Annotated in this window: 205 protein-coding genes, 4 tRNA genes and 3 rRNA genes (2 of these 212 only partly in view); 128 read left to right on the plus strand and 84 right to left on the minus strand. The window is 64.2% G+C overall.

Annotation, left to right across the window (positions count from 1 at the left end; all coding sequences use genetic code 11):
- Together DSM43276_RS05985 and DSM43276_RS05990 are read left to right on the plus strand one after the other, a co-directional pair.
- Nucleotides 1-373, plus strand: the 3' end of a protein-coding gene (locus DSM43276_RS05985; protein WP_078329533.1) for an acyl-CoA synthetase. Its footprint begins 1,019 nt before the window's first position; 373 of the gene's 1,392 nt are visible here — the last part of the coding sequence; the start codon falls outside the window, past its left edge; the stop codon is at nt 371-373.
- Complete coding sequence (locus DSM43276_RS05990; protein WP_078329534.1) at nt 370-936, plus strand: DinB family protein; 567 nt, start codon at nt 370-372, stop codon at nt 934-936. Before DSM43276_RS05985 ends, DSM43276_RS05990 begins: the two co-directional genes overlap by 4 nt.
- Here DSM43276_RS05990 and dapD read toward each other — a convergent pair.
- A complete protein-coding gene (gene dapD, locus DSM43276_RS05995) occupies nt 933-1,880 on the minus strand; it encodes a 2,3,4,5-tetrahydropyridine-2,6-dicarboxylate N-succinyltransferase (protein ID WP_078329555.1) in 948 nt (315 codons plus the stop codon). The two genes, DSM43276_RS05990 and dapD, sit on opposite strands and share 4 nt — an antisense overlap.
- A gap of 23 nt (nt 1,881-1,903) precedes the next feature.
- Between dapD and dapE the strand changes: the two genes are divergently transcribed.
- Entirely contained in the window at nt 1,904-2,980 is a 1,077-nt protein-coding gene (dapE, locus tag DSM43276_RS06000) for a succinyl-diaminopimelate desuccinylase (protein WP_078329535.1), read from the plus strand.
- Here dapE and DSM43276_RS06005 read toward each other — a convergent pair.
- On the minus strand, nt 2,970-3,710 hold the full coding sequence (locus tag DSM43276_RS06005) for an AraC family transcriptional regulator (protein WP_078329536.1): 741 nt from the start codon (nt 3,708-3,710) through the stop codon (nt 2,970-2,972). The genes dapE and DSM43276_RS06005 overlap by 11 nt on opposite strands.
- A gap of 102 nt (nt 3,711-3,812) precedes the next feature.
- On the opposite strand from DSM43276_RS06005, the gene DSM43276_RS06010 reads away from it, so the two are divergent.
- From DSM43276_RS06010 to DSM43276_RS06035, 6 genes are all read left to right on the plus strand, one after another.
- Nucleotides 3,813-4,760, plus strand: coding sequence for a TIGR03564 family F420-dependent LLM class oxidoreductase (locus DSM43276_RS06010; protein ID WP_078329537.1), 948 nt, complete (start codon nt 3,813-3,815; stop codon nt 4,758-4,760).
- Between the two features lie 27 nt (nt 4,761-4,787).
- Entirely contained in the window at nt 4,788-5,540 is a 753-nt protein-coding gene (locus DSM43276_RS06015; protein WP_078329538.1) for an LOG family protein, read from the plus strand.
- A complete protein-coding gene (locus DSM43276_RS06020; protein WP_078329539.1) occupies nt 5,537-6,079 on the plus strand; it encodes an LOG family protein in 543 nt (180 codons plus the stop codon). Before DSM43276_RS06015 ends, DSM43276_RS06020 begins: the two co-directional genes overlap by 4 nt.
- Nucleotides 6,080-6,181: 102 nt before the next feature.
- Nucleotides 6,182-7,984 carry a long-chain-acyl-CoA synthetase FadD6 gene (gene fadD6 / locus DSM43276_RS06025; protein WP_078329540.1) on the plus strand — a complete coding sequence of 601 codons (1,803 nt, stop codon included), beginning with the start codon at nt 6,182-6,184 and terminating at the stop codon, nt 7,982-7,984.
- Between the two features lie 76 nt (nt 7,985-8,060).
- Nucleotides 8,061-9,851: a long-chain-acyl-CoA synthetase FadD6 gene (gene fadD6, locus DSM43276_RS06030; protein ID WP_078329541.1), complete on the plus strand. Its 1,791-nt coding sequence runs from the start codon at nt 8,061-8,063 to the stop codon at nt 9,849-9,851.
- Between the two features lie 25 nt (nt 9,852-9,876).
- Entirely contained in the window at nt 9,877-10,206 is a 330-nt protein-coding gene (locus tag DSM43276_RS06035; RefSeq protein ID WP_099051566.1) for an HNH endonuclease, read from the plus strand.
- Here DSM43276_RS06035 and DSM43276_RS06040 read toward each other — a convergent pair.
- Nucleotides 10,203-11,183 (minus strand): NAD-dependent epimerase/dehydratase family protein, encoded by a 981-nt coding sequence (locus tag DSM43276_RS06040; protein WP_078329543.1) that lies wholly within the window; start codon nt 11,181-11,183, stop codon nt 10,203-10,205. The genes DSM43276_RS06035 and DSM43276_RS06040 overlap by 4 nt on opposite strands.
- 132 nt (nt 11,184-11,315) lie before the next feature.
- Between DSM43276_RS06040 and folP the strand changes: the two genes are divergently transcribed.
- Nucleotides 11,316-12,191: a dihydropteroate synthase gene (gene folP, locus DSM43276_RS06045; protein WP_078329544.1), complete on the plus strand. Its 876-nt coding sequence runs from the start codon at nt 11,316-11,318 to the stop codon at nt 12,189-12,191.
- Nucleotides 12,188-13,123, plus strand: coding sequence for a glucosyl-3-phosphoglycerate synthase (locus DSM43276_RS06050; protein WP_078329545.1), 936 nt, complete (start codon nt 12,188-12,190; stop codon nt 13,121-13,123). Before folP ends, DSM43276_RS06050 begins: the two co-directional genes overlap by 4 nt.
- 3 nt (nt 13,124-13,126) lie before the next feature.
- Here DSM43276_RS06050 and DSM43276_RS06055 read toward each other — a convergent pair whose 3' ends face one another.
- Nucleotides 13,127-13,618, minus strand: a complete 492-nt coding sequence (locus DSM43276_RS06055) for a pyridoxamine 5'-phosphate oxidase family protein (protein ID WP_078329546.1) — start codon at nt 13,616-13,618, stop codon at nt 13,127-13,129.
- A gap of 48 nt (nt 13,619-13,666) precedes the next feature.
- On the opposite strand from DSM43276_RS06055, the gene DSM43276_RS06060 reads away from it, so the two are divergent.
- The 3 genes from DSM43276_RS06060 (at nt 13,667) to DSM43276_RS06070 (ending at nt 14,838) form a co-directional block, all read left to right on the plus strand.
- Nucleotides 13,667-13,969, plus strand: a complete 303-nt coding sequence (locus tag DSM43276_RS06060; RefSeq protein ID WP_078329547.1) for a DivIVA domain-containing protein — start codon at nt 13,667-13,669, stop codon at nt 13,967-13,969.
- Entirely contained in the window at nt 13,959-14,549 is a 591-nt protein-coding gene (locus DSM43276_RS06065) for a DNA-3-methyladenine glycosylase I (RefSeq protein WP_078329548.1), read from the plus strand. Before DSM43276_RS06060 ends, DSM43276_RS06065 begins: the two co-directional genes overlap by 11 nt.
- 121 nt (nt 14,550-14,670) lie before the next feature.
- Nucleotides 14,671-14,838 carry a DUF3117 domain-containing protein gene (locus DSM43276_RS06070; protein WP_005059648.1) on the plus strand — a complete coding sequence of 56 codons (168 nt, stop codon included), beginning with the start codon at nt 14,671-14,673 and terminating at the stop codon, nt 14,836-14,838.
- Nucleotides 14,839-14,855: 17 nt separating this feature from the next.
- On the opposite strand, the gene glgA is transcribed toward DSM43276_RS06070, so the two are convergent.
- Nucleotides 14,856-16,019, minus strand: coding sequence for a glycogen synthase (gene glgA / locus DSM43276_RS06075; protein WP_211196756.1), 1,164 nt, complete (start codon nt 16,017-16,019; stop codon nt 14,856-14,858).
- A gap of 172 nt (nt 16,020-16,191) precedes the next feature.
- Between glgA and glgC the strand changes: the two genes are divergently transcribed.
- Nucleotides 16,192-17,406 (plus strand): glucose-1-phosphate adenylyltransferase, encoded by a 1,215-nt coding sequence (gene glgC / locus DSM43276_RS06080; protein ID WP_078329556.1) that lies wholly within the window; start codon nt 16,192-16,194, stop codon nt 17,404-17,406.
- A gap of 21 nt (nt 17,407-17,427) precedes the next feature.
- Here the strand turns inward: glgC and DSM43276_RS06085 are convergent, their stop codons facing one another.
- From DSM43276_RS06085 to DSM43276_RS06105, 5 genes are all read right to left on the minus strand, one after another.
- The gene (locus tag DSM43276_RS06085; protein WP_078329557.1) at nt 17,428-18,102 is read right to left on the minus strand and encodes a methyltransferase family protein; all 675 of its coding nucleotides are present in this window, start codon (nt 18,100-18,102) and stop codon (nt 17,428-17,430) included.
- Nucleotides 18,103-18,114: 12 nt separating this feature from the next.
- On the minus strand, nt 18,115-19,737 hold the full coding sequence (locus DSM43276_RS06090) for an ABC transporter permease (protein ID WP_078329558.1): 1,623 nt from the start codon (nt 19,735-19,737) through the stop codon (nt 18,115-18,117).
- Nucleotides 19,734-20,639 (minus strand): ABC transporter ATP-binding protein, encoded by a 906-nt coding sequence (locus DSM43276_RS06095; RefSeq protein WP_078329559.1) that lies wholly within the window; start codon nt 20,637-20,639, stop codon nt 19,734-19,736. Before DSM43276_RS06095 ends, DSM43276_RS06090 begins: the two co-directional genes overlap by 4 nt.
- Nucleotides 20,636-21,280, minus strand: a complete 645-nt coding sequence (locus DSM43276_RS06100) for a TetR/AcrR family transcriptional regulator (RefSeq protein ID WP_078329560.1) — start codon at nt 21,278-21,280, stop codon at nt 20,636-20,638. Before DSM43276_RS06100 ends, DSM43276_RS06095 begins: the two co-directional genes overlap by 4 nt.
- 168 nt (nt 21,281-21,448) lie before the next feature.
- Complete coding sequence (locus DSM43276_RS06105; RefSeq protein ID WP_372990582.1) at nt 21,449-22,138, minus strand: O-methyltransferase; 690 nt, start codon at nt 22,136-22,138, stop codon at nt 21,449-21,451.
- A 132-nt stretch (nt 22,139-22,270) separates the two neighbouring features.
- On the opposite strand from DSM43276_RS06105, the gene sigE reads away from it, so the two are divergent.
- The 4 genes from sigE to tatB all read left to right on the plus strand — a co-directional run bounded on the left by sigE (nt 22,271) and on the right by tatB (nt 25,496).
- Nucleotides 22,271-23,044: an RNA polymerase sigma factor SigE gene (gene sigE / locus DSM43276_RS06110; protein ID WP_078329561.1), complete on the plus strand. Its 774-nt coding sequence runs from the start codon at nt 22,271-22,273 to the stop codon at nt 23,042-23,044.
- Between the two features lie 110 nt (nt 23,045-23,154).
- On the plus strand, nt 23,155-23,598 hold the full coding sequence (gene rseA / locus DSM43276_RS06115; protein ID WP_109556089.1) for an anti-sigma E factor RseA: 444 nt from the start codon (nt 23,155-23,157) through the stop codon (nt 23,596-23,598).
- A 9-nt stretch (nt 23,599-23,607) separates the two neighbouring features.
- Complete coding sequence (htrA, locus tag DSM43276_RS06120; RefSeq protein ID WP_078329562.1) at nt 23,608-25,086, plus strand: serine protease HtrA; 1,479 nt, start codon at nt 23,608-23,610, stop codon at nt 25,084-25,086.
- Nucleotides 25,086-25,496 carry a Sec-independent protein translocase protein TatB gene (gene tatB / locus DSM43276_RS06125; protein ID WP_078297480.1) on the plus strand — a complete coding sequence of 137 codons (411 nt, stop codon included), beginning with the start codon at nt 25,086-25,088 and terminating at the stop codon, nt 25,494-25,496. The genes htrA and tatB overlap by 1 nt, the downstream gene beginning before the upstream one ends.
- On the opposite strand, the gene DSM43276_RS06130 is transcribed toward tatB, so the two are convergent.
- Both DSM43276_RS06130 and DSM43276_RS06135 read right to left on the minus strand, forming a co-directional pair.
- Nucleotides 25,493-26,629, minus strand: a complete 1,137-nt coding sequence (locus DSM43276_RS06130) for an Mrp/NBP35 family ATP-binding protein (RefSeq protein WP_109556090.1) — start codon at nt 26,627-26,629, stop codon at nt 25,493-25,495. The genes tatB and DSM43276_RS06130 overlap by 4 nt on opposite strands.
- A 23-nt stretch (nt 26,630-26,652) precedes the next feature.
- A complete protein-coding gene (locus tag DSM43276_RS06135) occupies nt 26,653-27,927 on the minus strand; it encodes a lytic transglycosylase domain-containing protein (protein ID WP_078329563.1) in 1,275 nt (424 codons plus the stop codon).
- Nucleotides 27,928-28,243: 316 nt separating this feature from the next.
- On the opposite strand from DSM43276_RS06135, the gene DSM43276_RS06140 reads away from it, so the two are divergent.
- Nucleotides 28,244-29,194 carry an oxygenase MpaB family protein gene (locus DSM43276_RS06140; protein WP_078329564.1) on the plus strand — a complete coding sequence of 317 codons (951 nt, stop codon included), beginning with the start codon at nt 28,244-28,246 and terminating at the stop codon, nt 29,192-29,194.
- Nucleotides 29,195-29,218: 24 nt separating this feature from the next.
- A complete protein-coding gene (locus DSM43276_RS06145; RefSeq protein ID WP_078329565.1) occupies nt 29,219-30,172 on the plus strand; it encodes an HpcH/HpaI aldolase/citrate lyase family protein in 954 nt (317 codons plus the stop codon).
- Here the strand turns inward: DSM43276_RS06145 and DSM43276_RS06150 are convergent.
- Entirely contained in the window at nt 30,169-30,816 is a 648-nt protein-coding gene (locus tag DSM43276_RS06150; protein WP_078329566.1) for a DUF4190 domain-containing protein, read from the minus strand. The genes DSM43276_RS06145 and DSM43276_RS06150 overlap by 4 nt on opposite strands.
- Nucleotides 30,817-30,964: 148 nt before the next feature.
- Here DSM43276_RS06150 and DSM43276_RS06155 point away from each other — a divergent pair, with 148 nt between their 5' ends.
- The 6 genes from DSM43276_RS06155 (at nt 30,965) to DSM43276_RS06180 (ending at nt 36,654) form a co-directional block, all read left to right on the plus strand.
- Nucleotides 30,965-31,486: a YflT domain-containing protein gene (locus DSM43276_RS06155; protein WP_078329567.1), complete on the plus strand. Its 522-nt coding sequence runs from the start codon at nt 30,965-30,967 to the stop codon at nt 31,484-31,486.
- A 186-nt stretch (nt 31,487-31,672) separates the two neighbouring features.
- The gene (locus DSM43276_RS06160; RefSeq protein WP_078329568.1) at nt 31,673-33,100 is read left to right on the plus strand and encodes an ABC transporter substrate-binding protein; all 1,428 of its coding nucleotides are present in this window, start codon (nt 31,673-31,675) and stop codon (nt 33,098-33,100) included.
- A gap of 8 nt (nt 33,101-33,108) precedes the next feature.
- The gene (locus DSM43276_RS06165) at nt 33,109-34,011 is read left to right on the plus strand and encodes a carbohydrate ABC transporter permease (protein ID WP_078329601.1); all 903 of its coding nucleotides are present in this window, start codon (nt 33,109-33,111) and stop codon (nt 34,009-34,011) included.
- A 29-nt stretch (nt 34,012-34,040) separates the two neighbouring features.
- Nucleotides 34,041-34,850 carry a carbohydrate ABC transporter permease gene (locus tag DSM43276_RS06170; RefSeq protein ID WP_412458663.1) on the plus strand — a complete coding sequence of 270 codons (810 nt, stop codon included), beginning with the start codon at nt 34,041-34,043 and terminating at the stop codon, nt 34,848-34,850.
- 2 nt (nt 34,851-34,852) lie between these two features.
- Complete coding sequence (locus tag DSM43276_RS06175) at nt 34,853-36,037, plus strand: ABC transporter ATP-binding protein (protein WP_078329570.1); 1,185 nt, start codon at nt 34,853-34,855, stop codon at nt 36,035-36,037.
- 11 nt (nt 36,038-36,048) lie between these two features.
- Nucleotides 36,049-36,654, plus strand: a complete 606-nt coding sequence (locus DSM43276_RS06180) for a suppressor of fused domain protein (protein ID WP_078329571.1) — start codon at nt 36,049-36,051, stop codon at nt 36,652-36,654.
- A 6-nt stretch (nt 36,655-36,660) separates the two neighbouring features.
- On the opposite strand, the gene corA is transcribed toward DSM43276_RS06180, so the two are convergent.
- Nucleotides 36,661-37,755 (minus strand): magnesium/cobalt transporter CorA, encoded by a 1,095-nt coding sequence (corA, locus tag DSM43276_RS06185; protein ID WP_078329572.1) that lies wholly within the window; start codon nt 37,753-37,755, stop codon nt 36,661-36,663.
- 95 nt (nt 37,756-37,850) lie between these two features.
- On the opposite strand from corA, the gene DSM43276_RS06190 reads away from it, so the two are divergent.
- The 3 genes from DSM43276_RS06190 (at nt 37,851) to DSM43276_RS06200 (ending at nt 40,551) form a co-directional block, all read left to right on the plus strand.
- On the plus strand, nt 37,851-38,462 hold the full coding sequence (locus DSM43276_RS06190; protein WP_078325258.1) for a MarC family protein: 612 nt from the start codon (nt 37,851-37,853) through the stop codon (nt 38,460-38,462).
- 84 nt (nt 38,463-38,546) lie between these two features.
- Complete coding sequence (locus DSM43276_RS06195; protein WP_191986638.1) at nt 38,547-39,689, plus strand: NAD(P)-dependent malic enzyme; 1,143 nt, start codon at nt 38,547-38,549, stop codon at nt 39,687-39,689.
- The gene (locus DSM43276_RS06200; protein ID WP_211196713.1) at nt 39,676-40,551 is read left to right on the plus strand and encodes a glycine betaine ABC transporter substrate-binding protein; all 876 of its coding nucleotides are present in this window, start codon (nt 39,676-39,678) and stop codon (nt 40,549-40,551) included. Before DSM43276_RS06195 ends, DSM43276_RS06200 begins: the two co-directional genes overlap by 14 nt.
- On the opposite strand, the gene DSM43276_RS06205 is transcribed toward DSM43276_RS06200, so the two are convergent.
- Nucleotides 40,548-41,183 carry a TetR/AcrR family transcriptional regulator gene (locus DSM43276_RS06205; RefSeq protein ID WP_078329575.1) on the minus strand — a complete coding sequence of 212 codons (636 nt, stop codon included), beginning with the start codon at nt 41,181-41,183 and terminating at the stop codon, nt 40,548-40,550. The two genes, DSM43276_RS06200 and DSM43276_RS06205, sit on opposite strands and share 4 nt — an antisense overlap.
- Before the next feature lie 131 nt (nt 41,184-41,314).
- Between DSM43276_RS06205 and DSM43276_RS06210 the strand changes: the two genes are divergently transcribed.
- The 5 genes from DSM43276_RS06210 to DSM43276_RS06230 all read left to right on the plus strand — a co-directional run bounded on the left by DSM43276_RS06210 (nt 41,315) and on the right by DSM43276_RS06230 (nt 47,957).
- Nucleotides 41,315-42,772: a cytochrome P450 gene (locus DSM43276_RS06210; RefSeq protein WP_078329602.1), complete on the plus strand. Its 1,458-nt coding sequence runs from the start codon at nt 41,315-41,317 to the stop codon at nt 42,770-42,772.
- Nucleotides 42,769-43,557 carry an SDR family NAD(P)-dependent oxidoreductase gene (locus DSM43276_RS06215; protein WP_078329576.1) on the plus strand — a complete coding sequence of 263 codons (789 nt, stop codon included), beginning with the start codon at nt 42,769-42,771 and terminating at the stop codon, nt 43,555-43,557. The genes DSM43276_RS06210 and DSM43276_RS06215 overlap by 4 nt, the downstream gene beginning before the upstream one ends.
- A 23-nt stretch (nt 43,558-43,580) precedes the next feature.
- Entirely contained in the window at nt 43,581-45,164 is a 1,584-nt protein-coding gene (locus tag DSM43276_RS06220; protein WP_078329577.1) for a flavin-containing monooxygenase, read from the plus strand.
- A gap of 106 nt (nt 45,165-45,270) precedes the next feature.
- Complete coding sequence (locus DSM43276_RS06225) at nt 45,271-46,542, plus strand: serine hydrolase domain-containing protein (protein ID WP_078329578.1); 1,272 nt, start codon at nt 45,271-45,273, stop codon at nt 46,540-46,542.
- Between the two features lie 134 nt (nt 46,543-46,676).
- Nucleotides 46,677-47,957: a serine hydrolase domain-containing protein gene (locus DSM43276_RS06230; protein ID WP_078329579.1), complete on the plus strand. Its 1,281-nt coding sequence runs from the start codon at nt 46,677-46,679 to the stop codon at nt 47,955-47,957.
- 30 nt (nt 47,958-47,987) lie between these two features.
- Here DSM43276_RS06230 and DSM43276_RS06235 read toward each other — a convergent pair whose 3' ends face one another.
- The 3 genes from DSM43276_RS06235 to DSM43276_RS06245 form a co-directional block, all read right to left on the minus strand.
- Nucleotides 47,988-48,821: an SDR family NAD(P)-dependent oxidoreductase gene (locus DSM43276_RS06235; RefSeq protein WP_078329580.1), complete on the minus strand. Its 834-nt coding sequence runs from the start codon at nt 48,819-48,821 to the stop codon at nt 47,988-47,990.
- Between the two features lie 45 nt (nt 48,822-48,866).
- The gene (locus DSM43276_RS06240; RefSeq protein WP_078329603.1) at nt 48,867-49,697 is read right to left on the minus strand and encodes an SDR family NAD(P)-dependent oxidoreductase; all 831 of its coding nucleotides are present in this window, start codon (nt 49,695-49,697) and stop codon (nt 48,867-48,869) included.
- 94 nt (nt 49,698-49,791) lie between these two features.
- The gene (locus DSM43276_RS06245; RefSeq protein ID WP_078329581.1) at nt 49,792-50,433 is read right to left on the minus strand and encodes a class I SAM-dependent methyltransferase; all 642 of its coding nucleotides are present in this window, start codon (nt 50,431-50,433) and stop codon (nt 49,792-49,794) included.
- A 240-nt stretch (nt 50,434-50,673) separates the two neighbouring features.
- On the opposite strand from DSM43276_RS06245, the gene DSM43276_RS06250 reads away from it, so the two are divergent.
- The gene (locus DSM43276_RS06250) at nt 50,674-51,828 is read left to right on the plus strand and encodes a PucR family transcriptional regulator (protein WP_078329582.1); all 1,155 of its coding nucleotides are present in this window, start codon (nt 50,674-50,676) and stop codon (nt 51,826-51,828) included.
- 7 nt (nt 51,829-51,835) lie between these two features.
- Here DSM43276_RS06250 and DSM43276_RS06255 read toward each other — a convergent pair whose 3' ends face one another.
- From DSM43276_RS06255 to DSM43276_RS06270, 4 genes are all read right to left on the minus strand, one after another.
- The gene (locus tag DSM43276_RS06255; RefSeq protein WP_078329583.1) at nt 51,836-53,152 is read right to left on the minus strand and encodes a lipase family protein; all 1,317 of its coding nucleotides are present in this window, start codon (nt 53,150-53,152) and stop codon (nt 51,836-51,838) included.
- Between the two features lie 360 nt (nt 53,153-53,512).
- Nucleotides 53,513-54,829, minus strand: a complete 1,317-nt coding sequence (locus tag DSM43276_RS06260) for a lipase family protein (protein ID WP_078329584.1) — start codon at nt 54,827-54,829, stop codon at nt 53,513-53,515.
- A gap of 99 nt (nt 54,830-54,928) precedes the next feature.
- Entirely contained in the window at nt 54,929-58,645 is a 3,717-nt protein-coding gene (locus DSM43276_RS06265; RefSeq protein WP_078329585.1) for a multifunctional oxoglutarate decarboxylase/oxoglutarate dehydrogenase thiamine pyrophosphate-binding subunit/dihydrolipoyllysine-residue succinyltransferase subunit, read from the minus strand.
- A 175-nt stretch (nt 58,646-58,820) separates the two neighbouring features.
- On the minus strand, nt 58,821-59,576 hold the full coding sequence (locus DSM43276_RS06270) for a hypothetical protein (protein WP_078329586.1): 756 nt from the start codon (nt 59,574-59,576) through the stop codon (nt 58,821-58,823).
- A 281-nt stretch (nt 59,577-59,857) separates the two neighbouring features.
- Between DSM43276_RS06270 and DSM43276_RS06275 the strand changes: the two genes are divergently transcribed.
- Both DSM43276_RS06275 and DSM43276_RS06280 read left to right on the plus strand, forming a co-directional pair.
- Entirely contained in the window at nt 59,858-61,141 is a 1,284-nt protein-coding gene (locus DSM43276_RS06275) for a multidrug effflux MFS transporter (RefSeq protein WP_078329587.1), read from the plus strand.
- 23 nt (nt 61,142-61,164) lie between these two features.
- On the plus strand, nt 61,165-62,640 hold the full coding sequence (locus DSM43276_RS06280) for a DHA2 family efflux MFS transporter permease subunit (protein ID WP_109556091.1): 1,476 nt from the start codon (nt 61,165-61,167) through the stop codon (nt 62,638-62,640).
- Here the strand turns inward: DSM43276_RS06280 and DSM43276_RS06285 are convergent.
- Genes DSM43276_RS06285 through DSM43276_RS06300 form a run of 4 tightly spaced genes read right to left on the minus strand, consistent with a single transcriptional unit; the run spans nt 62,590 to nt 68,335 of the window.
- A complete protein-coding gene (locus DSM43276_RS06285; protein ID WP_078329588.1) occupies nt 62,590-62,943 on the minus strand; it encodes a nuclear transport factor 2 family protein in 354 nt (117 codons plus the stop codon). The genes DSM43276_RS06280 and DSM43276_RS06285 overlap by 51 nt on opposite strands.
- Nucleotides 62,940-64,298, minus strand: coding sequence for an FAD-binding oxidoreductase (locus DSM43276_RS06290; protein WP_078329589.1), 1,359 nt, complete (start codon nt 64,296-64,298; stop codon nt 62,940-62,942). The genes DSM43276_RS06285 and DSM43276_RS06290 overlap by 4 nt, the downstream gene beginning before the upstream one ends.
- Nucleotides 64,299-64,303: 5 nt before the next feature.
- Nucleotides 64,304-67,744 (minus strand): TM0106 family RecB-like putative nuclease, encoded by a 3,441-nt coding sequence (locus DSM43276_RS06295; protein WP_078329590.1) that lies wholly within the window; start codon nt 67,742-67,744, stop codon nt 64,304-64,306.
- A 36-nt stretch (nt 67,745-67,780) separates the two neighbouring features.
- Nucleotides 67,781-68,335: an LppP/LprE family lipoprotein gene (locus tag DSM43276_RS06300; protein ID WP_078329591.1), complete on the minus strand. Its 555-nt coding sequence runs from the start codon at nt 68,333-68,335 to the stop codon at nt 67,781-67,783.
- Between the two features lie 90 nt (nt 68,336-68,425).
- On the opposite strand from DSM43276_RS06300, the gene DSM43276_RS06305 reads away from it, so the two are divergent.
- A complete protein-coding gene (locus DSM43276_RS06305) occupies nt 68,426-70,222 on the plus strand; it encodes a DEAD/DEAH box helicase (RefSeq protein WP_078329592.1) in 1,797 nt (598 codons plus the stop codon).
- The gene (locus DSM43276_RS06310; protein ID WP_078329593.1) at nt 70,219-71,415 is read left to right on the plus strand and encodes an acyltransferase family protein; all 1,197 of its coding nucleotides are present in this window, start codon (nt 70,219-70,221) and stop codon (nt 71,413-71,415) included. The genes DSM43276_RS06305 and DSM43276_RS06310 overlap by 4 nt, the downstream gene beginning before the upstream one ends.
- On the opposite strand, the gene DSM43276_RS06315 is transcribed toward DSM43276_RS06310, so the two are convergent.
- From DSM43276_RS06315 to DSM43276_RS06340, 6 genes are read right to left on the minus strand one after another with little or no spacing between them, the layout of a single operon-like run.
- Complete coding sequence (locus DSM43276_RS06315; protein WP_078329594.1) at nt 71,318-71,929, minus strand: TetR/AcrR family transcriptional regulator; 612 nt, start codon at nt 71,927-71,929, stop codon at nt 71,318-71,320. The genes DSM43276_RS06310 and DSM43276_RS06315 overlap by 98 nt on opposite strands.
- 39 nt (nt 71,930-71,968) lie before the next feature.
- Nucleotides 71,969-73,210, minus strand: coding sequence for a cytochrome P450 (locus DSM43276_RS06320; RefSeq protein ID WP_078329595.1), 1,242 nt, complete (start codon nt 73,208-73,210; stop codon nt 71,969-71,971).
- A gap of 49 nt (nt 73,211-73,259) precedes the next feature.
- Nucleotides 73,260-74,627, minus strand: coding sequence for an FAD-binding oxidoreductase (locus DSM43276_RS06325; RefSeq protein WP_078297514.1), 1,368 nt, complete (start codon nt 74,625-74,627; stop codon nt 73,260-73,262).
- The gene (locus tag DSM43276_RS06330) at nt 74,624-75,457 is read right to left on the minus strand and encodes a mycofactocin-coupled SDR family oxidoreductase (RefSeq protein ID WP_078329596.1); all 834 of its coding nucleotides are present in this window, start codon (nt 75,455-75,457) and stop codon (nt 74,624-74,626) included. Before DSM43276_RS06330 ends, DSM43276_RS06325 begins: the two co-directional genes overlap by 4 nt.
- 10 nt (nt 75,458-75,467) lie before the next feature.
- Nucleotides 75,468-76,739, minus strand: coding sequence for an MFS transporter (locus DSM43276_RS06335; RefSeq protein ID WP_078329597.1), 1,272 nt, complete (start codon nt 76,737-76,739; stop codon nt 75,468-75,470).
- 51 nt (nt 76,740-76,790) lie between these two features.
- Complete coding sequence (locus tag DSM43276_RS06340; RefSeq protein WP_078329598.1) at nt 76,791-77,210, minus strand: HIT family protein; 420 nt, start codon at nt 77,208-77,210, stop codon at nt 76,791-76,793.
- Nucleotides 77,211-77,303: 93 nt separating this feature from the next.
- Here DSM43276_RS06340 and DSM43276_RS06345 point away from each other — a divergent pair, with 93 nt between their 5' ends.
- The 4 genes from DSM43276_RS06345 to DSM43276_RS06360 all read left to right on the plus strand — a co-directional run bounded on the left by DSM43276_RS06345 (nt 77,304) and on the right by DSM43276_RS06360 (nt 80,614).
- Nucleotides 77,304-78,632: an HNH endonuclease signature motif containing protein gene (locus DSM43276_RS06345; protein WP_136628998.1), complete on the plus strand. Its 1,329-nt coding sequence runs from the start codon at nt 77,304-77,306 to the stop codon at nt 78,630-78,632.
- 110 nt (nt 78,633-78,742) lie between these two features.
- The gene (locus DSM43276_RS06350; protein ID WP_078328788.1) at nt 78,743-79,777 is read left to right on the plus strand and encodes a mechanosensitive ion channel family protein; all 1,035 of its coding nucleotides are present in this window, start codon (nt 78,743-78,745) and stop codon (nt 79,775-79,777) included.
- A gap of 29 nt (nt 79,778-79,806) precedes the next feature.
- Complete coding sequence (locus DSM43276_RS06355; RefSeq protein ID WP_078328789.1) at nt 79,807-80,013, plus strand: hypothetical protein; 207 nt, start codon at nt 79,807-79,809, stop codon at nt 80,011-80,013.
- A gap of 76 nt (nt 80,014-80,089) precedes the next feature.
- The gene (locus tag DSM43276_RS06360; RefSeq protein ID WP_078328790.1) at nt 80,090-80,614 is read left to right on the plus strand and encodes a hypothetical protein; all 525 of its coding nucleotides are present in this window, start codon (nt 80,090-80,092) and stop codon (nt 80,612-80,614) included.
- Here DSM43276_RS06360 and DSM43276_RS06365 read toward each other — a convergent pair.
- Entirely contained in the window at nt 80,611-82,506 is a 1,896-nt protein-coding gene (locus tag DSM43276_RS06365; RefSeq protein WP_078328791.1) for an ABC transporter ATP-binding protein, read from the minus strand. The genes DSM43276_RS06360 and DSM43276_RS06365 overlap by 4 nt on opposite strands.
- The gene (locus DSM43276_RS06370; RefSeq protein ID WP_211196757.1) at nt 82,503-84,227 is read right to left on the minus strand and encodes an ABC transporter ATP-binding protein; all 1,725 of its coding nucleotides are present in this window, start codon (nt 84,225-84,227) and stop codon (nt 82,503-82,505) included. Before DSM43276_RS06370 ends, DSM43276_RS06365 begins: the two co-directional genes overlap by 4 nt.
- A gap of 185 nt (nt 84,228-84,412) precedes the next feature.
- Here DSM43276_RS06370 and DSM43276_RS06375 point away from each other — a divergent pair, with 185 nt between their 5' ends.
- Genes DSM43276_RS06375 through DSM43276_RS06385 form a run of 3 tightly spaced genes read left to right on the plus strand, consistent with a single transcriptional unit; the run spans nt 84,413 to nt 86,048 of the window.
- Nucleotides 84,413-84,943, plus strand: a complete 531-nt coding sequence (locus tag DSM43276_RS06375; RefSeq protein WP_211196758.1) for a DUF3558 domain-containing protein — start codon at nt 84,413-84,415, stop codon at nt 84,941-84,943.
- On the plus strand, nt 84,940-85,497 hold the full coding sequence (locus DSM43276_RS06380) for a DUF3558 domain-containing protein (protein ID WP_078325291.1): 558 nt from the start codon (nt 84,940-84,942) through the stop codon (nt 85,495-85,497). The genes DSM43276_RS06375 and DSM43276_RS06380 overlap by 4 nt, the downstream gene beginning before the upstream one ends.
- 32 nt (nt 85,498-85,529) lie before the next feature.
- Nucleotides 85,530-86,048, plus strand: a complete 519-nt coding sequence (locus DSM43276_RS06385) for a DUF3558 family protein (protein WP_078328838.1) — start codon at nt 85,530-85,532, stop codon at nt 86,046-86,048.
- 9 nt (nt 86,049-86,057) lie between these two features.
- Here DSM43276_RS06385 and DSM43276_RS06390 read toward each other — a convergent pair whose 3' ends face one another.
- Nucleotides 86,058-86,570, minus strand: a complete 513-nt coding sequence (locus DSM43276_RS06390; protein ID WP_078325292.1) for a SixA phosphatase family protein — start codon at nt 86,568-86,570, stop codon at nt 86,058-86,060.
- A 132-nt stretch (nt 86,571-86,702) separates the two neighbouring features.
- Here DSM43276_RS06390 and DSM43276_RS06395 point away from each other — a divergent pair, with 132 nt between their 5' ends.
- The gene (locus DSM43276_RS06395; protein ID WP_078328793.1) at nt 86,703-87,884 is read left to right on the plus strand and encodes a metallophosphoesterase family protein; all 1,182 of its coding nucleotides are present in this window, start codon (nt 86,703-86,705) and stop codon (nt 87,882-87,884) included.
- Nucleotides 87,881-90,505, plus strand: a complete 2,625-nt coding sequence (locus DSM43276_RS06400) for an AAA family ATPase (protein WP_078328794.1) — start codon at nt 87,881-87,883, stop codon at nt 90,503-90,505. Before DSM43276_RS06395 ends, DSM43276_RS06400 begins: the two co-directional genes overlap by 4 nt.
- A 26-nt stretch (nt 90,506-90,531) precedes the next feature.
- Here DSM43276_RS06400 and DSM43276_RS06405 read toward each other — a convergent pair whose 3' ends face one another.
- On the minus strand, nt 90,532-91,749 hold the full coding sequence (locus tag DSM43276_RS06405) for an acyl-CoA dehydrogenase family protein (protein ID WP_078328795.1): 1,218 nt from the start codon (nt 91,747-91,749) through the stop codon (nt 90,532-90,534).
- A 77-nt stretch (nt 91,750-91,826) separates the two neighbouring features.
- Here DSM43276_RS06405 and DSM43276_RS06410 point away from each other — a divergent pair, with 77 nt between their 5' ends.
- Entirely contained in the window at nt 91,827-92,204 is a 378-nt protein-coding gene (locus tag DSM43276_RS06410; RefSeq protein WP_078325296.1) for a VanZ family protein, read from the plus strand.
- Here the strand turns inward: DSM43276_RS06410 and DSM43276_RS06415 are convergent.
- Nucleotides 92,140-92,823: a TetR family transcriptional regulator gene (locus DSM43276_RS06415; RefSeq protein ID WP_078325297.1), complete on the minus strand. Its 684-nt coding sequence runs from the start codon at nt 92,821-92,823 to the stop codon at nt 92,140-92,142. The two genes, DSM43276_RS06410 and DSM43276_RS06415, sit on opposite strands and share 65 nt — an antisense overlap.
- 155 nt (nt 92,824-92,978) lie before the next feature.
- Here DSM43276_RS06415 and DSM43276_RS06420 point away from each other — a divergent pair, with 155 nt between their 5' ends.
- Genes DSM43276_RS06420 through DSM43276_RS06430 form a run of 3 tightly spaced genes read left to right on the plus strand, consistent with a single transcriptional unit; the run spans nt 92,979 to nt 95,494 of the window.
- A complete protein-coding gene (locus tag DSM43276_RS06420) occupies nt 92,979-93,359 on the plus strand; it encodes a hypothetical protein (protein ID WP_078328796.1) in 381 nt (126 codons plus the stop codon).
- 2 nt (nt 93,360-93,361) lie between these two features.
- Nucleotides 93,362-94,921 (plus strand): cytochrome P450, encoded by a 1,560-nt coding sequence (locus tag DSM43276_RS06425; RefSeq protein WP_078328797.1) that lies wholly within the window; start codon nt 93,362-93,364, stop codon nt 94,919-94,921.
- Between the two features lie 6 nt (nt 94,922-94,927).
- Nucleotides 94,928-95,494: an HD domain-containing protein gene (locus DSM43276_RS06430; RefSeq protein ID WP_078328798.1), complete on the plus strand. Its 567-nt coding sequence runs from the start codon at nt 94,928-94,930 to the stop codon at nt 95,492-95,494.
- A gap of 5 nt (nt 95,495-95,499) precedes the next feature.
- Here the strand turns inward: DSM43276_RS06430 and DSM43276_RS06435 are convergent, their stop codons facing one another.
- Nucleotides 95,500-96,840: a cytochrome P450 gene (locus DSM43276_RS06435; RefSeq protein WP_078328799.1), complete on the minus strand. Its 1,341-nt coding sequence runs from the start codon at nt 96,838-96,840 to the stop codon at nt 95,500-95,502.
- A 158-nt stretch (nt 96,841-96,998) separates the two neighbouring features.
- Between DSM43276_RS06435 and DSM43276_RS06440 the strand changes: the two genes are divergently transcribed.
- From DSM43276_RS06440 to DSM43276_RS06450, 3 genes are all read left to right on the plus strand, one after another.
- Nucleotides 96,999-97,565: a YdcF family protein gene (locus DSM43276_RS06440; protein ID WP_078328800.1), complete on the plus strand. Its 567-nt coding sequence runs from the start codon at nt 96,999-97,001 to the stop codon at nt 97,563-97,565.
- Between the two features lie 151 nt (nt 97,566-97,716).
- Nucleotides 97,717-98,940 carry an MFS transporter gene (locus DSM43276_RS06445; protein ID WP_078328801.1) on the plus strand — a complete coding sequence of 408 codons (1,224 nt, stop codon included), beginning with the start codon at nt 97,717-97,719 and terminating at the stop codon, nt 98,938-98,940.
- Between the two features lie 61 nt (nt 98,941-99,001).
- Complete coding sequence (locus DSM43276_RS06450) at nt 99,002-99,577, plus strand: permease (RefSeq protein WP_078328802.1); 576 nt, start codon at nt 99,002-99,004, stop codon at nt 99,575-99,577.
- A gap of 8 nt (nt 99,578-99,585) precedes the next feature.
- On the opposite strand, the gene DSM43276_RS06455 is transcribed toward DSM43276_RS06450, so the two are convergent.
- Nucleotides 99,586-99,658 (minus strand) — tRNA-Arg (locus tag DSM43276_RS06455).
- 107 nt (nt 99,659-99,765) lie between these two features.
- Here DSM43276_RS06455 and argS point away from each other — a divergent pair.
- The 6 genes from argS to rho all read left to right on the plus strand — a co-directional run bounded on the left by argS (nt 99,766) and on the right by rho (nt 108,374).
- Nucleotides 99,766-101,418 (plus strand): arginine--tRNA ligase, encoded by a 1,653-nt coding sequence (gene argS / locus DSM43276_RS06460; RefSeq protein WP_078328839.1) that lies wholly within the window; start codon nt 99,766-99,768, stop codon nt 101,416-101,418.
- Nucleotides 101,415-102,827 carry a diaminopimelate decarboxylase gene (gene lysA, locus DSM43276_RS06465; protein ID WP_078328803.1) on the plus strand — a complete coding sequence of 471 codons (1,413 nt, stop codon included), beginning with the start codon at nt 101,415-101,417 and terminating at the stop codon, nt 102,825-102,827. Before argS ends, lysA begins: the two co-directional genes overlap by 4 nt.
- Complete coding sequence (locus tag DSM43276_RS06470; protein ID WP_078328804.1) at nt 102,824-104,128, plus strand: homoserine dehydrogenase; 1,305 nt, start codon at nt 102,824-102,826, stop codon at nt 104,126-104,128. Before lysA ends, DSM43276_RS06470 begins: the two co-directional genes overlap by 4 nt.
- Nucleotides 104,125-105,192: a threonine synthase gene (thrC, locus tag DSM43276_RS06475; protein ID WP_078328805.1), complete on the plus strand. Its 1,068-nt coding sequence runs from the start codon at nt 104,125-104,127 to the stop codon at nt 105,190-105,192. The genes DSM43276_RS06470 and thrC overlap by 4 nt, the downstream gene beginning before the upstream one ends.
- Entirely contained in the window at nt 105,189-106,109 is a 921-nt protein-coding gene (thrB, locus tag DSM43276_RS06480) for a homoserine kinase (protein WP_078328806.1), read from the plus strand. The genes thrC and thrB overlap by 4 nt, the downstream gene beginning before the upstream one ends.
- A 336-nt stretch (nt 106,110-106,445) precedes the next feature.
- The gene (rho, locus tag DSM43276_RS06485; RefSeq protein ID WP_078328807.1) at nt 106,446-108,374 is read left to right on the plus strand and encodes a transcription termination factor Rho; all 1,929 of its coding nucleotides are present in this window, start codon (nt 106,446-106,448) and stop codon (nt 108,372-108,374) included.
- Between the two features lie 129 nt (nt 108,375-108,503).
- Here the strand turns inward: rho and DSM43276_RS06490 are convergent, their stop codons facing one another.
- On the minus strand, nt 108,504-108,989 hold the full coding sequence (locus DSM43276_RS06490) for a hypothetical protein (protein ID WP_078328808.1): 486 nt from the start codon (nt 108,987-108,989) through the stop codon (nt 108,504-108,506).
- 153 nt (nt 108,990-109,142) lie between these two features.
- Nucleotides 109,143-109,358: a hypothetical protein gene (locus DSM43276_RS06500; RefSeq protein WP_078289139.1), complete on the minus strand. Its 216-nt coding sequence runs from the start codon at nt 109,356-109,358 to the stop codon at nt 109,143-109,145.
- 189 nt (nt 109,359-109,547) lie between these two features.
- Here DSM43276_RS06500 and rpmE point away from each other — a divergent pair, with 189 nt between their 5' ends.
- The 15 genes from rpmE to DSM43276_RS06575 all read left to right on the plus strand — a co-directional run bounded on the left by rpmE (nt 109,548) and on the right by DSM43276_RS06575 (nt 122,325).
- The gene (rpmE, locus tag DSM43276_RS06505; protein ID WP_078298282.1) at nt 109,548-109,772 is read left to right on the plus strand and encodes a 50S ribosomal protein L31; all 225 of its coding nucleotides are present in this window, start codon (nt 109,548-109,550) and stop codon (nt 109,770-109,772) included.
- A gap of 94 nt (nt 109,773-109,866) precedes the next feature.
- Nucleotides 109,867-110,937, plus strand: a complete 1,071-nt coding sequence (prfA, locus tag DSM43276_RS06510; RefSeq protein ID WP_078328809.1) for a peptide chain release factor 1 — start codon at nt 109,867-109,869, stop codon at nt 110,935-110,937.
- A 5-nt stretch (nt 110,938-110,942) separates the two neighbouring features.
- Nucleotides 110,943-111,785: a peptide chain release factor N(5)-glutamine methyltransferase gene (gene prmC / locus DSM43276_RS06515; protein WP_078328840.1), complete on the plus strand. Its 843-nt coding sequence runs from the start codon at nt 110,943-110,945 to the stop codon at nt 111,783-111,785.
- 9 nt (nt 111,786-111,794) lie between these two features.
- A complete protein-coding gene (locus tag DSM43276_RS06520) occupies nt 111,795-112,466 on the plus strand; it encodes an L-threonylcarbamoyladenylate synthase (protein ID WP_078328810.1) in 672 nt (223 codons plus the stop codon).
- Between the two features lie 15 nt (nt 112,467-112,481).
- Nucleotides 112,482-113,708, plus strand: coding sequence for a glycosyltransferase family 4 protein (locus tag DSM43276_RS06525; protein WP_078328811.1), 1,227 nt, complete (start codon nt 112,482-112,484; stop codon nt 113,706-113,708).
- Nucleotides 113,709-113,969: 261 nt separating this feature from the next.
- Nucleotides 113,970-114,407, plus strand: a complete 438-nt coding sequence (locus DSM43276_RS06530) for an ATP synthase subunit I (RefSeq protein ID WP_191986610.1) — start codon at nt 113,970-113,972, stop codon at nt 114,405-114,407.
- Complete coding sequence (gene atpB / locus DSM43276_RS06535; protein WP_078325316.1) at nt 114,404-115,159, plus strand: F0F1 ATP synthase subunit A; 756 nt, start codon at nt 114,404-114,406, stop codon at nt 115,157-115,159. The genes DSM43276_RS06530 and atpB overlap by 4 nt, the downstream gene beginning before the upstream one ends.
- 62 nt (nt 115,160-115,221) lie before the next feature.
- Nucleotides 115,222-115,473, plus strand: coding sequence for a F0F1 ATP synthase subunit C (locus tag DSM43276_RS06540; RefSeq protein WP_030094898.1), 252 nt, complete (start codon nt 115,222-115,224; stop codon nt 115,471-115,473).
- Between the two features lie 5 nt (nt 115,474-115,478).
- A complete protein-coding gene (locus tag DSM43276_RS06545; RefSeq protein ID WP_078328813.1) occupies nt 115,479-116,012 on the plus strand; it encodes a F0F1 ATP synthase subunit B in 534 nt (177 codons plus the stop codon).
- Between the two features lie 3 nt (nt 116,013-116,015).
- Complete coding sequence (locus DSM43276_RS06550) at nt 116,016-117,362, plus strand: F0F1 ATP synthase subunit B/delta (RefSeq protein ID WP_078328814.1); 1,347 nt, start codon at nt 116,016-116,018, stop codon at nt 117,360-117,362.
- A 46-nt stretch (nt 117,363-117,408) separates the two neighbouring features.
- Complete coding sequence (gene atpA / locus DSM43276_RS06555; RefSeq protein WP_078328815.1) at nt 117,409-119,058, plus strand: F0F1 ATP synthase subunit alpha; 1,650 nt, start codon at nt 117,409-117,411, stop codon at nt 119,056-119,058.
- A gap of 20 nt (nt 119,059-119,078) precedes the next feature.
- Nucleotides 119,079-120,011 (plus strand): F0F1 ATP synthase subunit gamma, encoded by a 933-nt coding sequence (locus tag DSM43276_RS06560; RefSeq protein ID WP_078328816.1) that lies wholly within the window; start codon nt 119,079-119,081, stop codon nt 120,009-120,011.
- 14 nt (nt 120,012-120,025) lie between these two features.
- Entirely contained in the window at nt 120,026-121,456 is a 1,431-nt protein-coding gene (gene atpD / locus DSM43276_RS06565; RefSeq protein WP_078325321.1) for a F0F1 ATP synthase subunit beta, read from the plus strand.
- Between the two features lie 34 nt (nt 121,457-121,490).
- Complete coding sequence (locus DSM43276_RS06570; RefSeq protein WP_046252978.1) at nt 121,491-121,856, plus strand: F0F1 ATP synthase subunit epsilon; 366 nt, start codon at nt 121,491-121,493, stop codon at nt 121,854-121,856.
- 52 nt (nt 121,857-121,908) lie between these two features.
- The gene (locus DSM43276_RS06575; RefSeq protein WP_078289481.1) at nt 121,909-122,325 is read left to right on the plus strand and encodes a DUF2550 domain-containing protein; all 417 of its coding nucleotides are present in this window, start codon (nt 121,909-121,911) and stop codon (nt 122,323-122,325) included.
- Nucleotides 122,326-122,342: 17 nt separating this feature from the next.
- On the opposite strand, the gene DSM43276_RS06580 is transcribed toward DSM43276_RS06575, so the two are convergent.
- On the minus strand, nt 122,343-122,918 hold the full coding sequence (locus DSM43276_RS06580; RefSeq protein ID WP_078328841.1) for a cob(I)yrinic acid a,c-diamide adenosyltransferase: 576 nt from the start codon (nt 122,916-122,918) through the stop codon (nt 122,343-122,345).
- A 129-nt stretch (nt 122,919-123,047) separates the two neighbouring features.
- Between DSM43276_RS06580 and murA the strand changes: the two genes are divergently transcribed.
- From murA to DSM43276_RS06610, 5 genes are all read left to right on the plus strand, one after another.
- On the plus strand, nt 123,048-124,301 hold the full coding sequence (gene murA, locus DSM43276_RS06585) for a UDP-N-acetylglucosamine 1-carboxyvinyltransferase (protein WP_078328817.1): 1,254 nt from the start codon (nt 123,048-123,050) through the stop codon (nt 124,299-124,301).
- A 610-nt stretch (nt 124,302-124,911) separates the two neighbouring features.
- Nucleotides 124,912-126,427, plus strand: a 16S ribosomal RNA gene (locus DSM43276_RS06595).
- A 297-nt stretch (nt 126,428-126,724) separates the two neighbouring features.
- Nucleotides 126,725-129,838 (plus strand): 23S ribosomal RNA (locus tag DSM43276_RS06600).
- A gap of 80 nt (nt 129,839-129,918) precedes the next feature.
- Nucleotides 129,919-130,035 (plus strand): 5S ribosomal RNA (gene rrf, locus DSM43276_RS06605).
- The 16S, 23S and 5S rRNA genes sit together here, the layout of an rRNA operon.
- A 94-nt stretch (nt 130,036-130,129) precedes the next feature.
- Nucleotides 130,130-130,999, plus strand: coding sequence for a DUF4436 domain-containing protein (locus DSM43276_RS06610; RefSeq protein WP_078328818.1), 870 nt, complete (start codon nt 130,130-130,132; stop codon nt 130,997-130,999).
- Nucleotides 131,000-131,014: 15 nt separating this feature from the next.
- On the opposite strand, the gene DSM43276_RS06615 is transcribed toward DSM43276_RS06610, so the two are convergent.
- A complete protein-coding gene (locus DSM43276_RS06615) occupies nt 131,015-132,625 on the minus strand; it encodes an adenylate/guanylate cyclase domain-containing protein (protein ID WP_078328819.1) in 1,611 nt (536 codons plus the stop codon).
- Between the two features lie 36 nt (nt 132,626-132,661).
- Between DSM43276_RS06615 and nucS the strand changes: the two genes are divergently transcribed.
- Both nucS and DSM43276_RS23765 read left to right on the plus strand, forming a co-directional pair.
- On the plus strand, nt 132,662-133,351 hold the full coding sequence (gene nucS / locus DSM43276_RS06620; protein ID WP_078328820.1) for an endonuclease NucS: 690 nt from the start codon (nt 132,662-132,664) through the stop codon (nt 133,349-133,351).
- A gap of 29 nt (nt 133,352-133,380) precedes the next feature.
- A complete protein-coding gene (locus DSM43276_RS23765; RefSeq protein WP_078328821.1) occupies nt 133,381-133,686 on the plus strand; it encodes a hypothetical protein in 306 nt (101 codons plus the stop codon).
- Here the strand turns inward: DSM43276_RS23765 and mce are convergent.
- Nucleotides 133,683-134,156 carry a methylmalonyl-CoA epimerase gene (gene mce, locus DSM43276_RS06630; RefSeq protein ID WP_078328822.1) on the minus strand — a complete coding sequence of 158 codons (474 nt, stop codon included), beginning with the start codon at nt 134,154-134,156 and terminating at the stop codon, nt 133,683-133,685. The genes DSM43276_RS23765 and mce overlap by 4 nt on opposite strands.
- Before the next feature lie 60 nt (nt 134,157-134,216).
- Here mce and DSM43276_RS06635 point away from each other — a divergent pair, with 60 nt between their 5' ends.
- From DSM43276_RS06635 to DSM43276_RS06645, 3 genes are all read left to right on the plus strand, one after another.
- Nucleotides 134,217-135,395, plus strand: coding sequence for an acetyl-CoA C-acetyltransferase (locus DSM43276_RS06635; protein WP_078325329.1), 1,179 nt, complete (start codon nt 134,217-134,219; stop codon nt 135,393-135,395).
- A 61-nt stretch (nt 135,396-135,456) separates the two neighbouring features.
- Nucleotides 135,457-135,810 carry a DUF3817 domain-containing protein gene (locus DSM43276_RS06640; protein WP_078328823.1) on the plus strand — a complete coding sequence of 118 codons (354 nt, stop codon included), beginning with the start codon at nt 135,457-135,459 and terminating at the stop codon, nt 135,808-135,810.
- A 34-nt stretch (nt 135,811-135,844) separates the two neighbouring features.
- On the plus strand, nt 135,845-136,774 hold the full coding sequence (locus DSM43276_RS06645) for a tetratricopeptide repeat protein (RefSeq protein WP_078328824.1): 930 nt from the start codon (nt 135,845-135,847) through the stop codon (nt 136,772-136,774).
- 24 nt (nt 136,775-136,798) lie between these two features.
- On the opposite strand, the gene DSM43276_RS06650 is transcribed toward DSM43276_RS06645, so the two are convergent.
- From DSM43276_RS06650 to DSM43276_RS06660, 3 genes are read right to left on the minus strand one after another with little or no spacing between them, the layout of a single operon-like run.
- Complete coding sequence (locus DSM43276_RS06650; protein ID WP_078328825.1) at nt 136,799-138,253, minus strand: neutral zinc metallopeptidase; 1,455 nt, start codon at nt 138,251-138,253, stop codon at nt 136,799-136,801.
- Nucleotides 138,254-138,302: 49 nt separating this feature from the next.
- Nucleotides 138,303-140,510: a 1,4-alpha-glucan branching protein GlgB gene (gene glgB, locus DSM43276_RS06655; protein WP_078328826.1), complete on the minus strand. Its 2,208-nt coding sequence runs from the start codon at nt 140,508-140,510 to the stop codon at nt 138,303-138,305.
- Nucleotides 140,507-142,579 (minus strand): alpha-1,4-glucan--maltose-1-phosphate maltosyltransferase, encoded by a 2,073-nt coding sequence (locus tag DSM43276_RS06660; protein WP_078328842.1) that lies wholly within the window; start codon nt 142,577-142,579, stop codon nt 140,507-140,509. Before DSM43276_RS06660 ends, glgB begins: the two co-directional genes overlap by 4 nt.
- A gap of 75 nt (nt 142,580-142,654) precedes the next feature.
- Here DSM43276_RS06660 and glgP point away from each other — a divergent pair, with 75 nt between their 5' ends.
- Nucleotides 142,655-145,282 (plus strand): alpha-glucan family phosphorylase, encoded by a 2,628-nt coding sequence (gene glgP / locus DSM43276_RS06665; RefSeq protein WP_078328827.1) that lies wholly within the window; start codon nt 142,655-142,657, stop codon nt 145,280-145,282.
- Between the two features lie 6 nt (nt 145,283-145,288).
- Here glgP and DSM43276_RS06670 read toward each other — a convergent pair whose 3' ends face one another.
- From DSM43276_RS06670 to DSM43276_RS06690, 5 genes are read right to left on the minus strand one after another with little or no spacing between them, the layout of a single operon-like run.
- The gene (locus DSM43276_RS06670) at nt 145,289-146,746 is read right to left on the minus strand and encodes a neutral zinc metallopeptidase (RefSeq protein ID WP_078328843.1); all 1,458 of its coding nucleotides are present in this window, start codon (nt 146,744-146,746) and stop codon (nt 145,289-145,291) included.
- Between the two features lie 19 nt (nt 146,747-146,765).
- Nucleotides 146,766-148,820: an ATP-dependent DNA helicase gene (locus DSM43276_RS06675; protein WP_078328828.1), complete on the minus strand. Its 2,055-nt coding sequence runs from the start codon at nt 148,818-148,820 to the stop codon at nt 146,766-146,768.
- Complete coding sequence (locus DSM43276_RS06680; protein ID WP_078328829.1) at nt 148,817-149,371, minus strand: isochorismatase family protein; 555 nt, start codon at nt 149,369-149,371, stop codon at nt 148,817-148,819. Before DSM43276_RS06680 ends, DSM43276_RS06675 begins: the two co-directional genes overlap by 4 nt.
- Nucleotides 149,372-149,395: 24 nt before the next feature.
- Nucleotides 149,396-149,989, minus strand: coding sequence for a TetR/AcrR family transcriptional regulator (locus DSM43276_RS06685; protein ID WP_078328830.1), 594 nt, complete (start codon nt 149,987-149,989; stop codon nt 149,396-149,398).
- A gap of 18 nt (nt 149,990-150,007) precedes the next feature.
- Nucleotides 150,008-151,312, minus strand: coding sequence for a nicotinate phosphoribosyltransferase (locus DSM43276_RS06690; RefSeq protein ID WP_078328844.1), 1,305 nt, complete (start codon nt 151,310-151,312; stop codon nt 150,008-150,010).
- 114 nt (nt 151,313-151,426) lie between these two features.
- On the opposite strand from DSM43276_RS06690, the gene clpS reads away from it, so the two are divergent.
- Genes clpS through rdgB form a run of 11 tightly spaced genes read left to right on the plus strand, consistent with a single transcriptional unit; the run spans nt 151,427 to nt 158,834 of the window.
- The gene (gene clpS, locus DSM43276_RS06695) at nt 151,427-151,729 is read left to right on the plus strand and encodes an ATP-dependent Clp protease adapter ClpS (protein WP_078289020.1); all 303 of its coding nucleotides are present in this window, start codon (nt 151,427-151,429) and stop codon (nt 151,727-151,729) included.
- Between the two features lie 11 nt (nt 151,730-151,740).
- The gene (gene aosR, locus DSM43276_RS06700; protein WP_078328831.1) at nt 151,741-152,328 is read left to right on the plus strand and encodes an oxidative stress transcriptional regulator AosR; all 588 of its coding nucleotides are present in this window, start codon (nt 151,741-151,743) and stop codon (nt 152,326-152,328) included.
- Nucleotides 152,325-153,350, plus strand: coding sequence for a P1 family peptidase (locus DSM43276_RS06705; protein ID WP_078328832.1), 1,026 nt, complete (start codon nt 152,325-152,327; stop codon nt 153,348-153,350). The genes aosR and DSM43276_RS06705 overlap by 4 nt, the downstream gene beginning before the upstream one ends.
- Nucleotides 153,351-153,389: 39 nt before the next feature.
- Nucleotides 153,390-153,803, plus strand: coding sequence for a M67 family metallopeptidase (locus DSM43276_RS06710; protein WP_078328846.1), 414 nt, complete (start codon nt 153,390-153,392; stop codon nt 153,801-153,803).
- 18 nt (nt 153,804-153,821) lie between these two features.
- Complete coding sequence (locus DSM43276_RS06715) at nt 153,822-154,094, plus strand: MoaD/ThiS family protein (protein WP_078328845.1); 273 nt, start codon at nt 153,822-153,824, stop codon at nt 154,092-154,094.
- A 6-nt stretch (nt 154,095-154,100) separates the two neighbouring features.
- Nucleotides 154,101-155,063, plus strand: a complete 963-nt coding sequence (locus tag DSM43276_RS06720) for a cysteine synthase (RefSeq protein WP_078328833.1) — start codon at nt 154,101-154,103, stop codon at nt 155,061-155,063.
- A complete protein-coding gene (locus DSM43276_RS06725) occupies nt 155,060-155,719 on the plus strand; it encodes a rhomboid family intramembrane serine protease (protein WP_078328847.1) in 660 nt (219 codons plus the stop codon). Before DSM43276_RS06720 ends, DSM43276_RS06725 begins: the two co-directional genes overlap by 4 nt.
- Nucleotides 155,716-156,570 carry a glutamate racemase gene (gene murI / locus DSM43276_RS06730; RefSeq protein ID WP_078325343.1) on the plus strand — a complete coding sequence of 285 codons (855 nt, stop codon included), beginning with the start codon at nt 155,716-155,718 and terminating at the stop codon, nt 156,568-156,570. Before DSM43276_RS06725 ends, murI begins: the two co-directional genes overlap by 4 nt.
- Before the next feature lie 42 nt (nt 156,571-156,612).
- Nucleotides 156,613-157,374, plus strand: coding sequence for a cyclic nucleotide-degrading phosphodiesterase (locus DSM43276_RS06735; protein WP_078328834.1), 762 nt, complete (start codon nt 156,613-156,615; stop codon nt 157,372-157,374).
- Between the two features lie 49 nt (nt 157,375-157,423).
- Nucleotides 157,424-158,203: a ribonuclease PH gene (gene rph, locus DSM43276_RS06740; RefSeq protein WP_078328835.1), complete on the plus strand. Its 780-nt coding sequence runs from the start codon at nt 157,424-157,426 to the stop codon at nt 158,201-158,203.
- 10 nt (nt 158,204-158,213) lie between these two features.
- Entirely contained in the window at nt 158,214-158,834 is a 621-nt protein-coding gene (gene rdgB / locus DSM43276_RS06745; RefSeq protein WP_078328836.1) for an RdgB/HAM1 family non-canonical purine NTP pyrophosphatase, read from the plus strand.
- 47 nt (nt 158,835-158,881) lie between these two features.
- On the opposite strand, the gene DSM43276_RS06750 is transcribed toward rdgB, so the two are convergent.
- From DSM43276_RS06750 to DSM43276_RS06765, 4 genes are all read right to left on the minus strand, one after another.
- Nucleotides 158,882-159,817, minus strand: a complete 936-nt coding sequence (locus tag DSM43276_RS06750) for an NADP-dependent oxidoreductase (RefSeq protein ID WP_136629000.1) — start codon at nt 159,815-159,817, stop codon at nt 158,882-158,884.
- A gap of 67 nt (nt 159,818-159,884) precedes the next feature.
- The gene (locus DSM43276_RS06755; protein ID WP_078288989.1) at nt 159,885-160,244 is read right to left on the minus strand and encodes a DUF3817 domain-containing protein; all 360 of its coding nucleotides are present in this window, start codon (nt 160,242-160,244) and stop codon (nt 159,885-159,887) included.
- Complete coding sequence (locus DSM43276_RS06760) at nt 160,241-160,609, minus strand: hypothetical protein (protein WP_191986611.1); 369 nt, start codon at nt 160,607-160,609, stop codon at nt 160,241-160,243. The genes DSM43276_RS06755 and DSM43276_RS06760 overlap by 4 nt, the downstream gene beginning before the upstream one ends.
- Before the next feature lie 47 nt (nt 160,610-160,656).
- Complete coding sequence (locus tag DSM43276_RS06765) at nt 160,657-161,178, minus strand: hypothetical protein (RefSeq protein WP_234802982.1); 522 nt, start codon at nt 161,176-161,178, stop codon at nt 160,657-160,659.
- 287 nt (nt 161,179-161,465) lie between these two features.
- Here DSM43276_RS06765 and DSM43276_RS06770 point away from each other — a divergent pair.
- The 5 genes from DSM43276_RS06770 to DSM43276_RS06790 all read left to right on the plus strand — a co-directional run bounded on the left by DSM43276_RS06770 (nt 161,466) and on the right by DSM43276_RS06790 (nt 169,094).
- Nucleotides 161,466-161,552: transfer RNA gene (locus DSM43276_RS06770), tRNA-Leu, on the plus strand.
- Nucleotides 161,553-161,605: 53 nt separating this feature from the next.
- Complete coding sequence (locus DSM43276_RS06775) at nt 161,606-163,417, plus strand: fatty acyl-AMP ligase (protein ID WP_078328849.1); 1,812 nt, start codon at nt 161,606-161,608, stop codon at nt 163,415-163,417.
- A 136-nt stretch (nt 163,418-163,553) separates the two neighbouring features.
- Nucleotides 163,554-165,005, plus strand: coding sequence for a DUF3375 family protein (locus tag DSM43276_RS06780; protein WP_078328850.1), 1,452 nt, complete (start codon nt 163,554-163,556; stop codon nt 165,003-165,005).
- A gap of 5 nt (nt 165,006-165,010) precedes the next feature.
- Nucleotides 165,011-165,736 carry a DUF4194 domain-containing protein gene (locus DSM43276_RS06785; protein WP_412458639.1) on the plus strand — a complete coding sequence of 242 codons (726 nt, stop codon included), beginning with the start codon at nt 165,011-165,013 and terminating at the stop codon, nt 165,734-165,736.
- Entirely contained in the window at nt 165,729-169,094 is a 3,366-nt protein-coding gene (locus DSM43276_RS06790) for an ATP-binding protein (RefSeq protein ID WP_078328851.1), read from the plus strand. The genes DSM43276_RS06785 and DSM43276_RS06790 overlap by 8 nt, the downstream gene beginning before the upstream one ends.
- Here the strand turns inward: DSM43276_RS06790 and DSM43276_RS06795 are convergent.
- Nucleotides 169,091-169,876: a crotonase/enoyl-CoA hydratase family protein gene (locus DSM43276_RS06795; RefSeq protein WP_078328852.1), complete on the minus strand. Its 786-nt coding sequence runs from the start codon at nt 169,874-169,876 to the stop codon at nt 169,091-169,093. The genes DSM43276_RS06790 and DSM43276_RS06795 overlap by 4 nt on opposite strands.
- Before the next feature lie 73 nt (nt 169,877-169,949).
- Between DSM43276_RS06795 and DSM43276_RS06800 the strand changes: the two genes are divergently transcribed.
- Together DSM43276_RS06800 and DSM43276_RS06805 are read left to right on the plus strand one after the other, a co-directional pair.
- Entirely contained in the window at nt 169,950-170,522 is a 573-nt protein-coding gene (locus DSM43276_RS06800; protein WP_109555983.1) for a TetR/AcrR family transcriptional regulator, read from the plus strand.
- On the plus strand, nt 170,519-172,753 hold the full coding sequence (locus tag DSM43276_RS06805; RefSeq protein ID WP_078328854.1) for a molybdopterin oxidoreductase family protein: 2,235 nt from the start codon (nt 170,519-170,521) through the stop codon (nt 172,751-172,753). The genes DSM43276_RS06800 and DSM43276_RS06805 overlap by 4 nt, the downstream gene beginning before the upstream one ends.
- Here DSM43276_RS06805 and DSM43276_RS06810 read toward each other — a convergent pair.
- From DSM43276_RS06810 to DSM43276_RS06825, 3 genes are all read right to left on the minus strand, one after another.
- The gene (locus DSM43276_RS06810; RefSeq protein ID WP_078328855.1) at nt 172,750-174,177 is read right to left on the minus strand and encodes an FAD-dependent monooxygenase; all 1,428 of its coding nucleotides are present in this window, start codon (nt 174,175-174,177) and stop codon (nt 172,750-172,752) included. The two genes, DSM43276_RS06805 and DSM43276_RS06810, sit on opposite strands and share 4 nt — an antisense overlap.
- Nucleotides 174,174-174,743, minus strand: coding sequence for a TetR/AcrR family transcriptional regulator (locus DSM43276_RS06815; protein WP_078328856.1), 570 nt, complete (start codon nt 174,741-174,743; stop codon nt 174,174-174,176). Before DSM43276_RS06815 ends, DSM43276_RS06810 begins: the two co-directional genes overlap by 4 nt.
- A 288-nt stretch (nt 174,744-175,031) precedes the next feature.
- Complete coding sequence (locus DSM43276_RS06825) at nt 175,032-175,487, minus strand: MaoC family dehydratase (protein WP_030094965.1); 456 nt, start codon at nt 175,485-175,487, stop codon at nt 175,032-175,034.
- A gap of 134 nt (nt 175,488-175,621) precedes the next feature.
- Between DSM43276_RS06825 and DSM43276_RS06830 the strand changes: the two genes are divergently transcribed.
- Nucleotides 175,622-176,317 carry a sensor domain-containing protein gene (locus DSM43276_RS06830; RefSeq protein WP_078328857.1) on the plus strand — a complete coding sequence of 232 codons (696 nt, stop codon included), beginning with the start codon at nt 175,622-175,624 and terminating at the stop codon, nt 176,315-176,317.
- Nucleotides 176,318-176,325: 8 nt separating this feature from the next.
- Here DSM43276_RS06830 and DSM43276_RS06835 read toward each other — a convergent pair whose 3' ends face one another.
- Nucleotides 176,326-177,066 carry a TetR family transcriptional regulator gene (locus DSM43276_RS06835; protein ID WP_078325358.1) on the minus strand — a complete coding sequence of 247 codons (741 nt, stop codon included), beginning with the start codon at nt 177,064-177,066 and terminating at the stop codon, nt 176,326-176,328.
- A gap of 264 nt (nt 177,067-177,330) precedes the next feature.
- Between DSM43276_RS06835 and DSM43276_RS06840 the strand changes: the two genes are divergently transcribed.
- The 3 genes from DSM43276_RS06840 (at nt 177,331) to DSM43276_RS06850 (ending at nt 180,913) form a co-directional block, all read left to right on the plus strand.
- On the plus strand, nt 177,331-179,121 hold the full coding sequence (locus DSM43276_RS06840) for an alpha/beta hydrolase (protein WP_109555995.1): 1,791 nt from the start codon (nt 177,331-177,333) through the stop codon (nt 179,119-179,121).
- Nucleotides 179,122-179,255: 134 nt separating this feature from the next.
- Complete coding sequence (locus DSM43276_RS06845) at nt 179,256-180,077, plus strand: alpha/beta fold hydrolase (RefSeq protein WP_078328954.1); 822 nt, start codon at nt 179,256-179,258, stop codon at nt 180,075-180,077.
- Nucleotides 180,078-180,187: 110 nt separating this feature from the next.
- Complete coding sequence (locus DSM43276_RS06850) at nt 180,188-180,913, plus strand: DUF1906 domain-containing protein (RefSeq protein WP_078328858.1); 726 nt, start codon at nt 180,188-180,190, stop codon at nt 180,911-180,913.
- Nucleotides 180,914-180,991: 78 nt separating this feature from the next.
- Here DSM43276_RS06850 and DSM43276_RS06855 read toward each other — a convergent pair whose 3' ends face one another.
- Nucleotides 180,992-181,273, minus strand: a complete 282-nt coding sequence (locus tag DSM43276_RS06855) for a DUF2804 family protein (RefSeq protein WP_157896023.1) — start codon at nt 181,271-181,273, stop codon at nt 180,992-180,994.
- Nucleotides 181,274-181,727: 454 nt separating this feature from the next.
- Between DSM43276_RS06855 and DSM43276_RS06865 the strand changes: the two genes are divergently transcribed.
- Both DSM43276_RS06865 and acpS read left to right on the plus strand, forming a co-directional pair.
- The gene (locus DSM43276_RS06865) at nt 181,728-190,985 is read left to right on the plus strand and encodes a type I polyketide synthase (protein WP_078328860.1); all 9,258 of its coding nucleotides are present in this window, start codon (nt 181,728-181,730) and stop codon (nt 190,983-190,985) included.
- Nucleotides 190,982-191,386 carry a holo-ACP synthase AcpS gene (gene acpS / locus DSM43276_RS06870; protein WP_078328861.1) on the plus strand — a complete coding sequence of 135 codons (405 nt, stop codon included), beginning with the start codon at nt 190,982-190,984 and terminating at the stop codon, nt 191,384-191,386. The genes DSM43276_RS06865 and acpS overlap by 4 nt, the downstream gene beginning before the upstream one ends.
- A 9-nt stretch (nt 191,387-191,395) precedes the next feature.
- On the opposite strand, the gene DSM43276_RS06875 is transcribed toward acpS, so the two are convergent.
- On the minus strand, nt 191,396-193,009 hold the full coding sequence (locus tag DSM43276_RS06875) for a DHA2 family efflux MFS transporter permease subunit (RefSeq protein WP_078328862.1): 1,614 nt from the start codon (nt 193,007-193,009) through the stop codon (nt 191,396-191,398).
- A gap of 95 nt (nt 193,010-193,104) precedes the next feature.
- Here DSM43276_RS06875 and DSM43276_RS06880 point away from each other — a divergent pair, with 95 nt between their 5' ends.
- The gene (locus DSM43276_RS06880; protein WP_234802981.1) at nt 193,105-193,611 is read left to right on the plus strand and encodes a MarR family winged helix-turn-helix transcriptional regulator; all 507 of its coding nucleotides are present in this window, start codon (nt 193,105-193,107) and stop codon (nt 193,609-193,611) included.
- Nucleotides 193,612-193,616: 5 nt separating this feature from the next.
- Here DSM43276_RS06880 and bcp read toward each other — a convergent pair whose 3' ends face one another.
- Nucleotides 193,617-194,090, minus strand: a complete 474-nt coding sequence (gene bcp, locus DSM43276_RS06885) for a thioredoxin-dependent thiol peroxidase (RefSeq protein ID WP_078328863.1) — start codon at nt 194,088-194,090, stop codon at nt 193,617-193,619.
- A gap of 83 nt (nt 194,091-194,173) precedes the next feature.
- Here bcp and DSM43276_RS06890 point away from each other — a divergent pair, with 83 nt between their 5' ends.
- Nucleotides 194,174-194,410, plus strand: coding sequence for a DUF3618 domain-containing protein (locus DSM43276_RS06890; RefSeq protein ID WP_078289077.1), 237 nt, complete (start codon nt 194,174-194,176; stop codon nt 194,408-194,410).
- Between the two features lie 13 nt (nt 194,411-194,423).
- Here the strand turns inward: DSM43276_RS06890 and DSM43276_RS06895 are convergent, their stop codons facing one another.
- Both DSM43276_RS06895 and DSM43276_RS06900 read right to left on the minus strand, forming a co-directional pair.
- Nucleotides 194,424-195,479, minus strand: a complete 1,056-nt coding sequence (locus tag DSM43276_RS06895) for an NAD(P)-dependent alcohol dehydrogenase (protein ID WP_078328864.1) — start codon at nt 195,477-195,479, stop codon at nt 194,424-194,426.
- Nucleotides 195,480-195,577: 98 nt separating this feature from the next.
- Complete coding sequence (locus DSM43276_RS06900; RefSeq protein WP_078328865.1) at nt 195,578-196,408, minus strand: class I SAM-dependent methyltransferase; 831 nt, start codon at nt 196,406-196,408, stop codon at nt 195,578-195,580.
- Nucleotides 196,409-196,461: 53 nt separating this feature from the next.
- On the opposite strand from DSM43276_RS06900, the gene DSM43276_RS06905 reads away from it, so the two are divergent.
- A complete protein-coding gene (locus DSM43276_RS06905; protein WP_078328866.1) occupies nt 196,462-197,088 on the plus strand; it encodes a TetR/AcrR family transcriptional regulator in 627 nt (208 codons plus the stop codon).
- Between the two features lie 101 nt (nt 197,089-197,189).
- Complete coding sequence (locus DSM43276_RS06910; RefSeq protein WP_078328867.1) at nt 197,190-197,573, plus strand: hypothetical protein; 384 nt, start codon at nt 197,190-197,192, stop codon at nt 197,571-197,573.
- Here the strand turns inward: DSM43276_RS06910 and DSM43276_RS06915 are convergent.
- Nucleotides 197,570-200,482, minus strand: a complete 2,913-nt coding sequence (locus DSM43276_RS06915; RefSeq protein WP_078328868.1) for an MMPL/RND family transporter — start codon at nt 200,480-200,482, stop codon at nt 197,570-197,572. The two genes, DSM43276_RS06910 and DSM43276_RS06915, sit on opposite strands and share 4 nt — an antisense overlap.
- 134 nt (nt 200,483-200,616) lie before the next feature.
- On the opposite strand from DSM43276_RS06915, the gene DSM43276_RS06920 reads away from it, so the two are divergent.
- Both DSM43276_RS06920 and DSM43276_RS06925 read left to right on the plus strand, forming a co-directional pair.
- Nucleotides 200,617-201,828: a sensor histidine kinase gene (locus tag DSM43276_RS06920; protein WP_078328869.1), complete on the plus strand. Its 1,212-nt coding sequence runs from the start codon at nt 200,617-200,619 to the stop codon at nt 201,826-201,828.
- A complete protein-coding gene (locus tag DSM43276_RS06925; RefSeq protein WP_078328870.1) occupies nt 201,821-202,477 on the plus strand; it encodes a response regulator in 657 nt (218 codons plus the stop codon). The genes DSM43276_RS06920 and DSM43276_RS06925 overlap by 8 nt, the downstream gene beginning before the upstream one ends.
- Before the next feature lie 12 nt (nt 202,478-202,489).
- Here DSM43276_RS06925 and DSM43276_RS06930 read toward each other — a convergent pair whose 3' ends face one another.
- The 3 genes from DSM43276_RS06930 to DSM43276_RS06940 are packed head-to-tail and all read right to left on the minus strand — an operon-like array spanning nt 202,490 to nt 204,942.
- Nucleotides 202,490-202,969: a DUF1003 domain-containing protein gene (locus DSM43276_RS06930; RefSeq protein WP_078325373.1), complete on the minus strand. Its 480-nt coding sequence runs from the start codon at nt 202,967-202,969 to the stop codon at nt 202,490-202,492.
- Nucleotides 202,966-204,255: a magnesium transporter MgtE N-terminal domain-containing protein gene (locus tag DSM43276_RS06935; protein WP_078328871.1), complete on the minus strand. Its 1,290-nt coding sequence runs from the start codon at nt 204,253-204,255 to the stop codon at nt 202,966-202,968. The genes DSM43276_RS06930 and DSM43276_RS06935 overlap by 4 nt, the downstream gene beginning before the upstream one ends.
- 60 nt (nt 204,256-204,315) lie before the next feature.
- Entirely contained in the window at nt 204,316-204,942 is a 627-nt protein-coding gene (locus DSM43276_RS06940) for a TetR/AcrR family transcriptional regulator (protein WP_078328872.1), read from the minus strand.
- A gap of 83 nt (nt 204,943-205,025) precedes the next feature.
- On the opposite strand from DSM43276_RS06940, the gene DSM43276_RS06945 reads away from it, so the two are divergent.
- Nucleotides 205,026-205,883 carry an SDR family oxidoreductase gene (locus DSM43276_RS06945; RefSeq protein ID WP_078328873.1) on the plus strand — a complete coding sequence of 286 codons (858 nt, stop codon included), beginning with the start codon at nt 205,026-205,028 and terminating at the stop codon, nt 205,881-205,883.
- Nucleotides 205,880-207,328 (plus strand): flavin-containing monooxygenase, encoded by a 1,449-nt coding sequence (locus DSM43276_RS06950; protein ID WP_078328874.1) that lies wholly within the window; start codon nt 205,880-205,882, stop codon nt 207,326-207,328. Before DSM43276_RS06945 ends, DSM43276_RS06950 begins: the two co-directional genes overlap by 4 nt.
- Before the next feature lie 6 nt (nt 207,329-207,334).
- On the opposite strand, the gene DSM43276_RS06955 is transcribed toward DSM43276_RS06950, so the two are convergent.
- Nucleotides 207,335-208,150 carry an aldo/keto reductase gene (locus DSM43276_RS06955; RefSeq protein ID WP_078328875.1) on the minus strand — a complete coding sequence of 272 codons (816 nt, stop codon included), beginning with the start codon at nt 208,148-208,150 and terminating at the stop codon, nt 207,335-207,337.
- Between the two features lie 122 nt (nt 208,151-208,272).
- Nucleotides 208,273-208,348, minus strand: a tRNA-Lys gene (locus DSM43276_RS06960).
- Nucleotides 208,349-208,506: 158 nt separating this feature from the next.
- Here DSM43276_RS06960 and DSM43276_RS06965 point away from each other — a divergent pair.
- A complete protein-coding gene (locus DSM43276_RS06965) occupies nt 208,507-209,724 on the plus strand; it encodes a L,D-transpeptidase (protein WP_078328876.1) in 1,218 nt (405 codons plus the stop codon).
- Nucleotides 209,725-210,085: 361 nt separating this feature from the next.
- On the opposite strand, the gene DSM43276_RS06970 is transcribed toward DSM43276_RS06965, so the two are convergent.
- From DSM43276_RS06970 to orn, 3 genes are all read right to left on the minus strand, one after another.
- Nucleotides 210,086-210,973 carry a DivIVA domain-containing protein gene (locus tag DSM43276_RS06970; RefSeq protein WP_078328877.1) on the minus strand — a complete coding sequence of 296 codons (888 nt, stop codon included), beginning with the start codon at nt 210,971-210,973 and terminating at the stop codon, nt 210,086-210,088.
- Between the two features lie 553 nt (nt 210,974-211,526).
- Nucleotides 211,527-211,602, minus strand: a tRNA-His gene (locus tag DSM43276_RS06975).
- Between the two features lie 47 nt (nt 211,603-211,649).
- Nucleotides 211,650-212,276, minus strand: coding sequence for an oligoribonuclease (gene orn / locus DSM43276_RS06980; RefSeq protein WP_109555996.1), 627 nt, complete (start codon nt 212,274-212,276; stop codon nt 211,650-211,652).
- 127 nt (nt 212,277-212,403) lie between these two features.
- On the opposite strand from orn, the gene DSM43276_RS06985 reads away from it, so the two are divergent.
- Complete coding sequence (locus DSM43276_RS06985; protein WP_078328956.1) at nt 212,404-213,930, plus strand: helicase HerA-like domain-containing protein; 1,527 nt, start codon at nt 212,404-212,406, stop codon at nt 213,928-213,930.
- A 35-nt stretch (nt 213,931-213,965) separates the two neighbouring features.
- Here the strand turns inward: DSM43276_RS06985 and DSM43276_RS06990 are convergent, their stop codons facing one another.
- Entirely contained in the window at nt 213,966-214,916 is a 951-nt protein-coding gene (locus tag DSM43276_RS06990) for an AurF N-oxygenase family protein (RefSeq protein ID WP_078328879.1), read from the minus strand.
- A gap of 129 nt (nt 214,917-215,045) precedes the next feature.
- Here DSM43276_RS06990 and DSM43276_RS06995 point away from each other — a divergent pair, with 129 nt between their 5' ends.
- A complete protein-coding gene (locus tag DSM43276_RS06995; protein WP_234802983.1) occupies nt 215,046-215,705 on the plus strand; it encodes a TetR/AcrR family transcriptional regulator in 660 nt (219 codons plus the stop codon).
- Here the strand turns inward: DSM43276_RS06995 and cmrA are convergent.
- Entirely contained in the window at nt 215,702-216,505 is an 804-nt protein-coding gene (cmrA, locus tag DSM43276_RS07000; RefSeq protein ID WP_078328881.1) for a mycolate reductase, read from the minus strand. The two genes, DSM43276_RS06995 and cmrA, sit on opposite strands and share 4 nt — an antisense overlap.
- A gap of 110 nt (nt 216,506-216,615) precedes the next feature.
- On the opposite strand from cmrA, the gene DSM43276_RS07005 reads away from it, so the two are divergent.
- The gene (locus DSM43276_RS07005) at nt 216,616-217,935 is read left to right on the plus strand and encodes an MFS transporter (RefSeq protein ID WP_078328882.1); all 1,320 of its coding nucleotides are present in this window, start codon (nt 216,616-216,618) and stop codon (nt 217,933-217,935) included.
- Here the strand turns inward: DSM43276_RS07005 and DSM43276_RS07010 are convergent.
- Complete coding sequence (locus DSM43276_RS07010) at nt 217,932-218,663, minus strand: MmpS family transport accessory protein (protein ID WP_078328883.1); 732 nt, start codon at nt 218,661-218,663, stop codon at nt 217,932-217,934. The two genes, DSM43276_RS07005 and DSM43276_RS07010, sit on opposite strands and share 4 nt — an antisense overlap.
- Before the next feature lie 135 nt (nt 218,664-218,798).
- Here DSM43276_RS07010 and DSM43276_RS07015 point away from each other — a divergent pair, with 135 nt between their 5' ends.
- On the plus strand, nt 218,799-220,178 hold the full coding sequence (locus tag DSM43276_RS07015; RefSeq protein WP_078328884.1) for a cation:dicarboxylate symporter family transporter: 1,380 nt from the start codon (nt 218,799-218,801) through the stop codon (nt 220,176-220,178).
- A 15-nt stretch (nt 220,179-220,193) separates the two neighbouring features.
- On the opposite strand, the gene DSM43276_RS07020 is transcribed toward DSM43276_RS07015, so the two are convergent.
- Nucleotides 220,194-222,029, minus strand: coding sequence for an APC family permease (locus tag DSM43276_RS07020; protein ID WP_078328885.1), 1,836 nt, complete (start codon nt 222,027-222,029; stop codon nt 220,194-220,196).
- Nucleotides 222,030-222,162: 133 nt separating this feature from the next.
- Between DSM43276_RS07020 and DSM43276_RS07025 the strand changes: the two genes are divergently transcribed.
- Nucleotides 222,163-222,504 carry a DUF732 domain-containing protein gene (locus tag DSM43276_RS07025; RefSeq protein ID WP_078328886.1) on the plus strand — a complete coding sequence of 114 codons (342 nt, stop codon included), beginning with the start codon at nt 222,163-222,165 and terminating at the stop codon, nt 222,502-222,504.
- Between the two features lie 22 nt (nt 222,505-222,526).
- On the opposite strand, the gene cysC is transcribed toward DSM43276_RS07025, so the two are convergent.
- The 4 genes from cysC to DSM43276_RS07045 all read right to left on the minus strand — a co-directional run bounded on the left by cysC (nt 222,527) and on the right by DSM43276_RS07045 (nt 227,568).
- Nucleotides 222,527-224,404, minus strand: coding sequence for an adenylyl-sulfate kinase (gene cysC, locus DSM43276_RS07030; protein WP_078328887.1), 1,878 nt, complete (start codon nt 224,402-224,404; stop codon nt 222,527-222,529).
- Nucleotides 224,404-225,330, minus strand: a complete 927-nt coding sequence (gene cysD, locus DSM43276_RS07035) for a sulfate adenylyltransferase subunit CysD (protein WP_078328888.1) — start codon at nt 225,328-225,330, stop codon at nt 224,404-224,406. The genes cysC and cysD overlap by 1 nt, the downstream gene beginning before the upstream one ends.
- Entirely contained in the window at nt 225,327-226,130 is an 804-nt protein-coding gene (stf0, locus tag DSM43276_RS07040; protein ID WP_078328889.1) for a trehalose 2-sulfotransferase, read from the minus strand. Before stf0 ends, cysD begins: the two co-directional genes overlap by 4 nt.
- 61 nt (nt 226,131-226,191) lie before the next feature.
- Nucleotides 226,192-227,568 (minus strand): sulfatase family protein, encoded by a 1,377-nt coding sequence (locus DSM43276_RS07045; RefSeq protein WP_109555986.1) that lies wholly within the window; start codon nt 227,566-227,568, stop codon nt 226,192-226,194.
- Between the two features lie 1,442 nt (nt 227,569-229,010).
- On the opposite strand from DSM43276_RS07045, the gene DSM43276_RS07050 reads away from it, so the two are divergent.
- Nucleotides 229,011-229,202, plus strand: a complete 192-nt coding sequence (locus DSM43276_RS07050) for a hypothetical protein (RefSeq protein ID WP_078328892.1) — start codon at nt 229,011-229,013, stop codon at nt 229,200-229,202.
- 12 nt (nt 229,203-229,214) lie between these two features.
- On the opposite strand, the gene DSM43276_RS07055 is transcribed toward DSM43276_RS07050, so the two are convergent.
- Nucleotides 229,215-230,414, minus strand: a complete 1,200-nt coding sequence (locus DSM43276_RS07055) for an AAA family ATPase (protein WP_078328893.1) — start codon at nt 230,412-230,414, stop codon at nt 229,215-229,217.
- A 255-nt stretch (nt 230,415-230,669) separates the two neighbouring features.
- Here DSM43276_RS07055 and DSM43276_RS07060 point away from each other — a divergent pair, with 255 nt between their 5' ends.
- Nucleotides 230,670-230,686, plus strand: the beginning of a protein-coding gene (locus DSM43276_RS07060; protein WP_136629001.1) for a hypothetical protein. The gene runs 454 nt beyond the window's last position; 17 of the gene's 471 nt are visible here — the first part of the coding sequence; it begins with the start codon at nt 230,670-230,672; the stop codon falls past the right edge of the window.

Here is a 230,686-nt window from a genome sequence, read left to right on the forward strand (position 1 = left end):
GGTGCTCACCGAGGACGGGTGGTATCGCACCGGTGATGTCGCCGTCGTCGACCCGGCCGGAATGCACCGCATCGTCGGACGCGAATCGGTCGACCTGATCAAGTCGGGTGGCTACCGCATAGGTGCAGGAGAAATCGAAACCGTGCTGCTGGGGCATCCCGGGATTGTGGACGTCGCGGTGGTGGGGGTTCCCGACGACGACCTGGGGCAACGCATCGTCGCCTACGTTGTCGGTGACGTGGTGGAGGATGACGTCATCGCGTATGTGGCGCAGCAGCTGTCCGTTCACAAACGCCCGCGTGAGGTGCGGCTCGTGGACGGATTGCCCCGCAATGCGATGGGCAAGGTCCTCAAGAGGGAGCTGATCATATGAACTGGACCGAGGAACTCGTAGACCAGATCGAATTGCACTGGACAACCCAGCTGCGCCCGCGGCTGGACGGCCTGAATGACGACGAGTATTTCTGGGAGCCGGTGCGCGGCTGCTGGAGCCTGCGTCCTCGCAGCGCCTCGAAAGCGCCTCTGCTAGGAGGTTCCGGCGATTTTGTCATCGAATTCGCCGCCCCTCCACCGGATCCGGCGCCGGTGACCACTATTGCCTGGCGGCTCGGCCACATCCTCGTGGGTGTGCTGGGCGCACGCGTCGCCAGCCATTTCCCTGAGAATTGGGCCGGCCCGCCCATCGACTACATGACCTACGACTACCCGGTCACGGCTGCCGATGCCCTGAAGCGACTCGACGGTTTTTACGCGGCGTGGCTCGAGGGCATCATGAGCAAGGATGAGGCAGGACTCCTGGCCCCATGCGGCCCGGCCGAGGGGCCATGGGGTCACCGGTCCTTCGCGACGCTCGTCTTACACATCAATCGCGAGCTGCTGCACCACGGTGCGGAGATCGCGCTACTGCGCGATCTGTATGCCTGGCGCCAGAACTAGTTGGCGTGCAAGGCGGCGTTGAGCTCGAACGCGCCGCCGTCGCGCGACACCACCTCAACCGCACCGGTCTGTGAATTGCGCCGGAACAGCAGATTGTTGGCGCCCGATAGCTCCAGTGCCTTGATGGTCTTGCCATCGGGCGTGGTGACCTTGGTGCCCGCCGTGACATACAGCCCGGCCTCGACGATGCAGTCATCGCCCAGGCTGATGCCCACACCCGAGTTGGCACCCAGCAGTGAGCGCTGGCCCACCGAGATCACCTGGCTGCCGCCGCCGGACAGCGTGCCCATGATCGACGCGCCGCCACCGATATCGGAGCCATCGCCCACGACGACACCGGCCGAGATGCGGCCCTCCACCATGGAAGCGCCCAGGGTGCCGGCGTTGAAGTTCACAAAGCCCTCATGCATGACGGTGGTACCGGGGGCCAGGTGTGCGCCCAGACGCACCCGGTCGGCGTCGGCGATACGCACGCCGGTGGGTACCACATAGTCGACCATGCGGGGGAACTTGTCGATGCCGAACACCGTCACGGTGCCATGGGCGCGCAGCTTGGCGCGTACCGTCTCGAACCCCTCCACGGCGCACGGGCCGTAATTGGTCCACACCACGTTGGTGAGCACGCCGAAGAGTCCGTCCGTGCTGGCACCGTGGGGCTGGACCAGCCGGTGCGACAACAGGTGCAGGCGCAGGTAAGCGTCGTAGGCGTCGGCGGGCTTATCGGCGAGCGAGGCAATGGTGGTGCGCACCAACACCTTCTCCACACCACGCTCGGGGTCGGACCCGGCCAGTGCCGACAGCTCGGCAGGCGCGTCCGCTGCGGAGATCCGCTCGGTACCCGGGGTGCCGGGTGCATCGGTCAACTCGGGCGCCGGGAACCAGGTATCCAGTACCGATCCGTCCGCCGCGATGGTCGCCAGGCCAAGTGCTACTGCTCCGCTCACGCCGTACACGCTAGCCTGAATCGATGGCGCTTGAACTCGCTGGTGACCCTGTGGCCCTGACTGCTGCCCTGGTGGACATACCCAGCGAGTCCCGGCGCGAGGCGGCTATCGCGGATGCTGTCGAGGTTGCGCTGCGGGAACAGACCACGGGATTCGAGATCATCCGCAATGGCAACGCCGTGCTGGCCCGCACCCATTACGGCCACAAGACCCGGGTGATGTTGGCCGGACATCTGGACACCGTGCCCGCCGCCGACAACGTACCCAGCCACTGGGAACAGGGAGAAGGCGGCGACATTCTGTTTGGCTGCGGCACCGTGGACATGAAGTCCGGTGATGCAGTCTTCCTGCATCTGGCCGCCACCGTGACACCCCGCGTCGATCTGACACTGGTGTTCTACGACTGCGAGGAGATCGAGTCCTCGGCCAACGGGCTGGGCCGCATCGAGCGTGAACTGCCCGAATGGCTTGACGCCGACCTCGCCATCCTCGGTGAGCCCACCGCCGGTCTGATCGAAGCAGGGTGTCAGGGCACCTTGCGTGTCGTGATCCGCGCCGACGGCACCCGCGCGCATTCTGCGCGATCCTGGCTGGGGGACAACGCTATCCACAAGCTCGGTGCAGTTCTGGACAGACTGGCCGCATATCGGGCACGCATCGTCGACATCGACGGGTGCAAGTACCGGGAAGGGCTGTCCGCTGTGCGGATCGATGGGGGGGTGGCCGGGAACGTCATCCCCGATGCCGCAGCGGTCACCGTCAATTTTCGATTCGCCCCCGACCGCAGCCCCGGGCAGGCGCTCGCGCATGTGCGCGAGGTGTTCGACGGGCTGGAGGTCGAGATCGAACTCACCGACTCTGCCGCCGGGGCACTGCCGGGCCTGGACCGTCCCGCAGCCGCCGAATTGGTCGGCGCGGCAGGGGGAGTGGTACGGGCCAAATACGGTTGGACCGATGTCTCCCGGTTCGCGGCGCGCGGGATCGCCGCGGTCAACTACGGGCCGGGTGACCCGAACCTGGCGCACACCCGCGGCGAACACGTTCCGGTACAGCAGATCACCGATGTCGCCGAGGTGCTCCGGCGCTACCTCAGCGCGTGACGGGTGCGGCGTAGGTTCCCGGCGTCTGACCGAGGGTGCGCCGGTACACGTCGATGAATGCGCTCGGTGTGGCCCAACCACATTGATGCGCCACATAGGTGACGGGCCGATCCTCCGCGAGCAGCCGTAACGCGTGATGGAGTCGGATCTGGGTGCGCCACTGCGGATACGTCATGCCCATGTCGGTGCGGAACAGTCTGGTCAGCGTGCGCTCACTGGCGCCCACCCGCCGCCCCAGCTCCGTCACCGTCCATACCTGTGTCAGGTCGTCCTCCACCAGCGCACACGCATCGGCCAACCGCTGATCACGCGGGGTGGGCAACTTCAGCGCCTGCTCCGGGCTGCGCCGCAGTTGGTCGATGAGAACGACATGCAACCGCGTGACCTCATCGTCGGGTAAGTCACCGGGAACAGAGCAGGTCATGATCAGCTCACGCAGCAGCGGGGACACCGCAATGACGGTCGGGGTGGTCAGCGCCACCACGTACTTTTCGGGATCGAAAGCCACGGAGTGAAACTCGGTGGGGCCGTAGAAGCGATGTTCGTGACCGGCACCGGCCGGTATCCAGAGTGCGCGGTTCGGGGGTGCGATCCAGGTGCCGTCGTCCGTCGTCACCGCGATGACGCCGGAGGCGGGATACACAATTTGATGCACTTCGTGCCAGTGGCGGGTGATGCGCTGCCCGCCATTTACCGACATCACTCCGGTGAGATGGCGGCTAATCAACACAAGGCAACATTTTATCGGAAAGCTCGCATGATGAGGTCCTGGCATTCGCGCTGGCGCGAGCCGACGGGAATAGCGGCCTGAACGCGCGGGGTTGGCCGAGAGGTGAAACTTGGCGTGGCGATCGGTCGACCTCTCAGCGTGCAGAGCGATACCAACCTGGTCGACGCCTTCATCGCCCACGGGCGTCGCGTCACCGACGCCGGGGTCGGCACGTTATGGCTCGGGCAGATGTATCACTACGACGCGATCACCATGGCCGCGTTGTTAGGACAAGCGATACCCCCGGACAAACTCCGCACCGTGGGGGTGTCGGTCATCCCCATCAATCCGCGCCATCCCATCGAGGTATCGGCGGCCGCACAGACCGCGCAGGCCGCAACCCACGGGAGATTCCAGCTGGGGCTGGGACTTGGTGCGCCGGTGATCGAGGGTCCGAGCTATGGCCTACAGGTGGACAAACCGATACGCCGCCTGCGTGAGTACCTCACTACGCTCCGTCAACTACTGGACACCGGAACCGCCGAGTTCCATGGTGAGACTCTCACGGTCGCACCGAAATTCACGACCTTGCAACCCGGTGGCGAAAACATCCCCGTCTTGGTGGCGGCCATGGCGCCGCAGGCACTGCGCGCCACCGGCGAGCTCGCGGACGGCACGATTCCGCTGCACGCAGGACCACGGGCGCTCAGTCAGGACATCGTGCCCGTCATCGACGGGGCCGCGGAACGGGCCGGACGTGCGCGTCCGCGCGTCATCGCCGGCGTCGCCGTCGTGGTCACGTCCGATCCGGAACGGGTCCGTACGCTCGCGATCGAAGACATGGCGTTCTACGAGAGCATCCCGTCGTATCGGAAAGTGCTTGACGCCGAAGGGGTTCAGCACACGGGAGAGCTGGCGATCATCGGCGACGAGCGGCATGTGGCCAAGGAACTGCAGCGATACTTCGACGCGGGAGCCACCGAAGTATTCGCCAGTCACACCGAATTGGGCGGACCGGAGGACGAGGCTCGCACGCTGGCGCTTCTGGGGGAACTGTCCCGCGGGAAGTGAGTTGCCCGCGGCCCCTAGGCTGGCAGCGTGCCAGATCAACCACTAACCCAACTGCACGGATCGGTTCGGCTGCGCCGTGACCGGTGTGAGAAGAGCACCGCCGATCAACGTCTGCTGGAAAGCCACGAAACAGGCGGCTGGACGCACACCGACCAGTGGCGGGTACTGCGCATCCAGAGCGAGTTCGTAGAGGGATTCGACGCGCTGGCGGAAACACCTAAAGCGGTCACGGTTTTCGGCTCTGCCAGGACGAAGCCGGATTCACCTGAATACCGGCTCGGCCGCGAGTTGGGCGTTGCCCTGGTAAAGGCTGGATACGCCGTCATCACCGGGGGCGGACCGGGTGCCATGGAGGCCGCAAACCGCGGCGCCAGCGAGTCGGGCGGCTACTCGGTGGGCCTGGGCATCGAGCTGCCGTTCGAACAGAGTCTCAACGAATGGGTGGACCTGGGCATCAACTTCCGCTACTTCTTCGTCCGCAAGACCATGTTCGTCAAGTACGCGCAGGCGTTCGTGTGTCTGCCGGGCGGGTTCGGCACTCTCGACGAACTCTTCGAGGCGCTCACCCTGGTGCAGACCCGCAAGGTCACGCGCTTCCCGATCATCCTGCTGGGCACCGAGTATTGGTCGGGGCTGCTCGACTGGATCCGCGGAACGCTGCTGCCCGCCGGAAAGATCGGCGAGCAGGACTTGGCGCTGCTTTCGGTGACCGACAGCATCGAGGAGGCGATCGAGATCATCGCGAAGTCGGCGGCGAATGGGAATGGGGCACGTTCATGAGTTGGTCGGTGTGTGTGTACTGCGCTTCCGGGCCGCGGCATCCCGAACTGCTGGACCTGGCCGGTCGTCTGGGTACTGCTATCGCCGAACGCGGATGGACCCTGGTGTCCGGGGGAGGCAACGTCTCGGCCATGGGGGCGGTAGCTCAGGCCGCGCGGGCCGCAGGCGGACGCACCATCGGCGTCATTCCCAAGACGTTGGTGCATCGAGAGGTCGCCGATACCGACGCCGATGAACTCATCGTCACCACCACCATGCGCGAACGCAAACAGATCATGGAGGACCGGTCCGACGCCTTCATCACCCTGCCCGGCGGGATCGGCACACTCGAGGAGGTCTTCGAGACGTGGACCGCCGGCTACCTGGGACTACACCAGAAGCCGGTGGTACTGCTGGACCCTGACGGGCACTACACCGGGCTGCTGCGCTGGCTCGACGAAGTGCAGGACAAGGGTTACGTCTCAGCCCCTGCCCGAGACCGGCTGTTGGTGCACACGGATATCGCTGCCGCCCTCGACGCATGTAAACCAACGGATTGACGGGGCCTGACCGTTCGTCAACAATGCGGTGAGCCATTGCCTACTGGGCGGTAAGAACGAGGATCAGCCGCTAGCGGGAAGACCGACTACAGGGAGAACCAGATGTCCGCAAGCAGCACCATTCCGTCCACCGCCCGTAATCGGGTCCGGCTGACCGAGGTGCTCGCACAGCTTCCCTCGCTGGCGCTCGACCTGCCGATCATGGCGGGTGGCGTCCTCGGCGGCATCAAGGCGAACCCCAACGGGCGTCTGTCGATCGGTGCGGTGTTCGCCGAGCGTGCTGCCAAGTACGCCGACAAGGTGTTTCTGCGCTTCGAGGGCAACGACATCACCTACGCGCAGGCCAACGCCACCGCCAACCGGTACGCGGCAACCCTGGCCTCGCACGGTGTCGGCCGCGGCGACGTCGTCGGCATCATGGTGCGCAACTCGCCGCAGACCGTGCTGCTCATGTTGGCCACCGTGAAGCTGGGCGCCATCGCGGGCATGCTCAACTACAACCAGCGCGGCCATGTCCTGGCACACAGCATTGGTCTGCTCGACTCCAAGATGCTCGTCACCGATGCGGAGTTCGTGGATGCCATCGGCGAATCCGGCGTCAACGTGGTCGCGCAGGTGACCGCCGACGAGCTTGACCGGATGTCGGTGTTGGCGCCCACCACCAACCCCAGCGCCACCGACGCGGTGCTGGCCAAGGACCGGGCGTTCTACATCTTCACCTCGGGAACCACCGGGCTGCCGAAGGCCAGCGTGATGACGCATTACCGGTGGCTGCGCGGCATGTACGGCATCGGGAGCTTTGCCTTGCGGCTCCGGTCCAGCGACGTGCTGTACAGCTGCCTTCCGCTCTATCACAACAATGCGCTGACCCTCGCGGTGTCGACGACCATCAACGCCGGAGCCACCCTGGCGATCGGCCGGTCGTTCTCGGTGTCCCGGTTCTGGGATGAGGTCATCGCCAGCCGCGCAACAGCTTTCATCTACATCGGTGAACTGTGCCGATACCTGCTCAACCAGCCGGCCAAGCCCACCGATCGGCAGCACAAGGTGCGCGTCATCATCGGCAATGGGCTACGGCCCGAGCTGTGGGGCGAGTTCACCCGACGGTTCGGCATCAAGCGGGTGTGCGAGTTCTACTCGGCCAGCGAGTCGAACACGGCATTCGTCAACGCCCTCAACATCGATCGCACCGTGGGCATCTGCCCGTACCCGCTTGCGTACGTCAAGTACGACATCGAGACGGGCGAACCGCTGCGCAACGACAAGGGATACCTGACCAAGGTCGGTGCCGGCGAGGCGGGCCTGCTGCTGAGCAAGGTCACCAGTATGTCGCCGTTCGACGGGTACACCGACCCGACCGCCTCGGAGAAGAAGCTGGTACACGATGCCTTCAAGAAGGGTGATACCTGGTTCAACACCGGCGATTTGATGCGCAACCTCGGCTGGGGTCATGCCGCCTTCGGGGACCGGCTCGGCGATACCTTCCGCTGGAAGGGTGAGAACGTCGCCACCACCGAGGTGGAGGCCGCGATCGACCACAACAACGCGGTGGAGGAGTCGACCGTTTTCGGTGTGCAGGTGCCGGGTACCGATGGGCGTGCCGGAATGGCCGCCATCAAACTGCATGACGGTGTGGAACTCGACCCAAAGGCACTGAGCGACACTGTGTATCAGAGTCTTCCTGCCTATGCACTGCCGCTGTTCATTCGAATCGTGGACACGCTGGAGCACACCACCACCTTCAAGAGCCGCAAGGTGGAACTGCGTGAGCAGGCCTATGGCGACACCGTGACCGATCCGCTGTATGTGCTGGCCGGTCGTGAGGAGGGATACGTCCCGTTCTATCCCGAGTACCCGTCGGAGTTGGCCGGCGGTCAGCGCCCGAAGGGGAGCGCGAGTATCTGAGCGCTTGACGTACCCGCATCATTCGTCAACGATTCGTTAGGCCCGGACGCGGTGGTCCGGCGAACTCGGAGGACACATGGTGGTGCGCGAAGACATTCCTGCGATTGCCCGCGAACGGGTGAAACTGGCCGACGTGCTGGTCAGATTGCCTGCGCTGCTACCGGACCTGCCGATCATCGCGCGGGGTCTGCTCAGCGCCGCCAAGGCGACGCCGGGTGCTCGCACCTCAATTGGCAGCGTCTTCGCCGAGAGCGCAGCCAAGCACGCCAACCGGGTGTTCCTGCGGTTCGAGGGCAAGGACATCACCTACCGGGAAGCCAACCAAATAGCCAACCGGTATGCGGCCACCCTGGCGGCCCAGGGCGTGCGTCGCGGTGACGTTGTCGGCATCATGCTGCGCAACTCGCCCGAGGTCGTCCTACTGATGTTGGCGACCGTGAAGCTGGGTGCGGTGGCCGGCATGCTCAATTTCAACCAGCGCGATACTGTGCTGGCCCACAGCATCGGCTTGCTCGATGCCAAGGTTCTGCTCGCTGATTCCGAATTCGTTCCCGCGGTGCGGGATTGCGGTGTGCAGGTCGGTGCGCTGTTCACCGTCGAGGAGTTCGACGTGATGGCGCAGGGCGCTTCTGTCGCTAATCCTGCGGCTACCGCCGAGGTGCAGGCGAGCGACAAAGCCCTGTACATCTGTACCTCCGGGACTACCGGGCTGCCCAAGGCGAGTGTGATGACGCACTACCGATACCTACGGGCTGCCGCCGGATTCGGCAGTGTGACACTGCGATTACGCCCCTCCGAGGTCTTCTTCAGCTGTCTGCCGCTGTATCACAACAGCGCGCTCACGGTAGCCGTCGGCTCCACGCTGACTACCGGCGCAACCTTGGCCATCGGCCGCTCGTTCTCGGCCTCACGCTTCTGGGATGAGCTCATCGCCAGCCGTGCAACAGGCTTCATCTACATCGGAGAGCTCTGCCGCTACCTGTTGAACCAGGCCCCTAAACCCGTTGACCGTCAACACAAGGTTCGCGTGATGGTGGGCAACGGTCTGCGGGCGGAGTTGTGGGGTGAGTTCGGCCGACGATTTGGGGTACGACAGATCAGCGAATTGTATTCGGCCAGTGAGGCTAACACCGGATTCATCAATGTGCTCAACATCGATCGTACGGTGGGGATCTGTCCCTCGCCGATCGCCTTCGTCAAGTATGACGTGGAGACCGGCGAGCCCGTCCGAAACCCAAAGGGCTTCTTGACCAAGGTCGGCACCGGCGAGCAGGGTCTGTTGTTGAGCAAGGTGACCTCGCTGGCCCCATTCGATGGTTACACCGATGCGAAGGCAACCGAAAAGAAGTTGGTGCGCAACGCCTTCAAGAAGGGTGATGTCTGGTTCAACACCGGTGATCTGCTCCGGGATCTGGGGTGGCGTCACGCCGCATTCGGTGATCGGCTGGGGGACACTTTCCGGTGGAAGAGCGAAAATGTGGCCACCACCGAAGTCGAGGCGGCGTTGGACCAGGATGATGCGATCGAGGAGTCGACGGTTTTCGGGGTCGAGGTGCCGGGCTGCGACGGTCGTGCCGGGATGGCCGCCGTCAAGCTCCGTGGTGAGACGGCGTTCGATCCGGAACGGTTGGGCCGGTTGGCCTTCAAGAGCCTGCCGGGGTACGCGCTGCCGCTGTTCGTCAGGATCGTCGACAGCCTTGAACACACCGTGACCTTCAAGAGCCGCAAGGTGGAGCTGCGCAACGAGGCCTATGGTGACGCCGTGACTGATCCGCTGTATGTGTTGGCCGGTCGCACCGAGGGTTACGTGCCGTTCTATCCGGAGTACGCCGCCGAGCTCGCTTCCGGGCAACGTCCCAAGGGATAGGTGTTCGAGGAGTTACTGTTCCAGCGTGGGAGTCAGTCGTCGGGTGCGTGCGTCGCGGCGCCGTCAACGTCGGGTGAAGCTTGCCGATAACGACCTCACCGATGAACAGTGGTTGACCCTGGTTGAGGCGTGGGGTGGTTGCGCCTACTGCGGCGCAACGGGAACCGCGCTGCAGCGTGACTGCGTGCAAGCGATCTCGCGCGGTGGCCGCTACACCCGCTCCAATGTTGTGCCTGCCTGTGCATCCTGCAATGCGAGTAAATGCAATGCAGAGGTGACCAGTTGGATGCGGCGCAAGCGGCTTGACGAGAAGGCCTTTCTGACGAGGTACGTGGAGATCTCGGCGGCCGGCTAGTTCGTGGTGTACACACCGGTCGGCTCGTCGTGGTAACCCTTCGCGCCGATCTCACGCGCCAACGGACTACGGAAATCAGCTTCGCCGGCAAGGCAATTGAGTACATGTCGGTAGTCGTATCGTGGGCGCCAGCCGAGTTCCTCGCGTGCCTTGGAGTTGACGTAGACGCGATCGACCGCCGGGAACATCGACCAACCCCGCGCCGCGTACAGGTCGGGCTGCCCGGGGAAGTATCGAGCCACCACACCGGGCGCATTGGTGCGCAACTGTGCGGCATCGGCGCGACAGAACGGCGTCGTCGCCGACACCACGTATGTGGACCAGCCGATGGTCGGTGCGTGATCGGCCGCCAGCAGGTGTACGTCGACAACGTCGGCCAGATCCACCCGCCGATAGAGGTATTCGTTGGCTTTCACATTCGCATCCGGGTAGCGCGCCCGCACCGCGTCGCTGTCGTCTTGTTCGGGGAAGAAGCGCGAGGTGCGCAGTACGATGACCGGCAGGCCACTGTCCTGGTGCACCACATGCGCGATGTCTTCCGCGGCGGTTTTGGTGGCGCCGTAGATGTTCTTGGGTACCGGTGTCACGTCCTCGGTGATCCAGGCGGTCTCGCTCGCGCCGACCAAGGCGTGCCCGAATGCGCTGGTGGTGCTGGTGTAGACAAAGCTGGTTACGCCCGCGGCGACGGCCTCTTCCAGGAGCGCGAGCGTGCCGCTGATGTTGGTCTCGATGAAGTCGGCCCGCGTATGCGATCCCACATGCGGTTTGTGCAGGGTCGCCGTGTGCAGCACCGACGACACCCCGGCCATCGCCTCGCTGACGACCGCGCGGTCGGCGATCGACCCGACGATGTCCGTGACAGGACCGGGCGCGATATCCATGCCGACGACGTCGGCGCCGCGCCGCCGCAGGGTGCGGACCAGCGCCTCCCCGAGATGGCCCGAGGACCCGGTGACCAGGAATCGATGCTCGCGCATGAGCCCATACTGCTCAGGACCGCAAGTCATTTCGTTCGCCGAGTGTGAAACGTAGGCGGGAAATAGACGGAAATCTCGCCCACGTTTCACACTCGGCGCGGCTGCGGCGGCCCTGGCCTGCACAATGAGAGCGTGCGCGACATGTTTTGTGGACGACCGGTCCGTACCGATCGTGCCCTCATCATGGCGATCGTCAACCGCACACCGGACTCCTTCTACGACCGCGGCGCCACCTTCACCGACGAGGCCGCGCAGGCCGCCGTGCACAAAGCGGTTGCCGACGGCGCGGACGTTGTCGACATCGGCGGCGTCAAGGCCGGCCCGGGTGAGACCGTCGACGCCGAAGCGGAGATCGCGCGCGTGGTGCCGTTCATCGATTGGGTGCGCAGTGCACACCCAAACCTGCTGATCAGCGTCGACACCTGGCGTGCCGAGGTCGCGGAAAAGGCCTGCGCGGCGGGCGCCGACTTGATCAACGACACCTGGGCGGGGGTCGATTCGGAGCTACCCGCAGTGGCGGCCGCACACGGTGCCGGACTGGTGTGCTCGCATACCGGTGGTGCGGTACCGCGCACCCGGCCTTTTCGGGTGAATTATGGGACTGAAGTGGATGGTGTTGTTCATGCCGTTGTCGCCGAAGTCACCGCATCTGCCGAGCGTGCAGTGGCTCTCGGGGTATCGAAGGACTCGATCCTGATCGATCCGACGCATGACTTCGGCAAAAACACCTTCCACGGGCTCGCTTTGTTGCGCCACGTAAACGATCTCGTTAATACCGGGTGGCCCGTGTTGATGGCATTGAGCAACAAGGATTTCATCGGGGAGACTCTTGGTGTGGGACTGACGGAACGACTCGAGGGCACTCTCGCCGCCACCGCGTTGGCGGCGGCGGCCGGTGCCCGCATGTTCCGGGTACATGAAGTCGGACCCACACGCCGCACGCTGGAAATGGTGGGCTCCATCGTCGGGACCCGCCCTCCGGCGCGAACAGTGAGGGGGTTGGCATGACCCATCAATTAGACGAAGCAGTGGGTATCGACCCGGGCTGGCTGGACACGCACAGCTGGAACCGGCCTGAATGGACCGTCGAACAGCTCGTCGCTGCGAAGAAGGGCCGCACCGTGTCGGTGGTGCTGCCCGCGCTCAACGAGCAGGAGACGGTCGCCTCAGTCGTCGACACCATCAGCCCGCTGCTGGGCGGTCTGGTGGACGAGCTGATCGTCCTCGACTCGGGCTCCACCGATGACACCGCGATCCGGGCCGTGGCCGCGGGCGCGCGCGTCGTCAGCCGTGAGCAAGCGCTTCCCGAGGTACCGCCCAATCCGGGCAAGGGCGAGGTGCTGTGGCGTTCGGTGGCCGCGACGACGGGCGACGTGATCGCCTTCGTCGACTCGGACCTCATCGACCCCGACCCGATGTTCGTGCCGCACCTGCTCGGCCCGCTCTTGCTGGGGCAGGGTGTGCATCTCGTCAAGGGCTTCTATCGGCGTCCGCTGAAGGTGAGCGGGTCCGAGGACGCCAACGGTGGCGGCCGGGTGACCGAGTTGGTGGCCCGACCCATGCTCGCCGCGCTGCGGCCCGAGCTGAGTTGCGTGGTGCAGCCACTGGGCGGCGAATACGCGGGCACTCGTGAACTGCTGTCCTCCGTGCCCTTCGCGCCCGGATACGGGGTCGAGATCGGGCTGCTCATCGACACCTACGACCGTCTCGGGCTCAACGCCATCGCTCAGGTGAATCTGGGTGTGCGCAGCCACCGCAATCGGCCGCTGGTCGAGCTCGGAGTGATGAGTCGGCAGGTGATGGCGAGCATGCTCTCACGCTGCGGAATTCCGGACTCGGGGGTGGGCATCACCCAGTTCTTCGCCGACGGCGACGGATTCACCCCGCGCAGCTCGACGGTCTCACTGGAGGACCGCCCGCCCATGAACACCCTGCGCTGACCCTCAGGTCTTCTGGATCTCGCGCTCACCCTCGGTGGGCGACCACACGGTGACGATCATGTGTCCGTCGTCGAGCCGCACCGCGGACGCACCCCGGATGTCGGCGACGTAGAACGGCGCGAACCGTCTTCCGCGTAGATCGAATCCGCTGCTGGCATAGAGATGCTCGGCGAACGCGGCGTGTAGGTCGAGATCCTGCTCATCGTGCACCGCGCCCCAGACCTTGGCATCGCCCTCGCCGACATGCGTGTCGGTGGTAGCCGTGTGCAGCTCGAAACGGGGGTCACGGGCGAGGTCCGCCAGCTTGGCAGTGTCGGGCATGCCGCCGACGATCAGCCTGCCCTCGAAGATGCGAGGCTCCATCGGGCTGATCCGCGGGGCGCCGCTGCGCCGCAGCGTCGAGAGGAAGCACAGATTGCGCGTCGCGTCATGACGGCGAGTGAACACTGCGGCGATCGTCGGAGCCTGCTGCGTGAACTCGTGCCAGGAGGTCATGGCCCCACGCTAGGCCCGGATGTCGGACCTCGCTGGCAAGATCGTCTCGTGACGTTCGCACTGACGTATCTGTTGGTTCTCATCGCAGTGGCCGCCGTGCTCTTTGTGCTGGGCTCGATGCTGTTCGGCCGCGGCGAAGAGTTGCCGCCGCTGCCCAAGGGCACCACCGCCACCGTCCTGCCCGCCGAGACGGTGACGGGTGCCGATGTGGACGCCGTCAAGTTCTCGCTGGTCTTCCGCGGGTACAAGGCCAGCGAGGTCGATTGGGTGCTGGACCGGCTCGCCCGCCAGATCGATGAGCTGCGTGCCGAGCTCGACGAGGTGCAGGGCGCCGAAGCACATGCCGACTAAAGCGCCCAGCCGCTGTTCGTGGGCCGTGGATCCGGCCGGTTCCACGTTGTATGCCGACTACCACGACAACGAGTGGGGACGCCCGCTGTACGGGCGTGATGCGTTGTTCGAGCGGCTGTGCTTGGAGGCCTTCCAGAGCGGGCTGGCGTGGATCACCATCTTGCGCAAACGTGAGGGCTTCCGCCGCGCGTTCGAAGGCTTCATACCCGAGCAAATCGCCCGCTACGGCGACAAGGACGTGGCACGGCTGATGGCTGATGCCCAGATCGTGCGGAACCGCGCCAAGATCGAGTCCTCGATATCGAATGCCCGCGCTGTTCTCGATCTGGACACTGATCTTTCGGACCTGTTGTGGTCGTTTGCGCCGAAACGCCGCGCCCGGCCTCAGCGTCTTTCGGACGTGCCCGCAGTCACCGACGAGAGCACGGCGATGGCCAAAGAACTCAAGCGCAGAGGGTTCCGTTTTGTGGGCCCTACCACGGCGTATGCCCTGATGCAGGCCACCGGGATGGTGGATGATCACGTGCGTTCCTGCTGGGTTCCGCGAGTCGATACTGCCCCCTCCGGAAGGCCCAGTTGAGGGTCTGCTGTCCCCAGATGTTCGCGATAGGGAAGAATGGTGCAGTGAAACGGCAGCTCAGATAGGGAACAATGGTCGGAGATGCCGAACACCCTTGGCTGGAATTTGGAGGGAGCACACGATGGCGGCCATGAAGCCCCGAACAGGCGACGGTCCTCTCGAGGCTACGAAAGAGGGGCGCGGGATCGTCATGCGCGTGCCACTGGAAGGTGGCGGTCGCCTGGTGGTCGAGCTGACCCCCGATGAGGCCGCCGCACTCGGCGACGAACTCAAGAACGTCACCAGCTAGGCCCCAGCCCTCGGGCGCTAGCTGCAGACCTTGTGATAGATCTGCAGCGTCATCTCCGCGATGTGCGCCCACGAGAACTCTTCGATACACCGCGCTCTGCCCGCGTTGCCGAACTCGGCAGCACGGGTCGGGTCCGCGACCAATGCGTTGACCGCATCGGCGAGTCCCGCCTCGAACGCGGCGGCTTCGCTGCTCTCGTAGGCCACCAACGTCCCGGTGACGCCGTCGGCAACCACCTCGGGTATCCCGCCGACGCGAGATGCCACGACCGCCGTACCGCACGCCATGGCCTCAAGGTTGACGATGCCCAACGGTTCGTAGATCGACGGGCACACAAAAACCGTTGCCGCCGAAAGCACCTCCCGCAGTTTGGGTGCGGGCAGGAACTCGCGTATCCAGTGCACTCCGGGTCGCACCGCGGCCAACTCGGTGACGGCGCCGGTGATCTGTTCGGCGATCTCGGGGGTGTCCGGCTCGCCTGCGCACAGGATCAACTGCACCTCGGGGGAGAACCGGTGTGCGGCCGCCACGAGATGTGCGAGCCCCTTTTGCCGGGTGATCCGTCCGACGAATACGACAATCGGGCGGCCCAGATCCACACCGAGGTCGGCGAGAACCGACCCTGGCTGCGTGATCGCCTGGGCTGGATCAACCGGATACCAGGTTGTGGTATCGATTCCGTTGCGCACCACATGGATCCGGCTGGGATCCAAATCGGGATAGGTCGCCATGATGTCTTCGCGCATCCCGCTGCTGACCGCGATGACCGCGTCGGCGGCGTGTATTGCGGTGTGTTCCACCCACGACGACACCCGGTATCCGCCGCCGAGCTGTTCGGCCTTCCATGGGCGACGGGGCTCCAGGGAATGCGCGGTCAGCACGTGCGGAATGCCGTGCAGCAGCTTGGCCAGATGTCCTGCCATGCCCGTGTACCAGGTGTGCGAATGCACCACCGACGAACCGGTGACCGCGGCGGCCATGACCAGATCGGCCGACAAGGTCGTCAAGGTTGGATTGGCGCCATCCAACGCGGGATCGGGCCGATGCACCAAGGCACCGTCGCGGGGTGCGCCCATACAGTGCACCTCGACATCACACAGTGTGCGCAGCTGAGCCACCAACTCGGTGACGTGGACCCCGGCCCCGCCGTACACCTCGGGTGGGTACTCCCGCGTCATCATTGCCACCCGCGTCGGGGATGAGCCGCGTGCGAAAAGACCCTCCGTCGGGGATGAGCCGCGTGCGCGAAGACGGTCGGTCATGCCACGACCGTAGTAGGTGGCCCCGACGACCGCAGGGCCGCCGGGGGTGTACCGCTGGCCGCTTCTGCCGAGTGCCGATAGGTTGATTGCTATGAGGGCATCGCCACACGTTCTGGGGATCGTGCTTGCCGGCGGTGAGGGCAAGCGGCTTTACCCACTGACCGCGGACCGTGCGAAACCGGCGGTGCCCTTCGGCGGTGCCTATCGTCTCATCGATTTTGTGCTGAGCAACCTGGTCAACGCGCGATTCCTGCGGATTTGCGTTCTGACCCAATACAAGTCGCACTCGCTGGACCGGCACATATCGCAGAATTGGCGGCTGTCTGGTTTGGCGGGGGAGTACATCACGCCTGTTCCTGCTCAGCAGCGACTCGGCCCGCGGTGGTACACCGGCAGCGCTGACGCCATTCACCAGTCGCTCAACCTGATCTACGACGAGGATCCCGAGTACATCGCGGTGTTCGGTGCCGATCACGTGTACCGGATGGATCCCGAGCAGATGCTCGACTTCCATATCGACAGCGGTGCGGCGGTGACGGTCGCGGGAATCCGCGTTCCCCGCGCGGAGGCCACCGCATTCGGCTGCATCGATGCCGACGACACCGGCCGGATTCGGGAGTTCATTGAGAAACCTGCGAATCCACCGGGCACGCCGGACGATCCGGACGCCGCGTTCGTGTCGATGGGGAACTACATCTTCACCACCAAGGAACTCGTCGACGTCATCCGCGCGGATGCCGAGGACGACCATTCCGATCACGATATGGGTGGCGACATCATTCCCCGGTTGGTGGCCGATGGGCGGGCCGCGGTGTACGACTTCAACACCAACGTGGTACCCGGTGCCACCGAGCGCGATCACGCGTACTGGCGCGACGTAGGGACCCTCGACGCGTTCTACGACGCGCATATGGATCTGGTGTCGGTGCACCCGGTGTTCAACCTGTACAACCGGCGGTGGCCCATCCGTGGCGAATCGGAGAACCTGGCACCCGCCAAGTTCGTCAACGGTGGTTCCGCGCAGGAGTCGGTGGTGGGTGCCGGCAGCATCGTCTCGGCGGGCTCGGTGCGCAACTCGGTGCTGTCCTCGAATGTCGTCGTCGACGACGGCGCCGTCGTCGAGGGCAGCGTGCTGATGCCCGGCGTGCGGGTGGGCCGTGGTGCGGTGGTCCGGCACGCGATTCTGGACAAGAACGTGGTTGTCGGTGTCGGAGAACAGGTTGGCGTCGACATCGAGCGCGACCGTGAGCGATTCAACGTCAGTGCCGGCGGCGTCGTCGCCGTCGGCAAGGGCGTCTGGATCTAGTCTCGCGAGCCGGGCGTCGCCTCACCACACCAGCGGTACGAGACGGTTGCGGACCTTTTCGGTGTATTCGTCGTAACCCGGTAGGTCGTGGCGCAGCATCTTCTCCTCGTCAAGGATTCGCACCACCAGCGAGGCAGTGGCCGGGATGGCTGCAAGCAGGCCCCAATACGAGCCCAGCGCCACGGGCATACCCACCATCATCACCAGTGAGCCTGTGTACATGGGGTGGCGTACCAACCCGTACAGCCCGGTTGAGGTGACGGTCTGACCGGATTCGACGGTGATGCTCGCGCCGGCGTAATTGTTCTGGGCCACCACCAGGGTGGCGGCGCCCAATCCGGCGACCACCAGTACCTCCCCGACGATGACGAGCCAGGTCGGCACGTGCGACCAACCGAATCGGTGATCGAAGGCGCTCACCACAACCAGGGCCACGAAGGAGCTCAGCAGCACAGTGACCGCGACCTTCTGTACCAGGCGAGTCTCTGCGATGGGTCCACCATGCAGACGACGTTGCAGCACCTCGGGATTCGTGGTTGCCAAATAGATTGAGGAGACCGTGGAGCTGATCACGAAGATGGCCAAGAACACCCAGGCCTGCCAGTAGCCGAATGTGCCCGCGGGCCAGAACAGTGCCGCGGCAAAGACGGCGAGGCCGACGATGCCCGAGGCAAGAGCTTGTACACCGGTTTTCATAATTTTCCTTTCTCAGATCGCGTCACGACGGCGGTAAATCTCGCCCGCGGCAGTGGTGAGCCCGACACCGATCGCCATAAGGGCGAACATGGTGAGCCACGGATACTCGACGGGTGCGCTGACCCGCATCACCGGGGACAGTTTCACAATCCAGGACGGCAGCTGCAGTATTCCGGCATAGAGCATGCCCACGGAGAACGCCACCACTAGCCAGCCAATCCAGCTGTGCCGCAATGCAACCGCGATCGCGGCGATACCGGCGATCACCAGCAGGGCGGGAATCTGCGCCAATGCCGCGAGGGTGAGGCGCCACACCACCTGGGGATCGTGCAAGGTGGTGGCGGCGCCCAGGCCACTGCCCAGGCCCGCGATCAGCATGAGAAGTGTGCTGCCCAACACCGTCACCGCCACCGCGGATAACAGCCAGTTCCAGCGCGATACGGCGCGCGCCAACACCGCCTCGGCGATACCCGACTGTTCGTCCTTGGCGAGTCTTACGATTGCCGACACCACGTACGCGGTGATCGCGATGGCGAGCACCTGGTTGAAGGTGGCGAAGATGCTGTCCAGACCGTGTGCCCGGAATGCACGTGTCAGCAGCGGGTTGGTATCGATCGAATCCCGCAGGCTCTTGGCCATCGATCCGAATGCCATACCGCTCAGGAAGATTCCGGAAGCCCATCCGGCGAGCAGCCCGCGTTGCAGTTGCAGGTTGAGTCCGAACACGGACCTGATCTCGGGGGCATGGGCGTTTTCGCCGCGCGAGGGCAGCACGCCCGCGTCGTATTGGCGACGCCCTTCGAGTACGTGGGCGGTGAGCATCAGTGCCAGGGTGGTGCCCACCAGCAGGAGGAAGGGCCACCAGCGCAGATCGACGAACGCTCGCATCTGCTGGGCCCAGGCCAAAGGCGAGAACCAACTCAGTGCGCTGCCCGTGTTGTCGATGATGTCACCGAGTCCACGAACCACGACGGCTGCCGCGAGGGACGCCATCGCGACGCCGCTGGCCGCTCGCGAGGTCCGCCACAACTGAGAAGTGACCGCCGCGATACCGGCGAAAACCATGGAGGCTCCGGCGATTCCGAGACTGATACCGAGAGAGTCGGCCACATCGAATCCCGCCGCGGACAACGCGACCGTCATGGCCACGGCCAGAACGCCGTTCATCAGGCCCACCACGATGAGCGCCGCGTAGGTGCGTGCCTGGTGGCCGATCACCGCCGACATCACTAGCTCGGCGCCACCGGATTCCTCTTCGGCGCGGGTGTGCCGGATGACGGTCAGGATGGACATGATGGCAGCGGCGGCGATCATGACGGTCATCAGCTCGTTGGCGACCATGACGCCGATATCGGTTTCGTTGACACCAAAATTTGGTCCGCCCATGATGATCCCGGCCGGGGTCTTCATCATCGTGACCCGCGCCATCCGGTCGGCGGATGTCGGATACATCGCCGTGAACGCCAACGGCGTATAGGTCATCAGCAGCGTCAGCCAGCCCACCCACATGCAGATCCGGAATCGGTCGCGGCGCAGTGCCAACAAGATCAGAATGCCGGTTCCGGCCAACGGGTGTCGCGGGGTGCCGTCCGAAATGGGTTGGCGAATAGGGAGGGTCGCGAAGTCGGTAGTCACCGCGGTACCCCCTGATACTCGCGCATGAACAGTTCTTCGAGCGACGCCGGCGCCACCGTGAGGTCGACGATCCCCAGGCTTGCCAGCTGTTCCATGGTGCGATCCAGGTTGCTGCGATCTACTGTGAAGGAGGCCCGATTGCCACCGATCGTGAGGTCATGCAACTGCGGAATAGATCTGAGCCCTGAGGGATTCGCTAACGTGCGCACGGCCACGGACGTCCGCATGACATGGCGCAGCTCGGCCAACGATCCGGACAGCACCGTCCGCCCGGCGCGCACGATGGTCACCCGGTGGCACAGCTTTTCCACCTCGGCCAGGATGTGGCTCGAAAGCAACACCGCGCAGCCTCGCGCGGCCACTTCGGCCACACACTCTTGAAAGACCGTCTCCATGAGGGGATCCAGGCCGGACGTCGGCTCGTCGAGAATGAACAGCTCGGCATCTGAGCAGAACGCGGCGATGAGTGCCACCTTCTGGCGGTTGCCCTTGGAGTAGGTGCGGGCCTTCTTGGTGGGATCGAGTTCGAAGCGCTCGACGAGTTGGTTGCGCCGAGGTAGCGAAATATGTTCGGTGCCACGCATTCTGGTGAGGAAGTCGATCGCCTGTCCGCCGGTGAGGTTGGGCCACAAGGTGACATCACCGGGCACGTAGGCGATGAGTCGGTGGAGATCGACCGCGTTGACCCACGGATCGCCGCCGAGCAGCTGTACCGAGCCGGCGTCTGCGCGCAGCAGGCCGAGAAGCACCCGAATGGTGGTGGACTTCCCCGCGCCATTGGGCCCGAGGAATCCCGCGACCTCGCCGTGGGCGACCGACAGATCGAGCCCGTCGAGTGCCTTCGTCTTCCCGAATGACTTGGAGAGGCCGCGTATTTCGACTGCGAGGTTGGGGTACATCACTTCGAATCTCCTCCGTTGCGAGAGCTTTCCTGTTGTGCTGCAAAGGCATCGAGCATGGTGGAATCGGTCATCAGGCCTTCGGTGTAGATCTCGATAGCGGGGAAGATCAGCTCATCGGAGTAGCGGCGCAAGATCGTGCCCAGGTCGTCGTCCGGATGCATCTGCACGTAGATCGCCAGCGCGCCCACGCCGTTCAGTGACAGCCACAGCGCCCTGCCCTTGGGATTACGGCTCGGCTTGATCGTGCCCGCGCGTACCCCGTCGTCCAGATATGTCTCGGCGTTCTCGATGGAGTGCTGAAGGAACGCCCGGCCGGGCTCTCCGCCCGATTGCACACTGAGTAGCAGGTACCTGACCATCGGCGCGAATGTTTCGATCTCGTCGATGGCGTCGAGCCAGACCTTGGGGTCGTTGGAGGTCAGCGTGCGCGATTTCTCTGAGCGGATGTACTCCAACAGGTATTCGTCCACGGCCTGCCGGAGCCCGTCCTTGGATCCGTAGTGATGGATAACGAGCGCGGGGCTCACTCCCGCGGCTTCGGCGATCGCTCGCACGCTGGTGTTCAGCCCCTGCTCGCCCCACAACTTGATGGCGGAATCCCGGATGCGGGCTGCGGCGGTGAGGTCATCGACTGAACGCATGTTTAGTAGACTAAACGCACGTTCAGTCGAGCGTCAAGCACTATCCCGCCGAGGATTGGTGTCGTGACGAAACCGGTGCCGAAGGCTGCGCCGAAACTACGGTTTCTGCGTCATTTCGTGAGTGGCCCGGGCAGAACGCGGCGCGTCGGCGACGGGAATGTTGGAACGTCAGTCGCGGGTAGCGGCGAGCAGGCCGTCGCCCAGCGGGATCAGCACTGCGGTGAACCGGCCGTCGTCGGCGATGATGCGCGCCGCCTCGCGGACTCCGACCACGTCGGGATCATTGGCTCCCGGATCACCGGCGCGCCCACCGGCGGATGCCCCGTGGATAACGACCGCCCCGCCCGGGCGCAGCAGCCGAATGCCCCCGGCCAGGAATTCGGGTTGATCGGCCGGCGCGGCGTCGATGACAAGGAGGTCGTACGACTCGTCGGCCAGCCGGGGGAGCACCTCCTGAGCACGCCCGCCGATGACGCGGGTGCGCGACGGCGCGATGGCCGCCTCCGAAAACGCCTGTTTGGCACTGCGCTGGTGCTCGGGTTCCAGGTCGATGGTGGTCAGCACGCCGTCCTCGCGCATTCCTGAGAGCAGCCACAGGCCGCTGACCCCCGCGCCCGTGCCGACCTCGACGACGGCCTTGCCGCCGGAAAGACGTGCGAAGACACTCAGGAGGGCGCCGACTGCGGGCGTCACGGGGCCCGCGCCCAGGTCAACGGCACGTTCCCGGGCGGCGGCGACGATGTCGTCTTCGGAGATGGCGCCCTCGGCGTGGCTGACCATCGCCTCGACGCGGGATCGGTCTGCGCTGCTGGTCACGATTCGATCCTGTCGAGCGGGAGTGGATATGTCCCGCGACACGCCGGACCCGTGACCGATCGGGGCGTTTTCCTGTTCCGGAACTCCTGGTGAGATCGGATCGAGACCGCATTCTCAGGAAGAGTTAAGTTGCCTCATAAGTGGCCCACACCTCGGTAGTAGAAGGTCATTGCTATGTCGCGATCCATCCTGAAAACGCGCCCCGCCGCGCAGGCCCACGCCGGGAATAACACCCATGGCAGCCGGGTTGAGCAGGCTGACAGCCTCCCCGTCGTGGGTGAGGCCGCCACAACCGAACAGGAGGAACACGCGATTTCGCTTACGGGTATCAGCGAGTCGGCCGAATACACCGACTTCGTCGAGGCTATCGATCCCGCAGAACTATCCGGGACCGCGGTATTCGATGCCACCGGAGACCAGGCAGCCATGCCGTCTTGGGATGAGCTGGTTCGTCAGCATGCCGACCGCGTGTATCGCTTGGCCTACCGTCTGTCGGGCAACCAGCAAGACGCCGAGGACCTGACCCAGGAAACCTTCATCAGGGTGTTCCGCTCGCTGCAGAACTACCAGCCCGGCACCTTCGAGGGCTGGCTACACCGCATCACCACAAACCTGTTCCTCGACATGGTCCGCCGCCGCGGACGCATCCGCATGGAGGCCCTGCCCGAGGACTACGACCGCGTGCCCGCGACCGATCCGGATCCCGAGCAGATCTACCACGACGCTCAGCTGGGCGCTGATCTACAGGCCGCGCTGGACGCGCTGGCTCCGGAGTTTCGCGCCGCGGTGGTGCTGTGCGATATCGAAGGTCTGTCGTACGAGGAAATCGGCGCCACGCTGGATGTGAAGCTCGGCACCGTCCGCAGCCGCATTCACCGCGGTCGGCAGGCGATCCGTGAGCACTTGGCCGCGCACTCCTCGACGTCCGCGCTCGCGGCCGCCGAATAGCGCACGACACCGTTGGTGCAGGTTGGTACGCAATGAGTACGTTCGCGCGCTATCTTCGAGTTAGGTCGGTACGAGTCCGCCGGCCGTTCCGGACCGAAGGGAGCGTTGCCGTGGTGGATAGCGGCTCGTTCCGGCGAGCGTTCTCGAGTTTCTCGTCGTTCTCGCGGCTGCCGTCCCCCTTCGCCTCACAGAGTGAGGCGCCGATCGGTGCTCCCCGCCAGTTCGGATCGACCGAGCATCTGTCCACGGAGGCGATAGCGGCGTTCGTGGACGGCGAACTGCGGATGAGCGCGCACCTACGGGCGGCGCACCACCTGTCGATGTGCCCCGAATGTGCCCTTGAGATCGACGCGCAGCGCCAAGCGCGCAGCGCACTGCGTGATTCCGGCGGTATCCGGGTGCCCGGATCGCTGCTCGGGTTACTCAGCCAGATTCCGCATATCCCGCACGAGGCGGTACCGCCGCAACCGTCGTCACATGACGGCGACTTGCCGCCCGCGTTGGGCGATGACGCGGTGCGACCAGATAGCCGCGTACGCCGTAAGCGCCGGTAGGGTGGGCCGGTGACCGCAAAACAGGACACCGCTCCTCGGTTGGCGCCGCGCCCGGTCGACCGGCCGCCCGTCGATCCGGCTTCGCAGCGGGCTTTTGGCCGTCCTTCGGGGGTATCCGGTTCGTTCCAGGGGTTGGACAAGTACCGCGACCAGGGGGAGTACACACCGCGAGTCGGGCCGCCCGATCCGGTGCTGGCACAGGCCTTCGGGCGACCCGATAACACCACTACTTCCCTGCAACGTCATCCCGCCGATACCGGCAAGCTCAACGCCGCCGATGACGGTCCGGACGCCGCGGAGGATCCGTGGCGCGACCCGACGGCGCAGGTTCAGCTGGGCAAGCCCGGGGTCACCAAGGCGCCCGTCTCGGTGGACGGCACGCCAGCCCCGAAGCTGGGCGTCCGGGATGTTCTCTTCGGTGGCCGGGTCTCGATTCCGGCGCTCGCCATTCTTGCGGCCATCGCACTGGTGATCGGCCTGGTCGGCGGCATTATCGGCCGTAAGACGGCCGAGGTGGTTCAGGCCTTCACCACATCGAAGGTCACGCTGACCACCGATGACAGCACCCAGCCTGACGAGTCCCGCTTTACCGCGGTCGCGAACGCGGTCAAGGGTGCGGTGGTGACCATCGAGGCCAGCTCGGACGACGAGGTGGCGCAGGGGTCAGGAGTCGTCATCGACCCCAAGGGCTATGTCGTCACCAACAATCACGTGATCTCCGATGCCGCGAAGAATCCCGGCAAGTTCAAGATCGAAGTGATCTTCAACGACAGCAAAAAGGTGCCCGCCAATCTCGTGGGACGTGACCCGAAGACGGACATCGCGGTGTTGAAGGTGGACAACGTCGACAACCTGTCGGTGGCGCGCCTGGGTGACTCCGACAAGGTCTCGGTGGGGGCCGAGGTCATCGCCTTCGGTTCACCGCTGGGTCTGCGGAGCACCGTGACCAGCGGCATCATCAGTGCGCTGCATCGTCCGGTGCCGCTCTCGGGTGAGGGCAGCGACACCGACACGGTGATCGATGCGCTGCAGACGGACGCCGCCATCAACCACGGCAACTCCGGTGGCCCGCTCATCGACATGAAGTCTCAGGTGATCGGGATCAACACCGCTGGAAAGTCCTTGAGCGACAGCTCAAGTGGCCTGGGCTTCGCCATTCCGATCAACGAGGTTGCCGACGTCGCGCAGACGTTGATCCGTGACGGCAAGGTCGTGCACGCGACACTGGGCATCAGCAGCCGCACGGTCAGCAATGCGACCGCCACGGGCGCCGAGGTGGCCAACGTGAAGGCCGGTAGCCCCGCCGAGAAGGGCGGCATGTTGGAGAACGATGTCGTCGTGAAGGTGGGTAACCGCACGGTGGCCGATGCCGACGAGTTCGTGGTCGCGGTGCGACAGTTGAAGATTGGACAGGAAGCCACCGTCACGGTGCTGCGCCAGGGGCGCCCCGTCGAGCTCAAAGTTACTCCCGGCCCAGACGGCTCCTGATGTTCGGCAGTGTCGGCTGGGGGGAGCTGTTGGTCCTACTGGTCGTGGGGCTCGTGGTGCTCGGTCCCGAGCGGCTTCCGGGGGCGATTCAGTGGACCACTGAATCGCTGCGCAAGGTCCGCGACTACGCCAGTGGTGCGACGGCCTCCCTGCGTGAGGAGCTTGGCCCGGAGTTCGACGATGTACGCAAGCCGCTCGCCGAACTGCAGAAACTGCGGGGTATGACGCCGCGTGCCGTCATCACCAAACATCTGCTGGACGGCGATGATTCGGTGCTCGATTCGTTGACCAAACCCCTCGACGACGTGAAGAAGGCGGTGTCGGAGCCAATGCCCACGCCGGTGGTGAACCCCGAACTCACCAAGCCCGCAGAGTCTGGCCCGGCCCGATTCGACGCCGACGCGACCTAGTTGCGTCGGGCGGTATCGATGTTCAACGACATGCCCGCCAGACCGCGGCTACGTGTCGAGAGTTTATCGGCGATTGCCCGCAGTGCCTGGCCCGCAGCCGAATCCGGCTGACTGAGCACAATCGGCAGCCCGTCGTCGCCGCCTTCGCGTACCGCGGGATCCAGCGGGATCTGGCCAAGGAGAGGTACTTTCGTACCCACCACGCGGGTCAGGCTCTCGGCAACAGCGTCGCCGCCGCCGGATCCGAACACCTCCATGCGGGTGCCATCGGGCAACACCAGCCAGGACATGTTCTCGACCACACCGACGATGCGCTGACGGGTTTGGGTCGCGATCGCCCCGGCACGCTCGGCCACCTCGGCGGCCGCCTGCTGCGGCGTCGTGACCACCAGAATCTCGGCGCCGGGAATGAGCTGTGCCACCGAGATCGCCACGTCGCCGGTACCCGGAGGCAGGTCCAGCAGCAGCACGTCCAGGTCTCCCCAGAACACATCGGCCAGGAACTGCTGCAGGGCGCGATGCAGCATTGGCCCGCGCCACACGACCGGGGTGTTGCCCTGGGTGAACTGGGCGATCGAGATGACCTTCACATCGTGCGCCACCGGGGGCAAGATCATCCGCTCCACCTGGGTGGGACGGTCGGAGGTGCCCATCATGCGCGGTACCGAGTGGCCGTAGATGTCGGCGTCGAGCAATCCGACCGACAGTCCCTTGGCCGCCATCGCCGCCGCGAGGTTGACTGTGACACTTGATTTTCCGACGCCACCCTTACCGGAGGCCACCGCGTAGACGCGAGTGAGGGAGCCGGGCTGGGCGAAGGGGATGATGGGCTCGGCGCTGTCGCCGCGCAGCTGCTTGCGCAGTTCGGTGCGCTGCTCGTCGTCCATGACATCCAGCAGCACGCGCACGGTGCCGACGCCATCGACGTCGGCGGCGGCCTGGGTCACCCGCTCGGAGATTTCGGCCTTCTTCGGACACGCGGAGGTGGTGAGGTAGATCCCGATCTCGACGTTGTGGGCGTCATCGAACGTGATGTCCTTGACCATCCCCAATTCAGTAATGGGACGGCGAAGTTCGGGGTCGATTACCCCGGCGAGTGCACTGCGCACGGCCGTGGTGAGCTCGGATGTCACTACCCGAGTCTAGGGCGTGCCGTTTATGGCTTTGGCGCTGCCGGTCCCGGCGCTGGTCCGGGGGCCGGTCCCAGCTCCACCGGCGGCGGGGGCGGAGCGAACGGGTTGAACGGCTGTGGGGCAGGAGCAGGCGCGAACGGGTTGAACGGTTCGGCGGGGGGCTGCGGCGCGAACGGGTTGACGGGCTCGGCCGGAGGCGGCGGCGCGCAGAAGAACATGCACGGTGCCTGAGGCGCCTCGGGAGCGGGCGCCACGGCTCCGGGTGTGCCCGCCACGCCAACCCGGTCTGGTGTCAGCGGGGTGACGATGGGCAGCTGGGCCAGGGGATCGTTGGGGGAGAGTGCGGCGACGTCGGTCACCGAGCCCGGCCCGAGCCCCCGCGATTCGCCGCCGCCCAGGTGCGCCTTGCGTTCGGGTGCGACATCGGCGGCAGTCAGCGGTGGCAGGTTGAGTGGGATTACCCCGGTGGCGTAGCCGGCGGCCCAGGCGAGCACATTCTGCGCGTACGCCACCGAGTTGTTGTAGCGCAGGATGGATGACATCACTTGCGAGCGATCCCGCAAATTCAATCCGCCACTGCATAAATAGCGGGCGGCGGCCAGGCTCGCGTCGAAGACGTTCTGTGGGTCGGCCTTTCCGTCGCCGTCACCGTCGGAGGCGTAGTGGTTCCAGGTGCTCGGCAGGAACTGCATGGGTCCCATGGCCCGGACGTATACCTGCGCACCCTGAGTGCGGGTCTGCTCATGGTCGACGATGACCTCGTTACCCGGGAGGGTGCCATCCAGACTCGGACCATAGATAGGCCGGACCACGCGGCCCTTCACGTCGGTGGCGCCGTTGTTGGCGTGGCCCGATTCGATCCGGCCGATACCCGCCAGCAAGTTCCAGCTCACTCCGCAACCGGGTGCGGCCTTGGCCATCATCCGTTCGGCGTTCTGATAGGCGTCCAATGCGATCTTCGGGATGCCGAGTCCCCCAGGTGCCATCACGATCCCCGGCGGCGGTGGTGCGACCGCAGCGCTCGGTGCCACGCGGTATTGCGTCGGCGGGCGCATCACGGTCACGAGATTCAGCGGACCCATATCCGCCTGCGCGGCGGCCACCGAGGCCAGTGGGACGGGAATGGGCACCACGGCCTGCCCGCTGACCTGTGCACTGCTGGCGGCCACGGCGGAGCCGACGACCACCAAGGCGCTCAGTCCGCCGACCCGAAGCCAGGGCACGGGTGCGCCGGTGACGCGTAGCGCCACGTCGCGGGCATGTTTTACCGACGACGCAACCCAACCCGGAAGCTTCACCGCGCCCCTATCTCTCGGGCCCCTGTTCTACACATATGGGTCCCATCTGTCGGCACCATTCTGACGTATGCAGTCGTGACGGATGTGACCGATGTGAACCGGAGCAACCATACCGGCGAGATGACGGTCCGGTTGCAAAATGGGCAAACCCCAGCGAACCGCGGAACGCCGACGAATCCCCCCTGAGCATGCCGGGTTCGGCCGGGAAGCGCCTCGCAAAATGGGCGAGTGGCTATCTCACGCTGCGTGAATCGCGATGAATATGACTTACGGTCAGTGTCTGGACGTAAACACAATCAATTGATAGCGTTACAGCATGACTGCATCACCGGACGTTGCCGTCCACTGGGAACTTGGCTCCGATCGGCCCCGCGAGGACTACGGATTCTTTGGGCCGGACTCGCCGACCTGGAAGGTGTGGAGCAGCCCCACCGCGCTGATCGGTTTCCAGCGCTCGGTGGTGCTGGAACATTTCGAGCCCCACCTGGCCGCCGCGGTAGCCGATTCGGCGGGCATCTATCGGGATCCGCGGGGACGGATGGACGGGACCCTCGCCTACTTCCTCATCGTCGCGACCGCTGATTCGCGTACCGCGGTCGAGGCCTCCGAGCACCTACAGAAGGTTCATGCCCGTTCCAAGGGAATCGACCCGGTGACGGGAAAGCGCTACAGCGCCAACGATCCGGCCTCGCAGTTGTGGATCCATGTGACTGGCTGGCATTCGGTGCTCAAGTGTTACGAGATGTACGGGCCCGGGCCGTTGAGCCAGGCCGAAGAGAACCGTTACTGGTCCGAGTGCGTGACCGCGGCCGAACTGCAGACCGTCAATCCGGCCGACGTACCGCGGTCGCGTGACGAGGTTCGCGAGTACTTCGCCCAGATGCGCCCCACGCTGTGCACCTCCGAGCGTGCGCAGCACGCCATGCACTACCTGTTGCGCACCCCGCGCTCGGGCAGCAATCTGCGGTTCTGGGCGGTCAGTCGGCTGATGGCTCCGGCGACCATCGCGACGCTGCCGCGCTGGATGCGTGAGCTGGGCCAATTCGACCAGCCCGGAATTGTTGATGTGGCGTACCGGCCGTTGGTGTCGGCAGCCATGTCGATCGCCAGCGTTCCGGCGATCGAAGACTCCGTTGCGCGATTCGCCAAGTTGCCCATGACGGCGACGACCCTGCGTGACTTCCACGCCGCCAAGGCTCCGGTGCGTACGGTCACCGTCACACCCGCCGAGGCCAAGGAGCGGTACGGCAGGCGAGCCACCGCATAGGACGGCGCTTTACGCTGGCTAGCTGTGACCTATCGACCGCGCCGCACCACACTCGCCGTCCCCGGCAGCAGCCAGAAGATGATCGACAAGGCGAAAACCCTTCCCGCGGATGAGATCTTCCTCGACCTTGAGGACGCCGTCGCGGCACCTGCCAAGGTAGAGGCGCGCCAGCGCATCGTCGATGCCTTGAACGCACCAGGATGGTCGGGGCAGCTGCGGTCGGTGCGCGTCAACGACTGGACCACCGAATGGACGTACGCCGATGTCGTGGAGGTGGTTTCCCGGGCCGGCGCCGGCATCGACAACATCCTGCTGCCCAAGGTCATGGACGCCTCGCACATCACGGCCCTGGATCTGCTGCTGACGCAGGTCGAGCGATCACACGGGCTTGAGGTGGGCGCGATCGGCATCCAGGCGCAGATCGAAAGCGCCGCGGGACTCACCCATATCGATGCGATCGCATCGGCAAGCCCACGGGTGCGGTCGCTGGTCTTCGGTCCTGCCGACTTCATGGCCAGCCTGGGCATGCGCACCCTGGTGGTGGGGGAGCAGCCTCCCGGCTATGACGGCGAGGCGTATCACCACGTGCTGATGACCATCCTGGTTGCCGCGCGGGCGCACGGACTCGACGCCATCGACGGCCCCTATCTCAAGGTGCGTGACGTCGCTGCCTTCCGCGTCGCGGCGAGCCGCTCGGCCGCGTTGGGTTTCGATGGGAAATGGGTGCTGCACCCCGCGCAGATCGAGGCGGGCAACGAGATCTTCAGCCCGCGCCAGGAGGACTACGACAGGGCCGAGCTCATCCTGGACGCCTACGAGTGGCACACCTCGGTGGCGGGTGGCGCACGGGGCGCGGTGATGCTGGGAGACGAGATGATCGACGAGGCCAGTCGCAAGATGGCGCTGGTGATCGCGGGCAAGGGCCGTGCTGCGGGGATGGCGCGGCAGGCGCCCCCGTTCGAGCCCCCGACGGGCTAATACGAACTCGAGCTGCCGCCCGAAGCGATGCCGATGATCATGATCAGTACCCAGAACACGATGACCGCGGCACCGATGATGATCCCGGCGATGGCCACGCCCTTGCCGTCCTGCGGTGACGTCTTGAGCTGGTTGAGCGCGATGAAGCCCATGATGACGCCGGCAATCGATCCGATGCCGCAGAAGACGCCGACGATCGACGCGATCAAAGATCCGATGGCCAGCGGGTTGGTGCCGCCGGTCTGCCCGTATGCGCCATACCCGTACGGGTCGGCGTATCCGGGCGCCGGATATCCGGGATAACCGCCGGCGGCGGGATAACCCGGTAGCGGGTATGCGCCCGGTTGTCCCGACGGATACGGGGGATATGCCTGGCCGTACGGCGGGGGATACGCGGGCGGTGCCGTCGGATACGGCGGAGGCGCGGTGGGATAGGCGGGAGGCGCGGTCGGGTAAGCGGGCGGATAGGCAGGGTAGGACGGTGGGGCACCGGGGGTCTCCCACGCCGGTGGAATGCCCGGCGGTACCTGGCTGGCCGAGGACGCGGCATCGGCCGGTGGGGCGGACTGTTCCAGGGACGGGTACTCGTATCCGGACGACGCGTCGGGACCGGTGCCGGAGGATTCGTTACCCGGGGTAGTCATGGCGCAAACCTAGCGTATCGAGGGGGTTTCTGGCCGCGCTGCGGGCGGGAAGTCGCAGGTAGCGGTCAAAGGGGCACCATCTGGTGCCGGCGGGCGTTAAATAGGTGCTAGCTATGCATCACTGACTCTCTGCAGGAGGACCGAACCCGTGGGACAACCGCTCACACCCGGGCAACAACAGCGCTCGACGTCACCGCGTTCCCCCTTGTCTTCGTCGTTGTCCCTGCCGACGCCGCCGCAAGGCTGGCCCATCGGTTCGTACCCGACGTACGCGGAGGCTCAGCGTGCCGTTGACTACCTGTCCGATCAGCAATTCCCGGTAGAGAACGTCACCATCGTCGGAGTGAATCTGATGCAGGTCGAGCGAGTGACCGGCCGATTGTCGTGGCCCAAGGTGCTGGGCGGAGGCATGCTCAGCGGGGCCTGGCTGGGCTTGTTCATCGGTCTGGTGCTGGGGATGTTCAGTACGAATCTGGCCGGCTCACTCATCGTGGGTCTCACCGTCGGGTTGGTCTTCGGACTGGTCACCGCCGCGGTGCCCTATGCGATGACGAGGGGCACACGAGATTTCGCATCAACCATGCAGCTCGTCGCGGGACGATATGACGTGTTGTGCGAGCCGGGACAGGCCGAGGCCGCGCGCGACATGTTGGCCAAACTGGCTATCTAGGCCCCATCGGCTCGTGCCGGATGGCGCTGGCCTGCGGCGTTGCCCACACCCCGGATGGCGGGACGCGCGCACCGAACATGTTGCATGTCACCTGGTTTTAGCTCTACGGTTGCCGCGCGGGACGGGTGTGCCCGCCGTGCCGGCACACGGAGGTGCCGAGGCGCGTCAACGGACCAGGAGGCGGTCGTGCTGGAGTCGTCGGCCGGATGGTTCCGACGGAAGGGTGTGGCGCTGGGCTCGACCCTGCTGACCTGCCTGACGCTGGCCTCGCTGACGGGATGTGCCCGCTCCGACGATAACGACGTCATCATCCGTTTCTATACGCCGGCCAGTGAGGCCGGGACCTTCACCGCGGCCGCCCAGCGATGCAACAAAGAACTGGGCGGCCGGTTCACCATCAGGCAGGTGAGCCTCCCGAAGCGGGCCGACGAGCAGCGGTTGCAGCTTGCCCGCCGACTGACCGGTAACGATCGCACCCTGGACCTGATGGGCATGGACGTGGTGTGGACCGCGGAGTTCGCCGAAGCGGGTTGGGCACTGCCGCTTTCCGATGACCCTGCCGGTGTCACCGAGGCCAACGCGCAGCGCGACACCCTCGCGGGCCCGTTGGCGAGCGCCCGCTGGAACGACAAGCTGTACGCGGCCCCCTTGAGCACCAATACCCAACTGCTCTGGTACCGCAAGGACCTGATACCCGAACCGCCCGAGACGTGGGATCAGACGGTGCAGGATGCCGAGGGTTTCGCACGTTCTGGCGGGCCTAGTTGGATTGCATTGCAGGGCAAGCAGTACGAAGGTCTGGTAGTGCTGTTCAACACCCTGCTGGCCAGTGCCGGCGGCTCCGTTCTGGCCGATGACGGTAAGACGGTCACCTTGACCGATACCCCGGAGCACCGCACCGCCACGGTCACCGCATTGCGGATCATCAAATCGATAGCGACAGCAGACGGTGCCGACCCTTCGATCACCCAGACCGATGAGGGCACTGCGCGTTTGGCGCTCGAGCGGGGCGATGCGGCGTTCGAGGTCAATTGGCCGTTCGTGATGGCCAGCATGATGGAGAACGCCATCAAGGGCGGGGTGCCGTTCCTGCGCCTGGACCGGCGACCGGATCTGACGGGTGCGATCGGCGCAGCGGGCCGCTTCGAGCCGAGCGATGAGCAGTTCACCGCCGCGTATGAGGCCGCCAGTGCGGCACTTGGTTTCGCCCCATATCCGGCGGTGGTCGCCGGTCGGCCCGCCAAGGTCACCATCGGCGGACTGAACATCGCGGTCGCCAGGACAACGCGATACAAGGCGCAAGCGTTCGAGGCGTTGAACTGCTTGCGCAGCCGGGAGAATCAGAAGGCGACGGCGATCGAGGGCGGGCTACCCGCCGTGGACGCTTCCCTGTACGACGATCCTGAGTTCCAGGCCAAGTACCCGGCGTACGCGATCATCCGCGAGCAGCTGGCCAACGCCGCGGTGCGTCCGGCCTCGCCCTATTACCAAGCCATCTCGACGAGAATCTCGGCGGTACTGGCGCCGATCACCGCGATCGATCCCGAGCGCACCGCCGACTTGCTGACCGATCAGGTGCAGAAGGCCGTTGACGGACGGGGGCTGATCCCGTGATCAGATCGGTGACCAACGTGGCCGCCTCCGACGGAAAGAAGGCCGAGCGCCGCCTCGGTCTACTGCTCATCGCGCCCGCCGCGATTCTGATGCTCGCGGTTACCGCATACCCCATCTGCTATGCCGTCTGGCTGAGCCTGCAGAAGTACAGCTTCGCCAGTCCGCAGGATCGCAAGTTCGTGTGGTTCGACAACTACATCACGGTGCTGACCGACAGATATTGGTGGAGCGCCCTTGTGGTCACCCTTGCGATCACGGTGATCTCGGTGGTCATCGAGCTCGTGCTCGGGCTGACCCTCGCGCTGGTGATGCATCGGACGATCTTCGGCAAGGGGATCGTGCGCACCGCTGTGTTGATCCCCTACGGAATCGTCACCGTGGCAGCGTCATACAGCTGGTACTACGCGTGGACGCCGGGCACCGGATACCTGGCCAATCTGCTCCCTTCGGGCAGTGCGCCCCTGACACAGCAGCTTCCATCGCTTGCGGTGGTGATCCTGGCCGAGGTGTGGAAGACCACGCCGTTCATGGCACTGCTGTTGCTGGCCGGTTTGGCACTGGTTCCCGACGATTTGTTGAAGGCCGCCCAGGTCGACGGTGCCAACGGGTGGAGCAGGCTGATCCGCGTCACCATCCCGATCATGAAACCCGCGATTCTTGTTGCGCTGCTGTTCCGTACCTTGGATGCCTTCCGGATCTTCGACAACATCTACGTGCTCACCGGTGGCAGCAACAACACCGGGTCGGTATCGATTTTGGGGTACGACAATCTGTTCAAGGCCTTCAATGTCGGGCTCGGCTCGGCGATCAGTGTCCTGATTTTCCTGTGTGTGGCAGTCATCGCCTTCATCTTCATCAAGGGTTTCGGCGCCTCGGCGCCGACAGCGGATGACGAGGGGGCAAGACGGTGACCCGCACGAATCCAGCGCGTGCTCGGCAGTTGTCGGGGTGGGCGATCGCCAATGTATTGGTGCTCTGTTACGCGCTGGTGCCGGTGCTGTGGGTGCTGAGCCTTTCGCTCAAACCCACCTCGACGGTCAAGGACGGCAAGTTCTTCCCGTGGCCGGTGACGCTCGATAACTACCGTGGCATCTTCAGCGGGAACGTGTTCACCTCGGCATTGGTGAACTCCATCGGCATCGGGCTCATCGCGACGGTGATCGCCGTCAGCGTGGGCACCATGGCCGCCTACGCGGTGGCACGGCTGGACTTTCCCGGGAAGAAGGCGCTCGTCGGTGCGGCCCTGCTCATCGCGATGTTCCCGCAGATCTCGCTGGTGACACCAATTTTCAATATCGAGCGCTCGGTCGGCCTGTTCGACACCTGGCCGGGGCTGATCATCCCGTACATCACCTTCGCGTTGCCCCTGGCCATCTACACGCTCTCGGCGTTCTTCCGTGAGATCCCTTGGGAACTGGAGAAGGCGGCCAAGATGGATGGCGCCACACCGGCACAGGCCTTCTGGAAGGTTATCGCCCCGTTGGCCACGCCGGGCATCGTCACGTCCGCGATCCTGGTATTCATCTTCGCCTGGAATGACCTGCTGCTGGCGATCTCGCTGACGGCAACGGACCGGTCCATCACCGCCCCGGTCGCCATCGCGAACTTCACCGGCAGTTCGCAATTCGAGGAACCCACCGGATCGATCGCCGCGGGCGCCATCGTCATCACGGTGCCGATCATCATCTTCGTGCTCATATTCCAACGACGGATCGTTGCCGGGTTGACCTCCGGTGCAGTGAAGGGTTAACGATGGCTGAGATTGTGCTCGACCAGGTGTCCAAGACGTATGCGGATGGTTCCGCGGCGGTACAGGACGTCAGCCTGAACATCGCGGATGGCGAGTTCATCATCCTGGTCGGGCCGTCGGGGTGCGGTAAGTCGACGACGTTGAACATGATTGCCGGACTTGAGGACATCTCCTCGGGTGAGCTGACGATCGCCGGTGAGCGGGTCAACGAGAAGGCGCCCAAGGACCGCGATATCGCGATGGTCTTCCAGTCGTATGCGTTATATCCGCACATGACGGTGCGGCAGAACATCGCCTTTCCGTTGACCCTGACCAAGATGAGCAAGGCCGATGTCAGCGCCAAGGTCGAAGAGGCCGCGAAGATCCTGGATCTGACCGACTATCTGGATCGCAAGCCCGCGAACCTCTCTGGCGGTCAGCGGCAGCGAGTGGCGATGGGCCGTGCGATCGTTCGCAGCCCGAAGGCGTTCCTCATGGACGAGCCGCTGTCCAATCTCGATGCCAAATTGCGGGTGCAGATGCGCACGGAGATCGCGCGGCTGCAAAAGCGACTGGGCACCACCACCGTGTACGTCACACACGATCAGACCGAGGCGATGACGCTCGGGGATCGCGTGGTGGTGCTGCGTGCGGGAAAGGTGCAACAGATCGGCGCGCCCCAGGAGCTCTACGACACGCCGGCCAACCTCTTTGTGGCCGGCTTCATCGGTTCCCCGGCCATGAACTTCTTTCCGGCGGCACTCACCGATATCGGTGTGCAGCTGCCCTTCGGCGAGGTGACGCTCGAGGCGGGCGTGTACGCGAATGTCTCTGCCAAGAAGGCCGGCGTCCTGGGCAGCGATGTGATCGTGGGCATTAGGCCCGAGCAGTTCGAGGACGCCGCCTTGGTAGATACCTATAAGCGGATCACCGGCTTGACGCTCACCGTCAAGGCCGACGTGGTGGAGTCGCTGGGTTCGGACAAGTACGTGCACTTCACCACCGAGGGCGGTGCGGCGCATTCGGAAGAGCTGACCGAACTCGCCCAGGAATCCGAGGTTGGCGAGAACGAATTCGTGGCAAGGCTTTCGGCGGCCTCGAAGGTCGTGGAGGGGCAGCCCATCGAGCTGATCATCGACACCGGCAAGCTGGTGATCTTTGATGCCGTGTCGGGGGAGAACCTTTCCCTGCCCGCCATCGGCGAGTGAATAGCGCTGGAATGACTTCGGACGACATTGTCCGTCGGGTGCTCGCGCATCTGTCCAGTCATTTCGGCACTCTCGGTGTGGGGGAGCCGGATTCGGCCTCGGTGACCTTTCTTGGGTCCGAACCCTACGAGCTGTTGCGCTATGGTCCCGATGATTCCGGGGTGTCGCATTTCGTGTCCGTGGGGGCATCGCGGTACCCGATGAGCGACCCGGGGGAGATGCTGACCTCCGAGGAACTGGGACCGCGCGCCGAAGTGTCGATCAGCCTGCACGGCAGTGTATTTCCCGGCCTGGCCCGATCTCTTGCAGTGCTGGCCGCCTCGCCCGCGGTGGAAGGGTTGGTGCTCACCGAGGACGCGCTGGTCGACCTCGGTCAGCCACTCTGGGATGATCCGGCACGGCAGGCGTACACCGCGGCGCTGCTACAGGCCGGCGATATCCCGGATCTTCCGTTGCCCGAACCACTATCACCGGTGCGTTTCCTGGCGGCGGTGCCCATCACCGCCAACGAAGCGGCCTGGGTGCGGCTCAAGGGCGCCGAGGCGTTGAGGGACGCCTGGCAGCAGGCCGATATCGATGTGAAGGATCCGTCGCGCGCGCACGCGCAGCCGTCGTAGCCGGGGTTACAACCAGCGGTTGCGCCGCAAGGTGCGGTACACGAACGTGCAGGCGCTGACCATGACCAATAACACCACCGGGTAGCCCCACGGTTGATGCAGCTCGGGCATGAAATCGAAGTTCATGCCGTAGATCCCGGCGATCATGGTGGGTACGGAGACGATGGCGACCCAGGCACTGATCTTGCGCATATCGGTGTTCTGCTGCATCGCCACCTTGCCGACCGCGGCGTTCACCAGGGAGGTGAGCATCTCGTCGTAGCTGGATATCTGGTCGGCGGCATGGGTCTGGTGATCCAGCACGTCGCGCAGATAACGGCGGACTTCCTTGGCGATGAGGTCGTTGTGGTCCTGGGTCAGCTTGCTCAGCGCTACCGACAGCGGGCTGATCGCCCGGCGCAGCTCCACCACTTCACGTTTGAGCATGTAGATATGTTCGATGTCGGTGGCCGACCGTGGCGAAAAGACGTTCTCCTCCATGGAGTCGATATCGTCCTCCACCAGATCGGAGACCTCGAGGTAGGAATCGACGACGCGATCGGCGATCGCGTGCATGACGGCATACGGGCCCAGCCGCATGTGGTCGGGGTCGGCGTCCATATGTGCGCGCACCTTCGCCAGGCCGCTGTGGTCGCCGTGGCGCACCGTCACGACGAAGTCGCCGCCCACGAAGATCATGATCTCGCCGGTCTCAACGATCTCGCGTGCTGTCGAAATTGAATCGTGCTCAACGTAATTGACGGTCTTCAGGACCAGGAAAAGGGTGTCGTCGTATCGCTCCAGCTTGGGGCGGTTGTGTGCGTGCACCGCGTCTTCGACGGCCAGCCGGTGCAACCCGAAGGGCCCTGCGACGGCCTCCATCTGATGTTCGTCGGGTTCATGCAGGCCCACCCAGACAAATCCACGATCCAGTGAGCGCACCTTCTCCAGTGCGGCGGTCGGGGTGTACTTCCCCGGCAGGCGCACCCCGTCGACGTAGACGCCGCAGTCGACGATGGCACGGGCGAGAGGGACGGGGATGCGTTTGGCGTCGGGGAGGGGCGGGCGCGCACGCACGGGTGAACGTAACGATGACGGATTGACCGACGGAAATCGCGCCATGATGTGGGCTCCCTGCTCGCAACCAATCGTTCTGCGTAACCGTTCCGCGCGATGGTAACCCGCGAAGCTGTGGGACGGCCTGGGACACTGAAGTCGTGACCTTCGATATCGCGGTGTTCACCTCAGTGTTCATCACCCTGGTGGTGATCATGGACCCCCCGGGTGTGGTACCGGTGTTCCTGTCGCTGACGGGCCGCCAGCCGGCCGCCGAACGACATCGCGCTGCCTGGCAGGCACCGGCGGTCTCGTTGACGGTCATCTCGATGTTCGCGATAGGCGGCCAGGCGATCCTGGCCTACCTCCATATCGGGGTGCCCGCGCTGCAGGGCGCCGGCGGGCTGCTGTTGCTCATCACCGGTCTGTCGTTGTTGATGGGCGGGGCCACCAGCCATGACGCGGACAGTGGCGTCAATGTGGCCCTGGTGCCGCTCGGTACTCCGCTGATGGCAGGCCCGGGTGCGATTGCGGCGACCATCATCGCGGTCCGTCAGGCGCAGGGGCAGGTGGGTACATATCTGGCCATCGCTGCCGCGATCCTGTGTGTGCACCTGGTGCTGTACTTGACACTGCGATTCTCAACGGTGCTGATCAGGGTGCTGCGGGAGGGCGGAATCATGCTGTTGGCCCGGGTGGCCGGTCTGTTACTGGCCGCCATCGCGGTGCAGATGATCGCCGAGTCGGTACGTGGATTCGTGGCGGGTGCGTAACGGGCCGCTCACAGTTCCAGAGTCGCGAGAAGTGACCTCCACGGCGGCCAGTAGTCTCACGCTGTGACCGCATCCGACGTTGTCGTGACAGATGAAGAGATTTTCGAAGCGCATATCGATGGAAAGCTGTCGGTAGAGCTCAAGTCGCCGCTGGATACCCAGCGTGCACTGTCGATCGCCTACACCCCGGGTGTCGCACAGGTGTCGCGGGCCATCGCCGCCGACCCCAGCCTGGCCAAGAAGTACACGTGGGCGCATCGCCTGGTCGCGGTCGTGAGTGACGGCAGCGCGGTGCTCGGTCTCGGCGATATCGGTCCGTCGGCATCGCTGCCCGTCATGGAGGGCAAGAGCGCGCTGTTCAAGACCTTCGCCGGGCTCAATTCCATCCCGATCGTGCTCGACACCAAGGATCCCGACGAGATCGTCGAGACGCTGATCCGGCTGCGCCCCACCTTCGGTGCGGTCAACCTGGAAGACATCTCGGCGCCACGCTGTTTCGAAATCGAGCGGCGTGTGATCGAGGCGCTGGACTGTCCGGTGATGCACGACGACCAGCACGGCACCGCCATCGTGGTGTTGGCCGCGCTCATGGGTGCATCCCGGGTGTTGGGCCGCGACCAGCAGTCGCTCAAGGTAGTGATCTCCGGTGCGGGTGCGGCAGGCGTCGCGTGCGCGAACATCCTGCTGGCCGACGGGATCACCGATGTCACGGTGCTGGATTCGAAGGGCATCGTGCACTCGGGCCGCGATGACCTCAACGAGTTCAAGGTGGATCTTGCCGCGCGCACCAACCCGCGTGGTCTCACCGGCGGACAGGCGGAGGCGCTCGCCGGTGCCGATGTGTTCCTGGGTGTTTCGGCCGGAAAGGTCGACGAGTCGCTCATCGCGACCATGGCCGACGAAAGCATCGTCTTCGCATGCTCCAACCCCGACCCCGAGATTCACCCGCACGTGGCGGCCAAATACGCGGCGATCGTCGCGACCGGACGCAGCGATTTCCCGAACCAGATCAACAATGTGCTGGCGTTCCCCGGCGTATTCCGCGGGGCATTGGACGCCGAGGCCACCAAGATCACCGAGCGGATGAAAGTGGCTGCGGCCGAGGCAATCTTCTCGGTAGTGGAACCCGATCTGGCGCCCAACAAGATCGTGCCCAGCCCGCTGGATCCGCGTGTCGGACCCGCCGTGGCCGCGGCGGTCCAGGCTGTTGCACATGAGGTCGATTAGCCGTTTGACTTTCCGCGCATGGACGGCGGTGCTGCTGGTTGCGGTGTCCGTTCTCGCCGGTTGCTCGGAAAACCATGGCCCGGCACCGTATTTGACGGTGGTCACACCGAATGACCCGCAGTATCGGGTGCTCGCGCATATCTATGCGGCGGTGGTGAAGGCGACCGGTATAGACACCAAGGTGCGTGAGAGTGCTGATCCGGTGGCGGAATTGGACACGGGCATCGCGAGCGTCGCACCCGGATTCACCGGCAGGCTGCTGCGCCAATTCGCGCCGCAGCAACGGCCCAGTGGGGACGAAGAGATCACCTACCAGGCCATGATCGCCTCGCTGCCCGCCGGTGTGGCGGCGGCCGATTACGGGACGGCTGAAGATCGCCCAGCAGTGGCGGTTCCATCCGTTGCGACAAGTGTTTCGTCCAAGCCCACATTGGCCGGGCTCGCGCGGCATTGCGATGCACTGGCGCGCGCCGGCCAGGCGGGTTCGGAGCCTGTTCCCGTGGTGCGCATCGGCTCCTGTCCAACGGGTAATCCGCGTCAATTCCCCGACACTGGTGAACTTTTCGCTGCTCTCAAGCGTGGGGAAGTAGCGGTCGCCTGGACGTCAACCGGCAATCCTGCTCTTCCCGCGGCGGGGGTTACCGTGGTCGACGACGAGAAGAGCTGGCTTCCGGCCAACAACGTCGTGCCGTTGTACCGGCGCAATGAGCTGTCCGAGCCTCAGGTGTTGTCGCTCAACAAGGTTGCCGGCGAGCTGACCACCGGTGATCTGGCTGCGATGACTCGAGAGGTATCGAGCGGCGCAGATACCCAGGGTGTGGTGGATACCTGGCTCAACGACCATCAGATACTGGTGCGCTAGCCGGCGGTGTTGATGTGCTGGTTCGCGATGGTAGCGGCGAGCCGGGTTACGTGATCGACGACCTGTGCCTCGGTGAGGACGAGTGCGCCGGAGTGCCATTCGCTCAGCATGCCGCTGAATCCGTGGAGGCCGATGGTGACGTCGACTCGGAATGCGTCGGGGTCCGCATCTGGTCGCAGATGAGGGTTACCGGTGTCGATCATGAGTTCAATCAGTTCCCGCTGCGAGGCCTGCCTCTTTTTCTCGAGTGCGGGACAACCTGTGTGGGCGCCCAGGAGCACCTGCGCGCGGGGAAAATCGTCCGCGACCCACGTGACGAGCGTGCGGAGTGCCTGGCTGAGTGTCTCCAGTGGAGGCCGTGCCGGATCGAGGGCGACTACTTCCAACAGCGCGGCGAGTAGTTCGGCTCGGATGCCTTCCCATACCGCGACCAGCAGGTCGTCTCTATCTGAGAAGTCCTCGTAGAAATATCGGGTGTTCAGGGTCGTCTGCGCACATACTTTGCGCATCGTCACCGCTGCCCAGCCAGACTCGCGCCAGATGTCGAAGGCTGCGCGGACAAACCGTGAACGACGCTCCTGCCGTCGTTGCGCGTGCGTTTGGCCGCCGTAGAGGTCAGACGTGCGGCGCATCTGTCGATGATCGCAAATCTTGCTGACTCCTTGAAAACTTTGACGGTTAGCGCTCTAATGTAAATGGTCTCATATGAGACCAGATGATGATTCGGAGATCTCGGATCTCGCCTACCGGAGAGGTGAAGACAATGGCGTCTGCAGCGGTCCAGGGTGTCGAAGCGTGCCCGGCCAGCCCAGCCGGTAAGTCGGTGGTCGTTTCCGGAGCGCCGGCCACATATCTCAACGGTGTGTCGATGAGCGTTCAGATGGCGCGGTACGGCCTGGATATCAACAAGGGCTGGGTCAGGCGGGTGGCTGGACACGATATCTCCCGCTTCCGATGTGGCACTAGACGATTCGTGTGCCTCACCCATCCGGAGTACATCGATCACGTCCTGCATGCCGGCAGGCTGAACTATTACAAGTCGTTTGAGTACGAGCTGTTGAGGGCACTGCTGGGCGTCAGCTTGTTCACCGACGAGGAGGAGTCCTGGCAGTGGCATCGCGCATTGCTCAATCCCATGTTCGCGAAGCGCAGACTCAACGGGCTTGTGGATTTGATGGTGGCCCCAATCGACGATCTGGTGGAAGAACTGCAGTCCCGGCCGGATTCGACGGAAATGAGCCTATCGGACGCTATGGTCAAGCTGACCCTTAACGTGGTTGGAAACGCCTTGTTCGGCAAGCAATTTGGTGCGATCTCCGATGAGATGTCCGACAAGGTCACCGCCGGACTCAGATTCGGTGAGCTGTTGTTGCGGCTGTTTCTCGTAGTGGAACCTCCCCGGTGGATGTTCCGGGCGGTCATGCGTGGCGCGTTCTTGCCCATCCCGCTTCCGTGGCCTTTTCGGACCATGCAGGTCGTCGCGAAGTCGCTCGACAAGTCGGTATGGGATTTGGTGCACGAACGCAAGAAGAACCCGACGAATGGGCTCGATCTGTTGAACTACATGTTGACCACCGAGGCTGAAGGCGGTAAGCCATTGCCGGACAAGCGTGTCCGGGATGAGTCGATAACCTTCATGCTTGCCGGCCATGAGACGACCGCCAATGCGCTGTCGTGGATGTGGTACTTGTTGGCTCTGAACCCTGCGGTCCGTGATCGGATGATCGACGAGATCGACTCGGCACTGCAGGGGCGTACGCCGGGTGCGGACGATCTGGCGCAGTTGCCATGGACGACTGCGTGCTTCATGGAAGCAATGCGTTTCTACAGTCCCGCGTGGGTCATTCCGAGAGTCGCCGTGAAGGACGACGTCATTGACGGCCACCGTATCCGAAAGGGAACGACCGTCATGCTGCCTGGACATCTGGTCCACCACGATGCGCGGTGGTGGACGAACCCGGAGGAGTTCGATCCCTCGCGATTCTTGCCCGGAATGGGCAAGGGGCGCCCCCGCAGTGCGTATGTGCCCTTCGGTGGCGGAAAACGTATCTGCATCGGCCAGAGTTTCGCCGTGATGGAGGGTGTGTTGGTGACGGCTATCTTGAGTCAGCACTTCATTTTTGACCTCAAGCCGGGGCACCCGGTTGACCCTGAGGCGACCCTGACGCTGCGTCCTCGCCATGGACTCCAGGTCATTGCCCGGAGGCGGCGGTCGGCATGAAGGTGCCACAACGCGTCGTGGTTACGGGTGCGGCCAGTGGGATCGGCGCTGCCACCGTGGAACGCTATGCAGGCCAGGGTGTCGAGGTGATCGGCCTGGATATCAACGAGGACGCACTGCAGGCGTTGGTGGGCGTCGCCCGGCACGGCGGCAGGCGGGTTTTCGGATACCAGTGCGACGTAGCCCATGTCGAATCGGTGGATGAGGCGGCGGCGCGTATCAGAGCCGGGCACGGGCCTGTGGACATCCTGGTCAACAATGCGGGTGTCGGTGTCGGCGGTGATTTTCTGGAGACCACGGTCGAGGACTGGGTGTGGTTGAGGTCCATCAATTTCGACGGTGTCGCCCACGGGTGCCGGGCATTCGGGGCCGATATGGTGGCGCGTGGATCAGGGCACGTGGTCAATGTGGCCTCGGGAGCCGGGTACATCCCCAACCGCCGAATGGCTTCCTACTGCGCATCCAAGGCGGCGGTCATCATGTTTTCTCGCTGTCTGCGGGCGGATTGGGCGAGCCGCGGTGTTGGAGTCAGTGTCATCTGCCCCGGGGTGATCAAGACGCCGATTCTGGAGCACACTCGCTTGCGCGGCGCTGTCAACGAGGAAAAGGAAATGATGGCGAGGGGTTTCAAGCTGGGACATCCACCAGATGCTGTGGCCAGAGCCATCGTTCGCGCTGCCCAACACAATCTCTCGATCGTGCCTGTCGGTATCGAGTCTCGACTGGCCTACCACGCGCTTCGTGCACTGCCGGCTTCGTTCGGCAACGTGCTTGCTCGCATTTGACCTACTCGAGAACTGGATCATCTATGACAACCTCCGTCAACGACGACGTGGCGACCACCGCACCCCGGTCATCCGCTCAGTCTGCCGACAAGCGGCCGACGCCCGATCACCCCGTCATCATCATCGGTGCCGGGTTCTCGGGCATAGGTACCGCAATCACTCTGCAAAAGAATGGATTTCATGACCTGCTGCTGATTGATGAGGCCGACGGCGTTGGGGGAACCTGGCATTGGAATACCTACCCGGGCATTGCGGTCGATATCCCGTCGTTTAGTTACCAGTTTTCGTTCGAGAAGCAACGCAATTGGTCGCGTAGCTACGCACCCGGCCGAGAGCTGAAGGCGTATGCGGAGCATTGCGTTGAGAAATACGGTCTCGCAGACAAAATTCGGTTCAACACCACCGTGACCGGCGCGGTGTTCGATAAGCAGGCATGTCTGTGGAAAATCAGCACCGCCGCAGGAGAACAGCTGACGGCGCGCTTTGTCATCAACGCGTGCGGTATCTTGACCCGGCCGGTCTATCCGGAGATTCAAGGCATCGAGGATTTCGCAGGGCAGACGATGCACACCGCCCGATGGGACCACGGCCAGAGCGTCGCGGGAAAGCGAGTCGGAATCATCGGAACTGGGGCATCAGCTGTCCAGATTGTCGCCGCTATCGCTCCAGAAGTAGAGCATCTCACCGTGTTTCAGAGAACACCCATCTGGTGCCTGCCCAAACCGGACTTCTCGTTGCGCGGTACCGTATCGCGATTCTTGACGCGGCTACCCGGTGGGCTGCAGGCCACGCGGCTGGCCAGCCAAGCGTTTGTGGAAGCAACTTTTCCGATCCCGGCGCACTATCACGGGGTAATACCCGGGATGTCACCCGTGGTGGAGTCACTCGCGCGCAGGTACTTACACAGCCAGGTTCGAGATCCCGAGACCCGTGAGAAGTTGACACCCCGGTACGGACTGGGCTGCAAGCGCCCAAGTTTTCACAACGAATACCTTGCGACTTTCAACCGAGACAACGTCACGCTCGAAACGGACCCGATCACCGGTGTCGGCCCGCATTCCGTCCACGTGTCCAGCGGTGTCGAACACCAACTGGAGATGCTCATCCTCGCGACCGGTTTCAAGGTGATGGACCCGGACAACATGCCGACGTATGACCTGATGGGGCGTGATGGCGTGACGCAACAGGCCTACTGGGATACGCACCGTCTGCAGGCCTACGAAGGTGTGAGTGTCCCGGGATTTCCCAATCACTTCTCGATCATGGGACCGTACGGATACAACGGGTCATCGTATTTCGCGCTGATCGAAGCACAGTCCACCCATATCGCTCGGTGCCTCATGCGCGCACGCAAGCTCGATGCCAACTACGTCGAAGTCACTCAACAGGCCAACGACCGCTTCTTCGCGGAGATGCTCAGGCGCAGGCGCCGCCAGATCTTTTGGCAAGACAGCTGCGCACACGCGAACAGCTACTACTTCGACAAGAATGGTGATGCCCCTCTTCGGCCGACGACTACGTGGGAATCCGCCTGGCGCAGTCGCACATTCAACCTCGCGAACTATCGCTTCGAGCCCTGGGCACCGCAGGCCCAGCAGGCCCGGTAGTGGAGGAGGGCGGGCAGGGCTGCGGGTCTCTGACCTGCAACAACACCTCCATACATCAGATCGTGACTTGACCTGGTCGTTTAAGCCGTGCTACTCACGTCTGACTATGGCGATCCCTCTGGGCCCCAATGTTGCGGCCACAGCACCTGTACGTGTCGATGAGCTGTACCCGGGTGACCTGCCCGGATTGCGGCTACCGGGTGGAGTGGAGGGCTGGGCGCGGCCCGAGCTGTCCTCCGTCGTTCGGACCTTCGACTGGATGTTCACCAAGTACCGGCTGGGTGGCGGTGCTCTGAGCGTCTATGTCGACGGTGAACCCGCGTTGGATATCTGGGCGGGCGCGGCGGCGGCCGGGCAGGGTTGGACGCGAGACACCGGCGCCCTCGTCTTCTCGGCGTCGAAGGGTATCGCCGCCACCGTCATTCACCGTCTGGTTGATCGCGGACTGCTTTCCTATGACGCCCCGGTGGCGCGCTACTGGCCGGAATTCGGGGCCAACGGCAAGGCGTCCATCACCGTGCGCCAGGTGCTCGATCACCGTGCCGGCCTCTCTCGTCTTGATGGAATCGCCTACCACGCAGAGGAAATCGTCGATCACGAGTTGATGGAGCAACGCCTCGCCGCGGCTCCCGTCGACAAGTTCTACGGTAAGCGTGCCTATCACGCACTTACCTTCGGATGGCTACTCGCGGGGCTGGCTCGATCGGTCACCGGCAAGGACATGCGCGAGCTATTCCGTACCGAGGTAGCCGAACCGCTCGGGGTCGACGGAATTCACCTCGGTCGGCCTCCGCGCAGCTCGCCGACCAAGGCCGCCTCGATGTACCCCTTTCTGGATCCGGTGGCGAACAAGCCCGTGGTGGGCCGGGTGCTGCCGACGGTCATACGCACCATCGACCGCCTGCCCGGTTTCGAAGGTGCCATCGGCACGATGTACGAGCCGGGAATGGAGCGAATCCTTGCCGACGATGGCACGTTGAATTCGGCTCTGTACGACATGCAGGCGCCCGCGGCCAACGCGGTGGCCACGGCGCCCGCGCTCGCCAAGATGTACGCCGCCTTGGCGGGCGGTGGCAGCGTCGACGGTCGCGAATTCCTTTCGCCGGACGCTGTTGCCGGACTTGCTCGTAAGACCAATCTGACCATCGACCGCACCGTCGTGTTCCCGATGGGGATGCACCTGGGGTACATGTCGCTGCCCATGAACGGATTCCGCGGTGGTTTCGGCCACATCGGACTCGGTGGTTCGATGGGATGGGCCGACCCGAAGCGCAGGATCGCCGTCGGCTTCGCGCATAACCGGCTGCCGCTGACCATGGCGCTCGACCAGATCTCGTTTGCATTCTTGTGGCCCCAGATCGTCAAGGCCGTCGGCTGAGGATGAGCTTGCGCGAAGACCAGTAGCTGATGTCGTGAAGGGCCCCCAATCGATGACCGTTGATTGGGTACCTGTCTGATATCTGCTCAGCCAGTCTTGTCTCGACGCCAAGTACCTGGTACTCAGTGTTACTTATGGCACAACCTCATGGCTTCGACGACGCGGCCACGGAATCGTCGCGACCCGCACCCCTTCCCTTCGCCTACCCGCCGCTGGAACGCGGCGTAGAGCTACCGCAGGGGGTGAATGGCTGGGCCCGCCCCGAGTTCCGGGGGGTGGTGCGGGTCTTCTCGCTAGCCTTCACCAGGTACCACGTCGGCGGCGGCGCCATCTGCGTATACGTGGATGGCGAGCCCGTTCTCGACCTGTGGGCAGGGCTCGCGCAGAGGGGGCAGCAGTGGACGCGGGACACCGCGCCGGTCATATTCTCGGCGTCCAAGGGTGTCACCGCCACGATCATCCACAGACTGGTGGATCGCGGCCTGTTGGACTATTCGGCACCGGTCTCGCAGTACTGGCCCGAGTTCGCTGCTAATGGCAAGGGCGCGATCACGGTCGACGAGATCCTGTCGCACACGGCGGGTTTATCGCGGCTGACGGGTATCGCGCATAGCTACGAGGAGATGTTCGATCCGGACTTGATGGCAGACCGGCTCGCCGCGGCACCCGTTGACAGGTATTTCGGCAAGCCCGCGTACCACGCGTTGTCCATCGGATGGCTCATGGGGCGGCTCGCCAAGGCCGTTACCGGTAAGGACCTTGAAGAGCTGTATCGCACCGAACTCGCCGAGCCGCTCGGAGTCGACGGTATCCACATGGGGCGGCCTCCCGAAGGTGCGCCCTCCGAATCAGCTGCCCTCACACCGTATTTGGACCGGGTCGCGAGGTCCGGCTTTATTCGCCGGACCGCCCCACCGGTGATGGGGGTGCTCGACAAGATGCCTGGGGCCAAGGGTGCGGCCTCCACGCTGTACCAGCCGGGCGCCGAGATGCTGCTGGCTGACGACGGGCATGCGAGTGCCCCGGTGATGGATCTGCGGTGCGGGGCGGGCAGCGCCTGCTGTACCGCTCCCGCGCTGGCCAAGCTCTACGCCGCCCTGGCGGGGGACGGCAGTGTCGACGGGATACGGCTGCTTTCGCCGGAAATCACCAAGGGACTGGCGCGCAAGAACAGCTACCGGATCGACCACACGCTGGGACTGCCCATGGGCTGGCACCGCGGGTACCACTCCTTGACGGTGCCGATGATCGGTGGCGGTTTCGGGCACATCGGGGCCGGAGGTTCGTTCGGATGGGCCGATCAGAAACGCAACATCTCGGTGGCGATTGTGCATAACCGGCTTCCCAGCACGATGGTCTTCGACCAGACCATCATCGGAACCTTCCTGCCGTCGATCATTCGCGCAGCGCGGTAGCGCAAAGCGCGAATGATCAACCCCGGGAAGTTACTTCGTGGGCTTGGGTAGCAGGTAGCGTGTGAACAGGGAGAAGATGTCCTGGTAGCGCGCTCCGGTGACCCGAACGATCACATCGAGGATCTTGGCGTCGGGGCCGACCAGCACGCGGGGCTTCTTCTTGCGGACGGCGGTGAGGATGATGCGTGCGGCCGCTTCGGGGCTGGTGTTCGCCAGGTATTTGTCGAACAACGCGGCCCCGGCCTTGACGTCGTAGCCTTCCGCAGCAGTGGAGTTGCGTGCGATGGCGGTCTTGATGCCGCCCGGGTGCACGCAGGTGACCGCTACCGGCTTCTTGCCGATGATCATCTCCTGCCGCAGGGACTCGGTGAACCCGCGTACCGCGAATTTGGCTGAGTTGTAGGCACTTTGGCCTGGCATGGACAGCACGCCGAACAGGCTGGAGACGTTGATGACATGGCCGTCGCCGGAGGCGATCAGGTGCGGCAGGAAGGCCTTGGTGCCATTGACCACGCCCCAGAAGTCCACGTCGATGATTCGCTCGATGTCCTTGAAGTGGCTTTCCTCTACCTCGCCCTGATAGGCGATACCGGCGTTGTTGTAGATCTGGTTGACCTTGCCGAAGTGCTCCTTGATGGCGTCGGCATACAGCAGGAAGGCTTCGCGCTCAACAACATTGAGGCGGTCGGAGCGCACCTCCGCGCCCAGGGCCTTGACCTGGCGTTCGGTTTCGGCCAGACCTTCGGCGTCGACATCGCTGATGGCCACCTTGGCGCCCGAGCGTGCGAGTTCCACCGCCAGTGCGCGTCCGATTCCCGAACCCGCGCCGGTCACCACGGCGACCTTGCCGTTGAAGCCTTCCATAGATGTCTCCTTGTTAGACGACTGTCAAATAGCCAGAATAGTGGGTCAGCTGGAACGCTTGGGCATCAGGAACCGCTCGCCGAGAAGGAACAGATCCTGATACCGCGAGCCCGTCAGTCGGACCAAGACGTCGATTACCTTGGCGTCCGGCCCGACAAGGACGCGCGGCTTCTTCTTGCGGACGGCGGTGAGGATGATGCGCGCCGCGGCCTGCGGGCTGGTTCGTGCGAGCAGATCGAACAACTTCGCGAACTCGGCATGGTCATAGCCCTCGGCCACCGTGGCGTTGCGCGCCACATTCGTCTTGATGCCGCCGGGGTGCACGCAGGTGACCGCGACCGGTTTCTTGCCGATGATCATCTCCTGGCGCAGGGACTCGGTGAACCCGCGAACCGCGAATTTCGCTGCGTTGTAGGCGCTTTGGCCCGGGCATGCCATGATGCCGAAGATGCTGGAGACGTTGATGACGTGGCCGTCGCCGGAGGCGATCAGGTGCGGCAGGAAGGCCTTGGTGCCGTTGACCACGCCCCAGTAGTCGACGTCGAGGATTCGTTCGATGTCCTTGAACTCGCTGATCTCGAAGTCGCCATGGAAGTCGATGCCGGCGTTGTTGTAGATCTGGTTGACCTTGCCGAAGTGCTCCTTGACGACGTCGGCGTAGAGCAGGAAGGCTTCGCGCTCAGCGACGTTGAGGCGGTCGGAGCGGACCTCGGCACCGAGGGCCTTGATCTGGCGTTCGGTTTCGGCCAGGCCCTCGTTATCGATATCGCTGATGGCGACCTTGGCGCCCGAGCGTGCGAGTTCCACCGCCAGTGCGCGTCCGATTCCCGAACCCGCGCCGGTCACCACGGCGACCTTGCCGTTAAAGCCGTCCATGAGCACTCCTGACAGATTTACGTTGTGAGGCTGACGTCAATCAGTGAGGGTAATGGATGGCGGCGCGGGGTGGTCACGGCGGCGGCAGTAGCGGTCAAGTCTTGAGGCCGACGCAGATCCAGTCGACGGAGATCACCGGTGGCGTGAACGGTCGCGCCACCGGACGATGCACGACAACATCAAACCCGGCACCGGAGAACAGTCGCTCCATTTCGCCGGCCGTAGGGAAGTGCGCCGGTCTGCGCTCGCCGGTTCCGCGACCCAGCCAGCGGCGCTCCTTCGGGCAGATCGTGGCGACCGAGGCCAAGCCGCCCGGGGCGAGCACGCGGTAGAACTCCGCCAGTGCTGCAGGTTGGTCGAAGAAGTGGAATGCCGACGTTGTCACCACGGCGTCGAGGGTGGCGTCCCCGAACGGGAGCTGCTCCGCAGGCGCCTTCTTCCACTGGACCTCGGTGGACCGAGCCGTCGCCTTGGCGAGCATGCCATCGGACATGTCGACACCGAAAACGGATGCCGGGCTCAGTTCGGCCTGGATGCGGGACGCCAATATTCCTGTGCCACAAGCGATATCTACGATCCGCTGGCCGTTGTGTTCGCGTAGTTGCGCGATGGTGTCGTCTTGGGCCGGCCTGTAGATATGGCGTTGCACGAACGGGAAGTTATAGACCTTCGACATCATGGTCCAGTACCGCGTGACCAGCTCATTGAGCGAACGCCGTGGCGCGATGGCAGTCATCTGTGAAACCTAGAAGTGGCACGAGTGAAAGTCCGTGACTCGGCCCGATCTTTGTGAAAGATACGAGGCATATGTCCGAAAGCTATGACTGGCCCCAAGAACCTCCGTGCCGTGCGATGAACCTGTGAGCAAACCTCCGAACTCAACTGCGGGACGGTAGGGTGCGCAGGGGTCTCGCGGATATGGTCCGTGAGGGGACGGGTATTCCACGGTGCAGTGGGAGAAGGTTGGAGTCCGCTGATGACGGCGTCGCTCAGTGATCGGTTCATGCGCCAGCTGCCGGAGACGGTGCGCCATGCGGTGGACTGCTTCGCCGCTGAGGTGCCGTACTACGGGATGCTGCCCCGTGAGGTTCTCGATGGTGAGATCACCGAGTTCACCAAGCAGAATTTCCGGATTTTCGTCCGGGTGCTTTTGGAGTCGCGGCCGCCCACCGAAGACGAGTTGGCAGGGCCGATCCTGGCGGCGTCACGGCGGGCGCAGGAGGATATTCCGCTCGCGGCGCTCCTGGCCGCGTACAGCGTTGCCGCGCGGGTCGGCATAGAGACGCTCCGGGAACTGGCAACCCCCGACGAGGTCAACGAGGTGCTCACGGTCAGCGTCCAACTGCAACGGTATCTGCAGTTGATGGTGCCCGCGGTTACCACCGCGTATCTGGAAGAGCGCCAAGGTCTTCACGGTGCGTCGGCGGAGGCTCGGCGCGACCTTTTCGATGCGTTGGTCAAGGGGACACCGTGGGTGGAGGCCGCCGAACGCGCGAGTGTCACGCTGGCGTTGTCCTATGACGTGCTGTTCCTCTACATGCCGGAACCGGCGGGGAACACCGTGGTGGCTCGGCGGCGTGCCCACCGCGTGCAGGACGTCGTCGATCAGTACGCACGTGAGCCCGTGCTCACGTCTTTGGATGGTCGCGGGGGTGTCATATTGTTGCCGGCCGTGGGCAAGGTGGAATCGCTGCTGCCCTTGTTCTCAGAGGTGGCCGGCGGGCCTGTCACGCTCGGAGTCTCCGAGGCGGCCGATCCCGGTGAGATTGCGGCGGCCACGGAAGAGGCGCGTGAATTGGCGCTGCTCGCACTGAGACTCGGCCGGGCGCCCGGCGCCTACCGGCTGCCGGACGTGCTCATGGAGTACCAGATCACCCGTCCCGGCAGGGCGCGTGATCTGCTCGCTGCGACGGTTCAGCCACTGGCGGCACACCCCCATTTGCAGCAGGCGCTCAGCGCGTATCTGCAGCACGAACACGGACGGCAGCTTGCGGCCAAATCGCTGCATGTGCACCCGAACACCCTTGACTACAGACTCCGTCGCGTCGCCGAACTCACCGGCCTGGATCCCGCGCAGCCGTCGGCCGCGCGCACTCTCGCGGCCGCGTTATTGGCCGTAAAGGCCCGCTGACTCCGGTTCAGAGCCGCCCGGCGAGGAGCTTCACGAACGCCACAACCTGTCGGACGTACATGGTCAGGGCGCGTGGTGAGAGGACCGTTGACACCACCGTTCGGATATCGGGTCGCGTCGGTAATGCCTTGCCGCGCATACGTTCATCGAGCCAACCGAGCGCATCATGACCGCCGGACAGTAACAAAAAGACGCGCTCGCTGGCACGGTCGCGCCGGTAGGTGACGTGTGCGCCACCGGCGATGTAGTCCTCGGCGAGTTGGTCCGTGCTGGAAACCGGCAGGAGTACGTCGTGGATCGAGTGGTAGAGGTAAATCGGCGCGGTGGGGGTGCGTAGCCCCAGCGTCATCGCGTCGGTGAGGGCGGCGATTTCCGGTGTGTCCATCACCTCTTCAAGGGGGCGGTCGAAGATCTTGTTGAAGTTGAGAAATGGCCAGTACAGCAGTGCCTGGATGACGGTCAGGCGTTCGGCCTTCTCGACCATCCGGCGACCTCTCTTGGTGAGGTGCTTCTGCAGGAAGTCCTGGATGGAGGGACTTACCCGCATCATGGCCGCCAGCACGATGATGATGAGCCCCGAGGAGTATCGGCCGCTGAGATGGTGCATGAGGGGGCCGGGTTGGGGGGCGGGTGCGCCGATCAGCGCGCCCACCAGATTGAGTTCGGGCGCGTACTCACCGGCGAGTTCGGCGGCCCAGGCGGTCGCGTTGCCGCCGGCCGAGTACCCCCATACCGCTGTCGGAGTGTGGACGGACAGTTGCGGGATGCCGTCCTCGCCGGATGCGGCAATCGTGGCGCGCAGCGCGTCCAGCACGTGGTAGCCGGGTTGTTTGGGCGCCATCCAGAGGCCCTTCGGTCCCTCATGGTCGCTGATGGTGACTATCCACCCTCGTTGGAGTGCGGCCACTGCCAGCAGAAACTCGTTTTGTGACTGGTTGATGCCGAAGGTGCGGTGCTGCAGGTAATAGGAGGGGAATCTCTTGGGGGTGACGGCGTCAATCGCACTCTGGAAGGCAAGCAGCGGCGCTGTCTCTGTCGCCTTCTTCGGGACGAGCACCGTTGTCACGGTCGTCTCGGGGGCCCCATGTAGGTCGGTGCTGCGATAGAGCACCTGCCACGCGTGCAGCCGCAGGGGGATGAGTCCAAACAACCCGATCCGAACTCGCCTGCGCCGCAAGGGTGTACCGGGCGCGGTTTTGTCCCAGCCCTCGGGTGGGACAAAGAATGGGTCGTCCGGGGACGGCAGTGGCTTATCAAGTTGCATCGGCCAGGCCTCGATCGACTGAGTCGCCGGGGTCGACGTGGGCGCAGTGCCGGCAGTCATCTGGCTCCTGTCCTTGCTCTTGTCGCTCTTGTCGCTCTTGTCTTCCTGGGTGAACGTGATGGGTAGTCGTGACGCCCGGAGAAGAATCTGAGGATTCGCGCAGCGTATTCAACAAGAATGATCCGCGGTAACGAATCGGCGTTGAATCGGGGTTAGCCACTAAGGCGCCAGTGTGACCTTGTGGTTCATCACCGATCAAGCAAACGGCCGAAGTCAACCTCGAGACTGCGCTCAGAATACACGGGCCGTCATCGCCGCTGTCCAGGCGGTTACCGGCGGGTAATGCCGCGGTAGAAACTGAACACTGAGTTGGCTTTTTGGTTAAGTTCTCGCCGCGATGGTCGGCCATTGTTGCGGCACCTACAGACGGCCGAGGAAAAGCTTCAGGATTCCCCGTTGCCACTGCAGCTGGCTCCGCACCGCGCGGCGGTTCAGCGACGTGGAGAGCACGGTCTGGACGTCCGATTCCGCAGGCAATGGTTGACCCGCCAACCGCTCGGCCAACCAGCCGAGGGCGTCGCTGCCGCCAAGCAGGGCCAGCAGAATATGTTCGGTGCTCCGGTCGCGCCGGTAAGTGACATGAGTGCCACCCGCGATGTAGTTCTGCGCCAGCTGATCGGAGCCCTCGATCGGAAGTAGCTGGTCATGGATGGCGTGGTACAGGTAGACCGGCGCGCTGGGCATGCGGTGCCCCAGTTCCATTTCTTCGGTGACTCGGGCGATTTCGGGCGCTTTCATCAATTCTTCGATGGGCCGATCGACGAACGTGTCGAAGTTCTTGAATGGCCACCGCAAGACCGATTCCGCGAGACTTACCTCAGCCGCCTTGGCGATGATCTGACGACCGCGCGGGGTCAGGTGTCCACCGAGGAATTCGAGTGTGCTCGGGTGCGCCCGCGTCATCGCGGCCAGCACCGGTGGGATGAGTCCGGAGGCGAATCTGCCGCTGTGCTTCCGCACGAGCGCGCCTGGCCGGGCCGCGGGAGCGCCAAGCAGCGCTCCGACGACATTGAGTTCCGGTGCGTAGACGGGCGCCATCTCGGCCGCCCAGGTGCTCCCCGTTCCGCCTCCGGAGTACCCCCAGAATCCGACAGGGGCGTTGGCCGGGAGGCGAGGCATGCCATGCGCGCCGCCGGCGTTCAAGGTTGCGCGCACCCCGTCCAGGACGTGATACCCCGGCTGCCTGGCCACCATCCATAGTCCATGCGGCCCTTCGTGATCGCTTACCGAGACCACCCAACCTCGGGCGAGTGCGGCCACCATCAACATCAGTTCGTTCTGAGCCTGGTTGAGGCCGAATGTTCGGGGAAGCAGCCCATAGGAGGGGAAGGCTCGTGGAGACACCGCATCGATGGCGCACTGATAGGCCAGGACCGGCGACGTCTCGCAGGCGTCGCGGGGCACCAGCACTGTTGTCACTGTGGTCTCGGGGGCGCCGTGGAGGTCGGTGGTGCGGTAGAGCAGGTGCCAGGCCTGCAGGCGCAGGGGGACTATGCCGAACAAGGCGATACGAATTCTCCTGCGCCGCAATACACTTCCCGGCAGTGTGTTCTCCCAGCCGGATGGGGGTAGGTAGAAAGGATCCTCGGGCGAGGGCCTGGGCTTGCCGTTAAGCGGTGGCCATTCCTCGACCGGTAGCGTGATCGGTTCGATTGCGGGTGCGGGCTTGGCCGTCATTGGTGCAGCGTATTGAACACGCGCGCAACGAGGCAGGGGTCCGGTAATGAATCAGGCCCACCCCCTAAGGGGCGGGCCTGACCTTGGGTTCGCTCACTCCTACTCGGATGTGGGAGCGAACGCCTCGTCGATGATCTCCTGCTGCTCGACGGCATGCACCTTCGAGGAACCGGAGGACGGTGCCGACATGGCCCGGCGCGAGATCTTGGTCAGGCCGGTGAGGCGCGGTACCACCTCGGGCAGGTTCAAGCCGAAGGTCGGCCAGGCGCCCTGGTTCGCAGGCTCTTCCTGCACCCAGATGTACTGCGTACCATCCGGATACCGGCCCAGGGTCTCTTCCAGTCGGAAGCGCGGGATGGGGTACAGCTGCTCGATGCGCACAATCGCAACATCGTCGCGCTTGTCGGCATTCTTACGAGCCGCCAGGTCGTAGTACAGCTTGCCGCTGGTCAGCAGGATGCGGCGGACCTTGCTGCGATCGCCGACGCCATCCTCGTAGCTGGCCTCTTCGAGAACCGATCGGAACTTGCGGTCGGTGAAGTCCTTGATATCGCTGACCGCAGCCTTGTTGCGCAGCATGGACTTTGGTGTGAACACCACCATCGGCCTGGTGATGCCGTCCAGCGCGTGCCGGCGCAGCAGGTGGAAGTAGTTGGCGGGTGTCGACGGCATCGCCACCGTCATCGACCCCTCGGCGCACAGCTGCAGGAACCGTTCGATACGGCCCGAGGTGTGATCGGGACCCTGTCCCTCGTGGCCGTGGGGGAGCAGCAACACCACCTCGGAGAGCTGGCCCCATTTGGCCTCACCGGAGGAGATGAACTCGTCGATGATGGACTGCGCACCGTTGACGAAGTCGCCGAACTGTGCCTCCCACAACACCATTGCATCTGGATTGCCCACCGAGTAGCCGTACTCGAAGCCGACGGCAGCGTATTCCGACAGTGATGAGTCATGCACCACGAGACGTCCGCCGGTGGGGTTGCCCTCGGCGTCGACGCCGACCAGCTTCAGCGGACTGAACTCATCGCCGTTGTGTCGGTCGATGATCACGGCGTGGCGCTGGGTAAAGGTGCCCCGCTTGGAGTCCTGGCCCGTGAGCCGCACCACCTTGCCCTCGGCGACGAGGGTGCCGAGGGCAAGTAGCTCGCCGAAGGCCCAATCCACCTTGCCCTCGTAGGCCATTTCGCGACGCTTCTCCAGCACCGGCTTGACCCGCGGGTGCACGGTGAAGTCCTCTGGTACCGACAGGAAGGCGTCGCCGATGCGCTGGAGCAGTGCCTTGTCGACGGCGGTGACCAATTTCTGCGGCAGCTGCTGGTCTTCTTCGACCGACTCGCTCGGCCGCTGCTGGTACTTCTCCAGATCGCGGACCTCGTTGAACACCCGCTCCAGCTGGCCCTGGTAGTCGCGCAGGGCGTCCTCGGCCTCTTTCATCGAGATATCGCCGCGGCCGATCAGGGATTCGGTGTAGGTCTTGCGCACACCGCGCTTGGTGTCGATGACCTCGTACATCTGCGGGTTGGTCATCGAGGGGTCGTCGCCCTCGTTGTGGCCGCGCCGGCGGTAGCAGACGAGGTCGATGACGACGTCCTTGTTGAACTTCTGCCGGAAGTCGACGGCCAGTCGTGACACCCAAACGCACGCCTCGGGGTCGTCCCCGTTGACGTGGAAGATTGGCGCCCCAATCATTTTCGCGACGTCGGTGCAGTACTCGCTGGATCGCGAATGCTCCGGTGCGGTGGTGAAACCGATCTGGTTGTTGACCACGATGTGAATGGTGCCGCCGGTCCGGTAGCCGGGGAGGTTGGCGAGGTTCAGGGTTTCGGCCACCACGCCCTGTCCGGCGAATGCGGCGTCACCGTGCAGCATCAGGGGCACCACGGTGAAGCGGCCGCCGTCGGTGCCGACGTCGAGGACGTCCTGTTTGGCCCGCACCAGGCCTTCCAGCACCGGGTCCACGGCCTCCAGGTGCGAGGGGTTCGCGGTCAGTGACACCTCGATGTCGTTGTCGCCGAACATCTGGATGTAGGTGCCGGAGGCGCCCAGGTGGTACTTCACGTCACCGGAGCCGTGCGCGAGTGCCGGGTTCAGGTTGCCCTCGAACTCGGTGAAGATCTGCGAGTACGGCTTGCCGACGATATTCGCCAGCACGTTGAGGCGGCCGCGGTGCGGCATGCCAATGACCACCTCGTCGAGGCTGTGCTCGGCACTCTGGTCGATGACCGCGTCCATCATCGGGATGACACCCTCGGCGCCTTCCAGTGAGAACCGCTTCTGTCCAACATATTTGGTGGCCAAAAAGGTCTCGAACGCCTCGGCGGCATTGAGCTTCGAGAGGATGTACTTCTGCTCGGCGACGGTGGGCTTATCGTGCTTGACCTCGATGCGGTCCTGTAGCCACTTCTGCTGCTCGGGTTCCAGGATGTGGGTGTATTCCACGGCGGCGTGCCGGCAGTACGCGTCGCGCAGTACCGAGAGCACGTCGCGCAGCTTCATGTACTCCTGACCCTTGAACCCCGAGACCTTGAACTCGCGGTCCAGGTCCCACAGCGTCAGACCGTGGGTGAGTACATCCAGATCGGGGTGGCTGCGGAAACGGGTCTTGTCCAGGCGCAGCGGATCGGTGTCGGCCATCAAATGGCCTCGGTTGCGGTATGCCGCAATCAGTTCCAGCACCCGAGCGTTCTTGTCGAGGATCGAGTCGGGGTTGTCGATGCGCCAGCGCACCGGCTCGTAGGGGATGCCCAGCTCACGGAAGATGTCGTCGAAGAAGTCGTCGGAGAGCAGCAGCTGATGCACCGTGCGCAGGAAGTCGCCGGATTCGGCACCCTGGATGATGCGATGGTCGTAGGTGGACGTCAGCGTCATGAGCTTGCCGATGCCCAGATCGGAGATGCGCTCCTCGCTGGCGCCCTGGAACTCCGCGGGGTATTCCAGCGCGCCGGCACCGACGATGGCACCCTGACCGCGCATGAGGCGGGGCACCGAGTGCACGGTGCCGATGGTGCCCGGATTGGTCAGCGAGATCGTGACCCCGGAGAAGTCCTCGGCCGTCAACTTGCCGTCCCGTGCGCGCCGCACGATGTCCTCGTAGGCGGTGATGAACTGGCCGAAAGCCATTGTCTCGCAGCCCTTGATGGCGGCCACGACAAGGGTGCGGTTACCGTCCTTGCCGGGCAGGTCGATGGCCAGGCCCAGGTTGATGTGAGCGGGCGTTACGGCCGTGGGCTTCCCGTCCACCTCGGCGAAATGCCGGTTCAAGTTCGGGAAGTCCTTGACGGCCTGGACGATGGCGTAGCCCAGCAGGTGCGTGAAGGAGATCTTGCCGCCGCGGGTGCGCTTGAGGTGATTGTTGATGACGATGCGGTTGTCGATCATCAGTTTGGCGGGGATCGCCCGGACGCTGGTGGCGGTCGGGATCTCCAGGGAGGCCGACATGTTCTTGACGACGGCTGCGGCGGCGCCGCGCAGTACCTGACTCTCGTCACCTTCGGCTGAAGGCACCGGCGGAAGGGCAGGCTTCGGTGCAGCGACTGGCGCGGCTGCCGGGGCCGCCGCAGGTGCGGGCGCTGCAGGTGCAGGTGCGGCGGGTGCAGGTGCGGCGGGTGTCGCAGGTGCAGCCGCGGGTGCCGGGGCAGGCGCGGGCGCCGCTGCGGCGTGGCCGTTGCCGGCGTCGGTCGCGGGCTCGGCCACGTAGTCGGCGAGAAATTCGTGCCAGCTGGAGTCCACCGAGGACGGGTCTTCCTTGAATCGCTGGTACATCTCCTCGACCAGCCATTCGTTCTGCCCGAATTGGGGATTTGAACCGTTCACGGCAGTCTTCGCCTCGCTCCGTCTCGTTCGATATTCAGTCCGTCTAGCGACCGGTACCAGGCTAACGCGTCGCCAACGGGGGTGAGGTGTCACGGTGATATGACAGAGGCGACATCATCGGCGCCGCTGATGGCCGCAGGGTGGCCGCACCGTGAACAGCCACCCCGGTGTGTTGCTAGCTCTTGGGTGCGACCAGGCGCAACTGCACCGGCCATACGGTTGGTGGAGGTCCAAAGGCATGACGTGCGTTGGTGATTATCCGTTTGCCAATGAACCGGTTACCGCCGGCGCCGATGACGGCGCCGATCCCGGCCGGCAACAGCTTGCCAAACGCCATGGCACCGCGCTTCACCGCGAATTTCTTGGTGAACCGCTTGAGCAGGGTGGCATTGAGATGGCTTAGCGCGGGCACCGGCAGCGTCGAGGTGGCCTCGGCCAGCCAGCCGCCTCCGACAGTGCGCTCCTTGCCCAGCACGTCCGACACCGTCGTCTCGCCGTCCTCGCCCAACATGACGGCGAGCACCAGCGTGTGCCGGTGTTCGATCTTGGCGAGCTCGATGTCGTGGACCGCTGCCAGCGCCAAGGTGAAGAGCGACGTCGCCTCCAGGAACAACACGGCCTCCCCGGCGGTGGCCGACAATGCGGCCAGAGTGCCTACCCCGGGGAATGCGGCGGCGGCGCCGACGGCGGCACCACTGCCCATCACCGTCGCCAGGTATCGCTTCTCCAACATGGTGATGATGTCGCTGGGTGCGGCGCCGGGATGGGTGGTGCGTAGTTTCTGGACATACGCGCGGACCGCGGGTTCCTGAACCTTGGTGCTCTGGTCCAGGATGAATGAGAGGAGCTTGCCGGAGGCCCCGAGTTTGGATTCCTTGCCCTTGCCGCTCAAGGCGAGCTGCCGCTGCGGTTCGGTGATGCGAGTGCTCATCGGCGTGTGTTCCTTCAATGCGGTGGGCTGGATGGGTCCACGTTGTTGTGAGCGAAGATTTGGTCTCACAGTAGTGAAGACGAATGACGAGCGCTTTTCGTTCCTTAACAGGTAGCCCGGTGGGGTGTGTTTCCGATAACTGGCAAGCTGTAGTTCGTCGACGGCCGTCGGTCTCGTGTGACAACGGCGGGGCGGATCCGGGGGAAGCGGACACATCGTCTCGTGGGGTGGAATCGGTGAGATGCAGCTCACATTTGTTAGGAAAGGGAAGGTTTTGCCGCGTGCGCGCGCTGAAGACTGAGGTGATTGCTGCCCGGAGTGAGACCACCACGGAGGATCCGGTGGGCGTTCCGGCACCAGCCGATTCGATCTCGCCCCCCACTACCCGGCTGGGCAAGGCGTGGCTCATCACCGTATTGGGCGCGATGGTTGCCCTGGGGCCGCTCACTATCGATATGTACCTCCCGGCCTTGCCTGATATCGGGGCGGATCTGCACGTCAACTCGACCCTCACACAGCTGACACTCACCGGAACGCTGGTGGGGTTGGGGTTGGGGCAGCTCCTGGTGGGCCCGCTGTCGGATTCGCTCGGCAGACGCCTGCCGCTGATCGCCGGGGCGGCCCTGCATATCGCGGCGTCGCTGGCCATCACCATCGCCCCGAACATCGTGGTGCTGGGTGTGCTCCGGGCGATTGAAGGGGTGGGTGCCGCGGCGGCCATGGTCGTGGCGATGGCCGTGGTGCGTGACCTCTATACCGATAAGGCCGCGGCCACCGTCATCTCCCGGCTCACGCTGGTGATCGGTATCGCGCCGATCCTGGCCCCGTCGCTGGGCGCGGCCGTACTGGTACACGGCTCGTGGCAGAACGTGTTCGCGGCGTTGTCGTGTCTGGGGGTGCTGCTGCTCATCCTTGCGGTGGTGGCGCTGCCGGAGACCTTGCCGCCGAGCGCGCGGCGCCCGCTGCGGGTGAGGGGCATTCTGCAGACCTATCGCGATCTGCTGCGTGACAAGGTTTTCGTGGTCTTGGTGCTTGTCGCCGGGCTGTCGTTGTCGGGCCTGTTCGCCTATATCTCGGGTGCGTCCTTCGTGCTGCAGGGTCAGTACGGCATGAATCAGCAGGTGTTCGCGATCATGTTCGGCGCGGGCGCCATCGCGTTTGTCGCGGCCTCGCAGTTGAACGTGGTGTTGCTCAAGCGGTTCGAACCGCAACAGATCGTGCAATGGTGCCTGTCGCTGGCCCTGATCCCAGCGGTGGTGCTGCTGGTACTGGCCGGGCTCGGTATCGGTGGGCTGTTCGGCTTCGTGGCTCCGGTCTGGACCCTGATGGCGTTCATGGGCTTCGTCATTCCCAACGCGCCGGCCTTGGCTTTGTCTCGCCATGGCGAGGCGGCCGGGACCTCGGCGGCAGTGCTGGGCGCCTCACAGTTCGGCGTGGGAGCAGTGATCGCGCCATTGGTGGGGGCGTTGGGTAATAACGCGCTCGCCGTGGCTGTCGTCATGACGATCGGGGTTGTGCTGGCTCTGGCGGGGCTGGCCGTCGTGAGAAATCGTGTCACCACCTGAACCACGACGAGATTTCCGTAGCCGTGCAGTCTGAGTATCCGCGACCGTGGACGACGTTGTGGGTGGTGCTGTTCGGCCTGTTCATGATCTTGCTCGACTCGACGATCGTGTCGGTCGCCAATCCCGCCATCAAGACCGCTTTCGGCGCCGACTACTCGGCGACGGTGTGGGTCACGAGCGCCTATCTGTTGGGCTACGCGGTCCCGTTGCTGATCAGCGGGCGACTCGGCGACCAGTTCGGCCCGCGTTTCATGTACTTGGCAGGGCTGGCAGTCTTCACCGCCGCCTCGCTGTGGTGCGGGCTCGCCGGATCGATCGGCTGGCTTATCACGGCGCGGGTGGTGCAGGGGATCGGTGCGGCGATGCTGACGCCGCAGACACTCACGGTGGTGCAACGGGTGTTCCCGCCGCAGCGGCGCGGGACTGCGATGGGGGTGTGGGGCGCGGTCGCCGGGATCGCAACGCTGGTCGGCCCGGTCGCCGGCGGCGTGTTGGTCGACGGGTGGGGTTGGCAGTGGATCTTCTACGTCAACGTCCCGGTGGGTGTGCTGGGAATGATCTTGGGCGCCATCTACATTCCGCGCATGCCGACGCATCCGCATCGACTGGATCTCTTGGGTATGGCGCTCTCGGCTTCGGGCATGTTCGCCTTTGTCTTCGCACTTCAGGAAGGGGAGAGTTTCCACTGGGCGCCGGGGGTATGGGGGACGATGGCCGCCGGTCTGGCGGCCCTGGGCGTGTTCGTGTGGTGGCAGTCGGCGAATCGGGGTGAGCCGCTGATTCCGCTGCGGCTGTTCGCAGACCGCAACTTCTCGCTCGCTGGTGTGAGTATCGCGTCGATGGGCTTTTGTGTGATCTCCACCGGGTTGCCCATGATGTTCTATGCACAATTGGCGCTGGGATTTTCGCCGACCAAGGCGGCGTTGACGCAGGCCCCGACGGCGATCGTCAGCGGGGTCTTGGCGCCGGTTTCCGGCTGGCTTGTCGACAGGGTGCGTCCATCGGTGTTGATCGGCGGTGGCGTCGCGCTGATGATCGCGTCGACGTTGTGGTGGACGGCGATGATGCGACCGGAGACGCAGATGTGGCAGCTCATGCTGCCCGCAGCGGGTATCGGTGCGGCCATGGCATGTATCTGGGGGCCCTTGGCCACCACCGCGACACGGAATCTGCCGTCCGCGGTGGCCGGCGCCGGGTCCGGCGTCTACAACACGCTGCGCCAGGTCGGAGGCGTGGTGGGCAGCTCGGCGATGGGTGCGTTGATGACGGCACGGCTGGCTTCGAACATGCCCGCAATGCCGTCCTCCTCGGTCGATTCCGCGTCAGGTGGCGTGCTGCCGCCCGGGTTGCGTGCGCCGTTCTCGACGGCGATGTCCCAGTCGATGCTGCTGGGTGTGGCCGCGTTGGTGATCGGTTTGGTGGCGACACTGTTTATGCGGCCCGCCGGTTCACAGGTAGGTGCCGTGCCCCTCGATCACAGTGTCCCCGTCGAAGATTAGTACCTCGTTGACGAGGCCGCCCTTGTGATTTCGGTAGTTGATGACGACGGCCGTTGCGCCCACATAGGTGCCGACAGGTTCGAAATGAAGATCCGGGTTGCGGGTGAGAGCCTCGGCCCAGTAGTCGCGGATGGCCTTCTTGCCCCGAAAGATGCCTCCGGTCTCTGGGGCTATCTCGGCGCCGTAGGCGGAGGTAAAGACGGCGGCCTCGTGGAAATGCGCCAGCACCGCCTCGATGTCGTGCGCATTCCACGCCGCGTACCACTGGCGGCTGAACTTCTCGGGGTCGACGGTGAGTGTCATGATTCTCGCTCGGCAGCACCGCTTCTCTCCGGGCTGTGCCCGAACAGCACTGCGGGGTTGAGGAACCCGGTGGGATCGAAGGCAGCCTTGACGGCCCGCATGGCGGCAATATCGCCGGGTGTGCGGGCCATGCCGAGGTAATCGCGTTTGATTGTCCCGACTCCGTGCTCTGAGCTGACATTGCCGCCCAGTTCGGCGATGAGCGTCATCATGGGCTGATACAACGCGGTGGAGTCGGGGCAGCGCAACACATTTAAGTGCAGGTTGCCCTCTCCTACGTGGCCGAACAAGACGGGTATAGCGTCGGAGACCTTCTCCGCGATCAGTGCGGTGGCGCGGCGTTCGAACTCGCCAATGTGTGTCAGCGGCAGTGCCACATCGAATTTCAAGGGCGGGCCGTGGGTTCCCAGCGCCTCGGCGATCGATTCGCGCACCTGCCACAGGCGTTCACGGGAGTTGGCATCCAAACCGACAGCGGCCTGCTCGGCCACGCCGGCGGCGTCGAGTGCTTCGGCCAGATCTTCGGTGGGGTCGCTATCGCGGGCGAGTTCGATGAGCAGCAGCCATGGATTGTCCACGGGGCTTGGAATACCCAATCTGGCGTCCATGAGCTCCAGTGCGGCAATTCCGCTGAGGTCACGGAAGATCCGGCTCGCCTCGACCAGTTGATCCAGATGGTCGAACCCGGTGATCGCTGCGACGCTGTGTTTTGGGACCGGATGCAGGCGCAGTTCGAGTGCGGTGATGACCCCGAGGGTGCCCTCGGCGCCGACGAACAGGCTGGTGAGGTCGTAGCCCGTGTTGTCGGCACGAACATCACTGTGGCGCTGCATGATTGATCCATCGGGGAGAGCGATCTGCACGCCGATGACCTGCTCGCGCATGTTGCCGTAACGCACCGTGCGCAGGCCTCCGGCGTTGGTGGATGCCATGCCGCCCAGAGTGGCCGAGTCGCGGGAGCCGATGTCGACGCCGAATTGCAGGTTCTCCCTGGCGGCCGCTTGTTGTAGTGCTGCCAGGGTTACACCTGATCCGGCGCGGATCCGGCGGTCGACGGTGTCGATGGCGCCGATCTCGGTGAGCCGCTCGGTGGATAGCAGTACGTCGTCATGCTCGGGAACGGTCCCGGCGACCATCGACGTGCGGCCGCCCTGGGTGGTGACGGGGTGGCCGTGTTCCTTGCAAGCCTTCAAGATTGCGCCGACTTCTTCGGCGGAGCCGGGACGGATCAGGATGCTCGCGGTACCGCGGTAGCGGCCGGTGTGGTCGATCGTACGCCCGGCCAGTACGTCGGCATCGGTGCTGACGTACCGATCGCCGACAATCTGGACCAGGTCATCCGCAAGCGAGGACATGGACCTCAGTGTGGCACGGCGTCATTGGTCCGGTCCGGACTTAGGGCCAAGAACGCCCCGAGCTCGACCAGCCCGTCGGGCGTGGCCGGCAGATACTCGGTCAGTGCCGGCGATCTCACGATCACCGCCTGGAACTTGGCTCGGCTGATCGCCACGTTGAGGCGGTTCCTGTTTAGCAGGAACGACATACCGCGCGGCACATCATCGACGGCCGAGGCGGTCATCGACACGAACACGACCGGCGCCTGGCGACCCTGGAACTTGTCCACGGTCCCTACCAGCACCTCGCCCAGCCCGGCTGCGGCCAGCGCGGCCCGCAACGCCAACACCTGTGCGTTGTACGGAGCCACCACCAACACGTCGGACTGCGCCAGCGGCCGTGTGCCGGATTCTTCGGTCCAGTCCGATCCGATCAGTCCTGTGATCTCTGTGGCAATCGCCTCGGCCTCCTGTGGACTGCTGGTCGCATTCCCCTCATGGTCAACCAGCAGCGTCCGCACCCCAGGTTCCTGTCCTGCTAGGGTGCGCGCCGGTGCCGCGGACTCAAGTTCACCGTCGTAGGAAAGCTCCGAAACTCGTTGGCATAGAGCGGGATGCATCCGGTAAGAGCGCTCCAAGAAGTAGCCACGGTCGACGGGCAGCGCGCCGTGACCTTCCACGAGCCAGCCGAGCGCGGAGGTGTCCACCGGCTCGGGATGTACACCCTGCGACACCTGCGGCAGCTGCTGCGGATCGCCGAGCAGCAGCAGGTTCTGCGCTCCCCGTGCTACCGCAAGGGTATTCGCCAGACTGAACTGACCGGCTTCGTCGATGACCAGCAGCCGTAGCACGCCATCGGCGACACGGGTGGTGTTTGCGAAATCCCATGCGGTGCCACCGATGACGGCGCCCTCGCTGGCGTGGGATGCGATGAAGCCCGCATAGTCGCTATCCCGAATCTGAGTCCACGCGGCATCACCGCTGTATGGCGATGCCTTCTTGGCGACCCGTTCGGGCGGTACCCCCGCCGCGACGACCTGGTCCAGGAGGTGTTCCACGACCGCGTGAGACTGCGCCACCACGCCGACAAGCCAGCCCTCCCGCGTTACCAGTTCAGCGATGACCCGTGCCGCGGTGAAGGTCTTCCCGGTTCCTGGCGGGCCATGTACGGCCAGGTAGGACGAGTCCAGATTCCGCAAAGCGGAGGTGATGGCTCCGGCATGCCCGTCGTCACCTACGGTCGGCAGAGGCGCACCACGGGGATTGCGGCGCAACAGAATATCGATGGACGCGGTATGGGGTAGCTCAGGAAGGCCATGGGCAACGCCCGCGGCGACGTGCTCGATGGCGGCTTCCAATGCCTTGGTCATCACCGGCGCACCCGGCGCAAGAGCCATCGGCAGCTCGGAGAACACCTCGCCGTTCTTCGGCGTGAGCTCCTGGATCGTCACGTCCACGGGGACACCGCCGGATTCGGTGACCTCCACGACGGTCGCCGATCCAGACGCCCGCCGATCGGGGTCCCCGTCGCCGAGCCCCGTCGGTGCCGGCGGCTCATAGAGCGCGTAGACGTTGTCGTCGAGGACACCGCCGGCGAGGTCGCCCGTCAGTTTCACGTGTCGTCGGAGCTTGCGCTGGCTTCCAGATTTATGCCAGTCCTCGATCAGCTCGGCGCCCTCGACGATGAAAACCCCCGCGGTATCCGCCCATTCGTCGACTGGGTTGTTCAGTCTGTCGAAGTGACTCCACCAGAATGGTTTTCGCTCTCGAGTGTGATATCCGCGTGCTGCCGACACCATGGCTGCCGCTGTTTGTTCGGCGCTACGATCGGCCGGACCGGAGTCTCCCACGAATGCCGCCAGCGCCATGCCGATCCCATCGGGCTCCGACTCGTCCGTGTCGCCGACAGCGGCAGAAGAGGACAGGTGGGTAATGCCGTGTTCAAAGGCCCTCACCAGCAGCCAATCCCGGAGCTTGCGCGTCGAAGCGCAGTCGTAACGGTTGTACTCGGCGATGGAGTCCAGTACTTCCTGCGCCGCGGGGTCGGCGCTATCGCGCAGTGCGCAGTAACGCGCGTACTCGTTGATCGAATCCACCGCCGTTGTGACGTCGCCGGAGCGCTTTCCGGATTCGATGAACAGCGGCTCCAACGCCTTGAGCCCGTAACCGCTGGAACCAGAGCGAATGCTTTTGCGCACCACGGGATAGAGGTCGACCAGTACGTTGTCACGCAGAAGTTCGTCGATCTGTTCCTCGCCGACCCCGTACCGGCCGGCAAGACGCAGCAGCGCGGTCTTCTCGTACGCCGCGTAGTGGTAGACGTGCATCCCCGGATACCGGCGACGGCGTTTGGCTACCAGATCCAGGAACGTGATCAGGGCCTTTCGTTCGCTGTGGCGATCGTGAGCCCATATCGGCCGGAATTTCTCCTTGCCGGACCGGTCGTACTCCAGCACGCCGAACAGGTACTCCAGCCCCCACTGCACGCCATCCTCTGTCCACAGCGGATCGCCTTCGAAGTCGAAAAAGATGTCTCCGGGATTCGGGGCGGGCATGGTGCCGAGCGGAATCGGATCAGCAACCTCGAACTGTGGTGTGCCACTGTCTCGTTGACGGACCTGTAACTCGGCCTGCGCCACCAATTGCTGCAGGCTGCGCGCCGACATATCGGCGACGGGGCCGGGACCCGCGGCAAGCTCTGCGACAGTGTCCACCCCGGCGTCCATCAGTGCCGCCCGCTGACTGATCCGCATGCCGGCGACAAGCAGCAAGTCGTCGGTGCGCTCGACCTCCGGCTCGCACACGGGACAACGGAAGCAGGCGCGGACGTTCTCATCGGACCACTGCACCGGAACCCCGCCCACCAGATGGCGATCGAGCAAGTCCTGCAATTGGATTCGTCGCTGTCGATACACGCCGACCAGAGCGGCCACGGGATAGTCAACGGCCGATCGGTCACCCAATATCAGCCGCACCTCCGCGGACACCGGCACACCTGTCGTCATCAAACTGTCGGCATAGGCCGCCAACTGCAGCAAGGCCGTCACCTTGGCGCTGCGGGCCAGTTTGGTGTCGCAGACGCGGTAGGTCTGGTCCTCTCGGACCACAAAGTCCGCGAAACCGAGGAACCGGCCGTCGAACATCGCGGCCTGATACACCGCGGGGCGCCCATCGTCGAAGGCCCGCTTCGTAGCCGCGGCGACCGCGTGGAGTCCGTCGAGCGTGAAGGTGGGGGGAAAGGGGATGCTGGCTACTCCGGAACCGAAGCGCTTCTGCAGCTCGGCAAGGTGGTGAGCCTCGTGGGCTTCCCCCAAAGTCGCGGTGCGCGCCAGCAGTTCATCATCACGAGGGGGCGCCGGTGCCCATCCGAGCTTGGCGTCGAATGCCCGCAACAGGGCGTACTCACAGCGGGCGGCGGAGGCAAGATCCGAAGCGCTGTAGACGACCCGGCCGTCGAGGACGAACACCCGATCACTGTAGGTGCTCGCACCGACGAAGATGCCCTACTGTGCGGCCAGTTGTACCTTTTCCACGCCAGATCCGTTCCAGCGGAAGGACACCACACTCTCCAGGCCGGGGATGCCGTTGGAGAAGTTGAGCACCACAGTGTCCAAGGTGCTCGCCGGAAGATCGATGGCGTTGTATCCGTACGTGTCGGGGACGCCATGCGAGATCACACCGCCCAGGTGGAAGAACACCGCGCGGGTAGGGGGCGCGGGCTCGTGCGTATCCGCAGCGACGATGACCGCCGACAAGGGGGCGCACTTGTTGTAGTTGCCCGCCACTGGCACCGGATTCCACGCGGCCTCGCTGTTGGGGCCGGGGGGTAGGAGTGCGACGGCCGTTGCGACGGCCGGATCCTTCAGGTTGATCGCGCAGTCGTCTTTGATCGAAGGCGGGGGCTTGGGCTTGGTCGCGGAACCCGCCGGTCCGGGAGATGGTGAGGCAGATGTGATGGTGTTGGCCGGCGTCTTGGACACCGTGCTGTCGCCACCGGTGCAGGCGCAGGCGAGCGCGATCACCGCCGTCAGTACCGACAGTGTCCTCGCTAGAACCATCCTCCGCACGGCCCCGCACATTACCGACATTTACCAAAGATGCACTGGAGGCGGGAGTTGAGCGCGGTAGCGCCTAGACTTCTTGACGCCATGACCTCTACAGATATCCCAACGCCAGACACCGGCGATTCGAATGCACCACGCGTGGATGACGCCGTCACCTTCGCGGACCTACAGATTGCCCCCGAAGTGCTGCGTGCGGTGTCCGACGTCGGGTATGAAACACCCTCGGCGATCCAGGCCGCCACCATCCCGCCGCTGCTCGCAGGCTCGGACGTGGTGGGATTGGCGCAGACCGGCACCGGGAAGACGGCGGCGTTTGCCATCCCCATCCTCTCGAAAATCGACCTGACCTCGAAGAACACCCAGGCTTTGGTGCTTGCGCCCACGCGCGAGCTGGCCTTGCAGGTTGCCGAGGCTTTCGGTCGGTACGGGGCACATTTGCCCAGACTGAACGTGCTGCCGATCTACGGTGGCCAGTCGTACGTGGTCCAGCTGTCGGGCCTAAAAAGGGGCGCCCACGTCGTGGTCGGCACGCCCGGGCGTGTCATCGATCACTTGGAGCGGGGCACGCTCGATCTCTCGCACCTGGACTACCTGGTGCTGGACGAGGCCGACGAGATGCTCACCATGGGCTTCGCCGAGGATGTCGAACGCATCCTGGCCGACACTCCCGAGTACAAGCAGGTGGCTCTGTTCTCGGCGACCATGCCCGCGACCATCCGGCGGCTGACCAAGAAGTATCTGCACGATCCGGTGGAGATCAAGGTCGAGGCGAAGACCTCCACCGCCGAGAACATCACCCAGCGCTTCATCCAGGTGGCCGGACATCGCAAAATGGACGCGCTCACCCGGATACTCGAGGTCGAGACCTTCGAAGCGATGATCGTCTTCGTCAGGACCAAACAGGCCACCGAGGAGGTGGCCGACAAGCTCAAGGCGCGCGGGTTCTCTGCGGCGGCGATCAACGGAGATATCAACCAGTCACAGCGCGAACGCACCATCAACGGACTGAAGAGCGGTGCCATCGACATCCTGGTCGCCACCGACGTGGCCGCGCGCGGCCTGGACGTCGAGCGGATCTCGCATGTGCTCAACTACGACATCCCGCACGACACCGAGTCGTATGTGCACCGCATCGGCCGTACCGGCCGCGCGGGCCGCTCGGGTACGGCGGTGTTGTTCGTCTCTCCGCGCGAGCGGCATCTGCTCAAGGCCATCGAGAAAGCCACCGGGGCCAAGCTTGCCGAGGAGGCGCTGCCATCGGTCGACGATGTCAACGCCCAGCGGGTGACGAAATTCCGCGATGCCATCACCGCTGCGCTCTCGGCACCGGAGATCGAGCTCTTCCGCAGGCTTGTCGAGGATTACGAACGCGATAACGACGTGCCGGTGGCCGATATCGCCGCCGCGCTGGCGGTACTGTCGCGCGACGGCGAGCAGTTTTTGCTCAAGCCCGATCCGCCCCGTGATCCGCGCCAAGAGCGCGGGGAGCGCCCCGAGCGCGGCCCCCGCGAGCCACGCGGCCAGACTCCTGGCCTGGCGACGTACCGCATCGCCGTCGGCAAGCGGCACAAGGTGATGCCCGGTGCCATCGTGGGCGCGATAGCGAACGAAGGCGGTTTGCATCGCAGCGACTTCGGGCACATCACGATCCGCCCCGATCACTCACTTGTTGAGCTGCCCGCCAAGATGTCGCCCAAGACACTGAAGGCACTGGAGAGCACCCGGATCTCGGGTGTGCTCATCGAGCTGCGCCTCGCGGACGCGGCCGACGGCGCACGTCCCCCCCGTAAGTTCACGGATCGCAAGCGCCCGGACCACAAGCACACGGACCACAAACGGTCGGAGGCGAAGCGTCCCAAGCGGTCCCCCAAGAAACCATGACGGCGGTCCCCGCGACTGACAGTGCCCCCGTCGTCCACGGTCCCGGACGCGTCGCTGCGCTCACGGGTATCCGGGCGGTGGCCGCGACGCTCGTGGTGGCCACCCACGCGGCCTACAGCACCGGGAATTATGTTGTCGACGGCGTTTCCCCGTGGCGTGCCTATCTGCACCTGATACAGGCCCGTTTGGAAATCGGTGTCCCGATCTTCTTTGTGTTGTCGGGTTTTCTGCTGTTCCTGCCGTGGGTACGGGCGGCCGCTGACGGTACCGCCTCACCCTCGGTGAAACGCTATGCCTGGCACAGATTTCGGCGCATCATGCCGGCCTACTGGATTCTGGTGGCCATCGCGTACATCTGGTATCACATCCGGGACCAATATCCGAACCCCGGACACACCTGGCTGGGCTTGCTCCGGAACCTCACGCTCACCCAGATTTACACCTCCAACTACGGATATCGCTATATCCACCAGGGCATGACGCAGATCTGGAGCCTCGCCGTCGAAGCGGCGTTCTATGTCGCATTGCCCTTCTTGGCGTGGTTGTTGATCAGGAAACTCTGTGGGGGACAGTGGCATCCGGTGCGCCTGCTGGTCGGCCTGGGTGGTCTGGTTCTGGTGACTCCCGCCTGGATGACGCTGGTGTACACCGTCAGTGCCCTTCCCGACGGTGCGAAACTGTGGCTTCCGGCCTACCTTTCATGGTTCGTCGGCGGCATGATCCTGTCCGTTCTCGCCGTCATGGGTGTGCGCTGCTACGCGTTGGTGACGGTGCCGCTCGCGATCATCTGCTACCTCATCGTGTCCACGCGGATAGCCGGAGACCCGACCACGTCGCCGTGGGCGCTGCCGCAAGCGCTGACGAAGTCCATCTTCTACGTGGTGATTGCGACGTTGCTGGTCGCGCCCGCCGGGTTGGGTGACACCGGCTGGTATGTCAGGTTTCTCGCCTCGCGGCCCATGGTGTGGCTGGGTGAGATCTCCTACGAGCTGTTCCTCATCCACATGATCCTGATGGAGATCGTGATGGTTGACCTGTTGCACTACCACGTCTACACCGGGTCGGTGGTGATCGTGTTCCTGGTGACGATGGCGGTCAGCGTGCCTGCTTCGTGGTTGATCCATCGGGCCGCGCAGATGCTGCTGGTGGGTGGATCACGTCTGCGGAAATCATGGGCGCCACGAATTCGGTGATGAGAGTGCGCTCGTCCTCCGGGTTGTCCTCGGGGTAGGAAAGCAACGAGATAATCACCCGGACATACCATTTGGCTCGCAGGTGAGATTCGGAGTCGGCCACTGTGCCGTTGACAAACGCCGACACCATGGCGTTCAGGACCTCCGAATGCAGGGCCAGTGATCCGCCGACATATTCGCCGGGACGGAACCAGGCCGATAGGGCCGGGTTGTCACGGACCAAACCGAGGCTGATGAGCACGGCGCTGACCAGACGTTCCGTCGGATCATCGATGTCGGCGACCGCTGCGGTGACCTGCCCGGTGATGGCCCTGGCCTCGCGGTGTACATAAGCGATGTGCAGCGCCTCGCGATTTTCGAAGTATCGGTAGAGCGTCGCCCGGGAACAGCCGGCGGCCTTGGCGATCTCGTTCATGCCGACGGCAGCGACGCCGTCACGCACGAACAGCTCGGCGGCCGCGTCGAGAATCTTCTCCGCAGCCACCGATGTCCTCGTGTCGGCCAACCAGCTCATGCTGGTTCACGCTCTTCGCGCAGGCGGCTCATCGCAAGATCATCGCACGCGGAGGGGTACCGTCAGGGGCCTTCGCACATACGAGCCGCCCGCCCAGGTGACACCGTCGAGGTCAACCTCGAAATCCGGTATGCGGCTGAGCAGTTCCTCGAGAGCCACCCGTGACTGCATGCGTGCCGCGGCGGCTCCCAGGCAGTGGTGATTCCCGTGGCTGAAGGTGAGTAGCTTGCCCGGGTTCCGGAGTACATTCAATTCGCCTGCATCATTGCCGTATTCGCGCTCGTCCCGGTTGGCGCTGCCGTAGAGCAGCAGCGCGCGTCGCCCCGCCGGAATGGTGGTGTCGCCGAAGGTTACGTCGCGGGTCGCGGTTCGCGCCAGACCCTGCACCGGAGACGTCAGGCGCAGGAACTCTTCCACGGCTCCCGGGATGAGCGCAGGGTCGTCGATCAGTTTCTGGCGTTGATCGGGGTTCTGGTGCAGCAGTTGTATTGCACCGCCCAGCATTCCGGTGGTCGTGTCGTTGCCACCGGTCACCATGGTGAACGCGAATCCGAGGATCTGGAGTGTTCCGCTGATGTCGCCGTCGGCTCCCACTCCGGCGGCAACCAGGTGCGAGACGGTGTCATCTTCGGGTTCGGCACGCCGCCGCTCGATGAGTCCGGTGAAGTACATCATCAGTTCACCAATGGTCTGAGCGACCTCACCCTGCATGGCCTCGATGTCGATGGCGCCACCGGCTGCTGCCGCGACGATGCCGTCGGTCCAGATGTCGAACTGGGCACGATCCTCTTCGGGCACCCCGAGATAGTGCGCGACGACCATCGAGGGCAGCGGCTTGAACAGCTCGACGACGATATCGCCCTCGCCCCGGTCCTTGAGGCGCTCCAGGCGCTCCACCACGAACTCGCGCACCTTGGGCTCCACGGCGGTGACCTGACGCGGTGTGAAACCACGGGAGACGAGCTTGCGGAAGTTCGTGTGCGTGGGCGGGTCCTGCATGACCATGGGCGGGTTGTCGCCCATGCCGGTCTTCTCCAGATCGCCGTACATGACGGTCAGACCCCGAGCCGACGAGAACGTCTCCCAGTCGCGAGCCGCTTCATAGACATCGGCATGCCGGGTGAGCACGTAGTAGTCGTCGTCCGGGGCGTGCTCGGGCACCACGTGATGCACCGGGTCGTGATCACGAAGCGCCGTGTACATCGGCCAGGGATTGGTCCAGTTGTCGGCGGCTCCGGGGATGTAGCGCGGCACAACTGTGTGAGACACATCGATCGACATGTCTTATGTGTAAGGCATGTCACCTAAAGTGTCAACATCCGGTGGGGAACTAGACGAGCGTGCCGGGATTGAGGATGCCCTCGGGGTCGAGGGCCTGCTTGATCCGGCGGTTGACCTCCAGCACCTCCGGGCCGACCTGACCGCCCAGCCATGGCTTCTTGAGCCGTCCCACGCCGTGTTCGCCGGTGATGGTGCCGCCCAGTGAGATCGCCAGGTTCATGATCTCGCCGAATGCGGCGTGGGCACGCTGCGATTCGTCCGGGTCGGTGGGGTCATGCACGATCAGGGGATGGGTGTTGCCGTCACCGGCGTGCGCGATCACCGAGATGAGCAATCGGTGTTGTGCGGCAATGGCTTCCACGCCCTCCACCAGCTCGGCCAGCTTCGGCAGTGGGACGCCCACGTCTTCGAGCAGCAGTGGGCCCTTTGCCTCCACGGCGGGGATCGCGAACCTTCGTGCCGCGACGAATGCCTCGCCCTCTTCCTGGTCGTCGGTGGAAAAGACCTCGGCGGCATGGTGATCGGTGAAGATCTGCGCGATGAGCTCGGCATCCTCCGCGGAGGTCTTACCGCGTTCATCCGAGCGGGCGACGAGCATGGCGGCGGCCTCGCGGTCCAGCCCCATTCTCAGTTTGTCCTCGACCGCGTTGATCGCCACCGAATCCATGAACTCGAGCATCGAGGGCCGGATCTGCGCGGTGATCGCGAGCACCGCATCGGCCGCCTCGGTGACCGAGTTGAAGGTCGCCACCACGGTGCACGGCGGCGGTTGTGGGGGCAGTAGCCGCAGAGTGACCTCGGTAATCACGCCGAGCGTGCCCTCGCTGCCGACAAATAGCTTAGTAAGACTCAGTCCGGCAACATCTTTCAGGAGTGGTCCACCCAGCCTCAGGATGGTGCCGTCGGCCAGGACGATATGCATCCCCAGCACGTAATCGGTGGTGACTCCGTACTTGACGCAACACAGTCCGCCGGCGTTGGTCGCGATATTGCCGCCGATGCTGCAGATCTCGAAGGACGACGGGTCCGGCGGGTACCACAGGCCGTGTTCGGCGGCTTTGGCCTTGACTTCCGCATTGAGCGCCCCGGGCTGGGCGATCGCCACACGGGTGGTGGTGTCGATGGAGATGGCGCGCATTCGTTCGGTCGACAGCACGATGGCGCCGTCCTGGGCGGTGGAACCACCGGACAGTCCGGTGCCCGCGCCGCGGGGGACGACGGGGATGTGATGCGCGCTGGCCCATTTCAGGGTTGCGGAAACCTCTTCCGTGCTGCTCGGACGCACCACCGCCAGGGGTGTTCCGGCGTCCGGGTCGAAGGCGCGGTCCTGTCGATAGGAGGCGGTGATATCGGGGTCGGTGATGACCGCGCCCTCGCCGAGGGTGGTCGCGAGCTCGTTGAGGGCGGTCTGGCTCATATCATCCGTGCTGTCGCGCCGGCGTCGATCGGCAGCACCGTGCCGGTGATGTGTGAGCTGGCCTCGTGGGCCAGGAACAACACGGCACGGGTGACTTCTTCGGGTTTGAGGAAGGGCGCGTACTGCAGGTGCAACGACGCGAAGACGGATTCGACGTCCTTGAGCGTCGGCTTCTCCAGATCGGGGCGCATCATGCCGAAGACGAAATCGTTTTGTGTCATCGGGGTTTCGATGTTGCCCGGTGCGACGGCGTTGACCGTGATGCCGTAGCCGACGAGGTCATGTGCGGCGACCTTGGTCAGCCCGATGACACCCCACTTGGACGAGACATAGGAGGCCTGGGCCCATGTCGCGCTGTGCCCGAGCATTGAGGAGACCGTGATGATGCGGCCGTAGTTCCGCGTGATCATGCCGGGTGCCACGGCCGCAATGGTGTTGAAGGTGCCGGTGAGATTGGTGCCGATAACCTCGTCCCACTGCGCGGACTCAACCTCGGGCAGCAGTGCGATGGTGCTGATACCGGCGTTGGTGATGGCGATGTCGATTCCGCCGAGTGAGTCCTCGGTCTCGGCGACAAACGCCTCCAGCGCGGCACGATCCTTCACATCGACCTTGGCCGAGATGCACTGGCGTCCGGTCTTTTCCACCATGGCGACCGTCTCGGCGAGGTCGTCCTCGGTAGCCAGTGGATACCCGACGACGTCACTGTTCTCGCAGCGATCACAGATCGCGATATCGGCGCCGGCCTCGGCGAGCGCCAGGGCGTGCGAACGGCCCATGCCGCGTGCGCCGCCGGTGATCAGTGCAATTTTTCCCTCGAAGCCAGCCACGGAGACGACCCTACCGAGTGGGATCCTTGTGGGGCTGCAGTTCGTCCCGGTCCAACTCTCGCAAGACGGGCATCCGAGTGCTGGCCACAGCGATGAGGAGCATGGGCACGCCGATGATGGTCAGGGTCGAGGCGACGCCGAACGTGTCGGCGATGGGGCCGGCGAGCATGAACCCGAGCGGCCCGGCGCAGTACGCGGTGGACGTCATGACACCCACCACCCGTCCGCGCAAGTGCTCGGGGGAGCGGGTCTGCATCACATAGTTGGCAATCGGTGCCACGGGTCCGTAGATAAAGCCCAGGCAGGCTCCGAGCACCAGCAGTACCGCAATCGGCGGGAGGAGCGACATGCCCAGGGTGGTGATGCCGGCGGTGAAGGTGGCGCACAGCATGATGGTGCGGCGTTGGACGTGGCGCACCATGGTCGCGTACCCGAGGGCGCCGAGCAGCCCGCCGGCGGAGATCGCCATGAGTATCCAGCCGAGCTGCTGGGGTGTGCCGGCGTCGCTGAAGTGCTTGGGCAGCAGCACACTTTCGATCGGCAGATACAGCGCCGTGATCGCCATGTCGATGAGCGCCAGTGTGCGCAGAATCTTGACGTTCCAGACGAATTTCAATCCCTCGACCACACCGCTGATGACGCCGGTCGGCTTGGTTTCAGCGGCCGGTTTCCCGCCACCTTCGACCGTGAGGAAGGAGATTGCCACGATGGACACGACGAAGGTCGACGCAGTGGCCCACATGGTGTTGACGCCGCCGATCGAGGCGATCAGCAGACCGCCCAGACCGGGGCCCACGATGTAGGCGACGTTGAATGCCGCCTCGTACATGCTGTTCATCCGGTCCAGCGACCAGCCGGCAGCTTTCGCGGCGGCGGGCAGCATCGATTCACGTGCGGTGATTCCGGCGGGGTCGAAGATGGCGCCGACTGCAGCAAGGGCTGCGAGTAGCGGCACGCTGAGCCCGGTGGTCATGGCCAGAATCGGTATGGCCGAGACGGATAACAGTGACAGGACATCGGAGATGATCGACATCTTGCGGCGTCCGAAGAAGTCGACCGCGGTTCCCGAGATCAGGGTGGAGAAGACCAACGGCAGGGTGCCGGCGGCGGCAACGATCGCCGCATCCGCCGCAGAGCCGGTGCGCAGCAGTACCAGCCAGGGGAGCGCGACGATCGACACACCATTGCCGATGGCGGCCACAACGGACGCGAAGAGCAGCAGGAAGACCGGCCGGCGATTCACCTGATCGATTGTCGGCGAATCCGCCGTCGGAGTGGACATGTCGCCGAAAAACGTATCAGCGGATAGTGCGGGTGGTCGAGTGATTTTTCGTTAGTTGGCTTGCACTGCCTCGCGAACGATGCGGGCGGTGGATTCCAGGTCGGGATCTCGACGGATCATGAATCCCTTTGCGAAGGCAAGTTTGTCGCCTCCGCGTCGTGGCACCACGTGCAGGTGCGCGTGCATGACCGTCTGGAACGCGACGCGGCCGTCATTGAGGGCCAGGTTGGTGCCGTCGCTCTGTAGCTCCGAGCTTCGGATGGCGTTAGCGATTCGCTGGCCCACGGTCATGATGGCGGCGGCGTCATCGGGCTTTAGATCCGTGAGGTCCTGTGCATGGGTCTTTGGGATCACCAGCGTGTGCCCGCGGGTGATCGGTCGGATATCGAGGAAGGCGAGAGTCGCCTCGTCCTCATATACGCGGAAGGATGGCGACTCACCGGCGACAATGGCGCAGAAGACACACGACATGAGCACACCGTAGCGGGTCCTCGGTGAATTCACTTCTGTCACAGCTGTTTCAGGGTGCGGCTACGTGTCGGTGGGCACGGTTAGTATTCGAACATGAGTTCGGTCGAGGTGTTGGAGGCGGCGATTGATGCCGTGTGCTCGGACGCCGTCGACGGATTGAACAACCCTGAACTGCTATCGGTGCTGGCTCGTCTTGAGGTGACTCAACGCAGGCTCATGTCCGTTTCCCATCGTGGGATTGCGCAGCTGGTGCAGCGCGGCACGCCGGTGGAGTTGGGTGGCACTTCTTATGCGGATGTGATTGCGCGGCGGTTGCATATCGGTAAGGGGGCGGCCCGGCGCCGGATCGCCGATGCCGAGCAGTTGGCGCCGCGGCGGGCGTTGACCAGTGAGGTGCTGGCACCGCAGCTGCCGAATGTCGCCGCCGCGCTATCTCGCGGCGATATCGGGGACGAGCATGTGCGGATCATCCGCACATTCTTTGATCGGCTGCCGGTGGTGGTGGATGCACCGACCCGCCAGGGCGCCGAACAACAACTAGCCCAGATGGCCGTCCGGTTTGGGCCCGAGGCACTGCGTATCGGTGCCGACCGCATGATGGCCCTGTTGAACCCGGATGGTGAGTTCTGCGATGTGGATCGGGCGCGGCGGCGCGGAGTCACGATCGGGCAGCAGGGCTTTGACGGCATGTCACCCATCAGCGGCCTACTGGATCCGGAGACGCGCGCCTATCTGGATGCAGTGTTCGCCAAACTAGCTGCACCCGGCATGTGCAACCCGGTCGACCAGAGCCCTCTCGTGGACGGGGAGCCCAACCCGGAAGCCGCCGAACACGACCACCGCTCGGGTGCCCAACGCCACCACGACGCACTACGTACCTGCCTGCGCGCCACCCTGGCCTCCGGGCAGCTCGGCTCACACCACGGTTTACCGGTCACCGTCGTGGTCACCACCACCCTGGCCGAGCTCGAAGGCGCCGCGGGCATAGCGGTCACCGGCGCCGGCACCAGGCTGCCGGTGCGTGATGTGATCCGCATGGCCGCCCACGCCCACCACTACCTGACGATTTTCGATGATGACGGCCGACCGTTGTATCTGGGACGTTCTAAACGCATCGCATCGGCAGATCAGCGGATTGTGTTGCACGCCCAAGACCGCGGCTGCACCCACCCCGACTGCCACGTGCCCGGATACCTGTGCGAAGTCCACCACATCACCGAATGGGCCGATGGTGGCCCCACCGACATCGACAACCTCACCTTCGCCTGCGGCCCCCACCACCGCCTCCTCAACCACGGCTGGACCACCCAAAAACACCAAGACGGCACCACCGAATGGATACCCCCACCACAGCTGGGCCTGGGTGAGGTAATGACCAATACGGACCGCCAGCCGGACACGCTTTATTCTCCTTTGCTGTAAGGGTTTTGGTGTGCGTGTTTGGCTCCACGTTGAGTTCCCCACGGGGCAAATAGTTTTCGCGCGGCGCAAGGCGGCCTCTGTGCCTTTGCCCACTCGCAGAATCGTCCTCAATGGGTACCCTCGGGGTGGTGTCAGACCTAGCAATCCAATTGTCCGAGTCCGGCCGGGATTGGCTGATCCACAGGCCGGTCGACATCGCGATCTACGTCGTTCTGGCGCTGGTGGTGCGGTACGTATTTCACCGGGCGATCGATCGGCTGGTTCAAGGCGCCAAGCGGACGGATCAGTCGGAGAGCCGCCGCCGATGGTCGCTCTTCACGCGCCGCGCACCGGATACGGCGGAGAACGCAGCTCTCGACGAGGCCGAGCGGCGGCCCTCGGTCGTGCGCACACTGCGGGGACGCGCTCAGGACCCGGCCCGTGACGCGCGGCGGCGCAAACGCCGAGCACAGCGTGCGCAGACCCTTGGCTCCGTTCTCAAGTCGGCCGTCTCGTTTCTCGTGCTCGTCTGGGTGATCCTGCAGTCGCTTGCGATCCTGGGAGTGAACGTGGCTCCCTTTATCGCATCTGCGGGGATCGTCGGTGTCGCGCTCGGTTTTGGCGCGCAAAACCTGGTGCGGGACTTCATCACCGGAATATTCATGTTGTTCGAGGACCAGTACGGCGTCGGTGACGTGGTGGACGTCGGTGACGCGGTAGGCACCGTGGAGAGCGTTGGTCTGCGCATCACCACGGTGCGCGACCTGCACGGCACCCTCTGGTACGTGCGCAATGGTGGGATCGCGCGCGTCGGTAATTTCAGTCAGGACTATGCGGTGGCCTTCCTGCAGCTGCCCGTGTCTTACAGCGCCGATGTCGACCTGGCCTGCAAGGTGGCGCTCGAGGCTGCTCAGCAGGCAGTTGCCGACGATGCGCTCCGGCAGGAAGTTCTAGGAGCTCCGGAGATGCTGGGGGTGGATGCAATCACCACCGATGCGATCAGTCTGCGATTGACGGTTGCCGTCCGCGCCAATGCGCAGTGGGCGGTGGAGCGCGAGTTGCGGCGCCGGATTCTCGTCGCGTTCGACGAGAACGGTATCCGCCCGCTCTATCTCGACGGGTTACTGCGTGCAGATGCCGAGATTCTGGAGAAGTCGGACCGCTGACTTCCGCTGATGCGCAGTACGCTGGCGATATGGCTGGTAAGGAAATCGACAAGCAGCGGGCAAATGCCGCGCTGGCGGTGATCCGTCAGCACCCGGGGATGGCGCTGTTCTTGGCTGCCCCGGTCCTGGCCGCTCTCGGCGCCGTGTGGTGGATCGCCGGTCTCGGATGGGCGTTGGTCCTGGCAGTGGTCATCGTGCTCGCCGGCGGTGCCGCGCTCGTTATGCGCCGCAGCTGATGTAGCGCCCGACGCTCCCACGGGTGTTCGCTATAAGCGAACACCCCGGTATCTGCAAGCGTGTAATTTTGTAATCATGAAACGAGATCAACAGTCCGACGCCTCCGACGCCGCGGATTGGTTCGCCGGGCGCCTGCCCGACGGCTGGTTCGGTGGTGATCCCGAAGTCGTCGTCGACCGCGAAGAGATCACCGTCATCGGTCGGCTACCCGCCGATGAGGGTGACAACGAGAGCGAGGCGCACGCTGCGGGCCGGGCCTCACGCTTCCGGGAAGAGACTCGCTCCCATCGAATGCGCATCGCCGACGAGGCGCAGGCCCGGTACGGGCGCAAGGTTTCCTGGGGTGTCGATGTGGGTACCGCCGCAGAGTCCGAGCGAATCCTGTTTACACACATCGCCGTTCCGGTGATGACGAGGCTGCGACAGCCCGAACGTCAGGTGCTTGACACCCTGGTTGAGGCCGGAGTCGCCCGCTCCCGTGCCGATGCGCTGGCGTGGGCGGTGCGGCTGGTCGGCGAACACGCCGAGGATTGGCTGGACAAGCTGCGCGGTGCCATGACGGAGGTTCGGGATCTACGGACGCAAGGTCCGCAGCTCTAGGCCTGTGTCATCGCGAAGTAGGCGCCGCGGCGCGCCAGCAGTTCCGTGTGGGTGCCGCTCTCGACGACGCAGCCGCCATCCATCACGACAATGCGATCGGCATCGCGAATAGTGGAAAGCCTATGGGCGATAATGAAACTCGTGCGGTCCCGGCGCAGCTCGGCCATCGCCCGCTGGATTCGTAGCTCGGTGCGGGTATCCACCGAGCTCGTCGCTTCGTCGAGAATCAGCAGCTGCGGGCGTGCCAGGAATGCACGGGCGATGGTGATCAACTGCTTCTCTCCGGCGCTGATGTTCTCACCGTCGTCGGCGATCCTGGTGTCGTAGCCGTCGGGAAGTGTGCGCACAAATCGGTCCACGTATGCCGCACGCGCAGCCTCGCGGACCTCGTCGTCGGACGCCTCGGGCCGCCCGTAGGCGATGTTCTCGGCGATGGTGCCGCCGAAAAGCCAGGTGTCCTGTAGCACCATCCCCATCCGAGACCGCAGGTCATGTCGGCTCATCGTCGAGATATCCGTGCCGTCCAGCAGTATCCGCCCGGAGTCGATGTCGTAGAAGCGCATCAGCAGGTTCACCAGGGTGGTCTTTCCGGCCCCGGTCGGCCCGACGATCGCTACCGTTTGCCCCGGTTCGACGCGCAGCGACAGCCCTTCGATCACCGAGTTGCCGGGGGAGTAGCTAAAGCTGATGTCATCGAACTCGACACCCGGGGTCCCGCCCGGGACCGTCGCAGGAGATGCCGGATCGGGCGGCTCCTCGGCCTCGTCCAGCAGCTCGAAAACCCTTTCGGCGCTGGCGAGTCCGGACTGCAGGGTGTTGTACATCGCCGCGACCTGTGTCAGGGGCTGATTGAACTGCCGCACGTATTGCGTGAACGCCTGGATGCCGCCGAGCGTCAGGTCGCCGGAGGCCACCTTCATGCCGCCCACCACCGCCACTGCCACATAGCTCAGGTTTCCAATGAACGCCGTGGCGGGCGATACCAATCCCGAGAAAAACTGTGCCCCAAAGGCGCTGCTGTAGACCTTGGCGTTCCGATCGGCGAAGATTTCCTCTGCCTCGGCGCGGTGTCCGTAGGTCTTGACGATGGTGAAACCGCTGTAGGTCTCCTCGATGTGTGCGTTGAGTTTCCCGGTGTTAGACCACTGCGCCACGAACAGCTGTTGGGAGCGGCGGGCTATCGCGCGCGTCACCCATAGCGACATGGGCACGGTCGCGAGTGTGATCAGTGCCAGCAGCGGCGAGATGCTGAGCATCATGGCAAGTACGGCAACCAGGGTCAGCATTGAGCTCAGCAGCTGGTTGATGCTCATCTGCAGTGACGTCTGGATGTTGTCGACATCGTTGGTTACGCGGCTGAGGATTTCCCCGCGCTGTCGGGAATCAAAGTATGACAAGGGAAGCCGATGCAGTTTGTCTTCTACATCGGCACGCAGCGCCACCACCGTGCGCTGCACGGTGACGTTGAGAAGCCGTGCCTGTACCCATGCCAGTAACCCGGCCGCCAGATACATACCCAAGGCCAGGGCCAGCGTCATCCCCACCGCGTGAAAGTCGACACCTACCCCGGGGGTGATGTTCATGCCGGAAAGCATCTGTGCGAACTGGCCGTCCCCGCGGGCCCGAGCCGCCTCGATGGCCCGTTCCTTGCTGAGCTCGGCGGGCAACTCCCGTCCGATGACCCCGTTGAACAAGAGATCGGTGGCATGCCCCAGGATCCGGGGCCCGATGACCCCGATCGCGATACCGGTCATGGACAGAGTGATCACCATGGCGGTCAGAAAACGTTGCGGAGCAAGTCGTCTCACCATCCGTACGGCGGTGCCGCGGAAGTCCCGGGAACGTTCTGCCGGCCCTTGTTGCACACCTCGAAAGCCGATCGCCCCAGTCATACCGGCAGCACCGCCTGCGAATCGCAGATCTCCTGGTACATCCCACAGCGGTCCGCCAGTTCGGCGTGGGTGCCCACCGCGGCCACTCGGCCGTCCTCCAGAACCACGATCTGGTCGGCATCGACCACCGTTGAGATCCGTTGTGCCACCACAATCACGGTGGCGTGCCCGGCGACCGCACGCAGCGCCTCCCGTAACCGCGCATCGGTATGCACATCCAGCGCGGAGAACGCGTCATCGAACAGGTAGACGCCGGGGCGGCGAATCACCGCCCGCGCGATCGCGATGCGCTGACGCTGCCCGCCCGAAAAGTTGATACCGCCTTGCGACACCGGCATCTGCAGCCCCGAGGCGTGCGCGTGGACAAAGTCCGCCGCCTGCGCGACGCGCAACGCATCCCACATCTCATCCTCGGTGGCATCCGACTTGCCATAGCGCAGGTTGCTTTCCACCGTTCCGGAGAACAAGTAGCCCCGCTGCGGGACCAGACCCATAACCATCCAAAGGTCCTCGGGGTCGTATCGGCGAACATCGTGACCGCCCACACGTACCGAACCTGCGGTCACGTCGTGCAAGCGGGGGATTAAAGACAGCAGCGTGCTCTTACCGCAGCCCGTCGCGCCGACCACGGCGGTAACCGTCCCGGGTCGCGCCGTGAACGAAACCCCTTCCAGCACCGCACGCTCGGCACCGGGATAACGGAACCCGGCATCGGTGAACTCGACGGTCGGGTCGAGTGCGTCCACATGCACCGGATCGGCCGGTGCTGTAATCGATCCCACCGTTTCGAACACCTCGGTGATCCGTTCGGCACACGCTGATGCGCGCGGCACCATGACGGCCAGCATGGTGAGCATCATCATCGACATGAGGATCTGCAAGAAGTAGGACAAGAAGGCCACCAGCGAGCCCACCTGCATCTGTCCCTGGTCGATCCGCAGCCCGCCGAACCAGATCAGCGCCACACTGGAGGTATTGATGACCAATGAAGTAGTGGGCAGCATCAGTGCCTGCCATCGTCCGGCGGCCAGCGCCGTGTCGGATACCTCGGCGACCGCGACGCTAAATCGTTTGCGCTCCACTGCTTCCCGTGTGAATGCGCGGATGACCCGGATGCCGGTCAGTTGTTCTCGCATCACGCGGTTGATGCCATCGATGAGTCGTTGCATTCGGCGGAAGATCGGCAACATCGATCGCACGATGTACCAATTGACCACACCGAGCGCGGGCATGCTCACGATGAGCAGCCAGGACAAGCCAGCATTCTGGTGGACCGCCATGGCGATTCCGCCGACGCACATGATCGGCGCCGTCACCAGCATGGTGCAGGTGATCTGCACCAGCACTTGTAATTGCTGAACATCGTTGGTGGTGCGCGTCAGCAAGGTCGGCGCGCCGAATCGGGCGGACTCCTCGGCGGAGAACCCGGTGATGTGATGGAACAGCGCCGATCGCATATCGCGGCCGAACCCCATACCCGTTCTGGAACCGAAGTACACCGCCCCGATCGAGCAGGCGATCTGCACCAGTGTCACGGCGAGCATCACCATGCCGAGCCGCATGATCATTCGGGTGTCGCCCTGCGCCACTCCGTCGTCGATGATCGCGGCGTTGACGGTCGGTAGATACAAAGAGGCCAGCGTGCTGATGATCTGCAGGCTGACGACCACCGCGACCAGGCTGCGGTACGGGCGGACGTAGCGTCCCAGAAGGGCCCGCAACTGACCCTGAGGCATGGGCACCACTGTCGCACACGCTGGACATGGTCTTCGCGCATCCGGCTCATCCGGACTCGCAACAAACCCGCAGCTCAGTGGTTGACTCCGGTTTGTGCCGCTACAGTGCACATGTGAGGTTGGGCTTGGATTCGCGCGACGTGTGGGGCAAGTGTGCGGTCGCGCTGGCGATGGTTGCACTTGTGTTGGCGGGCTGTTCGGGCGGTGATAAGTCCGATGAGCCCAATGGCGCGGCGCCGAACGCGACGGCGCCGGCGCAGACCAAGTCCAAGGGCGTCGAGGGTCCGATGTTCACGGAGTGCGGCGGCGTCAGCGACCAGGCGATGACGCAGATGACCAAGGTCATGGGCCTGGTCGGCACCGCCAAGAACTCTGTCGGTTGTGTCTGGCTCCGCGGTGGAAGCATTGTGGGACCGCACTTCTCCTTCAACTGGTACCGCGGCAGTCCCATCGGTCGCGAGCGCGCGACGGAAGAGCGGACGCGCCCGAGTGTCGAGGACATCGAGATCGCCGGGTACAAGGGATTTATCGCCACCAACGGCTACCCGGGCACCGTGACCACGCTGTGTGAGATCGGCATGGACTTCGGAAACGACTTCATCGAATGGTCTATCAACTTCGAGCCCGGATCAGGCGCTCCCGACTCCTGTGACGTGGCCAAGCAGTTGACCGAGACGTCCATCAAGGCGGCCAAGAAATGACGCATCGGAAAACGAAGTCGCTGTTCGCGGCGGCCTGCATCGCACTGGTCACATTCGCGTCGGCCGGCTGCGGCGGCACCGTCGACGGCGAGGCGGTCATGCCCGGCAAGGGCGATCTGGGTGACGGCACGCCCGCCGAGCAGAAGTACCCCAACCTGCTCAAGGAGTGTGACGTTCTCACCACCGACGTCCTCGCCAAGGCCGTCGACGCCGATCCAAGGGATATTCAGAGCACCTTTGTGGGCGCGCTATGCCGGTGGCAGGCCATGAGTAAGAGTGGCGGCCTCGTCGACATCACCCGCTTCTGGTTCGAGACCGGCAGCCTCGAAGCCGAAAAGGCCACAGCGAACAGTCTGAAATACAACGTCCAGGAACGGGCGATCCAGGGTATTCGGTCGATCGTGATGAAGCCGCCGGACCAGCCGGGCGCCTGTGGAGTTGCCAGCGATGCCGCAGGTGTTGTTGGATGGTGGGTCAACCCGCAGGGCCAAGGCGGAGACTCATGCACGCAGGCAATCAAATTGATGGAGATGACGCTGTCAGTCAACATCTGACAGGTCGTGTTCGCTCGTCCCGTATCGCCGGGATACTGCTGTGTCTTGTGCTGGCCTCGGGACTCCTGCTCAGCTCTGGATGTTCCAGCCACCTCCGTGAACTCGACGGGCACGACGCAACGGTTGGGCATGACATCCGGGTCGGCCCCGTGTACTCCGAGTGCGGCAGCCTCACCACACGCGATATCGCGGCCGTTGTGCACCGGTCTGACTTCAAGCTGATTGCAAAGACCCCCGCCGGGTGCACGTGGTCTCCGAACGGATCCTGGAGTGCGCTCCCGAACGTCACTCTCTCCTGGTATCGGGGTAGCCCGATCGGCCGCGAGCGTGAGGGAGAGGAACGGACGCGCGACGAGGTCAAGGACTTCTCGGCCGGAGGCAAGAGCGGTTTCATCAGTTCGACGTATGGGATGTGCGTGACCGCGTTGGAGTACGGGAACGACCAGTTCTTCGAATTGGCGGTCACGCTGCTCGGTGCAGGTCACGGCACATCGTCCGACGCCTGCCATTGCGCGATGAAGCTGTCCACCCAGGTGGCGGAGAAGGTCTGAGGCGACCCGCTAGCGCGGCACGTGGAACTTGGTCAGCGATCCGCCCGCCAGTTCGAGCCGTGACCATGGCGAACGAGTCGTCAGCACCGCGATTGCCGAGGTCGGAAACTTCGTAGAGATCCGGTTCGCGGCCTCCGCGTTGCTGGTGCCGGTGTTGGCGAGCGCGAGCGCCAGCTGCGATGTGGTGGGCTCGTGCCCGACGACGAGCACGGTGGTCGCGGAATCCGGTACCGCATTGATCTCACCGAGGGTGATTCCCACCGTCGAGTCGTAGAGCTTGTCGCTGAATCTGACGAGCTGGCTGTGGACCCCGGTCTGGGTCAGCGTCGCCCGGGTGCGGGTGGCGGTCGAACACAGCACCGCGTCGATCCGATTGAAGTTGTCTTGCAGCCACGTTCCAGCCTGGGTGGCTTGTCGGGTGCCGCGCAGATTCAGCGGACGCTGGTGATCGTCGACTCCGGGCGGATACGCCGACTTCGCATGGCGCATCAGGATCAGGGTGCGCTTGGCGTCCTCCGGCATGATTCGTACGGTAGCCGGGCTACGCGGTGAGCGCCGGGCAAATGCCAGACCTGTGGATAACTCGTCCGGCCGGGCCCAAGGGTCAGGCGCGGCCTCCCAGAGGTTGTCGGTGGGCGGCAATAGACTTCGCATGTGAAGTTCCTGCACACCGCTGATTGGCAGCTCGGCATGACACGGCATTTCCTTGCCGGTGAAGCCCAGCCGCAGTACTCGGCCGCGCGCCGGGAGGCCGTCGCTTCTCTCGGCGAGGTTGCCGTGGCGCAGGGTTGCGATTTCATGGTGGTGTGCGGAGACGTGTTCGAGTCCAATCAGTTGGCCCCGCGCGTGATCAGTCAGGCACTGGAGGTGATGCGGGGCGTCGGTGTGGACATCTATCTGCTTCCTGGCAACCACGATCCCTTGGATGCGGCCTCGGTGTACACCAGCGAGCTGTTCTTGGCCGAAAAGCCCGCGAACGTCCACGTGCTCGATACCGCGGGCATCCATCAGGTGGCTGCCGGAGTTGAGTTGGTTGCCGTGCCGTGGCGATCGAAGGCGCCCACGCATGATCTCGTGGCCGAACAGCTGGAGGCTCTACCCGCCGACGGCACCCGGCGCATCGTGGTGGCCCATGGCGGTGTCGACGTTCTCGACCCCGACCCGACGAAGCCTGCGCTTATCGCGTTGAAGGCCGTCGAGGACGCTCTTGCCCGTGGTGCCGTCCATTACGTGGCGCTGGGTGATAAGCACTCCCGAACTCAGGTGGGTTCTAGTGGCCGTGTCTGGTACTCGGGCGCGCCTGAGGTCACCAACTATGACGATGTCGAATCCGATCCGGGACACGCCCTCGTGGTGAGTCTGGACGAAACGGGTGCGGTGCAGGTTGATGCCCATCATGTGGGTAGATGGCGGTTCGTCACGTTGCGGCGGTCGGTGGACAACGCGCGCGATATCGCCGATCTGGGACTCAACCTCGAACTGCTGCCCGACAAGGAGCGCACGGTGGTGCGCCTCGCTCTGACCGGCACGCTCAGCGTCACCGATAACGCCGTGCTGGAAGAGTGTCTGGACAAGTACACCCGGCTTTTCGCGAGCGTGCGGACGTGGGAGCGGCACACCGATATTGCGGTGGTACCTGCCGATGGAGAGTTCAGTGATCTCGGCGTTGGCGGTTTCGCCGAATCGGCGATCGCCGAGCTGAAGGAGATGGCGGCCGCCGACGGGGCATCATCGGCGGATGCCCAGGGGGCGCTGTCGTTGTTGCTGCGCCTCACCTCTCATGCCGGACGAGGCACTCCGGCGAAAGGCTCGTTGACACGAGGGTCGGCGGCGTGAAGCTGCACCGCCTCTCGGTGACCAACTATCGCGGAATCGCCCATCGCGACATCACTTTTCCCGATCGCGGTGTTGTGGTCGTCAGCGGGGCGAACGAGATCGGCAAGACGTCCATGATCGAGGCGCTTGACCTGCTGATCGAATCCAAAGATCGCTCCACCAAGAAGGATGTCAAGCAGGTCAAGCCCACCTTCGCCGATGTCGGCTCTGAGGTCGAGGCCGAAATCAGCTGTGGAGCTTTTCGATTCGTGTACCGCAAGCGTTTCCACAAGCGCGCCGAGACACACCTGACGATCATCGAGCCGCGCCGCGAGCAGCTCTCCGGCGATGAGGCGCATCAACGGGTGCTGGACATGCTGGATCAGTCCATTGACATGAACCTGTGGAAGGCGCAACGGGTCCTGCAGTCGGCGGGTGCGGGTGTGCTCGACTTGTCCTCGAGCGATGCGCTCACGCGTGCCCTGGATCTGGCTGCTGGGCAATCGGTTGCGCTCTCGGGCAGCGAGCCCGACCTGGTGGAGCGGATCGATGCTGAATACGCGCTGTACTTCACCGCGACCGGACGCCCTACCGGCGAGTGGGCCAAGGCCGACCTGCGACTGACCGCCGCCGAGGACGCTCTTGTCACCGCCAACGCCGCCGTCGCAGAGGTCGATCAGCAGGTTCGCGAGCATGACGAGCTGACCCGAGAGCTGGCCACCGTCATCGCCGATCGTGCCGAGGTGAGTCGCCGCCTGGCTCCGTTAGAGCAAGCCTCCCAAGCTGTCTCGACACTGCTGCAGCAGCGCGATAACGCGACCGTGGTCGCGGAGGCAGCGCAAGCCGCAGCGGTGGCGGCACAGACCAAACGCGATGAGCGGGCACAGCTGGTTGCCGATATCCAGGCCCGCCGTGCCTCGATCGCTGGGCTCGCGGAGCACGCATCGGCCGCGAAGGAGGCGCACGAAACGGCACAGCAGCTGTCCGAGGCTGCCGAGACCGCCGCGACGCAAGCGACTCAAGCCATAGACGGCACCCGTGCCCAATTGGAGACGGCCCGAGACACGTTGGACCGCGCGCTCGCCCGGGACGAGGTGGACGGGCTGGCGGCCAGGGTGTCGCGTATCGACCTCACGACCCGCCAGTTGACGTCGGTTGGCGAGGAGCTCTCGGCATTGGTCATCACGGCACAGTCTCTAGGGGCGATCGAGTCCGCGGTGCGCGCTGTCGGCATGGCAGAGGTCGCGCTGGACACGGCTTCGGCGCGGGTGGAGGTCCGGGCGCTTGCCGATGTCGACATCACTGTCAACGGCGAGCAGCTGCGGGTCGAGGCCGGAGAGCAGTGGGCGAGTGCGGCTGCTGACACCATCGAGATCACCGCTCCGGGTGTAGCGGTCACCCGAATCATTCCGGGGGCCAACGCGGCTCAACTGCGTGGCAACCTCGACGCCGCCCGCGCGGCGCTCGCCGCCGCACTGGCCACCGCCGGTGTTGCCGATGTCGGGCAGGCGCAGAAGCAGTATGAACGGCGTACCGAACTCAATGCCGAACGCGACCGGTTGACAGCGCTACTCGATGGGCTGATGGGCTCGGACAACCTGGACACGTTACGGGAGAAGCTCAGCCGGTTGCGTGAGCTCGCACCGGAGGCCACCGGCTTATGGGATGCCATCGATCCGGCGCAGGCGCGCACCGAGGTCGCCCGGTTGGTAACCGAGGTGGAACGGCTGCAGGCCGAAGAGGTCACGCACCGCCAGGCCGTCCAGGTGGCCGGTCAGCGGCTCGCCGAGAAGTCCACCGAGGCAACGGTATTGCGGGAAAAGCAAGCCGCACGTGCCGAAGAGCTGGCCGCTGCGGAGCAGCGTCTTGCTCAGGTGCGGGCGTCGGCCTCCGATGATCTGCTGACCGAGCGCCATGATCAGGCGGTGCAAGCGGCGGACCTGACCGAGCGTCGTGTCATCGATCTCGTGAATCAGCTGGCCGCGCTGGAAGCCGACCGGGTGCGCACCGAACTCGCCGAAGTCTCCGTGCTGGCGCAGGGGCTGGATCAGCGGCACGAGTCGCTGCGGCATCGGCTGCGCGACATCGCGGTGCGGCTGGAGGTGTTTGGCAGACAGGGCCGCAAGGATCAACTGGATGCCGCTGCCTCTGAACGGGAATACGCGGCAACGGAATTCACGCGGATAGGCGCCAAGGCCCGGGCCGTCGACACGCTGCGCTCAGTGATGTTGCGGCACCGGGACGGTATGAGGTTGCGTTATGTCGACCCGTTCCGTGCGGAGCTGGAGCGGTTGGGCCGCATGGTTTTCGGCCCCACCTTCGAAGTGGATATCGACAGCGATCTGAGCATCCGCAGCCGGACATTGGAGGGCCGGACTGTTCCCTATGAGTCGCTATCGGGCGGCGCTAAGGAACAACTGGGCATCGTCGCGCGGCTGGCAAGTGCGGCGTTGGTGGCGCCGCAGGACGCGGTGCCCGTGATCATCGACGACGCGCTGGGCTTCACCGACAGCGACAGACTGGAGCGCATGGGGGAGGTGTTCGGCGCGGTGGGTACCGAGGCGCAGGTGATCGTGCTGACCTGCAGCCCCGACCGCTATGACGCGGTCACCGGGGCGCAGCGCATCAGCCTGTCGGCCTGAGCGAGCCGGCAGACCTTCCGGACCCCTTAAAAATAGGCGTTCGCGGGAAGCGGCGTGCCGTGCAGCAGGTTCTGGCCGATTACCCGGGCCTTGTAGTGCACCGGATTGTGCAGGCTGATGGTCCGGATGTTGCGCCAATGCCGGTCCAGGTTACGGCTCCGGCTCGAGGCGCTGGCGCCACCCAGATCCAGCAGTTTGGTGGCGGCATCGAGTGCGACGGCATCGATGTGTACTTTCGCTTTGGCAACCGCTAGCTGTGCCTCCTCGGCCAGCTGCGCATCGGGGACTCCGTCGCGCAAGGATGCGGTGGCGGCGTCAATGGCATCGGCCGCGGCGAGAACCGCTGCCTCCGCGGCGAAGGCGCTCGCGCTCAGCTCGCCGAGGGTGCGCTGCAGCAGTGGATCGTCGACCGGACGTTCGGTGAGAGCATGGCTGAAATTACGTTGGCGGGAGCGCAACAGCGCCACACCGTCGTCCACGACCGACCGCAGCACACCGGCGATTATCGCCAGGATGTACAGCTGTAGCGAGGCGTACTGCGTGGTGGGCACCGCGGCCGCGTCATACGGTGCTTCGGAAAGGATTTCTTCCTCGGCGACGTCAACCTGCGTGAAGATGGTGGTCCCGGTCCCGGTCCGTCGCTGGCCGAACCCGTCCCAGTCGTCCACCAGCCGCACTCCGTCACGATCACCGGGGACAATGACCGATGCCACCGAGTCGCGGTCGGTGGTCGCGGTGACCGTGAGGTAGTCCGCGAACAATGTCCCGGTGCTGTAGAACTTCTCACCGTTCAAGCGATATCCATGACCGGCCGGCAGCAGCCGGGTGTTGAACACCAGGCTGCCGACGGCCAATGCACCCTTCTCGCTGAACGCATTGGCGAAGAGATTGCCCTCGTTCACCTTGGTCAGCCAGGCAGCAGACGACGGATCCGACAGCGTGCGCAGTCGTTCCTCGACGAACCAGAAGTGGGTGCGGAAGATGTGCGCGACGATGGGGTCGGCCTGCGCGAGATCGATGATGGTGGAAAAGAGCTGCCGCACAGACAGTCCCGCCCCGCCGAGCTCGACGGGGATGCGCAGCCGTCCGATCCCCGCCTCCTTGAGTAGCCGAACCTGGTCGAAGGGATTCTCGTCGGCAAGATCGCGATCCCGCGCCCCGCTCGCCACCTGGGCGAGCAGATTCCGGTAGGTCTCGGTGCCGGGCAGCGCGCGGATGTCGAGGACTGACGGAGCGGAAGTCATGTCTTCGTTCTACGCAGCATGCCCATGGCCGGCATCGCTTTGAATCAGCCAGAACCGAAGCGGCAATATGGGTCACGATGATTCGGATAGTTCAGTCCTGTTTGTGGTGCCTTCGCTGGCTCACGCTGTTGGGTGCCTTCGCGGTCGCCTGCCTGCTGTTGTTCACACCCGGTGGCGCCGTCCCGTCGGGTCCGCCGGGAGCGGACAAGGTGGCACACGTTCTGATCTTCGCGATGTTGGCGGTGTCTTCGCGTTTTGCGAGGATCGGCGAGAAAATCACGCTGGCATGGGTTCTGGCCTTCGCCGCGTGTTCGGAGGTGATTCAGGCACTGTGGGTTCCGCACCGCGACGGGAGCCTGCTGGATCTGCTCGCCGATGCGGTCGGACTGCTCACGGGCCTGTGGTTGTGGCAGAAGACTCGTGGTCAGTGTCGGCGTTGGTCGGCTTCGGAATGACGGTCGTGATAGTGCCGGTGTGAGCCAGCCCGCTGGTGACCAGGTCCAATTGGCGCAGCGCGCGATTCAGGGCGGCGTTCGCGTCAGCCTCGGTGGGATGATCGGTGTCCACCAACATGCCGATCGTGCTCAGGATCGAGCCCGCGATGAGCTCCGCCGCGATCTCAAGATCCTCGGTGGTGTGATGGTTCGTCGCCGGGTTGCGTGCCAGCTCCACCACCACGTCGTTGGTGAGCATGCGCATTTCGTTGTTGATGGCTCGCCGCACCTGAGGCGAGCCGCCATGACGTTCACGTACCAGAAACCGGAAGTTGTTCGTGTGCTCGCTCACGCGGTCGACCATGAGACCGAGAATCTTGGCAGGGTTATCACTGCCCACCTCGCGTCGGGCCTGACGAAAGGTGTCGCGAAGCACACGGACACTCTCCTCGGCCAAGACCGTACCGAGGTCCTCCATCGATTCGAAGTGCCGATAGAACGCGGTGGGAACCAGACCCGCGGATCTGGCCACCTCGCGCAGACTTACGGCGGCGAAGCCACGCACCTTGAGGAGATCCAAGGTCCCGTCGAGCAATGCGCGGCGGGTGTGCAACTTCTTCTCGGCACGACTATGGCGCATACCTGTCAGTGTACGGGCGTACTCTTATTGCTTGACCTGTTTCGTTCGAAACCGCGTTGATGTCTGGTATTGACAGGTTCATCTACGTTACGCACACTGATCTCAGTGCACGATTGTTCACTATTTAGCCACCGAATTCGAAGGGGCAGTGCAGCATGGTGGGACCTGTTGAGCGCAACGTCAACGTCGTCCAGGAAGTCGTGGAGTCGGTCGGGTCGCGTGTCGGCCGGATCATCCGCATCATCACGCGGACGGTGGGAGAAGTTGGGCGCGAGGTGAGCGGTGTCGTGGCTGACGGGTTCGAAATCGCGGAGGCCAGCAAGCGGGCGCGTGCCGATCAAGAGCGGTGGGACGCCAAGGACCTGACCGAGGATGACGATGTCGACCGCGTCGATGAGGATGTCGCCGCTGCTGACGACGCTGACGCCGATGATGGCATCGCCGAGGACGAGATCGACGCCGTGGTGGAAGAGGTGACTTCCGAGCCAGAGGTTGACGAGGCACGCGACGGCGCCTCGGAGCAGGAACGGGTCTAATCGTGTCGGCTCCAGCGTTGCAGCCAGAACCCCTTTCCACGCTGCCACCCGCGGAGATCGGTGCATGTCCGCTCAATCATGACCTTTACCCGGGTGGCCCGACGTTCCTGCGGTGGCACGACACCAAGGTCGGCTATCTGAAGTCATGGCGTATGGCCCTGGGTGCGGTCTGGTCCACGTACCGGCACACCATCTCCGAGTACATCGCGGACCTGCCCGGCCAGGATGATGTCATCGTCGCCCGCGCACCGATGCGGAAGATGGTCATCGTCCGAAACCCCGAGTTGGCGCGCCACGTCTTGGTGGCGAATCAGGACAACTACATCAAGAGTGCCGAATATGACTTGCTGGCCGTGGGTTTCGGCCGGGGTCTGGTGACCGACCTCAATGAAGGGCTATGGAACCGCAACCGGCGGTTGGTGCAGCCGATCTTCGCCAAGCGTCAGGTCGACCTGTTCGCCCCCCAGATGGCCGAAGCGTCAGCGCGCACCCTCGCACGTTGGGACGTGCTACACGAGCAGGGTAAGGCGGTCGATGTCACCGCCGAGATGAATTACCTCACCATGGATATCGTCGCGCAGACCATGTTCGGCATCGACCTGGCCGGTGATATGGCCGAGAAGATGCGGATCAGTTTTGCGCGACTGCTCAAGCTCTTCGGCGTGGGTTTCATCGTTGGGGCCTCGCCCCCGTTGCGATGGCTGGTGGACAAGCTGGCCACTCACGGACCCGACGAATTGTCAGCGCACACACCGCGTCTGGCTATCCGGGCATTGCGTATCGGGGCATCGGTCGTCGCCCCGAAGACGATGCGGGGGCTGCGCTGGGTGGAGAACACCATCGACCAGCTGATCGCCGACCACCGCAGTGGGCGGATTACCCGGCAGGACAACTTGCTTGCGCTACTGATGGCCGCCGAAGATCCCGAGACTGGGGCGAGGTACACGGACCTGGAGATTCGTGACGAGCTGATGACCTTCCTGGGTGCGGGGTTCGAGACGACGGCTGCCGCGCTCGCCTGGACCTGGTATCTGTTGTCCCGCAACCCCGATGCCCGCGCCAAGCTCGGTGAGGAGGTCGACCGGGTGCTCGAGGGCCGGCTGCCGACGGCCGCTGATGTGGAGAACTTGCCGTGGACCATGGCGGTGATCAACGAGGCCATGCGGGTGTACCCGCCGATCATCGGTCTGGCGCGGTCTGCCAAGGAGGATGATGTGTTGGGTACTTACCCGATACCCGCTGGGACGACTGTCGCGGTTCTCATTGAGGGCATCCACCGCAACGAGCGGGTGTGGGAGAACGTGGAGAAATTCGATCCTTCACGTTTCCTCAAGGAGAACCTTCAGCCCGAACAACGCAAGGCGCACATGCCCTTTGGTGCGGGCAAGCGCATGTGCATCGCCTCGGGGTTCGCGAACCTGGAAGCCGTCATCGGGATCGCTTCGCTGGCCCAGGCATATGAATTGGATCTGGTGCCGGGTCAGAAGCCACGCCGCGAGGTGACTTTCACCGGTGGCCCCGAAGGCGAGATCCGCATGCAGCTGCGCAAACGGCACGCCTGACGGGTGATGACGGTACTCACCGACGAGCTCCGCTCGGATCTGTTGCGCCGATGGTCCGAGCCGCACCGGCGTCACCACGATGTTGTGCACCTACGCGAGGTGCTCGACGCGGTGGATCTGCTCGCGCAGGACGGCGCGCTCTTCGATCGCGAACCCGTCGAGCTGGCGGCGTGGTTCCACGACGCGGTGTATGAGATCGGTCGGGCAGACAACGAGCGACAATCCGCGGAACTGGCCCGGGAGCTGTTGCCTCCCAGCATCGGTGACGAAGTGGCGCGCTTGGTCGTGCTCACCGAGACGCATCGCGTCGAGCCGGACGATGGCAACGGTGCCGTGCTCAGCGATGCGGATCTCTCGGTGCTTGGCGCATCGGCAGATCGCTACGTGCGATATGTCGATGCGGTACGTGAGGAGTACGCGTCGGTTCCCGACGAGGTGTTCCGGCCCGAACGTGCGCGGGTGTTAGGTGCGCTGCTGGACAAGGACGAGCTCTTTCATACCGAGGCGGGCAGGGCGCGTTGGGAAGCGGCCGCGCGACGCAATGTTGAGGCGGAGCTGCGCAGGCTTGTCTGACGGTGTCAGCGGCGCCGCACCGTCATGAGTCCGTTGTTCTTCGGGCACGAGGCGACCCCGCGTGAGTGCCACTTTTCGTTGGGTGCCGTCGTGGTTTCAATGGTGAAGTGCCGCAGCACGGTCCGCAGCACGATGTCCATCTCCATGTTGGCGAACGCAGCCCCGACACAGCGCCGGGTACCGCCGCCGTAGGGCACCCACGAGTTGCCGGGCTTGGCGTCTGTGAAGCGCTCGGGGTCGAATCGTCCCGGGTTGGGGAAGGCGGCCGGGTCATCGTGCATGAGGTTGATACTCACGACGAGGGAGTGGCCCTGCGGGATGCGATACGGCCCGATGTCGACGTACGGTGCCAGCACGTGGCGGCCTGCGAAGTCGATGACCGGCCGACTGCGTTGTACCTCAAGGATTGTCGCCTGACGGTATTCGCCGCTCTCGGTCTGAGCCTCCTCGGCGAGGCGCGACAGCACCCGAGGGTGCCGGGTGATCCGTTCGAAAGCCCACGCGAGTGTGGTGGCGGTGGTCTCGTGGCCGGCTGCCAGCAGGGTGAGTAGCTCGTCGCAGACATCGCTGCGCGACATGGTGGTGCCGTCGTCGTAGGTGGAACGCAACAGCAGGGCCAGGATATCGGTGCGATCCTCGAAATCCGTTGCGGCGAGGGCCTTATCGATGAGGAGTGCGATCACTTCGTCGTAGCGCGCACGGTAGGTCTTCAACCGGCCCCACGGACTGAAACGCCCATAGTCATGCTTGGGCTGCGGCACACGAGTCGTCAGAGAGGCCAGCACCACCCACGGCGGGATCAGTTCGCGCAGCTCATCCAGCTCGGCTCCGTCGGCGCCGAAGACCGCGCGCAGGATGGCGTTGAGCGTGATCCGCATCATCGGTTCCATGGTTTCGAACTGCTGACCCTCGGGCCATGACCCACACTCGCGCAGAGTCTCTTCCTCGATGATCTGCTCGTACTGAATCATGGCCTTGCCGTGGAACTTCGGTGCGAGCAACTTACGGCGGTGCCGGTGTTCGTTGCGTTCCAACGCGAAGACCGATCCGGGTCCGAGCTGCTGGCTGAGGTTGGGCTGGATATTGCCCAGAATCTCGGTGCTGGTGGTGAACACCTGCCGGGTGAGATCCGGGTCGGCCACCACGACCGTGTACCCGAACTTGGGGATATTGATGGTGTAGACCTTGCCGTACTTCTTGGCCAGCCTGCTCGTGGTCCAGCGCCGTGAGGCCACGAAGGCGATGCCCTGGGCCAGCTTGGGAAGTGTCACGAGCGGGGGAGCGATCGGCTCGGGTGTATCGGCGTCTCGATCGATGGTTGAGGCCTCGGTCACGTCACCCTCCACGGCGTTGTGGTGTTAGTAGACATGTGTCTGATAACACACCCTACATCTGTCATGTCGGTCACACCAGGGGAAATCGCGGGAGATTTGATCGGCGGGTCGACTTGACAGGGGTAACTCTGGCACCATGTATCTCGTCCGTCTCAGAAGTCACTTAGGTCTTGGAGGGCGCATTGATCACTCGATGGACGACCGCGATGGTCGTCAGCGCTGTCCTTACGCTGAGTACTCCCGCGACGACGAGCGCCGAACCCATGGCGATGGGCAAGGACTTCTCGAAACCGGCGGTCGTCATCCTCGGATATGGGCTCAAGCCCGACGGCTCCATGCGGGACAAGCTCTATCAGCGAGTCGCGACCGGTAGGGCGATCGCCAACATGTTCCCGAATTCATTCATCATCGTCACGGGCGGCAACCCGCAGAACGGCGTGTCGGAGGCCGAGCAGATGCGCAATATGCTTGTCGGCCTGGGATATCCGTCCGACCGGATCGTGGTGGAGCCGCGCGCCAACAGCACAGTGCAGAACGCGCAGTTCTCCGTTCCGCTGGCCAAGCAGGCCGGCGCCTCCGGAATCATTCTGGTGACGAACTCGACCCACCAGCAGCGTGCAGACAGGAACTTCGCCGATGCGGGCGGCAATGTGCTGGCCACCGCGAGCTTCCCTGACGGGAATGCGCCCACCAATATCGGTCAGTTCATGCGCGACATCATCAGCCCATTCCGCTGACGACTGCCGACAACGGTGGGACGACCACAGTTCGCCTGAAGGGAATGAACCCGGCAGAATCGGTGGTTGACCGATCAAGGCGCTCATCGGTGTGCGCCGCCGTGTGTCTTAGGCATGCTGCATCCACCGCATACCGCACAGGAGCCCATTCATGACTGCCGTTGTCGATTCGCGCGCACAGCCCGCATCGCCGGTGTCGCCGCGAGTGCGCCGGGGCGCCATCTTCGCGCTGGCCGTAGGTGGATTCGGCATTGGGACAACAGAATTCGTCGCAATGGGGCTGCTTCCCAATATCGCGCACGGTTTGGGTGTCACCGAGCCGGAAGCGGGGCATGTCATCAGTGCCTACGCGCTGGGTGTCGTCGTCGGTGCGCCGGTGATTGCAGCGCTCACCGCCCGTGCATCGCGTAGGACACTGCTCATCGCGCTCATGATCGCCTTCACCATCGGCAATGCCGCCACCATGTTCGCGCCCGGCTACGCGCCGCTGATTTTGTCCAGGTTCATCTCGGGCCTGCCGCACGGCGCGTACTTCGGCGTGGCGGCCCTGGTGGCCGCCCACCTCGCCGGTCCGGGGGAACGCGCCAAGGCCGTGGGCCAGACGATGCTGGGGCTGTCGGTGGCCAATGTCGTGGGGGTTCCCGTGGCCACCTGGCTGGGCAACACCGTGGGCTGGCGGTCGGCGTTCGCCGTCGTCGCGGTCATCGGACTGATCACGATCGGGGCATTGCTCAAGTTCCTGCCGGGGCTGACGGATATGAAAATCACGAATCCGCTGACCGAGCTCGGCGCGTTGCGTCGCGTGCAGGTGTGGTTCACCCTGCTCATCGGCATCGTGGGCTTCGGCGGCATGTTCGCCTTCTACACCTACATCAGCACCACGCTCACCAGCGTCGCCGGACTGCCCAAGGCTGCCGTCCCGCTGGCGTTGGCGCTCTACGGAATCGGCATGGTCACGGGAAACGTGCTGGGCGGGTGGATGGCGGACCGCAGTGTGGTCCGGGCCATCGCCGTCAGCCTGGTGCTGGTCGCGGTGATGCTGGTGGTTTTCGTGGTGGTATCCGGAAACATTTGGGCCGCACTGGTGCTGGTGTTCGCGGTAGGAGTTGCGGGAACGTCACTGGTGCCCGCGCTGCAGACCCGACTGATGGATGTGGCCGATGACGCACAGACGCTGGCCGCCGCGCTGAATCACTCGGCACTCAACATGGCCAACGCCGGCGGGGCGTGGCTCGGTGGTCTGGTCATCGCCGCCGGGTACGGCTACCGCGCGCCGTCTCTTGTCGGCGCGGTGTTGGCGGTCGCGGGGCTCGGAGTGCTCGCGTTGTCGCTGTTGTACGCCCGGCGGCGGCCCATCGCGCTGGCAGCAGACTGAATTCATACCGATCGCTGCTTTCTGGCCCACGAAGTCAGTTCTCTTCGCCTAGCCTTTCAGTATGGCTGGGAGCGGCGAGGTAAGGCCTGCGGGCAAAGAGTCGTTCTGGGCGAGATGGCGCGGGCGCGTGATCGGGGTCATCGCTCTGCTACTGGCGCTGGTGGCGGTGTACTTCGCGTTGTCGGCTTTCATCCCGCGCTGGTGGGCGCAACGCATCGCCGACATGTCCGGTCACGGCAGTTTCAGCAAGGGAATTGGCAGCGGGCTCACGCTCGGGCTGTTGTGCACCGGCATACCGCTATTGCTCGCGCTGTGGGCGTTTTTGCTGCGGGGCCGCCGCGGTGGGAAGTTCTTCGCCGGGGTGTTGACGCTGCTCGCCGTGATTGTCGCGGTGCCCAACCTGATGACCCTGACGATCGTGTTCGGCACCAGTAATTCCGCACATGCCGGAGAGCGAGTGCTCGATGTCGAGGCACCGGGATTCCGCGGAGCGACAGCCATCGGGGCGATCGTCGCGTTGTTGATCGTGCTGGTTGTCGTGTACTTCGTCGTGCGCAACTGGCGACGGCGCGTGAAGGTCGAGAAGCAGCAGGTCCGTGACGCTGCCGCCGTGACGGAAGGTCCTACGGCCGAATAAATCGTGTGTGCCCTCGGCAGGAATCGAACCTGCGGCCTTCTGCTCCGGAGGCAGACGCTCTATCCCCTGAGCTACGAGGGCATCAGGGCCCTGACAGCCTAGCGCATCCCCATCAGCACCCCGAACACCGTTTCGGTCGCGTGTAAAGGATTCGGGGCCTGGATACCCCAGCCCATAGGATGATCGCCGTGACTCCCGTCGACCTCGCCGACCTGCTACGTTCCACCGCTACCACGGTGCTGGACGAGCGAGGCCTGGACACGTCGGCGCTACCGGCCACCGTGACCGTCGAACGGCCCCGTAATCCGGAGCACGGCGACTACGCCACCAACGTGGCCCTGCAGGTTGCCAAGAAGGTCGGTGTTGCCCCGCGTGACTTGGCCACCTGGCTCGTCGATGCGCTCGTCGCCAACGAGGCCATCGCCGCCGCCGAGATCGCCGGGCCCGGGTTCGTGAACCTGCGGATCGCCGCCGATGCGCAGGGAACCATCGTCACCAACATTCTCGACGCGGGTCAGACCTACGGCAATTCGGATGCGCAGGGCACGCACACGATCAACCTGGAATTCGTATCGGCCAATCCGACAGGGCCGATCCACATCGGCGGTACCCGCTGGGCCGCAGTCGGCGATGCACTGGGCCGCCTGCTGACCCGCCAGGGTGCCACGGTCACCCGCGAGTACTACTTCAACGACCATGGTGCGCAGATCGACCGGTTTGTCCGCTCGCTCATCGCCGCGGCCGAAGGCAAGGAAGCCCCGGAGGACGGGTACGCCGGCGATTACATTGCCGATATCGCCAAGCAAGTACTCACTCAGCGTCCGGATGCGCTCTCGCTGCCGGAGGGCGAGGCCGCTGAGGTCTTTCGGGAAATCGGCGTGGACTTGATGTTCACCCACATCAAGGAGTCACTGCACGAGTTCGGCACGGACTTCGACGTTTTCACCCATGAGGACTCGATGCACACCTCCGGCAGGGTGCAGGAGGCCATTGCGCAGCTGCGTAAGACCGGCAACATCTACGAGAAGGACGGCGCGTCCTGGTTGCGTTCGAGCAACTTCGGCGACGACAAGGACCGGGTTGTCATCAAGAGTGACGGCAATCCCGCCTACATCGCCGGTGACATCGCCTACTACCTCGATAAGCGTGAGCGCGGCTTCGACCTGTGCATCTACATGCTCGGTGCCGATCATCACGGGTATATCGCGCGCCTGAAAGCCGTTGCCGCAGCGCTGGGTTACGAGGCCGATAGCGTCGAGGTGCTCATCGGCCAGATGGTCAACCTGGTACGCGACGGCCAGCCGGTCCGGATGTCCAAGCGCGCCGGCACCGTCATCACCCTCGATGACCTGGTCGACGCCATCGGAGTCGATGCCGCCCGCTACGCCTTGATCCGGTCCTCGGTGGACACCTCGATCGATATCGACCTACAGCTATGGGCTTCCGCATCGAGTGAGAACCCGGTTTACTACGTCCAATACGCGCACGCTCGACTGTGCGCACTGGCGCGCAATGCCGCCGAGTTGGGCCTGCAGCACTCGACCGATCATCTCGAGCTGCTCACCCATGAGAAGGAGGGTGCGCTCATCCGCGGGCTCGGCGAGTTCGGCCGCATCCTGCAGAACGCCGCGGTGTTGCGTGAACCGCACCGTGTCGCACGCTATTTGGAAGATATAGCCGGTGATTATCACCGGTTCTACGACTCGTGTCGGGTGCTCCCTCAGGGTGACGAAACACCTGGGGACCTGCACGCGGCACGCCTAGCGCTATGTCTTGCCACCCGGCAGGTCATCGCCAACGGCCTGGATATTCTCGGCGTGAGCGCACCGGAGCGGATGTGAGCGCACACCCGGCAGGCCCCCGCCACGCAGAAGGGGAACAGCACACCGCCATGACCAGTGCACCACCGGCCAACCCGACCGAGTTGGCACCGAACGTATGGCCCCGCAATGCTTCTCGCGGTACGAGCGGTGAGGTTACCCTCGCGGGCCTAGCCGTTTCCGAGCTCGCCGAGAAGTACGGAACGCCGCTATTCGTCATCGACGAGGACGATTTCCGTTCACGCTGCCGGGATATGGCGGCCGCGTTCGGTGGCGCCGCGCGTGTGCACTATGCCTCGAAGGCGTTCCTGTGCACCGAGATCGCGCGTTGGATCAAAGACGAGGGGCTGGGCCTCGATGTCTGCTCGGCAGGTGAGCTGGCCATCGCGCTGCGTGCCGAGTTCCCTCCGGAGCGGATCGCGCTGCACGGTAACAACAAATCCGAGGCCGAACTCGCGCAAGCGGTGCAGGCCGGTGTTGGGCACATCGTCGTCGATTCGATGATCGAGATCGAACGGCTGGATGCGATCGCGGGCAGCGCCGGTGTGGTGCAAGACGTTCTGGTGCGCGTCACCGTCGGTGTCGAGGCACACACCCATGAGTTCATCTCTACCGCGCACGAGGACCAGAAGTTCGGATTGTCCCTCGCCGGTGGGCAGGCGCTGGAGGCCGTGCGTCGCGTTTTCGGCACCGACAACCTGCGACTGGTCGGGTTGCACAGCCACATTGGTTCGCAGATCTTCGATGTCGATGGGTTCGAGGTTGCCGCGCATCGGGTGATCGGGCTGCTGCGTGATGTGGTCGCCGAGTTCGGCACCGAGAAGACCGCGCAGCTCAACATCATTGACCTCGGCGGTGGCCTCGGTATCAGTTATGTGCCTTCCGACGATCCGCCCCCCATCGGGGATCTGGCGGCCAAGCTCGGTGTGATCGTGCGCACCGAGTCGGCGCTGGTCGGTCTGCCCGAGCCGCGTTTGGTGATCGAGCCGGGCCGGGCCATCGCCGGCCCCGGCACCGTCACGCTGTACCGGGTGGGCACTACCAAGGACGTGATTCTGTCCAACGGTCAGCGCCGCTATGTAAGCGTCGACGGCGGGATGAGTGACAACATCCGCACCTCGTTGTATCAGGCCGAGTACCACCCGCAGCTGGTTTCCCGCGACAGCGATGTGGCTCCGGTGCTGTCCCGGGTGGTCGGAAAGCACTGCGAAAGCGGCGATATCGTGGTTAGAGACGCGTGGCTGCCCGAGGACGTGGCGCCCGGAGATCTGCTGGCGGTCGCCGCGACGGGCGCGTACTGCTACTCGATGTCCAGTCGGTACAACCTGCTGACCCGTCCGGCGGTCATCGCCGTCAAGGACGGGGAGGCGCGGCTGATCCTGCGGCGCGAGACCGTCGAGGATTTGGTGAGTTTGGAGGTAAGTGAATGAGTGATGCGATAGGCGTAGCGATCCTGGGCCTGGGCAATGTCGGTAGCGAGGTAGCGCGGATCATCGAAAGCAGCGCGAGTGATCTCGCGGCCCGCATCGGTGCCCCGCTGGAGATCCGCGGAATCGGTGTGCGCCGTGTTGCCGACGACCGTGGTGTCCCGGTGGACCTGCTCACCGACGATATCGACGCCCTGGTTTCGCGGGATGACGTTGACATTGTCGTCGAGCTCATGGGCCCGGTGGAACCCGCACGGCGCGGCATCCTGGGTGCGCTCAACGCGGGTAAGTCGGTGGTCACCGCCAACAAGGCGCTGTTGGCCCAGTCTGCCGGTGAGCTCGCCGAGGCCGCCGAAAGAGCAAGAGTCGACCTTTATTTCGAGGCCGCCGTGGCGGGAGCCATTCCCGTCATCCGTCCCCTGACTCAATCGTTGGCCGGAGATTCGGTGATCCGGGTGTCCGGGATCGTCAACGGCACCACCAACTACATCCTGTCCGCCATGGACAACACCGGTGCCGGCTACGACACGGCACTGGCCGAGGCGGGGGAGCTCGGGTACGCCGAGGCCGACCCGACCGCCGATGTCGAGGGCTACGACGCCGCCGCGAAGGCCGCCATTCTCGCGTCCATCGCCTTCCATACCCGGGTCAGTGCCGACGACGTGTATCGCGAGGGCATCACGAAGATCAGTGCCGACGATTTCGAGTCCGCGCGTGCCCTGCGCTGCACCATCAAGTTGTTGTCCATCTGCGAGCGGATCACTGATAAGGAAGGGCGCCATCGTGTTTCGGCGCGAGTGTATCCGGCGCTGGTACCGCTGACCCACCCGCTGGCAAGTGTGAATGGGGCATTCAACGCCGTCTTCGTCGAGGCGGAGGCCGCCGGCGAGCTCATGTTCTACGGACAGGGCGCCGGCGGTGCACCGACCGCGTCCGCAGTACTAGGAGATTTGGTGATGGCAGCACGCAACCGCGTCCAGGGAGGTCGCGGGCCTTTGGAGTCCAGGTACGCACAGCTGCCCATCGCCCCGATCGGGCTCATTCCGACGCGTTACTACGTGCGGATGCGGGTCGCCGACAAGCCGGGCGTGCTGGCCACCGTTGCCACCGAATTCGCTAAGCGCGAGGTCAGCATCGCCACCGTCAGGCAGGAGGGCGAGGTCGACGAGACGGGCGCCCGGCTGGTGGTGCTCACCCACAAGGCGACAGACGCTGCGCTCTCGGAAACCGTTGCCGCACTTGCCGATCTCGACGTGGTGCTGGGTGTCGCGAGTGTCATCCGGCTGGAAGGAACACAAGAGTGACCGTTCACACCCCTTGGCCCGGCCTCATCGCGGCGTACCGGGACCGCCTCCCGATCGGAGAGAACTGGCAGCCCGTGACCCTGCGTGAGGGCGGCACTCCGCTGCTACCCGCGGCACGCCTGTCCGAGCTCACCGGTTGCACGGTGCATTTGAAGGTCGAAGGGCTCAACCCCACCGGTTCGTTCAAGGACCGTGGCATGACCATGGCGGTCACCGACGCACTGGCTCGCGGCCAGCGTGCGGTGCTGTGCGCCTCGACCGGGAACACCTCCGCCTCCGCCGCCGCGTATGCCGCCAAGGCGGGCATCACCTGTGCGGTGTTGATCCCGCAGGGCAAGATCGCGATGGGCAAGCTGGCCCAGGCCGTCATCCATGGCGCCCGGATCATCCAGGTGGACGGGAACTTTGACGACTGTCTGGAGCTGGCGCGCAAGACCACCGCGGACTACCCGACCATCGCCCTGGTGAACTCCGTGAACCCGGTGCGCATCGAGGGGCAGAAGACCGCGGCCTTCGAGATCATGGATGCCCTCGGCACGGCCCCCGATATTCACGCACTGCCGGTCGGCAACGCGGGCAACATCACCGCGTACTGGCGCGGCTACAACGAGTACTACCGCGATGGTCTGTCGGACCGGCTGCCCAAGATGCTCGGCGCACAGGCCGCGGGTGCGGCGCCACTGGTCAACGGGGCACCGGTCGCCAACCCCGAGACCATTGCCACCGCAATCCGTATCGGATCGCCGGCGTCGTGGTCGGGTGCTGTTGCTGCACAACAGGAGTCGGGTGGCAAGTTCTTGGCCGTCACCGATGAGGAGATTCTCAGCGCCTACCGGTTGGTCGCCTCCAGTGAGGGCGTGTTCGTGGAGCCCGCGTCGGCGGCCAGCATTGCGGGCTTGCTGAAATCGGTTGCCGACGGCTGGGTTCCGAAGGGCTCCACCGTGGTCTGCACCGTGACGGGGAACGGCCTGAAGGATCCCGATAACGCCTTGAGTGGAATGCCCGAGGTGACTCCCATTCCGGTGCAGGCGAGCGCGGTCGCCGAGGCGCTGGAACTCGCGTGAGCGAACTTCTGCCCGCGGGGTTGGCCACCACCGTGGTGGTGCCCGCGTCGAGTGCGAACCTGGGCCCGGGCTTCGACAGTCTCGGCATTGCGCTGTCGCTGTATGACGAAATCGAAGTCAACACAACCGAATCCGGCCTCAAGGTGGTTGTCGAAGGTGAGGGCGCCGGCGAGGTTCCGCTCGATGGCAGCCACCTTGTCGTGCGCGCGATCGAACGAGGACTCGCGGTCGGGGGAGTCGTCGCGCCTGGGCTGATTGTCCAGTGTCACAACAAGATTCCGCACTCGCGTGGGTTGGGTTCATCGGCCGCTGCGGCGGTCGCCGGCCTCGCGGCCGCGAATGGGCTGCTCGCCAAAGCTGGGCGCGCGGTGCTTTCCGATGACGTGCTGGTGCAGCTGGCCTCCGAATTCGAGGGGCATCCGGACAACGCGGCGGCCAGCGTGCTCGGGGGAGCGGTGGTCTCCTGGTCGGAGACGTCTGGTGCGGCCCCTGTCTATGCGGCCACTCGTCTCGAAGTGCACCCCGATATCAAGATTGTCGCGGCGATCCCGGAGGAGCAGTCCTCCACGGCGCATACTCGTGTATTGCTGCCAGAATCTGTCACCCATGTAGATGCAAGATTCAACATTAGCCGGGCGGCATTGCTCACCGTTGCGTTGACCGCACGGCCGGATCTGCTCATGACAGCCACCGAGGATCGTCTGCATCAGCCGCAGCGCGCCGTCGCGATGCCGGCATCCGCGGAGGTTCTCGGGTATCTGCGGCGCGAAGGGGTTGCGGCGGTACTTTCCGGTGCTGGACCTGCGGTATTGGCGCTGATCACCGGCGATCTCCCCGATTCCGCGGTGAAATACGCTGAAGATCAAGGTTTCTCACTCGTGGAGTTGTCCGTATCTGCGGGTGTGTCGGCTCGATAGCTGGCGTTATTGCTGGTGAGCGGGGGACTCGCCGGGGGGTGCTGGTTGCTTGATGCTCACCAGGGGGTTATCCTCGGTATCAGTCCCAGCAATTGCAGCTTCTGCGCACCTGCGCCGAGAACGAGGACGATCACAAATTCTCCTAGTTCTTTCCGATGTCTCCGTCGTCCCAGACAGGCGGCGATATTGCGCAAGGTCGATGGTCAGCTGCTATTTCTCCGGACCTCGCGTGGCCCTATCTCTGTGGGCCCGCAGCATGAACTTCGCGGCCAGCAACCTGACTGGCCGAAGTGAGACCCCTCGCCCCATGTTTGGCGGGGGAAGGAAAGGAAATCCGTGACCGATACGGACCTCATCGCGACCGAAGCCGCCCCGGAAACTCCGGAGGCGCCCACCACAGCCTCTTCCGATCGCTCTACCAAGGAGCGCCGGGGTGATGGACTGGGTGCGCTGTCGACGATGGTGTTGCCGGAGTTGCGTGCGCTGGCCAGCCAAGTAGGCGTCAAGGGTACCTCCGGAATGCGTAAGGGCGATTTGATCGCCGCCATTCGTGAGCATCAGGGTGCGCTTGGCGCGCCAAAGAACAACAATCAGGCCGCCCAGGCTCAGCAGCCTCAGGCCTCCTCGGCACCCGCCGAGGCTGCTCAGAAGGAATCGGCCCCGAAGGGCCAGCGTGAATCAGCGCAGTCCGAGCCGGCTCAGACTGCCCTTGAGCTGCCAGTCGAGGCGCCGAAGTCCACTCCGGAGACCGGCTCTGCCGAGGTCACCGAGGGTAAGGATGCCGAGAACAACGGCGCGTCCCGTGAGGGCCGTGGCGAGCGGCGTCGCAACCAGAACCAGAACGCCGACGGTGAGCGCAAGCAGCAGAACGGCGGCCGCGCGAACGCCGAAAACTCCGAGAATTCGGGTCGCGATGGCGGCTCGGGGGGCCAGAACTCGGACAATAACCAAGACAACAACCAGAACCAGGGGAACCGTGGCGATGATGGCGACGGCCGTGGTCGTCGTGGTCGTCGTACCCGTGAGCGCCGCCGCGGTCGCGACCGCACCACTAACGACGGCGGCGGTGGCGGCGAGACCGAGCTGCGCGAGGACGATGTCGTGCAGCCCGTGGCCGGCATTCTCGACGTGCTCGACAACTACGCGTTCGTTCGGACGTCCGGATATCTGGCCGGGCCGAACGATGTGTATGTCTCGATGAACCTGGTGCGCAAGAACGGTCTGCGTCGTGGCGATGCCATCACCGGTGCGGTGCGGGTGCCCCGCGACCAGGATGCCGCGAACCAGAACCAGCGGCAGAAGTTCAACCCGCTGGTGCGCCTCGATACTGTCAATGGCGGCCCGGTTGAGGACGCCAAGAAGCGCCCCGACTTCACCAAGCTGACCCCGCTGTACCCGAATCAGCGGCTGCGGCTGGAGACCACCACCGAGAAGTTGACGACCCGCATCATCGACCTGATCATGCCGATCGGTAAGGGACAGCGCGCGCTGATCGTGTCCCCGCCCAAGGCCGGTAAGACCACGATCATGCAGAACATCGCCAACGCGATCTCTGCGAACAACCCCGAATGTCACCTGATGGTCGTGCTGGTCGACGAACGGCCCGAAGAGGTCACCGACATGCAGCGCTCGGTCAAGGGTGAGGTCATCGCCTCCACCTTCGATCGCCCGCCGTCAGATCACACCCAGGCTGCCGAGCTCGCCATCGAACGCGCCAAGCGCCTCGTCGAGCAGGGCAAGGACGTCGTGGTGCTGCTCGACTCCATCACCCGTCTGGGACGTGCGTACAACAACGCCTCACCCGCGTCGGGCCGCATCCTGTCCGGTGGTGTCGACTCGACCGCGCTCTACCCGCCCAAGCGATTCCTGGGCGCGGCGCGCAACATCGAGCACGGCGGCTCGCTGACGATCATTGCCACGGCCATGGTCGAGACCGGATCTACTGGTGACACCGTCATCTTCGAAGAGTTCAAGGGCACCGGCAACGCCGAGCTCAAGCTCGACCGCAAGATCGCCGAGCGCCGGGTGTTCCCGGCCGTCGACGTCAACCCGTCGGGTACCCGTAAGGACGAGCTGCTGATGAGCGGCGACGAGTTCGCGATTGTGCATAAGCTGCGCCGCGTGCTCTCGGGTCTGGATTCACATCAGGCCATCGACCTGCTGATGAGTCAGCTGCGCAAGACCAAGACCAACTACGAGTTCCTGCTCCAGGTCTCCAAGACCGCACCGGGCGGGATGAACGCAGACGAACCGCAGTACAGCTAGCGCGTGGCGCGGTATCACCGGTAGGTATCGGTGATACCGCGCACTTTTGACACGGTGTGATCGGGCGCTGTCGACGCTACTCAGTTGGGCGCCTAAGCCCCTGGCGGTGCGACCTTCCGCGCCGAACTGCTAGCCGATCGACGCGAGCGGGATCCAGATGCCGAACAGCCAGAATCCCCAGGTCCGGAATCCGTCATCCCAGATTGGCTGGACCCGATGTCCCCAGTAATCGAAGGCACGGGGAGGCGGACCCCAGCGGTCGGGGAGTGGCCCGCGCCATTCCGCGCGAGGCGGCGGGGCCCAACCCCAGGGCGGGCGCTGGTCGTAATGCCACGGATTGTCGCGCCACTCCCGGCGATCGTCTCGCCAGCTGCGGTCATCCCGCCAGTCCTGGTCGCGGTCGCGCCAATTGTCGTTGCCACGCCAGTTCCCGTTGTTGCGCCGGCCGTCGTGGTCGCCCCAGTCATCGTCGTCGTGCGGGCGATTCGGATGATCCTGGGTGTAACCGGGCTGACCAGCGGGCCGGGCGTATGCCGGAACGGCGCCCAACCCCAGCGTGCCCATCGCCAGTGCGCCAAAGATGACACCTTGGCTCACAAGACTTTTCAGATTCATATGCGACTCCTGTCCGATTATCTCGGCGGTTCGCCCCGACTCAACCGAACGTATTGAGATCCAACAGCGGCACCGTGTTGGTGATGCCGCGGCTGCTGTTGGGGATATCGACAGGATGTCAATGCCCGTTACATGCCCGAGATCGGGCCTGCGTCAAGGCTGCGGGATGGCCGGAATCTGAGGAATCGGCGGTGCCTGGGGAATGGGCGGTACCCCCGTCCCCTGAGGAATCGGTGGAGCCTGGGGAATGGGCGGCGGTGACGGGGGAGTGATCGGGTCGGCATTGGCCAGGCCCGGAGCACCCGCGAAGGCGGCTAAGCCCATTGCCGCCGCGGATGCGCTTGTCACGATCAATCTCTTGATGTTCATGCGTTGTCCCTTCCTGATCGGCGTTCCTTTCCCAACGTACGCCGGGTCCCGGAGTGGGGAATAGTGAGCAGGTCGGCGCCGTTTAGGTTCTACGTAACTGAGCTGGCATAATGGCCTCTCAGCCTTTTGAAGGGTTCCGGTTCACGCCCACAAAGCGACCCGGCGACCACAACACGCAGAGGAAAAGCAATGAAATCGGGTATCCACCCCACCTATGTCGAGACCAGCGTGGTCTGCGGCTGCGGTAACACCTTCAGCACCCGCAGCACCAAGGACAGCGGCCACATCGTTGTCGAGGTCTGCTCGCAGTGCCACCCCTTCTACACCGGCAAGCAGAAGATCCTGGACAGCGGCGGTCGCGTCGCCCGGTTCGAGGCCCGGTACGGCAAGCGCAAGGCCGCAGCCGACAAATAGCTTCCTTGCCGACGCCCGGATTTGCCTTTGCGCAGTCCGGGCGTCGGTTTTTTTGTAGGGACGACTGAGCGTATGAACATTGGGAGGAGGGCGCATGAGCGAGACGCCGCTGATCAGCGCGATGTTGGCCGAGCACGCTGAGTTGGAGAAGCGACTGGCCGACCCGGCGCTACACGCGGATGCGGGCGCTGCACGCAAGGCCGGCCGCCGGTTCGCGATGCTCTCGCCGATCGTCGCCACCCACCGCAAGCTCGTCGCTACTCGCGATGACCTAGACACCGCCCGCGAGCTGTCGGCGGACGATCCCTCGTTCGCCGATGAGGTGACCGAGTTGGAATCGTCGGTCGCCGAGTTGGAGACTCAGCTGTCGGACATGCTGGCGCCGCGCGACCCCCATGACGGTGACGACATCCTCCTCGAAGTGAAATCTGGTGAGGGAGGCGAGGAGTCGGCGCTGTTCGCTGCCGACCTGGCCCGCATGTACATCCGCTACGCCGAGCGGCATGGCTGGAAGGTCACGGTTCTCGACGAGACAGAATCCGACCTCGGCGGGTACAAGGACGCCACCTTGGCCATCGCGAGCAAGGGAGACACCGCCGACGGTGTCTGGGCGCGGCTCAAGTTTGAAGGTGGGGTGCATCGCGTCCAGCGTGTTCCCGTCACCGAATCCCAAGGACGCGTGCATACGTCGGCAGCGGGTGTGTTGGTTTATCCCGAGCCCGAAGAGGTCCAGGAAATCCAGATCGACGAGTCGGATCTTCGGATCGACGTCTACCGTTCCTCGGGCAAGGGCGGCCAGGGGGTGAACACCACCGACTCGGCGGTCCGCATCACCCACCTGCCGACCGGGATCGTGGTGACCTGCCAAAACGAGCGCTCGCAGCTGCAGAACAAGGCGCGCGCCATGCTGGTGCTGGCGGCGCGGCTGCAGGCGCTCGCCGAGGAGCAGGCGCAGGCCGACGCATCGGCCGGTCGCGCCAGCCAGATCCGCACCGTGGATCGCAGTGAGCGGATCCGCACCTACAACTTCCCGGAGAACCGGATCACCGATCACCGTGTCGGGTTCAAGGCACATAACCTGGATCAGGTGCTCGACGGTGACCTTGATGCGCTGTTCGATGCGCTGGCCGTGGCCGATCGGAAGGCGCGCCTGCAAGAGGCGTGAGTGAGATGAGCGGGTTGCGTCAGCTGATCGCCGAAGCGGTCGAATCGCTCTCTCGAGCAGGAGTTTCCAGCCCGCAGGTAGACGCCGAAGAGCTCGCCTCGCATCTGCTCGGCATCCCGCGAACACGATTGCGTTTTGCCGAATTCGCACCGAGTTTTCCCGAGAGGTACCGCGAACTGGTAGCTACGCGGGCGCAGCGGATTCCCTTGCAGCACTTGACTGGTAATGCTGCTTTTGGCCCTGTCGAGGTATTCGTGGGCCCCGGTGTGTTCATCCCGCGCCCGGAGACGGAGTCTCTGTACGCCTGGGCAACAGGGGAATTGACAACTCATGCGACGGTTGTGGAGTTATGCGCCGGATCGGCAGCGCTCGCTGTCGCCTTGTCACATGACCAGCCGTCCGCTCGTATCCTCGCGATCGAGCTTGATGAGCGGGCGTTGATCTACACGCGGCGCAACACCGAAGGAACTCCGGTCGAGGTGATCCAGGCTGATGCGACCTCGCCCACGCTGTTGGCGGAGCTGGATGGAATGGTCGACCTGATCGTCGCCAACCCGCCCTACATCCCGGAAGGCGTCGAACTGGAGCCCGAAGTGGCGCAGCACGATCCGCCATTGGCGTTGTTCGCGGGTGTCGAGGGGCTGGAGATTATCGCGCCCATCGTGACGGCTGCCGGTCGTCTCCTGGCCGCCGGAGGCCGCATTGGTGTTGAGCATGACGACACCAATGGTGATGGAACGCGCGAGTTATTCACGGCCAGTGGCCTATTCGATGAGGTTGCGCAGCGATACGACCTGGCAGGGCGGCCGCGCTTCGTTACCGCTCGCCGGAAATCCCCGACCCCATAGACTGGGTGCGTGACCGTCGTCTACGACTGCCAGGACGCTGCGACCCGCCAAGAGGGTATCGACGCAGCGGTGAGCGCGCTCAAGGCGGGTGAACTGGTGGTCATGCCCACCGACACTGTCTACGGATTGGGTTGTGATGCATTCGATTCCAATGCGGTGTCGGCCCTTCTGGCCGCCAAGGGCCGGGGCCGGGACATGCCCGTCGGAGTGCTCGTCGGGTCGTGGCACACGATCGACGGACTGGTGTTCGCGGTTCCGTCGGCCGCCCGTGAGCTCATCGAGGCCTTCTGGCCGGGGCCGCTGAGCATCATCGTGAAGCACGCGCCGTCGCTGTCCTGGGATCTTGGAGATGCGCAGGGGAGCGTCATGCTACGGATGCCCCTGCATCCGGTGGCCATCGAGCTGCTGCGCGCTGTCGGTCCGATGGCGGTCTCCAGTGCCAACGTATCGGGGCAGCCCGCGGCGCTCACGGCCGCTGAGGCCCGCGATCAGTTGGACGACAAGGTTGCGGTGTATCTGGACGGTGGCACCGCTGAACTGGGTGCGGCATCGACCATCGTCGACCTCACCGGACCGGTGCCGCTGATCCTGAGGGAAGGACCGATCACCCGGGAACAGATCGTCGAGGTGATTGGCGGCGACATCGGGCCCGGCGAGTCGGCGGAACCCACAGGATCTTGAAGTACGGTCGGATGCGTGAGTGAGCTGCTGGCCCTCGCCGATCGCGGCGCGGGTGTCCCTCTGCGTGAGCTCGCCCTGGTTGGGCTGACGGCGGCCATCACGACGTTCTTCTGCACTGGTGGCGTGCGGATGTTCGCCACCCGGGTGGGCGCGGTGGCCTACCCGCGCGAGCGTGACGTGCACCTACAGCCGACCCCCCGGATGGGCGGCCTCGGCATGTACTTCGGCGTGTGCGCGGCGATCTTCCTGGCCTCGCAACTGCCCGCCCTGACAAGGGGTTTCGTCTACTCGTCGGGTATGCCTGCCGTCGTCGTCGCGGGCGGCATCATCATGGCCGTCGGGCTCATCGACGATAAATGGGGCCTGGACGCGCTGACTAAGTTCGCGGGGCAGGTCACGGCCGCCAGCGTCCTGGTCACCATGGGGGTGGCCTGGAGCATGATCTACATCCCCTTCGGCGGGGTGGGCACCATCGTGTTGGATCAGATGTCCTCCATCCTGGTCACGCTCGCGTTGACGGTGTCGATCGTGAACGCGATGAACTTCGTGGATGGGCTCGATGGGCTGGCCGCCGGCTTGGGGCTCATTACCGCGGCCGCCATCTGCATCTTCTCGATCGGGCTGTTGCGCAGCCACGGCGGTGACGTCCTGTACTACCCGCCCGCGGTGATCTCGGTGGTGCTCGCCGGGGCGTGCCTTGGCTTCCTTCCGCACAACTTCCACCGGGCACGCATCTTCATGGGGGACTCAGGGTCGATGCTGATCGGCCTGATGCTGGCGGCCGCATCGACAACGGCCGCGGGCCCCATCTCGCAGAGCTCGTACGGCGCCAAAGACATGTTCGTCCTCCTGTCGCCGTTCTTGTTGGTGATCGCGGTGTTGCTGGTGCCCGCGCTGGACGCGCTATTGGCGATCATCCGCCGGACCCGGGCGGGCCGGAGCCCCTTCAGCCCAGACAAGATGCACCTGCATCACCGGCTGCTGCAGATCGGGCACTCGCATCGCAAGGCGGTGCTGATCATCTACCTGTGGGTGGCGATCATCGCCTTCGGAGCCGCCAGCACCATCTTCTTCGAGCCCCGATATGCGGGAGCGGTGGTGGTTGGCGCCATCGGTATCGCCATCGTCGCAACGGTCGTTCCCCTGTTGCGTCGGGAGGAACTCGATCAGCTGCCGGGAGCCGAATCAGGGCTCAGTTCGGCCACCGTTCCACCGGAACCATCGGTGTACGACGAAAAGTAGTAGGGGTGCATTAACCGCCTCTACCATGTGATACGGTTCTGCCATACCCGAAAACTCACGGGTGCCGGCCACACCGGAGCGACGGAATTTTTGGAAAGTCTGTCTAGACATTCCAGGTTCCGCCGGGACCGATCAACTGACCGACAGGGAGCTGCCCATTGAGGTGAGTTCAGCGAGCCCTCAGACCTCCTATAAGGTCTGGAACCGACGAACGCAGTTTTTGTTCCGCCACCCCGACAAAGATGTGAGGTGACACTCCAGGTGACCGTGCCCCAGGCAAGCCCCGATGCTCCGCTGGTTCTTCCGGCATTGGCGTTTCGCCCGTTGCGTCTGGCGGTGTTGTGTGGCGTTCTCGGTGCTCTGGCTCTGCTGGCCTCCGCCCTGCTGGGGCATTGGCAGTTCGGCGTCTTCTTCGTTACTGGGCTTGGACTCGGATTGGTGAACGCTCTCCTCGTTCGCCAATCTGCGGAAGTAATTACCGCACAAGACAATCCAAGCAAACAAAAGATGGCCATCAATTCCGCGGCGCGGTTGATGATCATCACCGTCCTCGCCCTGGTGATCGCATTCGTGTTCCGCCCCGCTGGTCTTGGGGTGTTCTTCGGAGTTGCGTTGTTCCAGGTGCTGCTGGTGTTGACCACCGCTGTGCCGGTGTGGAAAGGGATCCGTTCAGTGAGCAGTGAGCAGGGCGCAGCATGATTACGACATTCCAGGCAGAAGCCGCCATCGAGGTTGGTCATCACAAGCACGCACACTGGGGCTTTCTCGGTGAGGTGAACGTCGACACGATTGTCGCCACCGCCCTGGCCGGGGTAGTCGTGATCGCGCTGGCGCTGTTCTTGCGGGCCAAGGTCACCTCGACCGGTGTGCCCAACGGTGTGCAGCTGTTCTTCGAGGCGGTCACGGTTCAGTTCCGCAACCAGGTTGAGTCGGCCATCGGCATGAAGGTGGCGCCATTTGTGCTGCCGCTGGCCGTGACGATCTTCGTCTTCATTCTCGTCTCCAACTGGATTTCGGTGCTGCCCGTGCAGTACACCGATGACACGGGTAAGACGGCCGAACTGTTGGCCCCCCCGGCCTCGGATATCAACTACGTGTTGGCGTTGGCGCTGTTCGTATTCGTCTGCTACCACATCGCTGGTTTTGCGCGCCGCGGCCTGATCGGCCACCCGATCAAGCTGCTCAAGGGTCACACCTGGGTTACCGCGTTCATCAACCCGATCGAGGAGTTGGCCAAGCCCATCTCGCTGTCGCTGCGGCTCTTCGGCAACATGTTCGCCGGCGGCATCATGGTGGCCCTTATTGCCATGTTCCCCGCGTACATCATGTGGGCGCCCAACGCCATCTGGAAGGCATTCGACCTGTTCGTCGGTCTGATCCAGGCCTTCATCTTCGCGCTGCTGACTGTCCTGTACTTCAGCCAGTCGATGGAAACCGACGAACACCACTAATTACCCAGACCAACCTGAATAGACCCCGGTAGCACAGCTACCACATAATAAGGAGGAAGAAAATGGCGGACCCGACAATTGTTGCTGGTGCCCTCATCGGCGGTGGTTTGATCATGGCCGGTGGCGCCATCGGTGCCGGTATCGGTGATGGTATCGCCGGTAACGCCCTGATCTCCGGTGTTGCCCGTCAGCCCGAGGCTCAGAGCCGGCTGTTCACGCCGTTCTTCATCACCGTCGGTCTGGTTGAGGCTGCGTACTTCATCAACCTGGCCTTCATGGCGCTGTTCGTCTTCGCGACCCCCGGCGCCAGCTAATCGGCATGGGTGAATTGCACAGTGTCGCCACTGCCGTCACGGCAGTAGCGGCGGAAGCCGCCGAAGAGGGTGGGAAGCAGAACAACTTCCTCATCCCCAACGGCACCTTCTTTGTCGTCTTGGCGATCTTCCTGATCGTCCTGGCGGTCATCGGAACCTTCGTAGTCCCGCCGATTCAGCGTGTGCTCAAGGCGCGTGAGGACATGGCCACCAAGACGACCGAGGACAACCGGAACGCCGCTGAGCAATTCACCGCCGCCGAGGCTGACTACAAGGATGAGCTGGCTAAGGCGCGCGGTGCCGCAACTGCGGTGCGTGACGAGGCCAGGGCCGAGGGACGCGGAATTCTCGAGGACATGCGTCAGCGGGCCAATGCCGAAGCGACTGCCGTGAACGCGACGGCCGCAGAGGAGTTGGCCCGTCAGGGCGAGGCAACCTCCGGCGAGCTGGCGACGAATGTCGACAGCTTGTCCCGGACCCTCGCCGAACGCGTTCTCGGCGTGAGCCTTTCGGAACCAGCGAATGCAGGGCGAGGCTAAAAGATGTCGACATTTTTAGGACAGCTCTTCGGTTTCGCTGTCATCGTGTTTCTGGTGGTCAAGTACGTCGCGCCGCCGGTACGCACGTTGATGGCCAAGCAGCAGGACACGGTGCGTCAGCAGCTCGCCGATAGCAAGACTGCGGCGGACAAGCTGGTCGAGGCCGAGGGTGCGCATGCCAAGGCGATCGAAGATGCCAAGGCTGATGCCGCCGAGATCGCCGAGGAAGCCAAGGCGGATGCCGTGCAGATCGCCAAGCAGCTGCGTGAGCAGGCTGACGCTGAGGTTGCGCGGATCAAGGTGCATGGCCAGGAGCAGATCCTGCTGCAGCGCCAGCAGCTGATCCGTCAGCTACGCGGTGACCTCGGTGCCGAATCCGTGAACCGCGCAGGCGATTTGGTGCGTTCACACGTCAGTGACCCCGCGGCGCAGTCAGCCACCGTCGACCGGTTCCTCGATGACCTGTCTCAGATGGCCGGCAGCGTCAACACCGAACGCCGACCGTTGGCGGTCGGGGGAGCGGGCCTGCACGCCGCTAGCCGCGAATCGCTGGCGGAGCAGGTGTCGGCCTTCCAGGCCAATGCGGTCTCGCTCGACAGCCTGACGCTCAACGCGCTGGCCGATGATCTGACCGCGGTCGCCGAGCTCCTCATCAAGGAATTGGTGCTGCGCAAGCACCTGTCCGAGCCGGTCGATGCCAGCGAGCAGGCCGCCAAGGTCGCCCTGGTCGACTCCGTGCTCACGTCCAAGATCGGACGGCCGGCGCTCGAGGTCGTGCGTGCGGCCGTGACGGCCCGGTGGTCGGCGTCCGGTGACCTGATCACCGCGATCGAGCACATTGCCCGCCTCGCGCTGCTGGAGCGGGCCGAGCGCGACGGTCAGATCGACGATGTCGAGGACCAGCTGTTCCGTGTCAGTCGCATCCTCGATGGGGAGCCGCAACTGAGCACGCTGCTGGGCAACACCGCCGCGCCTGCCGCCGATCGCGTGACGCTGCTGAAGAACGTTCTCGCCGGCCGGTCCAACCTGATTGTGACCAGCCTGCTGGCCCAGACCGTGCGCCTGCTGCGTGGCAAGCGTGCCGATATCGCGGTACTTGAGGTCGCCGAGTTGGCGGTTGCCCGCCGCGACGAGTCGGTCGCTCACGTGAAGGCGGCAGCTCCGGTCAGCGATGCGCAGATCACCCGACTGGCTCAGGTGCTCGGACAGATTTACGGACGCACCATTGCGGTGCAGCTGGATGTGGATCCCGACCTGCTGGGTGGTCTCGTCGTCAATATCGGTGACGAGGAAATCGACGGCAGCCTGTCCACCCGGCTCTCCGCGGCCGCCCTCCATCTGCCCAATTAACCCCATTAGACGCATCACCTAAAGACGAGCAGGAAGACGAAAAGCCATGACAGAGTTGACGATCTCCTCGGCCGACATCTCCGGCGCGATCGAGCAGTACGTCGCGACGTTCTCCGCCGACCCCACCCGCGAAGAAATCGGCATCGTCTCCGACACCGGTGACGGCATCGCCCACGTCGAGGGTCTGCCTTCGGTCATGACCCAGGAGCTCCTCGAGTTCCCCGGCGGCGTGCTGGGTGTGGCACTGAACCTCGATGAGCGCAGCGTCGGCACCGTTATCCTCGGTGACTTCCACGGCATCGAAGAGGGCCAGCAGGTCAAGCGCACCGGCGAGGTGCTCTCGGTACCTGTGGGCGATGCCTTCCTCGGTCGCGTCATCAACCCGCTGGGTGAGCCGATTGACGGCCGCGGCGATATCGAGGCCGAGACCCGCCGTGCTCTCGAGCATCAGGCCGCCAGTGTGGTCGAGCGTCAAAGCGTTTCGGAGCCACTGCAGACCGGCATCAAGGCCATCGACTCGCAGACCCCGATCGGCCGCGGCCAGCGGCAGCTGATCATCGGTGACCGCAAGACCGGCAAGACCGCCGTCTGCGTCGACACCATCCTGAACCAGAAGCAGGCCTGGGAGACCGGTGACCCGGCACAGCAGGTGCGCTGCATCTACGTCGCCATCGGCCAGAAGGGCTCGACCATCGCCGCGGTGCGCCGCACGCTGGATGAGGCCGGCGCGCTGGAGTACACCACCATCATCGCCGCCCCGGCCTCCGATGCTGCCGGCTTCAAGTGGCTTGCGCCCTACACCGGTTCGGCCCTCGGCCAGCACTGGATGTACCAGGGCAAGCACGTCCTCATCGTGTTCGACGACCTGACCAAGCAGGCCGAGGCCTACCGTGCCATCTCGCTGTTGCTGCGCCGTCCGCCGGGCCGCGAGGCATACCCGGGTGACGTCTTCTACCTGCACTCCCGTCTGCTGGAGCGTTGCGCGAAGCTCTCGGACGCACTCGGTGCCGGCTCGTTGACCGGCCTGCCGATCATCGAGACCAAGGCCAACGACATCTCGGCCTACATCCCCACCAACGTCATCTCGATCACCGACGGACAGTGCTTCCTGCAGACCGACCTGTTCAACCAGGGTGTGCGCCCGGCCATCAACGTCGGTGTGTCGGTGTCGCGCGTGGGTGGTGCCGCACAGATCAAGGCCATGAAAGAGGTAGCCGGCTCGCTGCGTCTGGAGCTCTCGCAGTACCGCGAGTTGGAGGCCTTCGCGGCCTTCGCCTCCGACCTGGATGCCACCTCGAAGGCCCAGCTGGAGCGCGGCGCGCGCCTGGTGGAGCTGCTCAAGCAGTCGCAGAACTCGCCGTACCCGGTCGAGGAGCAGGTCGTGGCGATCTACCTCGGCACCGGTGGTCACCTCGACTCGGTGCCGGTCGGAGACGTCATCCGGTTCGAGCGGGAATTCCTCGACCATGTGCGCGGCTCGCACGCCGACATCCTGGCCGACATCAAGGAGACCAAGAAGTTCTCCGAGGACACCGAGACCAAGCTCACCAACGCGATCAACGCGTTCAAGAAGAGCTTCGCTGCTACTGACGGCAGCTCGGTGGAGGTCAAGGACGTCGCGGCCCAGGCTCTGGACGAGTCCGAGGTTGGCCAGGAGACCGTCCAGGTCCGCAAGCCGGCTCCGGCAAAGAAGTAGAGCAGTAGGACCTTCAGAAAATGGCTGCACAAATCCGAGAACTGCGCCGGCGGATCAAATCCGCCGGGTCGATCAAGAAGATCACCAAGGCGCAAGAGCTGATCGCGACGTCGCGCATCTCCAAGGCGCAGGCTCGCGTCGTGGCGGCGCGTCCGTACGCGACCGAGATCACCAACGTGCTTACCGCACTCGCCGACGACGCCGCACTGGATCATCCGTTGCTGGTGGAGCGGGCCGAGCCGAAACGGGCCGGTGTACTCATCGTGTCCTCGGACCGCGGTCTGTGTGGTGGCTACAACGCCAACGTGCTGCGTGTCGCCGAGGAGCTGTTCGCGCTGCTGCGTGAGCAGGGTAAGACCCCGGTGATCTACGTGGTCGGCCGCAAGGCGCTGAACTTCTACAAGTTCCGCGGCCGCAAGGTCACCCAGTCTTGGACCGGGTTCTCCGAGCGACCCGAGTACGCGCACGCCCAGGAGATCGCGGGTGTGTTGGTGGACGCGTTCCTGGCGGGTGCCGATGACGACGGCGATGACCCGGGTGCCGACGGCATCCTCGGCGTGGACGAACTGCACATCGTCTACACCGAGTTCAAGTCGATGCTGACCCAGGCGGCCGTGGCCAAGCGGATCGCGCCGATGGAGGTCGAGTACGTCGGCGAGGCCACCGGACCGACCACCCAGTACTCGTTCGAGCCTGACGCCACAACGCTTTTCGCGTCGCTACTGCCTCGTTACCTGGCCACCCGGGTGTACGCGGCACTGCTGGAGGCCGCAGCCTCGGAGTCGGCATCCCGTCGGCGCGCCATGAAGGCGGCCACGGACAACGCCGATGAGCTCATCAAGGGACTCACCCTGGAAGCCAACCGTGCTCGCCAGGCCCAGATCACCCAGGAAATCAGTGAAATCGTTGGCGGCGTTGACGCGCTTGCCTCGGCCGCCGCAAGCGAACATTAGGAAGAGACGAGTAGATGACCGCACCAACTGCTAACAAGACCGTCGGGCGAGTTGTTCGCGTTACCGGCCCGGTCGTTGACGTGGAGTTCCCGCGCGGCGCCGTGCCGCCGCTCTTCTCTGCCCTCAATGCCGAGATCACCTATGAGTCGCTGGCCAAGACGCTGACCCTCGAGGTGGCACAGCACCTGGGCGACAACCTCGTGCGCACCGTGTCCATGCAGCCGACTGACGGCCTGGTGCGTGGCGTGGACGTCACCAACACCGGCAACACCATCGCGGTGCCGGTCGGCGACGGCGTGAAGGGCCACGTCTTCAACGCCCTGGGCGACTGCCTCGACGAGCCGGGCTACGGCAGCGACTTCGAGAAGTGGTCCATCCACCGCAAGCCCCCGGCGTTCGATCAGCTCGAGCCGCGCACCGAGATGCTGGAGACCGGCCTCAAGGTCGTCGACCTGCTGACCCCGTACGTGCGTGGTGGCAAGATCGCCCTGTTCGGCGGTGCCGGCGTGGGTAAGACCGTGTTGATCCAGGAGATGATCAACCGTATCGCCCGCAACTTCGGTGGTACCTCGGTGTTCGCCGGCGTGGGTGAGCGCACCCGTGAGGGCAACGACCTGTGGGTCGAGCTCGCCGATGCCAACGTGCTCAAGGACACCGCCTTGGTGTTCGGCCAGATGGATGAGCCGCCCGGCACGCGTATGCGCGTCGCGCTGTCCGCTCTGACCATGGCGGAGTACTTCCGCGATGAGCAGGGCCAGGACGTGCTGCTGTTCATCGACAACATCTTCCGGTTCACCCAGGCCGGCTCCGAGGTGTCGACCCTGTTGGGCCGCATGCCTTCCGCGGTGGGTTACCAGCCGACGCTGGCCGACGAGATGGGTGAGCTGCAGGAGCGCATCACCTCGACCCGTGGTCGCTCCATCACCTCGATGCAGGCCGTGTATGTGCCCGCCGACGACTACACCGACCCGGCGCCGGCCACCACGTTCGCGCACCTGGATGCCACCACCGAGCTCTCGCGCGCGGTGTTCTCCAAGGGCATCTTCCCCGCCGTGGATCCGCTGGCCTCGTCGTCGACGATTCTGCTGCCGTCCGTGGTGGGCGAAGAGCACTACCGCGTCGCGCAGGAAGTCATCCGCGTTCTGCAGCGCTACCAGGATCTGCAGGACATCATCGCCATCCTCGGTATCGATGAGCTGTCCGAAGAGGACAAGCAGCTGGTGGGCCGCGCCCGTCGTATCGAGCGCTTCCTGAGCCAGAACATGATGGCGGCGGAGCAGTTCACCGGCCAGCCCGGTTCGACGGTGCCGCTGAAGGAGACCATCGAGGCGTTCGACAAGCTCACCAAGGGCGAGTTCGATCACCTGCCCGAGCAGGCGTTCTTCCTCATCGGTGGCCTGGACGACCTGGCGAAGAAGGCCGAAAGCCTCGGCGCCAAGCTGTAATTCGTCGCTAGCGATTTTGAAGGAGGTGCATTGAATGTCTGAGATTGACGTCGAGATTGTCGCCGTCGAGCGTGAGATCTGGTCGGGTAAGGCCACATTCGTCTTTACCCGCACGACCTCCGGCGAAATCGGCATCCTGCCGCACCACATTCCGTTGGTGGCGCAGCTGGTTGACGATGCGGCGGTGAAGATCGAGCGCGAGGGTAATGACGATCTTTGGTGGGCGATTGACGGGGGATTCCTGTCGATCACCGACACCAAGGTGAGCATCCTGGTCGAGTCCGCGCAGGCACGTGCGGATATTGACGAGTCCAAAGCCAAGACCGATTCCGGCTCTGAGGATCCACGAGTAGCCGCGCAAGGACGCGCGCGCCTACGTGCTCTCGGCCAGACGGTTTAGCACTACCCATACGGCCAACCACTAAGGAAACACCGCTTTGAGCGTGACGGCGATGATCGAGATATCGGTCATCGCCGTCCTTGCTTTGGCGGTGACCGCGTTGAGTTTTCGTCTGCTCAAGTTGCGACATGGCGGTACCGCGGCTCTGCTGCGTGACATACCGGAGGCGGGGGAGGGGCGCTGGCGCCACGGCGTCATGCGGTACCGCGAATCTCAAGCGGAGTTCTATCGGCTCTCCAGCGTGCGGCTCTGGGCCGATCGCCGGCTGTCGCGGCGTGAACTCGAGATCATCGACCGGCGGATTCCGCGCGGCGACGAATACGACATCATGACGGCCGAGATTGTGGTGCTGCAGCTGCGCGACGGCGCACGCGTGTACGAAATGGCGCTGGATCGCGGCGCGTTAACCGCCTTCATGTCCTGGGTTGAGTCGCGACCCTCGCGGCGTGCGGAACGCCGCACCCGCTAGGCGCTCGTGCCCACCCGCTAGGCGGGTTGTGCGGGTCCGCCGGGCTTCCAGAGCGTGTCCTTACCGTCGTTGGCGACCCGCGACAGGATGAACAACAGATCCGAGAGCCGGTTCAGATACTTGGCGGTCAGCACGTTGGTGCTGTCGGGATAGGTGTCGATGGCGGCCCAGGCCGAGCGTTCCGCCCGACGCGCCACGGTCCGCGCCACATGTAACAGCCCGGATAGCGCGGTACCACCTGGCAGCACAAAGGAATTCAGCTTGGGCAGATCCGCGTTGTACTCGTCACACCAGCGCTCGAGGCGGTCTATATACGGCTGGGTGATCCGCAGCGGCGGGTATTCGGGGTCGGATATCACGGGAGTCGACAGGTCCGCGCCGGCGTCGAACAGATCGTTCTGGATCTGCAGCAGCACTGCGCCGATCGGCCCGCTCGGGTTCCCGAGCACCACCGCGACACCAATGGCGGCATTCGCTTCGTCGCAATCTGCGTACGCGGCGAGCCGCGGATCATTCTTCGGTACGCGCGAGAAGTCACTCAGACCCGTGGTTCCGTCGTCTCCGGTCCGGGTGTAGATGCGCGTGAGATGCACGCCACTCGATGCTGCCCGCTCGCGCTGCGGGTCCTTCGCGCCTGCGGGTGCGCCATCGTTTCCGTTGCCTCTTCGCCCGCGTGGCTCATCGGTCATGCGTCGAAACGTTACCCGGCTACGCTGTCGGGCGTGAGCGAGCATTTCTTGGTGACCGGCGGCGCCCGGCTTACCGGCAACGTGGCGGTAACCGGCGCCAAGAACAGTGTGCTCAAGCTGATGGCGGCCACTCTCCTTGCGGAGGGAACCAGCACCATCACCAACTGTCCGGACATCCTCGACGTGCCGCTGATGGCGGAGGTGCTGCGGGGATTGGGTGCGACGGTGGAGTTAGAAGGTGATGTCGTCAGGGTCACCTCACCGGACGAACCTAAGTACGACGCCGACTTCGCGGCGGTACGGCAGTTCCGCGCCTCGGTATGTGTCCTGGGGCCGCTGGTGGGCCGGTGTCGACGGGCCAAGGTGGCGTTACCCGGCGGAGATGCCATCGGGTCACGTCCGCTCGACATGCATCAGGCAGGCCTACGCCAGCTCGGGGCGGAATGCGCCATCGAGCATGGGTGTGTAGTCGCAGAGGCAAAAGCATTGCACGGGGCCGATATTCAGCTCGACTTTCCGTCAGTGGGTGCCACGGAGAACATTTTGATGGCAGCGGTGCTCGCCGATGGCGTCACGACCATCCACAACGCTGCGCGCGAGCCGGATGTGGTGGACCTGTGCACCATGTTGGTGCAGATGGGCGCCCAGATAGAAGGTGCCGGGACGTCGACATTGACGGTAATCGGCGTCTCCAAGCTTCATCCCACCGAGCATCGCGTTATCGGAGACCGAATCGTCGCTGCCACTTGGGGTCTCGCTGCCGCGATGACCCGCGGTGACGTCACTGTTACCGGAGTCGATCCGGAACACCTGCAACTGGTGCTGCACAAGCTGCATGATGCCGGCGCCACAGTTACTCAGAACGACAACGGATTTCGCGTCGTTCAGTACGAGCGTCCCAAAGCGATAAACGTAGCGACGTTGCCGTTCCCTGGATTCCCAACTGACCTGCAGCCCATGGCAATTGGGCTCGCCGCGATAGCAGACGGCACATCCATGATCACCGAGAATGTCTTCGAAGCCCGATTCCGCTTCGTCGAGGAGATGATGCGGCTGGGGGCCGATGCCCGGACCGATGGACACCACGCTGTGGTCCGGGGGATCCGGCAACTGTCCAGTGCACCCGTGTGGTCATCGGACATCCGGGCAGGCGCGGGGCTGGTCTTGGCGGGCCTAGTGGCGGATGGCGTCACCGAGGTATACGATGTCTTTCATATCGACCGCGGTTACCCGTTGTTCGTGGAGAATCTCCAGAGCTTGGGTGCCGAAGTCGAGCGGGTCAGCTAGCGCTGACCACCCCCGAAACCCGAAGTTGACTCAAGTTCACTGGACTTGGTACAGTGGTCGGGTTGCCCTGAAAGAGCGAGGCTGGGACAAGGAAGCGATTCCGAAATTCCAGTCTTAGGTTTGGTGCGCAAGTGACCAGCCAAAACCCGGAGTTTGACTCAAGTTCACCGAACTTGATACGGTTCCCGGGCCGCTCAGGAAGAGCGAAAGTCGAAATAGACGAAGAAATTCGGAAATCTCGGCGATCGGATGGTGCGCAAGTGACCAGCCAAAACCGGGAATTTGACTCAAGTTCACCGAACTTGATACGGTTTCCCAGCCGCCCGAAAGAGCGGAAGTCGAGATAAAAGAAGAAATTCAGATATCTCGGCGATCGGATGGTGCGCAAGTGACCAGCCAAAACCGGGAATTTGACTCAAGTTCACCGAACTTGATACGGTTTCCGAGCCGCCTGAAAGGGCGGAGGCAAGAATAAGGGAAGAAATTCCCGAATTCATAGCCACAACAAATAAATGTGTTGTTTGAGAACTCAATAGTGTGTCAGTGTTTATATAGACATTTTATGTCGATAACAATTCTTTTGACAGTTGTTTTGTCGGGATTAAATTTTTGTTTGGAGAGTTTGATCCTGGCTCAGGACGAACGCTGGCGGCGTGCTTAACACATGCAAGTCGAACGGAAAGGCCCTTCGGGGTACTCGAGTGGCGAACGGGTGAGTAACACGTGGGTGATCTGCCCTGCACTCTGGGATAAGCCTGGGAAACTGGGTCTAATACCGGATAGGACCACACACTTCATGGTGAGTGGTGCAAAGCTTTTGCGGTGTGGGATGAGCCCGCGGCCTATCAGCTTGTTGGTGAGGTAATAGCTCACCAAGGCGACGACGGGTAGCCGGCCTGAGAGGGTGACCGGCCACACTGGGACTGAGATACGGCCCAGACTCCTACGGGAGGCAGCAGTGGGGAATATTGCACAATGGGCGCAAGCCTGATGCAGCGACGCCGCGTGAGGGATGACGGCCTTCGGGTTGTAAACCTCTTTCAGTAGGGACGAAGCGAAAGTGACGGTACCTACAGAAGAAGGACCGGCCAACTACGTGCCAGCAGCCGCGGTAATACGTAGGGTCCGAGCGTTGTCCGGAATTACTGGGCGTAAAGAGCTCGTAGGTGGTTTGTCACGTTGTTCGTGAAAACCCACAGCTTAACTGTGGGCGTGCGGGCGATACGGGCAGACTAGAGTACTGCAGGGGAGACTGGAATTCCTGGTGTAGCGGTGGAATGCGCAGATATCAGGAGGAACACCGGTGGCGAAGGCGGGTCTCTGGGCAGTAACTGACGCTGAGGAGCGAAAGCGTGGGTAGCGAACAGGATTAGATACCCTGGTAGTCCACGCCGTAAACGGTGGGTACTAGGTGTGGGTTTCCTTCCTTGGGATCCGTGCCGTAGCTAACGCATTAAGTACCCCGCCTGGGGAGTACGGTCGCAAGACTAAAACTCAAAGGAATTGACGGGGGCCCGCACAAGCGGCGGAGCATGTGGATTAATTCGATGCAACGCGAAGAACCTTACCTGGGTTTGACATGCGCAGGACGTATCTAGAGATAGGTATTCCCTTGTGGCCTGCGTGCAGGTGGTGCATGGCTGTCGTCAGCTCGTGTCGTGAGATGTTGGGTTAAGTCCCGCAACGAGCGCAACCCTTGTCCTATGTTGCCAGCGGGTAATGCCGGGGACTCGTAGGAGACTGCCGGGGTCAACTCGGAGGAAGGTGGGGATGACGTCAAGTCATCATGCCCCTTATGTCCAGGGCTTCACACATGCTACAATGGCCAGTACAGAGGGCTGCGAAGCCGCAAGGTGGAGCGAATCCCTTAAAGCTGGTCTCAGTTCGGATTGGGGTCTGCAACTCGACCCCATGAAGTCGGAGTCGCTAGTAATCGCAGATCAGCAACGCTGCGGTGAATACGTTCCCGGGCCTTGTACACACCGCCCGTCACGTCATGAAAGTCGGTAACACCCGAAGCCAGTGGCCTAACCTTTTGGAGGGAGCTGTCGAAGGTGGGATCGGCGATTGGGACGAAGTCGTAACAAGGTAGCCGTACCGGAAGGTGCGGCTGGATCACCTCCTTTCTAAGGAGCACCATTTCCCAGTCGAATGAATTGGGAACATAAAGCGAGTATCTGTAGTGGATGCATGCTTGGTGAATATGTTTTATAAATCCTGTCCACCCCGTGGATAGGTAGTCGGCAAAACGTCGAACTGTCATAAGAATTGAAACGCTGGCACACTGTTGGGTCCTGAGGCAACACATTGTGTTGTCACCCTGCTTGGTGGTGGGGTGTGGTCTTTGACTTATGGATAGTGGTTGCGAGCATCTAAACATAGCCTCGCTCGTTTACGAGTGAGGCTGGTTTTTGCAATTTATTAGCTAAGTTCTTAAGGGCGCATGGTGAATGCCTTGGCACTAGAAGCCGATGAAGGACGTAGGAGGCTGCGATAAGCCTCGGGGAGCTGCCAACCGAGCTTTGATCCGAGGATATCCGAATGGGGAAACCCAGCACGAGTGATGTCGTGTTACCCACTGCTGAATATATAGGCTTTGGGAGGAAACGCGGGGAAGTGAAACATCTCAGTACCCGTAGGAAGAGAAAACAACCGTGATTCCGTGAGTAGTGGCGAGCGAAAGCGGAAGATGGCTAAACCGCATGCATGTGATACCTGGTAGGGGTTGTGTGTGCGGGGTTGTGGGAGTTGTACTTGCCGGTTCTACCAGACCGGCGGACAGTAAAAAAGTGTCGTGATTAGCGGAAGTGGTCTGGAACGGCCCGCCGCAGACGGTGAGAGTCCGGTACGCGAAAATCCGACACCTGTCTCGTACTTCATCCCGAGTAGCAGCGGGCTCGTGGAATCTGCTGTGAATCCGCCGGGACCACCCGGTAAGCCTAAATACTCTCTAGTGACCGATAGCGGATTAGTACCGTGAGGGAATGGTGAAAAGTACCCCGGGAGGGGAGTGAAATAGTACCTGAAACCATGTGCCTACAATCCGTCAGAGCCTCCTCGTGGGGTGATGGCGTGCCTTTTGAAGAATGAGCCTGCGAGTCAGGGACACGTCGCGAGGTTAACCCGTGAGGGGTAGCCGTAGCGAAAGCGAGTCTGAATAGGGCGCCCATAGTGGCGTGTTCTGGACCCGAAGCGGAGTGATCTACCCATGGCCAGGGTGAAGCGGCGGTAAGACGCCGTGGAGGCCCGAACCCACTTAGGTTGAAGACTGAGGGGATGAGCTGTGGGTAGGGGTGAAAGGCCAATCAAACTCCGTGATAGCTGGTTCTCCCCGAAATGCATTTAGGTGCAGCGTCGCGTGTTTCTTATTGGAGGTAGAGCTACTGGATGGCCGATGGGCCCTACTAGGTTACTGACGTCAGCCAAACTCCGAATGCCAATAAGTTAGAGCGCGGCAGTGAGACGGCGGGGGAGAAGCTCCGTACGTCGAGAGGGAAACAGCCCAGATCGCCGGCTAAGGCCCCTAAGCGTGTACTAAGTGGAAAAGGATGTGTAGTCGCGAAGACAACCAGGAGGTTGGCTTAGAAGCAGCCACCCTTGAAAGAGTGCGTAATAGCTCACTGGTCAAGTGATTATGCGCCGACAATGTAGCGGGGCTCAAGTACACCGCCGAAGCCGCGGCATTCATGCAATACATTCCCTTCGGGGCAGTGGCATGGATGGGTAGGGGAGCGTCCTGCACCCAGCGAAGCTGCGAAGTAATTCAGCAGTGGAGGGTGCGGGAGTGAGAATGCAGGCATGAGTAGCGACAGGCAAGTGAGAAACTTGCCCGCCGAATGACCAAGGGTTCCTGGGCCAGGCTAGTCCTCCCAGGGTAAGTCGGGACCTAAGGCGAGGCCGACAGGCGTAGTCGATGGACAACGGGTTGATATTCCCGTACCCGTGTGTGCGCGCCCATGATGAATCATCGGTACTAACCACCCAAAAGGTTCTAGATCAATCTCTTCGGAGTGCGACATGAACCCGCTGCGTGGGACCTTCGGTGGTAGTAGTCAAGCGATGGGGTGACGCAGGAAGGTAGCTGTACCGGTTAGTGGTTATACCGGAGCAAGCCTGTAGGGCGACATCTAGGCAAATCCGGATGTCATAAGCCTGAGAGGTGACGCATAGCCGATTGAGGCGAATTCAGTGATCCTATGCTGCCAAGAAAAGCCTCTAGTGAGTTCACACACGGCCCGTACCCCAAACCAACACAGGTGGTCAGGTAGAGAATACTAAGGCGTACGAGATAACTATGGTTAAGGAACTCGGCAAAATACCCCCGTAACTTCGGGAGAAGGGGGACCTCGCTTGGTGACCGGACTTGCTCCGTGAGCTGAACGAGGTCGCAGAGACCAGTGAGAAGCGACTGTTTACTAAAAACACAGGTCCGTGCGAAGTCGCAAGACGATGTATACGGACTGACGCCTGCCCGGTGCTGGAAGGTTAAGAGGACCCGTTAACCCTTGGGTGAAGCGGAGAATTTAAGCCCCAGTAAACGGCGGTGGTAACTATAACCATCCTAAGGTAGCGAAATTCCTTGTCGGGTAAGTTCCGACCTGCACGAATGGCGTAACGACTTCTCAACTGTCTCAACCATAGACTCGGCGAAATTGCACTACGAGTAAAGATGCTCGTTACGCGCGGCAGGACGAAAAGACCCCGGGACCTTCACTATAGCTTGGTATTGGCGTTTGGTTCGGTTTGTGTAGGATAGGTGGGAGACTTTGAAGCAGGCACGCCAGTGTTTGTGGAGTCATCGTTGAAATACCACTCTGATCGTATTGAACCTCTAACCTCGGACCGTATATCCGGTCCAGGGACAGTGCCTGGTGGGTAGTTTAACTGGGGCGGTTGCCTCCTAAAAAGTAACGGAGGCGCCCAAAGGTTCCCTCAACCTGGACGGCAATCAGGTGTTGAGTGCAAGTGCACAAGGGAGCTTGACTGCGAGACCTACAAGTCAAGCAGGGACGAAAGTCGGGACTAGTGATCCGGCACCTCTGAGTGGAAGGGGTGTCGCTCAACGGATAAAAGGTACCCCGGGGATAACAGGCTGATCTTCCCCAAGAGTCCATATCGACGGGATGGTTTGGCACCTCGATGTCGGCTCGTCGCATCCTGGGGCTGGAGCAGGTCCCAAGGGTTGGGCTGTTCGCCCATTAAAGCGGCACGCGAGCTGGGTTTAGAACGTCGTGAGACAGTTCGGTCTCTATCCGCCGCGCGCGTCAGAAACTTGAGGAAACCTGTCCCTAGTACGAGAGGACCGGGACGGACGAACCTCTGGTGTACCAGTTGTTCCACCAGGAGCACGGCTGGATAGCTACGTTCGGACAGGATAACCGCTGAAAGCATCTAAGCGGGAAACCTATTCCAAGACCAGGTTTCTTACCCTTTTAGAGGGATAAGGTCACCCACAGACTATGGGTTCAATAGGCCAGACCTGTAAGCGTAGTAATACGTTCAGGGAACTGGCACTAATCGACCGAAAACTTACTAATAAATCGCAACCACTATTCGTCGTCATTTGACGACCACACTCCACCACCAGATAACTTGTGTGTTAATCACACGAAAGAGTTACGGCGGCCACAGCGAGAGGGAAACGCCCGGTCCCATTCCGAACCCGGAAGCTAAGCCTCTCAGCGCCGATGGTACTGTTCTTAACACGGAACGGAAGAGTAGGACACCGCCGAACATAAATTGGAAATACCCCCCAGGAAACTGGGGGGTATTTTCATATTCTGGCTGCTAGATTTCTGAAATAGTGTGACGGTAGAGATAGGAACCCTGTGCAGGCATTCAAGGGGAGCTTCAAGCTGAAGCCGGCTGCCACCACCGTGGGTGCAGTGATACTAGTGCTGGTCATCTACGTGGGTTTTCTCGTCATCTATCGGATGCTGGATCATCATTCGGGCCCGCCGTCGGCCGATCTGGATCTGTCGCGGGACAACGAGACTGTGGTGGTCATCGATCTCCAGGACCTGCGGACGGTGAATAACCGGCTGGACGCCGAAGTTGTGGTGTTACCGGCGAAGACGACACTCGATGCCTTCGGGCTGTTGAATGCGGACATGTCCGTGCGATTGGTGTCCTCGCTGGATTACGGGGAGCGGCATTTTCCGCGGGGGACGGTCCCTGTCGCCATGGACGACACTCTGGTCGCAACCGGTGATGCCCAGTCATGGCCGTTCGACGAATACTCCACAGGGAGTTTGCGCGCAGAAGTCATGGTGGGTAATGGCGTAGGGCGGCGTCCGGTACCAGCGCGCATCGAAGTGATCGGGAGCTTGGGCGGATGGCGGGCGTCGACGGAGACATCGCCGGCGCCGGCTGGCACGGGTGACCAGACGACGGTCACGCTGGTACGGGCTCGCGGCACCCTGGCATTCGATGCGGGCATCTGCCTGGTGTTGATCACACTTCCGACAATGGCCCTGATTGTGGCAATCGAGACGGTCAAGGGGAGGAAGAAGTTCCACCCGCCGCTGACAACGTGGTTCGGAACGATGTTGTTCGCCATCGTCCCGTTGCGCAACATCTTGCCCGGAGCGCCACCGCCGGGAGCGTGGATAGACCAAGCGCTGGTGCTATGGGTACTCATTGCACTCGTTGTGGCGATGGTGCTTTACGTCGAAGCCTGGTGGAAGCAGTCCGACTAGATCGGGCAGCAGCGTTTAGCCCACCGGTACGGCAAGCTCGGTGGGCTCGGTGCGTCCGCGCAGCGTGACGGTGTCGCCCGAGCGCCAGTGCAACGCCTCGCGATGGTGTGCGCGTAATACGGTGTCGAGCGAAGCCACCAAGCGTCCCGGCACCGTTTTGGAGAGCTCGCAGAGCCGAGCTGCTTCGTTGACTGGGTCGCCGATCACGGTGTATTCGAAGCGGTCATGGGCCCCGACGTTTCCGGCCACCGCCTGCCCCGAGGCCACGCCGATGCCTGCCTGGCATTCGGGCACCTCGGTCCGTAGCCGGCGGGCGATGGCGCGGGCGGCGGCGAGTGCCTGGCTTTCGGGACGGTCCTGCCGAACCGGCGCGCCAAACACAGCGAGGGTGGCGTCGCCTTCGAACTTGTTGACCATGCCTTCGTATCGGTCGATCTCTTCGACAACGACGGTGAAGAATCGGTTCAGCAGCGCGACCACCTCGATGGCGGGCCGAGTGGCCGCCAGCTGAGTAGACCCGACGATATCGGCGAAAAGCACGGCGACGTGGCGTTCTTCGCCGCCAAGCGCGGGCTGTTGCAATTCGGCCGCGGCGGCGACCTCACGGCCGACGTGCTTGCCGAAGAGGTCCCGGACCCGCTCGCGTTCGCGTAGACCCTCTGCCATGGTGTTGAAACCTGCCTGCAGCTCGCCCAGTTCGGTGCCGTCGTAGACGACCAGGTTGACGTCGAGATCGTTCTGTTCGACGCGCTTGAGCGCGGCCTGCACCTCTTTGACAGGGGCGGCAGTCATCCACGATGCGATCCAGATGAGGATCAACCCGAATACCACCGGGAATGACGCCAGGATGATGACCGCCACGGCGAGCTGGTTGACCGTGAAGTTGCCGAAGATCAGCGCACCGACACCAGTGAGCATGATGCCGACAGCGGGCACCCCGGATCCCAGCATCCATGCCAGCATGGTGCGCACCATGATTCCCGAGGCGAGCCGCCTCCTGCGGTACCCCGCTTCGAGTGCTCGCGCGGCGACGGGGCGCATCGCGAACTCGGTGAACAGGTAGTTCGCCGCGCAGACCACCACCCCGCTGAACCCCACCGCGAAGAAGATCTTGGGAATGTAGAGCGGATCTTGCAGCCCGTAGAGCGTGGTGAACAAGGCGGTACCGCCCGCCCACAGAATCGCCTCGACGACCGTCAGTCGCCGAGGGACCGCAAACGCGTTGCGCTGGTCCTCCTTGGTCGGCTCCCGTTCGTCGATGGCCCAACGCACCACCTTGAAGATTCGGCGGGTACCCCACACGGCGCCGATGAGCACCGCGAGTGTCACGTACACCGGAACGACCACGAATTGGATCCACCAGGGTGCATCGAAGACGTTGGGGTCGGGCACCGCGACGAGCACCAGCAGGATGACTACGGCGACACCAATCAGGTTGGCGGCCACCACGAACACGGTCAGTATCAGCTGGATGCGGATGCGCTGGACGAGGGTGCTTTCGTCATAGCGGCCCAGCAGCCACGATCCGTACCCATCGCCGGCCTCGAGTCGGCCGGTCTGCCCGGTGATCGCGGCCAGGGCACGGCCCACTCGTCGCGACACTGCGCGAATCGACTCGTTTGCCATAGTTGTGGTCAGCCTAACGCCCTATACAGTGAGCCGGTGCGTCTCGTTGTAGCTCAATGCACGGTTGATTATGTCGGCCGGTTGACCGCCCACCTGCCATCCGCCAAGCGGCTCTTGCTGATCAAGGCCGACGGCTCGGTGAGTGTGCATGCCGATGATCGAGCCTATAAGCCGCTCAACTGGATGAGCCCGCCATGCTGGCTCATCGAAACCGAGGGTGAGGGCTCGGGCGAGGGTGGAGCGTCGACCGTGTGGGTGGTGGAGAACAAGGCCGCCGAGCAGCTGCGGATCACCATCGAGAAAATCGAGCATGACTCGGCGCATGAGCTCGGCATTGACCCCGGACTGGTCAAGGATGGGGTGGAAGCGCACCTGCAGGAGTTGCTCGCCGAGCATGTTGCGCTACTCGGCGACGGATACACCCTGGTACGTCGCGAGTACATGACCCCGATCGGACCGGTGGACCTCCTGTGTCGTGATGCCGACGGTGCGACGGTGGCGGTGGAGATAAAGCGCCGCGGCGAGATCGATGGTGTCGAGCAGCTGACCCGCTACCTCGAACTGCTCAACCGTGACACCACGCTGGCGCCGGTCGCCGGTGTCTTCGCGGCGCAGCAGATCAAGCCTCAGGCCCGTACCCTTGCCGAGGATCGCGGAATCCGTTGTCTCACACTGAACTACGATGCCATGCGGGGAATGGACTCAGACGAATTCCGTTTGTTCTGAAATCGCCCCACGGCTCCTAGAATCACCACATGGGCCGCCGACATCCGCCGCGCCGCGATGCCGGCGATCGTTCCGCTGCGTCGCCCCTCGGCGGGCATCAGGTGGAGCTGGGGACTGATGGTCTGGACTACCAGGTGCGGCGGATCTCCGCAGCGCGAGCGATCAAGGTTTACCGCTGTCCCGGATGCGATCACGAGATAGCGATGGGGGTAGCGCACGTGGTGGCGTGGCCCGTCTCCGAGAGGCACGACAGTGGAGCGGAAGACCGCCGACACTGGCATACGCCGTGCTGGAGCAACCGGGCGAACCGAAGCCCGACGCGGCGTTGGAGCTAGTGCGACTGCGTAGGCTGGACGAGCTCGATGAGTACGCCGCCGGTGTCCTTGGGATGCAGGAAGTTGATGCGTGAGTTCGCGGTGCCGAGGCGCGGCTCCTCGTAGAGCGCACGGACTCCCGCAGCACGCAGCTGATCGGTCAGCGCGTCGATATCGGTGACGCGGTAGGCCAGCTGCTGTAGTCCCGGGCCCTTCTTGTCCAGAAACTTGGCGATGGGCGAGGACTCATCGAGCGGGGCCATCAGCTGAATCTGTGCGCTGCCGGGCTCTGCTCCGGGGAAGGACAGCATCGCCTCGCGGACGCCCTGACTCTTGTTGATCTCCTCGTGCACCAGGATCATGCCCAGGTGCTCGTGGTACCACTCGATCGCGACGTCCAAGTCAGGCACCGCGATACCCACGTGGTCGATCGCGGTCACAAGGCCGGTCGATAGGATCGAGGGAACATCAAGAGGAGACGATGTCGTCATAACGCAACGGTAACGCGTTCCAGAAAACGGCGTCCACTCGAGCAGTATTAAGGAGATTCCATGAGCACGTCCGTGATTGTTGCTGGAGCGCGTACACCCGTTGGCCGCTTCCAGGGATCTCTGAAGGACTTCTCGGGCGCTCAGCTGGGCGGAATCGCTATCAAGGGCGCCCTGGAGAAGGCCAAGGTGGCGCCGTCCGCGGTCGATTACGTCATCATGGGCCAGGTTCTCACCGCAGGTGCCGGCCAGATTCCCGCGCGCCAGGCGGCGGTTGCCGGTGGAATCGGTATGGATGTCCCTGCGCTCACCATCAACAAGGTGTGCCTTTCCGGTGTCGATGCCATTGCCCTGGCTGACCAGCTGATTCGTGCCGGCGAGTTCGAGGTCGTCGTCGCCGGTGGTCAGGAATCCATGACCAATGCCCCACATCTGCTGCCCAAGAGCCGGTCCGGGTTCAAATACGGCGACGTGACGCTCGTTGATCACATGGCCTTCGACGGTCTGCATGATGCTTTCACCGACCAGGCGATGGGCCTGCTCACCGAACAGCGCAACGTGTCCGACAAGTTCACCCGTGAACAGCAGGACGAGTTCGCGGCGCGCTCGCATCAGAACGCCGCCCGTGCATGGAAGGACGGTGTCTTCGCCGACGAGGTGGTCGCGGTGCAGATCCCGCAGCGCAAGGGCGACCCGATCGAGTTCGCCGAGGACGAAGGCATCCGTGCGGACACCACTGCCACGTCACTGGCGGGGTTGCGTCCGGCGTTCAGCAAGGACGGCACCATCACCGCGGGGTCGTCCTCGCCGATCTCCGACGGCGCCTGTGCCGTCGTGGTGATGAGCAAAGAGCGCGCGGAGCGCGAGGGGCTGGAATGGATCGCCGAGATCGGTGCACATGGTGTCGTCGCCGGCCCCGACTCCAGCTTGCAGCTGCAGCCGGCCAACGCCATTCGGAAGGCCTGTGAGCGGGAAGGGATTTCCCCTGATCAGCTCGACCTGGTCGAGATCAATGAGGCCTTCGCGCTGGTGGGCTTGGCCTCGATCAAGGACCTGGGTATCGATCCGGCCAAGGTCAATGTCAACGGTGGTGCGATCGCTATCGGTCACCCCATCGGGATGTCGGGTGCCCGGATCACGCTGCATCTGGCGCAGGAGCTCAAGCGCCGCGGCGGTGGTATCGGTGTGGCCGCACTGTGCGGCGGCGGCGGTCAGGGTGACGCCCTCATCGTGCGGGTGTAAGTTTCACGACTTTCAACGACAGGGCGTAGTAGATCGGCGATGTGTCGGGCACAATGAGGGCATGACACAGCTTTTCGACCTGCGCAGCACCGCTAGCAGGTTCCGCGCCATCGCGTTGCTCGAGGCCGTCAGCTGGGCGGGTCTGCTCACCGGGATGTTCTTCAAGTACGTGCCGGATCCAGGTAATGAGATCGGCGTGAAGGTCTTCGGCTGGATCCATGGGGTCGTCTTCATCGCGTACTTGGTGGTGGGATTTCTGGCGGGTCGTGAATACCGCTGGAGCCCGCTCACCTGGTTGCTCGCACTGTTAGCTGGGGTAGCCCCTTTGTGCAGTGTGATCTTTGTCATATGGGCCGACAAGGCGGGTAAATTGCCCATCACGGATAGGGCGCCGGCGGGCGACGCAGCGCCGTAGTGCGGAGGTCGCGAGCCGTGACAGACTGGACGGCGTGACCCGACCACGTCCCGCGATGGCTGCGGCCATGTCCGGAGCTGTCGACCTCTCCGCTCTCAAGCAGCGCGCGCAGGAGTCCGCAACACCCCGCGAGCCCTCGGCCGGGGGTGATTGGACCGTCGAGGTAACCGAGGCGAATCTGGAAGCCGAGGTGCTGGCGCAGTCCAACCGCGTCCCTGTGATCGTGCTTCTGGGATCGCCGCGTAGCGAGGCCTCGGCGACGCTTGCCGCCACATTGGGCGACCTGGTCGCAGAGGACAACGGCAAGTGGATCCTCGCCACGGTCAACGTCGACACCAGCCCGCAGATCGCACAGGTCTTCGGCGTGCAGGCGGTGCCTACCGTGGTGGCCGTGGCGGCAGGGCGACCCATCACCAGCTTCGCGGGACCGCAGCCGGCTGATCAGCTGCGACGTTGGCTCGACTCGATCCTCGACGCGGTCGCCGGTAAGCTGCCCGATGCCGCCGCGTCGGACGGTGAGGACATCGACGAGTCCGAAAACGACACAGACCCGGCGCTCGCGGCTGCGCGTGATGCGCTGGACTCCGGAGATTTCGAGGCGGCTCGCACCGCGTATCAGGCCCTGCTGGACGACGGGGCCACCGGTGCGGTGGCGGCCGAGGCGACCGCGTCGGTGCGCCAGATCGAGTTCCTGATCCGTGCGACGAGTCTGCCGCAAGATGCCGTGGCTGTCGCCGATGCCATACCGGGGGATATCGCAGCGGGGTTAGCCGCCGCCGACGTGGAAGTGCTTTCGCAGCAGCCAGATTCGGCGTTCGACAGGCTGGTCGCGCTGGTTCGCGCGACAGCCGACGATGATCGGGCCGCGGTGCGCGCCCGACTGCTCGAGCTATTCGAGTTGTTTGATCCCGCCGATCCTGCCGTGGTCGCCGGGCGGCGCAAGCTCGCCAACGCGCTGTTCTAGTTCGGCGTTGACGGGCTCCCGCACCTACGGAAAGCGCTTGGCGCAGGTCTGGTCATTACCCAGCACGCCTATCCGGTAGGCGTCGATACGGGAGAATCCGGCCGGCGCGGTCTGGCCCTTCACGTCACTGGAAGCCCTACCGCTGGAAAGCAATTCGGAGACGGCCTCGTCGAGATCGCCGCCGGAGAGGATGACTGGCGCGCGGGGAGTCACGATGCCCTTGCCGGCGGCACGCGAGGTGAAATATCCCGTCAGACACGCGGTGCGCAGCCCGGTCATGATGCCTTCGGTCTCCAGCCCTGCGGCCTTCTGCGCCGCCAGTGCGTAGCGCGAGACGATCACACTGAACGCCGAATAGTCGCCGTTCACCTGCGCGGAGAACAGTGCCCGATCCGATGAGGGCGTGGCCATCTTCTGCAGAGCCTTCGGGTCCAGGGCAATCGTGTTGTCCTTGGGACAGAACGAAGCCGGTGCGGTGCCCGAACCGTCGGAGCATTTCCCCTCGCCGTATACCGCCTTGGGTGGGTTGTCCATGGGGAACACCTGCGAGGCTGCGGCAAGCACCGCATCGATGGTGTCGGGGTTTATGGGCCAGTTGTCGCCATTCGGGCCCACACCCAGGCCCTTCGGAAGTTCGCCGCGGCGTTTGAGGATCTCGCGGGCGTCGATGCGCTTGCAGGCCATGGGACCGTCGGTGAACCCGAATTGGAAAGCCGAGACCCGCTCGAACGCCGAACCGTGGATGGCCCACTTCTTACTGGTGTCGTTGTCGCGGATGGCGATCATCGCGGCCATGACCTTGTTGAGTCCATCGGCGGTGTTCAGGGTGAATCGTGGTGAATCCCCTTGAGTGACCCAGCGGAGATAGGAGCCGGAGAAACAGTCAGCTTGCTGCTCCTGATTGAGATCGAGGAGGTACTCGACCTGGTCCTTGGTCATCTTGGGATCGTCGATCGGGGTGATGAGCTGGGCGTGGTATTGGATCGAGTGTCCGTACTCGTGGGCCATGACGGTGTTCATGGCCATATCGCCCATCTGCTTGCGCAGGTAGGGAAACAACTGACCGCGATCCCACGCGAACGAGTTTTCCGGCGGACAGAACGCGGCATTGATGAACCCGTTCAGGTTGCCCCCGCAGAATTCCAGGTCGCGGTTGCTCTTACTCGAGTCAACGGAAATGAGCCGGGACACCGGTCGGAAATTGGCGAACGAATCGCCGTAGAACTGCGTCCAGAAGTCCTCGATGTCCGCCAGGGACACCTTGACGTAATCGTCGATCTCCCCGTTATCGGTGTTCTCGATCTTGCGCTTGGGGATCTGCACCCCGGGTTTCATGCCGGAGGGGCCATCGACCGCGGGCATGCCGGCCACGCGCAGGGGATCCGCGTAGATGGATTGAGGTTGCCCACCGAGCGGACGGCCACACGACGCGACTACCAGCACCAGCCCCACCAGCAGTGCCATCCAGCGTTTGGACATCGAGCCACCCCTCATACGCGAGTTTGCGTTTAGCGCATCCTAATGTCGTCTACAGGTCCCCTGAGACGGGTTCCAGCCAGATGGCAGCTGCGGGTGGCAGTGCCAGCGTGGCCGAGGCCGGGCGGCCGTGCCACGGGTTCGCCGAGGCGATCACTTCGCCCAGATTCCCGACCCCGCTGCCGTGGTACTGCAGCGCGTCGGTGTTGATGACCTCACGCCAGCGACCGGTCAGCGGCAACCCAACCCGGTAGCTGCTGTGCTCTACGCCCGCGAAATTGAAGATGCATGCCAACACCGAACCGTCATCACCGAAGCGCAGGAAGCTCAGCACGTTGTTCGCCGAGTCGTTGGCATCGATCCACGAATACCCTTGGGGTGCGGTGTCTTGTGACCACAACGCACGACGTTGTTGGTACGCGGAATTCAGATCGGCCGTCAGCGCCCCGATTCCCGATGAGTACCCATCTTCGCCCAGTTGGAACCAGTCGACACCACGCTCATCGGACCATTCGGCCCGCTGGCCGAACTCCTGACCCATGAACAGCAGCTGCTTGCCGGGGTGTGCCCACATGTAGGCCAGCAGACAGCGCAGCCCGGCAGCCTTGGCGTGGTCGTCACCCGGGATCCGGGTCCACAGCGTGCCCTTACCGTGCACCACCTCGTCATGGCTGATGGGCAGTACGAAGTTCTCGCTGAAGGCGTACAGCATGGAGAAGGTCATCTCATGGTGATGGAAGCTGCGGTGAATGGGATCACGCCCGAGGTAGCCCAGGGTGTCGTGCATCCATCCCATGTTCCATTTCATGGAAAAGCCAAGGCCGCCCAGGCTGGTCGCACGGGTAACGCCCGGCCACGACGTGGATTCCTCGGCCACCGTGACGATCCCGGGATGCAGCTTGTGCACCGTGGCGTTCATCTCCTGCAGGAACTGCACCGCTTCCAGGTTTTCGCGACCACCGTGAATGTTGGGTGTCCACCCGCCCGCGGGGCGTGAATAGTCGAGGTAGAGCATCGACGCGACGGCATCCACGCGCAGGCCGTCGATATGGAATTGATCGAGCCAGAACAGGGCATTGGCGACCAGGAAGTTGCGTACCTCGGGGCGTCCGAAGTCGAAAACATATGTGCCCCAGTCCAACTGTTCGGCGCGATGCGGATCGGCGTGCTCATACAGGGGCGTCCCGTCGAAACGCGCCAGCGCCCACGCGTCCTTGGGAAAGTGCGCGGGCACCCAGTCGACGATGACGCCGATTCCGGCGCGGTGCAGGGCATCGACCAGGTACCGAAAGTCATCGGGCGTGCCGAGTCGCGAGGTCGGAGCGTAGTACGAGGTCACCTGGTAGCCCCAGGATCCACCGAAGGGATGCTCGGCCACGGGTAGCAGCTCGACGTGAGTGAACCCCTGAGCGAGTATGTATTCGGTGAGTTCGCGGGCCAGTTGGCGGTAGGAGAGCCCGGGCCGCCACGACGCCAGATGCACCTCGTAGGTGCTCATCGGCTCGAACACCGGATTGCGAGTGCCGCGCCGGGACATCCATTCGCCGTCCTCCCAGGAATACGAGGAGGCGGCGACCCGCGACGCGGTGGCCGGGGGCAACTCGGTGGCGAACGCGAAGGGATCGGCCCGATCGGTCACTGACCCATCGACGCCGTGCACGCGGAACTTGTACAGGGTGCCGAGCGTCATACCCGGCCAGAACAGTTCCCAGACTCCGGAGGATCCCAGGGTTCGCATGGGGGCATCGTTGCCGTTCCACCCGTTGAAATCGCCGATCACCGAGACTCCGTGCGCGTTGGGAGCCCACACCGCAAAGGAGATCCCGCTCACTTCGCCGTCCGCGGTGACGAATGAGCGCGGATGCGCGCCAAGGATTTCCCAGAGCCGCTCGTGGCGGCCCTCGTTGAACAGATGCAGGTCCACTTCGCCGAGCGTGGGCAGGAATCGATATGCGTCGGCGATGACAAACGAGGTGCCGTCGTAGTCGACGTCGAGGCGATAGTCGAGGAGGTTCAGGAAGGGCAACGCCACCACGAACAATCCCGACTCCAGGTGGGTCATCGGGTGAAGTTCCTCGCCCACCACCGCGGCGACCGCAGTTGCGCCAGGTTTGAACGCACGAATGACGGTGTGCCCCTTACCGCCCGGGTTCGGATACTCGTGCGCGCCGAGAATCGAATGCGGGTTGTGATGGGTTCCCGCCACCAATCTGGCGATATCGGCGGCGTCTGGCTTCGCGAAGGTTGCGGGTGTGGTCATGGGCGGAACACCAGATGTGCGCGGGCCGGTTCTCGAACCTGCGGCAGGTTGAGAATGTGGGCTACGGTTTTGGACGGGTCGAGTCGCACGTAGTTGGCCTGCCCCCAGCGATACTGCTCACCAGTGAGTTCGTCACGCACCCAGAAGGTCTCGTGCCAGTCCAGGCCGAGCGCGGGCAGATCGAGCCAGATGGTGCCGTCCTCGGGGCCGAAGGGGTTGAGATTTACGATGACCAGGACGGCGTCGCCGGTTATCGGGTCGAACTTGGAATACGCGAGCAGAGCGTCGTTTTCGACATGATGGAAGGTGATGTTGCGCAGCTGATGCAGGGCGGGATGTAGTCGGCGGATCTCGTTCAGCCGAGTAATGAACGGCTCCAATGATTCGCCACGCGTGACGGCGCCCTTGTAGTCGCGAGGGCGCAGCTGGTACTTCTCCGAGTCCAGGTATTCCTCGCTGCCCTCGTGCAGTGGAACATGTTCGTAAAGTTCGTATCCGGAGTACACGCCCCAGGTGGGGCTCAACGTGCCGGCGAGGACGGCGCGGATGGCGAACATGCCCGGTCCGCCGTGTTGGAGGCTGGCATGCAAGATGTCCGGCGTGTTGACGAAGAGATTCGGGCGCGCCACATCCGCCTGTGCGGCAATCTCTCTGCCGAAGTCGGCGATCTCGGATTTTGCGGTGCGCCAGGTGAAGTAGGTGTACGACTGGGTGAAGCCGAGCCGGGCCAGGCCGTAGAGCCGGGCCGGGCGGGTGAACGCCTCGGAGAGGAATAGGACGTCGGGATCGGCCGCCTTGACCTCACCGATCAGCCACTGCCAGAAGTCGGGCGGCTTGGTATGCGGATTATCTACCCGAAATATCTTGACACCGTGGGCAATCCAGTGCTGCACCACGCGCAGCACCTCGGTGTATAGGCCCGCTGGATCGGTGTCAAAGTTCAGGGGATAGATGTCCTGGTATTTCTTCGGAGGGTTTTCCGCGTAGGCGATGGTGCCGTCGGGGAGCTCGGTGAACCACTCGGGATGCGCGCCCACCCAGGGATGATCTGGCGCGCACTGCAACGCCAAGTCCAGTGCCACTTCCAGGCCCAGCTTGCCTGCCGTGGACACGAATCGGTCAAAATCCCTGAGCGTTCCGAGCTCGGGGTGGATCGCGTCGTGGCCGCCCGCGGCGCTGCCGATGGCCCACGGTGAACCGACCTCACCAGGCTCGGCGATCGGATTATTGTTGCGGCCCTTGCGATTTATCTCACCGATCGGATGAATCGGCGGTAGGTACACCACATCGAATCCCATGGCGGCGACCCGTGCCAGGTCGGTGGTCGCCGTCGCCAGAGTGCCGTGCATGGGTCGTCCGTCCGGCCCCACTCCACCGGTGGAACGCGGGAACAGCTCGTACCAGGAGCCGTACAGCGCACGGGTGCGATCGACCCAGACGCCGTACTGGGTCCCGCGAGTGAGCAGGTCGCGCAGCGGGAACTCGGCGAGTAGCGCCTGCGCCTCATCGGAGAGCGCGTGTTGAAACCGTGCACCTGGATCGTCCTGGGTGCGCAGCGCTTCCGCCGAGTCCAGGAGGGGCTTGCGGCGCTTGCGCGGCACTCCGGACGCCGCACGCTCGAACAGTCGCGCGCCGATCTCCAGATCGTTGGCCAATTCCGCGGCACCCTGCCCGGCCTCCAGTTTGGCCTCGACGTTGTGACGCCAGGTCGCGATCGGGTCACCCCATCCGTCGACCCGGAAGGTCCACAGCCCCTCCCGGTCCGGGACGAAACTGGCGTGGAAACGGTCGAGTGCGCCGCCCGGCCGCATCTGGACATGCAGCGGTTTGATGCGCGTCGCGCTCGTGTCCTTGTCGCGGGGAGCCGAGATGCGGCGCAGCGGGCCCTCCGCGAGCTGCGGATAGCTGGGGCCCAGGCACCGCACCACCAGGGTCGCGGCGACCGCCTCGTGACCTTCCCGCCATACGGTCGCCGCCACGGGCACGACCTCACCCACGACGGCTTTCGCCGGATAGCGTCCTCCCGAGATCGCGGGGGCGACATCGTCGATGCCTATGCGTCCGGTCACCACGTCCACCGTAGTAGACGGCCTATCTCGCCGCCGGGCATGCGCTCCACCGAAATCTCAGTAAGGTTCTGAAGGGTGAAAGCCCTACGTCGATTCACGGTTCGTGCCCATCTTCCGGAGCGGTTGGCGGCGCTGGGCGAGTTATCGAACAACCTGCGCTGGTCATGGCATCAGCCCACCCTGGATCTCTTCGCCGATATCGACCACGAACTGTGGGACCAGACCAACCACGATCCGGTCGCGGTGCTGGGGTCGGTCCCGGCGCAACGGCTCGACGAACTGGCGGCCGACGACGGCTTTGTCGACAGGGTGGCTGCCCTGGCGGGTGATTTGCATGACTATCTGAACCGGCCGATGTGGTACCAGCGCCAGCTGGAGCGAACCAGCGACGACCCCGCAGAGGCCGCCGAGAGCACCGTTCTGCCGACCGCGATCGCCTACTTCTCGATGGAGTTCGGCGTCTCCGAGGTGCTGCCGAACTACTCCGGCGGTTTGGGGATCCTGGCCGGCGATCACCTCAAGGCTGCCTCCGACCTGGGTCTGCCGCTCATTGCGGTGGGACTGCACTACCGGTCGGGATACTTCCGGCAGTCGTTGACCGCCGACGGCTGGCAGACCGAGCAGTATCCGTTGATCGATCCGGCCGGACTGCCGCTGCGGCTGCTGGCGCATGAAGATGGCACCCCGATCCTGATCACGGTGCCGATGCCACAGGACAGGGTGCTCTCCGCACGCATCTGGGTTGCGCAGGTGGGCCGGATTCCGTTGCTGCTCTTGGACTCAGATATCGCCGAAAACGATCGGGAACTGCGCTATGTCACCGACCGGCTGTATGGCGGTGACCAGGACCACCGCATCAAGCAGGAGATCCTGGCCGGCATCGGTGGTGTGCGCGCCATTCGTGCGTATGTCGCCTCCGCAGGCGTGTCGGCTCCGGAGGTGTTCCACACCAACGAGGGGCATGCCGGGTTCCTGGGGCTGGAGCGCATCCGTGAGTACGTCGGGCAGCACGGGCTGGATGTCGAAACGGCCTTGACGGTGGTGCGGTCCAGCACCGTGTTCACCACGCACACACCGGTTCCCGCGGGTATCGACCGATTCCCCGTGGACTTGGTGCGTCGGTACTTCGGGGAATCCGGTGATTCCACGCTGCTGCCCGGGGTGCCGGTGGACCGCATCATCGCCCTGGGGGCAGAGGACGATCCGTCCACGTTCAACATGGCTCACATGGGGCTGCGCCTGGCGCAGCGCGCCAACGGCGTATCGCTGCTGCACGGCCAGGTGAGCCGGTCGATGTTCAACGGATTGTGGCCGTCATTCGATGCCGCGGAGGTCCCGATCGGGTCGATCACCAATGGCGTGCACGCGCCCACGTGGGCGGCGCCGCAGTGGTTGGAGTTGGGGCAGCAGCTCGTCGGCGCCGAGGCGTTCAACGATGCCAGCGGATGGGACCGCATCCACGAGGTGGATCCCGGACACATCTGGTGGATCCGGTCGCAGCTGCGAGAGCAGCTGATACAGGACGTGCGGCGGCGGATACGTGCATCGTGGCTGCAGCGGGGTGCTGCCGAGGCCGAATTGGGCTGGGTGGACACTGCCTTCGACCCTGGCGTGCTGACCATCGGCTTCGCGCGTCGCGTCCCGACGTACAAGCGGCTCACCCTGATGCTGCGCAACCCGGAACGGTTGCGTGAGCTACTGCTCGACGAGAAGCAGCCGGTACAGCTCATCGTGGCAGGCAAGTCGCATCCCGCCGACGATGGCGGCAAGGGCCTCATCCAGCAGATCGTCAAATTCGCCGACCAGGCCGATGTGCGACACCGGATCACCTTCCTGCCCGATTACGACATGTCGATGGCCCGCTACCTGTACTTCGGTTGCGACGTGTGGCTGAACAATCCGCTGCGCCCGCTGGAGGCGTGCGGGACCTCCGGGATGAAGAGTGCGCTCAACGGTGGGCTCAACCTGTCCATCCGCGATGGCTGGTGGGACGAGTGGTACGACGGCGAAAACGGCTGGGAGATACCGACGGCCGACGGGGTCACCGACGATACGCGACGCGACGACCTGGAGGCCGCCGCGCTGTACGAGCTGCTGGCGCAGAAGGTTGCGCCCAAGTTCTACGAACGCGATGAACACGGCACCCCGCAGCGTTGGGTGGAGATGGTTCGCCACACGCTGGAGAAGTTGGGTCCCAAGGTGTTGGCATCCAGGATGGTTCGTGATTACACGGTGGGCTACTACGCTCCTGCGGCAAAATCGCTGCGCGCCACCGTCGGTCCCGATGATTCGTTTACCCCGGCCAAGGAGCTGGCGCGCTATCGGGAGCGGGTGCAGCAGGTGTGGCCGTCGCTGGTCATCACCGACGTCGACAGTTCGGGCCTGCCGGACACGCCGCTGTTGGGGTCTCCGTTGACGCTCACCGCGTCGGTTCAGCTTTCCGGGCTGGCACCGACGGAGGTTGCGGTGCAGGCCGTGATCGGTCGAGTTGACTTGGACGACAAGCTCTCTGATTCGGAGATCGTCCCGATGACGCACACGGGTAGCCGTGATGGTGGGGTGGAGACGTTCTCCACCACGACCACATTGCCGGTCTCCGGATCTGTGGGCTACACGGTGCGGGTGCTTCCGCACCATCCGCTGTTGGCCGGCGATAGCGAGCTGGGCCTCTCGGTGTTGGCCGCCAGCGACTTGGAGCACTAGGAGCGATCAGCCGTAGCGCGTGAGGCAGCGGTCCGTCGATCCAGCCACTCCGTCGCGGAAGGCATCGATCCGGGAGAAGCCGGCCGGGATGGTGGTTCCGTTGACATCGCTGGCCACGACGCCATTGGTCAGTAGGCCCGACACGGCCTCGTCAAGATCCCCGGCGGTGAGCACCATCGGGTTCGGTTCCCGGGTTGGCGTCGTGGGTTTGGCCATGGCCGCCGATGCGACACCAGTCAGACAGGCGCTGCGTAGCGCGCTCTGCCCGTTGTCCAGCGGCAGGCCATGTTGCTTCTCGATCGCCAATGCATAGCGGGAAATGACCATCGAGTAGGCGGTGAAGTCGCCCGTTATCTGCCCCTGATCGTGGGTGGGCCGGGCCAGATCGGTCAGTCGCGGTAGATCGAGGGCCACGGTATTGGAATCCGGGCAGTACACCGCGGCTGCGGACCGCGTCCGATGGCCGGGCTCGTCACATGCGGCCCCCGACACCGACAGTCGCGGCGGTGATGTGTTCCCCGTAGGCGTGTACACCGCTCGGAGCACCATCATCAGGGTGCGCAAGGTGTCGATGGAGACGGGCGTGTCTCCCGATGCGCCGGGCGGCAAGTTCTCCGGGAGCCCGCCGCGACGCTTGGCAATCTCGGCCATATCGATCCGGGTGCATTCGGCTGCGCCGTCAACGAATCCGCGCTGGAACGCCGATACCCGCTCGAATGCGGATCCGTGCGCATCGAGGGCACCGCCTGCCTCGACGGGGTCGTCCCGGAAGGCGATGAGCGCCGCGATGACCTTGTTGAGACCATCGCCCGTGCTCAGCGTGAAACGCGGCGAGCTGCCCTGCGCCACCCACCGCAGGTATGTTCCGGCGAGACAATCGGCCATCTGCTCACCGACCAGGGTCTGCGTGTGAGGGTCAACCATCTCCGATTGGTGCGCGACGGCATGTCCGTACTCGTGGGCCAGCGTCATGGGTACCGCCATGGGTCCGAACATCCGCACCAGCCTGCGCAACAGCGCGCCGCGGTCCCACCCAAGGCTGTTCTGCCTGATGCAGTACCCGGCGTTGTCGAAGCCGATCGTCGGGTTGTTGCAGAAGTCAGTTGTACTGGGGCTCTCGCTATTCCAGGACACTAGTGATTCGACCGGATGCAATGTGGCCCAGAAGGTCTTGGGATATGCCTCCTGCCAGAAGTCTTCGATGTCGGCGACCGCGCTGACCGCAAGCCGGTCCATCTCGCCGTCGTCGGTGCCACGCACGGCCCTGTCGGCCGGTTTGGGATTCGGGCGTAACCCGGACGGGCCGTCGACGGCAGGGAGCCCGGCGACTTGGTAGGCATTGCCGAGCTGCGAAACCGGTGCGCCATCAACAGCATTCGCGCAAGCGGATAACACGAGGAGCAGCAGGGCGCAGCAGGTCAGGATCCCCGTCGGGTTGCGGAACCACCTGACCGGAAGCGACATGGCCATCTCTCTGTCGGGGCTATTCCCGTGTGCGGGAGCCCCCTCCAGCATAAGTCGCGGTGTGCTTGGTCACGAGCCGTTGCAGCGCCGCGGTCACCACCGACAAATCGTGTGTCGACCAGAACGGTGGCAGCGATGCTCGGAGAAATCCGCCGTAACCCGCCGTCGCCATTCGCGAATCGAGCACCGCGACAACGCCTCTGTCCTGCGCGCTACGTAGTAGTCGGCCGGTTCCCTGTGCCAGCAGCAGCGCCGCCTGCGTGCCCGCCACCGCCATGAACCCATTGCCTCCGCGCGCGCTGATCGCTCGTTGTCGGGCCGCCCGGAGCGGATCATCAGGTCGGGGGAATGGGATGCGGTCGATGAGAACGAGCGATAAGGAGGGGCCGGGTACGTCCACGCCCTGCCACAGCGACAGGGTGCCGAACAGTGAGGTTTCGGGCGCTGCACTGAATTGTTCGACCAGAACCGACGTCGCGTCGTCACCCTGGCACAGCACCGGGGTGTCGAGCCTGCTACGCATCTCTTCGGACGCTTCCTTGGCGGCGCGCATCGAGGAAAACAGTCCCAGCGTGCGTCCCCCTGCCGCGCGGATCAGCGTCTCGATCTCATCAAGTGCCGCCGCACCGACGCCGTCACGTCCCGGGGCGGGAAGGTGCCGCGCGAGGTAAAGAATGGCGGACTTCTCATGCTGAAAGGGGGACCCGACATCGATGCCATGCCAGGTGGTCTTGGCCTCGGTGCCAGAGTCTGCGCTGGGTTCGCGGGCGGGCAGGCCCCAGGAGGCGGCCATGGTGTCGAACTTCCCCCCGAGAGCCAGGGTGGCAGAGGTGAGGATGACGGTGCGTTGTCCGAACAGTCGGGTGCGCAGCAGCCCTGCCACCGACAGCGGGGCAACTCGCAGGACTGGGCGCACCGAGCCCCGGTTGTCCTCATGATCGAGCCAGACCACGTTGGGGCGTGCCGTGATGTCCGGTTCGCCCCAGCATGCCAGTGCTAAGGAAGCGGCATCGACGATATCGTCCAGTGCGGCAACCGCTTCCGTACGCGCCGCGGCGGTGGCGGGGTCGGTCGACTGCCCTGTGGGTATCTCGGTGCGCGCCGCGGCCGCGGCATCGCGCAGCGCAGTCAGATAGGTGACGGTTTCCTCATCCGCGCGGTCGATGGTGCCGGGCCTGCTGTCGTGGATCAGTGAGGAGAACGTTGCCGAGCTGGCTTCGAACCGGCTCGCCGTCTCGGGTGATACCAGTCGGCCGATGCGGCGGATGGTGACGGTGAGGCCGACTGCCGAGAGTTCTTGGGTAGCAACGCTTGTTACTCGGTCAACGAGGTCGTGTGCCTCATCGACGATGACCGCGTCATGCTCGGGCAGGATGTTTATGTCAGCGATGGCATCGATGGCGAGCAGCGCGTGATTGGTGACCACCACATCCGACTGTCCCGCGTCGAGCCGGGCCAGCTCGGCAAAACACTCGGTGCCGAACGGGCACCGCGTGGCGCCGAGGCATTCGCGCGCCGACACGCTGACCTGTGACCAGGAACGATCGGGCACCCCGGGCTTGAGCTCATCGCGATCCCCGGTCTTGGTCGTATCTGCCCAGTCATTGAGCCGCTGTACATCGCGCCCGAGCGCGCTGGCCGCGAAGGGCTCGAACAGCGTGTCGGGCGCTTCCTGATCGGAAGCGGCTCCATTGTGCAATTTGTTGAGGCACAGGTAATTTCCCCGGCCTTTGAGGATTGCGAATGTCGGCTTGCGGGACAGTGAGGGTGCCAACGCTTCGGCTAATCGGGGCAGATCCCGATCCACGAGCTGACGTTGCAGCGCGATGGTGGCCGTGGAGACTACGACCGGGGATGACTCCTCGATGGCGTGGGCAAGGGCAGGCACCAGGTATGCCAGGGACTTGCCGGTGCCGGTGCCGGCCTGGACCACCAGGTGTTCGCCGCTGTGTAGGGAGTGTTCGACGGCGGTGGCCATCGTGAGCTGTCCGGTGCGTTCAGTTCCGCCAAGCGCTGTGACGGCGGTGGCGAGCAGACCCGTGGATACGGATGCGCCGCTCGATTTCTCGTTCAGCGGATCACCTCGACGCCGGCGTCCCGGAGCTCATCCAGGGCACGATTCATCGATTCTTCGTCAATGCCAACGGAATACTCGGTGAGCACACGGACATGCAGCCCCTGACGAGCCGCGTCGCGAGCGGTGGCGGCCATGCAGTATTCGGTGGCGATCCCCACCACGTCGACGCTGTGCAGATCTCGGGTCCGCAGCCACGACGCCATTGCCGTGCCATCGGTGCCGACGCCCTCGAAACCCGAATAGGCGGCGGAATAGGTGCCTTTGGAGAACACCGCGTCAACGGGGCTGAGATCAAGGTCCGGATGGAAGTCGGCGCCGGGTGTGCCGACCCGGCAGTGCGGCGGCCAGCTTGTCGCGAAGTCGGGCGTCTCGGAGAAGTGATCACCGGGGTCGACGTGAAAGTCGCGAGTCGCCACCACCGCGTCGTATGCGCCGGATGTGGTGAGGTTGTTGATCGTCCGAGCGAGCGCGGCACCACCGGGCACGGGTAACGAGCCTCCTTCGCAGAAGTCATTCTGCACGTCGACGACGATAAGTGCCCTGCCCATGGATTGACGGTACCCGGCCCGTGCTCAGTCGAAGATCGACGACACCTGGCGGCCCATGCGTGAGATGTAGTCAATGAGCTCGTCACGGCTGATGCCCAGATCTCCGCGTAGATAGTCGATGATGGCGCCCGAGGCAGCACCGACAAGCGATACCGACAGAAATCGGCGGCGTCCTGGGTCGCCGACGTCCACCAGCGCCTTCTCCGCGAGGGAGGCGAACGCCATCGAACCCGCGAATCCGACGCTGCCGAGTGTCGGCTCGGTGAAAGGGGCCAGCATCATGATGCGGCCGTACTCCGGGTTGTCGACGGTCGCCCCGATGAAGGTCTCCACCGCACGGGTTTCCAAATCGTCGCCATCGGCGGGGAATTCGGTGACCACACGCATCACGGATTCGAGGACGTCTTGGTACACCGCACGGACGAAGTCGTCTCGATCACCGAACTCCTCGTAGAAGTTGCGTTCGGAGACACCGGAAGACCTGCATACGGTGCGGATGGTCAGCGCCGGGCCGTCGACGGCGCCGAGCGCCGCGATGCCCGCGTCGAGCAGCGCGCGTCGACGCGTCGCCCGACGCTCTTCGGGAGTGGTTCCCGCCCATTGCCTTCTGGCTGCCATATGTCCTCCGGGCCAGAATTATCCCACCAGTCGGGTGGTAATCGCAGGATCCCCGTGGGAAAGGCCCAGCCCTTCCCACGGCAGGCTCAGTAATCCCGCGCGTACACGGCCCCTGGCGTCTTCGAGCGAGTCGGTGGTGATGGGCGTGCCGCCGCGCACCAGTGGGGCGGTCAGTGTCCGGTGCGGCTCTTTCAGCGTCGGCAGGCCGGTGGCTGCCCGGTACACCACTTCCTCGGTGATAGTGCCGGTCGGCCTGGCGGTGCGCAGGGCGCATTTGTGGCCGCCGTGGGATTCCTTATGGCTGCTGCGTTTTGCCACGGAGATGCCGTCGATCTCGACGAGCTTGTAGACCATGCCGGCCGTCGGGAATCCGGAGCCGGTCACCACCGAAGTACCCACCCCGTAGATGTCGACGGGTTCGGCGCGCAGTGCCGCGATGGAGTACTCGTCGAGGTCTCCGGAGACGACAATGCGGGTTCGGTGCGCACCGAGGGCGTCGAGTTGTGCTCGAACCTGCCGGGCCAGCATGCCCAGATCGCCGGAATCGATGCGTACCGCCCCGAGCTCGGGGCCCGCGACGGCGATCGCGTTCTCGACCCCGCTGGTGATGTCGTAGGTGTCCACCAGCAAGGTGGTCGACACACCCAGCGCCTCCACCTGTGCACGAAATGCCTCGCGTTCGGCCTCGCCGGGGCTCATCCCGTCCCTTGCGTGGAGCAGGGTGAATGCATGTGCGGCGGTGCCGCGGGCGGGCACGCCGTAACGGCGCTGCGCCTCCAGATTGGACGTGGATTCGAACCCCGCGAGATAGGCCGCGCGGGCGCAGGCCACCGCGGCCAGCTCGTGCGTGCGCCGCGACCCCATCTCGATGAGCGGACGCCCTCCGGCCGCCGACACCATTCGGGCGGCGGCGGAGGCGATGGCACTGTCGTGGTTCAGAATCGACAGTGTCAGGGTTTCGAGGATGACGCATTCAGCGAAGGTTCCCCGCACCGTCAGTACCGGGGATCCCGGGAAGTAGAGCTCACCCTCCGGGTAGCCGTCGATGTCGCCACCGAATCGGTACGCGGCGAGGTAGTGGAGTGCGTCCTCGTCCAAGAAATCGGACAAAGAATCCAATTCTTCGGATCCGAATCGGAACTCGGCAAGCGCTTCGAGCAATCGAGCGGTACCGGCGACCACGCCGTACCGGCGGCCGTCCGGCAACCTTCTGGCGAACACTTCGAACGTGGCTTCGCGCCCCGCGGTGCCGTCACGCAGTGCTGCGGCGAGCATGGTGAGCTCGTACTTGTCGGTGAGCAATGACGTGCACGGGTGCGTCATGTGCGCCACGTTAGCGGGATACCTGGGCGCGTGACCGGCTCCGACAGGCTTCGGGGGACGGCGGAACTCCGAACTTCATGCTGACAGAGTTGGCGGTCCCGGTATTCTGGGGCCATGGGTGCGCCGGCGCGAGCCTTGCCAGGGACTACTGCGGAGAGGTCTGTCGAACATGTCGACCAGACCCAGTCGCCGTGGGTCACCATTGTCTGGGACGACCCGGTGAACCTGATGAACTATGTCGCCTATGTGTTCCAGCAGCTGTTCGGCTATAGCGAGAGCGAGGCAACCAACCTCATGCTGCAGGTTCACCATGAGGGTAAGGCTGTGGTGTCGTGCGGGGCTCGCGAGTCGATGGAGATCGATGTCAGCAAGCTGCACGCCGCCGGTCTGTGGGCCACTCTGCAGCAGGATCGCTGAGTCGCTGATCCGTGCGAAAGTGGAAGCGCGTCAACGCGTCTGATGGGACTCGGCTACGTTCGGAGATGGAGCCGCACGAGGCAGCGCTCGTACAGTCGATGGTCACGTCAATGTTGGCAATGCTGGACGAGCGCGAATCATCCACGCCTAGTGACGAATTGGAGCAGTTGACCGGTATTCGCACGGGAAACTCCGAGGCCCCCAGCGATGTCACTCTGGGGCGGCTGCTCCCGGATTTTCACCGCCCCGACCAGGACGACACCAGCAGCATCGAGGCGGTCAGTGGACTCAACAGCGCGCTACGCAGCCTGTATGAGCCCGAAATCATCGACGCCAAACGCGAGGCGGGACAACGGTTATTGCGCACGCTTCCTCCTGAGGGCGGACGGTTCGAGCTGTCCGAGGAGGACGCGCGCGCATGGCTGACCGCGCTGAATGACGTGCGACTGGCGCTGGGAGCGATGCTCGGGATCGACCGCGACGGGCCGCAGGAGCTACCCGCCGACGATCCGATGGCCGGACATATGGACATCTATCACTGGCTGACCGTGATGCAGGAGTTGCTGGTGCTGGCGCTGATGGGGAAATCGGCGGTATGAGCCAGTTCTCCGGGGTGATCACCGACGTTCCCGGAATACTCGTGGGGCATCACCAGCGGCTGGACGCCGATGCCGTCCTCGGATCGGGCTGGGCCACCGGTACCACCGTGGTGCTGGCGCCACCGGGGACCACGGGCGCGGTCGATGTGCGCGGCGGGGCTCCGGGAACGCGTGAATCCGACCTGCTCGATCCGGCCAATACGGTCTCGACGGTCGACGCCATCGTGCTCACCGGAGGAAGCGCCTACGGATTGGCCGCCGCCGACGGAGTGATGCGCTGGCTGGAGGAGCGAGGCAGGGGAGTGGCGCTGCCCGGTGGCACTGTGCCCATCGTCCCCGGGGCGGTCATCTTCGATCTGCCCGTGGGTGCCTGGAAGAATCGGCCCGACGCTGAATTCGGATACCGGGCCGCGGAAGCTGCCCATGATGCGCCGGATTGGGGTGCGGTGGGCGCGGGTGTCGGAGCCCGGGCCGGAACCCTCAAGGGGGGCATCGGGTCGGCCAGCGTGAGTCTGGGCAACGGAATCGTTGTCGGTGCCGTCATTGTCGCCAACCCTGTTGGGCTGGTGATTAATCCGTCGACAGGGCTGCCTTGGGACCCTGCGTGTGCACCGGAGCTGGGCGTGCCCCCGGCCAGCCAGATTGCAGCGCTGGCCGCGTTGCCCGACAAATCAGTCTCGTTGAACACCACGATCGGCGTGGTGGCGACCAACGCCCCGCTGACCAAGGCGCAATGCCGTCGGGTGGCGATCGCCGCCCATGACGGGTTGGCCCGCGCGATCAGACCGGCGCACACCCCGATGGACGGGGACACGTTGTACGCGCTTGCGACCGGGACTGGCGAGGGCGATGCCGAGGCGGCGATGAGCCGCTCGGGCGAAGAGCAGATAGCTCTGACTACCTCGGTGGGGATCGCCGCCGCCGACTGTGTCGAGCGGGCCGTGGTGCGCGCGGTGGTGGGCGCCGGGAGCATTGCCGGAATACCCGCATATCGTGACGTGTTGCCAGGAGCGTTTTCGTAGTGCTCCGCCACGGCGTCAGAGGGAGAGGAAAGGCTGTTGGTGCTTCGTATTCGTGCTGACCTGGTCGAGGCCATGGTCAAGCATGCCCGTGCCGACCACCCCGATGAGGCCTGCGGCGTCCTGGCGGGTCCGGAGGGGTCCGATCGTCCCGAGCGGCACGTGGCCATGATCAACGCCGAGCGGTCTCCGACTTTTTATCGCTTTGATTCCGGTGAGCAGCTTCGCGTTTGGCGCGAGATGGATGACGCCGACGAGGTTCCGGTGGTTGTCTATCACTCTCACACCGCGACCGAGGCCTACCCCAGCCGTACCGATATCAACTTGGCCGCGGAGCCCGATGCGCACTACGTCTTGGTGTCCACTCGCGATCCGGAGCAGCATGAGCTGCGTAGTTACCGGATTGTCGACGGGGTGGTCACCGAAGAGGACATCACCATCGTCGAGCAGTACTAGAGAAAAGGAATGTCCACAGTGTCGATTGAAGTATCGATTCCCACGATCCTGCGCACTCACACCGGCGGCGAGAAGCGCGTCGCCGCAACGGGTTCTACCTTGCAGGCGGTGATCGCGGATCTGGAGTCCAACTATTCCGGGATCTCCGACCGACTCGTCGACGACGGTAAGTTGCACCGTTTCGTCAACATCTATGTCAACGACGAGGACGTGCGGTTCTCGGGTGGGCTGGACACCGTGATCGCCGATGGCGATTCGGTCACCATCCTGCCCGCTGTGGCCGGTGGCTAGCGGCGCATGACCCGCTACGACTCGCTGCTGCAGGCCCTCGGGAATACGCCGTTGGTCGGATTGCAGAGGCTGTCCCCGGCCTGGGACGGCGATCCGCACGTGCGGTTGTGGGCCAAGCTGGAAGACCGCAATCCGACCGGATCCATCAAGGATCGGCCGGCGCTGCGCATGATCGAACAAGCCGAGCAAGACGGGCTGCTGGAACCGGGAGCCACGATTCTCGAGCCCACCAGCGGTAATACCGGCATCTCGATGGCAATGGCCGCGCAGCTCAAGGGCTACAAGATGATCTGCGTGATGCCGGAGAACACCTCCATCGAGCGGCGTCAGCTGCTTGAGCTCTACGGCGCTCGCATCATCTTTTCCGCGGCCGAAGGCGGCTCCAACACCGCCGTCGCCACCGCTAAAGAACTTGCCGCGCAAAACCCTTCGTGGGTGATGCTGTACCAGTACGGCAACCCGGCAAATGCGGCCGCGCACTATCACGGCACCGGCCCGGAGATTCTGGCCGATCTGCCCGAGATCACTCACTTCGTCGCCGGGCTGGGTACCACCGGCACCCTGATGGGTACCGGACGGTTCTTGCGCGAAAAGGTGCCGGGTGTGCAGATTGTCGCTGCCGAGCCGCGGTACGGCGAGGGCGTCTACGCGTTGCGCAACATCGATGAGGGATTCGTGCCCGAGTTGTACGACCCCGAGGTGCTCACCACCCGCTTTTCGGTCGGGTCGTTCGACGCGGTGCGCCGCACCCGTGAGTTGGTTCACGTCGAAGGCATTTTCGCGGGCATCTCGACGGGTGCGATTCTGCACGCGGCCCTCGGCATGGCCGCCAAGGCGGTCAAGGCCGGCGAGCAGGCGGACATCGCCTTCGTGGTGGCCGATGCGGGTTGGAAGTATCTGTCGACCGGTGCGTACGCCGGTACCGTGGATGACGCAGAGGATGCGCTGGAAGGGCAGTTGTGGGCATGACGGGATATCAGGGTGGCCCGGAGGGGTTCCATCCAGCCCGTCCCGAGCGGTCCGGACGTCCGCAGTGGGTCACCGGGGGAATCCTGGTGGTCGCGTTCATTGCGCTGCTCTATGTCGTCGAGGGCATCGATTCGGTCACCGGACACCGTCTCGATGAGAACGGCATTCGCCCCCTGGAGGCCGACGGGCTCGACGGCATCTTGTTCGCCCCACTGCTGCACGCCAACTGGGGGCATCTGGTTGCCAACACGGTGCCCGCGCTCGTCCTGGGTTTCCTGGCGGCGGCCGCCGGGCTCGGACGCTTCCTCCTGGCAACCGCGATCATCTGGGTTCTCGGCGGAGTCGGCACGTGGCTCATCGGCAACCTCGGCTCGCCGTACGAGACCAACCACATCGGGGCGTCGGGCCTGATCTTCGGCTGGCTCACCTATGTGATCGTCAGGGGGTTCTTCAACCGGAGTGTGGGTCAGATCCTCGTCGGCGTCGTCGTCATCGTTCTCTACGGCGGTGTGCTGTGGGGTGTGCTGCCCGGACAGTTCGGGGTGTCCTGGCAGGGACACCTGAGTGGGGCCATCGCCGGTGTGCTCGCGGCCTATTGGCTCTCCGGTAAGGAACGCAAGGCGAAGGCGTCGTCGCCACCGAGGCTTACGACATGACCAGCCCGAGCGCACCTATCGGGATATTCGATTCCGGCGTAGGCGGATTGACCGTCGCGCGGGCCATCATCGATCAGCTGCCCGACGAAGACATCATCTACGTCGGTGACACCGGCAATGGACCCTACGGTCCGCTGACCATTCCGGAGATCCGCAGGCACGCCCTGGCCATCGGCGACGACCTCGTCGGACGCGGGGTGAAAGCCCTGGTAATCGCCTGTAACACGGCATCGGCGGCATGTCTGCGCGACGCCCGAGAGCGCTACGCTCCGGTGCCGGTTATCGAGGTGGTGCTGCCCGCGGTGCGGCGTGCCGTGCACACCACGCACAACAACAAGATTGGTGTCATCGGCACCGCGGCGACCATCGCGTCGGGTGCGTACCAGGACGCGTTCGCGGCCGCGCGCGACACCGAAATCACGGCCGTGGCGTGTCCACGGTTCGTCGATTTCGTCGAGCGGGGCATTACCAGTGGACGTCAGGTGCTGCAGCTGGCGGAGGGCTATCTGGAGCCCCTGCAGCGGGCTCAGGTCGACACCCTGGTGCTGGGCTGTACGCACTATCCGTTGCTGTCCGGACTGATCCAGCTCGCTATGGGCGAGGACATCACGTTGGTGTCGAGCGCCGAGGAAACTGCCAAGGACCTGCTGCGGGTGCTGTCGGAGAGAGATCTGCTGCGGCCACATCCGGATAACCCGAGTGCCTCGCGTCCGAACCGCATTTTCGAGGCAACCGGTGATCCCGATGCGTTCCGCACCCTGGCGGCCCGATTCCTCGGTCCGGCTGTGACGGCAGTGCAAACTCGAGCTAGCGGTGTTCCGGGTTACACCGAAATTGCAACACCTCTCTAACCCTCTGCCGAGACGCTTGCCAGACGTGGCAAGCTAGGGGCTGTGCGAGTCACCGTGCTCGGCTGCTCAGGCAGTGTCACCGGACCGGATTCACCGGCGTCTGGTTACCTCCTGACGGCACCGGATGCGCCACCGTTGGTCGTCGACTTCGGTGGCGGTGTCTTGGGCTCTCTGCAACGTTTCGCCGATCCCGGGTCGGTGTCCGTTCTGCTGTCGCACCTGCATGCCGACCACTGCCTCGACCTGCCCGGTCTGTTCGTGTGGCGCCGCTATCACCCGAATCCGCCCAAGGGCAAAGCGATCATGTACGGGCCCGCTGACACCCTGGTGCGGGTAGGCGCGGCCTCCGCCGAGATCGGGGGCGAGGTCGACGATTTCACCGACATCTTCGACTTGTATGCGTGGAGTGAGGGTGTGCCCGTCGAATTCGGGTCGCTCACCGTGACACCCACCAGGGTGGCGCACCCGCCGGAGTCCTATGGACTGCGGATCGAGGATACGTCGGGCGCCGTCCTGGCCTACAGCGGAGACACCGGCATCTGCGATGCCGTGGTGGAGCTGGCTCGCGATGCCGACGTGTTCCTGTGCGAGGCGTCGTGGACGCATATGCCGGGGCACCGTCCGCCGGACCTTCACCTGTCGGGGACCGAAGCGGGCCAGATCGCGGCCCGAGCGGGTGTGAAGGAACTGCTGCTGACCCACATCCCGCCGTGGACCTCGCGCGAGGACGTCATCGCGGAGGCCAAGTCGGCGTTCGACGGGCCGGTGCGGGCCGTGGTCGCCGGAGAGAGCGTCGACCTGTAGCTCTGCCACTCACACTCGGCACTACGGCGGAGACGATAAGGTCGAGGGCGTGTCCAGAAGAGAAGACGGCAGACAAGACGACGAGATGCGCCCGGTAACCATCACGCGGGGATTCACTGCGCACCCGGCGGGTTCGGTGCTCATCGAGTTCGGCCAGACGCGGGTGATGTGCACCGCCAGTGCCACGGAGGGCGTGCCGCGCTGGCGCAAGGGCTCTGGACTTGGTTGGCTGACAGCCGAATACGCGATGCTGCCGGCCTCTACGCACACCCGCAGCGATCGCGAATCGGTGAAGGGGCGCGTGGGTGGTCGTACCCAGGAGATCAGCCGCTTGATCGGGCGGTCGCTGCGCGCGTGTATCGATTTGTCGGCATTGGGGGAGAACACCATTGCCATCGACTGCGATGTGTTGCAGGCCGACGGCGGAACCCGCACCGCGGCGATCACCGGCGCCTACGTGGCGCTGGCCGACGCGGTGACTTACCTGGCCGCACATGGCAAGCTGGCAGATGAGGAGCCACTGTCCTGCGCGATCGCCGCGGTGAGCGTCGGTGTGGTGGACGGCCGGGTGCGTGTTGACCTTCCGTACGAAGAGGATTCGCGGGCCGAGGTTGACATGAACGTGGTGGCCACCGACACCGGTACGTTGGTAGAGGTGCAGGGCACCGGCGAGGGTGCCACCTTCCCGCGCACAACACTGGACAAGCTGCTGGACGCCGCGGTGGGAGCTGCCGAGCAGCTCTTCGTTCTGCAGAAGGAAGCACTGGCATTGCCGTACCCGGGTGTGCTGCCCGACGCGCCGCAGAAGAAGGCGTTCGGTTCGAAGTAGGCGTGGGGCCATGAAAATACTTGTCGCAAGCCGCAACCCAAAAAAGTTGGCGGAGTTACATCGGGTTCTCGAGTCTTCGGGGGTTACTGGGGTCGAGCTGGTTTCGCTTGCCGACGTGCCCGAATACGAGGAAGCGCCCGAAACCGGTGCCAGCTTTGAGGACAACGCACTGATCAAGGCGCGTGAGGGCGCGCGACACACCGGATTGGCCTGCGTCGCCGATGATTCCGGGATTGCGGTGGACGCGCTGAACTGGATGCCGGGCGTGCTGTCCGCGCGCTGGAGCGGACGTCATGGAGATGACGCCGCCAACACCACGCTGCTGCTCGCCCAGCTTTCCGACGTGCCCGATGAGCGTCGCGGCGCCGCGTTTGTCTCAGCGTGTGCGCTGGTGACACCGGAGGGCGAAGAGGTGGTTGTGGAGGGACGCTGGAAGGGCTCCGTCGCGCGGGAACCCGCGGGGCAGAACGGCTTCGGTTATGACCCCATCTTTGTACCGCGCGGCGGTCTGCGGACCGCGGCGGAAATGACACCCGAAGAGAAGGATGCGGTATCGCATCGCGGGCGGGCGCTGGCGGCGCTGCTGCCGATGCTGCGCAACCTGGTGAACCTCGGCCGCACCGCGCCCTAGCCTCCTGGAGAGCAGCCCCCCGCGTGCGGGGGACTGCTCACGAGGGTTTATGGCTGCAGGATGATCTTTCCGCGGGCGTGGCCCGTCTGGACATACTCGTGGGCCTGGCGCGCTTCGGTCAACGGATAGGTGCGGTCAACGGTGACTTTCAGTTCGCCGTTGCCTGCCAGTCGAATCAGTTCCGGACGGGAGGCGAGCCGTATCTCGGTGCCCGCGTCGGCACCCGGGGCGCCACCCAGCGCCTTGAAGCCATCGCTTGCGGCACGGCCGAATCCGGCAATCGTCGCGATCCTGTCTTTGTCGGCAACGAGCGCCAGGGAAACGTCGGCAGCCTCGTCGGTCCCGACGAGGTCGAGGGCCGCGTCGACGGATCCGATGGCGCTGACACGGTCTTGCAGACCGGGGCCGTACTCGACGGGAATCGCGCCGTAACCACGCAGCTGGTCGTGGCGGGCGGCGCTCGCGGTGGCGATCACTGTCGCACCGCGGGCCTTCGCGAGCTGGGTGGCGAGCAGCCCCACACCGCCTGCGGCACCGTGAATCAGGACGGTGTCGCCCTCCGTGACGTTGGTGGCTTCCAGGAGATGGACCGCGGTCTGGCCGGTGAGGAGGAACCCGGCGGCTTCGGCAAAGGACAGATTCGCCGGCTTCTTGAACACCTCATCCGCCGAGGCGATGACCTGGCCGGCATAGCCACCGATCTGCCCCGCAGCGACGACGTCGTCGCCGGGTTTGAGCCCGTCGACACCTGGACCGACGGCTGCGACTGTTCCGGACACCTCGAGACCGAGGCGCATCGGGAGATTTCCGGGATCGGTACCGAAGGCTCCCGAGTACAACTTCCAGTCGATCGGATTGACGCCGGCGGCCTTGACGTCCACGAGGACTTGGCCCTCACCGGGACTGTCGATCGGCACCTCGCGGAGTTCGAGGACATCGGATGCGCCGTATGCGGTGGCGACTACTGCGTGAGTGGTGGTCATACCGCTATCCAAGCCGCATCTTCATGTCAGTATTCCTGACATTGGAGATTTCTTTTCGTATGGAGCGTTAGACGCCGAACTGCTCCTTGACCTGCTTGGTGCGGTAATGCTCGACGATGAAGCCGAGCAGCGGGATCGTGCCCGCGAGCAGCGTGCCGGCAGTGCGCGGCCACGGCCAGCGCACCTTGATGGCCAGATCGGTGGTGAAGATCAGGTACACGAAGTAGATCCATCCGTGCACAATCCCGATCCAGCTCGGCGGATGCGGAACGTGCTCAATGTATTTGAGCCACATTTCCCAGCAGAGGGCGATCAGCCAGACGCCGGTGGTCCACGCCAGAATGCGATAGCGCCACAGCGCGCCGCGGATCTTCGCGACCGGGGTGGTGACTACGGGCGCGTCGGGCGTGGCTTCATGCTCGGTCACGGGGCGGGCTTCCTATCTTCTTCGGCCAGGGCGGCGAGGTAAGCGTTGTACTCGGTGAGTGTGCGGTCGGCCGGGTCCGGCTTCGCGGCGGCGGGGCGGGCAGGCAGCAGCCCTTCGGGTATCTCGGTCACGCGATCAATGGGCGGCGGGGGTGGACCCTCGTCCTCGTACTGGACGAAGCGCCGGTAGGCCCAGATCACAAAGGCCGCGAACAGCGGCCACTGCAGCGCATAGCCAAGGTTCTGGCCGTCACCGGTCACCGACTCGAATCGCTGGAACTGCCAGTAGGCCAGACCCAGGAACGCGAGCGCACTGACGCCGACCAGCACGATGAGTGCCGGTCTCCGACGCCGTGTAGTGGACACCTTCTGACGGTACCGCGTGAGGTGGATGCGGATGCCAATGCCCCTGGTCAGCGCTTCGGTCCGAGGAACTCGTCGAGACGCGCGGTGGCCGCCTTGCGGTAGATGGAGGCCACGTACCTGGTCGATCGGCTCCAGGGAATGTCGAGACTGTCGAGTGTGGCGGTGAAGAGCCCGAGGATGTCTTCGGAGCGGTTGGTGAAGTGGTATCGGATGCTGGCGACCCCACGGTCGTTGGCGATCACCCGGCAGCCGTCGCTGTGTATCAGGCCGCGAAGAAAGTCCTCGGTGGCCTGATCGACGAGGTCTTGCTGCCACGGTTCGAGGGCGATCTTGCGATGGTGCTTGCGACCGGGGCCGTGCTGAGGGAACAGGCAAGGCCAGTGTTTGGAGTAATGGGACACGTCGACGCAATTGCCGACGCGGTCAACGATCGACGCGTGCTGGCCGGGCATGAGTGCGTCGATCGCTTTCCGGCACTCGGCGATGATCTCGGGGTATTTTGTGTCGCACGTGACTCTCAGGCGCCATGTTCGGGGAGAACGCGAGACGTAGCCGTCGCCGAGATACATGCCCAAGAGGTATGCGTAAGGGCGGGCGAGGAGTGCGCTGAAGCCGTGCCTGGTGCATTCGTCTGACCGTCGCACCTGCTGCGGAGCGCGGCGCCATTGGCACACAGTGCGGCGCGGAATTCCCGTTTGTCGCGATATCGCACAGTCGTTGAGGCCAGCGTTGATCAGGTGTCGGACTGATTCGTACCGCTGATGTGATCGCGTCACTGTGCCCCAACCACGGCCCAACTTATCGGCTGCCACCGACAACGCCCGGAACAATCTCACCTGTAGGATTGCCCTGCCATGCGGGCGTGATGAAATTGGCAGACATGCTGGCTTTAGGTGCCAGTGCTCGAAAGAGCGTGTGGGTTCGAGTCCCTCCGCCCGCACCAAGGGTCTCGTGGGAGACCCGGTGCAATCTCCATCCGCGCCTAGACTTGAAATCGTGGTTCGCGCTGACGGTTTGCTTGATATCGACGATTGCCTGGATGCCGACGGAAACGTCGCACTACCACCTGGCACGACACTGATATCCCTCATCGAGCGCAACATCAGGAACGTCGGGGACACCGTTGCCTATCGTTACCTGGACTTCACCACCTCCGAAGAGGGCGCCCGCATCGAGCTCACCTGGTCCCAGCTCGGGGTGCGTCTGAACGCGGTGGCCGCCACGCTGCAACGCCACATCGACCGCGGCGATCGGGTCGCCATTCTGGCCCCGCAGGGTCTGGACTACGTCGTCGGATTCTTCTCGGCCATCAAGGCCGGCGCCATCGCGGTGCCGCTCTTTGCCCCCGAGCTGCCCGGCCATGCCGAGCGTCTGGACACCGCGTTACGGGACTGCACGCCCACGGTTGTCCTGACCACGGCAGCGGTGCGCGGGGCAGTCCAGGAATTCCTCGACGGCCTCACCGAGATCCCCGCGCCGACAATCCTGGTCATCGACGAGATCCCCGACGATGCAGGGGAGACCTTCGAGTACGTGCATCTCGTGGATGACGATGTCTCACATCTGCAGTACACCTCGGGTGCCACGCGTCCGCCGGTCGGAGTGGAAATCACCCACCGCGCCGTCGGCGTCAACCTGACCCAGATGATCCTGTCGATCGATCTTCTGGACCGAAACACACACGGCTGCAGCTGGTTACCGCTGTACCACGATATGGGTCTGTCCATGATCGGCTTTCCGACGGTCTACGGTGGCCACTCCACCCTCATGTCGCCGACGGCATTCATCCGCCGCCCACAACGCTGGATCAAGGCACTTTCCGATGGATGTAAGGAAGGCCGTGTGATCACCGCCGCGCCGAACTTTGCCTATGAGTACACCGCGCAACGTGGTGTACCCAAGGCCGGCGCGGACGTGGACCTGGGCAACGTCGTGATGATCATCGGCTCCGAGCCGGTGCGTATTGACGCCATCCGTACATTCGAAAAAGCCTTTGCGCCCTTTGGATTACCACCGACCGCGTTCAAACCCTCCTACGGTATCGCCGAGGCCGTCCTGTTCATCTCGAATATCGCCCCGGATGCCGAACCCTCCGTCATCTACCTCGACCGCGAGCAGCTCGCCGAAGGCCGGGCGGTGCCAACCAGCCCCGATGCGCCCACCGCCACCATCCACGTGTCCTGTGGTCAACTGGCCCGCAGTCTCGCGGGTGTCATCGTGGATCCGGAGACGAGTAACGAGCTCCCGGACGGGAGCGTCGGTGAAATCTGGTTGCGGGGCAACAACGTTGGGCGGGGGTACTGGGGCCGCCCCGAGGATACGGCGAGCACATTCCACGCCCGGCTCGGCGAGACGCTCGCGACAAGTCATACGGACAAGGCCAATGCGGGCGGTGACTGGCTGCGCACCGGCGATATGGGCTTCTACCTGGCCGGTGAGTTGTACGTCACCGGCCGCATGGCCGACCACCTCACCGTGGATGGACGCGGCCACTATCCGCAGGACATCGAGGCCACCGTTGCCGACGCCTCGCCGATTGTCCGCCGCGGATACGTCACCGCGTTCACCATCGATAACGGTCTGGTCATCGTTGCCGAACGGGCCTCGCGCACCGCCACGGCCGACCCGCAGGAGGCCATCGACGCGATCCGTGCGGCGGCCCGCACCCAACACGGCCTGGAGCTCGCCGACGTGCGATTGCTGTCCGCGGGAGCCATCCCACGGACCACCAGCGGAAAGCTGGCGCGATGGGCCTGTCGCCGCCAGTACGTGGACGGAACCCTGGGTGTTCACGGAGATCCCAGCTAACTCATTTGCCTCATTTGTCCCACGTCAGCGAGCCCATTCGCCACGCCCCCGTCGGCCCGGTAGGTTTTCCGGGCCAGCGGCTATGACGGCCGCGCGGGCCGGGGCACAAGCGCTAGCGATGTGATGGAGGTGTGCGATGAATGACCTGACGATCGGCGAGCTGTTCGCGCACAACGACGACGTGCAGAAATCCCGCGCGGTCAGGCTGCTGGCCGCCAAGAATCTGGCGCCGTACATCACGCTCATGGAGCGTCACCTGGACCGCAGCGCGAAGGTTTCCGAGCCCCAGCTGGTGGCCAAGCTGGACCGGGACGTGGGCGCGGTCGGGCTGGGTGAGCAGTCAGGACTTGCCCTCATCAAGAGCTGGGCCAGTGACGGCTGGTTGCACCGCGCGTCGGATGGCGCTGGTCCCGACGCCGAGAACGTCTGCTCACTGACCGAGGATGCCCGCAGCGCGCTGGCCTTCGTACGCCGCCTGCGCCGCGCCGACAGCGTGGCCACCGGCGGATCCATCGCGGGTATCGCCGCGGGTCTCAAGCGGGTCGCGACCCAACTGGACGGCGACCCATCCCGCCTGCGTGCCGATATCGAAGCCCAGATCGCTGAGCTGCAGACCCTGTTGCACGCCATCGATGACGGATATCGCCCCGAACCGGACATCGTCGATCTTGAGGACGAGACCCGGGCCATCGCCTACCAGATGGAACAGGTGATCACCGACATCGTGCGTTACGGCAGCATGCAGAACGAGATCACCGCCGGACTCATCGATGCCGCGGAGGACTCCGACACCGGGTTCCGGGACCGCGCACGACGGATGTTCGCCGACTATGACGCACTCTTCGACTCCCGGGAACGGGCCTCCTACGCCGCCTTCACGCGCACCATCCAAGACCCCGATCAGCGCGCCGCCCTGCGCGGTGATATCGCTTGTGTGGCTGAGGGATTGCCCGAGCTCGATCCGGGGCTGCGTGACGTCATGAAGAACTTCTTCAAACTGGTGTCGCAACAGGTCGCAGAGGTCTCCCGCATCGAACAGCGCTGCGCACAGCGCATCCGGCGATTCTTTGCCGCCGGCACCACGGAGCAGGCGCGCGGCCGCGCGCGACAGCTCAACGACGCACTGGCCGCCGGGCACGCCCTGCTCAAGGTGTCCACCGCGGACTCGCTGATTGACGCCGAGCTACCGATCGGCCGCTCGGCCGCGGCCGCCATTGGCGCTCTCTCGTTCACCATCAAGGACACCGCCCCGCCGGTGCTGGCGCAGGATGCGCCATCGGGGCTACTCGATTTGAGCGGATTCTCGGCGCTGGCCACTCAGGTGGATATGGCCTCATTAGCCGAAACCGTGAACAACGCCGTGGCCAAGGGGCCGGTGTCGTTGCCCGACATGATCTCTCACGTCGAAGCGCCGTACCTGGGTGATGTCATCGTGTTGTGGTCGCTTGCCCTCAAGCAGGACAGCACTGCCGACCGTGAATCGGTAAGAGTGAAGTTCCGGTCCCTCGACGGGCAGGACCGGGTGATGGAGGTGCCGCAGTTGATGTTCCGTGAACCAGTGCTGGCGAGTGTCGAGGAAGAAATATGAGCGCCGTGACCACAGGTTCCCCCTTGGGAAACATCAACTTCGATGATCTCCCCGGTGTGGAGCCCGATGCTTCGGCGCCAAGAATCGTCAAGGGGCCGCGGTTCGACGGCGATACCAGCGAGCTGCCGGACAAGGCGTGCTGGGCGCTGCAGAACCTGGTGGCTCGGCGTTATCTGAGCAAGGATGGCCAGCCCGAGCTGTGGGCATCGATGATCGAGCACCGCAAGGTGTTGGCCTCGCGCCTGTCCGAATTGGACCTACGGCTGCGGGTTTTCGACGATCTTGAGGTCGCGTACGCCGAGCCGGCTCCGTTGGAGAATCCCAGCGCGTACGGTGCTCGGGTGTTGCGCCGGGAACCCCTGGGTACCTACGCGTCGATCGTGGCGCTGCACCTGGCCAAGATCGCACGGACCGCACACGACGAGCATGTATTGGTGAGCCGCGACGATATCCACGAGCTCTTCGCCAACGTCAGCCACGATATCGACCGCGATGAAGCGATGCTGCGCGATCGTGTCGACGAGGCCATCAAACGCCTGTCCAAGGCCGAGATCCTGCAACGCACCCGCGATGACGAGCACAGCTACACCATCAGCCCCGTCATCAACGCGCTGATGTCCGCACAGATGATCGAGGCGTTGCAACGCCAGTACGAGCAGCTTCAGCGCGGCGGTACCGCCCCGGAAGACTCCACCGACGAAGAAGATGGCGATACCGATGACGATGAATGACGACCTGAATGGCAGGCCGAGTGGCGCAGCCACCCAGCAGTTCTGGCTGTCTCGACTGCAGGTCATCAACTGGGGTGTCTTCGACGGGTACCACAGCATTGAGTTCAGCCGCCGCGGCACGCTGATCACCGGCTCCTCCGGCAGTGGGAAATCTTCTCTGCTGGACGCGATCTCGCTGGCATTTCTGTCGTCAAACCGCCGTAACTTCAACGCATCCAGTGATACCACCGCCGCGGGCTCCAATATGGGCAAGCGCACCGTCGACAAGTACGTGCGCGGTCTGTGGGGTGAGCTGAAGAACCCGGGGGAGCGGCCCAAGCAGATGTTCCTGCGCGGTAAGGGCGGGGCGTGGTCGGCGATCGCGGTCACGTATGCGGGTACCGATGGCCGGGTAATCACCGGTCTGGTACTCAAATGGCTTGCTCCGGGCTCAGATTCGGACTCCTCGAGTCGCTACTACCTGATTGACGCCGACGCCGATATCCGAGACCTGTGCAATGCCTGGGCGAGTAGGGGATATTCCGCCGCAGTCTTCGAAGGCGCGGGCTGGCGTGGCCACAAGAGTGAACGCTGGTACCTGGAACAGCTATACGCCGCCGTTGGTATTCAGGGCTCGTCGGCCGCGCAGCAGCTGCTGGGCAAGGCCAAGTCGCTCAAGAGCGTTGGTGGCCTGGAACAGTTCGTGCGCGAATACATGCTCGACGAGCCGGAGTCCATGGCCGCGATCTCCGAGGCGCTGGGTCAGATCACCCCGTTGGTCGACGCGCGTGCCGCGCTCGCGGTCGCACAGCGCCAGCGGCAGACCCTGGGCGACATCGAACAGATCCAGCAGACGTACGCCAGCGATGCCGCACAGCTGGCCACCGTCGACGTCGTGGACCACCACACCGTGCGCGACTATGTAGACCAGCAGCGGCTTGCGCTGGCGGGACCCGAGATCGATCTGCTGGACACTGAGATCACCCGGCTCGGCGGTGAATGCGACGAAATCCAGTCGCGCCAGGACATTCTCACCGGTGAACGGGACAAGCTGCTCGGCCGGATCGCCGCCGCCGACAGCAACCTGGCACCGCTCAAGAGCGAGCTGGCTCATGCCCGTGCCCGTGCCGAGGAGGTATCGCGCCGGCGCACCGCCTACGACAGCGCGCTAGGTGACCTTGGGCACGACGAGGACGTCGAATCGGCCGAGGAATTTGAAGCCATGCGGGTGGAGAGCCTGCGTGCGGTTACTCGGATCAACGCGGAGCTCGAAGCCGGACATGACGCCTACGTGATGGCCGCCGGTGCACTGTCGACGGCGCGCGATCAACTGCGGGCAGCGTCCACCGAGCTCAAGCGCGTCGAGCATCTGGGAACCCCGGTGCCTCCCGACGAGGACCGCATGCGTGGCGAAATCGCAGCAGCACTGGGCCTTACCGCCAAGGAACTGCCCTATGTCTGTGAACTGATGGATCTGCGTCCGGGCCAGGAGCGGTGGCGCAAATCCGTCGAGAAGGTGCTGCGATCCACCGGCTTGTGCCTGCTGGTACCCGACCAGCACCACCGGCAGGTACTGCGATACGTCAATGAGCACCCGATGCGCGGCTACCTACAAATGGAACGAGTGATCCCGTCGGGCTCGCCTCGACGCGCCGAACCCGGCACGCTCGCCGACTGCCTGCGCCTCACCAACCCGAATCACGAATGCGCCGGTGCCGCCATGAATCTGGTCGCCGGCGTGGGCGATTACGTGTTGGTAGATACCCCCGACGAGTTCAGTAAGCACCGCCGTGCCGTCACTGATCAGGGTCTGCGCAAGGACGGCGACCGGCGCGCGGTCAAGGATGACCGGCGCGAACTGCGTGCGTCGCAGTACATCTATCAGGGCAATGCCGGTGACAAGCGCGCGGCGCTCTCCGATGACGTGGTCGAGGCTCAGCAGGCCGTCGGTGACGCCGAGAAGTTCATCGGCGAAATGGATACCAAGCGCGAGGAACTGCGCTCCGAAGTGGTGCGGTGGTCCAAACTGCACAGCCAGTACGAGTATTGGAGCCAGATCGATACGGATTCGGCGGAAGCCGCCGTGGCACGGCTGCAAGACCAATACGAGACGATGCTGGAGGCCAACCCCGACCTCACCAGTCTGCAACAACAGGCCGATTCGTATCTCGACGAGATCAAGAAGCTCTCGGAGCGTATTGGTGCGTTGAGAAGGCAAGAATCTGAACATGATTCGCGTCGAACCCGGCTCCTGGATCTGATGGACAACCTGAATCCGCGCGAGGTGGGTGGGCACACCCGATCCGGTATCGAAACGTATGTTCCGCAGCTCTCGTCAAGCCTGGACGTGCTGGAGCCGGACTCCTACCGGCTGGAGCTGTGGCGTCAGATCGAGAAGGACCAGTCGGTGCTGCGCGAGAGCGTCACCCGCTCGCGAAACGAGCTCAACCGAATCCTCAACGCTTACGACCGGGACTTCCCGGACTCGATTCCCAATGACAGTGAGAACTTCGACGAGAAGATCCACGACTATGTCGCCTTGTGCCGCCGGATCGACGAGCGTGACCTGCCCGCCGCCTACGAGCGGATGCTGCGGCTGATTACCGAGCAGGCACCCACCGCGGTGCTGCGGCTGCACCAGCTCGCGGAGGAGGAGGCGCACCGCATCACCGACCAGATCGACCGGGTAAACAGCGGTTTGGGTTCGGTGGAGTTCAACCGTGGGACGCGCTTGACCCTGCGTGCCGAGCCCAAGGCACTTGAGGCGGTGGGAGAGCTCAACGAGCGGGCCCGGCGCATCTCCGGACGCGCGGTCGCAGTTTCGATGGGAGACGAGAAGGCCATCCACGACCAGTACCAAGACATTCTGCAGTTGCGGAATCTGCTGGCCGCCGAGACTCCTGAGGCCCGACAGTGGACGCGCGACGCGTTGGATGTACGCAACCGCTTCGTGTTGTACTGCGAGGAGCGCGATGCCACGAGCGGCGAAGCGATCCGCACCTACAGTAATGCGGGCGCGAATTCCGGTGGGGAACAAGAGAAGCTGATGGCGTTCTGCCTCGCGGGTGCATTGAGCTTCAACCTGGCCAACCCCGAGACGGGGGATAACCGGCCGGTGTTCGCCCAGCTGATGCTCGACGAGGCGTTCTCGAAGTCCGACCCGCAGTTCGCGCAGCAGGCGCTGTCGGCATTCCGTAAGTTCGGGTTCCAGCTGGTGATCGTTGCCACCGTGCAGAACACCACGACCATTCAGCCCTATATCGACAGCGTGGTCATGGTGTCCAAGCCCGACGGTCCGGGTGTGCGGCCTGTGGCCTCGACACGCACCGTGCCCATCGGGGAGCTCGGCGACGTGCGCAAGGCAGTGGCCGCGCGCTAGCGGCCCACGAACTCGGCGGTAGTGCGGGTCAGGAATGCCTGCACGCCCAGGGCGGCGTCCTCCGTGGTGAACAGCTCGCGGATGGTGGGTACAAGCTGTGCCTCGGCAGCGGCCTCGCCCTCGGCTAGCGCCAACCGGGCATTGCGCAAGGTGGCTTGCACGCCCAGCGGTGCCTGGCGCGCGATGGTGTGGGCGATGGCGATCGCCTTGTCGACATGCTCGCCGACGGGCACGACCTCCTGCACGATCCCGATACGATGCGCTTCAGCGGCGTCGAAGGGCTCTGCGGTCAGCATCCACCGCATTGCGTTACCCCAACCGGCAGTACGCGGGAAGCGAATGGTGGCACCACCGAACGGGTAGATGCCACGGTTGATTTCGAGCTGTGCGAACGTCGCGGTCTCGTCCGCGATCACGATATCGGCGGCGAGCGCGAGCTCGATGCCCAGCGTGAGCACCTTGCCGTGCACGGCGACGACAAGTGGCTTGGACAAATGCGTACCGTCCACCTGCCACGGGTTGATTCCGTTTTCGGCAGTCAATGACGCGCCGTTCTGAATCTCGGCCGCCACGCTGGCCAGATCGAGGCCGGCGGTGAACATCGTCCCTTCCCCGTACAGGACCGCGGCCCGCAGCTCGGCATCCGCGTCGAATTCGCCGAATGCCCGTGACAGCTCCTGGAGCATCGCCTTGTCGAACGCGTTGCGCTTGGCGGGCCGGTTCAGGCCGATTACCAGGACGTATCCGTCGCGCCGGATGCTCAGGGTTTCGTACTCAGACATTGACTTCTCCGTCTCGGTAGCGAACTATGTAGAGCAGCATACATAGCCTCGTGCCCCTCGGGAAGGACGACGATTGAGCACCCCGCGTGAACGAATGGTGGCCTCGGCCGCCCTGCTGATTCGCGAGCGTGGTGCCCACGCGACGGCCATCTCCGACGTACTCGAACACAGCGGCGCGCCGCGCGGCTCGGCATATCACTACTTTCCCGGTGGGCGTACTCAGTTACTCGGCGAGGCAGTGGATCTGGCCGGGGACTACATCGCCGGAATGATCGATGCCACACCCTCGGGGGTAGAGGCTCTGGACACGCTTGTCGCGTCCTATCGGAAGCAATTGGTGCGGAGCGACTTCCGTGCGGGATGCCCCGTGGTGGCCGTCGCTGTCGAGGCGGGGGATCCGGAGAGTCCGGCAAGTAATCAGAAGCTCATCGAGCACTCGGCGGCCGTCTTCCAGCGGTGGATCGGCCTCATCGCAGACAAGCTGGCAGGTGCAGGCGTCGCCCGTGCGCGCGCCGACGAGCTGGCGATGCTGATGACAACGTCCTTGGAGGGGGCCATCATCGTCGCGCGATCGATCCATGACATCACACCAATCGATGTGGTGCATAAGCAATTACGCACGCTGATCGAGGAGGCTTTGTCATGACCACCACCAATTGGCTGCCCACCGCCTGCATCCTGTGCGAGTGCAACTGCGGCATCGTTGTGCAGACCGAGGGGCGAACACTCGCCAAGATCCGCGGCGACAAGGACCACCCGGGCTCCCAGGGGTACACGTGTAACAAGGCATTGCGCCTGGATCACTACCAGAACAATGCCAACCGACTGACCTCGCCCATGCGGCGCCGCCCCGACGGCACCTATGAGGAAATCGACTGGGATACGGCGATCGTCGAGATCGCCGAGGGCTTCAAGCACATCCGTGACAGCTATGGCGGCGACAAGATCTTCTACTACGGCGGCGGCGGTCAGGGCAATCACCTGGGCGGGGCCTACAGTGGCGCCTTCCTCAAGGCCATCGGGTCCAAGTACCGCTCGAATGCACTGGCGCAGGAGAAGACGGGCGAGGCCTGGATCGACAAGAATCTCTATGGCGGGCACACCCGTGGTGAGTTCGAGCACGCCGAGGTGTCGGTCTTCGTCGGGAAGAACCCATGGATGTCGCAGAGCTTTCCGCGGGCGAGGGTGGTGCTCAACGAGATCGCCAAGGATCCGCGGCGTTCGATGATCGTCATCGACCCGGTGATCACCGATACCGCCAAGATGGCCGACTTTCACCTGCGGGTACGCCCCGGTGCCGACGCCTGGTGTCTTGCGGCGCTCGCCGCGGTATTGGTGCAGGAGAGCCTCTGTGATGAGGCATTTCTCGCCGAGCACGTCACCGGCACCGAGGAGGTCCGGGATGCGCTGCGTACGGTACCGATCAGCGACTACGCCCAGCGCTGCGGTGTGGCGGAGGACCTCATTCGACGGGCAGCCCGCCGTGTTGCCGCCGCCGAGAGCGTGGCGGTCTTCGAAGACCTCGGGATTCAGCAGGCCCCCAACAGCACCCTGAGTTCCTACCTCAACAAGATGCTGTGGATCCTTACCGGAAGCTTCGCCAAACGCGGTGGTCAGCATCTGCATTCGTGGATGGCACCGCTCATGGGCGGGTTCTTCGGCAACACCCCGGTGACCGGAGCCCGGATCATTGGCGGCCTGGTGCCCTCCAATGTGATCCCCGAAGAGATCCTCACCGATCATCCCGACCGGTTCCGCGCGATGATCGTCGAAAGTAGTAATCCCGCACACTCCCTGGCGGATTCGGCGCGGTGCAAGGAGGCGTTCCAGGCGTTGGAGCTCCTGGTGGTCGTCGATGTGGCGATGACGGAGACGGCCCGTCTCGCCCACTACGTACTCCCGGCCGCCACCCAGTTCGAGAAGGTGGAGGCGACCTTCTTCAACCTGGAGTTTCCGCACAACATTTTTCAGCTTCGGCACCCACTGTTCGAGCCCGAGCCCGGAACGTTGCCCGAGCCCGAGATCTGGGCGCGATTGGTCCGAGCGCTGGGAGTGGTCGACGACGCAGAGCTGCAGCCGCTGCGCGAAGCCGCCGCACAGGGTCAGGATGCCTACCTACAGGCGTTCTTCGCGGTGTTGGCCAATCCGGTACTCGGTCCGCTGGCGCCGTATGTCCTGTACGAAACCCTCGGCCCGACTCTGCCCAAGGGGTTGGAGGGTGCCGCCGCGCTGTGGGGGCTGGCGCAGAAGGCGATGATGACTTACCCACAGGCGGTGGCGCGAGCCGGTCACCCGGATGGCAACGCGCTCTTCGACGCCATCGTGAACAGCCCGTCCGGAGTGACCTTCACGATTCATGAGTACGAAGACGACTTCGCACTCATCACGCACGCGGACCGCAAGATTGCCCTTGCGATCCCCGAAATGCTGGATGAAATACGAGGATTGGCATCCCGTCCGACGCAGCTGACGACACCGGAGTTTCCGATCGTGCTGTCGGCGGGAGAGCGGCGGGCGTACACCGCCAACGACATTCTGCGTGATCCGTCCTGGCGTAAACGTGACCAGCAGGGCGCGCTACGGATAAGCCAGGAGGACGCGCAGCAGCTCGGCATCGCCGACGGCGACCGAGTCCGCATCGCCACCGCGGCGGGTAGTGCGGAGGCCACCGTCGAGATCAGCGACATGATGCAGGCCGGTCACGCCTCACTCCCGAACGGGTTCGGTCTCGATTACACCGACGAGTCCGGCGAAACGCACGTGCCGGGTGTGGCGCCGAACGCGCTGACCTCGTCGGCCTGGCGCGATGAATATGCGGGCACCCCATGGCATAAGCATGTTCCCGCGCGTTTAGAGACACTGACCGCTGCCGTCTAGCGCACGCGGGCGAGGTACGTGCGCAGGGTCTCCTCGGACTCGGTCATGACGCCGATGTACCCGTCCGGGCGCACCAAGACGAGTGTCGACTCCGTGACGTCGTAATCGGTTGACGGCGTGATCCGCGCGACGCGCACATCGTCGATGTCGATGGTCCGATCGTCGACCGTGAGCACGGTGAAGTGTGTCCCGCGCAAGACGTCGAATAGCCGATGGCCTTCCCGCAGCAGTGCATCCGGTGCGCGGTCGCCGGCACGTAGTGCCCCGGGAACGGAACGGTCGTCGACGGCCAATGATCTACCGCGATACGTGATGTCCATCTGATGTAGTTGTGGCGCAGGGTCATCTGAGGGCTCGAAGTTGCGGTGATGCAGATCTGTACTGAGCCCCAGCACCGATGCGGCCACGGGCATTCGTTCCTCTTCATAGGTGTCCAGCAGCTGCGCCGGGGCGCCTGTGAAGACCGCCGCCAGCTTCCAGCCCAAGTTGTAGGCATCCTGCACGCTGGTGTTCAGGCCCTGCCCGCCTGCCGAAGAATGCACGTGAGCGGCATCTCCGGCCAGGAATACCCGGCCCTCTCGGAACCTGTCCACCATCCGCGCGTTCACCCGATACAGGGATATCCACCGGAGGTCGCGCAGCACAATGTCTTCGCGTCCGGACCGCTGGACCAGAAGGGTCTGCACTGCCTCTAGGGTCAGGGGAGGAACATCGTCGGCGGCCATGCTCGCGACGAACTGATAGTGATCACTGCCCGGCAAGTTCCATAGCGAGAAGCGTTCCGTCACCTGACCGCCGCGTGTCAACACGTGACAGAACGTGCCGTCCAACCCCTCGGCCCGTACATCGCCGATCAGTGTCCGTTCACTCTCGAAGGTCTCGCCGGCGAAACCGACACCGAGAACCTTGCGTATGGTGCTGCGCCCGCCGTCGGTGCCGACGAGGTATGCGGCACGTATCCGATCGGGACTCCCGCCCCGGGATACCGTAACGGTCACTCCGCCGGCATCTTGCTCGAAACCTGTTACTTCACAGCAGAATTCCACATCTGTGCCGAGTTCACGCAATCGGCAGAGCAGGATCTCGTCGGTCCGCCATTGCGGCACCATCCAAAACCCCGAGTAGGGAACTCCCGGTCCCGACGGGATATGCGAACCCAGCATCTCCAGAAGTGTTCGCTCGGCGACAATCTCGCGTCCGGCGTAGATACGAAATGACGGCATCGCCATACCGCCGTGCCTGATCGCCTCCGAAACACCCAGATCGTCGAACACCTCCTGGGTACGCGGTGACAACCCCTTGCCGCGGGAGCCCGGAAATAGGCCGGGCGCCTTGTCCAATACCCGGCACGGGACACCGCGACGTGCCAATTCGCAGGCCAGCGTCAAGCCGGTGGGGCCCGCGCCGGCGATTACCACGGTCATGAAATCGCGCTCCGAATAAGCACGATCAGCACATCGTCGACGAGTCGATGGATGAATGCGTCATCGACTGCCTTCACGGTCAATCGGTGCGTGAGCATTGCCTCGGCGACATCGTGAACCAGCTCGCGGTCAACCCCCGGGGATATCTCACCGCGTGCGATCGACCGCGATAGGGGAGCGTCGAAGGGGGAGAGGCCCGGATCGGCGAGGTGCCGGTTGATGGCGTCGGCCAGCTCCGCGTCGTGTTCCATCGCGCGGATGAGATCCCCATACAGATTCGGTGGAACCGATTCTGTTTTGCGGCGCACCATGGTCAGCGTTGCGACAAGATCGCCTCGTAGCGAGCCGGTATCGGGAACCTGTTCGTTGTAGCCCGCGTCGTGCGCATCGAGCGCGGCCTTCACCAGCTCTGCCTTGTTTCTCCATCTGCGGTAGATGGTCGTCTTGCTGGCATGTGCCTGTGCCGCAACGGAATCTATGGTGAATCGTTCGTATCCGTCACGGGCTAACACTCGCAAGGCGGTATCGAGTATTGCCGTGGTGCGTGCTTCGCCACGTGGAACCATGACTTAAGTGTACGTTATTCGTACACTTAAGTCATTTCTTGAGCGTCACTCGTGGACCGTGGACGGTTGTTTTCGGACGGTGGCATCCACGACGTTATTGCGTGCGGTGACACTGCTCGCGATGCTTGTGGTGGGCAAGATTCGCGGGAAGGTAGCACGTCGGTAGGCGGGACCGGACCCCAACGGAGACCGTTGACACCCAAGGTGATTGGGCGTGTGGTCAAGGTGTCTGCGGCGATTCAGGTGCTCGCGCAGGAACTGTTGTTCCCGGCGCTTGACGAGGCGTGACTACTGGTACAGATACACGCTTTCGGCGGCGCACGGCGGCCGGTCCTTGCCCTCGATCTCGTACTTGATGCCATAGGTGGCCTCGACGGTGCCCTTATCGCGCAACTTAGCCGACAGCAGCGTGACGTGTCCGCGAACCCGCGCGCCCACGTGCAACGGCGCCGGGAACCGCACCTTGTTCACGCCGTAATTGAGCACCGCGTCGTATGACGCGATCTCAAGCACTTCGTCCAGAAATGCTGGAGCAAGCGCGAGCGTCAGGTATCCGTGCACGATGGTTCCGCCGAACGGGCCGGCCTTGGCGCGTTCGGTATCGGTGTGGATCCACTGTCGGTCACCGGTCGCGTCCGCGAACTCGTTGACCTGTTCCTGGGTGATCTGAACCCAACTGCTGGTACCCAATTCGACTCTGCCCAGGGACAGCAGCTCCTGTGGTGTTGCCAGCTTGGTGGACATACCGCGCACTCCTCTTCGGGTCGTGGTGCCTGATCGCATTACCGACTTGTCGTGTCGACTGGACCCTTCTTACCCGAGATCGCATGGCTGCCACGGGACAATGCCGAAATCCGGGGGAGCGCTGGATGCGGGTAATGTTTGCCAACATGAGGTGGTTGGTACCGCTGCTGGTCGGGTCGTTGCTCGCGGTAACAGGCTGCCAACGTGGAGTTGACGGAGAGGCAACGGCGGATAGGGGATCCGTATCGGCGGGGCCGATCCAGCCTGCTCAGCTCGATCAACTCCTCACTCCGGCGCAATCGTTGAGCGTGACGCCAGGAAAGCTGCTGTTCGAAACCGATATGCAGTCGATTCTGTGGATCGGTGCCGATCCCGCTGAATGCCAGGGGGTCGTCGGATACGGCCGTTATCCGCTCTTCCCCACGAATTACACGGGGCGAGAAGCCCGGACGCAGACCGATAACCAATACCCGAACCAGCATCAGATCCTGGAGGTATCGGCCACGTACCCCGGCGATTTTCAGGCGGCGCGGTTCCTCGAATCGGTGCGCGTGACCGTGTCCAAGTGTCAGCTTCCGGTCGCCGCCTGGGGCGATGACCAGAAACGCCATACGGTAACGCCCGGTCCAGTGGTTCCTGGTTCGCCGGACATGGTCCGTTGGTCGACGAATCTCAATGGTGATCAATGGATTTGCGAGTTCACGGTGATCGCCAAGGCGAATGTGATCGCGCAGCTGGTCACCTGCTCGGCGGATCGGTCGATCGACAACAAGACGCTCTCGAACGATCGACTCGCGAAAATCGAGGAGCTGCTCAACTCCAAGGTCTGAGCAGCCGGTCAGGATGCCTCGCGTGCCGCGATGTCCAGGGAGAGCAGGTGCTCGGCCCGCTCGATGATGGCATCGACGGTGAAGTCGAAGTGGGCATCGGAGATGGTCGCGATGGAATGGCCGCGGGACGCCAGATCATGCAGGGTGGGGGCGAGCGTGGCGTTCGGCACCAGGCTGCGGGCCCCTCCCGACGCGGGCATGACGGTATCCATGTGTTCAAGCACCACGATGCCCCGAATATGCAAGGACAGAGCGAAATACACATCTAGCGCGTTGTCCGGGCTGAAGCCGACACCGATCAGGGTTTGGACAAGCGATTCCAGGTTTTGAATGCTTGCCTGTAATGCCTCGGTGCTGAGCTCGCTGGTGCGCATCAGGATGAGCTCGACAAGCACTGGGCGTTCCCGGAATGCCTCGCGCATCCGGCGCGTATGGCTGCGCAGGGCGTCCTGCCAGGTTTCGTCGCCAATGAAGGGCGCAGCGAAGTGATACTGCTTGGTGGCACGGTCAGTCATCGCGTCGAGAAGCTCGCCCTTTTTGCGGAAGTACCAGTAGATACTGGTGACACCAACATCGAGATGCTTCGCTAGCAGCGGCATGCTCAGCCCACAGATCCCTATTTCCTCGGCGAGCTCGAAGGCTCCGGCGATGATGTCCTCGGCGGTGATGGAGCCGCGGCGCCGTCGTTCCCGCTTAGGGCTTTGTGTGCTGGTTGTCCTGGCCTCGCGGCCGGCACCGGCATGTCGCATGTGTAATCCTCGTCGTCCCCCGTTGCGTCGATCTGCCCCGCCCTATGGACAAAAAGCCCTGATAGCAAGTTGGCAGGATACCGCAGGGACCTGAGAGAGCGGTCGGCTCCCCGGCACGCACAGTTCGCTGAGTCGATGATGTCCGGTCCGCCTCGGGGATTTGCGCAGCGCAGTCTCAGGTGTTGGTGGCGTCGCAGTGGCCCCGCCCCACCACGTTGTCGATCTGGTAATACCTCTGTGCGGTGTGGCGACGTGCGGGCACCATTGACACGCGCAGCTGGCGGTATCGAGAAGGGTGTGGCGATGGCAATCGACGGGGATATCGACAGCGATATCGAAAAGGGTCCGGTACCGGACGCGAACGAAGCGGCATCGGACGCCAAGGAACCGGCACCGGACGCGGCGGAACTGACGCCACAGAAGACGCGTTGGTGGGTACGGCGCTACACCTTCACGGGCACTGCGGTGGGCCTGGCCTTCCTCTGGCTGTCGATGACCCCGTCGCTGCTTCCGCGTGGGCCGCTGTTCCAGGCCCTGGTCAGTGGGGGCTCGGGTGCCATCGGCTACGCACTCGGTGTCCTGTCGGTGTGGCTGGTGCGGTACATGCGGTCGAAGGATTCGAGTCCGAAGGCGCCTCGCATCGCGTGGTGGGTCCTCATCGTGGTCGGAATCATCGGCACCGCCGCGATGATCGTGTGGTTCCACTTCTGGCAAGACCGTGTGCGTGACCTCATGGGTGTGCCGAGGCTGAGTTTCTGGGCGCACCCGCAGACCGCCGTGCTGTCGGTCATCGTTTTGTTCATCCTGGTCGAGATCGGACAGCAGATCCGCCGGCTGATTCTGTTCCTGATCGAACGGCTCAACCGCGTGGCCCCCAAACGTGTCTCGGCTGTGGTCGCGGTCACGCTAGTGGTGGTTCTTGCCATGGCACTCGTCAACGGCGTTGTCGTCAGAGTGGCAATGGATTTCTTGAACAACACCTTCTCGGCGGTCAACAACGAGGAGAACCCGGACAATCCCGCGCCGACGACATCGCTGCGTTCGGGCGGCCCGGGCTCGCTGGTCTCCTGGGCATCGTTGGGTAATCAAGGCCGTGCCTTCATCGGCGGCGGTGCCACCACTAAGGAACTCTCGGCGTTCAACAAGGCTTCGGCGACCGAACCGATTCGGGCGTATGCGGGCCTGGAATCTGCCGATGGAATCAAGGCGACGGCCGAGCTCGCGGCCCGTGAACTGGAACGCGAGGGTGGCCTTCACCGCAAGGTGGTGGCGGTCGCCACGACGACGGGGACCGGCTGGATCAACCAAGCCGAGGCGGACGCACTCGAATACATGTACAACGGCGACACCGCCATCGTCAGCATGCAGTACTCATTTCTGCCCAGCTGGCTCTCGTTCCTGGTGGACAAGGAGAACGCACGTCAGGCGGGGCAAGCATTGTTCGAGGCCGTTTCCGCGCGGGTACGGGCCATGCCGGAGGGGGTGCGGCCCAAGCTTGTGGTGTTCGGGGAGAGCCTCGGATCGTTCGGCGGCGAGGCACCGTTCCTGTCGGTGAACAACATCGTGGCGCGCACGGACGGTGCACTGTTCTCCGGCCCGACCTTCAACAACTCCATGTGGCTGGAGGCCACGCACAACCGGGACGACGGATCGCCGGAGGTGCTGCCCATCTACGACAACGGAAGAAACGTTCGATTCGTTTCGCGCCCAGAGGATCTCAAACGACCCGCCGATACGTGGGCGCGTCCTCGCATCGTGTATCTGCAGCACGCATCGGATCCGATCGCCTGGTGGAATACTGACCTCATCTTGAGCAAGCCCGACTGGCTGCGCGAGCCCCGCGGCTACGACGTGCTGCCGAGCATGGAATGGATACCGTTCGTGACGTTCCTGCAGGTTTCTGCCGATATGGCGGTCGCGGTCAACGTCCCCGATGGGCATGGCCACGTCTACGTTCGGGCGGTCGCCAACGCGTGGGCAGACATCCTGCAGCCACCGGGATGGACAGCGGAGAAGACCGAACGGCTGCGGCCACTGCTGCACTCAGGGGCGTAGCGGGCCGACCCCAGGTGCACTCAGGGGCGTTGCGGGCCGACCTCAGGTGCACTCAGGGGCGTTGCGGGCCGACCCCCAGAGCGGTTGTTCCGTACGGTGGCTGGGTGAACCACACGCTGGGGGCGAGTAACTACGTGACCACTTCCGACGGGCGCGCGTTGCATTACATGGTCGCCGGAACGGGTGACCCGACCGTGGTCTTCGAGTCAGGAATGGGCTTTTCGCGGTCGGCGTGGGGACTCGTGCAACCCCTTGTCGCCCAGCGTTTTCGGTCGGTGGTCTATGACCGTGCGAACTTGGGGCGCAGCGACGATGATCATCAGCCGCGCACGCTGGAACGGATCACCGAGGACCTCGATGCCCTACTGACGGCACTCGGTTCGGGCCCCTATGTCCTGGTGGGCCACAGCTATGGCGGAACCATCGCACTGGCCTCGACAGTGGCCGATCCATCACGCATCGCGGGCATCGTTCTCGTCGATCACTCCGACGAGAACCTGGATGCCTACTACCGCCCGGCTTCGCCGGGCATGCGGCTCCTGGGCGTGATCCATCGTGCGGCGCTCGATGCGATGGGACGGGTCGGTCTGCTGCCGTATCTCGTTCGCCGCATGATGCCCCGGATGCCACGTGACGTCGTCGATGACATCACGTCCGAAGATCTCACGTGGCGGGCCGGGCGTGCCGCCAACGAGGAAGACCGACGCTTTGTCGCCGGGGTGACCAGGTTGCGCGATAACCCGCCGGTGATCAACGGAATCCCCATCACCGTCATATCGGGAGCCCGTGCGGAGTTTCTCAATGAGGAGACACGGTCCGAGCTGAACGCGGCCCACCAGGCGACGGCGCATCGGCTTGGCGCGCGTCACGTGGTGGCCCGCAAATCCGGTCATCAGATCGTCCTCTCCGAACCGCGATTGATCGCCGACGAGGTGTTTCGGATGGCGGACAGTTAGATGCCACTGTGCCGTATGTGACACGCGTGGCTGCCGTGCTTATTGAGGTAGCTGTCGTAATCTGAGGCTTGAGTTCTTCAAAGTCTGCGGAACGGCCTTGTGAGGTAGCAGTGGTGTCAATATCCCGTCGGGATGTCCTCAAATACGCCGCTGCCATGCCAGCCGCGGCGATGCTGGGTGGTGCCGTCTCCTCCGCATTAGCGGCTCCACAGGCCAACGCCGCCTCGCTGGGGACACTTATCGATTACGCCGGCGGAGTACCGACTCCCGAGTCGATCAAGGCCGCAGGGCATCTGGGCGCCATTCGGTACGTCTCCGATCCGCGCAGCCCGGGGCTGTCGGCGGGTAAACCCATCAAGCTCGCTGAAGCGCGCGATCTGTATCGGGCCGGTTTGAAGATCGTCTCCAACTACCAGTACGGCAAGCAGGACACCGCCGATTGGCTTGGTGGCCAGGAGGCCGGGATCAAACACGCGCAGCGTGGTTGGCAGCTGCATGTCGCGGCCGGCGGCTCCTACAACGTGCCGATCTACGTCTCGATCGACGACAACCCGACGCCCGAGCAGTACAAGAATCAGGTGGCGCCCTACCTGAGGGCCTGGGAATCGGTGGTGGGGCATGCCCGTACCGGGCTGTACGGCAACTCCAAGACCATCGATTGGGCGCTGCAGGACGGGCTGTGCTCGTATTTCTGGCAGCACAACTGGGGAAGTCCCAAGGGCTTCGTTCACCCCGAGGCGCACTTGCACCAGTTCGAGATCGACAAGCGCCAAGTCGGCGGAATCGGCGTCGATCTCAACGACATTCTCAAGCCCGGCTTCGGGCAGTGGGTCTAACACCGGTCTGAGCGCAGACCTCGCCAGCGCCGCCGCCCCTCCCACGTCGATGGCAACGCCCTTGCAGTAGCCCGCGCCTCAATTCCACATCATGCGATATGGCCACTTACCTCGACCGCGATTGAGCCCAGCGAATACGTCGGTGAACTTGTGGGCGGTATCCCGCAGCCATAGCGCGCCGCCAGCGAGACGGCCGATGTCCTTCACGGTGTACTGAAACCGGATGGGGGACCACGGAACCACCACGCCGAGCGATTCGTGGTCCGGCGGTAGTGGGATGTCGACATTGTTCCCGACATCGCGGGATAGTAGCGAGGTTCCTGCGTTCGGAGGCGTAGCTGGACAATCATCAGCAGTCACACACGTCACAGAAGTTGGAACCGCTCTGCAATGTCAGCAAACATATGGCACGAATTCTGAGAATTCATGGTCTGGATGGCGTTGTCGCGGCAGTTCGATGCGACACGCGCGAACACCGCCGGTGCTATCGAAATCATACATAACGATTCGATAACAATCGATGTCTGATCTGCGATGTTGTACCTACTCGACCGTAACCACCTGCATGCAGCGCGTTTGATTCGGCGGTCAGTTGCCAGCGCGTGGCCTGCTGTTACGTAAGCGGTGGTTACTCTCGCGTAGAACTCGGCAGTAACTATTACGCCAGAAGAAATCGCCACCCCTCTTATGACACTCTTAAATCCAGACCTGCGGTGATGGTGCAGATGCACGTGCCTCAACGCCCCTGATCGACAAGGACGACGACACGGGTGCGGCTGGATTCACGACTGACGGAAAGACGGGTAGCGGCGACGTGACGATCAACGAATACGACAAGGTGACCAGCGCTGAGGATCCCGACGCGAGTGGCGCGGTCGACCCGGGCCCTAGTGCGGGACCCGCGCTGATCGACCGTCTGGAGTCCGGTGAGCCCTACGCAGTGGCCTTCGGGGGTCAAGGCAGCGACTGGCTGGAGTCACTCGCGGAGCTGGCGGCTTCGGCCGGTATCGAATCAGAGCTGGCCACCCTCGCTGGTGAGGCCGAGCTGCGTCTGGAGCCCGTCGCCAAAGAACTCGTGGTCGTACGCCCGGTCGGCTTCACCCCGCTCACCTGGGTGCGTGCACTGACCGCTGAGGAGCCCGTACCCGCCGCCGCGCAGCTGACCTCGGCTGCGGTCTCGATGCCCGGTGTACTGCTGGCGCAGCTGGCCGCCGTTCGCGCGCTGAAGATCCAGGGCCTCGATGTGGCCCAGCTGCCGCCGGTCGCTGTCATCGGGCACTCACAGGGTGTACTGGCCGTCGAGGCACTCAAGGCTCATGGTGCTCGCGATGTTGAGCTGCTGGCCATCGCTCAGCTGGTCGGTGCCGCTGCCACCCTGGTCGCGCGCCGCCGCGGCATCGTGGTGCGCGGCAACCGCACTCCCATGGTGTCGGTGACCAATGTCGACCCCGAACGCATCAAGGCGCTTCTTGACGAGTTTGCCCAGGATGTCCGTACTGTCCAGCCGCCCGCGCTGTCCATCCGTAACGGACGCCGGTCCGTCGTTATCACCGGTACTCCCGAGCAGCTGTCGCGTTTCGAGTTGTACTGCGAGCAGATCGCGGACCGCGAGGCCGCCGAGCGCAAGGACAAGGTGCGCGGGGGCGCGGTGTTCAGCCCGGTCTTCGACCCGGTCAATGTGGAGGTGGGTTTCCATACCCCACGCCTGGCCGACGGCGTCGAGATCGCCGGTCGCTGGGCGGCCGCTGCAGGGCTCGACGTCGAACTGACCAAGGCCCTGACCGAATCCATCCTCGTCACCCCGGTCGACTGGGTGAATGAGGTGAACCATGTCGCCGACGCAGGCGCCCGTTGGATCCTCGACCTGGGTCCCGGCGATCTCCTGACTCGCCTGACTGCCCCGGTCATCCGTGGCCTGGGGATCGGCATCGTGCCCACCGCCACCCGCGGGGGACAGCGAAACCTGTTCACGCACGGTGCGGTTCCCGAGGTCGCCCGTGCCTGGACCAGCTTCGCGCCTACCGTGGTGTCGCTGCCCGACGGTTCGGTGAAGCTGTCCACCAAGTTCACCCGCCTCACCGGACGTTCACCGATTCTGCTCGCGGGCATGACCCCGACCACGGTCGATTCGAAAATCGTTGCGGCCGCAGCCAACGCGGGTCACTGGTCCGAGCTCGCCGGCGGCGGGCAGGTCACTGAGGAGATCTTCAATACCCGCATAGAAGAGCTCACCGGCCTACTGGAGCCCGGGCGTCAGATCCAGTTCAACTCTTTGTTCCTGGACCCGTACCTGTGGAAGCTGCAGGTCGGCTCGAAGCGGTTGGTGCAGAAGGCCCGTCAGGCCGGTGCGCCGATCGACGGTGTCGTCGTGACCGCCGGTATTCCCGAGCTGGAAGAGGCCGTCGCGCTCATCGATGAGCTCACCGAGATCGGCTTCAGTCACATCGTGTTCAAGCCGGGCACGGTCGAGCAGATCCGCTCCGTCGTACGTATCGCCGCCGAGGTTCCGACCCGTCCGATCATCATGCACGTCGAGGGTGGCCGCGCCGGTGGACACCACTCCTGGGAGGACCTCGACGACCTGCTGCTGGCCACCTACTCGGAGCTACGTTCGCGCTCCAACATCACCGTGTGTGTCGGCGGAGGCATCGGCACCCCCGAGCAGGCTGCCGAATACCTCAGCGGTCGTTGGGCATTGAAGTTCGGATTCCCGCTGATGCCGGTCGACGGCATCCTGGTCGGTACTGCGGCCATGGCCACGTTGGAGGCCACCACCTCGCCGTCGGTCAAGCAGATGCTGGTCGAGACCCAGGGCACCCCTGAGTGGGTTCCCGCCGGAAAAGCCCAGGGCGGCATGGCTTCCGGGCGCAGTCAGCTGGGTGCTGACATTCACGAGATTGACAACGCGGCCTCCCGCTGTGGCCGTTTGCTTGATGATGTGGCCGGTGACGAGGATGCGGTGTCCAAGCGCCGCGACGAGATCATTGCCGCGATGGAGCTGACCGCTAAGCAGTACTTCGGTGATGTCGCCGAAATGACGTATGCACAGTGGCTGAATCGCTATGTGGAGCTGTCCATCGGTGACGGCGACAGCACCGCCGATACCGCCGTGGCGCACTCGCCCTGGCTGGATATCACCTGGCGCGATCGCTTCGAGCAGATGCTCAAGCGCGCCGAAGCCCGGTTGCATCCCAAGGAATCCGGTCCGGTCGAGACGCTGTTCGCCGACCAGACTCTGGTGGAACGCCCGGCCGATGCCATCGAGGCACTGTTGCAGCGTTACCCCGATGCCGAGGCCATCAAGCTGCACCCGGCCGACGTACCTTTCTTCGTCGCGCTGTGCAAGTCGCTGGGTAAGCCCGTCAACTTCGTGCCCGTCATCGACAAGGATGTGCGCCGTTGGTGGCGCAGCGACTCGCTGTGGCAGGCCCACGACGCGCGCTACTCCGCCGAGCAGGTCTGCATCATCCCCGGCACCGCCGCTGTCGCCGGGATCACCCGGGCCGACGAGCCAGTGGGCGACCTGCTCAACCGCTTTGAGCAGACCGCCATCGACGAGGTTGTTGCCACCGGTGCGGAGCCGTTGCCGGTGCGTTCGCGTCTGCGTCGCCGCTGGGATGTCGAGGGTCCGTTGGCGAGCGTGCTGGACGCACCAGATGTGCTGTGGTCCGGACGAATTGCCGTTAACCCGGTGCACCGGATCGCTCCCGATGGAGCTTGGCAGGTCTTCGAAGACCGCACCGCCTCGCACCCGTCGACCGGGGCCCGTCTCGAGGTCACCGGCGACGACTCGGTGCGTCTGAGTGTGCCGCTGTCGGGTATCTGGGTCGATATCGACCTGACCTTGCCGGTCACGACTCGCGACGGTGGCACCCCGGTGGTGACCACCGAGGCCGCGGCCGCGGCCATGCGGACCGTGCTCGCGGTAGCCGCAGGCGCCGACGATCAGGCAGGCCTTCCAGCTGTCCAGAACGGCTCGGTACGTGTTGTCGCGCATTGGGATCCGGAACGCGTCGCCGACCACACCGGCGTCACCGCTGTGCTGCCGTCTCCGCTGGCGCCCGGATCGTCGATCGTGCCGGACGCGCTGGTCGGCCTGTGCTGGCCCGCCGTGTTCGCCGCCATCGGTGATGCCAAGACCGAGGACGGCACGGGCGTCATCGAGGGTCTGCTCTCGCTGGTGCACCTGGATCACGCTGCCCACCTGATCTCGGCCCTTCCCGCAGAGGCCGCCGAACTTACCGTCACTGCAACGGCTTCCGCGGCCACCGATACCGAGGTCGGCCGCGTTGTTCCGGTCGAGGTCACCGTGGCGGCGGCCGACGGCACTGTGCTGGCCACGCTGCAGGAGCGGTTTGCGATTCTGGGCCGAAACGGGGCAGCCGAACTCACCGACCCGGTGCGTGCCGGTGGTGCCCTTTCCGAACACGAAGAAGACACCACTCGTCGTCGTCGCCGTGATGCCAAGATCTTCGCGCCAACCGACATGCGGGCGTTCGCGGTGGTCTCGGGTGATCACAACCCGATTCACACCGACAAGTCGGCAGCGCTGCTGGCCGGGCTGGGATCGCCCATCGTGCATGGCATGTGGCTTTCGGCCGCCGCGCAGCACGTGGTTACCTCCGCCGACGCTTCCAGCACTCCGCCGCGCACGCTGGTCGGCTGGACCTCCCGTTTCCTGGGCATGGTGCAGCCGGGCGACGAGGTCGACGTGCGGGTGGACCGTGTCGGAATCGATTCCGGCGCAGAGGTTGTGGAGGTCCAGGCCAAGGTCGGCTCCGATCTCGTGATGTCGGCGACCGCCCGGCTCGCTGCCCCCAAGACGGTGTACGCCTTCCCGGGGCAGGGCATTCAGCACAAGGGCATGGGCATGGACGTGCGTTCGCGCTCCAAGGCCGCCCGCAAGGTCTGGGACAAGGCCGACAAGTTCACCCGCGAGCGTCTCGGTTTCTCCGTGCTGCACGTGGTCAAGGACAACCCGACAAGCCTCATCGCCGGCGGTGTCCATTACCAGCATCCCGAGGGCGTGCTGTACCTGACGCAGTTCACCCAGGTGGCCATGGCCACGTTGGCCACTGCGCAGATCGCCGAGATGAAGGAGTCCGGCTCGTTCGTCGAGGACGCCATCACCTGCGGTCACTCCGTGGGCGAGTACACCGCGCTGGCCACGGTCAGCGGTGTCATTCCGCAGGATGGTCTGCTGGAGGTGGTGTTCCACCGCGGGTCGGCGATGCACGACATCGTGCCGCGAGATGAGCAGGGACGCAGTAATTATCGCCTGGCCGCGATCCGCCCGTCGCAGATCGGTTTGGAGGACGCCGACGTCCAGGCATTCGTCGCGGGGATCGCCGAACGTAGTGGTGAGTTTCTTCAGATCGTGAACTTCAACCTGCGTGGCTCGCAGTACGCCATCGCCGGAACGGTGCGTGGCCTTGAGCTACTGGAGGCCGAGGTCGAGAAGCGTCGCGAAGAGTTCGGTGGCCGTCGCTCCTTCATCATGGTGCCCGGCATCGATGTGCCGTTCCACTCCGAGGTGCTGCGGGTCGGCGTTGCCGAGTTCCGCCGGTCCCTGGAGCGGGTGCTGCCCATGGACGGTGATCCCAACCTGATCATCGGCAAGTACATCCCGAACCTGGTGCCCAAGCCGTTCACCCTGGATCGTGAATTCATCCAGGAGATCCGCGATCTGGTACCCGCCGAACCTCTCGACGAGGTGCTCGCCGATTACGACACCTGGCGCAACGAGAAGCCGGTGCTGTTGTGCCGCAAGGTTCTTATCGAGTTGCTTGCCTGGCAGTTCGCCAGTCCGGTGCGGTGGATCGAAACCCAGGACCTGCTGTTCACCGAGGAGGCCGCCGGCGGCCTTGGTGTGGAGCGGTTCGTCGAGGTGGGCGTGAAGTCGATGCCGACCGTCGCCGGTCTGGCCAACAACACCCTGAAGCTGCCCGAATACAGCCACAGCTCGATCGAGGTGCTCAACGTCGAACGCGACCACGCGGTGCTGTTCGGAACGGACAGCGATCCGGAGCCCGAGCCTGAAATCGAGGAGCCCGTGGAAAGCGCTGCGGCCGCCTCTGGTTCCACTGAGGCCGCTGCTCCGGCTCCCGCTGCCGCCCCCGCGGCGCCCAGCGGTGGTCCGCGGCCGGACGACATCGGGTTCGACGCCTCCGACGCGACGCTCGCGCTCATCGCGTTGTCGACGAAGATGCGCATCGACCAGATCGAGCCGGTGGACTCCATCGAGAGCCTCACCGATGGCGCCTCGTCGCGTCGTAACCAGCTGTTGGTCGACCTGGGCTCCGAGCTGAACCTGAGCGCCATTGACGGTGCAGCAGAGGCGGATCTGTCCGGATTGCGGACGCAGGTCACCAAATTGGCGCGTACCTACAAGCCGTTCGGCCCGGTGCTTTCGGACTCGATCAACGATCAGCTCAAGACGGTCTTCGGGCCGTCGGGTAAGCGCCCCACCGCCATCGGTGAGCGGGTCACCAAGACCTGGGAACTCGGTCCGGGCTGGGTCAAGCATGTGACCGTCGAGCTGTCGCTGGGTACCCGCGAGGGCACCAGCGTCCGCGGCGGCGATCTCGGTGGCCTGGCGCCCAGCACGCTGGCCGACGGTAACGCCGTCGACGCGGCGATCGACGCGGCCGTTGCCGCGGTGGCCGGGCGTCGCGGTGTCGGTGTGTCTCTGCCCTCGGCGGGTGGCGCCGGCGGCGCGACCGTCGACGCCGCAGCACTGAGCGAATTCACCGACCAGATCACCGGGCGTGAAGGTGTTCTCGCCTCGGCCGCGCGTCTGGTGCTCGACCAGCTGGGACTGTCGGCCCCGATCGTCACGCCGGACGGCGCCGCCGACACCGAGCTCGTCGAGCTGGTTTCCGCCGAATTGGGTTCGGACTGGCCGCGTTTGGTGGCGCCGACATTCGACGGCAAGAAGGCAGTGGTGTTTGACGACCGCTGGGCCAGCGCTCGCGAGGATCTGGCGCGGTTGTGGATCACCGAGGAAGACGAGATCGACAGCCAGTGGGCACAGTTGGCAGGCCAGTTCGAGGGTGCCGGTCATGCCGTTGCCACGCAGGCCAATTGGTGGCAGGGCAAGTCGTTGGCGCAGGGCCGCAATGTGCACGCCTCGCTGTTCGGGCGGATTGCCGCCGGCGCGGAAAGCCCCGAGCAGGGCAAGTGGGGCGACGAGGTCGCGGTGGTGACGGGTGCGTCCAAGGGCTCGATCGCCGCGGCGGTGGTCGCCGAGCTGCTGTCCGGTGGTGCAACGGTGGTCGCCACCACCTCGCGTCTTGACGAGGACCGATTGGCGTTCTACCGCAACCTGTACCGCGAGAGCGCGCGGTTCGGCGCCAAGCTGTGGGTGGTGCCGGCGAACATGGCCTCGTACGCCGACATCGACGCACTGGTGCAGTGGGTGGGCACCGAGCAGTCGGAAAGCCTTGGGCCGATGTCGATCCACCTCAAGGACGCACAGACCCCGACCCTGCTGTTCCCGTTCGCCGCACCGAAGGTGGTCGGGGATCTGTCGGAGGCCGGTTCGCGTGCCGAGATGGAGATGAAGGTGCTGTTGTGGGCCGTGCAACGGCTCATCGGTGGTCTGTCGGCCATCGGCGCGGAGCGCGATATCGCCTCGCGTCTGCACGTGGTGCTGCCCGGTTCACCGAACCGCGGCATGTTCGGCGGCGACGGTGCGTACGGCGAGTCCAAGGCGGCTCTCGATGCACTGGTCACTCGCTGGAAGGCGGAGTCGTCGTGGGCGTCGCGAGTCAGCCTGGCGCACGCGCTGATCGGCTGGACCCGCGGCACCGGGCTGATGGGTCACAACGACGCCATCGTGACCGCTGTCGAAGAAGCGGGAGTCACCACGTACTCCACCGCGGACATGGCCTCGATGCTGCTGGCGCTGTGCTCACCCGAAGCACGCGTGCAGGCCGCACAGGCACCGGTAGAGAAGGACCTCACCGGTGGGCTGGCCGAGGTCGAACTCGACATGGCCGAGCTGGCTGCCAAGGCCCGCGAGGACATGGAGGCCAAGGCCAAGGCTGAAGCGGCCGCAATCTCCGATGAGGAGGACGATCCGAACCTCATTGCGGCACTGCCGTCTCCGCCACGCGGATACACCTCGACGCTGCCTCCGGAGTGGGCCGACCTCGATGTCGACCCGGCCGACCTGGTGGTCATCGTCGGCGGTGGCGAGCTCGGTCCGCTGGGCTCCTCGCGTACCCGCTACGAGATGGAGGTCGACGACCAACTGTCGGCGGCCGGCGTGCTGGAGCTCGCCTGGACCACCGGACTGGTGAAGTGGGAGAACGACCCCGAGGCCGGCTGGTACGACACCGAATCCGGTGAACTGGTACCGGAATCGGAGCTGGTGGAGCGGTACCACGACAAGGTGGTCGGCAACATCGGTGTCCGCGAGTTCGTCGATGACGGTGCGATCGACCCCGACCACGCCTCACCGCTGCTGGTGTCGGTGTTCCTGGACAAGGACTTCACCTTCACGGTGTCCACCGAGGCCGAGGCCCGGCAGTTCGTGAAGTGGGATCCCGAGCACACCGTCATCGCGCCGGCGGCCGAGGGCAGTGACTGGCAGGTGACCCGCAGGGCGGGCACCGAGGTTCGCGTGCCGCGCAAGACCAAGCTGTCGAGGACGGTGGGTGCACAGATCCCGACCGGTTTCGACCCGACCGTGTGGGGCATCACCCCGGACATGGTCAGCTCCATCGACCGGGTGGCGCTGTGGAACATGATCGCGACGGTGGATGCGTTCCTGTCGGCGGGCTTCACCCCCACGGAGCTGATGCGTTGGGTGCACCCGAGCCTGGTGGCCAACACGCAGGGCACCGGCATGGGCGGCATGACCTCGATGCAGACCATGTACCACGGAAACCTGTTGGGCCGTAACAAGCCGAACGACATCCTGCAGGAAGTGCTGCCGAACGTCGTTGCCGCGCACGTGGTTCAGTCGTACGTCGGCTCGTACGGTTCGATGATCCACCCGGTGGCGGCGTGCGCCACCGCGGCGGTCTCCGTCGAAGAAGGTGTCGACAAGATCCGCCTCGGCAAGGCGCATCTGGCATTGGCCGGTGGATTCGACGACCTGACGCTGGAGGCCATCATCGGCTTCGGTGACATGGCGGCGACTGCCGACACCGAGATGATGCGGGCCAAGGGCATTGCGGATAAGCGGTTCTCGCGTGCCAACGACCGTCGTCGCCTTGGGTTCGTCGAGGCCCAGGGTGGTGGCAGCCTGCTGTTGGCGCGCGGCGACCTGGCGCTCAAGATGGGTCTGCCGGTGCTCGCGGTGGTCGGGTACGCACAGTCGTTCGGTGACGGTGTGCACACCTCGATCCCGGCTCCAGGTCTGGGCGCGCTGGCGGCCGGACGCGGCGGCAAGGATTCGGATCTGGCGCGCTCGCTGAACAAGCTGGGCGTCACCGCCGACGACATCGCCGTCATCTCCAAGCACGACACGTCCACGCTCGCCAATGATCCCAACGAGACCGAGCTGCATGAGCGTCTCGCGTCCTCGTTGGGGCGCTCGGATGGTGCGCCGCTGTTCGTCATCTCGCAGAAGAACCTGACTGGCCACGCCAAGGGCGGTGCCGCGGTGTTCCAGATGCTGGGCCTGTGCCAGGTGCTGCGCGACGGCGTCATTCCGCCGAACCGCAGCCTGGACTGTGTCGACGACGAGCTGGCTACCAGCCAGCACTTCGTGTGGGTGCGGGAGTCGCTGCCGCTCAAGGAGCAGCTGCCGCTGAAGGCGGGCCTGGTGACGAGCCTCGGCTTTGGTCACGTGTCGGGTCTGGTGGCACTCGTGCACCCGCAGGCGTTCATCGCCTCGCTGCGGCCCGAGGATCGGGATGACTACGAGAAGCGTTCGCGTGAGCGCATTCTCGCCGGACAGCGGCGCCTGTCCTCGGCGATGGCCGGCGGTCGCCCGATGTATGAGAGGCCGGACGGACGTCGCTTCGACCACGATCATGAGGAGTCGGAGAAGCGTCAGGAAGCATCGATGCTGCTGGATCCGGGTGCGCGCCTGAGTGAGGACGAGGTCTACCACCGGTGATTGTCGGTATCGGGATCGATCTAGTCACCATCTCCGAGTTCGGAGAGCAACTAGCGAGTCCCGGAACGGCTTTCGGGTCCGCGTTTACGCCGGGGGAGCGGCGTGACGCGGCCTCGAAGACCGGTGGTGAGGCGCGGTACTTGGCGGCCCGTTGGGCGGCGAAGGAGGCCGTCATCAAGGCGTGGTCGGGTTCGCGCTACTCGCAGCGGCCGGTGCTGCCGGAAAACATCCACCGCGACATCGAGGTCGTCACGGACACCTGGGGCCGCCCGCGTATTCGGCTTTCCGGGGCGATTGCCGAGTACTTGGCAGATATGACGATGCACGTGACCCTGACCCATGACGGTGACACTGCAGCGGCGTTCGTCGTGCTGGAACAGGAAGCTCAGCCGCAGGACTAGCCCACTTCCTCAGATTCGGGTTTCGACCGGCGGCTCTGCCGGCGCCGAGGCCGGTGCGATGAGTACGGTCGCAATGAGCCCTGCCAGGAGGAAACCCGCAGCCAGATAGCTGCCCAGCGCGACACCGTGAGCCATGGCGTCGCGTGCGGCATCGGCAATTGCCGCCGTGTGTGGTTGTGCGGAGAGTGTTTCGATGGCGGCGCCCGCACTGCCCACGACTGCGTGAGTGAAGTCGTCGGATTGGGGCTCGGGTACGCCCAGCGCAGTCAGACTGCCGCTGAGCCGCGAACCGATGACGCTGAAGAAGGTTGTCGTGAGCACCGCGATCCCCAATGCCGACCCCAGCTGACGAAACACGCTCTGCAAGCCCGAACCCTGACCCGCACTGCGCTCCGGAACCTCGGCGAGCACCACATTGGTCACCTGGGCGGTCGCGAATCCGACACCAATTCCGTAGACGAACAACACCGTCGCGATGGCCCACCAGGTGCTGTCGGGCCGCGCGAGGAATCCGAGTACGGCCAATCCCAACGCCTCCAACGCCAAACCGATACGGACCAGGCCGAGAGACGAGATCTTTTGGGCCATGCCAAAGCTGGCACCACTAGCCACGAAGCTGCCGAGCGCCACGGGCACCAGAGCCAGCCCGGCCTGGACAGGGCTATATCCCAAGGCGAATTGCAGCCACAGCGGAAGAACGGCCACGATGCCGAACTCGCCCAGCCCGATAATCAGCGTGGCAATGTTGCCGTTGCGGAAAGAGCTGATGGACAGGAGCCGGACATCCATCAGGGCTTTGGTCGGCTGCCCCGGTTCTATGCCACGGGTTAGGGCGATTTGGCGGGCGGTGAACGCAACCAGGGCCAACGCCGCCAGGACCAGAGCGACGAATACGGGCGAGATGCCGAACGTCCACCGTATGCCGAAAAGCTGAAACGGCTCGGTGCTATGGACCCATCCGTACGTGCGGCCGTCGATCAATCCGAAGGCGAGTAGTCCCAAGCCGATGATCGAGTACACGGCGCCGAGGACATCAACTCGCGCGGTGGTGCGCGGTGAGCGCGGAATGAACATCAGTGCGCCGACACAGATCGCCACCACGAGTGGAATGTTGATTCCGAAAGCCCAACGCCACGAGGCGTGCTCGGATAGCCAGCCTCCGAGCAGGGGGCCCAGTGCCGTGGCAGCACCAATGGTGGATCCCCAGACGGCGAAGGCCTGGCCCCGTGCCTTACCGGTGAACAGTGCATTGAGCAGTGCAAGTGATGTCGGCAAGATCAGGGCGGCCCCCGCTCCTTGCATGAAGCGGGCCAGCACCAGCAGGCCTCCGGTCGGCGCCAGACCCGCCAGCAAGCTGGTCGCGCCGAATACGACCACGCCGACAAGGAAGACACGGCGTGCGCCGAGAATGTCGGAAGCACGGCCGACGAGCAACAGCAGCGCCGCGAACACGATCGCGTAGGACTCCTGCACCCACTGCGCTTGGACGGACGTGACACCGAGGTCGCGCACGATCGAGGGAATGATGACGTTGACGATCGTGGTGTCCACGACGATCAGCGCCACCCCTAACGCGATGGCGACCAACCCCAACCATCGGCGGGCGCTATGTGGCAGTTGCATGATATTCCTTCATGGTGAAGTAACTTCATAGCAAAGGTATGGTGTTGAAGGTCGCTTGTCAAAGCATCGCCGGAAACGCAGGTGAAGGAGACTCCGTGCCGCAGAAGATGTCGGATGACGTTATGGTGCAACGTATTCAGCTGATGGCGGAGATGCGCAGCCTGGATTCGGCTTTCGCGGAGCTGGGTAGACACCTCGCGGGATGGCTGGGGATGCACCACACTGACGCGGTCGCGCTACTGGAGATCGTTGAGGCCGAACAGCGAGAAGAACCGTTGTCACCGGCCAGGCTCGGCGAGCGTGTGGCCCTCACTTCGGGCGCGACGACGGCACTGGTCAATCGGCTCGAACGTGCGCATCATGTTGTACGAGCGCGGGGCCATGGGGACCGGCGCATGGTCAGCTTGCACGCCACGGAGCATGTCCGCGGGCTGACCGCGCAGTACTTCGGGCCATTGGGTGATCGCCTCGACGAGATGATGAGTCGGTACCCGGCGGAGCAGCGTCGGCTGTTCATCGACTTCATGGTCGATCTGCGCAGCACGCTGGATCAGCACCTGCACGAACAAGATCCAGATGCGCCGCCAATACAGAGTGAGTAGGTCGCTTAGACGGATATGTCGCGGCGCAACTTGGCGACGTGCCCGGTGGCCTTCACGTTGTACTGCGCCGTTTCAATCGTGCCCTTTTCGTCGACGACGAAGGTCGATCGGATCACGCCCTCGACGATCTTCCCGTACAGCTTCTTCTCGCCGAAGGCGCCATACGCGGTCAGCGTCGTCTTGTCGGGGTCGGACAGCAGTGGGAAGTTCACGCCGTCGCGCTCGCGGAACTTCGCCAGCTTCTCGGGCTTGTCGGGTGAGATGCCGATGACGTCGAGGCCCGCGCCATTGAGCTCGGCGAGGCTATCGCGGAAGTCGCAGGCCTGCTTGGTGCAGCCGGGCGTCATGGCGGCCGGATAGAAATAGATGATCACCTTGCGACCCTTGTAGGAGGACAGCGACACCTTCTCGCCGTCGGCGTCGAGCAGGGTGAACGCCGGGGCCTTATCGCCAACTTCGAGCCGCTTGGTTTCCGCCATGACCGGTGCCTTTCTGTTGACCCGTACAGTTGTTGCCCTAGGGTAGTTGCTTGAGTGTCAAGCGCGGACGTGGAGGAGTGCAGGTGGCCAGGGATCCCGAGGCAATCAAGGCCGATATCGACAAGGCCCGCGACCAGCTCGCGGCAACAGTCGACACCCTGAGCGACCGCGCCAATCCGCAGCGCCTGGCCGAGGACGCCAAGGCGTCGGTGCTGGCGACGCTCAACAAGCCGGCCATCAAATTCACCATCCTCGGTGTCGGCGCCGTGGTTGCCGCACTGGTGGCGCGCAAGGTTCTGCGCAAGTTCCGTCGCGACTGATTGCGCGCCTTACTCAAGCCGTAAAGCTGGCTCCGTCGATCACGAACCGGTACCGCACATCGCTCTTGAGTACCCGTGCATAGGCCTCGTTGATCTGGGGCGCCTCAATCTTCTCTACCAGCGCTGCGATGCCCTTGGCCGCGCAGAAGTCGAGCATTTCCTGGGTTTCGGCGATTCCGCCGATTGGTGAGCCCGCCCAGCGGCGGCGTCCGAAGACCAGCGGTGAGGGCTTGAAATTGATCGGGTCCTCCGGCAGGCCCAGTTGAACCAGCGTCCCGTCCTTATCCAGGAGCCACAGCAGGCCCTCGACATCGATCCCGTCGGAGACCGTGTTGAGGATCAGATCGAAGGAGGACGCGAGCTTGGTGAAGGTGGCCGGGTCACTGGTTGCGTAGTAGTGGTCTGCACCGAGGCTCAGGCCATCCTCCTGCTTGCGCAGTGACTGGCTCAGCACCGTTACTTCAGCGCCCAGCGCGTGGGCGATCTGGACACCCATATGACCAAGCCCCCCAAGGCCAATGACGCCGACACGAGTACCGGGGCCGGCCCCCCAATGGTGCAGCGGGGAGTACATGGTGATTCCGGCACACAGCAGCGGAGCGGCCTGATCGAGAGGAAGCGCGTCCGGAATCCTCAGCGCGAATGCCTCATCCACCACGATGAGGTCGCTGTACCCGCCATAGGTCGGCCGTCCGTCCTTGCCCACCGCGTTGTACGTGCCAACAAAGCCGCCCTCGCCGTTGCAGAACTGCTCTTCGCCTGATTTGCAGTTGGCGCACTCGCCGCAGGAACCGACCATGCAGCCGACACCGGCGCGGTCGCCAACCGTGAACTTCTCGACCTCGGAGCCGACCTGGGTCACCACACCGGCGATCTCGTGCCCCGGCACCACGGGGAAGCTCGCGGGACCCCAATGGTTGCTTACCGTGTGGATGTCACTGTGGCAGATTCCGGCCCAAACGATATCGATGACAATGTCTTTCGGGCCGGGTTCGCGACGCTCGACCACAGTCGGGCGAAGCGGCTCCGTCGGGGAGAAGGCGGCATAGGCGGGGACAGACAACGTCACGAGGAACTCCTCACATCATGGTCATTTGTGAATATGAGAAGCCTAGGAACTGGAGTGCACTCCAGGTCAAGTTGGGAGCGTGCGGTGTTGCCGCAGGTCTAGAACTCGAACCGCAGGATGCGTGCGGACCGTCTCATCGACGCGCTGTAGCGCGCCAGCCGCGACGAGATCCGCAGCCACGTCGGAAACAGTTCCACCTCAGGAGCATCCACCAGGCTGAACTCTTCGACGAACCGCAGCCGAGGGTTCCAGCGCTCTGGGGTGCGTGGATCGTCGTAACCCTCGAATCCGCGCAGCTGGTTGACCTTCTTGAACATCTTCTGTGGGAACAGTTTTGAAATCCACACGCCTATCACCATGCGGCCGTAATCGTTGAACGCCAGTTGCCCGGTGGGGAAGTGGTCGGTGACGGCGCGCATGGTGGCGATGATCTGTTCCTTGGTCAGGAATGCGAAGAACCCGTCGGCCACCACCATCGCCGGACGATCCGACGGTATTCCGGCAATCCACGCCGGGTCGGTAATGGACACCCCGATGGTGTGCTCACCGGCGCCCGGAGGCATGACTTCATCGCGCAGCCTGGCCATCCCGGGTAGGTCGACGCTGTACCAATCGACGGTGGCCGGCGGCTCGATGCGTCGATACCCATCGTCGAGACCGGCACCGAGATCGACGACCACCGCGTCGGGGTGCTTGGTGATGAACGTCCGCACGCGATCGTCGAGAAGTTTTGCGCGTAAAGCGGATTGGCATGCTACTGGGGCGAGCACCCCCAGTGCGTCGAAGTCGTAATCGATCATGTCGACGGCAGCCGTCGCACCTGGATCCGACAGGATCGGTCGCTGCCAGCCGTCGTTGACTGCCCGTGCCTTCAGGGTGAGAAAGGCGGTCTCTTCCTCCGGGGTGATGCCGCTGGTGTCAATGCCCATGCGCTCGACTATACAAGCGTGTAGTCAATTGTCCAGTCGTGTAGCATACGGCGATGAAGTCCGCGGATCCCGACGACCTCACCGCCCGCGCCCGAATTCGGGATGCGGCATTGCATGAGTTCGGCGAGAAGGGATACGACGGCGCGACCATCCGGGGTATTGCCGCACGGGCCGGAGTGTCCTCTGGGCTGTTGCGCCACCACTTCGGGTCCAAGCAGGAACTGCGGGACGCATGCGATGAGTACCTCGTCAAAACGATGCGGGACATCAACGAGCAGGTTCGAACGAACATGGAACGCGGTGACGTGCACTATGTTTCGGCCCGCATCCCGATCGGCCAGTACCAGGACTACATCAGTAGGGCGCTCGTCGACGGCTCTGCGGGGCAAGTGTTCGATGAGATGGTCGCGATGACCGAGGGCTGGCTGGCCAGCGCCGACCACAACCGCGTATTCCCGGCCGATGTCGACGTCAAGTCCCGTGCCACCGTCATCACCGCGATGGCCTTGGCGGTGCCGCTGCTCCAGCAACATGTTTCGCGGGGGCTCGGCGTCGACGTCAATTCGCCCGAGGGTGACCTGAAGATGGCGGCGACCCTTGTCGACGTGTACGCCAACCCGCTGTTGACCCCGGAGCAGGCACAATCGGCGCGGGAGGATCTCGCACGCAGAATGAGGTAGCTATTGCTTATTGAGCAATATTCGCTGCATAGCGTGGCAAGTACGCCTTCACCTGGTTACTCTGAGCGAGTGCCAGGTTCCCGTGCACGAGCGGTACTCCGATGATTAGTGTCGCTGGTCTACGGGTGGACGCGACTGCGGTGAAAGCGACGGCGATGCTGCTCTACGTCGTCGGATTCGCGTTCACCGTGTTTTTTGGCATCGACAGTGTGCGGCTTGCCGTGGTGCTTCTTGTCGGCATCGCAGCGACGGCCTTGCACTACTGGCCGGTGCGCGAGAAGTTCGACCGAATCTCCGTTGCGGCTGCGCTCGGCCTGCTGATCGCGTTCGTACTCGACGCGTGGTCAACCAGGGTTATCGATCACACGCTGGTGCCCACTATCGGAATCGGCGTGGTGCGCCTCTTGGCGTGGCTGTTGTCGGTTGCCGGGATTCTGGCGTTTCCGCGACGCCTTATCGACAGGGGCGACGCTCCGGAGGCCTAGGCTCCTGTTCTCTCCAACCGCGACGGCCGCGTCACCAGGTACGAGAGCACACCGGCAGTGCGGGGCGAGCGCGCCTTCGACCACCGGAACAGCAGTCCGTGCAGCAGCGGCACCGGCGACCACCAGAACCACTTGCCGAGCAGCCCCGCCACCGCCGGTACGACGAACGTTCTGACGATGAGCGTGTCGATGATCAGCCCGACGCCAATGGCGGTGCCCACCTGCTCGATGCTCAGCACATCGCTGGAGAGCATGGCGAACATGGTGATACCGAAGACGATTCCGGCCGTGGTGACGACGCCGCCCGTGCCGCCGAAGGCGCGGATCATGCCGGTGCGCAGGCCGGCGCCATCCAGGAATATCTCTTCGCGCATGCGCATGGTGAACAACAGGTTGTAGTCAGCGCCCACCGCGACCAGTGCGATGAGGGCGATCGACGGGACCGACCAGTGCAGATCGCGCCCTAACATGTCATGCCAAATCAAGGTGGTGATGCCCAATGCGGATGCGTACGAGACAACGACGGTGCCGATGACCACCGCCGCCGCCACCGGGCTGCGCAGCATGACTAACACGATGAGGAACACCAACGCGAGGGCCACGGCCGTCAACAACAGGAAGTCTTCACTGACGTATCCGCGCAATTCGGCAGTGCCGGTGCCGAATCCGGCGATGTTCACCGTGCTGCCGACGAGGGTGCCCTCCTTGGTGGCCTCGCTCACCGCGAGGGTGATCTGTGGAGATCGATGTGCGCCGTCGGCGCCGAACACCTTGCCGTCACCGAACACCAGCATGCGGGTCGAGCGGCCGTCGGGGGCGAAGTACAGGCCGGCGGCCCGCTGGAAGCGCGGATCCTGCCACGCGCGCTGGGGCAGGTAAAAACCACCCTCGCCGCTGCTGCGAAAATCTTCGCGCATCGCGCGCAGGTACTCGGTGAGTCCGGAGAACATGGTGCGCGTCTCGCCGACCGCCCTGGTCAGTTGATCGGTGATCGTGCTCAGCTGTGCCACCGTCGCCCGCATGTTCTTCACCGAATCCACGGCACCGGAGAATGATTTTTGCATTCCCTGCGCGCCGGTACCGAACTTGGCGGTGCTGGAGGTCAGCGAGGCGGTGGCCGCCACCACGGAGTCCATCGGTTCGACGGCCTTGAGCACCAGAGAACAGATGCCGTCATTGGCACAGTTGGGGTTGCCCGTGGTGAAGTTACGCAGCGGATCCATGTACTCCGATACCTGAGACACGTTGTCTTGCAGTGCTTTCATCCCCGAGTGCATGTCGCCGACGCCGCTGTTGAGCTCGCCCAGTCCGCTCACGCCGCCGGCCAGACCCTTCTGCAGCTGCGCGATGGCCTTCGAGAACTGGCTCAGCGTTGCCGAAAGCTGGTCGACGGCCCCTAAACGTTGGCTCATTTGCGTGGTGCCATCGTCCAGCTGATCGGCGATGATGCCGGCTTGTTCGGTCAGTGCCGCCTGTTCGGGGATGGCACCCGCCGGGCGCGAGGCGGATTGGACCATCCGAATTCCGGGAATCTCCATGAGTTTCTTGGTGACTCGCTCGATACCGATGACTCCGGCCGGGTTGCGCAGATCATGGTCCGATTCGATCGAGACGATCTCTGGCAGCAACCGGTTCGGCGGGAAATGTCTATCCATCGCCTGATAGCCGCGGTTCGCGTGCGTGGAAAGTGGCTGTGCGGCAAGCTCGTCGAAACCAAGGCGCAGGCCCGCGACGGGAACGGCGCACACGATGAGCACCAGCGTCGAGCCGACCAGGACCGGACCCGGCCAGCGGGCGACCATGGTGCCTACTCGGCGCCAGCGGCGTCCCGGCCGGCTCGCCCCTCCCTGCAGTGCACGCGGCTGGGCCAGGCCACGGCGGCCGGCCAAACCGATGAGCGCGGGAAGCAGGGTCAGCGAGGCCGCCATTCCGGTGAGAATCCCTATGGCACAGGGTAATCCGGCGCTGCGCAGCATACCGACCTGGGCGAACATGAGGCAGGAGAGGGCGGCGGCGATGGTCAGCCCGGACGCCGCGATGACAGGCGCCACGCTGCGGTTGGCGACGGCGAGTGACTGCTCGTGCTCCAGCCCCGCGCGTCGCTGTTCGTGATAGCGCCCGAGCAGGAAGATGCCGTAATCGGTTGCCGCGCCGAGCACCAGGGCGGCGAGCAAAGCAACCGAGAAGATGGAAACCTCAATGAGATTGCGTTCCCCCAGGAAGGCGACGATGGAGCGCGCCACGCCCAGGCCCATGCCCACGGTGATCAAGGGGATCGCGGCGGTGATCGCAGATCGATACACGGCGAACAGCAGCACGGCGATGAGCACCACGGTGACCCCGGTGATCATGAGCATCTGTGTATCGATGGAGGTGAGCTCATCGGCGATGGTGGCACCGGGTCCGGTGACCCATGCGTGCATGCCGGTGGGCGCGGGCTCCTTGGCAACGAGCTGCCGGACGGCGTCCAGGGAAGCGTTGGCCTGGGCTCCGCCGAGCTCGCCGCTCACGCGCAGCATGGTGTACGCGGCTTTGCCGTCCGGGCTGAGTGCGCCCTCGGCCGTCATGGGGTCGGCCCACAAGTCCATCGCCGAGTCCAGATGGGCGGTGTCCGCGCGCAGTTTTGTCAGCAGTCGATCGTGATACTGATGCTCGACAGGCCCCAGTTTGTGGTCGCTTTCCAACACCAGGTAGTTGAGGTTTCCGCCGTCGCCGTCCTGGAACTGCTTGCCCATGACGGCGCCGGCGGTGTTCACCGGGGCGCTCTGCGGGAGGAAGCCACGGGCGTGGTTGTGTGCCGTGCTTTCCACCTGAGGCACAAGCAGATTGCCCGCCGCCGCGGCGAGTATCCAGACCCCGATGACCAGGATCGCGTATCGGCTGCAGAACCTTGCGATGGCTTCCCACATGCTCAGTGAAGTTACGGAGCCGGCGAGGCGGCGGCGTCGTGCTGTGGGCGACACTTCTTCTCCTACCGTGGTAGGACACGCGGATCCGCGCCTAGCATGATGTGCGGCGGGGTCACCGCCTCTACGCTGGCACTATGGATCGGCTCCGGGAATGGGCATATCGACGCCGCGCCTTGGTGCCGTACGAATTTCCGTGGACTGTCCCCGTCGTCATGTACACCGGCACATTGCTTGTCGTGGGGTGCGCAGTAGTACAACGCGGTTTCACCCGACCATGGCTGCTGGCGCTGGCGGCTTTGGTAGCGCTGGCCCCGATCCTCATCTTTATCGCGGGATACAAGCTCGGTACCTTCGGGAGCGCTGCCTTCAGTATTGCCGGGGTCGCCCTGTTCCTGACCTGGCCTGCGAACGTCGTGGATGCCGCGCCATTCCTGCTGATGTTCATGATCGGCGAGGTGGGCGCGCTCGCCTCCGTGCATGCGGGGCTACTTGCCTGCGGCGCCTGTGTCGCGCTACTCGTGGTGGCTGAGCAGCTGCATCACCTCGGGACGTTCTCTTTGTACAACGCGTTCTTCGTGGTGGTCGGTTGGCTGATCGGACACATCTTGCAGCTGCAACAGCGGCTGCTCCTCCAGGAGCGTGCACAGCAAGTTCGCATGCAGGAACAGGCCGCCTCCGATGAACGGCGCCGCATCGCGCGTGAAATCCATGATGTGATAGCGCATTCTCTGTCCGTGACCATGCTGCATTTGACCGGTGCGCGGCGGGCATTGCAGGAGGATCACGATGTGGATGATGCCGTTGCGGGGCTACTCGACGCGGAACGTCTTGGACGTCAAGCGATGTCGGATATCCGCGGTACGGTGGGATTGTTGAGCGCTGGTTCCGGCGGAGCCGAGCCGATGCGGCTTTCTCCAGAACCGGGCATCTCAGATATTCCTGATCTGGTCGCCGATTTCACGGCGGCGGGGATGGCTGTGGAATCACACATCTATGGGTCGGGTGAGTCCGTTAGCGCTGGAGTGGGTTTGGCGTTGTACCGAGTGGCTCAGGAATCTTTGGCCAACATCGCCAAGCACTCGCCTAGGTCGTCGGCTGCGGTACTCCTTGATATCAACGGGTCGGCGGCGAGTCTGACCGTGAGCAACGACCTGGCCGCAGGATTACCTTCAGATGTGTGTTCGGGAGGCGGGCTCGCAGGCATGCGGCAGCGCATTGAGATGATCGGCGGGGAGTTCCGTGCTGGGTGGGCGGAGGATGGCTGGACAGTTTCGGCCAGCGTCCCGTTGGAACCCAATGGGACACCGTGCCGCGCGCGGCGAAAGGTGTTATGGCGTCATGACTGATACCGAGGTAGGCGTGCTGCTGGTCGACGATCAAGAGCTGGTGCGCACGGGGTTGCGCCGGATTCTGCGTCGTAAGGACGGGTTCTCGATTGTGGGAGAGTGTGCCGACGGTAGCGAGGTAGCGGCGGCGGTGGTGCGGGGGCGACCCGACGTGGTGGTGATGGACCTGCGCATGAAGCAGATGAGCGGAATCGAGGCCATCCGGTTGCTTCATGCCGCCGATGGGCCGCCCGCGTTGGCGCTCACCACATTTGATGACGATGAACTTCTCTCCGGGGCGCTGCGTGCGGGCGCTGCGGGGTTCATCCTGAAGGACTCGCCCGCAGAGGAGCTGGTCCGGGCCGTGCACGCCGTGGCCCGCGGTGAGGCATATCTGGATCCTGCGGTGACATCGCGGGTGCTCAGCGCCTATCGGCGCGCACCGGCTGCCACCACTGGTCATGCTGAGGACAAGCTCACCGTGCGGGAGATGGATGTGTTGGCGCTCATCGCTTCCGGCGCCACCAACTCCGAAATCGCCGAGCAGCTGGTGATATCCGAGGTGACGGTCAAGAGCCACATCGGACGCATCTTCGTCAAACTCGATCTACGAGACCGGGCCGCGGCCATTGTGTACGCCTACGACCAGGGCATCGCGACTCCTAAATAGGCTTACCGGGTATTACTTCTCGCGAAGCGCCGCGATGGCGTCGTGGAGCTCTTCAAGCTCGCGCCGCAGGTAATCGCGGGTGGTGACCTCGCCCACCGCGAGCCGTAGCGCCGCCAGCTCCCGCGCAAGGTACTCGGTGTCGGCCTTGGTTTGTTCGGCCCGGCGCCGGTCCTCTTCCAGCGACACCCGGTCGCGGTTCTCCTGGCGGTTCTGGGCCAGCAGGATCAGCGGCGCGGCGTAGGCAGCTTGGGTGGAGAAGGCGAGGTTGAGCAGAATGAACGGATACGGATCCCATTGCAGGGTGACCGCGGAGAGATTCAGGATGATCCAGACGATGACGAACACCGTCTGCATGGCCAGGTAGCGTCCAGTGCCCAGGAACCGGGCGATGTTCTCGCTGACCCTGCCGACCGCCTCGACGTCGAGACCGAGAGACAGACCGCGGGAGGTGCGCGGGGTATCGAGCCGCTGTCGTGCAGATGCGTCGCTCATGAACGGTCACCCCCCGACACGCTTTCGGGTTCGTCGGCGCGCCAGCCGTCGGGCATCAGGTGATCCAGCACGTCGTCGACCGTCACGGCGCCGAGCAAGTGGTTCTCCCTGTCGATCACGGGACCGCACACCAGGTTGTACGCGGCGAAGTAGCGGGTTACCTCGGCCAATGGCGCCTCGGCATCCAGATAGGGCAGGTCGGTATCGAGAATGCCGCCGACTATCGCATAGGGGGGTTCGCGCAGCAGTCGCTGCAGGTGCACACATCCGAGGTAGCGGCCGGTGGGTGTCGCCGTGGGTGGCCTGACCACGAATATCAGTGAGGACAGCGCCGGTGTCAGGTCCGGATCACGCACGCGGGCAAGGGCTTCGGCGACGGTGGTATTCGGGCTCAGGATCACCGGTTCCGGGGTCATCATGCCGCCGGCGGTGTTGGGGGAGTGGGTGAGCAACCGTCGGACGGGTTCGGAATCCTCCGGATCCATCAGTGCAAGAAGGGATTCGGCCTCCGCAGGGGACAGTTCTCCCAGCAGGTCGGCGGCGTCGTCGGGGTCCATGGCCTCTAGGACGTCCGCGGCCCGTTCATCTTCCAGCTTGGTGAGTACCTCGGCCTGATCATCCTCGGGAAGCTCCTGGAGGATGTCGGCCAGCCGTTCGTCGTCGAACGCGGCCAGTACCTCGTCGCGTCGCTTGGGCGGTAGTTCGCGGATGGCGTCGGCTACCTCGACCGGCCGCATGCCCTCGAACTGGAGCATCAGCTGGGCGACGCCCTGTCCGGGCAGGTTCAGTGCCGACGGCGTCAACCCGTGAATGTGATTCCATCCGGTGACCTGCACACCGCTGCGCCGTCCGAGCCGCCGAGGGCTTCGCACCGCCACGCGGGTGACCACCCAGTCGCGGGTGCGCGTCTGTTCGATGCCCAGGTCCACCACGACTAGATCGACATCATGGAACTGGTCGAGCTCGGGGTCGTCGGTGCGCACGGTGGTGTCCAGGACCTGTCCGAGCACCAGCGCCTCACTGGGACGCTGTTCAAATCGGCGTAGAGAGACGTTTCCGGTGTTCAGCGTCACCGATCCGGGCTCGATGGCGGTGACCCGCAGCATGGGTACGAAGATCCTTCGGCGCGTGAGCATTTCGACGACAAGACCGATGACCCGCGGCTGTTTTCGGGTAACGCCAATGGCGATCACGACATCGCGCACCCGTCCGATTGACTCGCCGTCCGGGCCGAGTACCACCAGGCCTGAGAGCCTGGCTGCGAACACCTTGCTCACTGCGGCCATGACAGCAAGGTTAGGGGGTCGGCCTGTCGGTGCCCTCCGCCGGTGTCGCGAGTTGGGTGGTTAGGAGCCGATTCCGCCGTACATGAGGGCGATGACGGCGGCCGAGAATCGCTCGCTGTCCTGCACCTCGCCGCCCCGCGAGGCGTGCAAGCCGGTGGCCAGGATCATTCCGGTCACCGCTCGGGCTGTGTACTCTGTGTCGAGATCGGCACGGAGATAGCCTTTTTCGACTCCGTGGCGCAGGTAGGCCTCGGTCAGTTGGTCACTTGTGGCGAGCATTCCGAAGACGCGCTCGCGGAGCTCATTGTCGACCGAGCCCGCTTCCAGCAGAAGCAGCGGCAACTGGGGGTTATCCCGGAACAGGTCGGCGAGGGCGGCGCCGATGCGCACCGACTGTTGGCGGTACTGCTCGATATCGTCGGCGAGCCCTGCCGCGTTCTCCGCGCCGATCGCGTGAAAGATCTGCCCGGTGACGTCGTCGATGACATGCTCGATAATGTCCCGCTTGCTCTTGAAATACCGGTAGAAGGTCCCATGGCCTATCCCGATCCGCCCGGCGATATCCGCGACGCCCGTCGCGTGGTAGCCCTGCTCGGCGAAGCACGCAAAGGCGGCGTCCAGAATCTCCTGCCGCATCTCGAGCTTCTTGCGCTCGGCGCGGCTGAGTGTGGACGGGCTGGACGTCATAAGTGGCGATCCTACCGACCTTGACACCTATCAGGAATGACATATCATTCCGAAACTGACAAGCCATTCCGTTGGAGGTTGATGTGAGTCGTTATCCGAAGATCGAGCTGCCCGGCGCGGTGGTCGTCATCACCGGCGGAGCCAGGGGAATCGGCGCCGCCACCGCGCGCCTTTTCGCCGAGAAGGGCGCCGATGTCTGGATCGGTGACGTCGACGATGTGGTTGCCAAAGAGACCGCGAACACGATCCCGCGCGCGCAGGCCGGCGCTCTCGATGTCACCAAGCCCGAGTCTTGGACCTCTTTTCTTGATCGAGTGCGCGCGGAGTCCGGTCCTGTCGACATCCTGATCAACAACGCGGGCGTCATGCCGCTGGGCGGATTCGTCGAGGAGAACGAGCGCACCACCGATCTGATTCTCGATGTGAACGTGCGCGGCCCGCTCAACGGCGCGCGCGCCGCGTTGCCGGAGATGGTGGCGCGCGGACGCGGGCACATCGTCAACGTGGCCTCAATGGCCGGCAAGCTCGCCGTCCCCGGCATGGTCACCTACAACGCGTCCAAGTTCGGTGCGGTGGGACTTTCCGTGGCGCTACGCAAGGAGTACGGCGACAGCGGCGTCAGCATCAGCTCCGTACTGCCGAGCGCGGTCCGGACCGAGCTGGCCTCGGGCGCGCCGCTGGGCAAGGGCATGCCGACCGTCGACCCGGAGGACGTGGCCGCCGCGATCGTGCGCAGCATCGACACCCGTCGCGCGCAGATCTCCGTGCCGGGCTGGCTCGCGTTCGTGTGGGGACTGGTGGAGCTGTTTGTGCCGGAACCGGTTGAGCGACTTGGCCGCCGACTCATCGATGATCGCCGGGCATTGACGTCGCTGGATCTGAACGCGCGTGGTGCCTACATCGAACGCATCGAGCGTCAGAGCCAGGAGCACCAGAAGTGAGCGACCGGCGCCAGCCCAAGGTCGTCGTCGTCGGCGCCGGCATGGCCGGAATCGCGGTGGGACACAAGCTTAAAGAAGCTGGCTTCGACGATTTCACCATCCTGGAGAAGGGTGATGACGTCGGCGGTGTCTGGTACTGGAACCGCTATCCGGGACTGACCTGCGACGTGCCCTCGCAGGCCTACCAATACCCGTTCGCGCCACGGATGGACTGGCCGCGACTCTTCGCTACGGGTGGAGAGATCCAGGCATATCACCGCCAGGTCGCCGAGGATCTCGGTGTGATGTCGCATATTCGGTGCGGGCAGGAAGTCACGGCGGCGGCGTTCACCGGGGCGGGCTGGCGGGTGACCACCGCGGCGGGGGAGACCCTGGAGTGCGATTTCCTGATCGCCGCCACCGGCGTGTTGCACCACCCGAACATTCCCGACATTCCCGGCCTCGACAGCTTCCAGGGCAAGGTGGTGCACACCGCGCGCTGGGATGATTCAGTGGTGCTGGAAGGAAAGCGCGTCGCCGTGATTGGCACGGGTTCTACTGGTGTGCAGGTGGTTTCGGCAATGCAGCCCGTTGTCGATCAGGTGACGTCATTCATCCGGACCCCGCAATGGGTGCTGTGGGCGCCGATGGCGATGCGCCAGCCAAAGTTCGTCGCCAAGGTGTTGGAGGCCCTGCCCACCGAACGCATCGTGCGATTCAGCGCGTTGACGGGCACCGATGCGCTGGTGAACATCGTGACCCGGCCCGGCTGGGGCCGGCGGTTGGTGCAGCAGTATGCGCGGGCGTGCCTGCACCTGATTCGCGACAAGGAGCTGCGGCAGAAGCTCACCCCGGACTATGAGCCTCTGTGTAAGCGGCAGGTCTTGTCGGGGTCGTTCCACCGTGCCGTCCAGAAGCCGAATGTCGAGATCGTCACCGACCGCATCGACAGAATCACGCCCACCGGGATCGTGACGATGGACGGCGTCGAGCGCGATTTCGACGTGATTGTGCTGGCCACCGGATTTCAGGCGCACAACTACATGCGGCCCATGAATCTGGTTGGCAAAGACGGATATTCGATTGACGAGGCCTGGGAGAAGGGTCCCAAGGCTTACCGGATGACCGCCATCCCCGGCTTCCCGAACTTCTTCACCGTGCTGGGCCCCAACTCGCCGACCGGGTCGATCTGGCTTCAGCACACGGCAGAGCGCACCGCCGAGTACATCATCAGCTGGCTGCATCGCTTCGCCCGTGGCGAGATCACCACGGTGGAAGTGAGCCGTGAGGCCACCGATGAGTTCAACGACCAAGCGCGCGAGGCGATGAAGCCCACGGTGTGGGCCACCGGCTGCAACTCCTGGTATCTCACCGAAGACGGATCGGTGGACCTGTGGCCCTTTGATCGAAAGACGATGGAGCGCATGCTCGCATCGCCCGAGGAGAGCCACTACATCGTGCAGTGATGCGCGTTAGCGCAGGTTGAACGTCGCGGGGTCCGGGCCGATGCGACCATCGGCGGCGTCGAGCCCGGTGATCCGCTCCACCTCGTCGGTGCTGAGCTCGAATCCGAACACATCGACGTTGGCCGCGATGCGCGCCGGCGTCACCGATTTGGGGATGACGACGTTGCCCAGCTGAAGATGCCACCGCAGGATCACCTGAGCGGCGCTCACCCCATGGGTCTCGGCGATGGCGCCGATCGTCGGGTCATCCAGGACGGTGCCCTGACCGAGCGGTGACCACGCCTCGGTGGCAATGCCGTACTCGGCGTGGAAGGCGCGCAGCTCGGGCTGGGTGAACCGGGGATGCAGCTCGATCTGGTTGAGAGCAGGTACTTCTCCGGTCTCGTCGATCAGCCGTTGGAGATTGTCGATGGTGAAATTGCTGACCCCGATGGCCCTGGCGCGGCCGTCGGCCTGAATGCGCTGCAGAGCCTTGAAGCTCGCCACGTATTCGTCGAGCTCGGGCACCGGCCAGTGGATGAGGTACAGGTCCACGTAATCGGTGCCCAGGCGTGCCAGAGAGGCGTCAAAGGCGCGCAGCGCGCTGTCGTAGCCCTGATCGGCATTCCACAGCTTCGTGGTCAGGAAGATATCGCCACGAGGAATCCCGGACTCTGCGATGGCGGCGCCGGTGCCCTCCTCGTTCTCGTACACCTTCGCGGTGTCGATGCTGCGATATCCGACCTGCAGCGCTGTCGACACGGCCGAGCGCGCCTCATCGTCGGGCACCTGCCATACCCCATAGCCGAGCTGGGGAATCGTGGTACCGGAATTGAGCGTCACATTGGGGACTACCTGGGGAACCGTCACGGTCAACCCAACACGGGCCGGCGCCGGGTATTCCCGGGGGACCTCGAGATAACAGAAACGCCCCGCTCCCAAACCTGGGAACGAGGCGTTGCTGGTGGTGCGCCGTCAGGGGCTCGAACCCCGGACCCGCTGATTAAGAGTCAGCTGCTCTACCAACTGAGCTAACGGCGCGTGAACGTGCGTGGAAGACCTTAGCAGCCCCGGTGCCCGTAACGAAAATTGTCGTCCCGGCGATAGCCCGGTCGCGTTGATTGAGGTGGTCGTCGACCTTCACGAGCCCGTACAATCATGGCTGAAATCGCATGCACGAGATTCAAAGGGAGCAAAGCATGACCCAGGGTCGTCCACGCCTGTTGGTTGGCGCGCGTCGGCGGTGGGCGTCCGTGCTCGTTCTCCCGATCGTGGCGATGGCTGTGCTGGCCGGGTGCTCGAGTACCGCGTCCCAGGAACCGCCGAAAGTCATTGACAAGGCAACGCCTTACGCCGATCTGTTGGTACCCAAGTTGGCGATGTCGGTGAAGGATGGCGCCGTCGGCGTCCCGGTCGATGCGCCCGTGACGGTGACTGCGGGCGAGGGCGTGCTCGGAACCGTCACCATGGTCAACTCCGATGGCAAAGAGATCGCCGGCGAGGTCGGTCCCGATGGTGTGAGCTGGTCCACCACCGAGCCGCTCGGCTATGACAAGCAGTACACCCTGAGTGCCGATGCCCGGGGCCTTGGCGGGCAGGCCCGTGCCAATGCGACGTTCCGCACTCATTCGCCGGACAACATGACGATGCCGTATGTCATGCCGGGGGACGGTGAGGTAGTCGGCATCGGGCAGACGGTCGCCATCAGGTTCGACGAGAGCATTCCGAATCGGGCCGCGGCAGAGAAGGCCATCAAGATCACCACGAACCCACCCGTCGAGGGTGCGTTCTATTGGTTGAACAACCGCGAAGTGCGTTGGCGCCCAGAGGCGTTCTGGGAGCCCGGAACATCGGTCGACGTGAAGGTCAACACCTACGGGGTGGACCTGGGCAACGGCGTCTTCGGGCAGGACAACGTGACGTCCCGTTTCGCCATCGGCGACGCGATCATCAGCCGCGTGGATGACAACAACAAGGTCGTCAACGTCGAGCGGAACGGCGAGATCATCAAGACGATGCCGACGTCGATGGGTAAGGACAAGGCGCCCACCAACAACGGCACCTACATCATCGGCGAGCGGTTCAAGGATCTGATCATGGATTCCTCGACCTACGGCGTCGCGGTCAATTCGCCCGACGGATACCGCACCAAGGTGCAGTACGCCACCCAGATGTCCTATAGCGGGATCTACGTGCACGCCGCACCGTGGTCCGTCGGTGCGCAGGGGCGCACCAACACCAGCCACGGCTGCCTGAATGTCAGCACCGCGAACGCAAAATGGTTCTACGAGAACACCAAACGTGGTGACATCGTGATCGTCTCCAACACCGTCGGCCCGGTGCTATCCGGTACCGAGGGCCTGGGTGACTGGAACATCCCGTGGTCGCAATGGAAGGCCGGAAACACCCGGAACTAGCGGTATCGCATCTGAGTGGTCCACCGCACGCTCACCGCTCAAGCTCGCTACGGGCTACTGCGAGGTCAACCACGGGCCGGTAAGCGGCGACACGCTCCGCGGTCCACCCGGGAAGACCGAGTGCCGCCTCGTCGGTGGCGATCCGATAGATCAACGCGCGGATCGACTAGATCCCCGATCCGCCACGTCCCGCCCTGGCCGCCGGGCAGCGCGACGGGTTCGCCGGACGTGCCGAATGCGGCCAGCACCGTCTTCGGCGGGATTGCATGCGGTGACGGCATATCACAGGGTCGCACTCGGACTCACGACTTGTATGCAACGTGCGCCCCGCTTCGGGCGTACGGGGCTTTCGGTCGGCCGTTTAGCCTTCGATGACCTTCTGATCGAGCACTCGCTTGGACGGCACCATGATGATCGACTTGGAGTTGTCGCGGTCGCGGTAGGCGGACTCCAGGATCGACGGGATGCTCTCGAGCTTGCCGTGCACGCTCATGAGCTGCTCCAGGATTGAGATGCGCTGCTGGCCAACCTCTTCCACCGAGCGGCGGGCCTGGTCCAGGCGGCGCTCGATCTGCTCGTCGGCCAGGCGCAGGCGGCGTTCTGCCTCGTCCTTGGCATCGGTAAGGCGCTTCTCGCACTCGGCCTGCGTGCTGCGTCGTTGCTCATCGACGGTCGATTGGGTGTCGGTACGCAGCTTGGTCAGCTCTTCGTCCAGCTCCGTCTCGGCCTTTTCGCGCCGCTTTGCCTCCGCCGAGCGGAGTCGCTCGGACTCGCTGACCGCCTGGGCGACAATCTGATTGGCTTCCTCGCGCGCACGCGCCATGACCTCGGTGTACTCGGTCTCCAGCGCGCTCTGTCGCGCCGCCATGTCGGCGAGCATTTCCTTGTGCTTAGTGCGCATGGCTTCGGCATCGGACTTGGCGGCGGCGACCAGCGCGGCCGACTCGGTGCGTGCCTCGCTCTGCATCTCGGAGACCTCATCGACGGCGATGCGGAGCATCTTGGCCATCCGGTCGGTCATCGCGTGCGCCGACGGTGAGGTGTCGTTGAGGTTGGATACCTCGTCCTTGAGGGAGGAGACCTGCTTGGTGGTTTCCTCGAGACGAGTCTTGAGAGTCTCCACGTCGTTCAGTCCGGACTGATGCATGATCGTCAGCCGGCTGATGTACTCGTTGACTTCGATCGGGTCGTACCCGTTGCGAGTGCGAGTGAAATTCCGAGTGGACTCGTTAGCGGTTGTCACGGTCACTAGTACCCCTTGAAGCAGGCCATGGAAGTAATGGGAGGGCGTTAGCCCGCGAAGAGTATGACACGCGTTACCAGTTCCCGTATACCAATGTTGGTAAAGACTGGATCGTGACGTAACCAGATTTACCGTGGTCGACATGCCTGGTCATGGGGCCAATATTGATCAGTACGTTCAGGTGTGATCGATGCCAGCATGCGCGCCGTGGATTCCCCGCCGGCGCGTCGCTTCGTGAAAGTGATTTGCTATCTAATTTTGACGACAGTCACTGCCGGTATGTGCTTTTCGGGCCTGTTGGTTTGCCATAGATCGCGTCGTGAAACGTATTGCCTACAGAGGGCGTTTCCTGAAACCGATCTTGATCGCTCGATCCCAGGTAGCGATAGTGCCGCCTACCTGATCGCGGTATGGGGTATCTAGCTCGGCGCGACGGTTCGTGCCGCGACCGTGTCGCGGACCAGGAAGAACGGCACGGCGGTGCCGACGGTCAGCGTCTCAGACGTTCGAACGTGAGAAACGGAATCGCCGCCTACTTGCGTAGACGGCGATTCCGATATGGGGTGGCTGACGGGACTCGAACCCGCGACAGCCAGGATCACAACCTGGTGCTCTACCAACTGAACTACAGCCACCATTGCCGCGCGAAGCGGCGTGAAAGATCTTAACCGGTGAGGGCGCCTTAGGCCGAATCGGTATCCGGAGCGTTATCCAAGTTCGCCACGATCGCGACAAGGTCACTGGTAGAGGGCCCGGGGTCGGGAACGAATGCCGCGCGCCGGTAGTAGCGCAGCTCGCGGATCGACTCCTTGATGTCGGCGAGGGCCCGGTGGGCCAATCCCTTGTCGGGCTGGCCGAAGTAGATCCGCGGGTACCAGCGGCGGCAGAGCTCCTTGATGGAGCTGACGTCGATCATCCGGTAATGCAGGAAGTCATCGAGCTGCGGCATATCCCGTGCGATGAATCCGCGGTCGGTGGCAATGGAGTTCCCGGCCAGGGGAGCGACCTTGGCGGCGGGCACATGCTGGCGGATGTAGTCGAGCACCAGCGCCTCGGCCTCTTCCAGGGTGACCGTCGACTTGCGGACCTCATTGGTGAGCCCGGACTTGGCATGCATGTCCTTGACCACCGGAGGCATCGCGGCCAGGGCCGCGTCATCGGCGTGAATGACGAGGTCGATGCCCTCGCCGAGGATGTTGAGATCGCCGTCGGTGACAAGGGCGGCGATCTCGATCAGCTTGTCCGAGCCGAGGTCGAGCCCCGTCATCTCGCAGTCGATCCAGACCAGTTCTTCGCGTGGAGCGCTCACAGTCTGACCACAGTAGCGGTACGTGTGATCCGCGAGTGTGACGTCAGCACGGAATTTCGCGAGCAATCCTGTGTCGACGCCACACCGAGCGATGACGGAGTCGCTTTGGGGCGTTAGGGTCGTGGCCATGGCCGAGCAGACCACCGCGGGAGCCACGCCCGCACAGCAGATCGCCGCCGGATACGCCACCACAGGTCAGGCACTTGAACTGGGGTCGGTCGTGGTGGACGGCACCGTCGACCCGGCGGCGCGTATCCGCATTCCGTTGGCGACCCTCAACCGGCACGGCCTCATCGCCGGCGCGACCGGTACAGGCAAGACCAAGACCCTTCAGGTGATCGCCGAGCAGCTCAGCGCCGCCGGAGTGCCTGTGGTCATGGCCGACGTCAAGGGCGACCTGTCCGGCATCTCCAAGCCCGGCGAGGCCAGCGATAAGACGGCGGCTCGCGCCAAGGACACCGGTGACGACTGGGCGGCCTCGGGCTTTCCGACGGAGTTCGTCTCCCTCGGTACCACTGGGATCGGTGTGCCCGTCCGTGCCACCATCCGCAGCTTCGGGCCGATTTTGTTGTCAAAGGTGCTGGGGCTCAACGCCACCCAGGAATCAACGCTGGGGCTGATCTTCCACTGGGCGGATCAACAGCAGCTACCACTGCAGGATCTGAAGGATCTGCGCGCGGTCATCACGTACCTGACCAGCGATGAGGGCAAGGCGGATCTGAAGAACCTCGGTGGCGTGTCGGCGGCGACGGCGGGCGTGATCCTGCGAGCGCTGATCAATCTGGAGGCCGACGGTGGCGACACATTCTTCGGCGAACCCGAAATCGATCCGAACGATCTGATGCGTACGTCCGGAGACAAGGGCGTTATCACGCTTGTCGAGCTAGGGGCGCAGGCTGCGCGGCCGGTTCTGTTCTCCACTTTTCTGATGTGGATTCTGTCTAACCTGTTCACGAAGCTGCCTGAGGTCGGCGACGTTGACAAGCCGAAGCTCGTGTTCATCTTCGACGAGGCGCACCTGCTGTTCGCCGACGCGTCGAAGGCGTTCCTGGAGCAGGTGGAGCAGACGGTCAAGCTCATCCGTTCCAAGGGTGTTGGCGTGTTCTTCTGCACCCAGCTGCCCACCGACGTGCCCAACAACGTGCTCTCGCAGCTGGGTGCGCGCGTTCAGCACGCGTTGCGCGCGTTCACCCCCGAGGACCAGCAGGCCCTTACCAAGACCGTCAAGACCTATCCCAAGACCGATGTGTACGACATGGGCACGGCGCTGACCTCGCTGGGCATCGGCGAGGCGATCGTTACGGTGCTCTCTGAGAGGGGCGCGCCGACGCCGGTGGCGTGGACCCGGATGCGTGCGCCGCGTTCGCTGATGGCCGCCATCGGTGACGACGCCATCAAGGCCGCCGCCGAGTCCAGCCCCCTCCAATCCAAATACGGCCAGACGGTCGATTCGCGATCGGCCTTCGAGGTTCTCGCCGAGAAGGCGGCCCAGGCAGAGCAGGACGCCCCCGTCGGGGAGGCTCCCGCGAAGAAGGGCGCCAAACCGGTACCTGAGAAGCCCAGCTGGTGGCGGCGTCTGCTCAGCAACAGGAGCTTTCAGAGCTTCCTCAGCGCGCTGGGCAAGCAGCTCATCCGCAATATGGGTAAGAAGTAAGGTCGGGACAGATCGTGCGTAGTCGCCGCTGAGACCTAGGCGTCTGCCGCCCGTTTCGATTGTGGGACAAAATCTTTGGGCAGCATGCGGGATCGCCGCCAGAGGTGCTCCACCAGTCGGCCTTCGAGCATGTTGGCCTCGTCCATGACGCGGACCAGACGCTCGCCGAAGAACCGCAGATTCGCGTGATAGTGCGGATTGCGTAGGGCCGTCCATGCCGTTCGCAAAGGCGGAAGTCCGGCATCGCGGTACACGGCCGGTTGCACCATGACCAGTGGCACCACCGCCGCGCCGGCGGCAACGATCAAGCGCTCCACGGCCATACGGGCACGGCCGGTGCGTGCGACGGCCCGGTTCAGCGCCACGCGCGCGTAGCTGATGTGCCGGGCCTCCTCCACGACGTGGATTTTGGCGATCGCCCGGGTGCGGGGCTGGAGCGTCTCGTCGTTCATGGTCTGACGCTGTAGCCGATCCAATATTTCCTCGACCATGAGCATCATCGAGAAGATCGTCGCCGACAGCGGGGCGAGGGCGGTGATGCCCACCAAGGCCCGGGCAATCATCGGCGGGTCATAGCTGCGATCACTCAGTGTGTTGATCTGGCGGCCGAACATCACCGAGTGGCGACACTCGTCGGCGACCTCGGTCAGCGCGTATTGCGCTGTGGCGCTGCGGGGGTCGCTGACCGAGGCCAGCTTGAGCATGGGGTGCATCAGGGCGCTCTCGGCGAGAATGCCCCAGCTGGCCAGGGCCGACGCCTCCAGGCGTCCGAGCCGAATCTTCTCCTCCTCGGTCATCCGGTCGAAGATCTTTGTGCCGTACAGCGAGATGTATTTGTCGGGCACATAGCGCAGTCCCGGAACGTCGGGTGCATCCCAATCGACGTCCACCTCCGGGTTGTAGGAGCGCTCGACCGATGAACGCAGGAGCCGTACTGCCGTCCGCTCGATGGGTGAGTCGTCTTCGACGATGGGCGTTTGTGACATGACGTGTCTCCCGCTGCTCGGTCCGCCAACTTCTTTAGATGGTACTGAAAAGTACCGGGTACTTAGAGTAGCGTCAATGGCATGTCAGGTCACGGTGATGCCCGGCGTGAACGCTGGGTGCAGCACAAGGTGCGCGTGCGCCGGAAATTCGTCGCTGCGGCAGTGGTCGCGATCGAGAGAAACGGCCCGTCGGCCACAGTGGAGGATGTCGTCCGCGTGGCGCACTCCGCTAAACCCAAGCTGTACCGGCATTTTGAAGACCGCAATGATCTCTTCGACTCGGTGGCACAGGCCATGGTGGCGGGCGTCCGGCACCAGTTGACCGCGGCCGTCGACATCTGCATCCCGCCGCGACATTCCGCGCAGCGCGCCGCGTCCGTCTTTCTCGAGCTGGTGCAACGGTTCCCGCAATCGACGCGCTTCCTCGTCGAGCATCAGATGGTGAGCGTGCGGGGAAAGCCGGCCCCGGCTCTGCGTGACGACGGTGCGATCGCCGAACTCGCCGCGGTGATCTCGTCGTTTCTCGAGCGCGTCAACGTGCACCCGGCCGGCGCGGATCAGCTGGCCGCCGCGTTGATCGGCACGGCGGCGACGACGGCGTTATGGCGAGCAGCTCGGGGCGCCGCACCTGACGAGGGCACCGGCGAACGCCTAGCTGAGACCTTGTGGGCCTCGATCGATGTGTTCCTGCGGTCGAAGGGTGTCATCATCGACCCGCAGCGAGCGCTCGATCCGGGGAAGGTCGAGACGGCCCGCGCGGCGCTACTGGACTTGCGGGGCGACGGTTAGTCGCCGAGCTTCTTGTAGAAGCTGCCCACTATCGGGGCGACGATGGCGCGCGGCGCATAGCCGGCGGCCACCGACATTGCCTTCGACGTGATGCCGGGGACGACGCGCATCTTATTGCGTTCCAACGCATTCAGTGAGACCCGCGCGGTGTACTCCCCGTTGATCCACAGGAAGTCCGGAACCACTTTGTCGACGATCGACGCCTCGGCGGGGTCGGGCTCGACGGTGCGCACCGGTCCGGGTGCGAGCAGCGTGACATGTACCCCGGTGCCTTTGAGTTCACCACGCAGCGACTCGGAGAAGGTGTTCGCGAATGCCTTGGTCGCCGCGTAGGTGGCGTTGTTGGGAATCGGGGAGTTACCGGCCGCCGATCCCGAGATCAGGATGCCGCCGGCTCCACGCTCGAGCATGCCGGGTAGCACCGCCAGCGTAAGGTCGTGCACCGCAACCGCGTTGAGCTGCACTTGCTTGCGTTCGCCCTCGGGGTCCAGATCGCGTATCGGCCCGAACGTCGCGGTTCCCGCGTTGTTGCACAAGATCGAGATGTTGCGCTCGGACAGCTCCTTGCAGAGCGCATCACGCGCGCCGGGGTCGGCGAGGTCCACCGCACGCACCTCGACGATCACGCCCGTCTTCTCGGTCAGGGTGTTCGCGAGGTCGCTGAGGATCTCGCCGCGACGAGCGGTGATGATGAGGTTGTGTCCGCGGGCGGCAAGCTCTTCAGCGAGCGCCGCTCCGATCCCCTGAGAGGCTCCGGTAACGACGGCGCGGGCATCGGGACTTGGTGCGGGTATCGGCATGGGGCAATCGTAAAGGTTGCCCATCGCGCGCCAGGTTACGCTGGTCGGTAATGAGCATGCCTGGGGTCGAGGAGCCTATGGGGCGTCAAGACCCAGGACCCGGCCGACAATTGGATACCCCCGTCTCACGCGGGCGGATAGCTGCCTGGGCGGCGTTCGACTGGGGGTCTGCGGCCTTCAACACCGTCATCGTGATGTTCATTTTCACGCCGTATCTGACCGGCAGAGTCGGCGCGGGGATGCCCGACGGTGTCCCGCAGGGCCTCCTCGGCTGGATGATGGGTCTGGGCGGTGTCCTCGTCTTCGTGCTCGCACCGGTGATCGGTGTGTGGGCCGACACCCCGCGGCGGCGCCGAGTCGCGCTGGGCACCCTCACCACATTGGTGGTGCTCGTTGCCACCTCGATGAGCCTGGTACACGAGGACAACCGCTATCTCTGGCTGGGTCTCGGATTGTATTGCGCGGGTTCGGTGTTCAACGAACTGGCCCAGGTTCCGTACAACGCGATGATGCACGGGCTCACCACCCCCGCCAACGCCTCGCGGGTCTCGGGGCTTGGCCTGGCGGCGGCATACATCGGCGGTGTCGTCGTCCTGCTGGTGTGCTACCTGGGCTTCATCTCGGGGGACGGTCCGACCCGCGGACTCTTCCACATACCCGCCGCCGACGGATTCGACGTGCGCGTCTCGGCCTTGTTGGCGGCGGCGTGGTTCGCCGTGTTCGCGCTGCCGCTGGTCTTATCCCGGCCGGTAGCTGATCCGTGGGCCCCACCGCCCAGCTCACCCGGACTGTTAGGGGTGTACCGGGAGCTGTGGCGCGACCTCGTCGAGCAGTGGCACATGGATCGGCGCATCATCTACTTCCTGATGGCGAGCGCGATCTTCCGCGATGGGATGGTGGCGATGTTCGCGCTGACTCCGGTCATCGCCAACGGGGTCTTTCACTTGTCCGGCGCGGACATCACATTGTTCGGGGTCGCCGGGAACGTCATGGCGGCAGCCGGGGCGGTGTTGGGTGGGTTGATCGATACCCGTTTGGGTTCCAAGGGGATCATCGTCGGCTCGCTCGCCGCGATCGTCGCCCTCGGCATCGTGATGATGTGTCTGTCGGGACCGTCCGCGTTCTGGATCTGTGGGCTTGGCATCGCGGCGTTCGTCGGCCCACCGCAGTCGGCGGCCCGAACGCTGGTGTTGCGCATGGCGCCGGCTGGTCGGGAGGCGTTCGTCTTCGGTCTCTACACCATGACCGGGCGGGCGGTTTCTTTCGCGGGCCCCTGGTTGTTCGCCACATTTGCGCTGCTGTTCCACGCCACCCGTGCGGGAATCGCCGGGCCGGTGTTGATGATTGCGCTGGGACTGGTGGCGGTGATCTTCGTCAAGGTTCCCCGGTATCACCCGGTGACCGGCGAAAACGTCAGCGGCTCAAGCTAGCCCATACCGCTGCAGGTCGCCATCTTCCCGGACGTGGTGCTCTTCCGCGTTCCGTTGACGAGCAAGGTGCAGGACACATCGTGCGAGAAGTCGGCCGCGATCACCACGGCGTTCGTCACCTGCTCGGCGTTCAGCTTGACCTCCTTGCGCCATGGCAGCTTGACGTTGAACTCCATCTGTAGGGATCCGCTGGCATCGAAGTAGGTGACGTTCAGGGCGGGCCCGCGACCGCCGACCTCATAGACGACGGTCTCGGTGGCGGCCTGGCTTCCCTGCGTCGGCGGGTTCACCGGGATCGGCGGAATGGTGAAACTCGGTATCGGCGGCAGGCTCGGCATGCTGGGCGCGGTGGTTGTCGAGGTCCGGGTGGAGGGAGTGGCGATAACTGTTGGGGGTCGGTCATCTTCGCGTTGAATGAGGACGACGAGGGTGGCGATCAGCGCGACGATGACGACCAGCGCACCAACACCGACGACCCACAGCCAGAAGGTGTTCGATCGACGTGGGGGCTCGGGATCCTGCGGGGGAGGACCGTATGAGCCGTATTGCTGCGGCAGCACGGCCGTTTGGTTGGGCTGAGCAGTGCTGGAGAGCGCGGGATACTCGAACGCCTGTGAGGCATAGGCCGGGTCATCGGGGTAGTCCAACGGCTGGCTGGACTGCGACCACGGACCGTATGACGTGGAGCCGCCCGGGGCGGCCGCATCGTCGCGGCGGTTGCTGTCCATGGCCGCCAGGGTACCCGCCAAGCCATCAATGCAGGTGAAAGCCGGTCGGCCGTGTTTTCGGCGGATCATCGCCGGAGGCGGGCAGATGGCGGGGTCGTGCTGTGATCCCGGTCACGGTACGGCACTATAAGGGCCATGACAGCGACCGAATCCACGGCTTCCGGGAGTGCTCCACCGAAGAAACGCAAGGACCGCACGCATTGGCTCTATATCGCGGTCATCGTCGCGGTGGTGCTCGGTGTGGTCGTGGGCATGCTGTGGCCGGGATTCGGAAAATCGGTGGGTGTGCTCGGCGAGATTTTCGTCAGCCTCATCAAGATGATGATCAGCCCGGTGATCTTCTGCACGATCGTGTTGGGCATCGGATCCGTGCGCAAGGCCGCCAGTGTGGGCCGGGTGGGCGGACTGGCGTTCGTGTACTTCCTGGCGATGTCGACCGTCGCCTTGGCGATCGGGCTTGTCGTCGGCAATCTGCTCGCGCCCGGTACCGGACTGCATCTGTCCGGGGCCAACCAGGGGGCGGGCGCAAAATACGCCGACCAGGCTCATGCCGCCGGCGGAACCTGGCATTTCATCAAATCGATTGTGCCGGAGACAATGTTCTCGGCACTGACCTCCGGCAGTGTGCTGCAGACGCTGTTCATCGCGTTACTGGTCGGCTTCGCGGTACAGGCACTCGGATCGACCGGTGAGTCGATCGTGCGCGGTATCGGGATGCTCCAGAAGCTGGTCTTCAAGGTCCTCATCATGGTGCTGTGGCTGGCGCCCATCGGCGCCTTCGGTGCCATTGCCAATGTGGTCGGCCAGACCGGCTGGAACGCCGTCAAGGAGCTGGGCGCACTTATGCTCGGCTTCTACACGACGTGCGCGATCTTCATCTTCGGTGTGCTGGGAGCGCTGCTGTGGGCGGTGGCCCGGGTATCGATCTTCAAGCTGGTGCGGTACCTGGCACGTGAATACCTGCTGATCGTCTCGACCTCGTCCTCGGAATCGGCACTGCCGCGGTTGATCGCGAAGATGACTCACCTCGGTGTCGAGAAGTCGACGGTGGGCATCGTGGTCCCGACTGGCTACTCGTTCAACCTGGACGGGACGGCGATCTATCTGACGATGGCCTCATTGTTCGTCGCCGACGCGATGGGAAAGCCGCTGTCGATCGGTGAACAGATTTCGCTGCTGGCGTTCATGATCATCGCCTCCAAGGGTGCGGCCGGGGTGACCGGTGCCGGAATGGCCACGCTGGCAGGCGGATTGCAGAGCCACCGGCCGGACCTGCTCGACGGTGTGGGCATGATCGTCGGCATCGACCGGTTCATGTCCGAGGCGCGTGCGTTGACCAACTTCTCGGGCAATGCGGTAGCCACGTTGCTCATCGGAACCTGGACCAAGACAACGGATCGCGAGCGGATCAAGACGGTGCTCTCGGGTGCCGATCCGTTCGACGAAACCACCATGCTCGACGATCACGCCGATGCCGCCGCGGACGAGAAGGTGCCCGCGCAGGCGGCCAACTGACGGCGGCGTACGCCGTCAGTTCATGCGATACGGGTAGTTGGCGACAATCGCATCGGTGCGGTCAATGAGGCTGGCTGTCAGCACAATTCCGGTCTGATTGTGCAGGATCTGATGCCAGCGCCGCTTGGTCTTGATCTCGGTGATGAGCACGGTCACCTGGCGGCCGTCGGCCTGGCGCTTCTTGACGTATTCCACCAGGGGAGTCACCAGGGATCGATGCGCGGTAGGCAACACGACGAGCTCAAGTCCCGGGTTCCATTGATCCCAGCGCCTGGTCATCGCGTGTGCCTTCTGATCCGTGCGGCTGATGGTGACCGGCACCACCTCGCCACCGAGGTGCAGTGCCGCCTCCAGTAGCTGAACCGTTCGCTTGTTGATGTCGTCGATCGGCACGATCACCAGGGGCGTCTGGTCCGGGGGATGGGGTGTGAGCGTGGGCAATTCATCGAGTGTCAGTTCGCGTTTGACGCCTTGGTAGTAGTTCTCGGTGCGCCCGAAAAGCAGAATCAGCAGGGGGATGACGATGACCAGCAGCCACGCGCCCTCGGTGAACTTGCTGGCGAAGAACACGACCATGGCGACGGCCGAGAGTGCTGCACCGAACCCATTGAGTACGGCCTTCCACTGCCAGCCGGATGTGCGGGCGCCGAACCAGTGCTTGACCAAGCCGACTTGGCTGATGGTGAATCCGATGAACACCCCGATCGCGAACAGCGGCAACAGCCGGTGGGTGTCGGCGTCGCTGGCGATGAGGATCAGAGCCGAGAATGCGGCGAGCGCGGCGACGCCGTATCGGTAGACCGGCTTCTCTGCCCGCAACGCGAACAGATGAGGCATCCGGTCGTCCTTGGCGAGCAGGCTCATCAGCACCGGCAGTCCACCGAAGCTGGTGTTGGCCGCGAAGCCGAGGATCAGTGCCACCGTCACATTGGTGACGTAGAACGGTATTCCGGTGCCGAAGGCCGCCGCGGAAAGCTGGGCCAGAATGGTGACGTCACCGCGGGGAACCACGTGGTGTGCCTTGATGAGGATGCTGAGCCCGATCAGCATGAGGCCCAACAGAACTCCCAGGGCGACTTCGGTGTGCTGGGCCCGTTTGATGGCGGGTGTCTTGAAGGCCGGGACGCCGTTCGCGATGGCCTCCACACCTGTGAGGGACGAACACCCGGCCGCGAAGGCCTTCAGAACCAAGATGATTCCGAGTGCGCTGACCGGCTCGATGGGGCCGAGGTCTTTGCCGATGACGGCCACGGGGGTGGAGTGCGCAAGCCCGAAGAGGATGACCGCCAGGATGCACACGATGAAGAGGAGTGTCGGCAGCATGAGCACCTTGGCCGACTCGCTGATGCCGATGAGATTGAGGATTGTCAGGATCGCCAGGCCGATCAGCGTGATGGACAGCAGATGCGGGGCCAGCGCGGGAAAGGCGCTGGCCAGGCTCGCCGCCCCGGCCGCCAGGCTCACCGCGACCGTCAGCACATAGTCGACGACCAGACTCGCTGCGGCCAGCAGACTCGCACCGCGGCCGAGGTCCTTCTTGGCCACGGCGTACGAGCCCCCGCCTTCGGGGTGCACGGCGATGACCTGGCGGTACGAGAACACCAACACGATGAGCAGCACCGTGATCGCGACGGCCACCGGCAGGGTGAAGGTGATGGCACCGACCCCGCCGGCGATCAGGGCGAGGACGATGGCCTCCGGGCCGTAGGCCACCGAGGACAGCGCATCGAGGGACAGCGCCGCGAGCCCACCGACCGAGGTCAGTTTGTGCGCGTCGTCCTTGAGGGCACGGCGCAGGCGCGGGTCGGCAACGCGGGGCGGTACGGGAGGGGAGGGAGGCGCAGAAACCACCGGGGGAGAGTAGGCCCAGACGCAGCGGTTTTCGTGGTTCTTTACGCGATCTTGAGGCCGCGACAGTGGTGTCAATCACGATGACATCTGTGAACCTATGTCCCCTGAGGTCAACGGATGTAGACTCACCGGCATGAAGGGACTCAGTCTTACTGTGATGATCGCGATGGGTGCGGGTGCTGCCGCGATCGCCATGGCCTCCCCGGCACATGCCGATGACGTCAGCTTCAACGAGACACTGCACTCATATGGCATCTACGCGCCGCCGGACAAGACTGCCTACCTCGGCAAGATCGCCTGCCACCGCCTGGACACGGGTCTGGACAAGGACGCCTACCAGGCGACCAATTTCCTGACCAAGAACCTCGATCGCGGCACCTCCACCGAGCAGAAGTGGCAGTTCCTGTCCGCTTCGATCGACGAGTATTGCCCCGAGCAGCGTCCCGTCCTGGAGCGCGCAGCCAGCCACACCTAGGCCGGTTCGTTCTTCACCGCGCTCAGCGAGCGCGGTGAAGAACGTCGAGAACCTGGGCTACCAGCCCGTCGATATCGGCACCGGTGGTGTCCAGGACGAGTTCAGGATTTTCTGGGGCCTCATAGGGCGCCTCGACTCCCGTCAAACCCTTCAACTCGCCCGCGCGGGCCCGTGCGTACAGACCCTTGGGGTCTCGTTTCTCGCATTCGGCCAGCGGGGTGGCGATGTACACCTCGATGAATGGCAGCTTGGCTGCGGCGTTGATGCTGCGCGCGGTCTCCCGATCGGAGCGCAGCGGCGATACCAGCGATGCCAGCGCGACAACCCCGGCGTCGGCGAAGAGCCGTGCCAGGTGCGATACCCGGCGGATGTTCTCGGCGCGGTCGCCCGGCGAGAACCCGAGGTCATCGGAAAGCCCATGGCGCAGGTTGTCGCCGTCGAGCAGATACGCGACCTGCCCGGACTCCACGAGTGCCCGTTCCACCGCCACCGCGATGGTCGACTTGCCGGATGCGGGCAGGCCGGTGAACCAAATGATCGCACCGCGCTGAGTAGTGCTGTCCCAACGGTATTCGCGGTCCAGGGCCGAGGGGTGCCAGCGGATATCTGTACGCGAGTGCGTCTCCGGTTTGACCTCACGCGCCTCGGTGATGGTCCCGGCGCCGACGGTGTCGTTGGACGCCTCGTCGATCAGGATGAATGCGCCGCTGTCTCTGCTGTCGGTATACGAATCAGCCACCACGACCGAGCTGGTGCGCAGGGTGACTGAGCCGATGTCGTTGAGCGCCAACTCAACCGGGCCATCCAGCTCGTCGAGCGTTTCCGGATCAAGCCGGGTATGCAGGGCCTGAACAGTGGCCCGCACCGTCCGGGTGCCCTGCTTGAGTGCGAGCCGGTCACCCGCCCGCAACGGGCCGTTGGTGAACCAGCAGACCGTGGCATCCAGCTCGCGGGCCAGCACCGGCAGCACCGCATCTTCTGCGCCGCTCACCAGCACATCCCCGCGGCCCACATCGATATCGTCGGCCAATTCGATCGACACCGAAAGCGGAGCCACACCGGTGGAACGGTTTTCGTCCAGAGTGTCCACCACCGTCACGGTCGACCGGGTTCCCGACGGCAGGTTTACCACCGGATCTCCGACGCTGAGGGTGCCGCCCGCTAGCCGACCGGTATACCGGCGGCGCTGATCAGCCGTGGGTCGCGAGACCCATTGCACGGGCAGGCGGAGTTTGGCGGGCTCGGGCTGTGGCGGCGAAAGCTCAACGCCCTCGAGATATTCGAGCAGGGTCGGCCCGCTGTACCACGTGGTGTTCTCGGAGCGGTGCACCACATTGTCGCCGAGCTTGGCCGCAATCGGAATGACGGTGATGTCCACCTTGCCGAGCCGGTCGGCCAGCAGATGCAGCTCGCCCTCCACCTCCGTGAACCGCTGCGCGTCGAAGTCGACCAGGTCGATCTTGTTGACTGCGGCGACAAAATGCTTGATACCCAACAACTTTGCGATGCGGGCGTGGCGACGGGTCTGGCGCAGCACCCCGGCACGTGCGTCGACCAGAAGGATGGCGACATGCGCGTTGGAGGCGCCGGTGAACATGTTGCGGGTGTAGCGCTCGTGACCCGGGGTGTCGGCCAGGATGTAGCTGCGGCTCTCGGTGGAGAAGAAGCGGTAGGCGACGTCGATCGTGATGCCCTGCTCGCGTTCGGCGCGCAGACCATCCGACAGTGCGGCGAGGTCGGCGTTCCCCTCGTCGTCGGTGACGGCCTCCAGATGGTCGACCGGCAGGCTGTCGGTGTCGTGGAGCAGCCGCCCGATGAGCGTGCTCTTGCCGTCGTCCACCGAACCGGCGGTGGCGATACGCAGTAGTTGGCGGGTGTCCACCGCGGTCTGGGTGCTCATCAGAAGTAGCCCTCTCGTTTCCGGTCTTCCATAGCGGCCACGGATGTGCGGTCATCGGCGCGGGTCTCGCCGCGTTCGGACACGGTGGCCGCGGAGATCTCCGCGATCACCCCTTCGATCTCGGTGGCCTGGGAGCGGACCGCGCCGGTGATGGTCATGTCGCCGACGGTGCGGTAGCGCACCCATTCGGTGGTGGCAGTTTCGTCGCCGTTTGGGATGGTGTACTCGGAGGTGGCCAGGAGGATGCCATCACGCTCGAACACCTCGCGTTGATGGGCGTAGTAGATCGGCGGCAGCTCAAGGTTTTCCAGCTGGATGTAGCGCCAGATGTCCAGTTCGGTCCAGTTGCTCAACGGAAAGACACGAACCTGTTCGCCCTTGCGGATGCGTCCGTTGTAGAGCGACCAGGGTTCGGGCCGTTGTGCCCGCGGATCCCACTGCCCGAACTCGTCCCGGAAGCTCAGGATGCGCTCCTTGGCACGGGCGCGTTCCTCATCGCGCCGCGCACCGCCGAATGCCGCATCGAACCCGCCGGCCTCCAACGCGTCCAGCAGGGTTCGGGTCTGTTGACGATTACGTGAGGCGCCCGGGCCCGGGTCGGCGACCCGCCCGGCATCGATCGTCTCCTGTACGGAGGCGACGATCAGTTTGTGGTCGTGCCCGATGGTTCGGCGGTCACGGAACTCGATCACTTCGGGGAAATTGTGTCCGGTGTCGACGTGCAGCACCGGGAAGGGCAGCGGTGCGGGCCGGAAGGCCTTCTCGGCCAACTTCAGCAAGACGATCGAGTCCTTGCCCGCGGAGAACAGCAGCACCGGGCGCTGCAGCTCGGCGGCCACCTCCCGGATGATGTGCACCGCCTCGGCCTCCAGCAGCCGAAGCTCGTTGACCTGCAACAGATCGGGTGTCGTCGCGGTGTCGCTCATAGTGGCAGCCCCTCTCTTTCCGCGTCCGTCCGGTATCGGTCCACCCAGTCGTCGGACCGCTGATCTGCCTGTCGTTCCAGCACAGGCGGTGGCGCGAGTCGCGGGTCTTGCCCCAGTGCCTCCAGCACGGTGGCGACCACCTGGGTCAGGTTGCGCCAGAGGTACGGGTACGAGACGTCGATGGGCTCGATGTTCTCCTCGGCGAACCAGCGGCGCCACCCCGCCTCCTGCGCCTGCAGCATGGTGATGACATGGGCGATGGCCCCGGCGTGGTACTCGGCGCGGGCATCACGCCCCGGATCCGGACGTCCGCGCCATACCCGGGTCTGCACCGCGCGCCAGAACGAAACCGCTTGGGACACAACGTCTGGCCGGTATACGTGCACCAGCACCGGGTTGCTCCCGACAACGTCGCGGATGCCGGCGAGCAATCCTTCGCCGGAACGCTCGGGAAGATCCTGGGCGCGGTCCAAGAGCAGCGGGGTCTGATTCCACATGAGCTTGCCGCCCCAGATTCCGTTGGGGGTGCGGCCCACGGTGCGGATGTAATCGCGCCAGATGCTCGCGGGCGCCAGGTCGGGCTTGCCCGCGTCCAAGGGATCGAGCAGACGCAGGATCGACTCGTCCTGTACGTCGGCGAACCATTCCCGCGGCTGCGGAGACATGCTCGTGGTGGGCAAGTACTGGAAGAACTCCTGTGGTTCGCCGGCCACGCCGGTCGCTCGCAGGGATTCCACCAGCAGGGTGCTGCCACTGCGCTGCGATGCGAGCACCAGATATGCGGTGGGATGGTCGGGCATGCGCAGTAGCCTAACCGCAATTGTTTTGTATTCGACTAATTGGGTTCGCCGTGAATTGCAATCACGGCGAACGTAACTGTTGTTCGATACCACGCTCGTCGGCGATGGCGGAACGGTTGGCTCCGGGCCTGCCATGGATGCGTAAGAATGTCTCGGTGTAGCGCTCGGAAATGCGTGTGCCCGCGAAATCGGAGGGAATGACGTCGAGAGTCTTCTCTCGCCAATCGTTGAGGCGCAGTGCCAGATCGTCGGCGATGGCCTGGGACTTCTCGTTAGGATCGAGTCCCAGCAGGTTGTGTGCCTCGCCCGGGTCGTTGACAAGGTCGTAGAGCTCGCGATGCGGGCGAGGATTGGTGATGTGCGTGGCGACGGCCCGCCCCGGTGGGCTGTCGGCAATGTCCCACGGCAGGTCTAGCACCGGCCTGGGTGCGTAATTCTCTATGTAGCTGTAATTCTTTGTTCGAATGGCCCGAATGGGATCAAAAGAATCGTGATATGTCTTCGCGGTGAATACCTCGGAGCGGACTTGTTCCAGTTCGCCCGTCGGTTTCAGAATATTGTCGGCATGTGAAATTCCCTGAATCTCCTCGGGAATGTCGACGCCGAGTAAGCCCAACAGGGTGGGCAGTAGATCGACCCCGCTGAAGAGCTCGTCGTACCGCACCGATTCGGTGGTGCGGCCCCGCGGAGGGCGGACGATCAATGCGATCCCAGTACCGGCGTCGTACAGAGTGGACTTGGCCCGTGGCAACGCCGGGCCGTGATCGGTCATGAAGACGACCCAGGTGTTCTCATCGAGGCCCGTCTCGGCCAGCACCTGCAGCAGTTCACCGACCTTGGCGTCGGCCACCGCGATCGAGCCATAGAACTCGGCGAGGTCGTCGCGCACGTCGGGGGTGTCGGGTAAATAGTCCGGGACGTTCACCGTGTCGGCGTCGGACGGTTCATAACGCTCCCGAGGAAAGGGGCGGTGCGTTTCGAAGAATCCGGCGGTCAGTAGAAACGGCGCGTTGGGGGAATTGCGCAACCAGCGGCTCGCGTGTTCCACCACGTATTCGCAATACGAGTTGGATACGTCGTACTCGTCGAATCCCAGGGTGGCCGGATACGCCGTTTCATGCTGCATTCCGAACAGTGCTGTGTACCAGCCCGATCCGGACAGAATGTGGGGGAGCGTGCGCACTCCGGCGCGGTATTCCCAGCCGTGATGAGCCAGGCCGATAAGGCCATTGCTCTGCGGGTACCGGCCGGTGAAAAGCGAACCACGCGACGGTGAGCACAGCGGCGCGGTGGCATGCGCGCGGGTGAACAGGATGCCATCGGCGGCCAGCTGGTCCAGGTGTGGGCTGGACACGTCCGGGTGCCCGTAGACGCCTAGGTAGCGGCCGAGGTCGTGCCAATGCACGATCAGAACGTTGTCTCGTGACGCTTCGGTCACTGCGCTCCCTTCCTGGGGTTCGACGGTCCAGCCAACAGTGTGCATCCGTTGTCTGGCAACCCTTCGGCTCACCACGAGAGACTTCGGCGGCCGCGGCTCCGCGCACACGGCCTATCTGGAACTATAGGGGTCTATTTGCTACTTGGCTGCGGACAGTGGCGGATCCCCAGTGATGTGTGCTGGATGCGTACAGAAGGTAATGCTTGCTAAGCAATCATTGTCTACCTCCGGAGATAGCGCTATACGGCGCGCGCCGGTGGTCTGTCGCCCCGATGTCGAGTTCGACGGCCTCGCAACTCTTGATCGCCCTGGCCTCTCCGGACGCGTTCAAGCCGTCAGCAAGGAGACTCTCGTGATGAGGTGCAGTTCGGGAGGGAATCGCCGAGCCGTCTGAGATACGGGCTCTCAGGAGCCGGGACCTGATATCGGCTTGTCAAAGTGCACTCACAACGCTGCACACCCGTCACGTCTCCACCTATTGAGACCATTACCGGGCAGATAGTCCAAGAATGGCTGTAGTCAATATCCACACACTGTGATTAAAAACACATTTTTAGCAAACTCATCTTATGTATCGGCCGCTCTGGCTTGTGGGATTCTGTCCTCTCAGGGGCAAAGGCCATGGTGAACACTTTGCCCATGCCTGCGCATGGTTGGCGCCATGCTCAAGGAAATGTCCGTGAGCTGGCTTGCGTCACTACGAGCAAACTCGTTATCGATGCTTTCCGTCGGGAATCCAAGCTCGGCCCGAGCTTGGTGGGGTCGCCGTTGTTCTGTTGCTGAGGTGGGAACTGGATGCTCATTGAGTGGGAGTTTCGACATGAGCGAGCAAAGGTGTGGGCAGCGATTTGGGATGCGGATCAGTGGCCGCTGGGTGTGAGCGGATTCAGCCCGGTCGTCGGCACGGTGTTCGTCGGTGGTCCGTTCCCGACTATGGGGACTGATTATGTTGGCAGTCTCGAGTGTGAAGTGACCGAGCTGGTGCCGGTCAAGATGATCGCCATCGATGTTGTGGCACCCAGAATCTCGGGTCCGGCATCCACGTGGGAGTTTCGCTCTGAAATGTTCGACCGTGACGATGGTGGCACCCGAGCCGTCACGACCATCCACGGCGTTGATCCGACGAGTCGTGATGAGAAGGTCGCTCTCGGAATCTTCACGTCGGTGGCCTCATGGATATACGGTCACGCGAGCAACGGTCTCGACCATCCCGCCCCGCGGCTTCCCGGCCGGCTTAGCAGAGGAGCGAAACAGCGCGGTCGACTCCCGAGACCAGCCGACCACGGAGATGGCGAAAATGATTGTGAAGAAACGACATAGCCACAGGCCGCGTTTAGGCGCCTGCTAATTCTGCCTCGCTCACGGCGCGGTGTAGCCCCGACAATTGGGGAACCAAGCGGTACATACCTTCTGGCGGATCGGGCCGAACCGGCAAGGTCGTCATGTGGACCGGGCTGATACTCGCGGTTCTCGCTCCCGTCATGGCTGCCCTCTGGATGATGGCCGCACCGAGCGTCGTGGCCGAAGGCAGCAGCCAGAGCGCACATCACCACCACGCCGTCACTCAGACCGGCGACGCCAGCCACCAGAGCCTCGTCAACAGCGGTGGCGCCAAGCTCAACAACCAGTGGTGACGTGATACGCGCTTAGCGAGAACCCCAATGCCACGACGGGGCTTTGAGCGCATCGAGCCCTACGATCTGCGTCTCGCCCCAGTCCTTGACAAGTTCGAGCCGCACCGCCGAACCCGCGTCATCGAACCGATCCTCGTCGCCCGCGAGGATCTCGCGCAACGGCCGTGCGGAAAGATGATCCACCAGCGCGTTGGCATGGGTGATCACGACCACCTGGGTTTTCGCGGCCGCCGCGCGAATGAGCGTCGCCAGCGGCGCGATGAGATCGGGATGCAGCGAGGTTTCCGGCTCGTTGAGCACCATCAGCGGCGGTGGTTCGGGGCTCAGCAGCGCGGCCGCCCACAGCAGGAAACGCAGGGTGCCGTCGGACAACTCCGCGGCACGCAGTGGACGCAGCATCCCGGACTGCTGAACCTGAAGATCGACGATCCCCTCACGCACGGCGACTGCCACCGCGGCGCCATCGAAGGCGGCGGCGACAACCTTGTCCAGAGTGTCGCTGCGGGTCTCGATGATTGTCTGGATAGCCGCGGCCACATCGCTGCCGTCATTCGATAGCACTGTGGTGCGCGTGCCGATCTGGGGTTGGCGTGCCGGTGCCAGTATGTCGACGCGGAATCCGTCGTAGAACCGCCAGCCACGCAGGGTGTCCCGGACTGCGCCCAATTCCGGTAATCTGCCCGGGAATTCGGAGAGTACACTGCGATATGACGGCAGCGAGCGACTGAAACCCTCGAATCCGCGTCCCGAATCGGCGCGTGCCTCAACGACGGGACGGGTCCGTCGGACCAGGGTCGCGCTGGGGCGAAGAGATGGTCCAGTGAATACCGCCTCACGCTTGATCTCCGGGTCGCGACCGAAGGCGGAATCGCTGGGAATCGGCAGGCCAAGGTCTACCAGATAGCCAAAATCCGTTGATGCATAACCCAGTTCAATTGATACGGGTCGAGTGCGGACCGTAGGCTCAACGGTGCCGGTGCGTCGTGCGCCTTTGAGATTTTCCGGCCCGGCCCACATGGCCGATTGCAATCCGCCCTGCCGCGCCAGTGAACCGATGATCTCGCCCCGACCACAATCGGCCAGTAGCTGCAGCGCCCGGTACAGCGAGGACTTTCCGGTGCCGTTAGCGCCGGTAATGACGGTGAGCTGAGCGAGCGGGAGCACAAGATCGCGCAGTGATCGGTATCCCCGGATGGCGACGGTGGTGAGCACGGCGCCACGCTAATCAGTGGCACCGACAATGCAGACCTTTAAGAGACGTGCGAGGTGTGAGTTCTGGCACGGGCGCAGGCAGGAGCCTGCGCGTCGGCAAGAATCAGCACAGAACCTTCACAGTTTCTCCGCCACTGGACTGGCCATGCTTCACTACGGTGAGGCATGGCCAGTCAGCTACCACAGCATCCTTCGCGGAGTGACCCACCACGCCCTTCACAGCCGCGGGCACGGGACTCGTTAGTGGGCTGGATCTTGCTGATTGCGACCGT

Origin of the sequence: Mycobacteroides salmoniphilum (genome assembly GCF_004924335.1) — a bacterium.
GTDB lineage: Bacteria > Actinomycetota > Actinomycetes > Mycobacteriales > Mycobacteriaceae > Mycobacterium > Mycobacterium salmoniphilum.

Coding starts and splice junctions, on each gene's coding strand:
- DSM43276_RS05990 (WP_078329534.1), top strand. CDS start 370: ATGAACTGGACCGAGGAACTCGTAGACCAGATCGAATTGCACTGGACA.
- dapE (WP_078329535.1), top strand. CDS start 1,904: ATGGCGCTTGAACTCGCTGGTGACCCTGTGGCCCTGACTGCTGCCCTG.
- DSM43276_RS06020 (WP_078329539.1), top strand. CDS start 5,537: ATGAGTTGGTCGGTGTGTGTGTACTGCGCTTCCGGGCCGCGGCATCCC.
- fadD6 (WP_078329540.1), top strand. CDS start 6,182: ATGTCCGCAAGCAGCACCATTCCGTCCACCGCCCGTAATCGGGTCCGG.
- fadD6 (WP_078329541.1), top strand. CDS start 8,061: ATGGTGGTGCGCGAAGACATTCCTGCGATTGCCCGCGAACGGGTGAAA.
- DSM43276_RS06040 (WP_078329543.1), bottom strand. CDS start 11,183: ATGCGCGAGCATCGATTCCTGGTCACCGGGTCCTCGGGCCATCTCGGG.
- DSM43276_RS06050 (WP_078329545.1), top strand. CDS start 12,188: ATGACCCATCAATTAGACGAAGCAGTGGGTATCGACCCGGGCTGGCTG.
- DSM43276_RS06055 (WP_078329546.1), bottom strand. CDS start 13,618: ATGACCTCCTGGCACGAGTTCACGCAGCAGGCTCCGACGATCGCCGCA.
- DSM43276_RS06065 (WP_078329548.1), top strand. CDS start 13,959: ATGCCGACTAAAGCGCCCAGCCGCTGTTCGTGGGCCGTGGATCCGGCC.
- DSM43276_RS06070 (WP_005059648.1), top strand. CDS start 14,671: ATGGCGGCCATGAAGCCCCGAACAGGCGACGGTCCTCTCGAGGCTACG.
- glgA (WP_211196756.1), bottom strand. CDS start 16,019: ATGATGACGCGGGAGTACCCACCCGAGGTGTACGGCGGGGCCGGGGTC.
- glgC (WP_078329556.1), top strand. CDS start 16,192: ATGAGGGCATCGCCACACGTTCTGGGGATCGTGCTTGCCGGCGGTGAG.
- DSM43276_RS06085 (WP_078329557.1), bottom strand. CDS start 18,102: ATGAAAACCGGTGTACAAGCTCTTGCCTCGGGCATCGTCGGCCTCGCC.
- DSM43276_RS06100 (WP_078329560.1), bottom strand. CDS start 21,280: ATGCGTTCAGTCGATGACCTCACCGCCGCAGCCCGCATCCGGGATTCC.
- sigE (WP_078329561.1), top strand. CDS start 22,271: ATGTCGCGATCCATCCTGAAAACGCGCCCCGCCGCGCAGGCCCACGCC.
- tatB (WP_078297480.1), top strand. CDS start 25,086: ATGTTCGGCAGTGTCGGCTGGGGGGAGCTGTTGGTCCTACTGGTCGTG.
- DSM43276_RS06140 (WP_078329564.1), top strand. CDS start 28,244: ATGACTGCATCACCGGACGTTGCCGTCCACTGGGAACTTGGCTCCGAT.
- DSM43276_RS06150 (WP_078329566.1), bottom strand. CDS start 30,816: ATGACTACCCCGGGTAACGAATCCTCCGGCACCGGTCCCGACGCGTCG.
- DSM43276_RS06175 (WP_078329570.1), top strand. CDS start 34,853: ATGGCTGAGATTGTGCTCGACCAGGTGTCCAAGACGTATGCGGATGGT.
- DSM43276_RS06180 (WP_078329571.1), top strand. CDS start 36,049: ATGACTTCGGACGACATTGTCCGTCGGGTGCTCGCGCATCTGTCCAGT.
- corA (WP_078329572.1), bottom strand. CDS start 37,755: ATGGCGCGATTTCCGTCGGTCAATCCGTCATCGTTACGTTCACCCGTG.
- DSM43276_RS06200 (WP_211196713.1), top strand. CDS start 39,676: ATGAGGTCGATTAGCCGTTTGACTTTCCGCGCATGGACGGCGGTGCTG.
- DSM43276_RS06205 (WP_078329575.1), bottom strand. CDS start 41,183: ATGCGCCGCACGTCTGACCTCTACGGCGGCCAAACGCACGCGCAACGA.
- DSM43276_RS06210 (WP_078329602.1), top strand. CDS start 41,315: ATGGCGTCTGCAGCGGTCCAGGGTGTCGAAGCGTGCCCGGCCAGCCCA.
- DSM43276_RS06215 (WP_078329576.1), top strand. CDS start 42,769: ATGAAGGTGCCACAACGCGTCGTGGTTACGGGTGCGGCCAGTGGGATC.
- DSM43276_RS06220 (WP_078329577.1), top strand. CDS start 43,581: ATGACAACCTCCGTCAACGACGACGTGGCGACCACCGCACCCCGGTCA.
- DSM43276_RS06225 (WP_078329578.1), top strand. CDS start 45,271: ATGGCGATCCCTCTGGGCCCCAATGTTGCGGCCACAGCACCTGTACGT.
- DSM43276_RS06230 (WP_078329579.1), top strand. CDS start 46,677: ATGGCACAACCTCATGGCTTCGACGACGCGGCCACGGAATCGTCGCGA.
- DSM43276_RS06235 (WP_078329580.1), bottom strand. CDS start 48,821: ATGGAAGGCTTCAACGGCAAGGTCGCCGTGGTGACCGGCGCGGGTTCG.
- DSM43276_RS06240 (WP_078329603.1), bottom strand. CDS start 49,697: ATGGACGGCTTTAACGGCAAGGTCGCCGTGGTGACCGGCGCGGGTTCG.
- DSM43276_RS06245 (WP_078329581.1), bottom strand. CDS start 50,433: ATGACTGCCATCGCGCCACGGCGTTCGCTCAATGAGCTGGTCACGCGG.
- DSM43276_RS06250 (WP_078329582.1), top strand. CDS start 50,674: ATGACGGCGTCGCTCAGTGATCGGTTCATGCGCCAGCTGCCGGAGACG.
- DSM43276_RS06255 (WP_078329583.1), bottom strand. CDS start 53,152: ATGACTGCCGGCACTGCGCCCACGTCGACCCCGGCGACTCAGTCGATC.
- DSM43276_RS06260 (WP_078329584.1), bottom strand. CDS start 54,829: ATGACGGCCAAGCCCGCACCCGCAATCGAACCGATCACGCTACCGGTC.
- DSM43276_RS06270 (WP_078329586.1), bottom strand. CDS start 59,576: ATGAGCACTCGCATCACCGAACCGCAGCGGCAGCTCGCCTTGAGCGGC.
- DSM43276_RS06285 (WP_078329588.1), bottom strand. CDS start 62,943: ATGACACTCACCGTCGACCCCGAGAAGTTCAGCCGCCAGTGGTACGCG.
- DSM43276_RS06290 (WP_078329589.1), bottom strand. CDS start 64,298: ATGTCCTCGCTTGCGGATGACCTGGTCCAGATTGTCGGCGATCGGTAC.
- DSM43276_RS06300 (WP_078329591.1), bottom strand. CDS start 68,335: ATGGTTCTAGCGAGGACACTGTCGGTACTGACGGCGGTGATCGCGCTC.
- DSM43276_RS06305 (WP_078329592.1), top strand. CDS start 68,426: ATGACCTCTACAGATATCCCAACGCCAGACACCGGCGATTCGAATGCA.
- DSM43276_RS06310 (WP_078329593.1), top strand. CDS start 70,219: ATGACGGCGGTCCCCGCGACTGACAGTGCCCCCGTCGTCCACGGTCCC.
- DSM43276_RS06315 (WP_078329594.1), bottom strand. CDS start 71,929: ATGAGCTGGTTGGCCGACACGAGGACATCGGTGGCTGCGGAGAAGATT.
- DSM43276_RS06320 (WP_078329595.1), bottom strand. CDS start 73,210: ATGTCGATCGATGTGTCTCACACAGTTGTGCCGCGCTACATCCCCGGA.
- DSM43276_RS06325 (WP_078297514.1), bottom strand. CDS start 74,627: ATGAGCCAGACCGCCCTCAACGAGCTCGCGACCACCCTCGGCGAGGGC.
- DSM43276_RS06335 (WP_078329597.1), bottom strand. CDS start 76,739: ATGTCCACTCCGACGGCGGATTCGCCGACAATCGATCAGGTGAATCGC.
- DSM43276_RS06340 (WP_078329598.1), bottom strand. CDS start 77,210: ATGTCGTGTGTCTTCTGCGCCATTGTCGCCGGTGAGTCGCCATCCTTC.
- DSM43276_RS06345 (WP_136628998.1), top strand. CDS start 77,304: ATGAGTTCGGTCGAGGTGTTGGAGGCGGCGATTGATGCCGTGTGCTCG.
- DSM43276_RS06350 (WP_078328788.1), top strand. CDS start 78,743: ATGGGTACCCTCGGGGTGGTGTCAGACCTAGCAATCCAATTGTCCGAG.
- DSM43276_RS06355 (WP_078328789.1), top strand. CDS start 79,807: ATGGCTGGTAAGGAAATCGACAAGCAGCGGGCAAATGCCGCGCTGGCG.
- DSM43276_RS06360 (WP_078328790.1), top strand. CDS start 80,090: ATGAAACGAGATCAACAGTCCGACGCCTCCGACGCCGCGGATTGGTTC.
- DSM43276_RS06365 (WP_078328791.1), bottom strand. CDS start 82,506: ATGACTGGGGCGATCGGCTTTCGAGGTGTGCAACAAGGGCCGGCAGAA.
- DSM43276_RS06375 (WP_211196758.1), top strand. CDS start 84,413: ATGGTTGCACTTGTGTTGGCGGGCTGTTCGGGCGGTGATAAGTCCGAT.
- DSM43276_RS06380 (WP_078325291.1), top strand. CDS start 84,940: ATGACGCATCGGAAAACGAAGTCGCTGTTCGCGGCGGCCTGCATCGCA.
- DSM43276_RS06390 (WP_078325292.1), bottom strand. CDS start 86,570: ATGCCGGAGGACGCCAAGCGCACCCTGATCCTGATGCGCCATGCGAAG.
- DSM43276_RS06405 (WP_078328795.1), bottom strand. CDS start 91,749: ATGACTTCCGCTCCGTCAGTCCTCGACATCCGCGCGCTGCCCGGCACC.
- DSM43276_RS06410 (WP_078325296.1), top strand. CDS start 91,827: ATGATTCGGATAGTTCAGTCCTGTTTGTGGTGCCTTCGCTGGCTCACG.
- DSM43276_RS06415 (WP_078325297.1), bottom strand. CDS start 92,823: ATGCGCCATAGTCGTGCCGAGAAGAAGTTGCACACCCGCCGCGCATTG.
- DSM43276_RS06420 (WP_078328796.1), top strand. CDS start 92,979: ATGGTGGGACCTGTTGAGCGCAACGTCAACGTCGTCCAGGAAGTCGTG.
- DSM43276_RS06430 (WP_078328798.1), top strand. CDS start 94,928: ATGACGGTACTCACCGACGAGCTCCGCTCGGATCTGTTGCGCCGATGG.
- DSM43276_RS06445 (WP_078328801.1), top strand. CDS start 97,717: ATGACTGCCGTTGTCGATTCGCGCGCACAGCCCGCATCGCCGGTGTCG.
- DSM43276_RS06450 (WP_078328802.1), top strand. CDS start 99,002: ATGGCTGGGAGCGGCGAGGTAAGGCCTGCGGGCAAAGAGTCGTTCTGG.
- DSM43276_RS06470 (WP_078328804.1), top strand. CDS start 102,824: ATGAGTGATGCGATAGGCGTAGCGATCCTGGGCCTGGGCAATGTCGGT.
- DSM43276_RS06490 (WP_078328808.1), bottom strand. CDS start 108,989: ATGAATCTGAAAAGTCTTGTGAGCCAAGGTGTCATCTTTGGCGCACTG.
- DSM43276_RS06500 (WP_078289139.1), bottom strand. CDS start 109,358: ATGAACATCAAGAGATTGATCGTGACAAGCGCATCCGCGGCGGCAATG.
- rpmE (WP_078298282.1), top strand. CDS start 109,548: ATGAAATCGGGTATCCACCCCACCTATGTCGAGACCAGCGTGGTCTGC.
- prfA (WP_078328809.1), top strand. CDS start 109,867: ATGAGCGAGACGCCGCTGATCAGCGCGATGTTGGCCGAGCACGCTGAG.
- prmC (WP_078328840.1), top strand. CDS start 110,943: ATGAGCGGGTTGCGTCAGCTGATCGCCGAAGCGGTCGAATCGCTCTCT.
- atpB (WP_078325316.1), top strand. CDS start 114,404: ATGATTACGACATTCCAGGCAGAAGCCGCCATCGAGGTTGGTCATCAC.
- DSM43276_RS06540 (WP_030094898.1), top strand. CDS start 115,222: ATGGCGGACCCGACAATTGTTGCTGGTGCCCTCATCGGCGGTGGTTTG.
- DSM43276_RS06545 (WP_078328813.1), top strand. CDS start 115,479: ATGGGTGAATTGCACAGTGTCGCCACTGCCGTCACGGCAGTAGCGGCG.
- DSM43276_RS06550 (WP_078328814.1), top strand. CDS start 116,016: ATGTCGACATTTTTAGGACAGCTCTTCGGTTTCGCTGTCATCGTGTTT.
- atpA (WP_078328815.1), top strand. CDS start 117,409: ATGACAGAGTTGACGATCTCCTCGGCCGACATCTCCGGCGCGATCGAG.
- DSM43276_RS06560 (WP_078328816.1), top strand. CDS start 119,079: ATGGCTGCACAAATCCGAGAACTGCGCCGGCGGATCAAATCCGCCGGG.
- atpD (WP_078325321.1), top strand. CDS start 120,026: ATGACCGCACCAACTGCTAACAAGACCGTCGGGCGAGTTGTTCGCGTT.
- DSM43276_RS06570 (WP_046252978.1), top strand. CDS start 121,491: ATGTCTGAGATTGACGTCGAGATTGTCGCCGTCGAGCGTGAGATCTGG.
- DSM43276_RS06575 (WP_078289481.1), top strand. CDS start 121,909: ATGATCGAGATATCGGTCATCGCCGTCCTTGCTTTGGCGGTGACCGCG.
- DSM43276_RS06615 (WP_078328819.1), bottom strand. CDS start 132,625: ATGGCAAACGAGTCGATTCGCGCAGTGTCGCGACGAGTGGGCCGTGCC.
- DSM43276_RS23765 (WP_078328821.1), top strand. CDS start 133,381: ATGGGCCGCCGACATCCGCCGCGCCGCGATGCCGGCGATCGTTCCGCT.
- mce (WP_078328822.1), bottom strand. CDS start 134,156: ATGACGACATCGTCTCCTCTTGATGTTCCCTCGATCCTATCGACCGGC.
- DSM43276_RS06635 (WP_078325329.1), top strand. CDS start 134,217: ATGAGCACGTCCGTGATTGTTGCTGGAGCGCGTACACCCGTTGGCCGC.
- DSM43276_RS06640 (WP_078328823.1), top strand. CDS start 135,457: ATGACACAGCTTTTCGACCTGCGCAGCACCGCTAGCAGGTTCCGCGCC.
- DSM43276_RS06650 (WP_078328825.1), bottom strand. CDS start 138,253: ATGTCCAAACGCTGGATGGCACTGCTGGTGGGGCTGGTGCTGGTAGTC.
- glgB (WP_078328826.1), bottom strand. CDS start 140,510: ATGACCACACCCGCAACCTTCGCGAAGCCAGACGCCGCCGATATCGCC.
- DSM43276_RS06670 (WP_078328843.1), bottom strand. CDS start 146,746: ATGTCGCTTCCGGTCAGGTGGTTCCGCAACCCGACGGGGATCCTGACC.
- DSM43276_RS06680 (WP_078328829.1), bottom strand. CDS start 149,371: ATGGGCAGGGCACTTATCGTCGTCGACGTGCAGAATGACTTCTGCGAA.
- DSM43276_RS06685 (WP_078328830.1), bottom strand. CDS start 149,989: ATGGCAGCCAGAAGGCAATGGGCGGGAACCACTCCCGAAGAGCGTCGG.
- DSM43276_RS06690 (WP_078328844.1), bottom strand. CDS start 151,312: ATGACGCACCCGTGCACGTCATTGCTCACCGACAAGTACGAGCTCACC.
- clpS (WP_078289020.1), top strand. CDS start 151,427: ATGGGTGCGCCGGCGCGAGCCTTGCCAGGGACTACTGCGGAGAGGTCT.
- DSM43276_RS06705 (WP_078328832.1), top strand. CDS start 152,325: ATGAGCCAGTTCTCCGGGGTGATCACCGACGTTCCCGGAATACTCGTG.
- DSM43276_RS06720 (WP_078328833.1), top strand. CDS start 154,101: ATGACCCGCTACGACTCGCTGCTGCAGGCCCTCGGGAATACGCCGTTG.
- DSM43276_RS06725 (WP_078328847.1), top strand. CDS start 155,060: ATGACGGGATATCAGGGTGGCCCGGAGGGGTTCCATCCAGCCCGTCCC.
- murI (WP_078325343.1), top strand. CDS start 155,716: ATGACCAGCCCGAGCGCACCTATCGGGATATTCGATTCCGGCGTAGGC.
- rdgB (WP_078328836.1), top strand. CDS start 158,214: ATGAAAATACTTGTCGCAAGCCGCAACCCAAAAAAGTTGGCGGAGTTA.
- DSM43276_RS06750 (WP_136629000.1), bottom strand. CDS start 159,817: ATGACCACCACTCACGCAGTAGTCGCCACCGCATACGGCGCATCCGAT.
- DSM43276_RS06765 (WP_234802982.1), bottom strand. CDS start 161,178: ATGTATCTCGGCGACGGCTACGTCTCGCGTTCTCCCCGAACATGGCGC.
- DSM43276_RS06780 (WP_078328850.1), top strand. CDS start 163,554: ATGAATGACCTGACGATCGGCGAGCTGTTCGCGCACAACGACGACGTG.
- DSM43276_RS06790 (WP_078328851.1), top strand. CDS start 165,729: ATGAATGACGACCTGAATGGCAGGCCGAGTGGCGCAGCCACCCAGCAG.
- DSM43276_RS06795 (WP_078328852.1), bottom strand. CDS start 169,876: ATGTCTGAGTACGAAACCCTGAGCATCCGGCGCGACGGATACGTCCTG.
- DSM43276_RS06805 (WP_078328854.1), top strand. CDS start 170,519: ATGACCACCACCAATTGGCTGCCCACCGCCTGCATCCTGTGCGAGTGC.
- DSM43276_RS06810 (WP_078328855.1), bottom strand. CDS start 174,177: ATGACCGTGGTAATCGCCGGCGCGGGCCCCACCGGCTTGACGCTGGCC.
- DSM43276_RS06815 (WP_078328856.1), bottom strand. CDS start 174,743: ATGGTTCCACGTGGCGAAGCACGCACCACGGCAATACTCGATACCGCC.
- DSM43276_RS06825 (WP_030094965.1), bottom strand. CDS start 175,487: ATGTCCACCAAGCTGGCAACACCACAGGAGCTGCTGTCCCTGGGCAGA.
- DSM43276_RS06830 (WP_078328857.1), top strand. CDS start 175,622: ATGTTTGCCAACATGAGGTGGTTGGTACCGCTGCTGGTCGGGTCGTTG.
- DSM43276_RS06835 (WP_078325358.1), bottom strand. CDS start 177,066: ATGCGACATGCCGGTGCCGGCCGCGAGGCCAGGACAACCAGCACACAA.
- DSM43276_RS06875 (WP_078328862.1), bottom strand. CDS start 193,009: ATGCAACTGCCACATAGCGCCCGCCGATGGTTGGGGTTGGTCGCCATC.
- bcp (WP_078328863.1), bottom strand. CDS start 194,090: ATGGCGGAAACCAAGCGGCTCGAAGTTGGCGATAAGGCCCCGGCGTTC.
- DSM43276_RS06900 (WP_078328865.1), bottom strand. CDS start 196,408: ATGGGCATTGACACCAGCGGCATCACCCCGGAGGAAGAGACCGCCTTT.
- DSM43276_RS06905 (WP_078328866.1), top strand. CDS start 196,462: ATGAAGTCCGCGGATCCCGACGACCTCACCGCCCGCGCCCGAATTCGG.
- DSM43276_RS06910 (WP_078328867.1), top strand. CDS start 197,190: ATGATTAGTGTCGCTGGTCTACGGGTGGACGCGACTGCGGTGAAAGCG.
- DSM43276_RS06915 (WP_078328868.1), bottom strand. CDS start 200,482: ATGTGGGAAGCCATCGCAAGGTTCTGCAGCCGATACGCGATCCTGGTC.
- DSM43276_RS06920 (WP_078328869.1), top strand. CDS start 200,617: ATGGATCGGCTCCGGGAATGGGCATATCGACGCCGCGCCTTGGTGCCG.
- DSM43276_RS06925 (WP_078328870.1), top strand. CDS start 201,821: ATGACTGATACCGAGGTAGGCGTGCTGCTGGTCGACGATCAAGAGCTG.
- DSM43276_RS06930 (WP_078325373.1), bottom strand. CDS start 202,969: ATGAGCGACGCATCTGCACGACAGCGGCTCGATACCCCGCGCACCTCC.
- DSM43276_RS06935 (WP_078328871.1), bottom strand. CDS start 204,255: ATGGCCGCAGTGAGCAAGGTGTTCGCAGCCAGGCTCTCAGGCCTGGTG.
- DSM43276_RS06940 (WP_078328872.1), bottom strand. CDS start 204,942: ATGACGTCCAGCCCGTCCACACTCAGCCGCGCCGAGCGCAAGAAGCTC.
- DSM43276_RS06965 (WP_078328876.1), top strand. CDS start 208,507: ATGACCCAGGGTCGTCCACGCCTGTTGGTTGGCGCGCGTCGGCGGTGG.
- DSM43276_RS06985 (WP_078328956.1), top strand. CDS start 212,404: ATGGCCGAGCAGACCACCGCGGGAGCCACGCCCGCACAGCAGATCGCC.
- DSM43276_RS06990 (WP_078328879.1), bottom strand. CDS start 214,916: ATGTCACAAACGCCCATCGTCGAAGACGACTCACCCATCGAGCGGACG.
- cmrA (WP_078328881.1), bottom strand. CDS start 216,505: ATGCCGATACCCGCACCAAGTCCCGATGCCCGCGCCGTCGTTACCGGA.
- DSM43276_RS07010 (WP_078328883.1), bottom strand. CDS start 218,663: ATGGACAGCAACCGCCGCGACGATGCGGCCGCCCCGGGCGGCTCCACG.
- DSM43276_RS07015 (WP_078328884.1), top strand. CDS start 218,799: ATGACAGCGACCGAATCCACGGCTTCCGGGAGTGCTCCACCGAAGAAA.
- DSM43276_RS07025 (WP_078328886.1), top strand. CDS start 222,163: ATGAAGGGACTCAGTCTTACTGTGATGATCGCGATGGGTGCGGGTGCT.
- cysC (WP_078328887.1), bottom strand. CDS start 224,404: ATGAGCACCCAGACCGCGGTGGACACCCGCCAACTACTGCGTATCGCC.
- cysD (WP_078328888.1), bottom strand. CDS start 225,330: ATGAGCGACACCGCGACGACACCCGATCTGTTGCAGGTCAACGAGCTT.
- stf0 (WP_078328889.1), bottom strand. CDS start 226,130: ATGCCCGACCATCCCACCGCATATCTGGTGCTCGCATCGCAGCGCAGT.
- DSM43276_RS07050 (WP_078328892.1), top strand. CDS start 229,011: ATGTGGACCGGGCTGATACTCGCGGTTCTCGCTCCCGTCATGGCTGCC.